The 224,169-nt window shown below is 67.6% G+C and carries 202 protein-coding genes and 2 pseudogenes (2 of these 204 only partly in view); 95 read left to right on the top strand and 109 right to left on the bottom strand.

The window, feature by feature from the left end:
* Positions 1-672, top strand: partial view of a DNA repair protein RecN gene (gene recN, locus ABLE91_RS09045; protein ID WP_348930468.1) — the 3' portion only. 1,008 nt of this gene lie to the left of the window's left edge; the window shows 672 of its 1,680 coding nt (coding positions 1,009-1,680); its start codon lies beyond the left edge, outside the window; its stop codon occupies positions 670-672.
* A gap of 235 nt (positions 673-907) precedes the next feature.
* Here the strand turns inward: recN and arfB are convergent, their stop codons facing one another.
* Both arfB and olsB read right to left on the bottom strand, forming a co-directional pair.
* Positions 908-1,330: an alternative ribosome rescue aminoacyl-tRNA hydrolase ArfB gene (gene arfB, locus ABLE91_RS09040; RefSeq protein WP_348930467.1), complete on the bottom strand. Its 423-nt coding sequence runs from the start codon at positions 1,328-1,330 to the stop codon at positions 908-910.
* A 91-nt stretch (positions 1,331-1,421) separates the two neighbouring features.
* Positions 1,422-2,507 (bottom strand): l-ornithine N(alpha)-acyltransferase, encoded by a 1,086-nt coding sequence (gene olsB / locus ABLE91_RS09035; protein ID WP_348930466.1) that lies wholly within the window; start codon positions 2,505-2,507, stop codon positions 1,422-1,424.
* A gap of 367 nt (positions 2,508-2,874) precedes the next feature.
* Between olsB and ABLE91_RS09030 the strand changes: the two genes are divergently transcribed.
* Positions 2,875-3,501 (top strand): hypothetical protein, encoded by a 627-nt coding sequence (locus tag ABLE91_RS09030; RefSeq protein ID WP_348930465.1) that lies wholly within the window; start codon positions 2,875-2,877, stop codon positions 3,499-3,501.
* Between the two features lie 48 nt (positions 3,502-3,549).
* Here the strand turns inward: ABLE91_RS09030 and ABLE91_RS09025 are convergent, their stop codons facing one another.
* From ABLE91_RS09025 to ABLE91_RS09010, 4 genes are all read right to left on the bottom strand, one after another.
* Positions 3,550-4,194 (bottom strand): tetratricopeptide repeat protein, encoded by a 645-nt coding sequence (locus ABLE91_RS09025; protein ID WP_348930464.1) that lies wholly within the window; start codon positions 4,192-4,194, stop codon positions 3,550-3,552.
* A gap of 105 nt (positions 4,195-4,299) precedes the next feature.
* Positions 4,300-4,425 (bottom strand): type B 50S ribosomal protein L36, encoded by a 126-nt coding sequence (ykgO, locus tag ABLE91_RS09020; RefSeq protein ID WP_012114086.1) that lies wholly within the window; start codon positions 4,423-4,425, stop codon positions 4,300-4,302.
* Between the two features lie 129 nt (positions 4,426-4,554).
* Positions 4,555-5,238: a DsbA family protein gene (locus ABLE91_RS09015; RefSeq protein WP_348930463.1), complete on the bottom strand. Its 684-nt coding sequence runs from the start codon at positions 5,236-5,238 to the stop codon at positions 4,555-4,557.
* Positions 5,239-5,317: 79 nt separating this feature from the next.
* Positions 5,318-5,794 carry a DUF721 domain-containing protein gene (locus ABLE91_RS09010; RefSeq protein ID WP_348930462.1) on the bottom strand — a complete coding sequence of 159 codons (477 nt, stop codon included), beginning with the start codon at positions 5,792-5,794 and terminating at the stop codon, positions 5,318-5,320.
* 54 nt (positions 5,795-5,848) lie between these two features.
* On the opposite strand from ABLE91_RS09010, the gene mutY reads away from it, so the two are divergent.
* Positions 5,849-6,919 carry an A/G-specific adenine glycosylase gene (gene mutY / locus ABLE91_RS09005; protein WP_348930605.1) on the top strand — a complete coding sequence of 357 codons (1,071 nt, stop codon included), beginning with the start codon at positions 5,849-5,851 and terminating at the stop codon, positions 6,917-6,919.
* 9 nt (positions 6,920-6,928) lie between these two features.
* Here mutY and ABLE91_RS09000 read toward each other — a convergent pair whose 3' ends face one another.
* The 3 genes from ABLE91_RS09000 to cphA all read right to left on the bottom strand — a co-directional run bounded on the left by ABLE91_RS09000 (position 6,929) and on the right by cphA (position 13,292).
* On the bottom strand, positions 6,929-8,095 hold the full coding sequence (locus ABLE91_RS09000; protein ID WP_348930461.1) for a site-specific DNA-methyltransferase: 1,167 nt from the start codon (positions 8,093-8,095) through the stop codon (positions 6,929-6,931).
* 239 nt (positions 8,096-8,334) lie between these two features.
* Positions 8,335-10,533: a cyanophycinase gene (locus ABLE91_RS08995; RefSeq protein ID WP_348930460.1), complete on the bottom strand. Its 2,199-nt coding sequence runs from the start codon at positions 10,531-10,533 to the stop codon at positions 8,335-8,337.
* Between the two features lie 11 nt (positions 10,534-10,544).
* The gene (cphA, locus tag ABLE91_RS08990; RefSeq protein ID WP_348930459.1) at positions 10,545-13,292 is read right to left on the bottom strand and encodes a cyanophycin synthetase; all 2,748 of its coding nucleotides are present in this window, start codon (positions 13,290-13,292) and stop codon (positions 10,545-10,547) included.
* A 363-nt stretch (positions 13,293-13,655) separates the two neighbouring features.
* Between cphA and ABLE91_RS08985 the strand changes: the two genes are divergently transcribed.
* The 3 genes from ABLE91_RS08985 (at position 13,656) to ABLE91_RS08975 (ending at position 17,225) form a co-directional block, all read left to right on the top strand.
* Positions 13,656-14,801: a succinylglutamate desuccinylase/aspartoacylase family protein gene (locus ABLE91_RS08985; RefSeq protein ID WP_348930458.1), complete on the top strand. Its 1,146-nt coding sequence runs from the start codon at positions 13,656-13,658 to the stop codon at positions 14,799-14,801.
* A gap of 118 nt (positions 14,802-14,919) precedes the next feature.
* Entirely contained in the window at positions 14,920-16,359 is a 1,440-nt protein-coding gene (locus tag ABLE91_RS08980) for an amino acid permease (protein ID WP_348930457.1), read from the top strand.
* The gene (locus ABLE91_RS08975) at positions 16,356-17,225 is read left to right on the top strand and encodes a universal stress protein (protein ID WP_348930456.1); all 870 of its coding nucleotides are present in this window, start codon (positions 16,356-16,358) and stop codon (positions 17,223-17,225) included. Before ABLE91_RS08980 ends, ABLE91_RS08975 begins: the two co-directional genes overlap by 4 nt.
* A 123-nt stretch (positions 17,226-17,348) precedes the next feature.
* Here the strand turns inward: ABLE91_RS08975 and nadC are convergent, their stop codons facing one another.
* The 4 genes from nadC to ABLE91_RS08955 all read right to left on the bottom strand — a co-directional run bounded on the left by nadC (position 17,349) and on the right by ABLE91_RS08955 (position 21,778).
* Positions 17,349-18,203 (bottom strand): carboxylating nicotinate-nucleotide diphosphorylase, encoded by an 855-nt coding sequence (gene nadC, locus ABLE91_RS08970; RefSeq protein ID WP_348930455.1) that lies wholly within the window; start codon positions 18,201-18,203, stop codon positions 17,349-17,351.
* A complete protein-coding gene (locus ABLE91_RS08965; RefSeq protein WP_348930454.1) occupies positions 18,200-19,720 on the bottom strand; it encodes an L-aspartate oxidase in 1,521 nt (506 codons plus the stop codon). The genes nadC and ABLE91_RS08965 overlap by 4 nt, the downstream gene beginning before the upstream one ends.
* A 4-nt stretch (positions 19,721-19,724) precedes the next feature.
* Complete coding sequence (gene nadA / locus ABLE91_RS08960; protein ID WP_348930453.1) at positions 19,725-20,720, bottom strand: quinolinate synthase NadA; 996 nt, start codon at positions 20,718-20,720, stop codon at positions 19,725-19,727.
* Between the two features lie 245 nt (positions 20,721-20,965).
* Positions 20,966-21,778 carry an MBL fold metallo-hydrolase gene (locus ABLE91_RS08955; RefSeq protein WP_348930452.1) on the bottom strand — a complete coding sequence of 271 codons (813 nt, stop codon included), beginning with the start codon at positions 21,776-21,778 and terminating at the stop codon, positions 20,966-20,968.
* A gap of 219 nt (positions 21,779-21,997) precedes the next feature.
* Here ABLE91_RS08955 and ABLE91_RS08950 point away from each other — a divergent pair, with 219 nt between their 5' ends.
* Both ABLE91_RS08950 and ppdK read left to right on the top strand, forming a co-directional pair.
* Positions 21,998-22,138 (top strand): DUF3096 domain-containing protein, encoded by a 141-nt coding sequence (locus tag ABLE91_RS08950; protein ID WP_348930451.1) that lies wholly within the window; start codon positions 21,998-22,000, stop codon positions 22,136-22,138.
* A 100-nt stretch (positions 22,139-22,238) separates the two neighbouring features.
* Complete coding sequence (gene ppdK, locus ABLE91_RS08945) at positions 22,239-24,914, top strand: pyruvate, phosphate dikinase (RefSeq protein ID WP_348930450.1); 2,676 nt, start codon at positions 22,239-22,241, stop codon at positions 24,912-24,914.
* A 100-nt stretch (positions 24,915-25,014) separates the two neighbouring features.
* Here the strand turns inward: ppdK and ABLE91_RS08940 are convergent, their stop codons facing one another.
* A complete protein-coding gene (locus tag ABLE91_RS08940) occupies positions 25,015-25,935 on the bottom strand; it encodes a LysR family transcriptional regulator (RefSeq protein WP_348930449.1) in 921 nt (306 codons plus the stop codon).
* Positions 25,936-26,080: 145 nt separating this feature from the next.
* Between ABLE91_RS08940 and ABLE91_RS08935 the strand changes: the two genes are divergently transcribed.
* Entirely contained in the window at positions 26,081-26,476 is a 396-nt protein-coding gene (locus ABLE91_RS08935; protein WP_348930448.1) for a DUF427 domain-containing protein, read from the top strand.
* Between the two features lie 182 nt (positions 26,477-26,658).
* Entirely contained in the window at positions 26,659-27,405 is a 747-nt protein-coding gene (locus tag ABLE91_RS08930; protein ID WP_348930447.1) for an SDR family NAD(P)-dependent oxidoreductase, read from the top strand.
* Positions 27,406-27,445: 40 nt separating this feature from the next.
* Here the strand turns inward: ABLE91_RS08930 and ABLE91_RS08925 are convergent, their stop codons facing one another.
* Positions 27,446-28,789 (bottom strand): calcium-binding protein, encoded by a 1,344-nt coding sequence (locus ABLE91_RS08925; RefSeq protein ID WP_348930446.1) that lies wholly within the window; start codon positions 28,787-28,789, stop codon positions 27,446-27,448.
* A 339-nt stretch (positions 28,790-29,128) separates the two neighbouring features.
* On the opposite strand from ABLE91_RS08925, the gene ABLE91_RS08920 reads away from it, so the two are divergent.
* The gene (locus ABLE91_RS08920) at positions 29,129-29,254 is read left to right on the top strand and encodes a hypothetical protein (protein ID WP_348930445.1); all 126 of its coding nucleotides are present in this window, start codon (positions 29,129-29,131) and stop codon (positions 29,252-29,254) included.
* Here the strand turns inward: ABLE91_RS08920 and ABLE91_RS08915 are convergent, their stop codons facing one another.
* The 3 genes from ABLE91_RS08915 to ABLE91_RS08905 all read right to left on the bottom strand — a co-directional run bounded on the left by ABLE91_RS08915 (position 29,255) and on the right by ABLE91_RS08905 (position 32,564).
* Positions 29,255-30,283 carry an LLM class flavin-dependent oxidoreductase gene (locus tag ABLE91_RS08915; protein WP_348930444.1) on the bottom strand — a complete coding sequence of 343 codons (1,029 nt, stop codon included), beginning with the start codon at positions 30,281-30,283 and terminating at the stop codon, positions 29,255-29,257.
* Positions 30,284-30,607: 324 nt separating this feature from the next.
* Positions 30,608-31,393 carry an SDR family NAD(P)-dependent oxidoreductase gene (locus ABLE91_RS08910; RefSeq protein WP_348930443.1) on the bottom strand — a complete coding sequence of 262 codons (786 nt, stop codon included), beginning with the start codon at positions 31,391-31,393 and terminating at the stop codon, positions 30,608-30,610.
* Between the two features lie 244 nt (positions 31,394-31,637).
* Complete coding sequence (locus ABLE91_RS08905; RefSeq protein ID WP_348930442.1) at positions 31,638-32,564, bottom strand: LysR family transcriptional regulator; 927 nt, start codon at positions 32,562-32,564, stop codon at positions 31,638-31,640.
* Positions 32,565-32,689: 125 nt separating this feature from the next.
* Here ABLE91_RS08905 and ABLE91_RS08900 point away from each other — a divergent pair, with 125 nt between their 5' ends.
* The 3 genes from ABLE91_RS08900 to ABLE91_RS08890 all read left to right on the top strand — a co-directional run bounded on the left by ABLE91_RS08900 (position 32,690) and on the right by ABLE91_RS08890 (position 35,505).
* Positions 32,690-33,442, top strand: coding sequence for an SDR family NAD(P)-dependent oxidoreductase (locus tag ABLE91_RS08900; RefSeq protein ID WP_348930441.1), 753 nt, complete (start codon positions 32,690-32,692; stop codon positions 33,440-33,442).
* A gap of 94 nt (positions 33,443-33,536) precedes the next feature.
* Positions 33,537-34,475, top strand: coding sequence for a hypothetical protein (locus ABLE91_RS08895; protein ID WP_348930440.1), 939 nt, complete (start codon positions 33,537-33,539; stop codon positions 34,473-34,475).
* Positions 34,476-34,575: 100 nt separating this feature from the next.
* Positions 34,576-35,505: a histone deacetylase family protein gene (locus ABLE91_RS08890; protein ID WP_348930439.1), complete on the top strand. Its 930-nt coding sequence runs from the start codon at positions 34,576-34,578 to the stop codon at positions 35,503-35,505.
* Positions 35,506-35,651: 146 nt separating this feature from the next.
* Here the strand turns inward: ABLE91_RS08890 and ABLE91_RS08885 are convergent, their stop codons facing one another.
* Entirely contained in the window at positions 35,652-36,350 is a 699-nt protein-coding gene (locus ABLE91_RS08885) for a TIGR00266 family protein (protein WP_348930438.1), read from the bottom strand.
* Positions 36,351-36,451: 101 nt separating this feature from the next.
* On the opposite strand from ABLE91_RS08885, the gene ABLE91_RS08880 reads away from it, so the two are divergent.
* The gene (locus tag ABLE91_RS08880) at positions 36,452-37,522 is read left to right on the top strand and encodes a hypothetical protein (protein WP_348930437.1); all 1,071 of its coding nucleotides are present in this window, start codon (positions 36,452-36,454) and stop codon (positions 37,520-37,522) included.
* Positions 37,523-37,721: 199 nt separating this feature from the next.
* On the opposite strand, the gene ABLE91_RS08875 is transcribed toward ABLE91_RS08880, so the two are convergent.
* The gene (locus tag ABLE91_RS08875) at positions 37,722-38,087 is read right to left on the bottom strand and encodes a winged helix-turn-helix transcriptional regulator (protein ID WP_348930436.1); all 366 of its coding nucleotides are present in this window, start codon (positions 38,085-38,087) and stop codon (positions 37,722-37,724) included.
* Between the two features lie 119 nt (positions 38,088-38,206).
* Between ABLE91_RS08875 and ABLE91_RS08870 the strand changes: the two genes are divergently transcribed.
* Complete coding sequence (locus ABLE91_RS08870) at positions 38,207-38,818, top strand: NAD(P)-dependent oxidoreductase (RefSeq protein ID WP_348930435.1); 612 nt, start codon at positions 38,207-38,209, stop codon at positions 38,816-38,818.
* Positions 38,819-38,995: 177 nt separating this feature from the next.
* Here the strand turns inward: ABLE91_RS08870 and groL are convergent, their stop codons facing one another.
* Both groL and groES read right to left on the bottom strand, forming a co-directional pair.
* Positions 38,996-40,633: a chaperonin GroEL gene (gene groL / locus ABLE91_RS08865; protein WP_348930434.1), complete on the bottom strand. Its 1,638-nt coding sequence runs from the start codon at positions 40,631-40,633 to the stop codon at positions 38,996-38,998.
* 50 nt (positions 40,634-40,683) lie between these two features.
* Positions 40,684-40,971 (bottom strand): co-chaperone GroES, encoded by a 288-nt coding sequence (gene groES / locus ABLE91_RS08860; protein ID WP_348930433.1) that lies wholly within the window; start codon positions 40,969-40,971, stop codon positions 40,684-40,686.
* 292 nt (positions 40,972-41,263) lie between these two features.
* Between groES and ABLE91_RS08855 the strand changes: the two genes are divergently transcribed.
* Together ABLE91_RS08855 and cytX are read left to right on the top strand one after the other, a co-directional pair.
* The gene (locus ABLE91_RS08855) at positions 41,264-41,779 is read left to right on the top strand and encodes a hypothetical protein (RefSeq protein WP_348930432.1); all 516 of its coding nucleotides are present in this window, start codon (positions 41,264-41,266) and stop codon (positions 41,777-41,779) included.
* 207 nt (positions 41,780-41,986) lie between these two features.
* Entirely contained in the window at positions 41,987-43,264 is a 1,278-nt protein-coding gene (gene cytX / locus ABLE91_RS08850) for a putative hydroxymethylpyrimidine transporter CytX (protein WP_348930431.1), read from the top strand.
* Positions 43,265-43,453: 189 nt separating this feature from the next.
* On the opposite strand, the gene ABLE91_RS08845 is transcribed toward cytX, so the two are convergent.
* From ABLE91_RS08845 to ABLE91_RS08815, 8 genes are all read right to left on the bottom strand, one after another.
* Positions 43,454-43,636, bottom strand: a complete 183-nt coding sequence (locus tag ABLE91_RS08845; RefSeq protein WP_348930430.1) for a YegP family protein — start codon at positions 43,634-43,636, stop codon at positions 43,454-43,456.
* 93 nt (positions 43,637-43,729) lie between these two features.
* Positions 43,730-43,954, bottom strand: a complete 225-nt coding sequence (locus ABLE91_RS08840; protein WP_348930429.1) for a DUF2283 domain-containing protein — start codon at positions 43,952-43,954, stop codon at positions 43,730-43,732.
* Positions 43,942-44,202 carry a DUF4258 domain-containing protein gene (locus tag ABLE91_RS28945; RefSeq protein WP_510181922.1) on the bottom strand — a complete coding sequence of 87 codons (261 nt, stop codon included), beginning with the start codon at positions 44,200-44,202 and terminating at the stop codon, positions 43,942-43,944. The genes ABLE91_RS08840 and ABLE91_RS28945 overlap by 13 nt, the downstream gene beginning before the upstream one ends.
* 21 nt (positions 44,203-44,223) lie before the next feature.
* Entirely contained in the window at positions 44,224-46,029 is a 1,806-nt protein-coding gene (gene lepA / locus ABLE91_RS08835) for a translation elongation factor 4 (RefSeq protein WP_348930428.1), read from the bottom strand.
* Positions 46,030-46,091: 62 nt separating this feature from the next.
* Positions 46,092-47,372 (bottom strand): NAD(P)/FAD-dependent oxidoreductase, encoded by a 1,281-nt coding sequence (locus tag ABLE91_RS08830; protein ID WP_348930427.1) that lies wholly within the window; start codon positions 47,370-47,372, stop codon positions 46,092-46,094.
* Between the two features lie 89 nt (positions 47,373-47,461).
* The gene (locus tag ABLE91_RS08825) at positions 47,462-48,862 is read right to left on the bottom strand and encodes a glutamine synthetase family protein (RefSeq protein ID WP_348930426.1); all 1,401 of its coding nucleotides are present in this window, start codon (positions 48,860-48,862) and stop codon (positions 47,462-47,464) included.
* A gap of 307 nt (positions 48,863-49,169) precedes the next feature.
* Entirely contained in the window at positions 49,170-50,027 is an 858-nt protein-coding gene (locus ABLE91_RS08820) for a DUF3108 domain-containing protein (RefSeq protein WP_348930425.1), read from the bottom strand.
* Positions 50,028-50,146: 119 nt separating this feature from the next.
* Positions 50,147-50,302, bottom strand: coding sequence for a hypothetical protein (locus ABLE91_RS08815; protein ID WP_348930611.1), 156 nt, complete (start codon positions 50,300-50,302; stop codon positions 50,147-50,149).
* On the opposite strand from ABLE91_RS08815, the gene infC reads away from it, so the two are divergent.
* The 6 genes from infC to ABLE91_RS08785 all read left to right on the top strand — a co-directional run bounded on the left by infC (position 50,301) and on the right by ABLE91_RS08785 (position 57,296).
* Positions 50,301-50,837 (top strand): translation initiation factor IF-3, encoded by a 537-nt coding sequence (gene infC / locus ABLE91_RS08810; RefSeq protein ID WP_348930604.1) that lies wholly within the window; start codon positions 50,301-50,303, stop codon positions 50,835-50,837. The two genes, ABLE91_RS08815 and infC, sit on opposite strands and share 2 nt — an antisense overlap.
* A gap of 308 nt (positions 50,838-51,145) precedes the next feature.
* Entirely contained in the window at positions 51,146-52,555 is a 1,410-nt protein-coding gene (gene radA / locus ABLE91_RS08805; protein ID WP_348930424.1) for a DNA repair protein RadA, read from the top strand.
* Between the two features lie 129 nt (positions 52,556-52,684).
* Positions 52,685-53,398: a CvpA family protein gene (locus tag ABLE91_RS08800; RefSeq protein ID WP_348930423.1), complete on the top strand. Its 714-nt coding sequence runs from the start codon at positions 52,685-52,687 to the stop codon at positions 53,396-53,398.
* A gap of 23 nt (positions 53,399-53,421) precedes the next feature.
* Positions 53,422-54,918 carry an amidophosphoribosyltransferase gene (gene purF, locus ABLE91_RS08795; protein WP_348930422.1) on the top strand — a complete coding sequence of 499 codons (1,497 nt, stop codon included), beginning with the start codon at positions 53,422-53,424 and terminating at the stop codon, positions 54,916-54,918.
* A 52-nt stretch (positions 54,919-54,970) separates the two neighbouring features.
* Positions 54,971-55,714 carry an SDR family NAD(P)-dependent oxidoreductase gene (locus tag ABLE91_RS08790; protein WP_348930421.1) on the top strand — a complete coding sequence of 248 codons (744 nt, stop codon included), beginning with the start codon at positions 54,971-54,973 and terminating at the stop codon, positions 55,712-55,714.
* 85 nt (positions 55,715-55,799) lie between these two features.
* Entirely contained in the window at positions 55,800-57,296 is a 1,497-nt protein-coding gene (locus ABLE91_RS08785) for a leucyl aminopeptidase (protein ID WP_348930420.1), read from the top strand.
* 127 nt (positions 57,297-57,423) lie between these two features.
* On the opposite strand, the gene ABLE91_RS08780 is transcribed toward ABLE91_RS08785, so the two are convergent.
* The 4 genes from ABLE91_RS08780 to ABLE91_RS08765 all read right to left on the bottom strand — a co-directional run bounded on the left by ABLE91_RS08780 (position 57,424) and on the right by ABLE91_RS08765 (position 59,844).
* The gene (locus ABLE91_RS08780) at positions 57,424-57,693 is read right to left on the bottom strand and encodes a hypothetical protein (RefSeq protein WP_348930419.1); all 270 of its coding nucleotides are present in this window, start codon (positions 57,691-57,693) and stop codon (positions 57,424-57,426) included.
* Positions 57,694-57,797: 104 nt separating this feature from the next.
* A complete protein-coding gene (locus tag ABLE91_RS08775) occupies positions 57,798-58,181 on the bottom strand; it encodes a TIGR02301 family protein (RefSeq protein WP_348930418.1) in 384 nt (127 codons plus the stop codon).
* Between the two features lie 45 nt (positions 58,182-58,226).
* A complete protein-coding gene (locus tag ABLE91_RS08770; RefSeq protein WP_348930603.1) occupies positions 58,227-59,120 on the bottom strand; it encodes a methylated-DNA--[protein]-cysteine S-methyltransferase in 894 nt (297 codons plus the stop codon).
* Positions 59,121-59,322: 202 nt separating this feature from the next.
* A complete protein-coding gene (locus tag ABLE91_RS08765) occupies positions 59,323-59,844 on the bottom strand; it encodes a DUF2244 domain-containing protein (RefSeq protein WP_348930417.1) in 522 nt (173 codons plus the stop codon).
* Between the two features lie 21 nt (positions 59,845-59,865).
* On the opposite strand from ABLE91_RS08765, the gene nth reads away from it, so the two are divergent.
* A complete protein-coding gene (gene nth, locus ABLE91_RS08760; protein ID WP_348930416.1) occupies positions 59,866-60,672 on the top strand; it encodes an endonuclease III in 807 nt (268 codons plus the stop codon).
* 189 nt (positions 60,673-60,861) lie between these two features.
* On the opposite strand, the gene ABLE91_RS08755 is transcribed toward nth, so the two are convergent.
* Positions 60,862-61,551: a sulfate transporter family protein gene (locus ABLE91_RS08755; protein ID WP_348930415.1), complete on the bottom strand. Its 690-nt coding sequence runs from the start codon at positions 61,549-61,551 to the stop codon at positions 60,862-60,864.
* A gap of 161 nt (positions 61,552-61,712) precedes the next feature.
* Between ABLE91_RS08755 and ABLE91_RS08750 the strand changes: the two genes are divergently transcribed.
* Positions 61,713-62,990: an HAD family hydrolase gene (locus tag ABLE91_RS08750; RefSeq protein WP_348930414.1), complete on the top strand. Its 1,278-nt coding sequence runs from the start codon at positions 61,713-61,715 to the stop codon at positions 62,988-62,990.
* On the opposite strand, the gene ABLE91_RS08745 is transcribed toward ABLE91_RS08750, so the two are convergent.
* The 3 genes from ABLE91_RS08745 to ABLE91_RS08735 form a co-directional block, all read right to left on the bottom strand.
* A complete protein-coding gene (locus tag ABLE91_RS08745) occupies positions 62,991-63,482 on the bottom strand; it encodes a DUF6790 family protein (protein WP_348930413.1) in 492 nt (163 codons plus the stop codon). It abuts the gene before it with no gap.
* 87 nt (positions 63,483-63,569) lie between these two features.
* On the bottom strand, positions 63,570-64,133 hold the full coding sequence (locus tag ABLE91_RS08740; RefSeq protein WP_348930412.1) for a methylated-DNA--[protein]-cysteine S-methyltransferase: 564 nt from the start codon (positions 64,131-64,133) through the stop codon (positions 63,570-63,572).
* 95 nt (positions 64,134-64,228) lie between these two features.
* Positions 64,229-64,633, bottom strand: a complete 405-nt coding sequence (locus tag ABLE91_RS08735) for a DUF3574 domain-containing protein (RefSeq protein ID WP_348930411.1) — start codon at positions 64,631-64,633, stop codon at positions 64,229-64,231.
* Positions 64,634-64,811: 178 nt separating this feature from the next.
* Between ABLE91_RS08735 and ABLE91_RS08730 the strand changes: the two genes are divergently transcribed.
* The 3 genes from ABLE91_RS08730 (at position 64,812) to ABLE91_RS08720 (ending at position 69,945) form a co-directional block, all read left to right on the top strand.
* A complete protein-coding gene (locus ABLE91_RS08730) occupies positions 64,812-65,474 on the top strand; it encodes a TetR/AcrR family transcriptional regulator (protein WP_348930410.1) in 663 nt (220 codons plus the stop codon).
* 83 nt (positions 65,475-65,557) lie between these two features.
* Entirely contained in the window at positions 65,558-66,787 is a 1,230-nt protein-coding gene (locus ABLE91_RS08725) for an efflux RND transporter periplasmic adaptor subunit (RefSeq protein WP_348930409.1), read from the top strand.
* The gene (locus ABLE91_RS08720) at positions 66,787-69,945 is read left to right on the top strand and encodes an efflux RND transporter permease subunit (RefSeq protein WP_348930408.1); all 3,159 of its coding nucleotides are present in this window, start codon (positions 66,787-66,789) and stop codon (positions 69,943-69,945) included. The genes ABLE91_RS08725 and ABLE91_RS08720 overlap by 1 nt, the downstream gene beginning before the upstream one ends.
* 140 nt (positions 69,946-70,085) lie before the next feature.
* Here the strand turns inward: ABLE91_RS08720 and ABLE91_RS08715 are convergent, their stop codons facing one another.
* Together ABLE91_RS08715 and ABLE91_RS08710 are read right to left on the bottom strand one after the other, a co-directional pair.
* Complete coding sequence (locus ABLE91_RS08715) at positions 70,086-70,835, bottom strand: SDR family NAD(P)-dependent oxidoreductase (RefSeq protein WP_348930407.1); 750 nt, start codon at positions 70,833-70,835, stop codon at positions 70,086-70,088.
* 110 nt (positions 70,836-70,945) lie between these two features.
* Positions 70,946-71,239 (bottom strand): ArsR/SmtB family transcription factor, encoded by a 294-nt coding sequence (locus tag ABLE91_RS08710; protein ID WP_348930406.1) that lies wholly within the window; start codon positions 71,237-71,239, stop codon positions 70,946-70,948.
* Positions 71,240-71,574: 335 nt separating this feature from the next.
* Here ABLE91_RS08710 and ABLE91_RS08705 point away from each other — a divergent pair, with 335 nt between their 5' ends.
* The 3 genes from ABLE91_RS08705 to ABLE91_RS08695 all read left to right on the top strand — a co-directional run bounded on the left by ABLE91_RS08705 (position 71,575) and on the right by ABLE91_RS08695 (position 74,309).
* Positions 71,575-72,693, top strand: a complete 1,119-nt coding sequence (locus ABLE91_RS08705; RefSeq protein ID WP_510181921.1) for a methionine ABC transporter ATP-binding protein — start codon at positions 71,575-71,577, stop codon at positions 72,691-72,693.
* Positions 72,686-73,363 carry a methionine ABC transporter permease gene (locus ABLE91_RS08700; protein WP_348930405.1) on the top strand — a complete coding sequence of 226 codons (678 nt, stop codon included), beginning with the start codon at positions 72,686-72,688 and terminating at the stop codon, positions 73,361-73,363. The genes ABLE91_RS08705 and ABLE91_RS08700 overlap by 8 nt, the downstream gene beginning before the upstream one ends.
* Before the next feature lie 166 nt (positions 73,364-73,529).
* Positions 73,530-74,309: a MetQ/NlpA family ABC transporter substrate-binding protein gene (locus ABLE91_RS08695; RefSeq protein ID WP_348930404.1), complete on the top strand. Its 780-nt coding sequence runs from the start codon at positions 73,530-73,532 to the stop codon at positions 74,307-74,309.
* 4 nt (positions 74,310-74,313) lie between these two features.
* Here ABLE91_RS08695 and ABLE91_RS08690 read toward each other — a convergent pair whose 3' ends face one another.
* The 4 genes from ABLE91_RS08690 to ABLE91_RS08675 all read right to left on the bottom strand — a co-directional run bounded on the left by ABLE91_RS08690 (position 74,314) and on the right by ABLE91_RS08675 (position 77,099).
* Positions 74,314-74,595, bottom strand: a complete 282-nt coding sequence (locus ABLE91_RS08690; protein WP_348930403.1) for a hypothetical protein — start codon at positions 74,593-74,595, stop codon at positions 74,314-74,316.
* A 371-nt stretch (positions 74,596-74,966) separates the two neighbouring features.
* Positions 74,967-75,740: a trans-aconitate 2-methyltransferase gene (tam, locus tag ABLE91_RS08685; protein WP_348930402.1), complete on the bottom strand. Its 774-nt coding sequence runs from the start codon at positions 75,738-75,740 to the stop codon at positions 74,967-74,969.
* Between the two features lie 45 nt (positions 75,741-75,785).
* Positions 75,786-76,316 carry an RNA 2',3'-cyclic phosphodiesterase gene (gene thpR / locus ABLE91_RS08680; protein WP_348930401.1) on the bottom strand — a complete coding sequence of 177 codons (531 nt, stop codon included), beginning with the start codon at positions 76,314-76,316 and terminating at the stop codon, positions 75,786-75,788.
* A 96-nt stretch (positions 76,317-76,412) separates the two neighbouring features.
* Positions 76,413-77,099 (bottom strand): GyrI-like domain-containing protein, encoded by a 687-nt coding sequence (locus ABLE91_RS08675; RefSeq protein ID WP_348930400.1) that lies wholly within the window; start codon positions 77,097-77,099, stop codon positions 76,413-76,415.
* Positions 77,100-77,262: 163 nt separating this feature from the next.
* Here ABLE91_RS08675 and dapF point away from each other — a divergent pair, with 163 nt between their 5' ends.
* From dapF to ABLE91_RS08655, 4 genes are all read left to right on the top strand, one after another.
* Positions 77,263-78,120: a diaminopimelate epimerase gene (gene dapF, locus ABLE91_RS08670; protein ID WP_348930399.1), complete on the top strand. Its 858-nt coding sequence runs from the start codon at positions 77,263-77,265 to the stop codon at positions 78,118-78,120.
* On the top strand, positions 78,117-79,409 hold the full coding sequence (gene mtaB, locus ABLE91_RS08665) for a tRNA (N(6)-L-threonylcarbamoyladenosine(37)-C(2))-methylthiotransferase MtaB (RefSeq protein ID WP_348930398.1): 1,293 nt from the start codon (positions 78,117-78,119) through the stop codon (positions 79,407-79,409). The genes dapF and mtaB overlap by 4 nt, the downstream gene beginning before the upstream one ends.
* Positions 79,410-79,413: 4 nt before the next feature.
* On the top strand, positions 79,414-80,676 hold the full coding sequence (gene ftsY, locus ABLE91_RS08660; RefSeq protein ID WP_348930397.1) for a signal recognition particle-docking protein FtsY: 1,263 nt from the start codon (positions 79,414-79,416) through the stop codon (positions 80,674-80,676).
* Positions 80,677-80,750: 74 nt separating this feature from the next.
* Entirely contained in the window at positions 80,751-81,878 is a 1,128-nt protein-coding gene (locus ABLE91_RS08655; RefSeq protein WP_348930396.1) for a zinc-dependent alcohol dehydrogenase family protein, read from the top strand.
* Between the two features lie 27 nt (positions 81,879-81,905).
* Here ABLE91_RS08655 and ABLE91_RS08650 read toward each other — a convergent pair whose 3' ends face one another.
* Both ABLE91_RS08650 and ABLE91_RS08645 read right to left on the bottom strand, forming a co-directional pair.
* Complete coding sequence (locus ABLE91_RS08650) at positions 81,906-82,622, bottom strand: hypothetical protein (RefSeq protein WP_348930395.1); 717 nt, start codon at positions 82,620-82,622, stop codon at positions 81,906-81,908.
* 167 nt (positions 82,623-82,789) lie between these two features.
* On the bottom strand, positions 82,790-83,815 hold the full coding sequence (locus tag ABLE91_RS08645; RefSeq protein WP_348930394.1) for a GntR family transcriptional regulator: 1,026 nt from the start codon (positions 83,813-83,815) through the stop codon (positions 82,790-82,792).
* Positions 83,816-83,978: 163 nt separating this feature from the next.
* On the opposite strand from ABLE91_RS08645, the gene ABLE91_RS08640 reads away from it, so the two are divergent.
* The 5 genes from ABLE91_RS08640 to ABLE91_RS08620 all read left to right on the top strand — a co-directional run bounded on the left by ABLE91_RS08640 (position 83,979) and on the right by ABLE91_RS08620 (position 88,719).
* Positions 83,979-84,731, top strand: coding sequence for an SDR family oxidoreductase (locus ABLE91_RS08640; RefSeq protein ID WP_348930393.1), 753 nt, complete (start codon positions 83,979-83,981; stop codon positions 84,729-84,731).
* Positions 84,728-85,819 carry an Ldh family oxidoreductase gene (locus ABLE91_RS08635; protein WP_348930391.1) on the top strand — a complete coding sequence of 364 codons (1,092 nt, stop codon included), beginning with the start codon at positions 84,728-84,730 and terminating at the stop codon, positions 85,817-85,819. The genes ABLE91_RS08640 and ABLE91_RS08635 overlap by 4 nt, the downstream gene beginning before the upstream one ends.
* 51 nt (positions 85,820-85,870) lie before the next feature.
* A complete protein-coding gene (locus tag ABLE91_RS08630) occupies positions 85,871-86,866 on the top strand; it encodes a C4-dicarboxylate TRAP transporter substrate-binding protein (RefSeq protein ID WP_348930389.1) in 996 nt (331 codons plus the stop codon).
* A gap of 64 nt (positions 86,867-86,930) precedes the next feature.
* Positions 86,931-87,425: a TRAP transporter small permease gene (locus tag ABLE91_RS08625; protein WP_348930387.1), complete on the top strand. Its 495-nt coding sequence runs from the start codon at positions 86,931-86,933 to the stop codon at positions 87,423-87,425.
* A 10-nt stretch (positions 87,426-87,435) separates the two neighbouring features.
* On the top strand, positions 87,436-88,719 hold the full coding sequence (locus tag ABLE91_RS08620; protein WP_348930385.1) for a TRAP transporter large permease: 1,284 nt from the start codon (positions 87,436-87,438) through the stop codon (positions 88,717-88,719).
* Between the two features lie 127 nt (positions 88,720-88,846).
* On the opposite strand, the gene ABLE91_RS08615 is transcribed toward ABLE91_RS08620, so the two are convergent.
* The 3 genes from ABLE91_RS08615 to ABLE91_RS08605 form a co-directional block, all read right to left on the bottom strand.
* Entirely contained in the window at positions 88,847-89,836 is a 990-nt protein-coding gene (locus tag ABLE91_RS08615) for a Bug family tripartite tricarboxylate transporter substrate binding protein (protein WP_348930383.1), read from the bottom strand.
* Positions 89,837-89,887: 51 nt separating this feature from the next.
* Positions 89,888-91,591 carry a CocE/NonD family hydrolase gene (locus ABLE91_RS08610; RefSeq protein WP_348930381.1) on the bottom strand — a complete coding sequence of 568 codons (1,704 nt, stop codon included), beginning with the start codon at positions 91,589-91,591 and terminating at the stop codon, positions 89,888-89,890.
* Between the two features lie 194 nt (positions 91,592-91,785).
* A complete protein-coding gene (locus tag ABLE91_RS08605; protein ID WP_348930379.1) occupies positions 91,786-92,964 on the bottom strand; it encodes an NAD(P)/FAD-dependent oxidoreductase in 1,179 nt (392 codons plus the stop codon).
* Between the two features lie 153 nt (positions 92,965-93,117).
* On the opposite strand from ABLE91_RS08605, the gene ABLE91_RS08600 reads away from it, so the two are divergent.
* On the top strand, positions 93,118-93,570 hold the full coding sequence (locus ABLE91_RS08600) for a pyridoxamine 5'-phosphate oxidase family protein (protein ID WP_348930377.1): 453 nt from the start codon (positions 93,118-93,120) through the stop codon (positions 93,568-93,570).
* A gap of 10 nt (positions 93,571-93,580) precedes the next feature.
* Here the strand turns inward: ABLE91_RS08600 and ABLE91_RS08595 are convergent, their stop codons facing one another.
* Entirely contained in the window at positions 93,581-97,855 is a 4,275-nt protein-coding gene (locus tag ABLE91_RS08595) for a translocation/assembly module TamB domain-containing protein (RefSeq protein WP_348930375.1), read from the bottom strand.
* The gene (locus tag ABLE91_RS08590) at positions 97,855-99,774 is read right to left on the bottom strand and encodes an autotransporter assembly complex protein TamA (RefSeq protein ID WP_348930373.1); all 1,920 of its coding nucleotides are present in this window, start codon (positions 99,772-99,774) and stop codon (positions 97,855-97,857) included. The genes ABLE91_RS08595 and ABLE91_RS08590 overlap by 1 nt, the downstream gene beginning before the upstream one ends.
* Before the next feature lie 371 nt (positions 99,775-100,145).
* Here ABLE91_RS08590 and ABLE91_RS08585 point away from each other — a divergent pair, with 371 nt between their 5' ends.
* Positions 100,146-101,414 (top strand): dicarboxylate/amino acid:cation symporter, encoded by a 1,269-nt coding sequence (locus ABLE91_RS08585; RefSeq protein WP_348930371.1) that lies wholly within the window; start codon positions 100,146-100,148, stop codon positions 101,412-101,414.
* A 251-nt stretch (positions 101,415-101,665) separates the two neighbouring features.
* Here ABLE91_RS08585 and ABLE91_RS08580 read toward each other — a convergent pair whose 3' ends face one another.
* Together ABLE91_RS08580 and poxB are read right to left on the bottom strand one after the other, a co-directional pair.
* The gene (locus tag ABLE91_RS08580) at positions 101,666-104,206 is read right to left on the bottom strand and encodes an AsmA-like C-terminal region-containing protein (protein WP_348930369.1); all 2,541 of its coding nucleotides are present in this window, start codon (positions 104,204-104,206) and stop codon (positions 101,666-101,668) included.
* Between the two features lie 195 nt (positions 104,207-104,401).
* Positions 104,402-106,129 carry a ubiquinone-dependent pyruvate dehydrogenase gene (gene poxB / locus ABLE91_RS08575; RefSeq protein ID WP_348930367.1) on the bottom strand — a complete coding sequence of 576 codons (1,728 nt, stop codon included), beginning with the start codon at positions 106,127-106,129 and terminating at the stop codon, positions 104,402-104,404.
* Positions 106,130-106,219: 90 nt separating this feature from the next.
* Between poxB and ABLE91_RS08570 the strand changes: the two genes are divergently transcribed.
* The gene (locus tag ABLE91_RS08570) at positions 106,220-107,392 is read left to right on the top strand and encodes an FUSC family protein (RefSeq protein ID WP_348930365.1); all 1,173 of its coding nucleotides are present in this window, start codon (positions 106,220-106,222) and stop codon (positions 107,390-107,392) included.
* Between the two features lie 82 nt (positions 107,393-107,474).
* Positions 107,475-109,157, top strand: a complete 1,683-nt coding sequence (locus ABLE91_RS08565; protein WP_348930363.1) for an NAD-dependent malic enzyme — start codon at positions 107,475-107,477, stop codon at positions 109,155-109,157.
* A 133-nt stretch (positions 109,158-109,290) separates the two neighbouring features.
* On the opposite strand, the gene ABLE91_RS08560 is transcribed toward ABLE91_RS08565, so the two are convergent.
* Together ABLE91_RS08560 and ABLE91_RS08555 are read right to left on the bottom strand one after the other, a co-directional pair.
* Positions 109,291-109,809 (bottom strand): prolyl-tRNA synthetase associated domain-containing protein, encoded by a 519-nt coding sequence (locus tag ABLE91_RS08560; RefSeq protein ID WP_348930361.1) that lies wholly within the window; start codon positions 109,807-109,809, stop codon positions 109,291-109,293.
* Positions 109,810-109,934: 125 nt separating this feature from the next.
* The gene (locus tag ABLE91_RS08555; protein WP_348930359.1) at positions 109,935-111,434 is read right to left on the bottom strand and encodes a phosphomannomutase/phosphoglucomutase; all 1,500 of its coding nucleotides are present in this window, start codon (positions 111,432-111,434) and stop codon (positions 109,935-109,937) included.
* A 241-nt stretch (positions 111,435-111,675) separates the two neighbouring features.
* Here ABLE91_RS08555 and putA point away from each other — a divergent pair, with 241 nt between their 5' ends.
* A complete protein-coding gene (gene putA, locus ABLE91_RS08550; RefSeq protein ID WP_348930357.1) occupies positions 111,676-115,359 on the top strand; it encodes a trifunctional transcriptional regulator/proline dehydrogenase/L-glutamate gamma-semialdehyde dehydrogenase in 3,684 nt (1,227 codons plus the stop codon).
* A gap of 362 nt (positions 115,360-115,721) precedes the next feature.
* A pseudogene (locus ABLE91_RS08545) lies at positions 115,722-116,092 on the top strand (carbonic anhydrase).
* Positions 116,093-116,128: 36 nt separating this feature from the next.
* Here the strand turns inward: ABLE91_RS08545 and ABLE91_RS08540 are convergent.
* Positions 116,129-116,497, bottom strand: a complete 369-nt coding sequence (locus ABLE91_RS08540) for a DsrE family protein (protein ID WP_348930353.1) — start codon at positions 116,495-116,497, stop codon at positions 116,129-116,131.
* Between the two features lie 67 nt (positions 116,498-116,564).
* Here ABLE91_RS08540 and ABLE91_RS08535 point away from each other — a divergent pair, with 67 nt between their 5' ends.
* Complete coding sequence (locus ABLE91_RS08535) at positions 116,565-117,560, top strand: AraC family transcriptional regulator (RefSeq protein WP_348930351.1); 996 nt, start codon at positions 116,565-116,567, stop codon at positions 117,558-117,560.
* A gap of 20 nt (positions 117,561-117,580) precedes the next feature.
* On the opposite strand, the gene ABLE91_RS08530 is transcribed toward ABLE91_RS08535, so the two are convergent.
* Positions 117,581-118,339, bottom strand: a complete 759-nt coding sequence (locus tag ABLE91_RS08530) for a hypothetical protein (RefSeq protein ID WP_348930349.1) — start codon at positions 118,337-118,339, stop codon at positions 117,581-117,583.
* 340 nt (positions 118,340-118,679) lie between these two features.
* Here ABLE91_RS08530 and ABLE91_RS08525 point away from each other — a divergent pair, with 340 nt between their 5' ends.
* On the top strand, positions 118,680-119,399 hold the full coding sequence (locus ABLE91_RS08525) for a carbonic anhydrase (protein ID WP_348930347.1): 720 nt from the start codon (positions 118,680-118,682) through the stop codon (positions 119,397-119,399).
* A 59-nt stretch (positions 119,400-119,458) separates the two neighbouring features.
* On the opposite strand, the gene ABLE91_RS08520 is transcribed toward ABLE91_RS08525, so the two are convergent.
* The 5 genes from ABLE91_RS08520 to ABLE91_RS08500 form a co-directional block, all read right to left on the bottom strand.
* Positions 119,459-119,725, bottom strand: a complete 267-nt coding sequence (locus tag ABLE91_RS08520) for a MoaD/ThiS family protein (RefSeq protein WP_348930345.1) — start codon at positions 119,723-119,725, stop codon at positions 119,459-119,461.
* A 2-nt stretch (positions 119,726-119,727) separates the two neighbouring features.
* Complete coding sequence (locus ABLE91_RS08515; RefSeq protein ID WP_348930343.1) at positions 119,728-120,810, bottom strand: WD40/YVTN/BNR-like repeat-containing protein; 1,083 nt, start codon at positions 120,808-120,810, stop codon at positions 119,728-119,730.
* Positions 120,811-120,834: 24 nt separating this feature from the next.
* Positions 120,835-121,272: a VOC family protein gene (locus ABLE91_RS08510; RefSeq protein ID WP_348930341.1), complete on the bottom strand. Its 438-nt coding sequence runs from the start codon at positions 121,270-121,272 to the stop codon at positions 120,835-120,837.
* A 93-nt stretch (positions 121,273-121,365) separates the two neighbouring features.
* Positions 121,366-121,776, bottom strand: coding sequence for a VOC family protein (locus ABLE91_RS08505; RefSeq protein ID WP_348930339.1), 411 nt, complete (start codon positions 121,774-121,776; stop codon positions 121,366-121,368).
* 237 nt (positions 121,777-122,013) lie between these two features.
* Positions 122,014-123,885 carry a sigma 54-interacting transcriptional regulator gene (locus tag ABLE91_RS08500; RefSeq protein WP_348930337.1) on the bottom strand — a complete coding sequence of 624 codons (1,872 nt, stop codon included), beginning with the start codon at positions 123,883-123,885 and terminating at the stop codon, positions 122,014-122,016.
* A gap of 350 nt (positions 123,886-124,235) precedes the next feature.
* Here ABLE91_RS08500 and ABLE91_RS08495 point away from each other — a divergent pair, with 350 nt between their 5' ends.
* From ABLE91_RS08495 to cynS, 4 genes are read left to right on the top strand one after another with little or no spacing between them, the layout of a single operon-like run.
* A complete protein-coding gene (locus ABLE91_RS08495) occupies positions 124,236-125,594 on the top strand; it encodes a CmpA/NrtA family ABC transporter substrate-binding protein (RefSeq protein WP_348930335.1) in 1,359 nt (452 codons plus the stop codon).
* 5 nt (positions 125,595-125,599) lie between these two features.
* On the top strand, positions 125,600-126,439 hold the full coding sequence (gene ntrB / locus ABLE91_RS08490) for a nitrate ABC transporter permease (protein ID WP_348930333.1): 840 nt from the start codon (positions 125,600-125,602) through the stop codon (positions 126,437-126,439).
* Between the two features lie 4 nt (positions 126,440-126,443).
* The gene (locus ABLE91_RS08485; RefSeq protein ID WP_348930331.1) at positions 126,444-127,331 is read left to right on the top strand and encodes an ABC transporter ATP-binding protein; all 888 of its coding nucleotides are present in this window, start codon (positions 126,444-126,446) and stop codon (positions 127,329-127,331) included.
* A gap of 27 nt (positions 127,332-127,358) precedes the next feature.
* Positions 127,359-127,841 carry a cyanase gene (gene cynS, locus ABLE91_RS08480; protein ID WP_348930329.1) on the top strand — a complete coding sequence of 161 codons (483 nt, stop codon included), beginning with the start codon at positions 127,359-127,361 and terminating at the stop codon, positions 127,839-127,841.
* A gap of 167 nt (positions 127,842-128,008) precedes the next feature.
* Here cynS and ABLE91_RS08475 read toward each other — a convergent pair whose 3' ends face one another.
* The 4 genes from ABLE91_RS08475 to ABLE91_RS08460 all read right to left on the bottom strand — a co-directional run bounded on the left by ABLE91_RS08475 (position 128,009) and on the right by ABLE91_RS08460 (position 132,713).
* Positions 128,009-129,022, bottom strand: coding sequence for an esterase-like activity of phytase family protein (locus tag ABLE91_RS08475; RefSeq protein ID WP_348930327.1), 1,014 nt, complete (start codon positions 129,020-129,022; stop codon positions 128,009-128,011).
* Between the two features lie 8 nt (positions 129,023-129,030).
* A complete protein-coding gene (cobT, locus tag ABLE91_RS08470) occupies positions 129,031-130,935 on the bottom strand; it encodes a cobaltochelatase subunit CobT (protein ID WP_348930325.1) in 1,905 nt (634 codons plus the stop codon).
* A 67-nt stretch (positions 130,936-131,002) separates the two neighbouring features.
* The gene (cobS, locus tag ABLE91_RS08465; protein WP_348930323.1) at positions 131,003-131,986 is read right to left on the bottom strand and encodes a cobaltochelatase subunit CobS; all 984 of its coding nucleotides are present in this window, start codon (positions 131,984-131,986) and stop codon (positions 131,003-131,005) included.
* A gap of 133 nt (positions 131,987-132,119) precedes the next feature.
* On the bottom strand, positions 132,120-132,713 hold the full coding sequence (locus tag ABLE91_RS08460) for a J domain-containing protein (protein ID WP_348930321.1): 594 nt from the start codon (positions 132,711-132,713) through the stop codon (positions 132,120-132,122).
* 247 nt (positions 132,714-132,960) lie between these two features.
* On the opposite strand from ABLE91_RS08460, the gene ABLE91_RS08455 reads away from it, so the two are divergent.
* Genes ABLE91_RS08455 through ABLE91_RS08445 form a run of 3 tightly spaced genes read left to right on the top strand, consistent with a single transcriptional unit; the run spans position 132,961 to position 134,302 of the window.
* Positions 132,961-133,242 carry a BolA family protein gene (locus tag ABLE91_RS08455; RefSeq protein WP_348930320.1) on the top strand — a complete coding sequence of 94 codons (282 nt, stop codon included), beginning with the start codon at positions 132,961-132,963 and terminating at the stop codon, positions 133,240-133,242.
* A complete protein-coding gene (gene queC / locus ABLE91_RS08450) occupies positions 133,239-133,961 on the top strand; it encodes a 7-cyano-7-deazaguanine synthase QueC (RefSeq protein ID WP_348930318.1) in 723 nt (240 codons plus the stop codon). Before ABLE91_RS08455 ends, queC begins: the two co-directional genes overlap by 4 nt.
* Positions 133,958-134,302, top strand: coding sequence for a lysozyme inhibitor LprI family protein (locus ABLE91_RS08445; RefSeq protein ID WP_348930316.1), 345 nt, complete (start codon positions 133,958-133,960; stop codon positions 134,300-134,302). Before queC ends, ABLE91_RS08445 begins: the two co-directional genes overlap by 4 nt.
* Before the next feature lie 126 nt (positions 134,303-134,428).
* Here the strand turns inward: ABLE91_RS08445 and ABLE91_RS08440 are convergent, their stop codons facing one another.
* Both ABLE91_RS08440 and ABLE91_RS08435 read right to left on the bottom strand, forming a co-directional pair.
* On the bottom strand, positions 134,429-134,956 hold the full coding sequence (locus tag ABLE91_RS08440) for a GNAT family N-acetyltransferase (protein WP_348930314.1): 528 nt from the start codon (positions 134,954-134,956) through the stop codon (positions 134,429-134,431).
* 324 nt (positions 134,957-135,280) lie between these two features.
* Entirely contained in the window at positions 135,281-136,063 is a 783-nt protein-coding gene (locus tag ABLE91_RS08435; protein ID WP_348930312.1) for a Bax inhibitor-1/YccA family protein, read from the bottom strand.
* Between the two features lie 227 nt (positions 136,064-136,290).
* Between ABLE91_RS08435 and ABLE91_RS08430 the strand changes: the two genes are divergently transcribed.
* Entirely contained in the window at positions 136,291-137,079 is a 789-nt protein-coding gene (locus tag ABLE91_RS08430) for a hypothetical protein (protein ID WP_348930310.1), read from the top strand.
* On the opposite strand, the gene ABLE91_RS08425 is transcribed toward ABLE91_RS08430, so the two are convergent.
* The gene (locus ABLE91_RS08425; RefSeq protein WP_510181920.1) at positions 137,073-137,711 is read right to left on the bottom strand and encodes an arylesterase; all 639 of its coding nucleotides are present in this window, start codon (positions 137,709-137,711) and stop codon (positions 137,073-137,075) included. The genes ABLE91_RS08430 and ABLE91_RS08425 overlap by 7 nt on opposite strands.
* An 85-nt stretch (positions 137,712-137,796) precedes the next feature.
* Between ABLE91_RS08425 and ABLE91_RS08420 the strand changes: the two genes are divergently transcribed.
* Positions 137,797-138,507, top strand: coding sequence for an ABC transporter ATP-binding protein (locus ABLE91_RS08420; RefSeq protein WP_348930601.1), 711 nt, complete (start codon positions 137,797-137,799; stop codon positions 138,505-138,507).
* Positions 138,504-141,047, top strand: coding sequence for an ABC transporter permease (locus ABLE91_RS08415; protein ID WP_348930307.1), 2,544 nt, complete (start codon positions 138,504-138,506; stop codon positions 141,045-141,047). Before ABLE91_RS08420 ends, ABLE91_RS08415 begins: the two co-directional genes overlap by 4 nt.
* Before the next feature lie 3 nt (positions 141,048-141,050).
* On the opposite strand, the gene ABLE91_RS08410 is transcribed toward ABLE91_RS08415, so the two are convergent.
* Positions 141,051-141,248, bottom strand: a complete 198-nt coding sequence (locus ABLE91_RS08410) for a hypothetical protein (protein ID WP_348930306.1) — start codon at positions 141,246-141,248, stop codon at positions 141,051-141,053.
* A gap of 155 nt (positions 141,249-141,403) precedes the next feature.
* Between ABLE91_RS08410 and clpS the strand changes: the two genes are divergently transcribed.
* Positions 141,404-141,709, top strand: a complete 306-nt coding sequence (gene clpS / locus ABLE91_RS08405; protein ID WP_348930304.1) for an ATP-dependent Clp protease adapter ClpS — start codon at positions 141,404-141,406, stop codon at positions 141,707-141,709.
* 105 nt (positions 141,710-141,814) lie between these two features.
* Here the strand turns inward: clpS and ABLE91_RS08400 are convergent, their stop codons facing one another.
* The 5 genes from ABLE91_RS08400 to ABLE91_RS08380 all read right to left on the bottom strand — a co-directional run bounded on the left by ABLE91_RS08400 (position 141,815) and on the right by ABLE91_RS08380 (position 146,852).
* The gene (locus ABLE91_RS08400) at positions 141,815-142,738 is read right to left on the bottom strand and encodes a pirin family protein (protein ID WP_348930302.1); all 924 of its coding nucleotides are present in this window, start codon (positions 142,736-142,738) and stop codon (positions 141,815-141,817) included.
* A gap of 875 nt (positions 142,739-143,613) precedes the next feature.
* Positions 143,614-144,336 carry a S1 family serine peptidase gene (locus ABLE91_RS08395; protein WP_348930300.1) on the bottom strand — a complete coding sequence of 241 codons (723 nt, stop codon included), beginning with the start codon at positions 144,334-144,336 and terminating at the stop codon, positions 143,614-143,616.
* 156 nt (positions 144,337-144,492) lie between these two features.
* On the bottom strand, positions 144,493-145,152 hold the full coding sequence (locus ABLE91_RS08390; protein WP_348930298.1) for a DUF2625 family protein: 660 nt from the start codon (positions 145,150-145,152) through the stop codon (positions 144,493-144,495).
* Positions 145,153-145,164: 12 nt separating this feature from the next.
* Positions 145,165-145,926 (bottom strand): ABC transporter permease, encoded by a 762-nt coding sequence (locus ABLE91_RS08385; protein ID WP_348930296.1) that lies wholly within the window; start codon positions 145,924-145,926, stop codon positions 145,165-145,167.
* Positions 145,926-146,852 carry an ABC transporter ATP-binding protein gene (locus ABLE91_RS08380; protein WP_348930294.1) on the bottom strand — a complete coding sequence of 309 codons (927 nt, stop codon included), beginning with the start codon at positions 146,850-146,852 and terminating at the stop codon, positions 145,926-145,928. Before ABLE91_RS08380 ends, ABLE91_RS08385 begins: the two co-directional genes overlap by 1 nt.
* 213 nt (positions 146,853-147,065) lie before the next feature.
* Here ABLE91_RS08380 and ABLE91_RS08375 point away from each other — a divergent pair, with 213 nt between their 5' ends.
* Genes ABLE91_RS08375 through ABLE91_RS08365 form a run of 3 tightly spaced genes read left to right on the top strand, consistent with a single transcriptional unit; the run spans position 147,066 to position 150,254 of the window.
* Positions 147,066-148,550 (top strand): replicative DNA helicase, encoded by a 1,485-nt coding sequence (locus tag ABLE91_RS08375; protein ID WP_348930292.1) that lies wholly within the window; start codon positions 147,066-147,068, stop codon positions 148,548-148,550.
* Positions 148,547-149,653, top strand: a complete 1,107-nt coding sequence (gene alr, locus ABLE91_RS08370; RefSeq protein ID WP_348930290.1) for an alanine racemase — start codon at positions 148,547-148,549, stop codon at positions 149,651-149,653. The genes ABLE91_RS08375 and alr overlap by 4 nt, the downstream gene beginning before the upstream one ends.
* A 10-nt stretch (positions 149,654-149,663) precedes the next feature.
* A complete protein-coding gene (locus ABLE91_RS08365) occupies positions 149,664-150,254 on the top strand; it encodes a hypothetical protein (RefSeq protein ID WP_348930288.1) in 591 nt (196 codons plus the stop codon).
* 74 nt (positions 150,255-150,328) lie between these two features.
* Here the strand turns inward: ABLE91_RS08365 and ABLE91_RS08360 are convergent, their stop codons facing one another.
* On the bottom strand, positions 150,329-152,146 hold the full coding sequence (locus ABLE91_RS08360) for an ABC transporter transmembrane domain-containing protein (protein ID WP_510181919.1): 1,818 nt from the start codon (positions 152,144-152,146) through the stop codon (positions 150,329-150,331).
* Between the two features lie 98 nt (positions 152,147-152,244).
* On the opposite strand from ABLE91_RS08360, the gene rpmE reads away from it, so the two are divergent.
* Positions 152,245-152,469 (top strand): 50S ribosomal protein L31, encoded by a 225-nt coding sequence (rpmE, locus tag ABLE91_RS08355; protein WP_348930284.1) that lies wholly within the window; start codon positions 152,245-152,247, stop codon positions 152,467-152,469.
* Between the two features lie 546 nt (positions 152,470-153,015).
* Here rpmE and ABLE91_RS08350 read toward each other — a convergent pair.
* Positions 153,016-153,204: a DUF1192 domain-containing protein gene (locus tag ABLE91_RS08350; RefSeq protein WP_348930283.1), complete on the bottom strand. Its 189-nt coding sequence runs from the start codon at positions 153,202-153,204 to the stop codon at positions 153,016-153,018.
* 115 nt (positions 153,205-153,319) lie between these two features.
* Here ABLE91_RS08350 and ABLE91_RS08345 point away from each other — a divergent pair, with 115 nt between their 5' ends.
* Together ABLE91_RS08345 and ABLE91_RS08340 are read left to right on the top strand one after the other, a co-directional pair.
* The gene (locus ABLE91_RS08345) at positions 153,320-154,321 is read left to right on the top strand and encodes an NAD(P)H-quinone oxidoreductase (RefSeq protein ID WP_348930281.1); all 1,002 of its coding nucleotides are present in this window, start codon (positions 153,320-153,322) and stop codon (positions 154,319-154,321) included.
* A gap of 139 nt (positions 154,322-154,460) precedes the next feature.
* Positions 154,461-157,367 carry an EAL domain-containing protein gene (locus tag ABLE91_RS08340; RefSeq protein WP_348930279.1) on the top strand — a complete coding sequence of 969 codons (2,907 nt, stop codon included), beginning with the start codon at positions 154,461-154,463 and terminating at the stop codon, positions 157,365-157,367.
* A gap of 235 nt (positions 157,368-157,602) precedes the next feature.
* Here the strand turns inward: ABLE91_RS08340 and ABLE91_RS08335 are convergent, their stop codons facing one another.
* On the bottom strand, positions 157,603-158,220 hold the full coding sequence (locus ABLE91_RS08335) for a YqgE/AlgH family protein (protein WP_348930278.1): 618 nt from the start codon (positions 158,218-158,220) through the stop codon (positions 157,603-157,605).
* 146 nt (positions 158,221-158,366) lie between these two features.
* Between ABLE91_RS08335 and ABLE91_RS08330 the strand changes: the two genes are divergently transcribed.
* Positions 158,367-159,194: a protein-disulfide reductase DsbD domain-containing protein gene (locus tag ABLE91_RS08330; RefSeq protein WP_348930276.1), complete on the top strand. Its 828-nt coding sequence runs from the start codon at positions 158,367-158,369 to the stop codon at positions 159,192-159,194.
* Between the two features lie 107 nt (positions 159,195-159,301).
* The gene (locus tag ABLE91_RS08325) at positions 159,302-159,787 is read left to right on the top strand and encodes a peroxiredoxin (RefSeq protein WP_348930274.1); all 486 of its coding nucleotides are present in this window, start codon (positions 159,302-159,304) and stop codon (positions 159,785-159,787) included.
* Between the two features lie 340 nt (positions 159,788-160,127).
* Here ABLE91_RS08325 and ABLE91_RS08320 read toward each other — a convergent pair whose 3' ends face one another.
* Positions 160,128-160,334: a YdcH family protein gene (locus tag ABLE91_RS08320; protein WP_348930272.1), complete on the bottom strand. Its 207-nt coding sequence runs from the start codon at positions 160,332-160,334 to the stop codon at positions 160,128-160,130.
* Positions 160,335-160,635: 301 nt separating this feature from the next.
* Here ABLE91_RS08320 and ABLE91_RS08315 point away from each other — a divergent pair, with 301 nt between their 5' ends.
* Complete coding sequence (locus ABLE91_RS08315) at positions 160,636-160,815, top strand: YdcH family protein (protein ID WP_348930271.1); 180 nt, start codon at positions 160,636-160,638, stop codon at positions 160,813-160,815.
* Between the two features lie 94 nt (positions 160,816-160,909).
* Entirely contained in the window at positions 160,910-162,727 is a 1,818-nt protein-coding gene (locus tag ABLE91_RS08310) for an ABC-F family ATP-binding cassette domain-containing protein (RefSeq protein ID WP_348930269.1), read from the top strand.
* A 58-nt stretch (positions 162,728-162,785) separates the two neighbouring features.
* On the opposite strand, the gene ABLE91_RS08305 is transcribed toward ABLE91_RS08310, so the two are convergent.
* Entirely contained in the window at positions 162,786-163,253 is a 468-nt protein-coding gene (locus ABLE91_RS08305) for a GNAT family N-acetyltransferase (RefSeq protein ID WP_348930267.1), read from the bottom strand.
* A gap of 101 nt (positions 163,254-163,354) precedes the next feature.
* Between ABLE91_RS08305 and ubiG the strand changes: the two genes are divergently transcribed.
* Positions 163,355-164,116, top strand: a complete 762-nt coding sequence (ubiG, locus tag ABLE91_RS08300; RefSeq protein ID WP_348930265.1) for a bifunctional 2-polyprenyl-6-hydroxyphenol methylase/3-demethylubiquinol 3-O-methyltransferase UbiG — start codon at positions 163,355-163,357, stop codon at positions 164,114-164,116.
* Positions 164,117-164,123: 7 nt separating this feature from the next.
* Here ubiG and ABLE91_RS08295 read toward each other — a convergent pair whose 3' ends face one another.
* The 8 genes from ABLE91_RS08295 to ABLE91_RS08260 form a co-directional block, all read right to left on the bottom strand.
* The gene (locus tag ABLE91_RS08295; RefSeq protein WP_348930264.1) at positions 164,124-164,633 is read right to left on the bottom strand and encodes a hypothetical protein; all 510 of its coding nucleotides are present in this window, start codon (positions 164,631-164,633) and stop codon (positions 164,124-164,126) included.
* The gene (locus tag ABLE91_RS08290) at positions 164,611-165,456 is read right to left on the bottom strand and encodes a hypothetical protein (protein ID WP_348930262.1); all 846 of its coding nucleotides are present in this window, start codon (positions 165,454-165,456) and stop codon (positions 164,611-164,613) included. Before ABLE91_RS08290 ends, ABLE91_RS08295 begins: the two co-directional genes overlap by 23 nt.
* Positions 165,449-165,664 carry a hypothetical protein gene (locus ABLE91_RS08285; RefSeq protein ID WP_348930260.1) on the bottom strand — a complete coding sequence of 72 codons (216 nt, stop codon included), beginning with the start codon at positions 165,662-165,664 and terminating at the stop codon, positions 165,449-165,451. The genes ABLE91_RS08290 and ABLE91_RS08285 overlap by 8 nt, the downstream gene beginning before the upstream one ends.
* Positions 165,665-165,791: 127 nt before the next feature.
* A complete protein-coding gene (locus tag ABLE91_RS08280; RefSeq protein ID WP_348930258.1) occupies positions 165,792-166,265 on the bottom strand; it encodes a DUF1178 family protein in 474 nt (157 codons plus the stop codon).
* The gene (locus tag ABLE91_RS08275; RefSeq protein ID WP_348930257.1) at positions 166,262-167,140 is read right to left on the bottom strand and encodes a carbon-nitrogen hydrolase family protein; all 879 of its coding nucleotides are present in this window, start codon (positions 167,138-167,140) and stop codon (positions 166,262-166,264) included. The genes ABLE91_RS08280 and ABLE91_RS08275 overlap by 4 nt, the downstream gene beginning before the upstream one ends.
* A gap of 92 nt (positions 167,141-167,232) precedes the next feature.
* Positions 167,233-167,490 (bottom strand): glutaredoxin 3, encoded by a 258-nt coding sequence (grxC, locus tag ABLE91_RS08270; RefSeq protein WP_348930255.1) that lies wholly within the window; start codon positions 167,488-167,490, stop codon positions 167,233-167,235.
* A gap of 59 nt (positions 167,491-167,549) precedes the next feature.
* Positions 167,550-168,278 (bottom strand): ComF family protein, encoded by a 729-nt coding sequence (locus tag ABLE91_RS08265; protein WP_348930253.1) that lies wholly within the window; start codon positions 168,276-168,278, stop codon positions 167,550-167,552.
* A 239-nt stretch (positions 168,279-168,517) separates the two neighbouring features.
* The gene (locus ABLE91_RS08260; protein ID WP_510181918.1) at positions 168,518-171,151 is read right to left on the bottom strand and encodes a heavy metal translocating P-type ATPase; all 2,634 of its coding nucleotides are present in this window, start codon (positions 171,149-171,151) and stop codon (positions 168,518-168,520) included.
* 123 nt (positions 171,152-171,274) lie between these two features.
* Here ABLE91_RS08260 and ABLE91_RS08255 point away from each other — a divergent pair, with 123 nt between their 5' ends.
* The gene (locus ABLE91_RS08255; RefSeq protein WP_348930251.1) at positions 171,275-171,550 is read left to right on the top strand and encodes a metal-sensitive transcriptional regulator; all 276 of its coding nucleotides are present in this window, start codon (positions 171,275-171,277) and stop codon (positions 171,548-171,550) included.
* Positions 171,551-171,851: 301 nt separating this feature from the next.
* On the opposite strand, the gene hemW is transcribed toward ABLE91_RS08255, so the two are convergent.
* The 3 genes from hemW to rph all read right to left on the bottom strand — a co-directional run bounded on the left by hemW (position 171,852) and on the right by rph (position 174,534).
* A complete protein-coding gene (gene hemW / locus ABLE91_RS08250) occupies positions 171,852-172,970 on the bottom strand; it encodes a radical SAM family heme chaperone HemW (RefSeq protein ID WP_348930249.1) in 1,119 nt (372 codons plus the stop codon).
* 215 nt (positions 172,971-173,185) lie between these two features.
* Positions 173,186-173,821, bottom strand: coding sequence for an RdgB/HAM1 family non-canonical purine NTP pyrophosphatase (rdgB, locus tag ABLE91_RS08245; RefSeq protein ID WP_348930248.1), 636 nt, complete (start codon positions 173,819-173,821; stop codon positions 173,186-173,188).
* Positions 173,821-174,534, bottom strand: a complete 714-nt coding sequence (gene rph / locus ABLE91_RS08240) for a ribonuclease PH (protein WP_348930246.1) — start codon at positions 174,532-174,534, stop codon at positions 173,821-173,823. The genes rdgB and rph overlap by 1 nt, the downstream gene beginning before the upstream one ends.
* Positions 174,535-174,647: 113 nt before the next feature.
* Between rph and ABLE91_RS08235 the strand changes: the two genes are divergently transcribed.
* The 3 genes from ABLE91_RS08235 (at position 174,648) to grpE (ending at position 176,805) form a co-directional block, all read left to right on the top strand.
* The gene (locus ABLE91_RS08235) at positions 174,648-174,998 is read left to right on the top strand and encodes a hypothetical protein (protein WP_348930244.1); all 351 of its coding nucleotides are present in this window, start codon (positions 174,648-174,650) and stop codon (positions 174,996-174,998) included.
* Entirely contained in the window at positions 174,995-176,104 is a 1,110-nt protein-coding gene (gene hrcA / locus ABLE91_RS08230) for a heat-inducible transcriptional repressor HrcA (protein WP_348930242.1), read from the top strand. The genes ABLE91_RS08235 and hrcA overlap by 4 nt, the downstream gene beginning before the upstream one ends.
* Before the next feature lie 89 nt (positions 176,105-176,193).
* A complete protein-coding gene (grpE, locus tag ABLE91_RS08225) occupies positions 176,194-176,805 on the top strand; it encodes a nucleotide exchange factor GrpE (protein ID WP_510181917.1) in 612 nt (203 codons plus the stop codon).
* A 205-nt stretch (positions 176,806-177,010) separates the two neighbouring features.
* On the opposite strand, the gene ABLE91_RS08220 is transcribed toward grpE, so the two are convergent.
* From ABLE91_RS08220 to ABLE91_RS08205, 4 genes are all read right to left on the bottom strand, one after another.
* Positions 177,011-177,889: an NmrA family NAD(P)-binding protein gene (locus ABLE91_RS08220; protein ID WP_348930240.1), complete on the bottom strand. Its 879-nt coding sequence runs from the start codon at positions 177,887-177,889 to the stop codon at positions 177,011-177,013.
* Positions 177,890-177,981: 92 nt separating this feature from the next.
* Positions 177,982-178,656, bottom strand: coding sequence for a helix-turn-helix transcriptional regulator (locus tag ABLE91_RS08215; protein WP_348930238.1), 675 nt, complete (start codon positions 178,654-178,656; stop codon positions 177,982-177,984).
* A gap of 400 nt (positions 178,657-179,056) precedes the next feature.
* Positions 179,057-179,989, bottom strand: a complete 933-nt coding sequence (locus ABLE91_RS08210; protein ID WP_348930237.1) for a hypothetical protein — start codon at positions 179,987-179,989, stop codon at positions 179,057-179,059.
* 65 nt (positions 179,990-180,054) lie between these two features.
* Positions 180,055-180,684, bottom strand: coding sequence for an alpha-ketoglutarate-dependent dioxygenase AlkB (locus ABLE91_RS08205; protein ID WP_348930236.1), 630 nt, complete (start codon positions 180,682-180,684; stop codon positions 180,055-180,057).
* Between the two features lie 168 nt (positions 180,685-180,852).
* On the opposite strand from ABLE91_RS08205, the gene ABLE91_RS08200 reads away from it, so the two are divergent.
* Positions 180,853-181,215, top strand: a complete 363-nt coding sequence (locus ABLE91_RS08200; RefSeq protein ID WP_348930235.1) for a hypothetical protein — start codon at positions 180,853-180,855, stop codon at positions 181,213-181,215.
* Positions 181,216-181,241: 26 nt separating this feature from the next.
* Here the strand turns inward: ABLE91_RS08200 and pncA are convergent, their stop codons facing one another.
* Complete coding sequence (pncA, locus tag ABLE91_RS08195) at positions 181,242-181,889, bottom strand: bifunctional nicotinamidase/pyrazinamidase (protein ID WP_348930233.1); 648 nt, start codon at positions 181,887-181,889, stop codon at positions 181,242-181,244.
* A 191-nt stretch (positions 181,890-182,080) separates the two neighbouring features.
* On the opposite strand from pncA, the pseudogene dnaK reads away from it, so the two are divergent.
* The 6 genes and pseudogenes from dnaK to ABLE91_RS08165 all read left to right on the top strand — a co-directional run.
* A pseudogene (gene dnaK / locus ABLE91_RS08190) lies at positions 182,081-183,997 on the top strand (molecular chaperone DnaK); the annotation flags it as partial.
* Between the two features lie 189 nt (positions 183,998-184,186).
* The gene (gene dnaJ, locus ABLE91_RS08185; RefSeq protein ID WP_348930232.1) at positions 184,187-185,335 is read left to right on the top strand and encodes a molecular chaperone DnaJ; all 1,149 of its coding nucleotides are present in this window, start codon (positions 184,187-184,189) and stop codon (positions 185,333-185,335) included.
* Between the two features lie 154 nt (positions 185,336-185,489).
* Positions 185,490-186,422, top strand: coding sequence for an alpha/beta hydrolase (locus ABLE91_RS08180; protein WP_348930230.1), 933 nt, complete (start codon positions 185,490-185,492; stop codon positions 186,420-186,422).
* Between the two features lie 85 nt (positions 186,423-186,507).
* Complete coding sequence (locus ABLE91_RS08175) at positions 186,508-187,149, top strand: DUF1007 family protein (protein ID WP_348930228.1); 642 nt, start codon at positions 186,508-186,510, stop codon at positions 187,147-187,149.
* Entirely contained in the window at positions 187,146-188,141 is a 996-nt protein-coding gene (locus tag ABLE91_RS08170) for a nickel/cobalt transporter (protein WP_348930226.1), read from the top strand. Before ABLE91_RS08175 ends, ABLE91_RS08170 begins: the two co-directional genes overlap by 4 nt.
* A gap of 165 nt (positions 188,142-188,306) precedes the next feature.
* Positions 188,307-191,783 carry an indolepyruvate ferredoxin oxidoreductase family protein gene (locus ABLE91_RS08165; RefSeq protein WP_348930224.1) on the top strand — a complete coding sequence of 1,159 codons (3,477 nt, stop codon included), beginning with the start codon at positions 188,307-188,309 and terminating at the stop codon, positions 191,781-191,783.
* Between the two features lie 345 nt (positions 191,784-192,128).
* On the opposite strand, the gene ABLE91_RS08160 is transcribed toward ABLE91_RS08165, so the two are convergent.
* The 5 genes from ABLE91_RS08160 to argB form a co-directional block, all read right to left on the bottom strand.
* Complete coding sequence (locus ABLE91_RS08160; RefSeq protein WP_348930222.1) at positions 192,129-192,566, bottom strand: DUF2852 domain-containing protein; 438 nt, start codon at positions 192,564-192,566, stop codon at positions 192,129-192,131.
* 275 nt (positions 192,567-192,841) lie between these two features.
* Complete coding sequence (locus ABLE91_RS08155) at positions 192,842-193,486, bottom strand: TetR/AcrR family transcriptional regulator (protein ID WP_348930220.1); 645 nt, start codon at positions 193,484-193,486, stop codon at positions 192,842-192,844.
* A gap of 81 nt (positions 193,487-193,567) precedes the next feature.
* Entirely contained in the window at positions 193,568-194,413 is an 846-nt protein-coding gene (locus ABLE91_RS08150; RefSeq protein WP_348930219.1) for a GNAT family N-acetyltransferase, read from the bottom strand.
* A complete protein-coding gene (locus tag ABLE91_RS08145) occupies positions 194,410-195,114 on the bottom strand; it encodes a pyrimidine 5'-nucleotidase (RefSeq protein ID WP_348930218.1) in 705 nt (234 codons plus the stop codon). Before ABLE91_RS08145 ends, ABLE91_RS08150 begins: the two co-directional genes overlap by 4 nt.
* A 7-nt stretch (positions 195,115-195,121) precedes the next feature.
* Complete coding sequence (gene argB / locus ABLE91_RS08140; protein WP_348930217.1) at positions 195,122-196,027, bottom strand: acetylglutamate kinase; 906 nt, start codon at positions 196,025-196,027, stop codon at positions 195,122-195,124.
* 179 nt (positions 196,028-196,206) lie between these two features.
* Here argB and ABLE91_RS08135 point away from each other — a divergent pair, with 179 nt between their 5' ends.
* From ABLE91_RS08135 to ABLE91_RS08120, 4 genes are all read left to right on the top strand, one after another.
* Positions 196,207-197,757, top strand: a complete 1,551-nt coding sequence (locus ABLE91_RS08135) for a DUF2339 domain-containing protein (protein WP_348930215.1) — start codon at positions 196,207-196,209, stop codon at positions 197,755-197,757.
* A 68-nt stretch (positions 197,758-197,825) separates the two neighbouring features.
* Positions 197,826-198,962, top strand: a complete 1,137-nt coding sequence (locus ABLE91_RS08130) for an alpha-D-ribose 1-methylphosphonate 5-triphosphate diphosphatase (RefSeq protein WP_348930213.1) — start codon at positions 197,826-197,828, stop codon at positions 198,960-198,962.
* A 64-nt stretch (positions 198,963-199,026) separates the two neighbouring features.
* Positions 199,027-199,725 carry a DUF1045 domain-containing protein gene (locus ABLE91_RS08125; protein WP_348930212.1) on the top strand — a complete coding sequence of 233 codons (699 nt, stop codon included), beginning with the start codon at positions 199,027-199,029 and terminating at the stop codon, positions 199,723-199,725.
* 3 nt (positions 199,726-199,728) lie between these two features.
* Positions 199,729-200,343 (top strand): DapH/DapD/GlmU-related protein, encoded by a 615-nt coding sequence (locus ABLE91_RS08120; protein ID WP_348930210.1) that lies wholly within the window; start codon positions 199,729-199,731, stop codon positions 200,341-200,343.
* A gap of 216 nt (positions 200,344-200,559) precedes the next feature.
* On the opposite strand, the gene ABLE91_RS08115 is transcribed toward ABLE91_RS08120, so the two are convergent.
* A complete protein-coding gene (locus ABLE91_RS08115; protein ID WP_348930209.1) occupies positions 200,560-201,459 on the bottom strand; it encodes a methyltransferase domain-containing protein in 900 nt (299 codons plus the stop codon).
* Positions 201,460-201,783: 324 nt separating this feature from the next.
* Between ABLE91_RS08115 and ABLE91_RS08110 the strand changes: the two genes are divergently transcribed.
* Positions 201,784-203,361 (top strand): multicopper oxidase family protein, encoded by a 1,578-nt coding sequence (locus tag ABLE91_RS08110; RefSeq protein WP_348930207.1) that lies wholly within the window; start codon positions 201,784-201,786, stop codon positions 203,359-203,361.
* A gap of 27 nt (positions 203,362-203,388) precedes the next feature.
* On the opposite strand, the gene ABLE91_RS08105 is transcribed toward ABLE91_RS08110, so the two are convergent.
* The 3 genes from ABLE91_RS08105 to ABLE91_RS08095 all read right to left on the bottom strand — a co-directional run bounded on the left by ABLE91_RS08105 (position 203,389) and on the right by ABLE91_RS08095 (position 206,196).
* Positions 203,389-204,366 carry a Bug family tripartite tricarboxylate transporter substrate binding protein gene (locus ABLE91_RS08105; protein WP_348930205.1) on the bottom strand — a complete coding sequence of 326 codons (978 nt, stop codon included), beginning with the start codon at positions 204,364-204,366 and terminating at the stop codon, positions 203,389-203,391.
* Between the two features lie 20 nt (positions 204,367-204,386).
* Positions 204,387-204,764: an AtuA-related protein gene (locus tag ABLE91_RS08100; protein ID WP_348930204.1), complete on the bottom strand. Its 378-nt coding sequence runs from the start codon at positions 204,762-204,764 to the stop codon at positions 204,387-204,389.
* 79 nt (positions 204,765-204,843) lie between these two features.
* Positions 204,844-206,196, bottom strand: coding sequence for an acyclic terpene utilization AtuA family protein (locus tag ABLE91_RS08095; protein WP_348930203.1), 1,353 nt, complete (start codon positions 206,194-206,196; stop codon positions 204,844-204,846).
* A 104-nt stretch (positions 206,197-206,300) separates the two neighbouring features.
* Between ABLE91_RS08095 and ABLE91_RS08090 the strand changes: the two genes are divergently transcribed.
* Together ABLE91_RS08090 and ABLE91_RS08085 are read left to right on the top strand one after the other, a co-directional pair.
* Positions 206,301-207,233 carry a LysR family transcriptional regulator gene (locus ABLE91_RS08090; RefSeq protein WP_348930201.1) on the top strand — a complete coding sequence of 311 codons (933 nt, stop codon included), beginning with the start codon at positions 206,301-206,303 and terminating at the stop codon, positions 207,231-207,233.
* Positions 207,234-207,278: 45 nt separating this feature from the next.
* Positions 207,279-208,523: a glycerate kinase type-2 family protein gene (locus ABLE91_RS08085; RefSeq protein ID WP_348930199.1), complete on the top strand. Its 1,245-nt coding sequence runs from the start codon at positions 207,279-207,281 to the stop codon at positions 208,521-208,523.
* A 166-nt stretch (positions 208,524-208,689) separates the two neighbouring features.
* Here ABLE91_RS08085 and ABLE91_RS08080 read toward each other — a convergent pair whose 3' ends face one another.
* Positions 208,690-210,522: a M3 family oligoendopeptidase gene (locus ABLE91_RS08080; protein WP_348930197.1), complete on the bottom strand. Its 1,833-nt coding sequence runs from the start codon at positions 210,520-210,522 to the stop codon at positions 208,690-208,692.
* A 217-nt stretch (positions 210,523-210,739) separates the two neighbouring features.
* Between ABLE91_RS08080 and ABLE91_RS08075 the strand changes: the two genes are divergently transcribed.
* Both ABLE91_RS08075 and ABLE91_RS08070 read left to right on the top strand, forming a co-directional pair.
* Positions 210,740-211,435 (top strand): response regulator, encoded by a 696-nt coding sequence (locus tag ABLE91_RS08075; RefSeq protein ID WP_348930196.1) that lies wholly within the window; start codon positions 210,740-210,742, stop codon positions 211,433-211,435.
* Positions 211,436-211,592: 157 nt separating this feature from the next.
* Positions 211,593-213,680, top strand: coding sequence for a L,D-transpeptidase scaffold domain-containing protein (locus ABLE91_RS08070; protein WP_348930194.1), 2,088 nt, complete (start codon positions 211,593-211,595; stop codon positions 213,678-213,680).
* A 174-nt stretch (positions 213,681-213,854) separates the two neighbouring features.
* Here ABLE91_RS08070 and ABLE91_RS08065 read toward each other — a convergent pair whose 3' ends face one another.
* Positions 213,855-214,781, bottom strand: a complete 927-nt coding sequence (locus ABLE91_RS08065) for a cation diffusion facilitator family transporter (RefSeq protein ID WP_348930192.1) — start codon at positions 214,779-214,781, stop codon at positions 213,855-213,857.
* A gap of 498 nt (positions 214,782-215,279) precedes the next feature.
* Here ABLE91_RS08065 and mepK point away from each other — a divergent pair, with 498 nt between their 5' ends.
* From mepK to cysG, 4 genes are all read left to right on the top strand, one after another.
* Positions 215,280-216,698, top strand: a complete 1,419-nt coding sequence (gene mepK, locus ABLE91_RS08060) for a peptidoglycan L,D-endopeptidase MepK (RefSeq protein ID WP_348930190.1) — start codon at positions 215,280-215,282, stop codon at positions 216,696-216,698.
* A 385-nt stretch (positions 216,699-217,083) separates the two neighbouring features.
* Positions 217,084-217,425 (top strand): DUF2794 domain-containing protein, encoded by a 342-nt coding sequence (locus tag ABLE91_RS08055; protein ID WP_348930599.1) that lies wholly within the window; start codon positions 217,084-217,086, stop codon positions 217,423-217,425.
* Positions 217,426-217,623: 198 nt separating this feature from the next.
* Complete coding sequence (polA, locus tag ABLE91_RS08050; RefSeq protein WP_348930189.1) at positions 217,624-220,599, top strand: DNA polymerase I; 2,976 nt, start codon at positions 217,624-217,626, stop codon at positions 220,597-220,599.
* Between the two features lie 204 nt (positions 220,600-220,803).
* On the top strand, positions 220,804-222,300 hold the full coding sequence (cysG, locus tag ABLE91_RS08045; RefSeq protein WP_348930188.1) for a siroheme synthase CysG: 1,497 nt from the start codon (positions 220,804-220,806) through the stop codon (positions 222,298-222,300).
* A gap of 98 nt (positions 222,301-222,398) precedes the next feature.
* Here the strand turns inward: cysG and rpoH are convergent, their stop codons facing one another.
* Entirely contained in the window at positions 222,399-223,298 is a 900-nt protein-coding gene (gene rpoH / locus ABLE91_RS08040) for an RNA polymerase sigma factor RpoH (RefSeq protein WP_348930186.1), read from the bottom strand.
* A 116-nt stretch (positions 223,299-223,414) separates the two neighbouring features.
* A protein-coding gene (locus ABLE91_RS08035) for an RluA family pseudouridine synthase (RefSeq protein WP_348930184.1) crosses the window boundary here: on the bottom strand, positions 223,415-224,169 show its 3' portion. It continues 286 nt past the right edge of the window; the window shows 755 of its 1,041 coding nt (coding positions 287-1,041); its start codon lies off the right edge, out of view; the stop codon is at positions 223,415-223,417.

The raw sequence follows: 224,169 nt of genomic DNA, 5'->3' as shown, positions 1-224,169 counted from the left end.
CGGGGCGCCACGCGCCTCGCCGCGCTGGACCGCGCGGCGGGCGAGGCGGAGGCCGCTTATGGAAAGGCGGCCGCGACGCTTTCGGCCGAGCGGAAGAAGGCCGCCGGCAACCTGGAAAAGGCGGTCAATGCCGAATTGCCGCCCCTGAAGCTGGAGCGGGCGCTGTTCTCGGTGGCGCTGGAGAGCGACCCTGCGGCAGCGGGCCCGGAGGGGCAAGACCGGGTGGAGTTCTGGGTGCGCACCAATCCCGGCACGCGCCCCGGCCCCATGATGAAGGTGGCCTCCGGCGGCGAGCTGGCGCGTTTCCTCCTGGCGCTGAAGGTGGTCCTCGCGGACCGGGGTTCGGCGCCCACCCTCATCTTCGACGAGATCGACACCGGTGTCGGCGGCGCGGTGGCGGACGCCATCGGCCAGCGCCTCGCCCGGCTTGCGGGACGGGTGCAGGTGCTGGCGGTGACCCACGCTCCCCAGGTGGCGGCGCGGGCCGGCAACCATTTCCTCATCGCCAAAACGAGTGCCGCTGGGGCAAAGAAGGATGCTCCCGTGGCCACCAAGGTCTCCATCCTGGCCGAGGCCGAGCGCCGCGAGGAGATTGCCCGCATGCTGGCGGGCGCCAGCATCACCGCCGAGGCGCGGGCGGCGGCGGACAAGCTGCTGCAGGGGGCGGGCTGAGGGAGAGGCTTTGTCCTGGACAAGCGAAGCTGTAAGCGGAGCGCAGATCCGGGATCCAGCGCAGGAATCCGGCGAAGCCGGCAATAAGCGGCCAGCGTAAAAGCGCCATCGTCGCGCGGCGGCACTGGCGGCGTGAAGCGCCTTCGGCGGTCCTTTGCGCTGGGTCCCGGATCTGCGTTCGCGCGATGCGCTCACTTGTCCAGGACAAGATGGTGCGGCGGGCGGACGGCCACCCTCACTCCGCCGTCGGCTTCCCCTGGCGCAGACGCTTCACATCCCCCCGCTTCTCCTTTGAAGCCAGCCGGCGCTCCTTCGAGGCCAGCGTCGGCCGGGTCTTGCGGCGCGGCGGCGCGACATAGGTCGCTTCGCGGATCAGCTCCACCAGCCGCTCGATGGCATCCTCGCGGTTGCGGTCCTGGCTGCGGAAGCGCTGGGCGTGGATGACGATGACGCCGTCCTGCGTCATGCGGCTGCCGGCGATGCGCACCAGCCGCGATTTCACCCCGTCCGGCAGATTGGGCGAATTCCGCGCGTCGAAGCGCAGCTGCACCGCGCTCGACACCTTGTTCACGTTCTGCCCGCCGGGACCGGAGGCGCGCACGAACGAAAGCTCGATCTCGTCCTCGGAGATGGCGAGGCGGGAGGTGATCTCGATCATGGGCAATGCCGCCCGTGCGCCGGAAGAGACATGCCCTCTTCAATGACGCAGGCGGGAAAGCGTTGCAATGGCGTGCGGGATTCCTCGCGCCTCAGATGGCGTGGCGATTCGCGCTCGGGCCGAAATGCTCCACATAGCGGGGCGAGATGTCGGCGCGCGGCAGGATGACCATGACATCCGTGGTGCCGAACTGGCGGTCCACCACCGCGCCGTCGCCGATATAGCCGCCGATGCGCAGGTAGCCCTTCACGAGAGGCGGAAGCGCGTGCATGGCCGCCTTCAGGTCCACCTTGTCCTTGGGCAGGATGTCCATGGGCGTATAGCGCGCCGGCAGCGCGCGGGCGCGCCACTCCTCAGGAGCCTGCGCATGGTGGTGCAGGAAGGAGAGGGGCAGGGCCAGCGCGGAAGGGTCGGTGCCGTCGAGACTCGCGCAGCCAAACATCACGTCGATATTGTTGCGTAGCACATAGGTCCACACCCCGTGCCACAGCAATTCGACGGTGCGCTTGTTGCGGTAGGGCTTGAGCACGCACGAGCGGCCCAGCTCCAGGAAGCGCAGGTCCGGATGGGCGTCGATGATGCGGTTCACATCGAATTCGCCCTGGGTGTAGAAGCCGCCGTGGCGCCGGGCCACGTCCTGCTTCAGGAGGCGATAGGTGCCGACCACCTTGGGCTTGCGGCGGCCCAGCACCATCTCGCCGGCTTCATAGTCCAGAACCAGGATATGGTCGCAAATGGTGTCGAAGGCGTCCACGTCCCGCCGCGCAAGGCGCGCCGCCGCGTCGGGAATGGCCGACTTCTCTTCGTAGAAGACCTTGTAGCGCAGGCGCTGCGCCTTGCGCACGTCGCTCGCCGTGCGGGCGAGGCGCACCTCCATGGGGCCGAGCCGGCCGAGCACCACCGGCTCGCCGAACGGCACGGCCTCGCGGTGGCGGATGCCGGAATAGGCGCGCAGATCGGAGACCAGCTTCTGCGGCCCGTTGAGGGCCGGAGTGCCGCCCTCGGAGAAAGCCTGCTGGCCCCAGGCAAATGGGCCAGGAAGCTTGCCGCTGGAGAATTTGGCGCCGGGGAATTTGGCGAAGCTTTCCTTGGCAACGTCGATGCCACGCCCCACCAGAGCGGGGAAATTGAAGCCCGCCGGGCCATGACCGGGATCAGGAGACGTGTGGCGTTTCATAGCAACGACCCCCTCCTTGGGCCGTCGCTGACGGGCGGCGCATCGGTGACCGGCCGCTTTCCGTCAACACGAGTTCTACCGCGCCCGGAGCGCCAAAGTGCGCCGCCTTCCCGCGTGAAAACCACACTCAACATATGTTTCATACGGTCATGTGACAATGAAAGAATACTGTAACCGGACCTGTGGATGGTAGCTCTGCCCGCAAGGCCGTCCGACCGGCCAGCGCGGGCGGATCATCGACGGACTGTTTACGAAGTCAGCCTTATCAAGGACTTCGCAGCAGGCCGTGAGTTATTTAGTTGACTTTTGGTTGGCTCATGCCGCGCCGCATTCCGTCCATGGGCGGCACGGGAAACAGGGGGTAGGAATGCGCATCTTCCGTAACCGCACCGTCGGCGCCGGCGCCGCGCTCGCGCTGCTTGGCGCTGGGGCTTTATTTGCCGGCTCCGATTCGGCCATGGCCCAGCCGCGGCCGGTGCCCAATGCGGTGACGACCATCGAGGTGCCCGGCGTCGGGCCCATGAACGTGCTGACCTACAATGCCAAGTTCGTCTCGGCCGACCCGGCGACGCGGCGCGTGGTGCTGGAAGGCAGCTGGGGCAAGCGCTGGTCGGTGCTCGTGCCACCCATGATGGGCGACGTCATGAGCCTCGCCAACAGCCAGAGCCTGGTGATCCGGGTTCTGCCGGCTGTGGTCACTTATCTCGGCAAGGCGCACCAGGGCACGCCCGGCGAGGTTTCGGCGGAAGTGGCGCTGGATGCCGGCCTTCCCGGCTGGCCGCAGGATTTCGGCTTCCGGGAAATCACCATCACCAGCATCCTGGTGGACATTAACAAGGCCGCCGGCACCATCAGCTTCGAGGGCATCGACGGCATCGTCCGCACCGTCAAGGCGGTGGACGCCAAGGTGTTGGCCGACCTCCAGCAGGTGCAGCTCGGCGACCTCTGCCAGATCCGCTATTACGAAGGCGTCACCATCAACACCGTGCGGTGAGCGGTGCGGGCAGGGCCGGGTCCAACCCGGCCTGCCCGTGAGGCGCGATCAGATTTCGCGACCTTCCACGTCGACCTTCAGGTCGTCGACGATCTCCTTGGCGGCGTCGAGATGGGGATTGATGGCCAGCGCCTTGCGCGCGGCCTCCAGCGCCCTCTTGTCGTCGCCCACCTCGCGCATGATCAAAGCGAGGCCGAGCAGCGCGGTATAATTGCGCGGCTCGCGGGTCAGCACCTCGCCGAGATCGGCGAGCGCGCCGGAATAATCATCCTGGGCATATTTGATGGAGGCCCGGCGGCTCAGCAGGGCAAGATTGTCCGGGACGATGGCGATCGCCGCGTCCAGAAGCTCCAGCGCGAGATCATATTCCTTCGCCTGCGCGGCCAACTCTGCGCGCGCCATCAGAAGGTCGGCACTGGGGCTGCCGGTCTGGGCGAGGAAGGCATCGAGCCGCGTGCCGAGCGCCTTGGCGCTGCTCTCATCGGGCGCGAGCCGCAATGCCTCGAACAGCGCGTCGAGCTGCGTGCGCCGGTCGCGCGGCAGCTTGGGGCGGGCGGAGGGCTCGCCCTTGGCCTGGGGCGTTGAAGGGGCAGGCGCGGTCTGGGCCCATGCCGGCGCAAGGCACAGCAAGCCGGTAGCCAAGGCGGCCACGGGCAGGCTCAGGATGCGGAAAGTTGAGGACGTCAACCACATGGGGCCAGTTTCGGCTCACCCATGCGGCCCGTCAACCGTGCCGCGCCGCATCAAGCAGCCGCGCGGATCACGAGGTCTCGACCGGCGGGACCGGTCGAGAGGATGTCAGCCCTGGCGCGCCTTGTAGCGCTTCTGGGTCTTGTTGATGATGTAGACGCGGCCCTTGCGGCGAACCAGACGGTTGTCCCGGTGGCGTCCGAGCAGGGACTTGAGAGAGTTACGGATCTTCATGACACACTAGCCTTCGGCCGACCGCGGCGCGCGGACCGCGCGGCTCGTCGACACCATGTTGTTGGATCGAGGCGGCTTGATATGAGGCGGCGGCGCCGTTGTCAACGCCGCGCTGCCTTAATTGGCGGCTCACTTCCCTTGGAGCAGGGGCGCCAGTTCCTTGTCCAGGTCTTCGGGCGTGAGGGCGCCGGAGACCTTCTTGCCATTGATGAAGAAGGTGGGGGTGGAATCCACGCCCAGCTCCTTGTTGCCGTACTGGGCGCTGGCCTGGACCTTCTCCGCCAGTTCCTTGTCGGAAAGGCACTTCTCGAAGTCCGCCTCGCTCATGCCGGCCTGCTTGGCGACCGTGAGCAGCCCCTGCGCCGGGTTCGAGCCGAACGCCCAGGCACGCTGGGTGTCGAACAGGCTGGAAACCATGGGGAAATATTTGTCGGCCGGCATGCAGCGCGCCAGCATGAAGGCGGCGGTGGCCACCGGGTCGAACGGGAATTCGCGCAGGATGAAGCGCACCTTGCCGGTGTCGATATATTTCGACTTCAGCACCGGGAAGGTCTTGGCGTGGAAGGCCGCGCAATGGGAGCAGGTGAGCGAGGCGTATTCTACGATGGTGACCGGCGCGTTGGCAGCGCCCATGGACTGCTCCGGCAGCGGGCTCGCGGCCGCGGCCATCAGCTTCGCTTCGTCTGTGGTCTGCGCCGCGGCCGGGGCGATGAAGCCGTCGAGCCCTGCGAGCCGCGAGAGCGGCCCCGCCACGGCCACGAACAAAGCGAGCTGGCCTGCGCCTTCGAGGAAGCGGCGGCGGGAAAACAGCATGACGGTCTCCGGAAGATAAATTCGGCGCGGACAGGAGCGGGCTAACACGGCAAGGGTGTGGCGAGAAGCCCGCCCGTGATCAAGATTCGCGGCGCTCCCGCCGCACGAGGGCGCCGAGCCGGGCGAGGGAGGCGGCGAGCGCCTCGTCCTCGAACGCGCCGATCTCCCGGCGCACCGCATCCACCGCCTTCTGTTCGGGGGGCGGTGGCATGACTGGCACCGCGCGGGTCGGCACCGGCCCCTGCCTCAGCGCGATGCGGCCGACGCAGCGCCAGCCGAAATAGGCATTGATGCGCTCGATCACCACCGGCGCGGCATATTGGAACTCGATGGCATAGGGCCCTTCCACGCGCACCGTCAGCGTCGCCGGCTCCGCCTCGGTGCCGCGGGGCCATTGCAGCTTCATGGGCATGGAGCGCGGCGCGAGGTCCGGGCCGACGATCTCGTCCCAATGGGTGACCACCTCCACCACGGAGAATCCCGCTTTGCCACACAAGGCGGCGATGGACGGGCCGACGATGTCGGCAAGCGGCTGGGGGCCGAAGGGCTTCTTCACGAGGTCCCCCTTGCCCGGGCCGAACGGGAATTGCAGGTTGCGTCCATGGACCAGATGATCCTCTCCGGCGCCGCGCGGGGCAAGGCCGGCGCCCCGGCCCCTTCCGCTCTCCTCGCCTGGTATGACCGCCACCGCCGCCGCCTGCCCTGGCGCGCCGAACCGGGCCGGCGGGCGGACCCCTATCACGTCTTCCTCTCCGAGATCATGCTCCAGCAGACCACAGTGAAGGCCGTGGGGCCATATTTCTCAGCCTTCCTCGCCCGCTGGCCGACAATCGCCGCGCTCGCGGCGGCGCCCTTGGAAGAGGTGCTCTCCGCCTGGGCGGGGCTCGGTTATTACGCCCGCGCCCGGAACCTGCATGCCTGCGCGAAGGCGGTGGTGGCCCGCCATGGCGGGCGCTTCCCGGCGGATGAGGCGGCGCTGCTCGATTTGCCGGGCATCGGCCCCTACACCGCCGCCGCCATCGCCGCTATCGCCTTCGACCTGCATGCGAGCCCGGTGGACGGCAATATCGAGCGGGTCGTCAGCCGGCTCTACGCCATCGGCACGCCCTTGCCTAAGGGCAAGGTGGAAATCAAGGCCCGCGCCGCCGCGCTGACGCCGGTGAAGCGCCCGGGCGATTTTGCGCAGGCTATGATGGATCTCGGCGCCACCATCTGCACACCGCGCTCCCCGGCCTGTTCGCTTTGTCCGTGGATGGACCCGTGCATCGCCCGCGCCGAGGGCGATCCCGCGCGCTATCCCGTAAAGGCGCCGAAGGGGGAGAAGCCGTCCCGGGCGGGCATTGCGTTTCTTGCAGTGCGGACTGACGGCGCAGTGTTGCTGCGTACCCGGCCGGAAAAGGGCCTGCTGGGCGGCATGACCGAAGTGCCCTCCACGCCCTGGGCTACGGGCGCGGTCTCATCCGGTGGGCATGAGCCGCTGAAGGCCACATGGCGCGCCTTGCCGGGCAGCGTCGTCCACGTCTTCACCCATTTCGCGCTGGAACTGGCGGTGTGGCGCGCCGATCTCCCACCCTCCGCGCCAGCCCCCGCGGGCCACCGCTGGGTGCTGCCCCGCGACTTCGAGCGGGAGGCTTTGCCCAGCGTTATGCGCAAGGTGCTGGCGCACGGGCGGGTGATCTGACGGTGGGGCTTACTCCGACCCCACCCCCAGCTCCGCCCGCAGCCGGGCGCGGAGCATGTCGATGGGGTGGAGGCGGCCTTCCTGCTCCACGTGCCAGAAGGTCCAGCCATTGCAGGCTTCGGCCCCTTGCGCCAGCGCGCCCATGCGGTGGATGGAGCCGACCGCCGGCGCATTGTTGGCGACGATGGCGATGGTGCCGTCCGCGCGCACCACGGCGCGCACCCGGCCCTTGGCATCGGTGAGCTCGGCGCCGGGCGTCACCAGCCCGCGCTCCACCAGGGCCGAGAAGGCGACGCGCGTCGCCTCGCGGGCGCTGGGCGGGGCGGCCAGCGCCGCCTCGGGCAGAGGCTCCACCGCGGCGATGCGGCGGGTGGCGGCGGCGGCATAGCCGGGATCGCGCTCGATGCCGATGAAGTGGCGGCGCAGGCGCTTCGCCACAGCCGCCGAGGTGCCGGAGCCAAGGAAGGGGTCAAGCACCACGTCGCCGGGCTTGGAGGCGGAGAGCAGCACGCGGGCGAGCAGCGCCTCGGGTTTCTGAGTGGGGTGGATCTTGCGTCCGTCCCCGTCCTTCAGCCGCTCGGCGCCGGTGCACAGCGGGATCAGCCAGTCGGAGCGCACCTGCACGTCCTCGTTGCCGCCCTTCAGCATCTCGTAATTGAAGACATAGCCCTTCGCATTGGGCTCGCGGGCGGCCCAGATCAGGGTCTCGTGCGCATTGGTGAAGCGCCGGCCCCGGAAGTTGGGCATGGGGTTCGCCTTGCGCCAGATCACGTCGTTGAGGATCCAGAAGCCCAGATCCTGCATGGCGGCGCCGACGCGGAAGATGTTGTGGTAGGAGCCGATCACCCACAGCGTGGCGCTCGGCTTCATCACCCGCTTCACCGCGGCGAGCCATTCGCGGGTGAAGGCATCATAGGCGGCAAAGCTTTCGAACTGGTCCCAGTCATCGTCCACCGCGTCCACGCGGCTTTCGTCGGGGCGCTTCAGCTCGCCCTGGAGCTGGAGGTTGTAGGGCGGGTCAGCGAAGACGATGTCCACGCTGGACGGCGGGAGCGCGTTCATTTCCGCGATGCAGTCCCCCATATGGATCCGGTCCAAGCCGAGGGCTTCGCGGCCGGCGTCGCTGCCGGAAAGGCGGGGCGCCCGCAGGGGCGCCCCTTTACGCAGCACATTCATGAGACGCAACCCGTACGCAACGCTTACACGGGAGGCAGTTTTGAGGTGCAGCGGTAAAGGTGACGTTAGCGCCGGAGGGATTTTGGCGAGTTTTGGCGATCCGGGAGAGCAGTGGATTGTTCGCCACCTAAACCACCGTCATCCCCGGGCTTGACCCTGGGATCCACGTCCCTCCGTTAGACCGTGCCTAGCGGAGCCACGTGGATGGCCGGGTCAAGCCCGGCCATGACGGCTGAAACCTAAGTCCGGTCGTCCCGGGGGCTCTCGATGTCCAGGCTCACCGTGCCCTCACCCATGGCGGTGATACCCATGACGATGGCTCTCTTGCGCTGGCTCTCGGACAATGTGCTGCCGAGGGGCCGGGCGCCGCATTCCCGGACAAGCTCGTCCACCAGGCGCACCAGCGTGGCGGTCGCCTGCTCGGCGGGCGTGTTGCGGATGACCGCGCCGGCGGCGACGTCGATCCGGTCGCCCGCGCGGGCGAAGGTGAGCTTCACCCCGCGCGCCACGAAGCTGTCGCTCTGGAGCACGAGATGGTGCGGGTCCAGCTCCACCAGCACCACGCCGTAGCGGCCGAAGACGTCGATGAGCGTGCCGTCGCCGCGCACGTTCATCATGCTCTCCTCGCAGATGCCGAAGCCGTAGCGCACGCCTTCTTCGGCGCAGGCGACGATGAGCCGGCCGAGGCGGCGGGAGGAGAACAGGTTCTGGTCCACGATGCCGCCGCCGAAGAAGCCGATGCCCTCCTGGAGCACCAGCCCGTGCTGTCCCGCATCGGTGGAGACGCCGAAGCGGAAGGCGTCGTGCGAGGAGCCTCCCGCGATCATGAAGCGCGACAGCGCCGAGGCGGACCCCGAGGCGCCGATGAGCGTCGCGCCCTTGGCATGGGCACGGGCGATGGCCAGCAGAATGGGCGTCTCCTCGCCGCGATAGAGCAGGGTTTCCACGAGCCGCACCTGGTTCCCGCCGGGCAGGAACAGGGTCTTCATGCCGGCGATGCGCTCCACCAGCGCCTTGTCGTTGGAGCAATGCTCCACATTGTCGATGGTGATGCCGAGATCGACGCCGGTGCGCCCGTGCTTGCGCAGCGCCTGGATATGGGCGGCGGCGGTCTCGCGCGGCTCGGAGGATGCGGCGGCGATGATGCCGATATCCCCCTCGCAATGCGCCAGCATCTCCGCCAGCATCTCGCCGCCGCCCTGGAGCGGGGAGGAGCCGAGCAGCAGGAGCCGGGAGGCGGTGCCGGGCTTCATGCCGTAGTCGCGCTGGAGCATGGTGGCGCGGTTGGCGAGGCGCGCCGCGCTCAGCTTCTCGCTCATCACCGTGGCGCGGTAGTTCACGGCCGTCATGCGGAAGCCGTTCTCGGTGAGCGACACGAGGCTGCGGGACTGGCCGCGCACCCGCTCCAGTTCCACCGTCACGGCCATGGAGGCCTTCGGCTCCACCGTGCTCGCCCGGTCCACCGCATAGGCGGCGGGATCGCCCAGCACGAGCCGGCCCAGCAGGTCATAGAGGGTATAGGCGCCGAACACGTTGCGCTGGGAGCGGGCGGGGGCGCGGTAGGCGATCTCGGCGGCCCGCACCCGGCGCTTGCCGTGGCCGGGCGTGACCTTCATGCGCAAGAGGTCGATCTCGTCGCCGTTATCGAGATAGCTGAAGCGGACGTCCTCGAACGTGCGGCCGCGCGCGTCGAACTGGGCGCCCGCCATGTCCAGCACGAAGGCGCCGTACTCGCCGACGACGCGCCCGCGCCGGCCGTCCACGAAAAGAGCCGTGTTCTCGTCGATGCCGAAGCCCCGCTGCACGCCGCTTCTGGCCATGGCGACGATGAGCCGGCCAAGCCGGCCGCGCTTGATGAAGTGCTGGTCCAGGATGCCGAAGGGAAAGAAATCCAGTCCCTCGCCCAGGAGCATGCCGGGCTTTTCGGGATCCTGGGTGACGCCATAGACCATGGCTTCCAGCGAGGTGCCGCCGACGATCATCACCTTCGACATCATGGCGGCGCCGGCGCTGGAGCCGGCCACCAGCCCGTCGGCGGTATTGGCCGCGCGGATGGCCTGGAGCACGGGACTCTCCATCCCGCCGGGCGAAAGCACCTCGACGATGGTGGTCTGGTTCCCGCCGGTGAAATAGACGCTGCCCAGCCGCGCCACCTGCGCGGCATTGGCGGGATCGCAAGCCGCCGCCGCCGCGTTCGGGCCGAAGACGGGCGAGAGCTCCGCCTCGAAGCCATAGGCGCGGAACACCTGCACCGTCTCGGCGCCCACCTCTTCCGGCTCGCCGGAGGCGGTGGGGAAGATGAGGATCTTGCCCTTCGCGAGGCGGTGCATCTCGCCGAAGATGGCTGCGTTCCCGTCCTCCAGGCGACCGCCGATCACGGCGAGGCGCCGCATCGGCTCGTCGCCCGGCCGGAGCGGGAGCCAGTCGTAGAGGGACATGGAGCGCCTGCTTATTCGATCGGCGCGATCAGCACGCCGCGCTCATCCGTAACGATCTTGAAGCCGTCCGGCACGTCGAAAGCGATCTGGAGCGGCCGGGCCGCCGCGCTCACCTTCTGCGCATCCTGTCCCTCGGGCTTGAAATAGATGATCTTTTTCCAGCAGGCGGTGATCGCCTCGCAGAAGATCAGGACGAGGTCGTCGTGGCGGGCCATGGCGAGGGCCGCGTCCACCGCGTCCATCTCCTCGGGGATGATCCGGATCTGCTCCTCGCTCACGCCGAAGGACATGAGCGCCGCGCGCATCAGGTCCGGGATCTCGGTGGCGCCGCGCCCGCGCAGATTGTTGTCGCGGTGGCAGATATAGGTGTCGAACTTCCCCGCCACTTTCTGCGCGATGTCCCTGACGTCCTCGTTGCGCCGGTCACCGGGGCAGGTCACGCAGACGATCCTCCGGCCACGCGGCTTCAGGCGCTCCACGAGGTCCACCATGGCGCCCACGGCGGCTTCGTTGTGGCCATAGTCCAGGATCACCCGGAAGCCGTGCTCGTCGAACACGTTCATGCGCCCGGGGGACTGGAAGAAGGTGTTGTCGAAGGTGCGCAGCCCGTTGCGGATCTGGTCGAGCGTCTTGCCCAGCGCATAGGCCATGGCCGCCGCGAACATGGCGTTCTCCACATTGTGGAGCGCCTTGCCCTCGATGGTGGCGGGGATGAGGTGGGTCCAGATCAGCGGGATCTGCGTGCCGTTGTCGTAGATGACGATCTGGTCGCCGTTCAGCCCCTCTTCCAGCACGATGGCGTGCTTGCCCAGGCGGATATGCTCGCGCACCAGCTCGTGGTGCGGGTTGCGCGTCACGTAGAAGATATTCTTTGCCGGCGTATAAGACGCCATCTTCAGCGTGTGCTCGTTGTCGGCATTGAGCACCGCCGTGTCGCGGGCCACCTCCACCACCACGCGCTTCACCCGCGCCAGCTCGTCCACGGTGTCCACGCCACCGAGGCCGAGATGGTCGGAGGTGACGTTCAGCACCGCGCCCACGTCGCAGAACATGTAGCCGAGGCCGGAGCGCACGATGCCGCCGCGCGCGGTCTCCAGAACCGCGATGTCCACGGTGGGGTCGCGCAGCACCATGGTGGCGGAGACCGGACCGGTCATGTCGCCCTTCACCGTCACGTTGCCGTCGATATAGACCGCGTCCGTGGAGGTCTGGCCCACCACGTGGCCCGCCATCTTCAGGATGTGGGCGAGCATGCGCGAGCAGGTGGTCTTGCCGTTGGTGCCGGTGAGCGCGGCGACGGGGATGCGGCTCTGGGTTCCCGGCGGGAACAGCATGTCCATGATCTTGCCGCCCACGTCGCGCGGCTTGCCCTCGGAGGGGGCGATATGCATGCGCAGGCCTGGGCCCGCATTGATCTCGCAGATGGCGCCACCCGTGTCGCGATAGGATTGGGTGATGTCGGAGGTGAGGAAATCCACCGCGCCGAGATCGAGGCCCACCGCCATGATGGCGCGCTCGGCCATGAGCTTGTTGTCGGGGTGGATGATGTCGGTCACGTCGATGGCGGTGCCGCCGGTGGAGATGTTGGCGGTCTTGCGCAGATAGACCACCTCGCCGGCGGGCGGGACGGCCTTCGCCGTGTAATTCTTCTCGGCCAGGAGCCGGAAGGCCTGCTCGTCCAGCTCCAGCTGGGTGAGGACATTGTCGTGGCCCACCCCGCGGCGCGGGTCGAGGTTCACGATGTCCACCAGCTCGGCGATGGTGTGTTCGCCATCGCCCACCACGTGGCCGGGCACGCGCTTGGCGGCGGCCTCCAGCTTGCCGTTGATGACGAGGAGGCGATGGTCGTCGCCGGTGATCATGCTTTCGACGATGACCGCGCTGCCTTCCTCCTCGGCGATGGCATAGGCCTTCTCCGCCTCTTCGTCGGACATGATGTTCACGGTCACGCCCCGCCCGTGATTGCCGTCCAGCGGCTTGATCACCACGGGATAGCCGATGCGCCGGGCTGCGGAGACGGCCTCGTCCGCATCATACACCTGCCGCTGCTGCGGCACGGGCAGACCGAGATCGCCGAGGATCCTGTTGCACACGCTCTTGTCGGAGGCGATCTCCACGGCGATGTGGGAGGTCATGGAGGTCAGCGCTGCCTCGATGCGCTTCTGGTACTTGCCCTGGCCCACCTGGATCAGACTCTGGTCGTTGAGCCGCGCCCAGGGGATGTCGCGGGCCTCCGCCGCCTTCACCAGCGCCAGCGCCGAGGGGCCGAGGGAGCGCTTCTGGGCGAAGCTCAGGAAGCGGTCCAGCTCGTCTTCGATATCGTAGGGCGCGTCATCATCGCGGCGGGGCGCGATCAGCTCGATGATGATATCGCAGGCGAGGTCCCCGGCCTCCAGGCCGATCTCGTCGGACTCGTAGCCGTAGAGGACGTCCACCTCGTCGGTGCCCGGCAGGGGAATGGCTTCGGCCACGGGCGTGGGGTCGCCGGCGAGACGCTGGAGGTTGAGGGCCACATGGGCGATCAGCTCGCCGAGGCCGCATTCGTTGGAGGTCCGCGCCCACTCGATCCAGGAGGAGCCGTCCGGCCGCGTGTCGGTGGCGAGGGTCGGCAAATACTTCAGCAACGTCTCAACGACGGCCTCTCCATAGCTGGCTACAGAATTTCTGGCGCGGTTCCGCAGGTCGATGGTCAGGCGGATGAGGGGAACCTTGGCGTAGCTGTTCGGACCGACATAAGCAGCGGTCGAGACGATGTCCATCTGGTCTTCCCCGAGCGACCGGCCATAACGGCCCCGCATCTTGAAGGTTTTTGTTCGACCTGGAGCTTTTGCGGGGAAAGGGACGCCGCCCAGCAGTGCCATAGGTTCATGCTGCACTGCAAAATCTGCCGCGTTCCAGCTTCATGCATCCGGTGTCACCAGCCGGGAAGCCCGATGGCTTTACCAGAAGCGCCCGCATGGATGGGCGGTCGTTTCCCCCCGAAAAATCCCGAGCCAAGGGGAGCCTAGACCCAATCGCGCGCAGCAAGCAATATAAGCGCCTTGCCAGCGGGGGCGGGATGCGCGCGAGATTTTGCGCCGGCTCTTTTCTGCTGCATCGCAGGATAGCGCAGGGGCACCGAGATGGCGCAATTTGAGGCAAACACCTCCACGCGGACCCATCACCCTCTCGGCCCCGCAGATGCGGCTGGGCACACCCGGTCGATCACGGTTTTGCGGTTCGGCGAACCGGGCGCGCGGCCCAAGGCCTATCTCCAGGCCGGGCTCCATGCCGATGAATTTCCGGGCATGCTGGTTCTGCGCCACCTTGCCGCACGGCTCGAAGAGGCGGCGGCAAAAGGCGAGGTGACCGGCGAGGTGGTGCTGGTTCCCCAGGCCAATCCCATCGGCCTGTCGCAGCATCGATACGGCTTCCTCCAGGGCCGGTTTGAGGATGCGAGCGGCAGCAATTTCAACCGCGACTATCCCGACCTTGCCGCCGAGATCGGCGATGGCATCGGCGCCGCGCTGGGCCCGGACCCGCTCGCCAATGTCGCCGCCATCCGCGCCGCCATGGGCGCGGCCCTCGCCCGCGATCTCCCCATGGGGGAGCTCGCGATCCTGCGCCACACCCTCATGTCCCTCGCCTTTGACGCGGACATGGTGCTCGACCTGCACGCGGACAACGAGGCGCTGCTGCACCTCTATCTCGGCACGCCGCTCTGGCCCGGCGCGGCGGATCTCGCGGCCGAACTTGATGCGCGCGCCGTGCTCCTGGCGGAAATCTCCGGCGGCAATCCCTTCGATGAAGCCTGCGGCGGGCCGTGGTGGGCGCTGGCGAAGCGTTTCTCCGATCATCCGATCCCGCCGGCCTGTCTTTCCGCCACCGTCGAGCTTCGCTCCAATGACGATGTGGACGACGCGCTGGCGCGGGACGATGCGGCGGCGCTCTACCGCTTCCTTCAGCGCCGCGGCGTGGTGCGGGGCGCGCCCGGCGCCCTGCCGCGCCTCCTGTGCGAGGCGACGCCGCTGGATGCCATGCAGCAGGTGCGCGCCCCTGCGGAAGGGCTCATCTGCTACCGCGCCCGGCTGGGGGACCGGCTGAAGGCCGGCGACGTCATCGCCGAGATCATCGATCCCCTCGGCGCCAGCGTGCCGGTGCCGGCCGCAACCGACGGCCTGCTCTTCGCCCGACACAGCCAGACGTATGCTTGGCCCGGTAAGGTCATAGCGAAGGTGGCCGGCGCGGTGCCGTTGCCGGACCGAACCGGCTACCTCTTAACCGAGTGACGCGGCGCGCCTCGCTTCGCGGCATTTTTGTGGCACGTTGATTGCTGAGAACGCGTGAGGTCCGGTGCGGCGACCGCATCCGGGGGGCACGATCAAACCGGAAGGATGGGGACTTTCCATGAGTTTAGATACTCTGAGCTCAAACTCGCTCGGGCGTGCGCTGATGCGGTGCAAGCCCGTCTCGGCCATGGTGGACGAGCATGGCGGCGGCAAGGGGCAGCTGTCCCGCTCCATCGGCCTGTTCCAGCTCACCATGCTGGGTGTTGGCGCCACCATCGGCACCGGCATCTTCGTCGCCCTCACCGCAGCCGTGCCCGAGGCCGGGCCGGCCGTGGTCGCCTCCTTCGTGATCGCCGGCATCACCGCCGCCCTGACCGCCCTGTGCTACGCGGAAATCGCCTCCACCATCCCGGTGTCCGGCTCCTCCTATTCCTATGCCTACGCCACCATGGGCGAACTGGTGGCCTATATCGTCGGCTCCTGTCTCCTCCTGGAATATGCGGTGTCCGCCTCCGCCATCGCGGTGGGCTGGGGACAGTATCTCAACGAGCTGCTGCTGGACGTCTCCGGCTGGAAGATGCCGGATGCCATCAGCCAGCCGCCGGGCGCCGGGGGGTATTTCAACCTGCCGGCTATTGTGCTCGTGGCCATGTGCGCGGCCCTGCTGATCAAGGGCGCGCGGGAATCCACCACGATCAACGCCATCCTCGTGGTGGTGAAGCTGGGCGTGCTGGCACTGTTCGTGGTCATCGCCTTCTCCGCCTTCAACGCGGAGAACCTGGAGCCCTTCATGCCGAAGGGCTGGCTCGGCGTCGGCACGGCCGCCGGCACCATCTTCTTCTCCTATATCGGCATCGACGCGGTCTCGACGGCCGGCGAAGAGGTGAAGAACCCGCGCAAGACCTTGCCGCTCGGCATCATCATCTCGCTGCTGCTGGTGACGGCGGCCTATGTGCTGGTGGCCTTCTCGGCGGTCGGCGCGCAGAAATGGACCGAGTTCGCGGGCCAGGATGCGGGCCTTGCCGTGATCCTGCAAAATATCACGGGGTCCACTTGGCCGGCCGTGCTGCTCTGCCTCGGCGCCATCGTCTCCATCTTCTCGGTGACCCTGGTGGTGATGTACGGGCAGACCCGCATCCTGTTCGCCATGAGCCGCGACGGGCTCTTGCCCAAGCTGTTCCAGAAGGTGGACCCGCAGACCATGACGCCGGTGACGAACACCTACATCGTCGCCGTCTTCATCGCCGTGCTCGCGGCCCTGATCCCGCTGGACGTGCTGGCCAATCTCACCAGCATGGGCACGCTCATCGCCTTCTCGGTGGTCTCGGCCGGCGTCATCATCCTGCGCCGCACCCGGCCTGATCTGCCGCGCGGCTACAAGGTGCCGTTCTTCCCCTTCGTGCCCATCGCCAGCGTGCTGTTCTGCGTCTACCTGATCACCCAGCTTCCCTGGGACACCTATGCGCTGTTCGCCGTGTGGATCGCCGTCGCGATGCTCATCTATTTCGGCTACTCGTTCCGCAATTCCGTCCTCGCCAAAGGCGGGAGCGCCCAATGAGCTACCTCATCGGCTATGCGCCGGACCGGGGCGGGGCGGATGCCCTCGCCGTCGGGCGCATGATGGCGGTGGCGGGGGACGTGCCCGTCACGATCTGCGTGGTGACGCCGGAGACCTGGGGCTATCCCTCTCCGGCGGCGGTGGACGCCGAATACAAGCAGTTCCTGGACCAGTACGCCCAGAAGGCGCTGGCCCGGGCCCGCGCATTCATGGGGAATGCGGTGAAGGCGGACTATATCGCGGTGGTGGCCGAGAGCGCCTCGAAGGGCCTCTCGCGCGTCGCCAACGAGATGAACGCCTACCTCACCATTGTCGGCTCGGCCCGCGACGGCAAGAAGATGCGCGCGGGCCTCGGCTCGACGGCGTCGGGGGTTCTTGCGGGCACCAAGTGCCCCACCATGATGGCGCCGCTGGGCTACGCCTCCAATGCGCCGCGCCGGCTGGAGCGGGTGACCTGCGCCTTCTCCGACGACCGCCAGGGAGAGGCGACCCTTGCGGTCGCCATCGACCTTGCGCGCGAGCACAAGGTGCCGCTCCGCCTCGTCACGTTCGTGGTGCGGGACAACCAGATGTACCCGTCGAACGTGGGCTACGACGTGGAGAACCTCGTGGCCAACACTTGGCGCAAGCAGGCCGTGGAGGCGCAGAAGGCAGCGTTGCGCGCCCTGCCGAAGGGCATAGACGCCACCTGCGGCATCGGCGACGGGCCGGACTGGAAGCGGGCCATCGAGTCCATCGGCTGGCAGTGGGGCGATGTCCTGGTGGCAGGCGCGCACCACGAGCAGGGCATCACCGCCTTCCTGTTCGGCTCCACCTTCACCCGCCTGCTGCGCTATGCGAGCGTGCCCATCGTGGCGGTGGATTGAGGGTTCGGATCATTTGCACGCCGTCATGCCCGGGCTTGTCCCGGGCATCCACGTCTCTCCCTTAAGCGCGTGCCCAGCGGAACCCCGTGGATGGCCGGGACAAGCCCGGCCATTACGGTGGGATCACCCCTCGAAATCCAGCCCCAGGTCCAGGATCGGCGCGCTGTGGGTGAGCCAGCCGCAGGAGATCAGGTCCACCCCCGCCGCCGCGATGGCCGGCACCGTCTCCGCCGTGATGCGGCCCGACGCCTCGGTGATGGCGCGCCCGGCCACCATGGCCACCGCCGCGCGGAGCATGTCCGGCCCCATATTGTCCAGAAGCACCGCATCGATGCCGATCTGGAGCGCCTCTTCCAACTGGGCGAGGGTGTCCACCTCCAGCTCGATCTTCACCAGATGCCCCACATGGCCGCGGGCCGCCTTCACCGCGTTCGTGATGCCGCCGGCCGCCGCCACGTGGTTGTCCTTGATGAGCACCGCATCGTCGAGGCCGAAGCGGTGGTTCGCGCCGCCCCCCGCCCGCACCGCATATTTCTCCAGCGCGCGCAGGCCGGGCGTGGTCTTGCGCGTGCAGGCGATGCGGGCATGGCCATGGGCCTTGGCCGCCGCCGCCAGTACCGCCGTCGCCGAGGCGATGCCCGAAAGGCGGCAGGCAAAATTGAGCGCCACCCGTTCCGCCGAGAGGATGGGCCGGGCGCGGCCTTCGATGCGCAGCACGGCATCCCCCGGCGCGACCGGGGAGCCGTCCTCCTTCAGCACTTCGCAGGACAATTCCGGGTCCATGAGCCTGAACGCCTGAACCGCGATGCCGATGCCCGCCACGGTGCCGTTCTGGCGCGAGGTCATGTGGACGCGCATGCGCGTCTCCGCCGGGATCACCGCTTCCGTGGTGATGTCGCCGGCGCGGCCGAGATCTTCCAGAAGTGCGGCGCGCACCACCGGCTCGGTCATGATGGCGGGGAGCGGGTCGAGGCTCATACGGCTTCCTTCAGGGATGCGTCCGAGAGGCTGGGGAAGCGCCGGAGCGCGTCGTTGAGGGTGAATTCGCTGTGGCGCGGGGCGGCGTCCGTCGCGGGGAAATCGGATCGGAAATGCCCGCCCCGGCTCTCCTCACGGGACAAGGCGGCGGCGGCGATGAGCGCGGCCAAGAGGGCGGCATCGTCCGTCGCTATGCGCGGCGCATACTGGCGGACCACCGCGAACAGGCCCTCGGCATCGCGCACCACGCCTGCATGGCGGTCCATGGCCCGGCGGAGGAGGGTGGTGCTCTCCACCGGTGCCGGCAGAGGGGGCGCGCGGCCATCGCCGGCCGCGGCTATCGCCGTGCTCGCGCGGACGTCCGCCGCGATCCAGTGGGCGAAGGCCAGAGCCTCCAGCAGCGAATTGCTGGCAAGCCGGTTGGCGCCATGAAGCCCGGTGGAGGCCACCTCGCCGCAGGCATAAAGGCCGGGCAGGGAGGTGCGACCCACCCCGTCCACCTTCACCCCGCCCATATGATAATGCGCGGCCGGGCGCACGGGGATCGCCTCCCGTTCGGGGTCGATGCCGCTGCGCCGGCACAAGGCGTAGACAGAGGGAAAGGCCCGCGGAAAATCTGCGCCGACCGCGTCGCGCGCATCGAGGAAGACCTTCCGGCCGGCGACGATCTGCCGGTGGATGGCACGGGCCACCACGTCGCGCGGGGCAAGGTCGCCGCCCGCCGTGCCGGCCATGACACGCGCGCCTTCATCGTTCACCAGAACAGCGCCTGCCCCCCGCAGCGCCTCGGTTGCGAGCGGCATGGGGTCACTGGTGGTGGCGATGGCGGTGGGGTGGAACTGCACGAATTCGAGGTCGCGCAGCACCGCTCCCGCGCGGGCCGCCATGGCGAGGCCGGAGCCCACGGCGGACAACGGGTTGGTGGTGGAGGCATAAAGCCCGCCGAGGCCGCCCGTGGCGAGCACCACCGCCCGGCCGCGCACGAGGACGAGCGCGCCGTCTTCATCGCGGCACCAGAGGCCAGCGACGCAGCCGTCCAGAACCTTCAGCCGCACGGCCGTAAGATCGGCGCGCCGCTCCAGATGGGGCGCGCTGCGGGCGCGGGCGATAAGGGTGTCGAGCACCGAACGCCCCGTCGCGTCGCCGCCCGCATGCAGGATGCGGGAACGGCCATGGGCGGCCTCCAGGCCGAGCGCGATGGCGCCGTCCGCCTCCCGGTCGAAGGCGACACCCCAAGCCAGCAGGCGCTCGACGATGCGAGGGCCTTCCTCCGTTACCTTGGCGACGATGTCGGCATCGCACAGCCCGGCGCCGGCCGCGTGCGTGTCGGCGGCATGCAGATGCGGGGCGTCGTCCGCGCCCATGGCGACCGCAATGCCGCCCTGGGCAAAGCGGGTGGCTTCGTCTGCGGTGCGGGGCGCGATGAGGAGGACAGGCAGCGGCGCGAGCTCCAGCGCCGTGACGACGCCGGCAAGGCCCGCGCCGACCACGATCACGCGGTCGGCGGCATGGGTCATGGGATCACCGGATGGCGAGCATGCGCTCGACGCTGAGGCGCGCGCCCGGCAGGAGCGCGGGATCGACGGTGACTTCCGGCCCCATGGTCTCCAGCGCCCGGCGGATGTTGGAGAGGGTGATGCGCTTCATGTGCGGGCAGAGGTTGCACGGCTTCACGAAGTCGATCTCGGGATAATGCACCGCCACGTTGTCGCCCATGGAGCATTCGGTGACGAGGGCGACGCGGGCCGGGCGCTTGTCCGCCACGAAGCCCACCATCTCGGCAGTGGAACCGGAGAAGTCGGAGGCGGCCACCACATCCGGCGGGCATTCGGGATGGGCGATGACGGTCACATCAGGGTAGATGTCGCGGATCTCGGCGATGTCCATGGGCGTGAAGCGCTCATGCACCTCGCAGCGGCCGTGCCAGGAGATGATTTCCACATCCGTCTGCGCGGCGATGTTCCGGGCGAGATATTCGTCGGGGATCATGATGACGCGCGGCACGCCCAGCGCCTCCACCACCTTCTTGGCATTGCCCGAGGTGCAGCAGACGTCGGACACCGCTTTCACGGCGGCGGACGTGTTCACATAGGTCACGACAGGCACGCCGGGATATTTGGCCTTCAGCGCCAGCACGTCCTCGGGCCGGATGGATTCGGCGAGCGAGCAGCCGGCCTTCTCGTCGGGGATCAGCACCACCTTGTCGGGGTTCAGCACCTTGGCGGTCTCGGCCATGAAGTGGACGCCCGCCAAGAGGATCACGTCGGCATCGGTGGCCGCTGCCTCGCGGGCAAGCGCCAGGCTGTCGCCGACGATGTCCGCCACCGTGTGGAAGATTTCCGGCGACTGGTAATTGTGGGCGAGGAGGATGGCGTTCCGGCGCCGCTTCAGGTCGAGGATCGCCTGGATGTCGCCGGAGATGATCTCCCATTCCATGGGCGGCACATGGCGGGCCACGCGCTCATAGAGATGCGGCAGGGGCAGTGTCATCCCGTGCGAGGCCGGAACGTGGAGCATGGCGAAACCCTCCCATTATGCTCGTTCAGAGCATAAGCGGCTTTAAAAAATCGCCGGTCGAAAGCCGGCTTCCATTTCCTTATGCTTAGAGTGAGCATAAGTCGGCGTCAAGCTGCAAAATGGCGCTGTCGCCGCTCCACACGTCATCCCCGACTTGATCCAGGGATCTCTTGCCATCCTTGGTGCTTGAGTTCGGCGGGAGATGGTCGGGTCGAGCCCGGCCATGACGTCGGGGGATAGGGGCTCTACCGCCCCGGCAGCACCAGCACCGTCGGCTTCCCCGGCAGCATCTCGCGCGAGAGCATCACGGTGGCGCTCGCCGAGCGGGTGATCTCGTATTCCTTGCCGAGGCGCGAGAGGAAACGGTCGAGGCCCCATTCGCTGAAATAGTGCATGGGGATCACCAGCGGCGCGTTGATGGCCTTCAGCGTCTCCACCATGCCTTCGATGTCGAGCGTGTAGGAGCCGTCCACCGGGGCGAGCACCACGTCGATGCGCCCCAGCGCCTCAAGATGATCCCGCGTGAGGAGATGGTGCAGGTGGCCGAGATGGGCGATGCACAGGCCCGCCACCTCGAACACGAACATGGAATTGCCCTCATAGAGGGTGGCCGACCCGTAGCGGATATTGGTCGGCACGTTGCGGATCCACACATCCTCCAGCGTCAGCTCGTGATGGGCCGGGCCCGTGCCATCCGGGTTCCAGCCGCGCAGGACATAGGCGATGCCGGGGTCGGGATGATTGGTGTAGTGGGTGTCGTGCGCCCGGTTCATGGTCACGACCATGGGCAGCGTCTTAGGCCGCACATAGTCGTTGTAGTCGGTGGCGATGGTGATGCCCTTGGGGCTCTCGATCAGAAAAGTGGAATGGCCGATGAAGGTCAGGCTCACCTGGTTGCCTTCGGCCGCCACGGGCCGATAGGCGGCACGCCAGAGTTTCGGGGCGGGCGCGTCCGCCACCATGCGGGGGCATTTTTCCGGCTGGGCCTGCGCGGGCAAGCCGATGCCCGCCAAGGCGAGGGCGCCGCATATGGTCGCGATGAGACCCTTCCAGCCCATTTAGATATTCCCCACGGCTCGCGTTGGGTCAGCATCGCCGCACATGCCGTTGCGCTGCAACGCTTCTGCCTTCACAGCGGCGTGAGCGCGCAGCTGAAGAGGCGATTTCGTGCTGTCGCGGCACTTGCGAACATGTCGCGCCCCTGTTGGGGAACCGTGTTTTCCTCGCCGTCTTTCTAAGCGTGGACCTTGCCGCGCGCCCTTCAACGGAGACGCCCCATGAACATCGACATCGTCATGCTCTCGCCCGTCATCGCCCTCGTGGCGGGCGTCCTGATCCTGATCTTCCCCCGCCTGCTCAACTTCCTGGTGGCGGCCTATCTGATCCTGGTGGGCATCCTTGGCCTCATCCACCACTGAGAAGGTGCGCGGATGGGTGCAGTTGAAGGCGCAGGCCGCAGCGGTTAAAGCAACCGCGCTGTTTTCCCGCGAAGCGTGAACACCCCAAGGGATCTCCAATATGACGAAATGGGTCTACTCCTTCGGTGACGGCACGGCCGAAGGGAAAGCCGACATGCGGAACCTGCTGGGCGGCAAGGGCGCGAACCTTGCCGAAATGGCCAATCTGGGCCTCCCGGTTCCTCCCGGCTTCACCATTCCGACAGAAGTGTGCACCTATTATTACGCTCATGGCGAGACCTACCCGGCCGAGTTGAAGGGCGACGTGGAAAAGGCGCTGGCCAGGGTCGGCGAGATCACGGGCAAGACCTTCGGCGACAGCGCGAACCCGCTCCTGGTCTCGGTCCGCTCCGGCGCCCGCGCCTCCATGCCGGGCATGATGGACACGGTCCTGAACCTCGGCCTCAATGACGCGACCGTGGAAGCGGTGGCCCAGCTCGCCGACCGGCGCTTCGCCTTCGACAGCTATCGCCGCTTCATCACCATGTATTCCGACGTGGTGCTGGGCGTGGACCACCACCATTTCGAGGAACTGCTGGAAGCCTTCAAGCTCCAGAACGGCCATACGCTCGACACCGACCTTTCCGCCGACGACTGGGCGGCGCTGGTGGTGCAGTACAAGGCCAAGGTGCAGGAGAAGCTTGGCAAGCCCTTCCCGCAGGACCCCCATGAGCAGCTCTGGGGCGCCATCGGCGCCGTGTTCGGCTCCTGGATGAACCAGCGTGCCATCACCTACCGCCGCCTGCACTCCATTCCGGAGAGCTGGGGCACGGCGGTGAACGTGCAGGCCATGGTGTTCGGCAATATGGGCGACACCTCGGCCACCGGCGTGGCCTTCACCCGCAACCCCTCCACCGGCGAGAGGGCGCTCTATGGCGAGTTCCTGGTGAACGCGCAGGGCGAGGACGTGGTGGCGGGCATCCGCACCCCCCAGGACCTTACCGAGAAGGCCCGCAAGGAGGCCGGCTCCGAGAAGCCCTCCATGGAATTGGCCCTGCCCGAGGCCTTCAAGGAGTTCGAGCGTATCTCGAACGCCCTTGAGAACCATTACCGGGACATGCAGGACCTGGAATTCACCGTGGAGAAGGGCAAGCTCTGGATGCTCCAGACCCGCTCCGGCAAGCGCACCGCGAAGGCGGCGCTGCGGATCGCGGTGGAGCTGGCCAATGAGGGCCGGATCTCCCAGGAAGAGGCGGTCGCCCGCGTCGATCCGGCCGCCCTCGACCAGCTGCTGCACCCCGCCATCGACCCCAAGGCCGAGCGCAAGGTGGTGGCGAGCGGCCTGCCGGCTTCGCCCGGCGCGGCTGCCGGTGCCATCGTGTTCTCCGCCGACGAGGCCGAGGACATGAAGGCCCAGGGCCGCAAGGTGATCCTGGTGCGCGTGGAAACCTCCCCCGAGGACATTCACGGCATGCATGCGGCCGAGGGCATCCTCACCTCGCGCGGCGGCATGACCTCCCACGCGGCGGTGGTCGCCCGCGGCATGGGCAAGCCCTGCGTCTCCGGCGCCGGCTCGCTGCGCATCGACTATGGCGCGCAGACCCTCACCGTCTCGGGCCAGACCTTCAAGAAGGGCGACATCCTCACCATCGACGGCTCCACCGGTCAGGTGCTGGCCGGCGAGGTGCCTATGCTGCAGCCGGAAATGTCCGGCGAGTTCGCCACCCTCATGGGCTGGGCGGACAAGGTGCGCCGGCTTAAGATCCGCGCCAATGCGGAAACCCCGGCGGATGCCCGCATGGCCCGCTCATTCGGCGCCGAGGGCATCGGCCTCTCGCGCACCGAGCACATGTTCTTCGATGCGGGCCGCATCCTGGCGGTGCGCGAGATGATCCTCGCCGACGATGAGGCCGGGCGCCGCTCGGCGCTCGCCAAGCTGCTGCCCATGCAGCGGGCGGATTTCGTCGAGCTGTTCGAGATCATGAAGGGCCTGCCCGTCACGATCCGCCTCCTCGACCCGCCGCTGCACGAATTCCTGCCCCACACCGAGGCGGAAGTGGCGGAAGTGGCGAAGAGCCTGGGCGTGGACGTGGAGCGCATCGAGCGGCGCCAGAAGGAACTGCATGAGGTGAACCCCATGCTCGGCTTCCGCGGCTGCCGCATCGCCATCGCCTTCCCCGAGATCGCCGAGATGCAGGCGCGCGCCATCTTCGAGGCGGCGGTGATCGCCGCCAAGAGCACCGGCGAGGCCGTGGTGCCGGAAGTCATGGTGCCGCTCATCGCCACCAAAGCGGAGTTCGACATCGTCAATGCCGTGATCCAGAAGACCGCGCAGGCGGTGGAGAAGGAAACCGGCGCCAAGCTCACCTTCCAGGTGGGCACCATGATCGAGCTGCCGCGGGCCTGCCTGCGGGCGCAGGAGATCGCCGAGACGGCGGAATTCTTCTCCTTCGGCACCAACGACCTCACCCAGACCTGCTACGGCGTCTCACGCGACGATGCGGGCACCTTCCTCGGGCCCTACGTTCAGAAGGGCATCATCGAGGTGGACCCCTTCGTCTCCATCGACGTGGGCGGCGTGGGCGAGCTGGTGAAGATCGGCGTCGAGCGCGGACGGAAGTCCCGTCCCGACATCAAGCTCGGCATCTGCGGCGAGCATGGCGGCGACCCGGCCTCGGTGGCGTTCTGCGACGAGGTGGGTCTCGACTACGTGTCGTGCTCGCCTTTCCGCGTGCCCATCGCCCGCCTCGCGGCGGCGCAGGCGGCGCTCGGGCGCAAGGCTGCCAGCCAGGCGTGAAACTGACGGGTTGGGGGAGGCGGCTTCCGCCGCTCTCTCCCTCCCACCACACGGGGAGAGGCGCCGCCGTGCGGGCGATCGAGCCCTTCCTGCTTCCTCGTCATCCGCCGACATGGTCCGGGGATTTCCCCCGTGTCACCCGCGCAATCAGTTCATCCACCCGCGACAGGAACAGCTTGAGGATCGCTGAGGCATTGGCCTTGCGGTAGCCGAGCATCAGATCGATGTACGGGACCTCGCCAGCGATGGGCCGGCTGATCACCGACCAGGGCAGGAAATTCTTCGCATAGGCCGGCAGGAAGGCGATGCCGCGGGTCGAGGCCACCAGAGATATGGCCATGGCGAGATTGTCCGCCTCGTGCTGGGCAGCGATGGGAAGCCCCGTCTTGCCGAGATAGCCCTCGATCACCCGCTTCAGCGCCGGGGCGGTGTGGGAGACGTTGACGAAGGTCTCGCCCACCACATCCTCCGGCCGGATGCTCGCCGCGCCGGCGAGGCGGTGGTCGCTGGGTAGGATTGCCACCAGGGCCTCGCGCGCCAGCGGCCGGAAAGCGAGGTCGGAGGCCTCTTCCTCCGCCCGCAGGAAGGCAACATCGATCTTGCCCCGGAGCAGGCCGCTCGCCAGTTCCGGCGAGGTCTGGCTGATGATCATCACCTCGATGTTCGGCAGCGCGTCGTGGAGGATACGCAAGGCCTCCGGCAGCCATTCCATTTCCTGCCCCGTCAGGAAACCCATGACGAAGCAGGCCTTGCCGGGGCTGGCTGCGCGCCGCGCCGCGTCGCCCGCCGCTTCCACCTGGGCCAGCGCCAGGCGCGCATGGTCAAGGAAGGCCTTGCCCCCAGCCGTCAGTTCAACGCCGCGTGCCGAGCGGGTCAGCAGCGGCACGCCCACTTCCAGCTCCAGGTCGCGGATCTGCCGGCTGAGGGAGGGCTGGGCGGTATGCAGCCGCTGTTCGGCGGCAATGGTGAGGCTGCCTTCTTCGGCGACCGCCACGAAATAACGCAGATGCCGCAGTTCCATCGTCTCACGTGCCGCTGGTTCCCATGCCTCGCAGGCATGGAGCCAGCGTACAAAGTCTTTCCGCTCGCGGCGAGGCGTACCTACATAAGCGTCACGGACAGCGTTCCCACGGCCAGACCACGAAGGCGGCCAGCGAGGCACAACCATGTACGAGACCTCATCTCCCAAGCCCGTGAAGATCCCCGGGCCGGACCATCCCATCACCATCACGCGCCATCCGGGCCGCGTGGTCGTCACGCTCTCAGGCAAGGTGATCGCCGACACCCGCGATGCTCTCACCTTGCGCGAGGCGGCCTATCCGGCGGTGCAGTACATCCCGCGCAAGGACGTGGACATGTCCCTGCTCGCGCGGACCGACCACGCCACCTATTGCCCCTACAAGGGCGAATGCGCCTATTTCAGCATTCCCTCGGGCGGCGAGCGCGCGGTCAACGCCGTATGGAGCTATGAGGCGCCTTATGAGGCCGTAGCTGCCATCAAAGATCATGTCGCCTTCTACCCGAACCGGGTCGATGCCATCGAGGACCGGCCGGCCGACTAGCGTTCGATCGATCCCCGTCGAGGTTTGATGGGCTCATCGATCAGGTTGGTCAGACCTGATCGGATCCGGCTCCAGCCTTTTCTTTTCTGATCTCGGCCTTCGGCCCCGAAGCCACCAGACGCCGGCACATGCGTGCCGGCGAATGCGGGCGGCTGGCCTCCACTCCCTTAAGGATCAAGACCATGACACATGTTTCCGGAAAGACCGCCCTCGTCACCGGCGCCTCCCGCGGCATGGGCCGCGCTGCCGCGCTGGCCTTGGGCAAGGCCGGCGCCCAGGTGCTGGTGCACTATGCCCGCGCGGCAGAAGAGGCCGAGGGGGTAGTTGCCGAGATCGCCGCGGCCGGCGGCCGCGCGCAAGCCGTGCAAGCCGACCTCTCCGCGCCCGATGCGCCGTTCGCCCTCGCGCGCCAGGTGCGCGCCATCGTCGGCGACCGGCTCGACATATTGGTGGCCAATGCCGGCGTGTCGAAGGCCGTCCCCATCGAGGATCTCAGCGTCGCGGAATTCGACAGCCTGTTCGCGGTGAACGTCCGCGCGCCCTATTTCCTGGTGCAGCAGCTCCTCCCGATCCTCGGCGCCGGCAGCAGCGTGGTGCTGGTCTCCTCGCTCGGGGCGCGGGCGGCGGTAGGCACCCTTGCGGCCTATGCCGCCACCAAGGGCGCGGTGGACACGCTGGTGAAGCATTTCGCCGCGAGCCTCGGCCCGCGCGGCATCCGCGTGAACGCCGTGGCGCCGGGGGTGATCGACACCGACATGTCCAACTTCGCCCGCACCGAGGAGGGCAAGACCTTCGTGCTCGGCATGCAGGCGCTGAAGCGCATCGGCCAGCCGGATGACGTCGGCGACGTCATCGCCTTCCTCGCCTCGGATGCCGCCCGCTGGATCACCGGCGGCATCATCCCCGTGGACGGCGGCTCGAAACTGTGAGGCCGCCGCCAGCCCTCTCCGCTTCGGCGGAGGGGACGGTTCACACCAGCAGGAAATTGTCCGCCGTCAGGTCCGCGACGTGCACGCCCTCCAGCAGGATGCCGGAGGTCCAGGGGCGGTCGTCATTGAGGTCGATATAGACCCCGTCCGCCGTGTCCGACGCGTGGGCGAGGAAATCCTCGAAGGAATGGATGTTGCCCCAGTCCTGCGCCTTCAGGGTCAGCTGGATGTGGTCGCCATCCTTGCCGGCCTCGAAGTCCACGATGCGATCCCGGCTGCCGTTTTCGCGGTCATAGACGAAGGTGTCCTCGCCGCTGCCGCCGAACAGCAGGTCGTTGCCGTTGCCGCCGACGAGGATGTCGTCGCCGGCGCCGCCGCGCATCACGTCGTGGCCGTCGCCGCCTTCCAGCCGGTCGGACTCGTTCTCCCAGGCGGTTCCGCCGAACATGGAATCGTTGCCGGCGCCGCCGAAGAGCTGGTCCTCGCCGCTGCCGCCTTCCATCCGGTCATTGCCGGTGCCGCCGAACAGGCGGTCGTTGTCGGTGCCGCCCAGCAGCAGGTCGTTGCCGGCATCGCCCAGCAGGAGATCCGCGCCGGAGAGACCTTGCAACTGGTCGTTCCCCGCCCCGCCCTCGAGCCTGTCATCGCCGATGCCGCCGATCACCAGGTCGTTTCCGCCGCCACCCCGGATCAGGTCGTTGCCGGCGTCGCCGAACAGGGTGTCGGAGGAGGAGCCGCCGATGATGACGTCGTCACCGCCGGAGCCGCCGACGTGGAAATGCTCAATGTTTTCGAACGCTGCGCCGCTCGGCGCCGTGCCGGTCGTGACGTCGATCTCTCCGGGCGTGTTGTAGTCCAGCGAGACGTAAAGCGTGTCGCTGCCGTCGCCGCCGTCCACCACCGCATTCCCGTCGATATGGATGGTGTCGTCGCCGCCGCCGGCATCGATCACGTCCCGCCCGCCATGGGCGAAGATCTCGTTGGCGCCGTCATTGCCGATGAGGACGTCGTCATGGTCCGTGGCGTTGATGTTCTCGATGCCGGTGAGGGTGTCGCCCGTGGCATCGCCGCCCGCGCCCACGCCGCTGGCGAGATCGACTATGACGCCAACAGGGGAATTGTAGTACCGGACCTCATCAATGCCGGACCCGCCGTCCAGGTGGTCGGCACCGGGGCCGCCCTCCAGGCTATCATCGCCTTCGCCGCCCAGAAGCGTGTCGTCCCCGTCGCCTCCCAGGAGCGTGTCGTTGCCCGTGCCGCCTTCGATCAGGTCGTTCCCGGCTTCGCCGGAGGCATAGTCCCAACCGCCCAGGCCCTGGATATGGTCGTCCTCGCCCGTGCCATGCAGTTGATCGCTCCAAAATCCGCCCACGATGTCTGCCATGATCTCCTCCTTGCGCCGGGGCGTCGCGGAGCTGGAACTCAGCCGCCCGCGTGAGGAAGTACTTGGTTAATATGCCTCCAGTTGGGTTTACTTTAGGCGAGATTGCGTATGAGAAGCGGGCTTATAATCAGATCTTACTTTGATAATAGAAACAATATTTTCGTATTCTGAAAAGACAGAGTAAAATTCGTAACGTTCATGTATCTGTTAACTTAGGATGCCAGTCTGGCGCAAGCTTCGCGCAAGCTCCGTGTGGCCTCATTGTGGCAAGACGGTATGGCAGGCTTGGCCATTCGAGGCGGGCCTTGAGCGCGGATCACCTCCAGAAGGGGGGCGTAAATGTCCACGGTCATGATGGTCGTCGTGCTGGCCGTGCCGGCCGTCCTCATCTTCGCAGCCCTGAGGGGCATGATGCAGGCGAAGCGCGCGCCGGTGCGGGTGGTGAGCCGCCGGCGCACGCTCTGATCACGCCAGCAGCTCCCGCACCATGGGGATCACTTTCGTCCCATAGAGCTCGATGCAGCGCATGAGCCGCTCGTGGGGGATCGGCCCGCCGCTATATTTCAGGTCGAAGCGGGAGATGCCCAGCGCCTGCGCGGTGGCGGTGATCTTGCGGGCCACCGTCTCGGGTGAGCCCACATAGAGCGAGCCGTGGTCCGCCTCCTGGTCGAACTCCGCCCGGCTCATGGGCGGCCAGCCGCGCTCGGCGCCGATGCGGTCACGCATCTTCTTGTAATCGGGGAACAGTTCCTCGCGGGCCTGCGCGTCCGTATCCGCGATATAGCCCGGCGAATGAACGCCGATCGGCAAAAGCGGCTTTTCCAGCTGGTTCAATGCGCGGTGGTAGAGCTCCACATAAGGGCGGAAGCGCTTGGGGTCGCCGCCGATGATGGCGAGCATGAGCGGCAGGCCGTAGCGCGCCGCCCGCACCACCGATTCCGGCGTGCCGCCCACCCCGATCCAGGCCTTGAGCCGCCCATGCTCGATGGGCGGGAAGACCTTCTGGTCCTTCAGCGGCGGGCGGATGGACCCTTCCCAGGTGACCGGCGCGTTCGACAGCAGCGCTGCGAACAGGTCCAGCTTCTCGGAGAACAGGGTCTCGTACTCGCTCAGGGGAAAGCCGAACAGGGGGAAGCTTTCCGTGAACGAGCCGCGCCCGAGGATCACCTCTGCCCGGCCGTTGGACACCGCATCCAGCGTCGAGAAGCGCTGGAACACGCGGATGGGATCGTCGGAGGAGAGCACGGTCACCGCCGAGCCCAGCCGGATGCGCTTGGTCTGCCCCGCAATGGCGGCCAGCACCGTCTCGGGCGAGGAGATGGCGAAATCGGCTCGGTGATGCTCGCCGAGGCCGATGAAGTCCACGCCGAGCCTGTCCGCCAGCACCGCCTCGGCGACGATGTCGCGGATCACCTGCGCATGGGAAAGGAGGGCGCCGTCCGGGCCTGAGGTGACGTCGCCGAACGTGTCGAGGCCGAGTTCGAGATGGGGCAAGGGAGACGCTCCAGGCTGGCTTTGATTGGCTCATAGCAGATTTGGGAGCGGCCGGCGGACGGCGCCATTGTCCCCGTGCAACGCGCCCCTTGCAGAACGGCAAGGGGATCGCTCCGCCATCGCTGACGTGCCCCCTCTCCCGCTTGCGGGGGCCGGGTTTTCCACCTCTCCCCGAGGGGGAGAGGTCGACGCCGTAGGCGGCGGGTGAGGGGGCCCCGGCGTTTCAGGACTGGAGAGGGTGGTCCCCCCTCACCCCAACCCTCTCCCCCGCGGGGAGAGGGGGCATGCGGCCGATTGTGCGGACACGCGGCCCATAAACTCAGCTCACGGCACGCGCGAGGGCCGCATCCCGCCATAGGTCGCCATATGCGAGCCCACCAGCCAGCCGCAATCCACCGGCAGGTTCACGCCCGTGATGGCCGAAGCCTCGTCGGAGAGGAGGAAGGCGGCGGCCTTGCCCACATCCTCCACCGTCACGAAGCGCCCCATGGCGGCGGTGTCGGTGAGCTGGCGCGGGTCGCGCTGGCCGCTGTCGATGGCCTTCTGGAGCGAGGGCGTCGCCACATAGCCCGGCGAGATGCAGTTCACCCGCACCCCGGAGCGCCCCCATTCCGCCGCGAGGCACTGGGTGACGCCGACCACCGCCGCCTTGCTGGGGCCATAGGCATGCAGCGGCACCGCCCGGAGCGAGGTGACCGAGCCGATGGTGACGATGGCGCCGTGCCCGCGCTTCGCCATGTGGGTGCCGAAGGCCACGGCGGTGAGGTAGGTGCCGCGCAGGTTCACCGACATGACCTTGTCGAAATCCATGGGGTCGAACGCTTCCGGCGGCGTCGGCGGCTGAAGCACGCCGGCGCTGGTGACGAGCGCCGCGATGGGCCCGAACCGCCATTGCGCCTCCTCCGCCGCCGCTTCCACGGCCGCCGCGTCGGTCACGTCGAACGGCAGCGCCTTCGCGCCCAGCCGCTCCGCCGTCTCCTCCGCCGAGTCCGCGCGCACATCGCTGATGACGACGCTCCACCCCTTCTCCACCAGGATGCGCGCGCAGCCCTCTCCGATGCCGGAAGCTCCGCCCGTGACGAGGGCGAGACGGGGGTGGGACTGGGGCATTGGCGTTCCTCTCTTTGTGCTTGATCTCAGGGCTACAGCCGGCGGGAAGGTGCGTCCAGCCTCAGGTTTTACCGGCACTCGAGGAAGAGAGGCCAGGGAACCACCGTCATGGCCGGGCTTGTCCCGGCCATCCACGAGGCTCCGCGGGGTGCGCACGCAACGGGGAGACGTGGATGCCCGGGACAAGCCCGGGCATGACGGCTCTGAGGGGGATTCATTCGTCCCTCTGAATGTCGATACAGCCCTAGCCCAGGGCCCCTTCCGGCGAAGGTCCGGACAAAGCCCGGTCCCTGAAAAGCTCTGCCAGATGGTTGATCCAGGCGCGCACGTGGGTCGGAAGGCCGACCCGGGTGGTGAAGACCAGATGCACGATGCCCGCCTGCCCGTGCCAGTCGGGATAGAGCCGCACCAGCGCGCCGCTGCGCAGCGCGGCCGTGCAGGCGTGGTCGGGCAGAAGCGCGATGCCGACGCCCGCCTCCGCTGCTGCGCGCAGGGTTGGGAAGTCCGCGCAGGCGAGGCGTGGCGTATGGGTCAGCGCGTGGGTCCGGCCATCGGGGCCTTCGAGGTTCCAGGTGACGGGGCCTGTCTCTTCCGTCGAGGAGAGGGTGGGAAGCGTGGCGAGGCTGGAAATCTCCTGCGTCTCCAGCCGGTTCGCCACGGCCGGGGCGGCGATGAGGATGCGCCGGCTATGGGCCAGGGTCCGCATGGTGAGGGCCGCATCCGTGTCGAGCTTAACCCGCACCCGCAGCGCCACGTCGATGGCCTCCTGGATCAGGTCAACCGGCCGGTCCACGGCGAGGATGCGCACATTCACCTTGGGATGGCGCTGGAGGAAATCCGGCAGGCTGCCCGAAATGGTGTCCAGAAGGCCGGTGGGGCAGGAGAAGCGCACGGTGCCGCGTGGCTCGGCCTGCGCCGCCTGGACTACGGCTTCCGCACGCTCCATCTCCGCCAGCGCGCCGCGACAGTGCGCGTGGAAAGACTGGCCGATCTCGGTCACGCGGAAGCGGCGCGACGAGCGCTCGATGAGCCGCGCGCCCAGCCGCGCTTCCAATTGCGCGACGCGCCGGGAGAGCTTGGATTTGGGCAGGTGCAGCGCCCGCCCGGCGGCGGCGAAGCCGCCATGCTCCACCACCTTGGCGAAGAAGAAGAGGTCGTTCAGGTCCTGCATGGCCTATCATCGTTTCATCAATAGAACGAAGAGTGCCATATTCGCTGTCTACTCGCATCATCGTTCCAGAAATAGCTTGTCTCCATCGCAGCGACATCACGCGCTGCCAGCAAGGAGCCAAGACAATGAGCAGGAAGCTTGAAGGCAAAGTCGCAGTGGTCACCGGCGGCACCACCGGCATCGGCCTCGGCATCGCCAAGCGTTTCGCCCTGGAAGGTGCGACGGTGTTCGTCACCGGCCGCCGGCAGGCGGAACTGGACGTGGCCGTGAAAGCCATCGGCCCCAACGCCATCGGCGTGCAGAGCGACGTCTCCAATCTCGCCGATCTGGACCGCCTTTATGATGCGGTCCAGCAGAAGGCGTCCCACATCGATATCCTCGCGGCCAATGCCGGCGGCGGCAGCTTCGCCCCGCTCGGCGCCATCACCGAGGAAGATTTCGACAAGACCTTCGCCATCAATGTGAAGGGCACGCTGTTCACGGTGCAGAAGGCGCTGCCGCTGCTGCGGGACGGGGCGTCCATCATCCTGACCTCGTCCACCTCCACCACCCGTGCCATCCCCGCCTTCAGCGTCTATGGCGCCACCAAGGCGGCGATCCGCAATTTCGCCCGGCACTGGATCCTCGATTTGAAGGACCGGCACATCCGGGTGAACGCCATCAGCCCGGGACCGACCCTGACGCCGGGCCTGTCCGGCCTGGCCTCGACCGAGGAGGAGTGGAAGCAGCTCGAGACTATGCTCGCTGCGCAGGTCCCGCTCGGCCGCATTGCCGATCCGGACGAGATCGGCAAGGCGGCGGTCTTCCTGGCCTCCGATGACGCGAGCTTCGTCAACGGCGTGGAGCTCTTCGTCGATGGCGGCATGGCGCAGATCTGAACGCGCTCGCCTGACGGACGGGGCACTCGACACAGCCCGCCGCCCCTGAAAATATCCCCCCGGCGCAGGGCTTCCCCCGCGCCGGGGGCTATCCATGTCATTCTCGATTCTTCGCGCCATGGGGCTCGTGCTGCGCACGTGGCCGTTCATCGTCCTGCGCATCGCCATCTCCTCCCTCATCGGCTTGGCTTACGTCTTCGCCATCGGCGCAGGGGCGGGGATCGGCTGGGCGGTGGGGCGCGCGTGGGAGGATATGAGCCCTCTCGGGGCGCTGGCGGGCGGGTTCATCGGCTTCTGTGTCGCCTGGGGCGTTTTCCTGTGGCTGCGGGCGTGGCTGGTCTATTTCGTCAAGGCCGGCCATGTGGCCGCGCTCACTCTGGCGCTGGCGGGCGAGCCGCTGCCGCTCGCCTTCGGGCAGGTGGGCTATGCGCTCGGCGTGGTGCGCGAGCGGTTTCTGGAGATCAACGCGCTGTTCGTGCTGGACCAGTTGGTGAGGGCGGCGGTGGCCGGCGTCACGGGGGTGCTCAGCGGCATGGCGTCCTTCACCCGCGTGCCGGTGCTGGAGGGGCTCATGGCCTTCATCAGCGGGGTGCTCCAGACCTCCACCCAGTTCGTGGACGAGATCATCCTCGCCTACAATGTGCGCAACCAGTCCAAGGACCCCTGGCGCACCGCGCAGGACGCACTGGTGCTCTATGCCCAGAACGGCTGGACCATTCTCGGCAATGCGATCGGCCTCACGGTGCTCACGGCGGTCGTGGGGATTTTTCTGCTGGTGATCATCATCGGCCCGGCGGGCGCGTGGGCGTTCTATGTTCAGACCCCGGAAAGCTATGTGGCCCTCGCGGTCTCGGCCGTGGCGGCCTTTGTCTTCCTCTCGGCGATCATGGAGCCCTTCTGCATCGCCTGCCTCATGCAGGTCTTCTTCACCGCCATCGAGGGCGAGACGCCGGATCCCGCGTGGCGCCAGCGCCTTTCGGGCGTATCCTCGAAATTCGAGGAACTGGGCCGGCGCGCCGCAGCGAGTTTCTGAGCGAGCTTCTGAAGCGGGCTTCTGACGCGGCCCCGTTTCCCGGCACCTGGAATATGGTATGCCGAAACCAGACCCTCCTCCAGAGAGGCCCTGACGCCAGATGTCCACGCTCTTCATCACCGCTCCCGCCGGTCTCCAGCACCTCACCCCTCCCGGCCATCCCGAGCGGGTGGACCGGCTGAAGGCGCTCGACCGCGTCTTCGAGCAGGAGAAGTTCTCGACCCTCCTGCGCGAGAACGCACCGCGCGGCGAGCGCGAGGACATCATCCGCGTGCATCCGGCGGACTTCGTGGACGCCATGGAGGAGGCCTCGCCCACTGAGGGGCTGGTGCGCATCGATTCCGACACGGTCATGTCGCCGGGAAGCTGGGAGGCGGTGCTGCGCGCCGTGGGCGGCGCCTGCTATGCGGTGGACGAGGTGGTGGCGCGCAAGGTGGACAATGCCTTCGTCTGCACCCGCCCGCCGGGCCACCATTGCGAGACGCGCCGGCCCATGGGCTTCTGCCTGCTCAACCAGGTGGCCATCGCCGCCCGCCATGCCCAGAAGGTCCATGGCCTCGACCGCGTGGCCATCGTGGATTTCGACGTGCACCACGGCAACGGCTCGCAGGAAATCTTCTGGGCCGATGACAGCGTGCTCTACGCCTCCACCCATGAGATGCCGCTCTATCCCGGCACCGGCGCGGTCACCGAGACCGGCGCGGTGGGCACCATCGTCAACGCGCCTTTGCGCTCGGGCGATGACGGGGAGAAGTTCAGGGAGGCCATGGAAAGCCGCATCCTGCCGCGGCTCGAGACCTTCGCGCCGGAGCTGATCCTCATCTCGGCAGGCTTCGATGCCCACAAGAACGACCCGCTCGCCTCGCTGCGGCTGGTGGACACGGATTTCGGCTGGATCACCAAGCGGCTCATGGAGATCGCCGACAAGAAGTCCGGCGGGCGCGTGGTCTCCGTGCTGGAGGGCGGCTACGATTTGGAGGGGCTTGCCACCTCCGCAGCGGCGCACGTGACGGCGCTGATGCGGGGGTAGGCCAAGGCGCCTCCCATAAGAACCGCCGTCATGCCCGGGCTTGACCCGGGCATCCACGTCTCGCCGTTGGCCGTCTCTCGCGGAGCCCCGTGGATGGCCGGGTCAAGCCCGGCCATGACGATCCGAAGAGAACACGGCTCTCCGACCTACCGCCGCTCCGCCGTGGGCAGATACGGCTGGAGCGCGTGCGCCAGCTTCGACGGCGTCAGCGATTGCAGCCAGATCTTCCCCGGCCCGGTGAGCTGCGCCAGGAACAGGCCGTCGCCGCCGAACAGCATGTTCTTCACCCCGCGCATCATGGTGATCTCGAAGTTCACGCTCTCCTCGAACATGCCCACATGGCCGGGATGGACGAGAAGGCTCTGCCCCGGCTCCAGGGAATAGGAGACGATCTCCCCGCCCAGCTCCACGAACGCCTTGCCGTGGCCGGTGAGGCGCTGGAGCACGAAGCCCTCGCCGCCGAACAGCCCCGAGCCCAGCGACTGCTGGAAGCCCACGGAGATTTCCAGCCCGTGGGCGCCGGCGAGGAACCCGCTCCGCTGCACCATGAAGCCCCGGCCGGAGGCCACATCCACCTCCAGGATGTTGCCCGGCACGGTGGCGGCGAAGGAGACGAGGCCCTCTCCGCCCTGGGCGGTGAACTCGGTCATGAACAGGCCGCCGCCGGAGATGGCGCGGCCGATGGCGCCGAAGAAGCCGCTGGCGCCGCCCGTGGCCATGGTGGTGTTGAGCACCACGTTGGGCGTCATCCAGGAGAGCCGGTCCGGCTCGGCGATCAGCGTCTCTCCGGGGGAAAGGGTGACTTGCAGGACGGGAAGCGTGGAGCCGGTGATTTCGGTGCGCATGATCGCCACGATGTTGGGGCAGGGAAGGGGAGCTTGATGGTATCAAGCGGCCGGGGCAACCCCCCGGCCCTGCCGAAACGCGCTCCTCCCGCCGGTGCCGCATGAAGACTGGTTTCCTCACCCTCGCGACGCTTCTCGCTTTTGCCGCCCCGCTCACGCCCGCCGGGGCGCAGACCGCCCCTGACCTTCCGGCTGCGGGCAAGACCGTGTTCCTGCCCTACCTCAACGCCCCGCTGGCGGGTGATCCCATCACCCATCCTCCCGCGCTCAGCCTGTCCATTGGCGGGCGGGCGGTGCGGGCCACCATGGATACCGGCTCCACCGGCATCGTGGTGGCGGCGCGGCTGATCCCGGACCTGGACACGCTGCCGGTCGTCGGCCCCGGCACGCTCACCTATACGAGCTCGGGCCGCGTGATGACCGGCGACTGGGTGATGGCGCCCGTGACCATCGCCGGCACCAACGGCGCGGAAGTGACGACGCGGCCCATGCCCGTGCTGGCGGTGAAGCGGGTGGACTGCCTGAAGACCGCTCGCAACTGCAAGCCGCGCATGGATCCCACAGGCATCGCCATGCTGGGGGTGGGCTTTGCCCGGCAGGGCGACCGGCAGATGCAGAGCGCGCCGGACCGCAACCCCTTCCTCAGCCTTCCCGACATGGGCAGCGTGGATAAGCCCGGCGCCATGCGGCGCGGCTATATGGTGACGAAACGCGGCGTCACGCTGGGGCTCAATCCCGATACGGCGAAGGATTTCTCGTTCATCAAGCTTGAGAAGAGCAAGGATTTCCCCGACTGGGCCGCGACCCCTGCCTGCCTGTCCCTCGCCGGCCGGCAGCCCCCGGCCTGCGGGACGGCCCTGGTGGATACGGGGGTGTCCACCATGTATCTCACCTTGCCGCCCGAGCAGCAGGCGGGCCAGATCGCGCGGGGGGCGGACGGCAAGCGGGCGCTCAACGCCGGCGCCCGTCTCGACATCGCCTTCGGCGCGCCGGGCGGCCCGGCTTATGGCTTCGCGGTGGGGGATAGGACGAACCTCCTCGCACCCGAGCACATCGTCCTGGTGCCGCACGCGCACCGGGTGTTCGTGAACACCAGCGTGCGCCTGCTGAACGGGTTCGACTATCTCTACGACGCGGACGGCGGCTTCGTGGGGTTCCGGGCGCGGAAATAGCGCGTGGTGCTCCCTGACAAGGCGGGCCGCCGGCGCTCACCTCTCGGGGAGCACTGCCTTATTCCCTCTCCCGCTTGCGGGGGAGGGTTAGGGAGGGGGAAGGGTGCCCGCCGCAGACCTTGATGCGTTGCTCTGCTTGAAGTGCCCCCTCCCCAGCCCTCCCCCGCAAGCGGGAGAGGGGGCCCGATGGGCAAAGTTCCTAAGCCGCCTTGCGCCCGTCGAACTGCGCCTGGGCCTTGGCGATCTGGTCGATATGCTCGCTCGCCCAATGCGCGAGGGGCGCCAGCGTGCGCTCCAGCGAGGCGCCGAGCGGGGTGATGGCATATTCTACCGTTACCGGCACGGTGGGATAGGCATGGCGGGTGACGAGGCCGTCCCTCTCCAGGCTCTTCAGGGTCTGCGACAGCACTTTCTGCGACACGCCCTCCACCCGCCGGCGCAAGGCGTTGAAGCGGGTCGGGCGCTCGGCGACGGCGGTGAGCAGAAGCACCGTCCATTTGTCGGCGATGCGGTCGAGGATGACGCGCGTGGGGCATTGGGCCTGGAAGGGGTCCGGGTTCAGCATGTCCTGTCCCTCGTCTCGGGTTTCCCGCGGGAAACCAGATGACTGCAAAGTGCCTTCTTACATATTACTCTCTTTTCCTCCATCTGGTTTCTATCAGATACCAGATGGAGTGTCCTCACATGAAGATCGCATTGGTCGGCGCCTCCGGCGCCGTGGGCTCCCGCGTCCTGAAAGAGCTTTCCGCGCGCGGGCATCAAGTGACTGCCATCGCCCGCGACCCCTCCCGCATCGCGGCCGCGCCGGGCGTCACGGCGGTCGCGGGGGATGCCGGCACGGTCGAGGGGCTGTCGCCGCTGCTGAAAGGGCATGACGCGGTGGTCACGGCCATTCACTTCACGGCCAGCGATGCAGGAACCCTCATCGCCGCCGTGAAGGCATCCGGGGTGCCGCGCTATCTGGTGGTGGGCGGCGCGGGCAGCCTTGAGGTGTCGCCGGGTGTCGCCCTCTACGACGCGCCGGGCTTTCCTGCCGTGTATCTGGCCGAGGCGAAGGCGGGCGGCGCCTTCCTGGGATTGCTGAAGGCGGAGCCCGCGCTCGACTGGACCTTCCTGTCGCCCTCAGCCGAATTCGTGCCGGGCGAGCGCACCGGGCAGTTCCGGCTGGGCGGCGACCAGCTCCTCACCTCCGCCTCCGGCCGCAGCTTCATCAGCTTCGAGGATTTCGCGGTGGCGCTGGTGGACGAGATCGAGCAGCCGCGCCATTCCAGGACGCGCTTCACTGTCGGGTATTGAGTGAAGGCAGCGCGTTCCACGGTAGCCCTCATGCTCGGGCTTGACCCGAGCATCTCCCTCCACCTTGGGGGAAAGATCCCCGGATCAAGTCCGGGGATGACGCCTGAAAAGGTTGGGCTTCAAACAAAAAGGGCGCGGCGAAAGCCGCGCCCTTTCCGTTTTACGTGATGGACGTCCTCAGAAGTCCATGCCGCCCATGCCGCCGCCCGGCATGGAAGGCATGCCGGAGTCCTTCTTCGGCAGGTCGGCGACCAGCGCCTCGGTGGTCACCAGCAGGCCGGCCACGGAAGCCGCGTCCTGCAGAGCGGTGCGCACCACCTTCGCCGGATCGACGATGCCGGTGGCGATCATGTCCACATACTCTTCGGTCTGCGCATTGAAGCCGAAGTTCTGGTCGTTGGAGTCCTGCACCTTGCCGACCACGATGGAGCCCTCGACGCCCGAATTCTCGGCGATCTGCCGGATGGGGGCCTCGAGCGCGCGCAGCACGATCTTGATGCCGGCGAGGATGTCGGGATTGTCCGAGGTCACCTGCTCGGCGGCCTTCTTGGCCCGCAGCAGCGCAATGCCGCCGCCGGGGACGATGCCTTCTTCCACCGCAGCGCGGGTGGCGTTCAGGGCGTCGTCGACGCGGTCCTTCTTCTCCTTGACTTCCACTTCCGTGGAGCCGCCGACGCGGATCACCGCGACGCCACCGGCGAGCTTGGCCAGGCGCTCCTGGAGCTTCTCGCGGTCGTAGTCCGAGGAGGTCTCCTCGATCTGCGCCTTGATCTGCGCGATGCGGGAATCGATGTCGGCCTTCTCGCCGACGCCGTCCACGATGGTGGTCTTCTCCTTCTCGAGGATCACCTTCTTGGCGCGGCCGAGCATGTCGAGCGTGACATTCTCAAGCTTGATGCCGAGGTCCTCGGAGATCACCTGGCCGCCGGTGAGGATCGCGATGTCCTCCAGCATGGCCTTGCGGCGGTCGCCGAAGCCGGGAGCCTTCACGGCCGCAACCTTCAGGCCGCCGCGCAGGCGGTTGACGACCAGGGTGGCCAGGGCCTCGCCCTCGACGTCCTCGGCCACGATCACCAGCGGCTTGCCGGACTGCACCACGGCTTCGAGCACGGGCAGGATGGGCTGGAGGCCGGAGAGCTTCTTCTCGAAGATGAGGAGATAGGGATCTTCCATCTCGGCGATCATCTTCTCCGCATTCGTGATGAAATACGGGGAGAGATAGCCGCGGTCGAACTGCATGCCTTCCACGACATCCAGCTCGGTGTCGGCGGTCTTGGCCTCTTCGACCGTGATCACGCCTTCATTGCCGACCCGCTGCATGGCGCCGGCGATCATCTCGCCGATGGACGCATCGCCGTTGGCGGAGATGGTGCCGACCTGCGCGACTTCCGCGGAGGAGGAGACCTTCTTGGCGCGGGCCTGGATGTCCTTGATGGCCGCGGCGACGGCGAGATCGATGCCGCGCTTCAGGTCCATGGGGTTCATGCCGGCGGCAACCGCCTTGGCGCCTTCCTTCACGATGGCCTGGGCCAGCACGGTCGCGGTGGTGGTGCCGTCGCCAGCCTTGTCGTTGGTCTTGGAAGCGACTTCGCGGACCAGCTGGGCGCCGAGGTTCTCGAACCGGTCCTCAAGCTCGATTTCCTTGGCGACGGTCACGCCGTCCTTGGTGATGCGCGGGGCGCCGAACGACTTCTCGATCACCACGTTGCGGCCCTTGGGGCCGAGGGTGACCTTCACCGCATTGGCGAGAATGTCGACGCCGCGCAGCAGCTTCTCGCGGGCATCGCCCGCAAATTTTACGTCCTTGGCAGCCATGTGCCGTGCTCCTTGAAAGAGAAAAATTCGTTAGTCGGAAAAACGAAACCTCAGGCGATCACGCCGAGGATGTCGCTTTCCTTCATGATCAGCAGATCCTGGCCGTCCACCTTCACTTCGGTGCCGGACCACTTGCCGAACAGCACGCGGTCGCCCGCCTTCACGTCCAGGGGAACAACCTTGCCGCTCTCGTCGCGGGCGCCGGGGCCCACGGAGACCACCTCGCCCTCCTGGGGCTTTTCCTTGGCGGTGTCGGGGATGATGATGCCGCCGGCAGTCTTCTGTTCAGCTTCAATGCGCTTCACAACCACGCGGTCGTGCAGGGGGCGGAAGGACATGGGCCTGATCCTCTCAAATGTCTGCGGGCCTCGGCCCGCGGCCTTTGGCACTCACCGAGCGGGAGTGCCAGACTGCCGCCCGGAGATAGGCAGGGTGTCAGCCTCCGTCAAGCAGCGTCCTTACCTTTATGTAACAGATCGCAGCCTAGAGTGGGCGATAGCGGGGGCTGAGGAATGCTGTGCCGGCAATGCGCGGCGCACGAATCGACGCCGCCGCCAACAGGCTTTATGGTCCACATCGCCTCGATGTGACGGCGATGCCGCAGTGCTGGCTTCGGCTCGGAGTATGTGAATGTCCCTGCCTTCCCTCCCATCCGGCGGTGCCGGCCTTCCGAAGACCTCCGTCTCCTCGCGCCTTCTCGCCTTCGGCTTCGCGGTGAGCGCCCTCGCCCTCGCCGGCTGCGCTTCCGAGCCCCCCGCGCCGCCAGTCCCGGCCATTCCTCAATTCACCAGCCCCATCCCCGCGTCCGCGCTGGTGGGTCGTTACGGCCTTGCCGCCTATCACCGGCCCGAGGATGCGGTGCGCACCGAGAACCAGGCCCGCGCCCAGTGCAGCAACCCCTACATCATCAGCGCCGGCCCCAATGGCGGCGTGATGATGTATCTCGCCGACGACACTAAGCTCACCGAGGTGATCTCGAAGCAGGTGCCCGGCCAGCCCACCTTCATCGGCCCACCCGAGGACCCGGCCGGTGCCGAGCGCGACCGGCAGGTGGTGAGCTTCAACGGCAACGTGCTGGTGCTGCGCTGGATGGATCCCGAAGTGCAGAAGCGCTACGGCACCATGGTGTATGTGCGCTGCCCGTGAGCAAGAGATAGCCAGCCGCTCCTTTCTGAGCCATAGGCTCCCTCTCCCGCAAGCGGGAGAGGGACCGACGCGGCGTTCGCGGGAAACTGCCATCCCTGGAAATCCTCCGGATTACCCCGCCGCGGCTCGACTTTTCCCAAAGCTGGTCTAGAGGGGAATAGCGGCTCCGCGCGGCCCCAGGCGCCGGGGCGGCCTTCCCGGTGACCCATGGAAACAGCCTCCCCCTCCTATAATCCCCTCGTCCCCGTCGCGCCGGAGCAGCGGGTGTTTTCGGCGCGCGATGCCTTCGCGCTGTGGTTCAGCCTCGGCATCGGCCTGCTGGTGCTCCAGGCGGGTGCGCTCCTGACCCCCGCCTTGAGCCTCGGCATGGCGTTCGCGGCCATCCTGGTAGGCACCGCCTTCGGCGTGGTGCTGCTGGCGGCGGTGGGGGTGATCGGCGCGGATTCCGGCCTTGCCTCCATGGCCATGCTGCGCCCGACCCTGGGCCTGCGCGGCGCCGTCCTGCCCACCCTCATCAATGTGGTGCAACTGGTCGGCTGGGGCGCGTTCGAGATCATCGTCATGGGCGAGGCGGCGGACGCGCTCGCGAAATCCGCCTTCGGCTTCTCCCTCCCCGGCCTCTGGACCCTGCTGTTCGGCGGCCTTGCCACCCTGATCGCCGTGATGGGGCCGGTCTCCTTCGTGCGGCGGTTCCTGAGGGCCTGGGGCCTCTGGCTGCTACTGGCGGCGGCGGCGTGGCTCACCTTCCGCCTTCTCGCGCAGAACGATCTTGCCGGCCTCTTCGAAAAGCCGGGCACGGGGGACATGAGCTTCGGCGGCGCGGTGGACCTTGTGGTGGCGATGCCGCTCTCCTGGCTGCCGCTCATCGCCGATTATACCCGCTTCGGCCGCACCCCCGGCGCCATGTTCCGGGGCAGCGCGCTGGGCTATCTCGTGGCGAACATCTGGTTCTATGGCCTCGGCGCCGCCTACGGCCTCGCCTCGGGCGGGGAGGTCTCGCTGGTGGCGGCGCTCGCCAGCGCCGGCGGCGGGCTGGCTTTGCTGCTGATCCTGTTGGACGAGACCGACAACGCCTTCGCCGACATTCATTCCGCCGCCGTCTCCGCCGTGACGCTAACGCCCGGCAAGGTGCCGGTGATGGCGCTGGGCTTCGGCGTGGTCTGCACCCTGATCGCCCTCGCCGTGCCGCTGGCGCAGTATGAGGGCTTCCTCCTCCTCATCGGCTCCATCTTCGCGCCCTTGTTCGGCGTGGTGCTGGCGGACCATTTCATCGTCCGCCGCCGGGTGCTCGCCACCGCCGAGATCGATCGCAAAGGCGGTGCCTATTGGTTTTCCGGCGGCTGGCGCCTCGCCGGCATCGGCGCCTGGGCGCTGGGTATCGCCACCTTCCATGTGGTTAACGCCGTCCTGCCGGGCCTCGGCGCGACGCTGCCTTCGCTGCTGGTGGCAGGAGCGGCGTTTGTGGTGGTGGGGCGGGAGGAATAGTGGCGTCACGAGACGGCTGACAGCTATTCACTCGTCCATTCGGCCAGGGCCTCGATCCAATCGTCGATGGCCACGTTCTCCGGGTGAAGGTGAAGCCGCGCCGCTGCATCGCGCAAAAGTGTGTGCTCGGCGCAACGATATGCGATGCGGTCTTGATCTGGGTTCAAGCAATGTCGGCGGGAGCGATCGTCAGCCTTTGGTATGGTCGTCCACCTTGGCGTCGGACGCGTTCTTCTTGATGGACTCGATAGCCGCCAGGGCCGACGCCTTGGCCTTGTAGCCCTCGGAGGAGAACATAGTTTCCCCATTGGATGCTTTGAAGCGGAAACGGAACTCGCCAGCCTTGTCCTTGTAGACCTCGAACGTAGCCATGGTGCGCTCCTTCAGTGGACACGAACAGCCATGGCCGAGCCTGCACCATCTTGAAGGTTCAGGCAAAGGTTTGGATGTGTTGCAGTGCCGTGCTTATTCCGCCGCGTCGATGCTTCGCGGATTGGGCCTGCGGGCGTTTCGCCATGCACCGGGCGCAAGGCGGCTGCTGGCATTCAAGACTTCAATGCCGATGATGCGGCCTTGAGAATCATAGTCGAGCACCACGTCGGACGCGGTCTCGGCAGACTGGGCGATCTCCCCCTTGCCGACATAGATATAGACTGCGTCAGCCTCGGGGTCATAGGTCATGTCGGCCATGGCGGCCTCGCATCTCTATCGAAGAACACAGTTATAACGCGGATTTCGCTGGCGGTCTCCACGCAGACCACCTGAAGGATGCGGCCGCCATTCTCCGGAATGGGGCGGAAGCAGCGGCGCTGATCTGAATCCGTGCCGTCAGGCAGGGTCCAAAGTGGCGAGCGAACCGTCGAGGACACCCAGTCCAGCCGAATGCCTCTTTCGCCCGCCTTCTGCGACGCGTGGGCAGTCAGCGTGATCGGCTTCATGCCCGCCCCGCTTGAGTGCTCTCAATCGTCCATCTTCAGCGCGGCGATGAAGGCTTCCTGGGGAATCTCCACCTTGCCGAACTGGCGCATCTTCTTCTTGCCTTCCTTCTGCTTGTCCAGAAGCTTGCGCTTTCGCGAGATGTCGCCGCCATAGCACTTTGCGGTCACATCCTTGCGCAGCGCCTTGATGGTCTCGCGGGCGATGATCTTGGCGCCGATGGCGGCCTGGATCGGAATGTTGAACAGATGCTGGGGGATCAGATCCTTCAGCTTCTCGCACATGGCCCGGCCGCGGTGCTCGGCGCGGGCGCGGTGGACCAGCATGGAGAGGGCGTCCACCGGCTCGGCATTCACCAGCAGCGACATCTTCACGAGGTCGCCCTCGCGATAGTCGGTGATGTTGTAGTCGAACGAAGCATAGCCCTTGGAGATGGACTTCAGCCGGTCGTAGAAGTCGAACACCACTTCGTTGAGCGGCAGGTCGTAGGTGACCATGGCGCGCGCGCCCACATAGGTCAGCTCGATCTGGTTGCCGCGCCGGTCCTGGCAGAGCTTCAGCACACTGCCGAGATAGTCGTCCGGGGTGAGGATGGTGGCCCGGATCCAGGGCTCGCGGATCTCCTTGATCTTCACCACGTCCGGCATGTCGGCCGGATTGTGCATGTCGATCACCGAGCCGTCGTTCATCTCGATCTCGTAGATGACCGAGGGTGCGGTGGCGATGAGGTCGAGGTTGAACTCGCGCTCCAGCCGTTCCTGAATGATTTCCAGGTGCAACAACCCCAGGAACCCGCAGCGGAAGCCGAAGCCCAGTGCCGCCGAGGTCTCCATTTCGAAGGAGAAGGAGGCATCGTTGAGGCGCAGCTTGCCCATGGCGGCGCGCAGGTCCTCGAAGGCAGCGGCGTCCACCGGGAACAGGCCGCAGAACACCACCGGCTGGGCCGGCTTGAAGCCCGGCAGCGGCTCGGCGGCGGGGCGCTTCTCCTCGGTGATGGTGTCGCCCACGCGGGTGTCCGCCACCTCCTTGATGGAGCCGTTGAGGAAGCCGATGTCGCCGGGGCCGAGCTCCGCCATGGCCACCATCTTGGGCGTGAACACGCCCACGCGGTCCACGTCATAGGTGGCCTCAGTGCGCATCATCTTGATGTGCTGGCCCTTCTTCAGCACGCCATCCACCACGCGCACCAGCACGACGACGCCCAGATACGTGTCGTACCAGCTGTCCACCAGCAGCGCCTTGAGCGGCGCGTCGCGGTCGCCCATGGGCGGAGGCAGGCGAGTGACGATGGCTTCCAGCACCTGGTCCACGTTCAGCCCGGTCTTGGCCGAGATGCCGATAGCGTCGGAGGCGTCGATGCCGATCACGTCCTCGATCTGCGCCTTCACCTTCTCCGGCTCGGCGGCGGGCAGGTCGATCTTGTTGAGGACCGGGACGATGTCGTGATTGTTGTCGATGGCCTGGTAGACGTTGGCCAGCGTCTGCGCCTCCACTCCCTGGGAGGCGTCCACCACCAGCAGCGAGCCCTCCACGGCGGCGAGCGAACGGTTCACCTCATAGGCGAAGTCCACGTGCCCGGGGGTATCGATGAGGTTGAGCGTATAGGTCTCGCCGTCCTTGGCCTTGTAGGAGAGGCGGACCGTCTGCGCCTTGATGGTGATGCCGCGCTCGCGCTCGATGTCCATGCTGTCGAGCACCTGGTCCGTCATCTCGCGTTCGGTCAGCCCGCCCGTGATCTGGATCAGGCGGTCGGCGAGTGTGGACTTCCCATGGTCGATATGGGCGACGATGGAAAAGTTGCGGATGTTCTTCTGGGCGCTGGCGGTCATCCGCGCCGCATAGCATTGGCCCGGAAGGGCCACAAGGCTGGGCACGTCCGTCGGATGAGACTCTAGAGCCGATCCCTCAGCGCATAATATGTCAGCCCCGCCACCAGCAGGGGGTAGCGCAGCGCCGTGCCGCCGATGAAGCCCGGCACGGGCAGGCGCTCGAGAAGGTCCAGCCGGCCGATCTGGCCGGCAATGGCCTCGGCGAGGATCTTGCCGTAGAGCGGGGCGAGCGCCACGCCCTGGCCGCTATAGCCGGCCGAGACCAGCACATGGTCCGAGAGGCGCCGCACGAAGGGCAGGCGCGTCATGGTGATGCCCAGCGTTCCGCCCCAGCCATAGTCCAGCTTCACATCCGCCAATTGCGGGAAGATGCTCAGCAGGAAAGGGCGCACGAATTCGGTGACATTCTCGCGCAGGCCCCGCCGGTAGCTCTCGCCGCCGCCGAACAGCAGGCGGTTGTCCGGGGTGAGGCGGAAATAATTCACCACGAACCGGCTGTCCGCCACCGCCGCGCCATTGGCGATGATGCCTTTTGCGCGCGAACCCAGGGGCTCGGTGACGGCGATGTAGTTGTTGATGGGCATGACATGCTCGTCCACCACCTGGTCGAGCCCGTCCATGAGGCCGTTGCCGCACAGCAGGAGGAACTGCGCCCGCACCCGCCCGCCATCGGCGGTATCCACGGCAAGGCCATGGTTGTCCTCGAAGCGCACCGCACGGGAGCGCTCATAGATCTGGACACCCTTCTCCATGGCCGCGCGGGCAAGGCCGAGGGTGAAGTTCAGCGCGTGGAGATGGCCTGCCCCATGGTCGATGGCGCCGCCATGATAAGCGGGCGCGCCCACGAGGGCATGGATCTGCTCCCGGTTGAGAGGCTCGACCTTGTCGTAGCCATAGGCGTCGGCGAGGTGCCGGGCATAAGCGTGGGTGTGGGCCACATAGCGGGCCTTGTGGTCCGCATGGATCAGGCCGGACTGGTAGTCGCACTTAATATCGTGGCGGGCGATGAGGTCGTGGACCAGCGCCTTGGCTTCCTCGGCCAGGGCCCAGAGCTTGCGGGCATCGTCCTTGCCCACAGCCTCTTCCAGAAACTCCTGGTCGCGGCGCTGGCCGGAATGGAGCTGCCCACCATTGCGCCCGGAGGCGCCGCAGCCGATGCGGCCCGCCTCCAGCACCACCACTTTCAGTCCTTTTTCCGCAAGATGGAGGGCGGCGGAGAGCCCGGTATAGCCGGCGCCGACGACGGCGACGTCGGCCTCGATATGGTCGCGCAATTGCGGCTGCTCGGGCAGCGCATGGGCTGTCGCGGCGTACCAGGACCGCGGATGTTCTTGCTCGCTCATGGGGTCGTCGCCTTGCTCGCGGCGCAACTCCCTCCCCCGCAAGCGGGAGAGGGGATTCACGGTCGTGGGGCGGCAAGGCGTTCTTCGCCTCACACGTTCAGCAGCAGATATTCGCGCTCCCAGGGGGAGATGACGCGCATGAAGGTCTCGAACTCCGCCTGCTTCACCGCCGAATAGGTGGTGACGAAGCTCCGGCCCAGCACTTCCGAGAGATCCTCGTTCGCCTCGAAGGCGGCCACCGCCTCCAGCAGCCCGCGCGGCAGGTCGAAATCGAGGTTCTTGGCGTCGCCCTCCAAAGGCTCGGTGGGGCGCAGCCCCTTCACCATGCCGAGATAGCCGCAGGCGAGCGAGGCGGCGATCACGAGATAGGGGTTGGCGTCGGAGGAGGGGACGCGGTTCTCCACGCGCCGCGCGGCCGGCGGGGCCGGGGGCACGCGCAGGCCGGCGGTGCGGTTGTCATAGCCCCACTGCACGTTGATGGGCGCCATGGAATCGCGGGTGAGGCGCCGGTAGGAGTTCACATAGGGCGCCAGGATGCACATCACCGAGGGCAGGTATTTCTGGTGCCCGGCGAGGAAGGAGAAGAATTCCGGCGTCGGGTCGCCATCCTCGTCGGAGAAGATGTTCTTCCCCGTCTCCGCGGAGATGATGGACTGGTGGATGTGGAGCGCGCTGCCCGGCTCGTTGGCGATGGGCTTCGCCATGAAGGTGGCGTAGATCTTGTGAGCCAGCGCCGCCTCGCGGATGGTGCGTTTGAACAGGAACACTTGGTCGGCGAGCTCCAAAGGATCGCCGTGGCGCAGATTGATCTCCATCTGTGCCGCGCCGTCCTCGTGGATCAGCGTGTCGATCTCCAGGCCCTGGGCCTCGGAATAATCGTAGATGTCCTCAAACAGGGCGTCGAATTCGTTCACCGCCTGGATGGAATAGGACTGGCGGCCGATCTCCGGCCGGCCCGAGCGCCCGACCGGCGGCTTCAGGGGATAGTCCGGGTCCGTATTGGGCTCCACCAGATAGAATTCGATCTCCGGCGCCACCACGGCCTTCCAGCCGCGCTTGGCGTAGAGGTTGAGCACATTCTTCAACACCTGCCGGGGCGCCAGCTCCACGGGGCGGCCGTCGCGGTGATAGGCGTTGTGGATGATCTGGGCGGTCGCATCCTTCGCCCACGGCACGGTGGAGAGGGTGGAGAAGTCCGGCTCCATGACGAGGTCGGAATCCGCCACCACCGAATCCACCAGCCCCTCATAGTCGGGATATTCCCCCGAAATGGTCTGGAAGAAGATGGAGAGCGGCAGGTTCATCACCGGGGAGGAGAAGAATTTCGACGCCGGCATGATCTTGCCACGCGCCACGCCCGCAAGGTCCGGCACGGTGCATTCGATTTCGGTGATGCCGCGGGCGGCCATCCAGGCTTTTGCTTCCGCCAGCGTCTTCACGCCCCGAGGAGACGACAATGCCGTGTCCTGCCCCGCTCGCTTTTTAGCCATGATGTCCTCTTGCGCGAGGGATCGCGCTGGTATCAAGGGAACACTGGCGGCGGGTGGGGTGTCAACGCGGGCTAATGGTCGCCGCACGCCGCCGCATCCCATGGTGTGTTGCCGAAAGCAGTGCGGATGAGGGGGCTGGAGCCGGCATCTGGCCGGCGAAGCACATCTCTTGGCGCCGGCAAAATACCTAGAACGAGTCTAGAACGAATCGCGGTCGAATCGAGTCTACGAAAAGTTCCCGTTTCACCCCGTACTACTCCTAGTGGGTGTGGACAGAATGTAGCGGATTCCCGTCAGCGCCCCCTCTTCACCTTTTCGGCGTACTCACGGGCACGGCCTTCTCCCGCACGGAGGTCTCGAAGCTGGTGGCCTCCAGCACCGCGGTACCGATCATGGTGGCGATGGAGACCTTGAAGGGCGCCATGAGGCGGGTGCCGGCGATGGGCACCAGCCACACGAACATTTCCTTGTTCGCCTGCATGTATTTGACCGTCGAGCGGGTAGGGCGGTGGCCCGCCACAGGAACGTAGCCCACGCGACACACAACGGCAGGGCCGGCATAGCCCTTATCCGCCTTCACATCCTCCATACGCAGGAAGGTGAGGGTCACGTCATAGCGCTGGCGGCCGTCGAAGATCGGGATCGCCTTGGTGCAGGCGGCGGCGGAGAGGAGGCTTCCCGTGCCCGGCACGGCGACGAAGGCGCCGCTCATGGGGTCGATGACATTCGCCTTATGGGCGTCCGTCATCTCGATCCGGTCCGGCAGGGGCTTGGGCTCAGGATCGACCTCCAGTTCCTTCACGGCGGTGCCGGCGAACCCGATGCGGACCGCCTCCACCTTGCCGTCCGCCTCGGTGTTGACGGCGAATACCGTGGGTGTGGGCTTGCCGCCCTCCATGGTGCCGCGGGCGGCGGCGGTGCCCTTGCCGGAGGAGACCGCGCGCAGGATGCCGGAGACCTTGCCGGTGCCGGCGATCTCGAACGTGGTATCGGTGGCCTGGACGATCAGCGTGGCCCGGCCGACTTCGATGCCGGCGACGGAGAGGGCGTATTTCGCCTGGAGGCTGCCGTCCGCGAGGGCCGGCGCGCTCGCTCCGGCCAGCGTCGCGGCGCAGAAGGCGGCGCGTCGCGAAAGCCGGCCAAGCGTTGCGTTGAAAGCGATCATGCAAAGGCCCGTGGCGCGCCGGAGCCGAGCGGCTTCGGGGCGAATCCGAAAGCCCCGGATTGCCGCCCGAAGGCGGCTGAACTGTGGCTGATGGGTTCCGCTGCCGCGCCGCAGCACGTTTACGCAGCTTCCGAAGCCCGCAGGACATTGACTTCGGGGCCAATAGTCACGATCTTCACGTCCTGCTCACTCGACTGTTTTTCGGGGGCGCGCCCACGCGCGACGGCGAGAACCGGGGTCGAGAAGAGTTCAATCACAGAGGAGAACGTCGCCATTCGTCGCCCTATGAGACCCGTCGCGCCGGAGAAGGATGGACCGCGCGTCAACGAGGAGATCCGCGTCCGCGAAGTTCAGCTCATCGACAGTGAGGGGCAGAACAAGGGAGTCATGGCTATCCGTGACGCTCTGTTACTGGCCCAGGAGGCTGGGCTGGATCTGGTCGAGATTTCTCCCAATTCCGCCCCCCCGGTCTGCAAGATCCTGGATTACGGCCGCTTCAAGTACCAGAATCAGAAGAAGGCCAGCGAGGCGCGCAAGAAGCAGAAGGTGGTCGAGGTCAAGGAGATCAAGCTCCGCCCCGGCATCGATACGCACGATTACGAAGTGAAGATGCGCTCCATGGAGCGGTTCTTCGAAGAGGGCGACAAGGTGAAGGTCACCCTGCGCTTCCGTGGCCGTGAGATGGCGCACCAGGATATCGGCTTCAAGCTGCTCCAGAAGCTGCGCGAGGACGTCTCCACCGTCGCCAAGGTGGAAGCCGAGCCCATGCTCGAAGGCCGCCAGATGATCATGATCCTCGCCCCGCGGTGAGGATCTTTCATCCGCTTTCGTTTCCCGGAACGGGATTCGGGGCCTGTTTGTCCTGGACAAGCGACAGCGAAGCTGGAGCGTAGCTCCGGGACCCAGCGCAAAGCTCCGGCGAAGCCGGCAATTCGCGACCAGCGCCTTTACGCCATCGCCGCGTGGCGGCGTCGGCGGGGTGAAGCGCCTTCGGCGGTCCTTTGCGCTGGGTCCCGGATCGGCGCTCCGCCTGCGGCGTCGCTTGTCCAGGACAAGGGTCTGCGCTTCGCTCTAAACTCCTCCCCGCGACTCACCGCCCTCGCGGCGCCGGGAACTTCATGGCCAGACGCCCTCCCACCTTTGCCTGCCAGTCCTGCGGGGCGGTCTATAACCGCTGGCAGGGCAAGTGCGAGGCGTGCGGCGGGTGGAACACCATCGCCGAGGAGCCGGAGGTCGCGATTGCCGCCTCCGTGCCCGCCGTCCAGCGCTCCGGCCGCAAGGGCCGGGCGGTAGCTCTGGAAAGCCTGAAGGGCGAGGGCACGCCCCCGCCGCGCCTCGTTTCCGGCATCGGTGAACTGGACCGGGTGGCCGGCGGCGGCTTCGTGCCGGGCTCCATCCTGCTCTTGGGCGGCGACCCCGGCATCGGCAAGTCCACCCTCCTCGTGCAGGCGTCCGCCGCACTGGCGGAAGGCGGGCACAGGGTGGTCTATGTCTCGGGCGAAGAGGCGGTGGACCAGGTGCGCTTGCGCGCCGGCCGACTCGGGCTCGGCGGCGCGGAAGTTGGGCTCGCCGCTGAAACCAATGCCGAGAACATCCTCGCCACGCTCTCCGCCGGGCCGCCGGTGCGGTTCGTGGTCATCGATTCCATCCAGACCATGTGGAGCGACACGGTGGAGTCCGCGCCGGGCACGGTGACGCAGGTGCGCACCTCCGCCCAGCTCATGGTGCGCTACGCCAAGCAGACCGGCGCCTGCGTGATCCTGGTGGGCCACGTCACCAAGGACGGCCAGATCGCCGGCCCCCGCGTCGTGGAGCACATGGTGGATGCGGTGCTCTCCTTCGAGGGCGATGGCGGCCACCAGTTCCGCATCCTGCGCGCCCAGAAGAACCGTTTCGGCCCCACCGATGAGATCGGCGTGTTCGAGATGACCGGGCGCGGCCTCTCCGAGGTGGCGAACCCCTCCGAACTGTTTCTCTCCAACCGCGACTCGGGTGCCCCGGGCACGGCGGTGTTCGCCGGCATGGAAGGCACGCGGCCCATATTGGTGGAAATCCAGGCGCTGGTGGCTCCCTCCAGCCTTGGCACGCCGCGCCGGGCGGTGGTGGGGTGGGACAGTAACCGCCTCGCCATGGTGCTGGCGGTGCTGGATGCGCGCTGCGGCGTCAAGCTCGGCGGCCATGACGTCTATCTGAACGTGGCCGGCGGCCTGAAGATCGGCGAGCCTGCGGCGGACCTTGCGGTGGCGGGCGCCCTCGTCTCCTCCCTCACCGGCGCGCCTTTGCCGGCGGATGCGGTCTATTTCGGCGAGGTCAGCCTCACCGGGGCCGTGCGGCAGGTGTCCCAGGCAGCGGCGCGGCTCAAGGAAGCCGCCAAGCTGGGCTTTGCCCAGGCGGTTGCGCCCCCGGCCGGCGCCGATGGGGCGGACGGTGCTATCCGCGTGGAACAGGTTTCCTCCCTTGCGGCGTTGGTAGCCGGTATAGCGGCCCGCGCGCCACGCAGGGCAGCGATGTCGCGGCAAGAGGGCTGAGAAAGCCCGACGAGGGATGACGCGGGCGGCCGCGCAAGCTATACGTCCCGCCAACGCGGCATCCATGGCATCATGGCTCCGCTTTCCCGCTGATTCTGCGGCGGGTGTATCGGAGCTTCTGCCGCGCCCATGCCTGTGACGTTGCTGGATCTGATCGTCATCTCCGTCATGCTGATCTCGGGCCTGCTCGCCATGGTGAGAGGCCTGCTGCGCGAGGTCTTCAGCATTGTCTCATGGGTCGCCGCGGCGGCCGTTGCTGCGTATTTCTATCCGCAGCTTCTTCCCATTACGAAGCAGTATGTGACGCAGGACACGGTCGCCCTGGCGGTGACGGTGGGAGTTCTCTTCCTCGGCACCCTGCTTATTGTCTCCATCATCAGCGCCCGCATCTCCGACATGGTGCTGGACAGCCGAATCGGCGCGCTGGATCGCACGCTGGGCTTCGCGTTCGGCCTTGCCCGCGGGCTCCTGGTCATGGTGGTGGCCTTCCTGTTCTTCAACTGGCTGGTCCCGGATAAGAGCCAGCCGCCGTGGGCGCTGAACGCAAAATCGCGCCCCGTGCTGCAAAACACGGGGAATTGGCTGGTCTCCCTGTTGCCGGATGACCCCGAGAACACCATTCTTAAGCGGCTGAAGCGCTCGCCCGGTAGCGAGGACGGCGATACAACGCCTCCAGCGCCGGGTCAGGCACCCGGCGGGCAGCGCACCGACGGGGGAGCCGGGGGTACCACTGTTGCAACGGGACCGAACGCCACGACGGCGAGCGGGACTGTCGGATACCGGCGCGGCGACCGACAGGGAATCGACCAGTTGCTGGAGAGCACGCGCGGCAACGGCCAGTGAGCCGCCGAGCGGAGGATATGGACATGGACAGCGGGGATTCGCACGCGCATGGCGTCGGCAATGCCGTGGATTGGGATGCCGATCTGAACGGCGACCGGCTGCGCGAGGAATGCGGCGTCTTCGGCGTGTTCAATCACCCCGATGCGGCGGCCATCACCGCCATCGGCCTTCACGCCCTCCAGCATCGCGGGCAGGAAGCCGCTGGCATCGTCGCCTATGACGGAAAGCGCTTCCATTCCGAACGACGCCTCGGCCTCGTGGGCGACACCTTCTCCGATTCCCGCGTCATCGACCGGTTGCCCGGCCATGTGGCGGTGGGTCATGTGCGCTATTCCACCACCGGCGAGACCCTGCTGCGCAACGTGCAGCCCTTGTTCGCGGAAGTGGAAGGCGGCGGCTTCGCGGTGGGCCATAACGGCAACCTCACCAACGGCCTGACGCTGCGCAAGCAGCTGGTGCGCGAAGGCGCGATCATGCAGTCCACCACGGATACCGAGGTGATCCTGCACATGGTGGCGCGCTCCAAGAAGCCGCGCTTCATCGACCGCTTCGTGGACGCGCTGCGCGCACTGGAGGGGGCCTATTCCCTGGTGGCCCTCACCAATAAGAAGCTGATCGGCGCCCGCGACCCCCTGGGCATCCGCCCCTTGGTGCTGGGCCGGCTGGACAACGCCTACATCCTCGCCTCCGAGACCTGCGCGCTTGATATCATCGGCGCCACTTATGTGCGGGACATCGAGAATGGCGAGGTGATCGTCATCGACGAGGACGGCGTGCAGTCGCACAAGCCCTTCCCGCCCATGCAGCCGCGCCCCTGCATCTTCGAGTACATCTATTTCGCCCGGCCGGATTCCATCGTCGGCGGCCGCTCGGTCTACCAGGTCCGCAAGACCATGGGCCAGGTGCTGGCCCAGGAGAGCCATTCTCCGGCGGATGTGATCGTGCCCGTGCCGGATTCCGGCGTGCCTGCGGCCATCGGCTATTCCCAGGTGTCCGGCATCCCCTACGAGCTGGGCATCATCCGTAACCATTATGTGGGCCGCACCTTCATCCAGCCCACCCAGAGCGTGCGCGACCAAGGTGTGCGCATGAAGCATTCGGCGAACCGCTCCGTGGTGGAGGGCAAGCGCATCGTGCTGGTGGACGACAGCCTCGTGCGCGGCACCACCTCCGTGAAGATCGTGCGCATGATGCGCGATGCCGGGGCCACCGAGGTGCATTTCCGCATCGCCTCGCCCCCCATTACCCATCCCGATTATTACGGCATCGACACGCCGGACCGCGACAAGCTGCTGGCCGCCACCCACGACCTGGAAGGCATGCGGGCCTATATCGGCGCGGATTCGCTGGCCTTCCTCTCGGTGAACGGCGTCTACCGGGCCATGGGCTGCGAGGCGCGCGATCCGGCGCGGCCGCAATTCACCGACCATTGCTTCACCGGCGACTACCCGACCGCGCTGACCGACAAGGCGAGCGCGGTCGCCTCCCAGCAGCTCTCCCTCCTCGCCGAGGCGAGCTGACGGCTCGCTTTCGGCTGCGGCGCCTCCCGCCGCCAGCCAACCGGATTGTCCCATGACCGAACGGCCGCTTGCCGACAGGATCGCCCTCGTCACCGGGGCCACGCGCGGCATCGGCGCCGCCACCGCCATCGCCTTGGCGGAGGCGGGCGCCCATGTGGTGGCCGTGGGCCGCACCGAAGGCGCGCTGGAGGAAGTGGACGACGCCATCAAGGCCAAGGGCGGCTCGGCCACCCTGGTGCCCATGGATGTCACCGATTACGAGGCCATCGACCGGCTGGGCGGCGCGCTCTACCAGCGCTACGGCCATCTGGATGTGTTCGTGGGCAATGCGGGCATCCTCGGCCCGGTGACGCCGCTCGGCCACGTGGACCCGAAGGACTGGGACCAGGCGCTGTGCGTCAACGTCACGGCCAATTACCGCTTCGTCCGCTCCCTCGACCCGCTGCTGCGCCTCTCCACCGCGGGCCGCGCGGTGCTGGTCTCCTCCGGCGCGGCGCACAAGGCGCGCGCTTATTGGGGCCCCTATACCATTACGAAGGCAGCCCTGGAGGCGCTGGGGCGCACCTGGGCGGCGGAGACGGTGACGGGAAACCTGAAGGTGAACCTGTTCAATCCCGGCCCCATCCGCACCCGCATGCGGGCGAAGGCCTTCCCCGGCGAAGATCCCATGACGCTGGAAGTGCCCGAGGCCGCCGCTGCCGCCATCCTGGCGCTGTGCCTGCCGAGCTGCGAGGCCACCGGCCGGCTCTATGACTTCCCGAGCCGCAAATTCCTGGATTTCCAGCCTCCCGCGTGACCTCCCGCCGCTTCCCCGCGGCGGTCCGGCCAATTAGAAAATAAAAGGCGGCTTTCTGCCCGCCAATGTCCTTCCGGAGTTCCCCATGTCCGAGCCCGTCACCATCCAGTTCGCCAAGCATGGCGCTGCCCTCAAGGGTGTGCTCATCGTCCTCACCGACGATACGCTGGGTTTCGGAAAGGCGACGCAGAAGCTCTTGAAGCCGGCCTCCGGCGCCATCGCCCGCGCCATGGATGCGGACCGCTTCAAGGGCAAGCTCGGCGGGGCGCTCGATCTTCTCGCGCCCGAGAAGCTGGACACGACGCGCGTGGTCGTCCTCGGCGTCGGCAAGGCGGCCGAGCTGAAGGATTCGGACTATCTGCGGCTCGGCGGCATCGCGGCCGGCCGGCTCCCCGGCGGCACCCGGGAAGCGACAATCATCATCGACCTGCCCGGCCGCAGCCTGCCGGCCTCGGCCGCGGCGGAGATCGCGCTGGGCGTGCGGCTGCGGGCCTATGCCTTCGACCGCTACAAGACCAAGCGCAAGGAAGGCGAGAGCGAGCCGACCCCGCTCGCCGTCATCCTGCAGGTGGCGGATGAGGGGCTGGCGAAGCGCGCCTGGATCGCGCGCGAGGCGGTGGCCGACGGCGTGACGCTGGCCCGCAACCTCGTCAACGAGCCCTCCAACGTGCTGGACCCGCCGGAATTCGCCCGCCGCGCCGAGGAGCTGCGCTCCGTGGGCGTCGAGGTGGAGGTGTTCGACGACGAGGAACTCGCGCGCCTCGGCATGCGGGCGCTGCTGGGTGTCGGCCAGGGCTCCATCAAGGAGAGCCGGGTGGTGGTGATGCGCTGGAACGGCGCATCCGCGAAAAGCCAGCCGGTGGCCTTCATCGGCAAGGGCGTGACCTTCGACACCGGCGGCATCTCCATCAAGCCCGCCGCGGGCATGGAGGACATGAAGGGCGACATGGGCGGCGCCGCCTGCGTCACCGGCCTCCTCTATGCCCTCGCCGCGCGCAAGGCGAAGGTGAATGCGGTGGGCGTCATCGGCTGCGTGGAGAACATGCCCGACGGCGCCGCCCAGCGCCCCGGCGACATCGTCACCTCCATGTCGGGCCAGACCATCGAGATCATCAATACCGATGCGGAAGGCCGGCTCGTCCTGGCCGACGTGCTCTGGTACGTGAAGGAGCGCTTCAAGCCGCGCTTCATGGTGGACCTCGCCACGCTCACCGGCGCGATCCTGGTGGCCCTGGGCCAGGAATATGCCGGCCTGTTCTCCAATGACGACGAACTGGCCGGGCATCTGGCGGCGGCCGGCGCGGCCACCGGCGAGCGGGTGTGGCGCATGCCGCTCGGCCCGGAATACGACAAGCTGATCGACAGCCGCTTCGCCGACATGAAGAACACCGGCGGCCGCAACGGCGGCTCCATCACGGCGGCCCAGTTCCTCCAGCGCTTCGTGGACAAGACCCCCTGGGCGCATCTCGACGTGGCGGGCACCGCCATGGGCTCGCTTTCCACCGACATCAACAAGAGCTGGGGCTCCGGCTGGGGCGTGCGGCTGCTGGATAAGCTGGTGGCGGATTATTACGAGGGGTGAGGGGCGCTCGCTGACGACGAAAGCAGGGGTCGTCATGGCCGGGCTTGACCCGGCCATCTCCCTCGGGACCGTCGCGTCAGATTTTCCGAAAGATCCCCGGGTCAAGCCCGGGGATGACGACCGTGAACTACTGCCGCTGACCCACCAGCGTGTATTCCCCTGCGCGGATGCGGGCGGCGAGGCCCTCCACATAGGTGGCGCAGGGCTCCTCGCCATAGGTGTCCACCAGCGAGCGCAAGGCGGTGAACAGGGCCGCCTGCACGAGGCTGTCCTCGTCCAGCCCGTCGCGCACGGCCTCGGTCCAGGCGTCGTCGAGATACGACAAAGCGGCATGGCGCTCGTCGGACGCGGCATCTGCGATATCAGGGACGCGGGGGACGTAGCCGGTGCTCGACACTTATGCGCTCTCCAGGCCCCGGCGCGGGGCGACGTGCGGAATGAGTAGCATGTCGCCCGGTGGCGTCGCGGAAGTTCTGAACGAAAGGTTAACGCGCGAAGGGCTCAATTGCCGCCGTAGCGCACGACGATGTCGTGGGCGAGCTTGGAGCCTTCCTCGATCTGCCGTTGCACCGCCAAGGCGGCCGCCGGCGTGCAGGTGCGGTAGACCTGCGCGTAGCTGGAAAAGCCCTGGTTGAAGGAGGCGATGAGCTTGCCCTTGCGCACGTCCGAGGGCTGCTCCGCCTCGATGAGCGCCTGCATCTCCAGCCGCCATGTCTGGCCTTCCGGGGAGATGCCGCAGAGCGGGCGCAGATAATGCAGGCCGCCCAGGAGTTCCGCGAGCTTCAGGAGGTCGGTCTCGTAAGGCGGCGTCGAGCCCTCCGCCGCATGGGCGGCCCCGCCGGAGAGGGCGAGCGCGATGAGGACAGCGGGAAGGAAGCGCGGCATAAGACTGTCGTGCCGCGCCTCGGCGACCGGGTCAAGATGCCCCGGTCATGCCTCCAGCACCTTGCCCGCTTCCCAGCCCAATATGGCGCGCTTGCGGGTGAGGCCCCAATGGTAGCCGGTGAGGTCGCCGCTCTTGCCGAACACGCGGTGGCAGGGGACGACGAAGGAAATGGGGTTCTTGCCCACCGCGGCGCCCACTGCCCGCGCCGCCTGCGGCCGCCCCACATGGCCGGCAATGTTGGAATAGGTGGTGGCGCAGCCCATGGGGATGCGCAGCAGGGTCTCCCACACCCGCACCTCGAAATCGGTGCCGATGAAGACGATGCGCAGCGGCTGGTCCTCGCGCCAGGCCTCGGGGTCGAATATCCGCCGCACCAGGGGGGCGGTGGCGACGGGGTCCTCCACGAAGGTGGCGTTCGGCCAGCGGGCGCGCATGTCGGCGAGCGCCGTCGCATCCTCGCCATTGTCGGCGAAGGCGAGGCCGCACAGGCCGCGCTTGCTGGACATGGCGAGCGCAAGGCCGAAGGGCGAGGGGTGGAAGCCGTAGCGGATCTCGAGGCCCGCCCCACCGGTCTTCCACTCACCCGGCGACATGGCCTCGTGCACCACGAAGAGATCGTGCAGCCGGCCGGGGCCGGACAGGCCCAGCTCCAGGGCGGCGTCGAGCACGTTGGAGCTCTCGGCCAGCACCCGGCGCGCGCGGTCCAGGGTCACGGCCTGGAGGAACGCCTTGGGGGTGAGGCCGCACCAGCGGCGGAACAGATCCGTCAAGGCGCGGGCGCTGACGCCCACCGCCGCCGCGATCTCCTCGACTTCCGGCTGCTTCTGGACATGGGTCGTCACATAGGCCACGGCCTGGCGCACGGTGTCATAGTCGCAGGCGGCGATCTCCAGCGGGGCGGCCGGGGTGGGGATGGCGAGGCCGGAGGATTTCGGCATTTCGAGGCTGGGCATATCGAACTTCGGCCTGTCGAACTTGGGCCCATCGAATTTGGGCCTGTCGAGAATGAGCGTGTCCTGTGACAGCACGGGCGTGTCTCCTTGAAGCGGACTTGCACCCATTCGACCACTCCGCAACACCGCCGCCCACCCGATTTCGCCGCTGCTTCAAATGCGTGGCGCCCGGATATGACGGTGGGAGTCAGAACATCGTCCGGGTCACGCCCCGCTTCACTTTTCCAAGCGCCGCGCTGAGATCGTCCGCCAGTTCTGACTTCTGCCAAGGGCCGAGATGGATGCCCACCGGCGTCTGGTTGCCGCGCGAGACCAGGGACAAATCGAGGGTGCCCAGCTCCTCCACGTCTCGCCGGCTGACGCGGGTGAAGAAGGGGTTCATCTCCGCATTCCGGGCCTTTCCTTGAGCGGAAACCTGCCGCACCTGAACAAGGCTCGGCGTGATGCGGATGTATTCGCGCGCCGCCGCCGCCCGAAAATTGGCGCGGAAGGCGAAATAGAGCAGCGCCACGTCGAGCCCGAAGAAGCCGAAGATAGGCCACGCGCCCATGGACAGGAACATGATCCCGCAGGCGAAGCTCAAGCCGCCGATGGCCAGCATGAAGATGAAGAAGCCGCGCGGGGAGAGGGAGCGGTGCGGCGCCATGACGGTGGCGAAAACCGTGGGTTCGCCGTCATCCGGGAAGGGCAGGTCATTGGCCTTCGTCATGGGGCCCAGTATACGGAAAAAATGGCCCGCAAGACCACCGTGTCCCCCGCACACAAGCCCGCGACCAAGCGGCCCGCCAAGGCGAAGCTGCCGGCGGCGCGCCTGAAGGCCGAGGCCGTCACCGCAACCGGCCCGGTCCGCCGCCGGGCCGTGGCCAATGCGGAGGCTGCCGTCCACGGCCGCACGGTGGAGATATGGTCCGACGACGAGGTGTATGAGGCGTTCTCCCGCTTCGAGAAGCTCGACCCCGAGCCCAAGGGCGAGCTGGAGCATTCCGACGCCTTTACGCTGCTGGTGGCCGTGGTCCTCTCCGCCCAGGCGACCGACGTGGGTGTGAACAAGGCGACCCGCGGCCTGTTCGCCGCCGCCCCGAACCCCAAAGCCATGGTGGCGCTCGGGGAGGAGGAGATCGCGAAGCACATCCGCACGCTGGGCCTTTATCGCGGCAAGGCCAAGAACGTGGCGGAGCTGTCCCGCCTGCTGCTGGAACGCCACAAGGGCGAGGTACCGCGCGACCGCGCCGCTTTGGAGGCGCTGCCGGGGGTGGGGCGCAAGACCGCCAACGTGGTGCTGAACATCGCCTTCGGCGAACCCACCATCGCCGTGGACACCCACCTCTTCCGCGTCGCCAACCGTACGGGCCTTGCCCCTGGCGCGACGCCGCTGGACGTGGAATTGGGTCTTGAGCGGCGCATCCCGGACCGTTTCAAGCTCCACGCCCATCATTGGCTGATCCTGCACGGCCGCTACATCTGCAAGGCCCGCTTGCCGGACTGCCCCATCTGTCCGATCCAGGACCTGTGCCGCTGGCCGGACAAGACGATTTAAGTTCTTGCTGCCCGCCTTTTCCGAAGGTTGGGCGGAGCGTGTCTCACCTCTCCCCGAGGGGGAGAGGTCGGCTGCGCAGCAGCCGGGTGAGGGGGCTCCGGCGCTTCAGGACTTGAGAGGGTGATTCCCCCTCTCCCCAGCCCTCCCCCCCGCGGGGAGAGGGGGCGTAATGGATCCTCGGCACAGCCTCTACACCCCCTCCAGCATCCTCCGCCCCGGCCGTGCCGCAAGGCGCTTGTGGAGGTGGACCATGAAGGCGGTGCCGTAGATGGGGGTGATGAGGTTCAGGATCGGCACCATCAGAAGCGGCGCGATGAGGAGGCCGGCAAGGAACACCGTCGTTGCATTTGCCTGCCGCAGCGCCCGCGCCTCGGCGGGCGAGGCATAGCGCATGGCGGCAAGCTCGAAATATTCCCGCGAGAGCAGATAGGCGTTGGCGATGAAGAAGATGACGATGTTCACGCCCGGCACCAGGAGCAGCAGCAGCGCGCCGAGGTTCACCGCCAGCACCAGCAGGAAGAAGCGAAGGGAATAGAGCAGCGAGCGGGCGATGGGCTGCGCCATGCCGTGGGGCGTGCCGGGATAGCTCGCCGTCTCCACCGCCTCCGCCACATCATCCAGGAACAGGCCCGCCACCAGCGAGGACACCGCCGGCACCAGATAAAGCGCGCCCAGCACGATGCCGAGGCCGGCAATGATGGCGAGGGTGGTCTCCACCCAGGGGTGGGATGGCACGTCCACCAGCCAGCCGAGCAGCATGTTGAGGCCGATGGCCAGAACCACCAGAAGGCCGATGGCAAGCGCCACGGCCTTCAGCAGCACGCCGCGCAGCAGCGGCGAGAAGACCTGGCCGAAGGCGGTGAAAGCGGCGGAGAGCATTGCCGGGTGGCACCTTTCGAGACGCCCGAGGGGCGAAGAGAGGAACGGTCCCGCAACAGGTAGGGGCGGCGCCGCGGCTCCTCAAGGGCGCTGCGTCATCCCTGCGTCACCGCGGGCGGGTTCCATGGCGCGTTGGGTAATAAAATGCCTCTGGAGGGGCCATGCGCCGCCGCGATCTGGTGTCCGCTCTCGTCGCCGCGCCCGTGGCGGCACCCTTCTTGCTGACCCGCGCGGCGGCCGAGCCGGTGGAACCGCCGGCGCCCGACTTTCCGCCGCTGAAGATCTCCCCGGCCTTGCGCATGCGCCTCCTCGCCCTCATGCGCGCCTATGGCCGCGGCAGCGCCGACTATGACCCGGCCCGGCGCCCCTATGCGGTGTTCGACTGGGACAACACCTCCATCATGAATGATTGCGAGGAGACCCTGTTCCTCACTGTCATCGACAGCTTCGCCTTCCGCCTTCCCCCGGAGGAATTCTCCCAGGTGGTGCGGCAGAACGTGCCCGACGGCCCTTTCGCGGGCGCCTATCGGACTGTGGCCGGCGCGCCCGTATCGTTCGCGAGCCTCGCCGCCGACATCGATGCGGACTATGCGGCGCTTGCCGCCACCTATGGCATTCCGGCGCCGCCCGAGAAGCGCGCGGCTCTGGCGAAGGACGACCGGCTGGCGAGCCTGCGCGCAAAGCTGCTCTTCACCTACAGCGCCCTCATGGACACGTTCGGCGACCGGCTGGGCGACACCTGGATGGTGGGCTTCTGGGCCGGCAACACGGAGGAGCAATTGCAGCGCCTCGCCGCCGCCAACAATGACGCAAATCTCGGGCGGGCCATGGCGGAGCTGCAGGCCGTGACCCCCAAATCCCATCCCGGCAAGGCCGGCATCGTCTCCCAGACCTATCTCGACGGCCTGCGCCTCACCCCCGAGATCGCGTGCATCCAGCACGGGCTGCGCGCCGTGGGCATCGACGTGATCGTGGTGAGCGCCACCTGCGAGGACGTGGCGAAGGTGTTCGCCTGCGATCCCCGCTACGGCTACAACCTGCCGCCGGAGAATGTATTCGGCATCCGCATGGGGCGGCGCGACGGAAAGCTGGACTGGCGCCCCGCGGACAACTGGCCCATCACCTGGGGACCGGGAAAGGTAGAGGCCATCCGCCGGACCATGGTGGATGCGCGCGGCTTCGGCCCGCTCCTCGTGTTCGGGGACAGCGAGGGCGACTTCAACATGCTGAGCGAATTTCGCGAGACCGAGCTTGGCGTCATCGTCAATCGGGTGAAGGGCGGCGGCATCGGCGAATTGAGCCGCAAGGCGGCGGAGCAGATGGGCATGTCCAACCCGCGCTACATCCTCCAGGGCCGCACGGAGGAGACGGGCGAATGGCGCCCCTCCGCCATGACACTGCAGCTGGGCCGGGAGGGCGAAACGCTGGTGCGCGCCTGATCAGGATTTCGCGTTCGCCTCGCGCCGCGCCAGCCAAAGGAGCACGGGAAGCAGGATGATCTGGACCACCGTGATGATCAGCAGCAGGCCGAAATTGTCGGGGGCCATGTCGCCGGACATGGCCTCGCGCACATGGCCGATGGCGACGCCGATATAGAACAGCGTGATGTACCAGACGGCCGCTTCCTTGAAATCCAGCGAGCGCCAGAATGCGACGATCCCCACGATGCCGATGGAGATGTCCGCAACACCGATCTCGAACTGGAACGGGCTGACCTGCCAGCCGATGGAGGCGGCGGCGATGTGCGGGAAGAAGACATGAAACAGGCCCGCCCAGAGGGCTTCCACGCCCACCGAAAGCAGCAGGAGCCAGTCGAACAGCCGGGTGGCGAAGGAGGGAGGGGCTTTTCGGGCCGCGGCCACCACGAAGGCGGCCACGAAAAGCAGGGCCGGCAGGTTCGCCAGAACGAACTTGATTGCGTCGCCGATCATGCCGACCCCCGTTCCCTTAAGGTAATTTATCACCTGCGGGGCGGGCGGGCAGCAGAAAGTTCCAGCCGGGTGTGAGCGGCGGCGTCCTCAGAAGCCGAAGGATGTCTGCGCGGGCGGCGGGGGCTCCACGCGGACCCCTTCCAGCTCCAGCATGCGTGCCTTCGCCGTCGAGCCCCCAGGCGCGGAGAACCCGCCAACCTTGCCGCCGGCCGCGAGCACCCGGTGGCAGGGGATGATCAGCGGCACCGGATTCTTGGCCATGGCCTGCCCCACATCGCGCGCAGCCTCCGGCCCGGCGCCCAGCGCCTTCGCCAGGGTGCCGTAGGTGGTGGTGTGGCCCCACCCGATCTGGCGGACGGCGGCATAGATCTGCGAGAAGAAGGCCTCCTGTTCGCCGAGGTCGAGCGCGAAGCCGGAAAAATCGATCTCCTCGCCCTCGAAATAGCGCCTCGCGGCGGCGACGGCCTCGGCCACCTCGGGGGTGGGGGTGTCCGGCTCGGCGCCGGGGACCCGGCGCAGCAGCATCCGCTCGGCGGCTTCGGCCGTCTTTGTCGGAAGTTGGAAGCGCGTGATACCCACGGCGTTCCAGGCGATGCCGCAGAACCCGCTTGCGGTTTCGAAGATGAGATAATGGTGCGCTGTCTGGCCCATGACGCGGCCCTCACATTTCCATTTGCCATGAAAATCGTGAGGCCAAGCCGGGAATTCAACCCGATTTCATCGGGCTTCCGAGGGAAGGACGCCCCTCAGTTCGTCACCCGCACCGGAAAGTCCAGGTGGAACACCTTCGCCCCGCCGAAGCGCTGGGCGAAGGCGGCTCTGATCTCGCCGAGCTTGGTGGCCGCATCCGGCGTGTTGGGGTGCACGATCATGACCAGCCGGGCGCCGGCCGTGCCGGCCTTGCCGACGCTTTCCGCATTCAGGACGGTCAGGCCATCCGGGAAGCGGGTCAGAATGGTGTCGGTGAGGAAGCGCGCCCATTGCTGGTCGCTGACGCCGGTGCCATCAGGGCTTTCCAGATCGAAGCGCAGCTCGCTCTGGAGCATTACGCTGTCGGCCCACGGCGTCGCCTGCCAGCCGGGCGCGGGCGCCTGCGCGGCGGCGCCGGCGAGACCGAGCAGAAGAAATGCGGCGCTCAACCTGATGCGCATGCCCTGATCCTTATTGGTTGTTCCGTCTTTTAGGCCATGGCGCCGGGAAGTGAAGAGCCGTCGTGGCTGAGGTTCCCGGCAGCAAGGATCTGTTCACTTTCCGATACGTGAGAACGAACGTTCGCTCTTGACCTTCCTGCAGCGCACAATAAAATGAGAGCGAACATTCATTCGCACCATGGACTTAGCCATAATGGGCCTGGAAGTCGTTCCGCCTGTCGCCCTGGACCATAGGGCCGAGCAGCGCCGGCGCATCCTCGCCGCCGCCATCGCCTGCTTTTCCCGCGACGGCTTCCACGGCACCTCCATGCAGCAGATCTGCACCGAGGCCGGCATGAGCCCGGGCGCGCTCTACCGCTATTTCCCCTCCAAGGAATCCATCATCGGCGCCATCGTGGAAGGTGAGCGGGCCGATCGGGCGCAGATGTTCGAGCAGGTGGACAAGGCGCCGAACCTCATCGACGGCCTCACCGAATGCGTGGCCGAGATGCTCTCCGAGGATGGCCTGCCCTGCGCCAAGCTCGGCCCGGAGATCATGGCGGAGGCCATCCGCAATGATCGCCTGCGCGAGGCGCTGGAGCCAGTGGAGGAGGAGACGCGCGGCATGCTGCGCGCGGCCCTGCTCCAGGCGCAGGAGAAGGGCGAGATCGACCCGAGCCTCGACCCTCAGGATCTGGTGATCCTGCTCCAGGTGATCGGCGACGGCCTGATCCTGCACAATCTGCTGCACCCCGAATGGAAGCTCATCCAGCGCCTGCCGGCGCTATCCACCCTCGTGCGGCGCATGATGTCGCCCGCCGGCCACACTGTCGGGGAACCTGCAAAAGGCGAGGACGCATGATCCGCCTCCGCCCGGACGCTGCCCGAAATCCGACGCAAGCTGTCTCTACGGCAGCGCTCCAACTCAAGCGGAACCCCGCTCCCATGCTTCGCCTTGCCCGCTCCGCCACTTTCTTCGCCTTCGCCGCCGGCATCCTCGCCGGCGCGCCCGCGCTCGCCCAGACGCCCCCGACAGAGGCCGCGAAAGGGCTGACGGTGAGCGTCACCCACGCCCAGCGGCGCGACATGTCGGAGACGCTGCTGGTCACCGGCTCGCTCCTGCCGCGCGAGGAGATCCAGGTGGGACCTGAGATCGAGGGCTACCGCCTCGTGGAGATCCTCGCCGAGGTGGGCGACAAGGTGGAGAAGGGCCAGGTTCTGGCGCGCCTGTCACGGGACATGCTGGACGTCCAGCTCGCCCAAAACACGGCCAATGCGGCCAAGGCCAAGGCGACCATCGCCCAGCAGCGGGCCAATATCGACCAGATGCTGGCGCAGGAGGCGGAGGCCACCTCCGCGGTGGAGCGCACGCGCCAGCTCCGCAAGACCGGCGTCGCCTCCCAGGAGGCGCTGGATGAGCGCGAGCGGGCCGTGAAGGTGGCGGCCGCCCAGGTCGCTGCCGCCCGCGAGACCCTTCTCGCCTCCGAAGCCGACGCCAAATTCGTGGACGCCCAGCGCGCCGAGATCGAGCTGCGCCTGAAGCGCACCGACGTGAAGGCGCCGGAGGCCGGCGTCGTGCTGTCGCGCGACGCCCGCATCGGCGCCATCGTGCTGTCCACCCGCGGCGAGCCCCTGTTCCGCATCGCCGAGGGCGGCGCGGTCGATCTCGATGCCGAGGTGCCGGAAAGCATCATGGCGCGCATGAAGGTCGGCCAGAAAGTCCAGGTCACGCCCGCCGGCTTCACGTCCCCCGTCGATGGCACGGTGCGCCTGATCTCGGCCCAGCTCGACAAGGCGACGCGCCTCGGCAAGGTGAAGATCGCCCTTGCCGACGATCCCCGCCTGCGCCCCGGCACCTATGCGCGCGGCGTGGTGGAGCTCGGCCGGCACGAGGGCCTTTCCGTGCCGCTCTCGGCCGTCATGTTCGACGCCGAAGGAGCCTATGTGCTGGTGGTGAAGGACGGTGTCGTTGCGGAGCGCCGCGTCGAGGCCGGCCTCAAGAACCAGGGGCGCATCGAGATTCTCCACGGCGTGACCGCTGGTGATCAGGTCGTGGCGCGGGCGGGTGGCTTCCTGCGTGACGGCGACCATGTGACGGCGGTGGAGGCCCTGGAGGTCAACGCCAAGGATGCGAGCGCCAAGGGCCGGGCCGGCACTGTGAGCGGAGCGCGCTGATGGCCCTCAACGTCTCGGCCTGGGCGATCCGCAAGCCCATCCCCTCCCTCGTTTTGTTCGTGGTGCTCACGGCGCTCGGCATCGTGCATTTCAAGTCACTGCCGGTGACCCAGATGCCGAATATCGACCTGCCCATCGTCATGGTCACCGTGACCCAGCCCGGCGCCGCGCCGAGCGAGCTGGAAACCCAGATCACCAAGAAGGTGGAGAATGCGGTGGCCGGCGTCGCCGGCGTCAAGCACATCACCTCCTCCATCTCGGAAGGCGCCAGCGTCACCACCATCGAGTTCCACCTGGAGACGGCGGTGGATCGGGCGGTGAACGACACCCGCGACGCGGTCACGAAGATCCGCACCGAGCTGCCCGATTCCATCGACGAGCCCCAGATCCAGCGGGTCGATATCGAGGGCCTGCCCATCGTCACCTATGCGGTGTCCTCGCCCTCCATGAGCACGGAGGAGCTGTCCTGGTTCGTGGACGACACCGTCGCCCGCGCGCTCCAGGGCGTGCGCGGCGTCGCCCAGGTGAAGCGCGAGGGCGGCGTGGTGCGCGAGATCCGCGTATCGCTGGACCCGGACCGGCTCATGTCGCTGGGCATCACTGCCGCGGAGGTGAGCCGGCAGCTGCGCGCCACCAATCTCGACGTATCGGGCGGGCGCGGCGAAGTGGGCACGCAGGAGCAGTCCATCCGCACGCTGGCGGGTGCGGCGACGGTGGACCAGCTCGCCGACACGCGCATCGTCCTTTCCAACGGGCGCTATGTGCGCCTGAAGGATCTCGGCACGGTCTATGACGGCTCTGAGGAGCCGCGCACCTTCGCCCGCCTCGACGGGCGCCCCGTGGTGGCGTTCGGCGTCTATCGCGCCAAGGGCTTCTCCGACGTGACGGTGTTCGACCGCACGCAGGAGGACGTGAAGAAGCTCATGGAGGCCAATCCCGGCGTCACCATCTCCATGATCGACACGACGGTGCGCTACACCAAGTCCGACTATGAATCCGCCATGCACACCCTCATCGAGGGCGCGCTCCTGGCGGTGCTGGTGGTGTTCCTGTTCCTGCGGGACTGGCGCGCAACCCTGATCACCACCCTCGCCATCCCCTTGTCCATCCTGCCCACCTTCTGGGTCATGGACCTTTTGGGCTTCTCGCTGAACGCGGTGAGCCTGCTCGCCATCACGCTGGTCACCGGCATCCTGGTGGACGATGCGATCGTGGAGATCGAGAACATCGTGCGCCACATGCGGCAGGGGAAATCCCCCTATCGCGCGGCCATCGAAGCGGCGGACGAGATCGGCCTCGCCGTGGTGGCCACCACCCTCACCATCGCCGCCGTGTTCGTGCCGGTCTCCTTCATGGGCGGCATTGCAGGTCAGTATTTCAAGCAGTTCGGCATCACGGTGGCCATCGCCGTGCTGTTCTCGCTGGCGGTCGCCCGCCTCATCACGCCGCTGCTCGCGGCCTATTTCATGCGGGACACCGGCCACCGCGAGCATGGCGACGGCTTCATCATGCGCCGCTATGTGAAGCTGCTGGGCTGGTCGGTGCGCCACCGCTTCATCACCATCCTGATGGGGTTCGGGGTGTTCGCAGGCACCATCTTCCTCTCTACCCTGCTGCCCTCCGGCTTCCTGCCGGCCAATGACATCTCCCGCTCCATGCTCACCGTGGAATTGCCGCCGGGCACCACGCTCCGCGAGACCCAGAGTGTGGCCGACCGCATCACCACGCTTATGCTGGAACAGCCTGAGGTGGCGGGCGTCTACGCCACCGCCGGGGCCGGCGGGCAGGGCGGCCTCGCCCTCATGGCGGGCGAGGTGCGCAAGGCGCAGATCGTGGTGAACCTGAAGCCGCGCGCCGAGCGGACCATCGACCAGAAGAGCTTCGAGAGCCGGCTCTATGCGACGCTCGCGGCCATGCCGGACATGCGTTTCACCTGGAGCCCCAACGGGCAGAACCCGCAGCGCGGCTTCTCCGTGATCCTCTCGGGCAATGATGGCGAGGCGGTGGAAAAGGCGGCCCTCGCTCTGGAGAAGGAGGTGCGCGACAACGTCCACATCCTCTCCAACGTGGTCTCCTCCGCAGCCCTCGACCGGCCGGAGATCCGCATCGTGCCGAAGCTGGATCAGGCGGCGGAACTGGGCGTCTCGGTGAACACCATCGCCGAGACGGTGCGCATCGCCACCATCGGCGACGTGGCGGCCAACCTCGCCAAATTCTCCGCCAAGGACCGGCAGATCGATATCCGCGTGCAGATGGACGAGAAGGCGCGCGGCCAGCTCTCCACCTTCGACGCCATCAAGGTGCCCACCTCCACCCCCGGCGTCTCGGTGCCGCTTTCCTCCGTTGCGGACATCGAGTTCGGCAAGGGGCCGACGGCGCTCGATCGCTACGACCGCGCCCGGCGCATCGCCGTGGAAGCGGACCTCGTCGGCGCCGCGCCGCTCGGCACTGCGCTCGAAGCGGTGAAGGCGCTTCCCGCGGCGCGCAACCTGCCTGCGGGCGTGACGCTGAAGGAATCGGGGGATGCCGAGATCATGGAGGAGGTCTTCACCGGCTTCGCCATGGCCATCGGCGCGGGCGTGATGCTGGTGCTGGCGGTGCTGATCCTGCTGTTCCACGACGTGCTTCAGCCCATCACCATCCTCATCTCGCTGCCTTTGTCCATTGGCGGCGCCTTCATCGCGCTGCTGCTGACGGGGAATTCGGTGTCGCTGCCGGTGGTCATCGGCTTCCTGATGCTCATGGGCATCGTGACGAAGAACGCCATCCTGCTGGTGGACTTCGCGGTGGAATCCATGGCTTCGGGGCATGACCGCTTCACGGCGCTGATGGAGGCCGGCCGCAAGCGCGCCCAGCCCATCGTCATGACCACCATCGCCATGGCGGCGGGCATGGTGCCCTCGGCGCTGGCCTTGGGGGAGGGCGGCTCGTTCCGCGCGCCCATGGCCATCGCGGTCATCGGCGGCCTGATCGCCTCCACCGTCCTGTCGCTGGTGTTCGTGCCCGCGGTATTCACCGTGATGGACGATCTGGACCATCTGCTGAGCCGCCTGTTCGGCCGCTTCGTGGGGAAGAAGGACGAGGCGGACGAAGAGGGTGCGGCGCCGGAGGACAAGCACCCGCACACCCCGCCGGGATTCCCGCACGCGGCGGAGTGATCCTTAGAACGACTGCCATGCCCGGGCTTGACCCGGGCATCTCCCGCCGTTGCGCCAAGCGTCTTGGAGATCCCCGGATCAAGTCCGGGGATGACGGTTGTGTCGGGCGGTCTCTGCGCCGCCCAGCAAGGTGACGTCCCTTACCGCAGGCCGCCGGAGGCGAAGAGGACTTCGCCCGTCATCCAGGCGGAATCCGCAGACGCCAGGAATACCGCGACGGAGGCGATATCGCCCGGCTGGCCGCGGCGTCCGAGCGGGGTCTTGGCGATCAATTCAGCCTCGAAATCGCTGCCGATCACGCCCATGGCCTGGGTACCCTCGGTCTCCACGCCGCCGGGGCTGATGGCGTTGACCCGGATCTTCTTCGGCCCCAGCTCGCTCGCCAGCACATGGGTGATGGAGGCCACCGCGGCCTTGGTGGCGGTGTAGACCGAGGTGGTCGGCAGGCGCACGCTGGTGGCCGCGGAGCCGATATTGATCACGCTCCCGCCTTCGGGCCCGAACTGCGCGACGGCTTCCTTCGTCGTCAGGAGAAGCCCGAGCACATTGGTGTTGAACTGGCGGTGGAACTCCTCCTCCTTCAGTTCCTCCAGCGGCGCGAAGGCGTAGACGCCCGCATTGTTCACCAGGATGTGGGCGGCGCCGAAGGCGGCCTTCGTCTCGGCGAACAGGCGCTTCACGTCGGCGGCCTTCGCCACATCGCCCTGCACGGCGACGGCCTTGCCGCCGGCCTGCTTGATCTCGGCGACAACGCGCTCAGCGCCCTCCTTGCTGGAGGCGTAGTTCACCACCACCGCCGCGCCCTCGGCGGCGAGGCTTTTCGCGATCCCGGCGCCAATGCCCTTGGAAGCTCCGGTCACCACGGCGACCCTCCCGGCCAGCTTGCTCATGTCACATCTCCTACCGTCAACAATTCGATGGTCGTCGAACTGAGTCGGTGAGACATTTATATAATCATCTAACTATTACAAGGGCAGCAGGGCCGGAGATTTTCCATACCCTAAATCTGCGAGAGGCGTTCCAGATAGGCGTTCAGCACGTCGCGCTGGAGGACGAGATTGGCGAACTTGCCCTCGCGGACGATCTCGATGAGGCCGGCGCTCTCCAGCTCCTTCACATGATGGGAGATGGTCGCGGCGCTCACCTCGTGCATGGAAGAGAGCGCGCTGCACGGCATATGCTCGCACGTGCTGCCGATCTCCTTCAGCATCTGATAGCGCCGGGGCTCGGCCAGGGCGCGGGCGATCAGTGCGAACTGCCGGTCTGTGAGCGTGATTTTCTTGGGCTCTGCCATGATCTCAAAACGTGCCGCACGGCGGCAGGAAGGTCGCATGACGCGACGGGATGATCGATCCGCATATTAGGATTGCCGCCAGCTTTGACAATGCGGCCTGTCCTTCGCGCATGGGTGCGCTGCGCAAAGCGCCTTGACACGTTCGTCAAAACGAACAACATATCGCCCAACGGAACTCTCGGAACCACGGGTGCGGCCATGATGTGCTGCTTGTGTATGCGAATGTGACTGCGGCCTCCTGACGCCGCGCCTTTTGCCTTGCCCGTCCCCATCGGCTGCCAGACACGCATCATGAGTTCGCCTGAGCGAACGCGTGTCCTCGACGAAAGCCGGAGATGAACGTGAACGCTCCATTCAATATCCTCGCGCCCGCGACGCCTCTCGGCGCCGGCAGAGGAGTTTCCGTGACCGACCCCATCATCAGTTTCGCGCATGTGGGCAAGAGCTTCCCCGCGCGGCGCGGCACGCCTGAGGTGACCGCCCTGGCGGACGTGGACCTTGCCGTGCCCGAAGGCGCCATTCTCGGCGTCATCGGCCGCTCCGGCGCGGGCAAGTCCACCTTGATCCGCCTCGTCAACGGGCTGGAGCGGCCGACCTCCGGGCGGATCACCGTAGACGGCACGGACATCACGGCGCTTTCCGAAGCCGGCCTGCGCGAAGCGCGCCGCTCCATCGGCATGATCTTCCAGCATTTCAATCTGCTGGCCCGCCGCACCGCGTTCGAGAACGTGGCCCTGCCGCTGGAGATCGCCGGCGTGCCGCGCCGGGAAATCAAGGCGCGGGTAGAGCCGCTGCTGGATCTCGTGGGCCTCGCCGACAAGCGCGACCGCTACCCTGCCGAGCTTTCCGGCGGCCAGAAGCAGCGTGTTGGCATCGCCCGCGCTCTGGCGACCCGCCCCCGCGTTCTGCTCTCCGACGAGGCCACCTCCGCCCTCGACCCCGAGACCACCAACCAGATCCTCGCGCTGCTGCGCCGGGTGAATGCGGAGCTAAACCTCACCGTGCTGCTGATCACCCATGAGATGGCCGTGATCAAGGCGGTGGCGGACCGCGTGGCGGTGCTGGATGGCGGGCGCATCGTGGAGGAGGGGACCACCTTCGAGCTGTTCGCCCGGCCGCGCCACCCAACGACGAAATCCTTCATCTCGGCCGTGGCCGGCTCTGCGCTGCCCCCTTATATCGCCGCGCGCCTGAAGGCGGAGCCGACACCCGGCGGGCAGGCGCTGGTGCGCATCGTCTTCACCGGCGACCACGCCACCGACCCCGTGCTCTCCCGCATTTCGCGCCTCCTGGGTGTCGACGTGAACATCATCCAGGCCCAGGTGGATGACATTGCCGGCCAGCCGTTCGGCGTGATCGTGATCGGTATACCGAACGATGCGGTCACCGTGGCGGCGGTGGTGAACGCTGTGGAGAAGCTCAGCCTCTCGGCGGAGGTGCTCGGCCATGTTTGATTTCCTCACCCCCGCAATGACCGACCTGCTGATCCAGGCCACCCAGGCGACCCTCTATATGGTGGCGGTGGCCGGCCTCATCGGCACCGCCATCGGCCTGCCCTTGGGCGTGTTCCTCGCCACCAGCCGCTCGGGCGAGCTGTTCGCCGCACCCTGGCTCAACCATGCGCTCGGCCTCGTGGTGAATGCCGCGCGGTCCACTCCCTTCATCATCCTGGTGGTGGCCATCATCCCCTTCACCCGGCTCATCGCTGGCACCTCCATCGGCACCGATGCGGCCATCGTGCCGCTCACGGTGGCGGCGGCGCCCTTCATTGCCCGCCTCATCGAGGCGGCGGTGCGCGAGGTGGACCAGGGGCTGGTGGAAGCCGCCCGCGCCATGGGGGCGAGCCCGCTCCAGATCGTCGCGAAAGTGCTGCTGCCGGAGGCGCTGCCGGCCATCACCCTGGCGCTCACCCTCGCGGTGGTCAGCCTCATCGGCTACTCGGCCATGGTGGGCGCGGTGGGCGGCGGCGGGCTCGGCGATCTCGGCATCCGCTTCGGCTACCAGCGCTTCATGCCCGAGGTGATGGCGGCGGTGGTGATCGTCCTCATCCTCTTGGTCCAAGCGGTGCAAAGCGCGGGCGACCTGCTGGCGCGGCGCCTGGACAAGCGGAACCGGCAGGGGTGAGCCCTTCCGACAGCGCACCCCGCTCCCTCTCCCGCTTGCGGGGGAGGGCCGGGGAGGGGGCCGTCAAGCAGGGCCACGCCTCCCTAGAATCAACCATCGCACCATTTCCCCCTCCCAACCCTCCCCCGCAAGCGGGAGAGGGCTTAAAGCTCCAAGGAGAGCACTTATGACCATCCGCACCCTTCTCACCGGAGCAGCCCTTGCGCTGCTCGCCACCGCCGCCTCGGCGGAGACCATCAAGATCGGCGCCACGCCCGGCCCCCACGCCCAGATCCTCGAAGCCGTGAAGCCCATCGCGGCAAAGCAGGGGCTCGATATCCAGATCGTCGAATTCTCCGATTACGTGGTGCCCAACACCGCGCTGGAGGCCGGCGAGCTCCAGGCCAATTCCTTCCAGCACCAGCCTTATCTCGACAATCAGGTGGCGGACCGGGGCTACAAGATCGTCTCGGTGGGGACGACCGTGAACTTCCCCATCGGCATCTATTCCAAGAAATATAAGAGCTTCGACGAGCTGCCCGCGGGCTCCAGCGTGGCGATCCCCAACGATCCCACCAATGGCGGGCGCGTGCTGCTGCTGCTGCGCGACAAGGGCTTTATCAAGCTGCGCGACGGCGTCGGCTTCAAGCCCTCGGTGGCCGACATCACCGACAACCCGAAGAAGCTGAAGATTGTCGAGATCGACGCCGCCCAGCTCCCCCGCTCCCTGCCCGACGTGGCGGCCGCCGGCATCAACACCAATTATGCCAAGGAAGCCGGCCTCGACCCGGTGAAGGACCCCATCCTGCGCGAGGATCCGAAGGGGCCTTATGTGAACGTCATCGCCGTGCGCACGCAGGACAAGGACAAGCCCTTCGTGAAGATCCTGGTGGAGAGCTATCACAGCCCCGAGGTGAAGGCCTTCATCGAGACCACCTTCAAGGGCTCGGTCCTGCCGAGCTGGTGAGGGATCATTTCCCTTCGAGGCGCGCGACCACGGCGGCGCGCGCCTCTTCCAGGATGTGGTCGTAATCGTCCGCCAGGGGCTCGCCCACGGCGACTTCCAGCCCCGAGCGCAGCGTCCAGAGCGCCGCGCGTTCGGCGGGGTGCTCCAGGGGCTCGGTGATGGGCTCGACGCTCGGATCGTCCATGCGGCCGAGCAGATCGAGCAGCACGATGGCCACTGCGGGGTCGAGGGAGACCACGACCTGGGCGGTGGGCAGACTATGTGCGTCGCTGTGCGTCTCGGTCATGGCCGGTCTCCTGAAGGCGCTTCGGCCTGTATAGGCCATTGGCCTCCGCTTCGCGAGGCTGGGTGCTGACGGCTCCCTCCCCCGCTTGCGGGGGAGGGGTACCTCAAGCAAGACACCGCGTCCGGATCTGCGGCGTGCGAGCTTTCGTATCGACATTCAAGCTCAGCACCGCCTCAAAGAACCGCCGTCATGGCCGGGCTTGTCCCGGCCATCCACGGGGCTCCGCTGGGTAGGCGTTTAAAGGAGAAGCGTGGATGCCCGGGACAAGCCCGGGCATGACGGGTGTGAGGGGCGCAGATCATTCCGCCTGAATGTCGATGGGCCTAACCCTCCGCCGCAAGCGGGAGAGGAATAACGAGGGGAAACCCCGATCACCGTCGCGCGAGGATGAACAGGCGGGGGAAGGCGAGGAGCACCTTGCCGTTGACCCGCTCTCCATAATGCTTCGCCAGCCGCGCCTGATAGGCGGCGAGGAAGCCCGCGCGCTCCTCGGCGTCCAAAGGATCGAGGAAGGGCCGCAGCCCGGTGCCCTTCAGCCATTCCACGATGGCGGGCACCCCCGCGAGCGGGTGCTGATAGATGGTGTGCCAGATATCCACCCGCGCCGCATGGGGCGTCAGCAGATCGTAATATTGCTCCACCGAGGGCAGGTCGGTGCGTGCGGCGGCGGCGTCCTTCAGCTTGCCGGCCCATGGCCCGTCCAAAGCGGTCTCCACCATGGAAGCGTGGGACGGCTGGTCCAGATTGTCCGGCACCTGCACGGCCAGATAGCCGCCCGGCGCCAGCAGGGACATCAGGCGCGGGAACAGGGTGTCGTGGTCCGGCACCCATTGCAGCACCGCATTGGCGAAGATGAGGTCCGCCGGCTTCTCCAAGGTGAAGTGCGTGGCATCGCCCTGCTGGAAGCGCAGGTTCGGCAGCCGTTTGCGCGCCGCCGCCAGCATGTCCGGCGACGTGTCGATGCCGATCACCTCCGCATCGGGGAAGCGCTCGGCCACCAGTTCGGTGGAATTGCCCGGCCCGCAGCCGAGATCCACGCAGAAGCCCGCTTTGGGGAGCAGCACCTGCGCCAGCAGATCGCGCGAGGGACGCGTGCGCTCGTCCTCGAACTTCAGATATTGGGCTGCGTTCCAGTCTTCGGCCATGCGCCCCTCCCACCTGTCGCGGCCTGTTTAGGCCGCAATGGGTGGTCATGAAAGGGGATAGGCCGCTTCCACAAGGTAAGGCCCGCCGCCCACGGAATCGCGGGAGGAGAACAGCACGAAGCGCGGCACATGGAAGGCCGGGCTGCGGTAATAGCCTCGCGTGGACAGGTAGTCCGCCACTTGCCGGCTGGAGGCATCACGCAGCCGCGCAAGAGTGACATGGGGCTTGTAGGAGCGGTCCGGCGAGAGGCCGAGCCGCTGCATGATGCGCTCGTGCTCGGCCTGAAGCTCCATGAGGGCGGGGTTGGTCTTCACCGCCGCGAACACGGAGCGCGGCTTGTGGCCGCCGAACTGGTCGAGCCCGTCCAGCGCGAGGTCGAAGGCGCGCCGGCGCACCTGGCCGAGCATGTACATGACCTCGCGCGCCAGGACGTCGTCCACGTCGCCGACGAAGCGCAGGGTCAGGTGGTAATTTTCCGGGTCGATCCAGCGTGCGCCGGAAAGCCCGCCCCGCAGCATGGAGAGGCCCGAACCGACCTCCGCCGGGATCTCGAGGGCTGTGAAGAGTCGCGGCACGGGCGCCTCCATCTCACGTCGAGCAGTCCGCATGGCCGGCCCGCGCGCAGGTCGGCCCCTAATGAAGAAGATTCGCGCCGCGCTGGGAAGCGTCCCTCAGCGCCGCGGCACGTAGATGTCCACCTCCAAAGCGTCCGGCGGCGTCGCGACGGGATCGGTCACATAGCGTTCGATATAGAGATCCTGCGCCTCGATGCTGCGGGCATCCAGATAGTTGGCGATGGCCTCATAGGTGTTGTCCATGTCGGCGAACGAGCCCTTGTAGCTGAACTTCAGCACCCGCCCGCTATAGGAGGCCCCCACGGCGACGCCGCCCTGCGGCCGCTCCGTGGTGGCGCCGGAGAAGGGGATCTGCGCCTCGAACTCGAAGCCGGCATCGTCGCTGGAATTATAGGCGATCATGGGGTCGCCCGAGCGCTTGAGGCCGAGCCGGTCCATCTCCGCGGTGATGGTCTTGAGCGTTGCGACGATGGTGTCGAACCCGTCCGTCCAGCTGGAGCTGCCGCCTTTGCTCAGCACCGGCATGGGGTTGAGCACCGTTTCGGTGGCGGTCACGGCGTCGGGATGCTGGGCCTCGGCGGGCGACGCGGGCGCCGGGGCGGGCTGAGCCGGAGCAGGTTGGGCCGGAACGCCTTGTACCGGAGCGGTCTGCACCGGGCGCGGGTCCACCGTGGAAGGTGGGCTCAGGGGTGGGGCGGGCGTGGCCGTCTGCGCCGCGGCGCTGGCCGCGCAGAACATGAAAGCCGCCGCGCACATGCTGCGCACCAGATCACCGAACGTCATGTCGCCGTCTCTCGCCGCAGGCCCCGACGCCTATTTAGCATGTTCTCGCCGAAGGCATATGGCCCCCCAAGGGGGTGGCGTGCGACCCTGTGCCCGCCATATAAGGCTCGGGCGCCGCACCCCAAGGGGAAGCCGGCGCGATCTTGGATATGTCTGTAGCACCATGGCAAGCCTCGCGGATCGCCGCTTTGTGAAGATGAACGGGCTCGGCAACGAGATCCTCGTTCTGGACCTGCGCGCGGACCCCGTGGAGGTGACGCCGGAAGCGGCGCGCGCGCTGGCGCGGCCCGGCGTCGTGCCGTTCGACCAGGCCATGCTGCTTTATCCCGCGCGCCGGCCCGATTCGTCCGCCTTCGTGCGCATCCTCAATTCCGACGGCTCGGAATCCGCCGCCTGCGGCAACGGCACCCGCTGCATCGCGGCGCTGGAGGCCGAGCGCACCGGCAACAGCCATCTCCTGTTCGAAAGCGCGGCCGGCCTTCTGGACTGCGTGGTGCGCCCGGACGGCGGCGTCACCGTGGACATGGGCGCGCCGCGCCTCGCCTGGAACGAGATCCCCTTGGCGCGGGACGTGGGCGATACCGCCGCCTTCGACATGGCCGGCCATGAGGTGCTTGGGCCCGCGAGCTTCGTCTCCATGGGCAACCCGCACGCTATCTTCTTCGTGCCGCTGGCGGATGCGGTGGACGTGGAGCGCCTGGGCGCGGCCTTGGAACACGACCCGCTCTTTCCCGAGCGCGCCAACATCTCCTTCGCCCAGATGCTCTCGCACGATCACATCCTGCTGCATGTGTGGGAGCGCGGCGCCGGCCGCACCCGCGCCTGCGGCACGGCGGCGTGCGCGACGGCGGTGGCCGCCGCACGCACGGGCCGCGCCGGCCGGCAGGTGAAGGTGACGCTGCCCGGCGGCGACCTCTTCATCCACTGGCGCGAGAGCGACGGTCATGTGCTCATGACCGGCCCCGTCGCCCACGAATTTTCCGGCATCCTCACGCCCGATATGCTGGCGGACGCCGCATGAATGCGCGGGTCTCGCTGCCCGCTGCGGCGCCGGTTGAGGTCGTCACGTTCGGGTGCCGGCTCAACATCCTCGAATCCGAGCAGATGCGCAGCGCCGCCATGGCGGCGGGGCTGGAGCGGGCCATCATCGTGAACTCCTGCGCGGTGACGCAGGAGGCGGTGAGCAAGGCGCGCCAGACCATCCGCAAGCTGAAGCGGGAGCGGCCGGAGACGCGCATCATCGTCACCGGCTGCGCCGCCCAGACCGAGCCGCAGACCTTCGCCGAAATGGCCGAGGTGGACCGCGTTGTGGGCAACGCCGCCAAGGGCGCGCGGGAGACCTGGGACGCCGCCCGGCAGGCGCTCGATTTCGGTGTCGGCACGGAAGAGAAGGTGGTGGTGGACGACATCATGGCGGTGCGCGAGACCGCGCTGCACATGGTGGATGGGCTCGACGGGCACACCCGCGCCTTCGTGCAGGTGCAGAACGGCTGCGACCATCGCTGCACCTTCTGCATCATCCCCTATGGCCGGGGGAATTCCCGCTCCGTGCCCATGGGCGACGTGGTGGCGCAGGTACGCCGGCTTGCTGAGGTCGGCCATGGCGAAGTGGTGCTCACCGGCGTCGATCTCACCTCCTATGGCGATGGCCTGCCGGGGGCGCCCACCTTGGGCAAGCTGGTGCGCGCCATCCTGAAGCATGTGCCCGAGCTGAAGCGCCTGCGCCTCTCCTCCATCGACAGCGTGGAGGCGGACGACGACCTCATGCGCGCGCTGGCGGAGGAGGAGCGGCTGATGCCCCATCTCCACCTCTCCCTCCAGGCCGGCGACGATCTGATCCTGAAGCGCATGAAGCGCCGCCATTCCCGTGCCGACGCCATCCGCCTCGTCGGCGAGATGCGCCGCCTGCGGCCGGATCTCGTCTTCGGCGCCGACCTCATCGCCGGCTTTCCCACCGAGACCGAGGCCATGTTCCGCAACAGTCTCCATCTGGTGGACGCCTGCGGCCTGACCTTCCTGCACGTCTTTCCCTTCTCCCCCCGCCCCGGCACCCCCGCCGCCCGCATGCCCCAGGTGGCGCACGCGGCGGTGAGGGAGCGGGCGCAGCGGCTGCGCGAGAAGGGCGAGGCGGCCCTGCGGCGTCACCTGTCGGCCTCCATCGGTGCGCGCCGTACTGTGCTGATGGAGGCAGACGGTCTTGGCCGCACCGAGCATTTCACGCCAGTGCGTGTGTCGCGTCCCGCGCCACGCGGCACCATCCTTCCCCTGCGCATCGCCGGTCACGACGGCGCGCGGCTAATTGCGGCCTGATGTAATGAGTGACACCGAGAACGGCCAATCGCCGGCCCCCAAGAAGAAAGGCTTCTGGAGCCGCCTCACGGGAAGGGGGAGCAGCGAGAGCGCGGAGCCCTCGGCCGATGAGGGTTTGGTTTCCGCCCCTGTTTCCGAAACGCCGGAGGTCTCGGACCGTCCCGCTGATCAAGACGTGGAAGGCGACGAGCGCGTCCAGGACGTCGCTGTCGAAGATGCTCCTGTCGAAGCAGCGCCGGTCGAGCAGGCCCTCGCCGAGGAGGCCCCCGTCGCAGTCGAACCTCCCGAGGCGGAACCCTTCGAGATCCAGCTTGCCGAAGCTCAAACGGCCGAGGAATCGGCGAACGAAAAGACGAGCTTCTGGACTCGCCTGAAAAGCGGCCTGTCCCGCACCGCCACGAACCTCACCCAGGGCATCACGGACCTCGTCTCCAAGCGCAAGCTGGATGCGGAGACGCTGGAGGATCTGGAGGACATCCTGATCCGCGCGGACCTCGGCATGGCGGTTTCCGCTCGCATCGTCGAGCGGGTGGGCAAGGGCCGGCACGACAAGATGATCGCGCCCGAGGAGGTGAAGGGCCTGATCGCCGCCGAGGTGGAGGCCATTCTGCGGCCGGTGGCCGTGCCCTTGGTGATCGAGCGGTCCCACAAGCCCTTCATCCTGCTGATGGTGGGCGTGAACGGCTCGGGTAAGACCACCACCATCGGCAAGCTCGCCGCCCAGTGGCGCACCGAGGGGCTGAGGGTGATGCTCGCCGCCGGCGACACCTTCCGCGCCGCCGCCATCGAGCAGTTGAAGGTGTGGGGCCAGCGCACCGGCGCCACCGTCATCGCCCGCGAGCCGGGTGCGGACGCGGCAGGCGTGGCGCACGATGCCATCACCCAGGCGCGTGCCGAGGGCGCCGATGTGCTGCTCATCGACACGGCCGGACGCCTCCAGAACCGCACCGAGCTGATGGCGGAGCTGGAAAAGGTGGTGCGCGTCATCCGCAAGCTGGAGCCAGGCGCGCCGCACGCCGTGCTTCTCGTTCTGGATGCCACCGTAGGCCAGAACGCGCTGTCCCAGGTGGAGGTCTTCACGAAGATCGCCGGCGTCACCGGCCTCGTCATGACCAAGCTCGACGGCACGGCGCGCGGCGGCATCCTCGTCGCCATCGCCGAGAAGCACGGCCTGCCGGTGCATCTCATCGGCGTGGGCGAGGGCGCCGACGATCTCCAGCCCTTCGCGGCGGGAGATTTTGCGCGGGCGATCGCGGGGCTGCAGTAGACTTTAGCCCGCCTTCTCTTTTCCCTCGGCCCGCGCCATCCTCGCCAGGACAAAAAAGGTCTGGGAGGAAGATCATGCATATGCGCGCCGCCGTCCTGCGGTCATCGCCCGTCGAGCGCCCGTTCGCCCGGACGCGGCCCCTCACCATCGAGACCGTCACGCTCGATCCGCCGGGGCGTGACGAGGTGCTGGTGAAGATGGCGGCGGCGGGGGTCTGCCATTCCGACCTCTCGGTGATCAATGGCGACCGCCTGCGCCCGACCCCCATGGTGCTCGGCCACGAGGCGTCCGCCGTGGTGGTGGAGCCCGGGCCCGGCGTCACCGACCTCCAGCCGGGCGATTATGTGGTGATGAGCTTCATCCCCACCTGCGGCCATTGCATGCCGTGCCTGGAAGGCCGCGCGCAGCTCTGCGGGCCGGGGCAGGCGGCGAACGGAGCCGGCACGCTGATCTCCGGCGCCATGCGCCTGCGCTGCGACGACGGCACGGACACCTATCATCATTGCGGCGTCTCGGGCTTTGCCGAATATGCGGTTATCTCGCGCCGCTCCATCGTGAAGATCACCAAGGACATCTCTTTGGTGGATGCGGCGCTGTTCGGCTGCGCTGTGATGACGGGCGTCGGCGCGGTGGTGAACACCTGCGGGGTGAAGGCGGGGCAGAGCGTCGCCGTGGTGGGGCTCGGCGGCGTCGGGCTGTCCTCCATCCTCGGCGCTGTTGCGGCGGGGGCGGACCGGGTGATCGCGGTGGACATCTCCCAGGCCAAGCTCGATCTCGCCATGACCCTCGGGGCCACCGACGCCTTCCTCGCCACCGATCCGGAGGCGGCGGAGGAAATCCGCGCCGCGACCGGCGGGGGCGTCGACCATGCGCTGGAAATGGCCGGGTCCGCGCCGGCCTTCGAGCTGGCCTACAAGATCACAAAGCGCGGCGGCACCACGGCCTCCGCCGGCCTTGCCAATCCCAATGCGCGCATCTCCCTGTCGCCGGTCCACATCGTTGCCGACGAGCGGGTCATCAAGGGCAGCTATCAGGGCAGCTGCGTGCCGCCGCGCGACATCCCGCGTTTCATCGCCCTCTACCAGCGCGGCAAGCTGCCGGTGGACAAGCTGCTCTCCTCAACCGGACCGCTGGAGGAGATCAACGAGGCCTTCGACAAGCTCGACCGCGGCGAGGTGGTGCGCCACGTCATCACGTTCTAAGTCGGGCGCCACCTGCCTGCGCCGGGGTCACCGGCGCAGGGGAGGAGGGGTGCTGTTGCTCATCTCGCTGAGCATCCAGACGAGCCACGGAATGCTCAGCACCGGCAAGCCGATCCCCGTGCTCAGCGCGGAGATTTCGATGACCACGGAATCCTGCACCAGGAAGGACACGATCGAGAGGATCCCGATGGCGATCTGGTAGAGGGCAAGCACAAAGGTCAGATCGATCCAGCTGCGCGAAACCTCGGCCTCGCGGGCAGGCCCGCAGAGCAGAAAAAGGGCGATACCGGGCGGAAAGAAGCTGCCGGCGGAAAGCCAGTTGTACGTATCGGTGAGGCCGGCGAGGAAGGCGGGCGCGGCCTCCGGCGAAAGAAGCGGAGAGCCGTTGCGGAACGCCTGGGCTGCGGCGAGCATCTGAATGTCGGAAAGCAGGCCGAGCAGGCCCGCCACCGCAAACAGAATGACGATCATGCCGGCCACGAGGGTGGATGCCGGCTTCAGCCAGACGCAGAGCGTGACGCCCAGCATGGCGATGGCGCAGTCGGTCACGAAGAAGAGGGTGTAGCTCGCCAGGTACCATGCCCAGGCGCCCTGCAGGTTCCCAAGATACTCCGCCGTGATCGGGGAGGGCGCGATGGTCGGGGCGATGGAGACGGCCATCATCACAAGGATGGTGGCGAGGAGCCATGCCCCCGCCAGGATCGCCACGTGGACCCGCGCGAGATTGATGTCGGAGTCAGTCATTGCCGAGGTTCCCCCAAACGCATGGCACGGTTCTCAAATCCTGTTCCCAGGCGCGCCGGCGCCCGCCGCCAGGTTCTGAAGCCGTTGAAAATGTCTTATGGGGGCGGAATGCTGCATTGGCGCGACATGCGCGCGGGCCACAGGCGGGGCTTGGATAAGGCTTGAGCCTAAAGCGCTTCGAGATAGGGCAGGGGGCTCGGCGTGAAGTCGCGGCGCACCACTTCGATGCGGTGGACGGCGCGGTCGTGGGAATTGCGCAGATGCACCCGCAGCGCCTCGCCCGCCTGCGGGACGTGCCCGGCCTCAAGAAGCTCGGCGACCGCCAGATGCTCCTCGAGGAACGGCTCGGTGGCATAGAAACGCGGCGCCCAGCGATAGAGGAAGGTGTGGGCCACCAGCATGGACTGGTAATAGGTCACGGCCTCCATGAGCGTGCGGTTGCCGCAATGGCCAAGAAGGGCGATGTGCAGTTCCGTCTCCAGGGCCGACAGCGCCGGCCCGTCCAGCGTGTCGGCGCGGCTCAGCGCCGTTTCCAGGTTGGCCTTGAGGCGTTCCACCGTGCCCTCGGGCAGGTGCTCCGCCGCGCTCAGTAGCGCCACCGGCTCCAGCAGAGCGCGCATCTCGTAGAGTTCGCCCACATAGCCGGGCGTGAGGGCCGGCGCATACCAGCGCAGCCGCCCGTCCTTCTTGACGATGCCCCGTTGTTGAAGCCGGGCGACCACATCCCGCGCCACCGTGCGGCTCACGCCATAGAAGGCGGCCAGATGGTTCTCCACCACGCGCCAGGAGCAAAAGCCGGTGCGCGCGACGATCTCCTGCTCCACCTCCTTGTAGATGCGCTCCCATGAGGGCTCGGCGGAGAGGTGCGTCACCTCCGGCGCGCCCTCCGCCGCAGCGGCACGGGCAATGGCGCGGGCGTTCGCGGCGATGATGTATCCGTGCCCCTCGCCGCGCTCCACGAGGCGCTGCTCGGCGAGCCGCTCCAACGCCTGCCGGGCCGGCGCGCGGGAGATGCCGAACTGCTCGGCGATGTGGGATTCCAATAGCCGGGTGCCCGGCGCGAGAACGCCTTCGGCGATGCGCGCCGCGAGGATTTCGCCCGCCCGCTCATAAAGGCGTGGGGCGGCGCCCGTGGTGGCAGGGCTCCCCTTGGGGTCCTCGCCGGTCTTCTCCACCGTCGCGTTCCGGCGCATCGCTCCCATCCCGTTCGCGTCCATCTTGCCCGCTTCGCCCCCGGGGCGGAAGCGGGCGGGCTCGCCCTCCCATTTACACTTGAGCGTCCAATGTATACCTTGAACGTAAATCAAGCGAGGCAGACTTCCGCACGGTGCGGGCGGGCTGCGTTGGAGGAAGCGGATGGGAGAGCGGCCGGGTCGGCTTCAGGGCAAGCGCGCCTTTGTGACGGGAGCCGGCCAGGGCATGGGCCGCGCCATCGCCATCGCCTTTGCCCAGGAGGGCGCGCAGGTGATTGCGGCGAGCCGCACCGCGTCCAAGATGGACGACCTGCTGGGCATCAACCCGGCCATCACGCCCCTCTCCCTCGACGTGACCGACGCGCCGGCCGTGAAGAGTGCCATCGCTGATGCGGGGCCGCTGGATATCCTCGTGAACTGCTCGGCCTTCGTTCACGCCGGCACGCTGCTGGAGTGCGAGGAGGAGGCGTTCGCCGAGAGCCTGGAGCAGAACGTCACCTCCGCCTACCGCACCATCCGCGCAGCGCTGCCTGGCATGATCGGCAAGGGCGGCGGCGCCATCATCAACATCGCCTCCGTCGCCTCCTCCATTTCCGGCACCGCCAATCGCGCCGCCTACGGCACCAGCAAGGCGGCGCTCATCGGCCTCACCAAGGCGGTGGCGCGGGATTTCATCGCCAAGGGCATCCGCTGCAATGCGCTCTGCCCCGGCACCACCGCCTCGCCCTCCCTGGAGGACCGTATCAACGCCACGGACGATCCGGAGGCGACCCGGCGCGCCTTCATCGCCCGCCAGCCCATGGGCCGGCTCGGCACCGTGGAGGAGATGGCCGCCGCCGCGCTCTATCTCGCCAGCGACGAGGCGGGCTTCATGACCGGCCAGCTCCTGGTGGTGGATGGAGGCCAGACCCTGTGACCGCCCCGCTGGGACCGGCCCCCGCCCGCATCGAGCTCCACGCCGACCAGGAGCTTTTCAACTTCTGTGAGGCCGTGCTGGGCGCAGCGGGCGCGGACGAAGAGACCGCCCATGCCGCCAGCCGCGCCATGCTGCACGGCTCGAAGCTGGGCGTGGACAGCCACGGCGTGCGCCTGCTGGACCATTATGTGACCGTGATCGACGGCGGGCGCGTGAAGGGCCGCCCGCAGATGCGCTTCCTCACCGAGACCGGCGCGGTGGCGACGCTGGACGCCGATGACGGGCACGGGGCGCTCGCCGCCTACAAGGCCATGGACAAGGCGGTGGAGTTCGCAGCCGGCTGCGGCATCGGCGCGGTGGCGATCCGCAACTCCTCCCATTTCGGTCCCGCCGGCGCCTTCGCGCTGGCCGCCGCCGAGCGCGGCTTCGTCGGCCTCGCCTTCTGCAATTCCGACAGCTTCGTGCGTCTGCACGAGGGGGCGGAACGCTTCCACGGCACCAATCCCATCGCCGCCGCCGCCCCCGTGAAGAGCGGCCGGCCGTGGCTGCTGGACATGGCCACAAGCTCCATTCCCTATAACCGCGTGCTGCTCTATGGCAGCCTTGGCCGCGCCTTGCCGCCCGAGACCGCCTCCGACGTGGACGGCATCGACACCAGCGCCGCCTCCATGGTGGAGATGCTGGCGCCGCTGGGGGGTGCCTTCGGCTTCAAGGGGGCCGGGCTTGCGGGGCTTGTGGAGCTGTTCAGCGCCATGCTCTCGGGCGCGCGGCTCTCCTTCGACATCCCACCCATGGGCGGGCCTGACTATGCCACGGCGCGTAATGTGGGCGCCTTCGTCATGGCCATCCGCCCCTCCGCCTTCCTGCCGGATGAGGCGTTCCAGGCGGGGCTGAAGCGCTATCTCGAAACCCTGCGCGCCTCGCGCCCCGTGGCGGGCGGGCAGGTGATGGCGCCCGGCGACCGGGAATGGCGCGAGGCGGACCGGCGCGCCGAGGAAGGCATCCCCATAGATCCTGACACGGCGGAGGCGTTCGACCGCCTCGCCACGCGCTTCTCAGTTCCAAGACCGCGCTCTCTGGGCGCCTGACGTTTCCCGCCGGCGCCAACCGGCCTGACCACAAGAAATACGGAGGAGATCATGACCATGGTGCGGACATCCCTGATCCCGCTCTGCGCGGCCATTGCCATCGGCACGCTCCTTGGCGGTGCGGCCGAGGCGCAGCAGCAGTTCACGCTGCGCTTCAACCACGTGCTCGGCCCGCGCGAGCCGTTCCACCAGGGCTTCCAGGACTGGGCCAAGGCGGTGGAGGCGCGCACCAATGGCGCCCTGAAGATGCAGGTCTTCCACTCCGCTCAACTGGGCGTGGAGGAGGACATCATCGAGCAGATGCGCCAGGGCGCGAATATCGGCCAGAACACGGACGCCGCACGCCTCGGCATCTATGTGAAGCCCATCGCCGTGGTGAACGGGCCTTACTTCGTGGAAAACCTCGACGAGGTGATCAAGCTCGGCAACGCGCCCACCCTCCAGAAATGGGAGAAGGAGCTGGCGGACCAGCACGGGCTGAAGGTGGTCTGCTTCGACTGGATCCAGGGCTACCGCAACTTCTTCACCAACAATCCGGTGAGGAAGCCCGCCGACCTTAACGGCCAGCGCATCCGCACCCCGCCGGCGCCCATCTGGCAGGAATCCATCCGCGCGCTCGGCGCCTCGCCGGTGGCCATGGCGTTCGGCGAGATGTATCCGGCGCTCCAGCAGAAGGCCATCGACGGGGTGGAGCTGGTCTACAGTAACATCGCCGCCGGGCGCTTCTACGAGGTGCTGAAGTATGCCGACGAGACGCGCCACATCATGCTGGTGAACTTCCAGGTGGTGGGCTCGAAATTCTTCAACAGCCTGCCGCCGGAGTTCCAGACGGCGCTGGTGGAGGAATGCGAGAAGGCGGGGCGCGCCACCTCCCAGAAGATCCTCGCCGCCGAGAAGGAGCAGAAGGACTTCCTGAAGGGCAAGGGCATGGTGCTCGTGGAGGACGTGGACATCGCCGCCTTCCGCGCCGCCGGCGAGAAGGCCTACCAGGTGCTCGGCCTCACCGAGGCGAAGGACACTGTGCTGAAGGAAATCGGCAAGAAGTGATGCCAGAGGGCGCCGGCATCTCCGGTGCCCGCTTCCCCTCGATGCCACCGGCCGGGATCGGACGATGAATAAAATCCAGTCGCTTGTGGGCACGGCGGAAGCCGTGGTGGCGGGGACGTTCCTGGTCCTCATGGTGGTGCTGATCTTCATCGGCGGCGTCGCGCGGCTCATGCATTATCCGCAGAACTGGACCATCGACCTCGCCACCTGCCTGTTCGCCTGGGCCTGCTTCTTCGCCGCCGACATCGCTTGGCGCCGCAACAGCATGATGGCGGTGGACGTGGTGGTGGAGAAGCTGCCCGAACGGCTCCAGTTCGCCCTGCGCATGCTCAACTATGCGCTGATCGCCGCCTTCCTCCTCTATCTCGCCTATTACGGCTTCACGCTCTCCTGGATCAGCCGCATCCGCTCGTTCCAGGGCATGCCGGGGGTGAGCTATTCCTGGGTCACCATGAGCCTGCCGGTGGGGGCGGTGCTGCTGCTCATCACGACCGCCATGAAGGTGCGCGCCGAGCTTTCCGGCGCGCATGAAGACAACCGCGCCGTCGACGTGCTGTGAGGAGAAGACCGTGCTTCTCGTCCTCATCTCCTTCGCCGTGCTCCTCACCATCGGCATGCCGGTCGCGTTTGCCATCGGCATATCGGGCCTCGTTTTCTTCCTTCAGAATCCAGACCTGCCGGCCACCATCCCCGTGCAGATCACGGTGACGGAGACGCAGAACTTCGCGCTGCTCGCCATCCCGCTCTTCATCCTTGCCGGAAACTTCCTCAACGGGTCGGGCATCACGCAGAACCTCCTGAAGCTCGCCTCCGTGCTTACCGGGCGCCTTCAGGGCGGGCTGGCGCAGACCTCCATCGCGCTCTCCACCCTCATGAGCGGCGTCACGGGCTCCTCCATCGCGGATGCGGCCATGAATGCGCGGGTCATCGGCGTGCAGATGATCACGCGCGGCTTCTCCAGGGGCTATGCGGCCGGAGTCATCTCCTACGGCTCGCTGATGGCGCCCATCATCCCGCCGGGCATCGGCTTCATCCTCTATGGGACAGTCGGGCAGGTCTCCATCGGCCGCCTGTTCGCGGCGGGCATCATTCCGGGGCTGATGCTGTGGGCGGCGCTCGCCGTCACCATCTCCATCACCGCCCGCAAGCGCGGCTACCAGCCGGAGCGCGAGACGCTGCCCACGGTGCGGGAGGTGGCGGGGGCGGCATGGGGCGGCATCTGGGCGATCCTGTTCCCCATCGTGCTTCTCCTGGGCCTCCGGTTCGGCATTTTCACGCCGTCCGAGATCGGCGCCTTCGCGGTGATTTACGCCGTGGTCATCGGCTTCTTCGCCTACCGCATGCTGAACCTGTCGAGCTTCCGCGAGGCAATGGAGGCGAGCCTCGTGGACGTGGGCGCGGTGATGTTCCTCCTCGCCCTGTCCGCCATCTTCGGCTACGGCATCGTCTTCGAGCAGGTGCCCGAGGTGATCTCGGCCTGGATGCTCGGCCTCACCGACGATCCCTATGTGGTGATGGTGCTGATCGTGCTGTTCATCCTGGTGGCGGGGACCTTCATGGAAGGCTCCGTGCTCATCATCATGCTCACCCCGATCTTCCTGCCACTGATCACGGAATACGGCATCGACCCGGTGCATTTCGGGCTGGTCTTCATCATCGCCGCCACCATCGGCAACTATACGCCGCCGGTGGGCGGTGCCATGTTCGTGGTGTGCCAGGTGTTGCGCTGCCCCATCAGCGAATATACCCGCGAATCCATGCCGTTCCTGATCGCGGTGTCGCTGGTGACCCTCGTCCTGATCTTCGTGCCCCAGGTGGTGCTCTTCATGCCGAACCTGCTGTTCGGGCCATAAAAGCCATCCTTCTCCCGTCATCCCCGGACTTGATCCGGGGATCTTCTGGGAGTCCTGGCGCACCCGGTTCTAAAGGAGATGCCCGGGTCGAGCCCGGGCATGACAGGCGGACAGGACGACTCGCCCCTCACTGCATCTGGATGCCCAGTTCCTTCATGAGCGTGGTCTGGTAAGCGAGGTCCTTGCGCAGGAAGGCGTCGAAGCCCCTGGGGTCGAGGTCGGAGGGGTAGAGGCTCGATTCCGCCAAGAGATCCCGCACCTCCTTGGTCTCGCCGGCCTTCTTCAGGGAGCGATAGAGGATGGCGGTGATCTCCGGTGGCAGGTTCGCCGGCGCGAGCATGCCGAAATAGCCGGTGATGTCGAAATCCTTGTAGCCGAGCTGCTGGAAGGTGGGCACGTCAGGCAGGGTCGGCGGGCGCATGGTGCCCGTGGTGGCGAGCACCTTCACCTTGCCGGTCTTCATCAGCGGCACGGCGGTGACGGTGGAGATGAAGGTCATGTCCACCTGTCCGCCCATGACGTCGGTGGAGAGGGTGGGGGAATTATAGGGCACATCGATGAGGTCGATGCCCGCCACCTTCTCGAACACCGCCCCCGCCACATGGGTCACGTTGCCGACGCCGGAGGTGGCATAGGTGAGCTTGCCGGGCGCCTTCTTCGCCGCCGCGACGATGTCGGCGACGCTGTCATATTTGGTGGCCACCAGCGCCAGCCCGTAAGACTGGGCCGCCAGGAAGAGGGCGGTGAAATCATCCACCGGCCGGTATTGCAGGTTCGTGGCCATGGCCGCGTTGGCGACGTGCGAGCCGGTGGTGAAGAGCAGCGTGTAGCCGTCCGCCGGAGATTTCGCCACCACGGTGGAGGCGAGGACGCCATTGGCGCCGGGCCGGTTCTCCACCACCACGGGCTGGCCGAGATCCTGTGACATGTCCTTGGCGAAGGCGCGGGCGAGAACATCCGTGGAGACTCCCGGCGCGAACGGGCAGACGAGGCGGATGGGCTTGGTTGGGAAATCCGCCGCCCATGCCGCGCCCGGCAGGGTGGCGGCGAGGCCGGCGGCGAGCGTGCCGCGCAGGACCGCCCGGCGGTCCAGGGTGAGCATCTTGGCGTTGGGCATGGGCGTCTCCTCCTGGCCGCCGCTTTGGCGCGGCGGTCCTGTTGTTCGCGATCAGCCTGGGATGAGCGGCAGCAGCAGATGGGAGGCGTGCGCGCCGCCCGTATGGAGAGTGGTGGTGCCGCCGAACTCGGAGACGGGCCGGTCCTGCGCGCTGTTGTGGAGGATGCGGCCGGGCAGGCCGTCATATTCGAAGTCGCGGCCCTGGACCGTCAGCACCAGCCGGTAGCCGGCCGGCACGGCGATGCTGGTGGGCCAGATCTCCACGTCCACCTCATAGACCTCGCCGGGGGTGAGCTTCTGCACCTCGTCATGGGTGTGCCACGGGCGATGGGGCAAGGAGCGGGCCGGATCGGTCTTCCGGTGCGAGGCGCGCTGCCAGCCACGCGCCACCGGCACCGGCTCGTGGGCGCCCACGAACCGCACCTCCTGCCCCTCGGGATCGAGCAGGCGCAACGTGAGGAACAGGTCGATATCGGTGGTGGAGGAGGAGACGAACAGCTTCGCCGCCAGCGGGCCGGTGAACTCCATTTCGCGCGCGAACGGAACGGTGGAGAAATCGAGCCCCGCCCCCAGCGCCTCGAACGCCGTTTTGGCCACGGCGCCGGGCGCCGTTTCGGAAAGGACATGCCCTTCGGCATTCAGGTGGAAGGGCGCCCATTTCGTGCGGGCGAGCGGCCATTCCTTTTCGAAGCGCTCAGTGGCGCCATCGGGCCGGCGCACCTCGATGCGCACCGGCGGGGTCTCGTCCCAGCCATTCGCCTCGCCCTTGAGGAAATGGCCGAAGAAGCGCTTCTGCATCTCCACATAGGAGGGCAGGTAGAAGCTGTCATAGTGGGTGCCCACATGCACCGACAGCCACTTCTGTGAGGAAGCCGCCTCCAGGAAGCCGTTGATGTTGCCGCGCAGATGGATGCCCGGGCCACCCCAGTTTCCCGCCGAAAGCACCGGCACGGTGACGCGGGAGAGGTCGGCGGAGCGTTCCCTGTGCCACGCATCGTCCAGGGAATGGGCGAAGAGGTCGACGGGATGGTCGGTGCGGCTGCCGGCGAGCATGTCCTTGCTCAGCGCCGGGCCGGTGGTGCGCTCGCCGGTGTCGCGATCGCGATAGGTGCTCTCCCCGCTGCCGTGCTGGTTCACCAGCGCCTGGCGCGGCCACCATGCGGTGGGGAAGCCGGCGGAGAAGATGCCGCCATGGTGGCTCCAGTCGCGATAGAAATCGTTGGCGCCTTCCCACGGCACGATGGCGGCGAGGTGCGGCGGCTGGAGCGCGGCCACCTGCCATTGCTTGATGGCGAAATAGGAGATGCCGATGAGGCCCACCTTGCCGTTGGACCAGGGCTGGGCGGCCGCCCATTCGATGGCATCGTGGAAATCGGCGGTCTCGCGGGGCGAGAAGGGGTCGAGATAGCCCGGCGACTTGCCGCTGCCGCGGGAATCCACTGTCACCACCACATAGCCGTCGGGCACCCAGCGCTCAGGGTCCACATTCTCCCAGCGCAGGTAATGGCCGGTGGAGCCGTTGGCGCAGAGCTCGGGATAGATGCGCAGCAGGTTGTCCCACTGGGTCTTGAAGGCATCGGCGAAATGGGCGTCCTTGCCGTAAATGCCCATGGCCATGACCACGGGATAGCGCCCCTCCGCCTTGGGCCGGAACACATTGGCGCGCAGCACCAGCCCGTCGGAGACGGGGACCGGCACGTCCTTCTCGAAAATGAGATTGGTGGCGGCGATGGCCGCGGCCTGCTCCTGGCTCATGGGCTTCTCCCTGCGCCGGCGGGCGCTTTTCGTTGGGCGGAGTCATACCAAATGAAAATCGATTTTTCAATTGCGGCCCGATTTGTGTCTTCACAAGACAAGGCTTGGCCAGAATGTGCATTTCGAAGCGCAATAATAATCGATTTCAATCTCAGGTGGCGAAAGCCTCTGGCCTATCATCCACCTGATGCCGCTCACACCACCTTCGCCTCGGTCAGCGGCTGGCCGTTCAGGAGCCGGTCGTAGCCGAGCGGGGAGAGGTCGAGGGTGACATAGCGGCCATGGACGATCAGCTCCGCAAGGCCCCGCCCCACGGCGGGCGCCTGCTGCAGGCCGTGGCCGGAAAAGCCGTTGCAGAGATAGAGGTTCGGCACGTTTGGCGCCGGGCCGAGAATGGCGTTCTGGTCGAACAAATTGAGGTCGTAATGCCCGGCCCAGGCCCGGCCCGGCCGGATGCGCTCGAACGCCGGGATACGTGCTGCCAGCACCGGCCAGATGCGTTCTTCGAACAGCGTGTGGTCCACCTCGAAATCCGCGCTGTCGGGGTCCTCCTCCGGCGGGGGCGAGGTGCCGCACAGAAACCCCGTCCCTTCCGGGCGCACATAAACGCCGGTGGGGTCGATGAGGAGCGGGCAGTCCTTCACGTCATCGGCGCAGGTGAAGGTGAAGATCATCCTTTTGCGCGTCCGGACCGGCAGGTCGATGCCGGCGGTTTTCGCGAATTCCGCCCCGCCCGTGCCGGCGGCATTCACCACGGCCCCGCAGTCGACAATGCTGCCGTCTTCGAGCCGCACGGCGCTGATGCGCCCGCCTGTCATCTCCAGGCCGACCGCCCGCGCATGGGCGTAGCTGACCCCGAGGGCGCGGGCCTTCCTGCGGAAGGCCTGCATGAGGCCGTAGCCATCGAACCAGCCCTCGCCGGTGAGGCCGAGGCTCCCCAGCGCGAGCCCGTTTGTGTCGAGCCAGGGGAAGCGCGCGCCAAGCGCCGGGGGATCGAGCAGCGCCACGTCCGCGCCGAGCCCGCTTTGCAGTGCGTTGGCCTGCCGCATGGCGGCCTCCTGCCCGGGCGCCGCGAGGAAGAGATAGCCGCCTTCCTTCAGGCCGATGTCCGGCCGCTCGCCGCCCACCTCCAGCCGCGTGCCGATCTCCCTGAGGAAGCGGATGCCGTAGAGCGAGATCTCCACATTGATGGCGCAGGAATATTGCTGGCGGATGGAGGCGGCAGACAGGGCCGAGGCACAGCTTTGGTAGCTCGGGTCCTGCTCCAGCACCAGCACGCGGCCGGAGAAGGCGGGATCGGCGGCGAGGTGGCAGGCGATGGACGACCCCATCACCGCCCCGCCCACGATCACCACATCATAGGTTTTCGTCACGACATCGTCCCGCGTGGTCCTTGGCGCCAATCTAGAGATTCGCGCGCCGCTTCGCCTGCGACGCGTGATCTTTCTTTTGCTTGACCCGCATCAACGCCGCCTGAGGCGCGCAGCGCATCCTTCTATCTGTAGCTCCTGGATGCGAGACGGCCCATGGACGATGAAATCAGGCGGAAGGTGCTCGCGCTGCTCGACGAGCACCGCATCATGACGGTGGCGACGCTGCGGCCGGACGGGTGGCCGCAGGCCACCACGGTGGGCTATGTGAACGACGGCTTGGTCCTTTATTTCCTGTGCGCTCTAGATAGCCAGAAGGCCGCAAACCTCGCCCGTGACAGCCGGCTCTCGCTCACCATCGACCACGACACGGCCGACCTCTGGACCATCAGCGGCCTCTCCATGGCGGCGCATGCCGTGGTCGTTACGGACGCCGAAGAGGCGGACAAGGCGCTCGCGATGCTGCCGCTGAAATATCCGTCCTCCACGGTCTTGCCGGTGAAGATGCCGACCCGGGACGAGGTGAGAATCTTCAGGGTGGAGCCCATGGTGATCTCGGTGCTCGATTACACCAAAGGCTTCGGCCATGCCGATCTCGTGACGGTCTGAGCGACGGGTCTCAATAATCCCACTGCGCGCCGATGCCCACCGAGGTGCCGCCGTCCGCGCCCGTCGCGCCCTGGAGGCGGATGTTCTTGCCGAGATCGATGTCGATGGTGGCCTGGGTGGAGGTGGAGGTGGTGCCCTGGCGCACGCCCAACGAGATGTTGTCGTTGAGCCTCCGGCCGAGGCCGATCTGCCCGCCCGTTCCGGCGGAGTTCAGGCCCACGTCCAGGCTGTCGAGGCCGAGTGAGCGGCGCAGGTTTCCAAGGGTCCCCTGGCCGGTACCGGAGAGAGTCGCCACCGCCTGCGCCACCTGGAGCGCCTGGCCGGCGCCGAGCTGCCCCGTGGAGCGGCCGAACAGCAGCCGCGCCACCACCTCGTCCTGCGGCAGATAGGGGGTGGAGGAGAAGGCGACTTCCGGCTGGGACGCCTTGCCGGTGATGAGGATGCGGGCCGTCACGTCCGCCGCCACGCTCTCCGCGATGAAGTCGAGGTCGGGGTCGGTCGAGCCGTTGAAGGTCAGCCGGCCGCGGGTGAAATCGAGCCGCCGCCCGAGGATGTCGAGGCGCCCGCGCAGCATTTCGAAGCCGCCCACGGTGACGGGCTCGGCGCTGGTGCCGCGCAATTGGAGCGTGCCGCCCATCTCCGCCTCCATGCCCATGCCGCGCACGAAGATGCGGGTGGGGGCGGCCACGGTCAGGTCGAGGTCTGCGATGAAGGCGCCGGCGGAGCGCGCGCCCCGCTGCCGCGGCTGCCGCGGGGCGGCGGGGTTGGCGCCCGGGGGGAGGTTCACGTGGCGCACATTGATGTTCGCCGCGCTGCCGCCCGGCAGCCGGTCCGGCAGGTTCACGTCCAGATTGCGCACGTCGATGCGCCCGGCCACCGTGGGCCGCGTGGCGAAGGCGCCGCCGATATTCACCCGCCCGTCCGTGACGAAGCGGATGAGTTCGCTGTTCACCAGCCCCGCATTGTTCAGCGTCACCTCCACTTGGCCGGGGAAGCCGGCGGAGGGGTTCAGCGCCACGTTGCCCTGCGCCTGGATGCTGCCGCCATTGGGCGTCCCGGCCCGGAAGGAGGAGAGGGTGACGGTCTGGTCCGTGCCGGTGAGCACCGCCTCGATGCGCTCGATGGTGACGCCGTTGGGCGCGTCCTCGTAGCGCCCGCCGGTGATGCGCACGGTGCCGCCCGCACGCGGCGCATCGAAGGTGCCGCGCAGGGTTGCGTCCAAGGCGGCGGTGCCGGCCGCCCGCGCGCCGGTGGTGGCGAGCAGCGCGTTGGCGATGGCGAGCGAGATGTTGCCGCGCACGGCGAGGTCCAGCCCGCCTTCGGAGATGGGGACGGAACCGTTGACGGTAACCCCTGCCAGAGAGGGACCGGAAATGGTGGCGTTCACGCCCGCCCGACCGGCGTCAAGATTGCCGTTCACGCGGATGTCGTAGGGGCCGACGCCGGCCCGCGCCACTTCCGGCGAGGTGAGGCGCAGGATGGTGACGTCGTAGCGACCCGTGGGCGCCTGCGGGCTGCCTGTGATGCGGGCATTGGCGGCGAGGGTGCCGGAAAGGTTGAGGCCGGGACTGGCCAGCGCCGCGAGGGCGAGCGGGATGGCGCGCGCCTCCACGGTGGCATCCAGCGCATCGCCGAAGCGGCCCTGCACCGCCAGCGTGCCGCCCCCGGCATTGAGGGCGAGCCGGTCGAGGGTGGCGGCGCCGTCGCGATAGGTGAAGGTGGCGGGGGCGGTGAGGGCGAGCGTCGTGCGCTCGCGGGTCAGGCGCAGCGTCTCGAGCCGGAAGGTCTGGGCGCCATCGGCGGAGGCCGCGCGGCCGGAGGCGGTGACGGTGGCGCCCTGGGCTGCGGCGTCCAAAGTGAGCCCGGTGCCGCCATTGGCCGGCGCAGCGACCAGCCGGAGCCGGTCCACAGTGACGCTGCCGGCGGCGATGCCGCTCGCCTCCACGGTGCCGGCGAGGGCGGCGGAGACGCGCGGGTCGGTGACCGTGAAGTCGAACTTGGCATCGGCTACGCGCTGGCCGGCAGCGGCCACGTTAGCAAGGGCGCCCTTAATGGCGATGCGCTGGGCGCCGTTGAGCACGTCCAGCACCAGCGTGCCGTCGGCGCGCCCGGCCAGTTCGTCGAGCACGAGAGGCGAGATGTCGGAGAGGTCCTGCGCCGCGATGGCGAGATTGCCCGTGAGCAGCCCGGCGGGCGTCGCCGTCAGCGCGCCGGTGAGGCGCGCCGAGCCCACCGAGAGATCGAGGCCGGATGCGCTGCGGCTGTTGTCCGCGCCGGTGGAGAAGGCCGCTTCACCCCGCGCCGCCTTGCCGCCCACATCGCCCGAAAGGCGCGCCGTCCCGCCAACGCGGCCGGTGAGGTCGCGGGCGGTGAAGTCGAGGGTGAGGCCCCGGATGGGCCGCCCCATGGCCGCGCCCTGGTCCACCGCAAGCTGGCCGGTCACATCCAGCGCGGCGAGCCGGCCGGAGAAGGTGGCTTGCCCGCGCCCGGCGCCTTCAAGGCGCGGGTCGAGCCGCTTCAGGTCCGGCAGGGCGATGGTGCCGGAGAGATTGGCGGTAGACGTGTCGATGCGGCCATTGACCGAGAGGTCGGCGCCGGAGGCCGCCACCTTCAGATTGCGCACGGCGATGGCGCCGTCCGGCGCATAGGAGAGGCCGCCCGCGAAGCTGGCATCCCCGCCGGCAATGCCGTCAATGGTGGCATCGCCCGTGGAGACGCCCCGGGACGTGCCCTTCAGGTCCAACGCCAAAGCGCCCTGCCGGCCGTCGCGGGTCACGTTCGCGTCCAGGGCGACGATGCCGTGCAACGGCCTGCCCGCGAGGGGGGCAAAGGCGGTCAAATCGAGGCGGGGCAGGTTGAGCGTGCCCCGGATGGTGTCCTGCGTCGCCCGCCCGGCGAAGGTGAGGTCCACCGCCGGCAGGCGCACATTGGCGCCAGTCAAAGCGGGCTCCGCGCCCTTCGCCCATTCGCCGCGCACGCTGAGCGTGCCCCCGGCGCCGAGTGCCTGGGCCACCGCACGATCGTCGGCCGAAAGGCCGTCCGCCGTTACGTCGGCATTGATGAACACCACGCCCGACGGGCCGGGCGCGGTGCCGGCCACCACTTTCAGGCTGCGCGCGCCATAGCCCGCGCCGGAGAGGTTCTCGGCGTCCACAGTGGCGGTGAGGACCGGCGCATCCTGCGTCCCCGTCAGGGTTCCGTTGAGCCGCGCGGCGGTCCAGGTGATGCCGGGGGCGAGGGCGGCGAAGCGGGCCGCATCGCCGAGGTTGGCGCCGAAGGCGAGGTTCGCCTTCTGGGCGGCGTCGATGGTGCCGGTCACCTCGGCGGAAAGGCCGGCGGAGGTGAGGACGAAGCGGCGGATATCGACGTTGAAGGCCGGGTCGATGCGAACTTCCGTGCGGAGGCTTGCCTCGCCTTCAAGCAGGGGCGCCACATTGGCCGGCAAGGCACGGGCCACGTCCCCGTCTGCCGCGAACGTCACCACATGCGCGCCGTTAGTGGCGGCGATGGCAGCGGTGCCGTCGAGATGCACCACGTTTCCGGCGGAGGCCGCAAGCGTGCCCTTCCAGTCGTCCAGCGTGCCGGCGCCCTTGATGCTGGCATCGAGCGCCGGGAGCCCGTCGAGGCCGGCAAGGCGTGCCACCACGCCGCCCGGCGGTTCGCGGGCGGTGAGGTCGAGATCGAGCTGCCGCCCTTCGGGGGCGTAGCGCACGGTGCCCTTCACCGCGCCCTCGGCATCGCGCCGTTCCAGGTCGAATTGCACGGAGAGGCCGCGGGCGGGCTCCATGAGGCGCAGGCCCGCCTCGAAGCTGAAATGCGCGGGAGTGCCCATGACCGGCTCGGCCAGTTCGATCTGCGGCAAGGCCAGCCGGTCTACCACCACGCGCACGGCGGGCGGGCCGCTGCTCTGCGCGGGCGTCTCCGAGGGCGGCAGTTCGGGCGCGCGCAGCACGCTCACCCGCGCCGCTTCCAGGGTCTGGACCGAGACCGTGCCGGAGAGGATCGCCAGCGGGTCCCAGGCAAGCCCCAGATCCTCCACCTCGGCGAATGTCCCCTTCGGATCGGCGAGCACGATGCGCGCCACGCGGATGTTCGTGGGCACGAAGCCGGTGAGCCCCGAGACCTCGACGCGAAGCCCGTTCGAGGAGGCGAGGCGGCTCGCAAGCTCGGCGATATAGGCGCGCCCGAACGCGGTCTGCGCGAGCCCGAACAGGGCGGCCACGATCGCCACCACGCAGACGATGAGCGTGGCGAGGGACCAGAGGGTGAGGCGCAGGGCTCGCATCAGAAGGACTGCCCCAGGCTGACATAGATGCCGTAATTGGTGCCCGCCACCTGCGGGTCCATGGGAAACGCCAGATCGATCCGAAGAGGTCCGATGGCGGTGTAGTAGCGAAGGCCGATGCCGTAGGAATATTGGAGACCGGAAAAGTCCGGCCATTCCGAGGCGAAGGCCGCGCCCATGTCGAAGAAGGGCACGATGCCGATGGTATCGGTGACGCGGATGCGCGCCTCCAGCGAGCCGGTGAAGAAGCTGAGCCCGCCGACGATGATGCCGTATTCGTTGCGCGGGCTCGCGGACTGGTAGTCATAGCCGCGCAGCGAGCCGCCGCCGCCCACATAGAACAGGCGCTGGGGCGGCGCCTCCTCCATGTTCGCGCCGACGATGGAGCCCGCCTGCACCCGGCCGGCGAGGATGAAGCGCTTGTCCTCGTCGAAGGCGTGGTAGGTGGCGATGGACGCCTTCATCAGCACCGGCCCCGCCCCCGTCTGGCCGAAATAGGCGAAGGGCTCCACGGTGGCGCTGGCGCGCACGCCGCGCGAGGCGTCGAGCAGCGAATCCGTATTGTCGAAGTTCACATCCACGGGGATGCCGGCGATGGGGTAATCGTTGGTGCCGGTGGAATCCTCCACTGTGGAGGTTTCGAGGTCGATGCCCACCTGCATGTTCAACTCGTCGTTGAAGCGGTGGCGGATGCCGCCCAGGAAGGTCACGGCCTCGCGCACATAGGCGTTGGTGACTTCTCGCAGCACCGCCGCCTTGGCCACCAGATCCTCGTTGGCGGTGAAGATGCCGGGCTTCAGGAAGGTGGCGGAGAGGTTGTAGCCGAAGGGGTCGGCATTGGGCACGGCGTCGGATTTTTCCGCGAACCATGTGGCCTGCGCATCGAGGCGCAGGGTCTCGCCGCCGCCGAACAGGTTGCGCGAGCCCCAGAAGGCATTGGCCGAGGAGCCGTCCGTGTTGGAATAGGTGGCGCCGAAGCCCACATAATGCTCCTTGCGCTCGCTCACCTGCACCTCGATGGGCAGCTGACCGTAGGCATTGAGCTTGTCCGCCTCCACGAAGCGCACGGAGCCGATGATCTCATGGCCGGTGAGGCGGCGGCGCAGGGCCGTGAGGCGGGCGGGCGAGAAAGGCTCCCCGGGGCGGATATCGATGCGGTCGGAAACGAAGCGCGGGTCCACCGACTCGGTGCCGCTCACCGTGAAGGGGCCGAAGGTGGCGATGGGGCCCGGCGACACGTAGAAAGTGATGTTGAGGGTGTTCGCGGCATGGTCCGCAACCACGTCCTTCTTCACCACCTTGGCGAAGGGGTGGCCGGCATCGCGCAGGCGGTCGACGATGACGTTCTCGGCCGCGATCACGAGGTTCGCCCGCGCCTGCTCGCCGGCCACGAGGCGCATCTGCCGCAGCGTCGGCGGGTCGGGGAGGGGCCGGCCATTGGTGTCGAGCACCCGCACGGCGCCAAAGGTGAAGCGCGGCCCGGAATTGACCTTCACCACCACCGGCACGGGCCCGGCCGCGCGGGCGGCCTCCACGGCGCTGAACACGTCGGGCGCATTGGGCGCGCGGCCAGCGATGGTGATGGAGAGACTGCCGCCATAAAAGCCCTCCGAATAGAGGGCGGCGACGATGCGGTCCTGGTCCGCCAGGGCCCGCCGCACGAGCCCGGCCGCTCCGGCGGGCGGCGAGCGCTTCAGGGTTTCGAGATTGGAGGCGTCCGTGATGGCGCCGCGCACCGCGCTGTCGCCGCTGACGTCGAACGTCACCGCATAAGGCACCGCATCCGCGACCGGGGGCTCGGACTTGGCCGCGTTCGGATTGAACCACGCAATGGCCTGGTCGAAGAAGGTCGGGTCGTCCGCCGCTCTGGCCGGGCCCGCCAGCGCCAGCGCCCCAAGCGCGAGGACCCCAAGGCGCAATACGGCCGTAGCCTTTATCAATGGGGTTCGCGACGCCAGGCGCCGAGGAGATACGCGCACCAAATGCTCGCCCGCAACGTCCGCCTGACATGGGCGATCTTACCGACCGGCTTCCGCCACGTCCATCGCACAGGCGCCACGTCGTTAAGGAATTCAATGGCTAAGCCGCGGTGACGTACCGAGGTAAGAGACAGCGCCCCTGTCCAATTCGTCCGCAGGTGATATCCCGCCATGCTCAGAACAGACGCTCGACACATTTCCGCCAGGATGCGAGGTTGGGCCATTGGCGGGGGCCAAGCGTTCTGGGCGCTTCATCTCCCGTGGCAGGGCTGGTTGCGGGCCGCCACGCCGGTTAAGGGACGGGGGATCAGGTGAAGCACAAACTTACCTTGTATATTATCGTCGCGCTCGTGCTCGGGGTGGTGGTCGGCTACATCCTGAACGAGACCCTGGACCCGAAGGCCGCGGCGAATGCGGCCGAGCACATCTCCCTCATCACCGAAATCTTCCTGCGCCTGGTGAAGATGATCATCGGCCCGCTGGTCTTCACCTCGCTGGTGGCGGGCGTCGCGCATATGGGCGACATGAAGACCATCGGACGGGTCGGCGGCAAGGCCATGGTCTGGTTCGTCAGCGCCTCCCTGTGCTCGCTGCTCATCGGCATGGTCATGGTGAACCTGCTCCAGCCGGGCGCGCACCTGAACATCCCACTGCCGCCCACGAGCGCGGCGACCGGCGTGCAGGTCGGCTCCTTCTCCCTCAACGACTTCATCAAGCATGCGGTGCCCAACAGCGCGGTGGGCGCGCTGGCGAACAATGAAGTGCTCCAGATCGTGATCTTCGCGATCCTCTTCGGCCTCGCCGCGGCCTCTGTCGGCCACAAGGCCAAGGTGCTGGTGGCCCTGATCGAGGAAGGCTCGCACGTCATCCTGAAGATCACCGGCTATGTGATGTCGCTGGCTCCGCTGGCGGTGTTCGCGGCCATCGCCGCCATGGTGGCGGAGCATGGGCCGGGCATCCTGCTCACCTACGGCAAGTACATCGCCTCATTCTATCTGAGCCTCGTGCTCCTCTGGTGCGTGATGTTCGCCGTCGGGTTCCTCATCCTCGGCAAGACCGCGATCCGGGTGCTGTCTCTGGTGCGCGCGCCGTTCGTGGTGGCGTTCACCACGGCGTCGAGCGAGGCGGCCTATCCCTCCATGATGCGCCAGCTGGAACGGGTGCCGGTGAGCGAGAAGATCGTCTCCTTCGTGCTGCCGCTCGGCTATTCGTTCAATCTCGACGGCTCGATGATGTACTGCACCTTCGCGACCCTGTTCATCGCGCAGGCCTATGGCATCGAGATCGGCTGGGAGCAGCAGGTGGTGATGCTGCTGACGCTGATGATCACGTCCAAGGGCATGGGCGCGGTGCCGCGCGGCTCGCTGGTGGTGGTGGCGGCGACGCTGGACATGTTCGGCCTGCCGGCGGCGGGCCTGCTGCTCGTGTTGGGCGTGGACCAGTTCCTCGACATGGGCCGCTCGGCCACCAACGTCATCGGCAACGGCATCGCCACGACGGTGGTCGCCAAATGGGAAGGCGAGGACGTGGACCGGGCCGTGGATGAGGCCAGGGACGAGGAACTCGCCATCGCGGCGTGAGGGCCTCTTTCCCCTCTCTCCGAGGGGGACCGTTGCGTGGTCCCCTCTCCCGCTTGCGGGGGAGGGTTAGGGAGGGGGCCCTCAAGCAGAGCAAGGCTGGGATATTTGGGAGGGGCACCCCTTCCCCCTCCCCAGCCCTCCCCCGCAAGCGGGAGAGGGGGCGTGTTGCACCCGACGCAAACCATCGTTCGAATTTTGCAACACCCCCCTTGCGGGAGAGGGAGCCGCCCGGCGGGCTAAATAACCTCCCTCTACTCCCCGCTGCACCCTTTCACACCGTGGGCGGTCGGCTGCACCCCATTGTCCAGGGCGACCTCGGGCGCATCCAGCCGGCCCTTGATGGTGAAGGGATAGCCCGCCATGCCCGTGATGCCGTCAAGAGGGCGGGGGATCACCACGAGGTCGATGGTCTCGCGCGCGAAATTGATGGTGCCGCGCGCGACGGCCTGCACATTCTCGGTCTCCACCACGATGGCGGGCTCGGTGCGCGCCGCCCCGTTGGTGAAGTGCAGCGGCACCCGGGCGCAGCGCACGATGCTTTCCCCCTTCATGACGGCGGGGTTGAACAGGCCACCGAACAGGCCGAGCCCGGCAAGGTCGAGAAGGCCGGTGCCGAGATGCGCGTCGTGCACGTGCGCCACCGCCGTGCCGTCGAGGGTCTGGAGGGGCACCGCTTTTGCGCCGAAGCTGGCGGAGACGTCGAAGGTAAGCCCGGCAGTGCCGGTGATGCTGAAGCCCGCCGCATTCCCGAACAGGGTGCCGAGCGGCCAGCCATCGCCGGTTCCCTTGGCCCTCAGGCGCCCGCCGCCCGCATCGGTGAAGGCGGCGCGGATCTGTCCGCCGCCGAAGGTCACGCGCACCGGGTCGGCGCGGAATATGCCCCGGTCGAGCAGCAGCCGCGCCGAAAGCCCGCTTGCCGCATTGCCGCCGCCCTCGATCCGCTGGGCCGTCACCTCGATATCGAGATCGGACGAACCGATAAGGTCGAGCTGGCTGCCGCCCGGCGGGGCCGAGGCACCGACGATTTCAAGGCGAGGAACCGTGGGTGCCGCCGTCCCGCCGCCCAGCAGCGCGAGCAGTTCGTCGGCATGGATGTCCGGGGAGGTGAGCTTGCCGCTGGCGAAGGGACGCCCCTGCCGCAGGACGCCCTTGAGGGTGCCGTCCACGCGGGTGCGGCCGATGGTGAGGCGGCCGTCGGAGGCCAGGGTGTCCGCGGTCTGGGTGATCTGGCCGTCATAGGCCACCGCCCCCGTGAAGGCCGAGGAGGAGCCGAGCGCCGCCGCGAGCTGGGCGAGGCGCGGCACCTGGACGGTCACGTCGACGGTGCTCTTCTCCGTGCCGTCCGAAGGCGTCGCTGGCCGGGGCGCGAGGCTCACCTTGCCGGAGATGAGCGGGCTGTCGCGCAATTCCGCCGTGAGCCGGTCGAGCTCCAGGGCGCCGCTCCGGTCGGACACCGCCGCAACCCCCACCAGCCGGCCGAGCTGCGGGCCAGTGGAAGAGGGCACCACCACGATGTCATCCAGCGGGATGTCGAAGCCGCCGGAGAGCGAGATGCCGGCGAGGCCGAGCATGTCCTTCACATTGCCGTTGAGGCGGAACAGCGGCTGCTCGTCCGGCCCGCTCTGCACGGTGATCCCGCTGAACGTCACGTGCCCGTCCTCGTCGCGCTTGATGGCCGCCACTTCGATGGGGCCGATCTCCCGCAGGCTCTGGGAGAAGGCGTTGGTCTCGACGACCGCGCCGTCGAGCATGAGGCCGTGGGGGCCGTCCTGGAACCGGCCGGAGAGGCGGGTGATGGCGATGTCGCGCGGTGAGACGGCGGGCGACACGTTGTCGATCTCCGCCACCACGTTGAGATCGACGCCGGTGCCCTCGAACAGGTCGGAAATGCCGCCGGTGATGGAGAGGTGGGAGCCGTCGGATATGTTGAAGTCGAGCGCGAGGCCGCGCACCGCAAGCTTGTCGGGCTCCGCGAGCAGCTGCGCGTTGAGGTCCGCCTTGCCGTCCACCGAGCGGGCGATGCCGGCGAGCGCCAGGAGGTCGCCGACCGAGGCGGCGTGCGCCTCCAGGGTCATGGCGAGAGTCTCGTCGAATTCGGGGGTCGCCGAGCGGGTTCGCAGCTCCGCGGTGAGGCCGGCGCTGCCCACGCTGAGGACGGCGCCATAGGGCAGCATGCCCGGCTCGGGCGGGTTGGGCTCCAGGTCGAAACGGAAGGCAAGGGTCAAGGGTGTGCCGTTCAGCGCCGCCTTGGCATCGAGGATTTCCACACCATCCCGCTGCCGGCTCAAGACGCGGCTGACGTCCAGCGAAAAGCGCCAGCCGTCTTCCTCGTCCAGGAAGTCGAACACCACATCGTCCAGCCGCAGGCGCGGAAGGATGGAGAAGAAGGCCACGGGAGAAGACAGGAGGGTGCCGGGTGCGGCGTTGGAACTCGCCACCAGGGGAAACTGCAGGCGGCCTTTCTCGACCCGCAGCGCGAAGATTGTCGGGTCAAACGGCAGGCGCAGCCAGCGGGCGAAAACCACCCGGAGCATGGAGACGCGCACCGGCGCGGTGTCATAGGTGGTGGAGGAGACGTCGTGGAAGTCGATGGCGAGGCGCGGCCACACATCCACCGTCACGGGCCCGCTCACGGTGACCGGCTCGCCCCAATAATGGGACAGGGCGCTCTCGGCGAGGCGGTGCCGCAAGCTGTCGCCCGGAGGCAGCAGGAGGAGGGTGAGAAGTAGCGCGACGGCGATCCCCAGGAGCGCCGTCACGCTCGCCGCCACGATCAGTGCCAACCGGCGCATGGCCATCCTCTTGCTGCGGCCCATCTGAAGCCCGAAGCGCGCATCGGCCGACTATAAGGTCATAAGGCGGGGCCGTCATGGCAGGGCGCGCTTGGTCATCTAGGGTGGTGACGGCGACCCCCGAATGACGGCGCGGCCCTGCGGGTTTCAATTCCTGGGCCCGCCCTCCCTGCTTGTGGGGGAGGGCTTGAGCGTTCACCGGAACAGGTTGCTCTTCGCCAGTTCCAGCAGTTCGTCGCCCCGGCCGTTGATGATGGCGCGCGCGGCATAGAGCGAGAAGCCGATGGCCTGTTCCGCCTTGATGGCCGGCGGCATCACCAGTTCCATCTTGTCGGTGACCACGTCCACCAGCGCCGGACCGTCATGGGCGAAGGCCCGCTCCAGAGCGGGCTTCACGTCCCCCGCATCCTCCACGCGGATGCCGAGAATGCCGATGGCGTTCGCCATGGCGGCGAAGTCGGGGTTCTGAAGGTCGGTGCCCACGTTCAGGAAGCCGGCCGCCTTCATCTCCATGTCCACGAAGCCCAGCAGGCCGTTGTTGAACACCACGATCTTCACCGGCAGGCCGAGCTGGCGCAGCGAGACGATGTCGCCCATGAGCATGGTGAAGCCGCCGTCCCCGGACATGGAGATCACCTGCCGGCCGGGATAGGCGCCCTGGGCGCCCAAAGCCTGCGGCAGCGCGTTCGCCATGGAGCCGTGGATCAGCGAGCCTAGCAGCGCACGCTCGCCGTTCATCTTCAGGTAGCGCGCGGCCCACACGGTGGTCTCGCCCACGTCGCAGGTGAACACGGCGTCCTTGGCCGCGACCTCGTCGATCATCTTCGCGAGATATTGCGGGTGGATGGGCTTGTCGCCCTTCTTGCCCACGGCGAGGGCGTCGAGGTCCTTGCGGCTTTCCACATAATGCTTCTGCGTGGCGTCGAGGAACCGGCGCCCGGTGCGCGGCTTCAGCTGCTTGAGCAGCATCTGGAGCGTGGGCTTCACATCGCCCACGAGGCCGAGATCGAGCCGCGACGTGCGCTTGCCGAGGTTTTCCGCCCGGATGTCGATCTGCGCCACCCGCGCGTCGGTGGGGTAGAACTGGCGGTAGGGGAAGTCGGTGCCCACCATGAGCAGCAGGTCCGCCTCGCGCATGGCGTGGTAGCCGGAGGCGAAGCCGATGAAGCCGGTCATGCCCACATCGTAGGGATTGTCGTATTCCACATGCTCCTTGCCCCGAAGCGTATGGACGATGGGGGCTTTCAGCGCCTCGGCCAGCGCCACAACTTCGTCATGGGCACCCGCGCAGCCGGCGCCGCAGAGCATGGTGATGCGCTGCGCCCCTTCCAGCATGGCGGCGAGCTTGCCCACCTCCGCTTCGGGCGGGACGATCACGGGCGGCTCGATGGGCGTGAAGGCGCCGGAGGTGGGGCCGACCGCGGCGCGCAGCGCCACGTCGCCGGGGATCACCACGACCGCGACGCCCTGCTTCTGGATCGCCGTGCGCATGGCGATTTCCAGCACGCGCGGCATCTGCTCCACGCTGGAGACCAGCTCGCAATAATGGGAGCATTCCCGGAACAGGTTCTCCGGGTGGGTTTCCTGGAAATAGCCCGAGCCGATCTCGGGGCTTGGAATATGCGCGGCGATGGCGAGCACCGGCGTGCGGGTGCGGTGGCAGTCGAACAGGCCGTTGATGAGGTGGAGGTTGCCCGGCCCGCAGCTTCCCGCGCAGACCGCGAGCTTGCCGGTGAGCTGCGCTTCCGCGCCGGCGGCGAAGGCGGCCACCTCCTCGTGGCGCACATGCATCCATTTCACGGTGGGCGTCGCCCGGAGCGCATCGGTGAAGCCGTTGAGGCTGTCGCCCACCACGCCCCAGACCCGTTCCACGCCGGCCGATGCCAGCGTGCGCGCCATTACGTCCGCAACCCTCGGTGCCATCCCGCGTCTCCCGTCATCGGTCTTATGCAAATCGATAGCATGAGACTGTGACGCACGGCATCATCACATTGATGCGGAAGGAGTTCCGGGATGGCGGGCAGGCCGGGCGGCGGCAAAGGCGACAGTCTTGAGGAACTGGAGGAGGATGCGCTCGAGGGCGCCGCGCAATTGCTCGAAGAGCCGCTGCGGGCCGTCGCGCGCTACGAGGCCTCCGCCTGGGAGGACCTGAAAGCCTTCAGCCTTGCGGGCGAGCGGGCGCTGGTGGCGGGACGCGTCACCTTCGGCATCGTCGCCGCCATCCTGATTGCCCACTGGCTCGGCCTCGACATGCCGGTCTGGGCCGCCATCAGCGTGCTGCGGGTGTTCCAGAACGACAAGACCGCGACCCTGCGGCGCGGCCTGGAGCGCATCGCCGGCACCATTGTCGGCGGCATACTGGCCTATGCCATCATGCTGGACGGGCGGAACGCGCCTTTGGTCTATGTGGCCACCGGGCTTGTTGCCGCGTTCGCGGTCTATGCCCAGGCGGTGAGCCGCTACAGCTACGCCTTCATCCTGGTGGGCTTCACCGTGCCGCTCATGACCTATCATGCCATGAGCTCCTCCGAGCCCATCCTCACCACCATCCTCATGCGCGGCGCGGAAGTGTGCGTGGGCGTGACGGTCGCGACGCTGGTGGACTATCTCACCTCGCGCCGCCGTTCCGTCCACAAGCCGCTGAAGCCGTTCATCAGCCCGGTGGACCCGGTGTTCCTCGGCCATGCCCTTACGGTGGGCATCGCGGTGACCCTGGTGCCGGTGATCTGGACCGTGTTCGACCTGCCCGGCTTCGACCAGACCCCCATCACCGCCTTCATCGTGGTGAGCGCGGCGCGGGAGGGGATCGGCTGGAAGTCCCTCAACCGCTGCATCGGCTGCGCGCTGGGGGCCGGGCTCGGCCTCATCGGGGTGGCTCTGCTGCACGATACCGGCTTCGTGCCCTGGCTGCTCTTCCTTGCCGCCGGCCTCTTCATCTTCACCCAGGTCTGCCACGGCGGCAGCGTGGTCGCCTATACGGGCGTACAGGCGGGCATCGCCTTCCTGCTCATCGTGGTGCAGGAGCCCATCCCCCATCTCGATCCGGCGGAGGGCCTTGCCCGCATGTGGGGCATCGTCGGCGGCATCGTGCTGGTGATGCTGGTGGGCCTCGCCACCTGGCCGGTGCGCCGGCGTATCACTGAGGTGGTGGAGGAGCATCGCCTCGCGCATGAGAAGGCCATGTAAGGTCTCGATGGCGCGCCTGTCCCTAAGCCCTTCTCCGTGCTAGCAAAAGGGCAGGGCATCGCAAGGGATAGAGAAGCCGGCTATGGGAACGCTCACGCCAGTCTCCACCGATCTGCGCAATTTCGATCTCATCGACGAGCCGCTGCTGAACAAGGGCAGCGCCTTCACTGAGGAAGAGCGCTCCCATTTCGGCCTGCACGGCCTGCTGCCGCCCACGGTGGAGACCATCGAGACTCAGGTCGCCCGCGTGCGCAAGGCCTATGGGGCGAAGACCACGGACCTTGAGCGGCACATCTATCTGCGCGCGCTGCAGGACACCAACGAGACCCTGTTCTACCGCTTCCTCGCCGAAGACCTCACGCAACTGATGCCCATCGTCTACACGCCGGTGGTGGGGCTCGGCTGCCAGAATTTCTCCGAGATCTACCGCCGCCCGCGCGGCCTGTTCCTCTCCTATCCCCTCAGGGACAAGATGGAGGAGATGCTGGACAGCCTCGATCCGGACCTGAAGGTGGAGGTGATCGTCGTCACCGACGGCGAGCGCATCCTCGGCCTCGGCGACCAGGGGGCGGGGGGCATGGGCATCCCCATCGGCAAGCTGTCCCTCTACACCGCCTGCGGCGGCATCGCGCCGGAGACCACGCTGCCGATCCTGCTGGATGTGGGGACCAACAACCAGGAACGCCTGGACGACCCTCTCTATATCGGCTGGCGCAGCAAGCGCGTCACCGGCGCGGACTATGAGGCGTTCGTGGACCGCTTCGTCCAGGCGGTGAAGCGCAAATGGCCCAACGTGCTGCTGCAGTTCGAGGATTTTGCGCAGGCGCACGCGACCATGTTCCTGGAGCGCTACCGCGACCAGCTCTGCACCTTCAATGACGACATCCAGGGCACCGCCGCCGTGGTGGTGGGCGCGGCCCTCGCCGCCGCCAAGGTGGCGGGCACCGCGCTGAGGGACCAGACGGTGGTGGTGGTGGGCGCCGGTTCCGCCGGCTGCGGCATCGCCGAGCAGATGATCCGCGCCGCCGTGGACGAAGGCGCGGACGAGGCGGAGGCGCGGTCCCGCTACTTCATGGTGGACCGCGAGGGGCTGGTGCTGGACGACATGGCCGGCCTCTATCCCTTCCAGCAGCGGCTCGCCCACAAGGCGGACGCGCTGAAGGACTGGGTCGGCGCCACGCCGGGCCGCTTCACGCTCCAGGAGGTGATCTCCAACGCGAAGCCCGACATGATGGTGGGCGTCTCCGGCGTGCCCGGAATCTTCACCGAGCCCGTGGTGAAGCAGATGGCGCAGACCACAGCCCGGCCCATCATCTTCCCGCTCTCCAACCCCACCTCGCGCTGCGAGGCGCTGCCAAGCGACGTGATCGACTGGACCGAGGGCCGCGCCATCGTCGCCACGGGCAGCCCGTTCGCCCCCGTGACCTATGCGGGGCACACCTTCCCCATCGCCCAGTCCAACAATTCCTACATCTTCCCCGGCCTCGGCCTCGGCGTGCGTGCCTTCGCCATTCCGCGGGTGAGCGACGGCATGTTCATGGGCGCGGCGCGGGCGCTGGCGGAATTGTCGCCGGCCCTGAAGGACCCGGCGCAATCCCTGCTGCCGCCCATCGCCGACATCCGCAAGGTCTCGCGGCACATCGCGGTAGAGGTGGGGCGGCGGGCCATGAAGGAAGGGCTGATCGCCGCCATCCCGGAGGAGAAGCTGGCGGAGGTTGTGGAGGCCGCCATGTGGAAGCCGGTCTATCATCCGCTGGTGGATTGAGGGGGCTGGTTTGTCCCGAGAGCAGCCGTCATGCCCGGGCTTGTCCCGGGCATCCACGTCTCTCCCTTAAGCTGGACCCGGCGGAACCCCGTGGATGGCCGGGTCAAGCCCGGCCATGACGGATGCATTGATGCTAGGGCCCGGCCTCTTCTTCTTGCGGCTTGAGTGAGATCCGCACCGGCTCGTGCCCCGTAACAGCCAGAAACCGCAGCAGCGCGTCCGGCGTCAGGGCGGTGGTCTGGCTGTTCGTCAGCGGATGGCAATTCACCAGTTCCGCCGCCAGCAGCGCCTCGTCGATGGCCACGACGACCTGATGGTGCGGGTCGTTGGCTGCCGCCAGCAGGGTCACTGCGCCGGGGAGCACGCCCAGCTTCTCGTAGAGCGCCTCTGCCGATCCAAAGGAGAGGCCGCCGCGCGCGCCGATCTTCTCCCGCAGGGCTTTCAGGTCCACCGGGGTCTCTTCCTCGATGGTGACGAGGAAATAGGTCTTCTTGGAATCCCTGAGGAACAGGTTCTTCGTGTGCGCGCCGGGGATCTCGCCGCGCAGCTCCTTCGATTCCGCCACCGTGTGGAGCGGCGGATGGCTGTAGGTGGTCGCCTCGATGCCGTTCGCCTCGAGGAAGGCGAGCAGCGCGTCCGGGGTCATGGCCATGGCGTCACGATCTTTGCTTGATCCAGCCGAAGAACGTCATCCCCGGACCTGATCCGGGGATCTCTCTCCGCCCGCGAGATGCCCGGGACAAGCCCGGGCATGACGGTCCCACTTGGGGGAACGCCTCAGATCTTCTGGTTGTACTCGCCCACTTCCGGGTGGGTGCGCAGCACGCTGTCCACCGCCTCGAACATCTCGCGCATGCGCGCTTCCGAGACCGGGCTTTCCACCACCACCACCAGTTCAGGCTTGTTGGAGGAGGCGCGCACCAGACCCCAGGAGCCGTCCTCGGTGGTGACGCGCACGCCGTTCACGGTGACGAGGTCGCGGATCTTCTGGCCGGTGACCTTTTCACCCTTCGCCTCCATGTCCTGGAAGTGCTTCACCACGGTCTCGACGATGCCGTACTTGGCCTCGTCCGCGCAGTGGGGCGACATGGTGGGGGAGGACCAGGTCTTGGGCAGAGCCTGCCGCAGCTGCGAGAGCTTCTTGCCGGGGTTGCGGTCCAGCATGTCGAGGACCGCGATGGCCGAGACGAGGCCGTCATCATAGCCCCGGCCGATGGGCTTGTTGAAGAAATAGTGGCCGGACTTCTCGAAGCCCACCAGCGCGCCGGTCTCGTTGACCCGGCGCTTCATGTAGGAATGGCCGGTCTTCCAATAATCCGCCTTCACGCCGAGCTTGATCAGCTCGGGGTCGGTGGCGAACAGGCCCGTGGACTTCACGTCCACCACGAAGGTCGCGCCGGGATAAAGCTTGGCGAGGTCGCGCGCCAGCATCACGCCCATCTTGTCGGCGAAGATCTCCTCGCCCTCGTCGTCCACCACGCCGCAGCGGTCGCCGTCGCCGTCGAAGCCCAGCGCCACGTCCGCCTTGCTCTCCAGCACCGCGTCCCGCATGGCATGGAGCATCTCCATGTCCTCGGGGTTCGGATTGTATTTCGGGAAGGAGTGGTCGAGCTCGGTGTCGAGCGGCACCACCTCCACGCCCAGCGCTTCCAGGATGCGCGGGGCGAACGCGCCGGCGGTGCCATTGCCGCAGGCCACTACCGCCTTGATGGGGTGCTTCAGCTTCGGCCGGTCGGTGAGGTCCTTGATGTAGATTTCGGGGAAGTTCTCCACGAACCGGTACGCGCCGCCGCCCTTCAGGTCGAACTTCGCGCCGAGCACGATCTCCTTCAGCCGGGTCATCTCGTCGGGGCCGAAGGTGAGGGGGCGGTTGACGCCCATCTTCACGCCGGTCCAGCCATTGTCGTTGTGGGAGGCGGTGACCATGGCCACCGCCGGCACGTCGAGGGCAAACTGGGCGAAATAGGCCATGGGCGACATGGCGAGGCCGATATCGTGCACCTTCACGCCCGCCGCCATGAGGCCGGAGACGAGGGCATATTTGATGGAGGCGGAATAGCCGCGGAAATCGTGGCCGGTGACGATTTCGGGCTTGACCCCCATCTGGTGCATCAGGGTGCCGAGGCCCATGCCCAGCGCCTGGATGCCCATCAGGTTGATTTCCTTCTGGAACAGCCAGCGCGCATCGTATTCCCGGAAGCCCGTGGGCTTCACCATGGGCTCCGATTCATAGGCGTAGGTGTTCGGCGTCAGGGATGGCTTCGGCGTCGGGAACATGAACGGCCTCTCCGCTGCGGGAAATCACTGGCGGGAGCCCGATAGCATGGAAATGCGGCAGGCAACACGCGGCAGAACCCAGGCGCCGCGCCTTTCGAGCTCGGCCTGCGCCTTAATTCCCCAGCGGCCGGAAGGTTCCGGATGGCCGATGCGGCATGTGCGTGCGTCATGCCCCCATCATGACGCCCATGTTTCTTCGGGTCCGCCGCCAGTGCTGCTAGGCTCGGGACGGGAGAGCGTGATGCCGACCACGATAGCGGCCCATGAGGCGCCGAACCCCTTCCGCGATTTCGCGCGCGACGTGCAGCCGGAAAGCGCGCTGCGCGCGCGCATCACCGCCGCTTACCGCACGCCGGAGGAAGAATGCCTGCCGCCCCTCCTGGCCGAGGCCGGCCTGTCCTCGCTCGAGACCACGGCGCGGGCTCGCGCGCTCGCCGCCGCCGTGCGGGCGAAGGCCGGGCGCGGGGCGGTGGAGGCGCTGATCCACGAATACGACCTCTCCAGCCAGGAGGGCGTCGCCCTCATGTGCCTTGCGGAAGCGCTGCTGCGCATTCCCGACAGTGCCACCCGCGACGCGCTGATCCGCGACAAGATCGGCGGGGGAAACTGGCAGGCGCATCTCGGCCACAGCCGCTCCCTGTTCGTGAACGCAGCCACCTGGGGCCTTATCGTCACCGGGGCGCTCACGGCGACCAACAGCGAAACGGGGCTCACCGCCGCGCTCACCCGCCTTGTGGGGCGCAGCGGGGAGCCGGTGATCCGGGCCGGCGTCGACATCGCCATGCGCATGATGGGCGAGCAGTTCGTCACCGGGCAGACCATCGCGGAAGCCCTGGCGAACGCCCGGCGCATGGAGGCCAAGGGCTTCCGGCATTCCTACGACATGCTGGGCGAGGCGGCGGTCACGGCGGCGGACGCGCAGCGCTATTTCGACGCCTATGAGCATGCGGCCCACGCCATCGGCGCGGCATCGGCCGGGCGCGGCGTGCTCGAAGGGCCTGGCATCTCCATCAAGCTCTCCGCGCTCCATCCGCGCTACCAGCGCGGCCAGCGCGCGCGGGTGATGGCCGAGTTGCTGCCCCGCGCGGCCGCCCTCGCACACATGGCCAAGAGCCACGACATCGGCCTCAACATCGATGCCGAGGAGGCGGACCGGCTCGACATCTCGCTGGACGTTCTGGAGGCGCTGGCGCTGGATCCCGCGCTTTCCGGCTGGAACGGCCTCGGCTTCGTCATCCAGGCCTATCAGAAGCGCGCGCCGTTCGTGATCGACTATGTCATCGACCTCGCCCGCCGCAGCGGGCGCCGCATCATGGTGCGGCTGGTGAAGGGGGCCTATTGGGACGCGGAGATCAAGCGCGCCCAGGTGGACGGGCTCGAAGGCTTTCCGGTCTACACTCGCAAGCTTTATACTGACGTTGCCTATCTCGCCTGCGTCCGCCGGCTGCTCTCCGCGCCCGACGCCGTGTTCCCGCAAATCGCCACACACAATGCGCAGACGCTTTCCGCCGTCATGTCCATGGCGGGGCCGGATTTTCATCCCGGCCAATACGAGTTCCAGTGCCTGCACGGGATGGGCGAGCCGCTTTACGAGGAGGTGGTGGGGCGGGAGAAGCTGAACTGGCCCTGCCGCATCTATGCGCCGGTGGGCACCCACGAAACGCTGCTCGCCTATCTGGTGCGGCGCCTCTTGGAGAACGGGGCCAACTCCTCCTTCGTCCACCGCATCGCGGACGCCTCCTATGCCCTGGACGACCTCGTGGCCGACCCGGTGGCGCAGGCGGCCGCGATCCGGCCGGTGGGCGCGCCGCACCCGCGCATCGCCTTGCCGCGCAACCTCTTCCCCGATGGGCGGCTGAATTCCGAGGGGCTGGACCTTTCCAACGAGCAGCGCCTCGCCGCGTTGTCGGCGGCCCTGCAGGCCGGCGCAGGAGAGGCGCCGGTTGCGGCGCCCGTCCTGGCGGAGGGCACGTTCGGGGGTGAGGCGCGGGCGGTGCGCAATCCGGCGGACCTGCGCGACGAGGTGGGCCGCGTCATCGAGGCGGCGCCGGAACTGGCCGCCCAAGCGGTGCGCGAGGCCCAGACCCTGGGCGCCGCATGGTCCGAAACCCCGCCCGCCGCGCGCGCGGAATGCCTGCGCCGCGCGGCCGACATGATGGAAGCGCACATGATGGCCCTGATGGGCCTCATGGTGCGCGAGGCCGGTAAGTCCATGGCGAATGCGGTGGGCGAGGTGCGCGAGGCCGTGGACTTCCTGCGCTATTACGCGGCGCTGGCGGAGGGCTTCCACAACGACACCCATCGCCCGCTCGGTTCGGTGGCCTGCATCAGTCCCTGGAATTTCCCGCTTTCCATCTTCACCGGGCAGGTCTCGGCGGCGCTCGCGGCCGGCAATCCCGTGATCGCCAAGCCGGCGGAGGAGACGCCGCTCATCGCCGCTGCCGCCGTGGACATCCTGCGGGCGGCGGGCCTGCCGCCGGGCGCGCTGAGCCTGCTGCCGGGGGACGGCGAAGTGGGGGCAGCCCTGGTGGCCGAGGATGGCGTGCGCGGTGTCGTCTTCACCGGCTCCACCGAGGTGGCGCGGCTCATCCGCCGGCGGCTTGCAAGCCGCCTCGGGCCCGATGGTCGGCCGATCCGGCTCATCGCCGAGACCGGAGGGCAGAATGCGCTGATCGTGGATTCCTCCGCGCTGCCGGAGCAGGTGGTGGCGGATACGCTCACCTCCGCCTTCGATTCCGCCGGCCAGCGCTGCTCGGCCCTGCGCATCCTCTGCCTTCAGGAGGAGACGGCGGACCGCATCCTCGCCATGCTCAAGGGCGCGCTGGCGGAGCTCTCCGTCGGCAATCCCGCGCGGCTCTCCACCGATGTCGGTCCCCTTATCAGCGCCGCCGCGCAGGAGGGCATCCTCGCCCATATCGAGGCCATGCGCCGGAGCGGCCGCCGGGTGACGCAGACAAAGCTGTCGGAAGACTGCCGCCATGGCACCTTCGTGGCGCCGACCCTCATCGAGATCGACCATATCGCCGAGCTGAAGCGCGAGGTGTTCGGGCCGGTGCTCCATGTGGTGCGCTATCGCCGCGCGGAGCGCGACGCGGTGGTGGCCGCCATCAATGCCACCGGCTATGGCCTCACCTTCGGCCTTCACACCCGCATCGACGAGACCATCGCGGAGGTCACGCAGGGGATCGCGGCGGGCAATCTCTATGTGAACCGCACCCTCATCGGTGCGGTGGTGGGGGGGCAACCGTTCGGGGGGCAGAACCTCTCCGGCACCGGCCCGAAGGCCGGCGGGCCGCTCTATCTCAGGCGCCTGCTTTCGGTGTCGCCGGCGTTCGAGCCGGCTGGCGATGCCCCGAAGCCGGACAGGACTGCGCGAGCCTGGAGCGCCCATCTCCAAGCACAGGGCGACAGCCTCGCGGCAGCACGCTGCGCGGCCCTCGCCGCCCGTGCGCCGGCGGGTCGGAGACTGCTGCTGCCGGGGCCGGTGGGGGAGGAGAATGCCTATGGGCTCCACCCGCGCGGCACGGTGCTGTGCGTGCCGGCAACGCCGCTTGGCCTCGCGCTCCAGGTGGGCGCGGCACTCGCCACCGGAAACCGGGTGCTCATCGACGCTCCCGCCACATTGGTGACTGCGCCTGGCCGGCTCCACCGTGCCCTCGCGCTGCGCATCGTGCGCCTGAAGCCCAGAGGGCGGGACGAGGCGCAGTTCGACGCCGTGCTGTTCGAGGGGGAGGGCGAGGCGCTGCGCGCGCTGGACCAGGAGATGGCGGCGCGGGACGGGCCGATCCTCGCCGTGCACGGGCTGTCATCCGATGCGCTTGCCCACGGCGCCGACTACCCCCTCGAATGGCTCCTGCACGAGCGCGTGGTGAGCACCAACACGGCGGCGGCCGGCGGAAATGCCAGCCTGATGGCGATCGGGTGAGGGGGACGAGGGCACCGTCCGTCCGTGCATCCGAAGCGTAAGCTATGCAATAGAAGCTTCATCTGGCAGCGCTAGGAAGATGAAGGGATACGGTATTTTGATACCATGTGCGACGATCGCCGGCTTCATGTCTCGCGGCGCCCGGGTCGATGCTCACCTGCAGCGCCATGCCGGCTTTCGCCGCGGTACCGGCGTCCCCACCCAACGCCATCGGCCCAGATGCCGCGCTGAAGCGCCTCTAGGCCGGCAACCAGCGCTATTTCCACAATAAGCCCATCAACAAGGACTTCTCCGTCGATCGCCTTGCCCGAGCGAAGACGCAGTTTCCCTTCGCCTGCATCCTGAGCCGCTCGGATTCCCGCGTGGCGCCGGAGTTGGTGTTCGACCAGCAGCCGGGCGAAATCTTCGTTGTCCGGGTGGTGGGCAATTCATCATGGTGCTCGGCCATACCGGCTGCGGGGCGGTGGACGCCACCATCAAGGTGGTGGACGATAAGGCCGAGCTGCTCGGCCACCTGCCGGGGCTGGTGAACAACATCAAGCCGGCAGTGGAGCGGGCCAGGGCGGCGAACCGCAAGGATCTGCTGGGCGCCGCCGTGGTGGAGAATGTCCGCCACAACGTGGAGAAGCTGAAGGCCGCGACCCCCATCGTCTCCCGCTTCGTCGAAGACGGGAAGGTGAAGGTGGTGGGCGGCCTCTACACGCTGAAGACCGGAGCCATCTCGCTGGTCTAGGGCGTGCTGCCCCCGGTCCCGGGAGCGGCCGCCGGGCTAGAACGACAATGTCGCGGCGCCATCCCTGATCTCGGCGTGCATGGCGCTGGCGCCGGTGACGACGACACCGTCGAGGAAGTCGGCCTGCTCATAGCCACGCGACTTCACGCAGGGCGCGCAGGCCCAGATGGTGCCGCCGCGCTTCATGAAATCCTCGATCAGCGCGGCAAGGGAATCGAGCGGCGCGACCTGGGTGAGGCGCTGCCCGCCCTTGCGCACGAGATCGATGGCCGTGCTGGTCAGGAACACGGAGACCTTCAGGCCGGAGGTCATGCCGCCATTGGCGATGGTGAAGGCGACGGACGAGAGCTCTGACTCGATGCCCTTGGTGACCATGACCACCAGTTTGTCGGTTGAGGTTTGCATAGTATCCTCCCGGTTGCAGTGGATGGCCGATTGTTAAAGGCACAGTCGGCGAACGTCTTTGGCCGGGATGCCGAAAGCCTTGCCCGAGAATCCGACCAGAACCAACGGTGTGGTGCAGGACGACGTTCTGTCGGCCGTGCTTTCGACCATCCGGCTGTCGGGTTCGCTGCAATTCTGCTTCATGCCGAAGGGCGCATGGCAGACCGACGCGGCGCCCTCGCTCGCAAATCTGGCCGCGAAAGCCAGCGGCATCATCCCGTTCCACATCGTCGTGGAGGGCCGTTGCTGGCTGAAGATGGACGGCGCGGCGGCGGCGCTCGAAACCGGCGACGTGGTCGTCTTCCCCTTCGGCACGGGACACCAGCTGGGGGCAGGGGAGGGCGGCAAGCTGCTCATCCCAACCCAGGATCTGCCGCAAAAGCCGTGGCGGGAAATTCCGGTCCTTCGATATGGCGAGGAAGGGCCGCGTGTCCGGCTTCTCTGCGGCTATCTGCAATGCGACGCCATGGGCTTTGCCCCCTTGGGGCAGGCGCTGCCGAAGCTGATCCATGTCCGGACACGCGGCACCGAGGAAGGCTGGCTGCATTCGACCATTCGTCAGATGGTGGCCGAGGTGGACCAGCCCCGTGCCGGCGGCGTCTCGATGCTGCCCAGGCTGACCGAGATCGTCTTCATCGAGATACTGCGCCATCAGATCATGCGAGCGGACCCCGGCGCGGTCGGCTGGCTGGCAGCGCTGGTGGATCCGTCCTTGTCCCGATGCCTGTCGCTCATCCATGGCGACCCGAAACGCGACTGGTCGCTGGAAGAATTGTCGGCCGCGTCCGGGACGTCGCGCAGCACGCTGGCCGAGCGGTTCCAGGCCAAGCTCGACACCTCGCCGATAAAATATGTCCGCGACTGGCGGCTTCATCTCGCAAGCGTGGCATTGAACACGACCGGGCAAGCCATTGCCGCAATCGCATATGAAGCGGGGTATGCGACCGAGGCCGCCTTCAACCGCGCCTTCTCGCGCGCTTACGGCACGCCGCCCGCAGCCTGGCGGGAGAATGCCCGCGCATAGATCGCGAATGCGGGCATGGGCTAACCCGCCGCAGCTTGCCGCCCGGCGAAGGAGGCCGTCGTCTCATCCGCGAGTGCCAGGTAGTGCACCATCTGCCAGGAGGCCCAGCGCTCGAACTCATCCAGGAAGCCGGCATCGATGACGGTGAGCTGCCCGCGCGTGCCGGTGGAGAACCATCCTTCCCGCTCCGCTTCGCAGACGAGGTTCCCGATATGGGCGGGCGAGACTTGGAAGCGTTCCGCCAAGGCGCGATAGCTGAGCGGCAGGGCCGGCGCTGTGCCGGGCAGGGTCTGCGCGTAATGGGTGCAGATCACGGCGCACAGGAGGAGGTAACCGCAATCCCGCCGGGCGAAGTGCAGCACGCGCGGAAACGGATGGATCAGGGTGCCGTGCTCCAGCACATAGGCGGCCGAGCGGCGCAACAGGTCGCCGAGGGCCTCGGGATTCGTTTCAAGCAACGCACTGTGGGTGGGCGCCCGGCCCTCCAGTGCCTCCGCCGCGGCCACGAAAGTGCGCACCGAGCGGCCGATCTCGTTGATCATCTCGGGGGACGGGCGCAACAGCTTGATGCGCCGGTCGTCCGGGTCCGGCTCGGCGATCACGAGCCGGCCGGCCTTCAGGGCCGCCACGAAGCCCGCCGTCTGCCTCGGGCTTGCTTCCACCGTGCGCTGGAGCGCCGACAAAGTGGGGACAGGGCCGGCCCCCAGGCGCCAGGCATAGTAATTGTGGATCATCACATAGCAGACCAGATAGCGCGAAAGCTGGTCGAGCAGCTTCACAAGCGGCCATTTGCCCAATGCAGCCGATGCGGTTGCATGGCAGTATTGTGAAAGTATCGGGCGGAACGCTGCCCGTGCCCGAAATTGTTCGGCTGATTCTTCAAGGCCCGCGGGAAGATGAACGGACGGCCTCTCCGTGGGCGAAGGTGGCGTCAGAACGTATCTTCTCGGCATTGAGATTACCTGCAAAGTTTAGGCTTTTGTGCCAGAGAACGCCTGCGAAATATACGGCGCTCGCTCGGGGCATCCTTGCACCTTGTCGCGGGCTTCCTTTTTTTGTGGGCAGACACGCTGTTGCGGTATCAGCCTGCCTGCTTCGTGTATCCAGAGGGGCGCTCTCATGTGTGATAACCACGGCTTCTCCCTTTCCCGGCGCGGCCTGCTCGTGGCCGGGGCGGCCGCGGCCGTCAGCGGCGGCTTCTCGCTGCCGGCCTTCGCCCAGGCGCCGGCCACGCCGCCGAACTCCATCAGCCCCGATGCGGCGCTGAAGCGGCTGATGGACGGCAACGCCCGCTATGTCGCGAACACACCCACCCAGCGGGATTTCTCCGCCGGCCGCGCAGCGCGTGCGACGGCGCAGTTTCCCTTCGCGGCCATCCTGGGCTGCGCGGATTCGCGCGTCGCCCCCGAGCTCGCCTTCGATGAAGGGGCGGGTGAACTGTTCGTGGTGCGCGTCGCCGGCAATTTCGTGAATGAAGACGGCCTTGCCAGCCTGGAATTCGGCGCGAAAGTTCTGGGCGCGCCGCTCATCATGGTGCTCGGCCACTCCAGCTGCGGCGCGGTGGATGCCACCATCAATGTCCTGAGGGACAACGTTAAGCTCCCGGGACACCTGCCGGAACTCGTGAAATCCATCAAGCCGGCGGTGGAGAAGGCGAAGGCTGAGAAGCCCAAGCCCGCGAACCTGCTGGATGCGGCCATCGCCGCCAATGTCACCTACAACGTCAATCGGCTGAAGACCGCAAAGCCCATCCTCTCGCGGATGGTCGCCGAGGGTAAGGTGAAGGTGGTGGGCGCCGTCTACGACCTCGCCACCGGCAAGGTGAACCTGGTTGCCTGAGGCCAATCGGCCTTCCGTCATCCCCGGGTTCGACCCGGGGATGACGGTTCTTCTTAAGGCTACCCGCCGCTGATGGCCGTGAGCACGAACACGTCTGCGCCCGGCTTGAGCGGGGTCTGAAGCGTTGCCCGCCGGCCGTCCACGAACACGTTGATGTGCCGCCGGATGGCCGGCGTGGTGTCGCACAGCCGGTCGCGCATCCCCGGCCAGCGGGCATCCAGCGCCGCCATCATCTCCGCGACGCTGGACGCCTCCATTTCCACCCGCCGCTCCGCGCCAGGGAACAAGGCAATGAGGTGGGCGGGCAGGCGCACCAGAACCGGCATGGTCAGGCCTCGACCACCAGCGTCTCCACCGAGGAGATGGTGGGCAGGTGCCGGGCGATCTCGGTCCAGCTCTCGCCTTCGTCCGCGCTGGCATAAAGGGAGCCCGACCCGGTGCCGAAGTAGACACCGGCGGGCTCCATACAGTCCGTCGCCAGGGCTTGCCGCAACACGTTGAGGAAGGCGCCCTCCTGGGGCAGGCCTTCGCGCTTGGCCTCCCAGGTGGCGCCGCCATCCTTCGTCGTCCACACCGCCGCCTTCGCATCCGGCATGAAGCGTCCGTGGATGTCGCCATTGAGCGGGATGAAATAGAGCCGGTCGGGATCGCGCGGGTGGACGGCGGCGGGAAAGCCGAAGGAGGAGGGCAGGCCCTTCTCGATGCTCTGCCAGCTCTTGCCACCATCATCAGTGCGGTACATGCCGCAATGGTTCTGCTGGTAGAGGCGGTCCTCCGCGCCCGGCGCCATGACGATGCAATGCACGCACTGGCCGAACTCGGGATAGTTCTGTCCCTCGGGCATGTAGTCGGCCCGCGTGCCCTTGTTGCGCGGCTCCCAGCTCTCTCCGCCGTCGGACGTGTGGAACACGCCGGCGGCGGAGATGCCGACCCATATCTTCCGCTCATCGTCAGGGGCGGTGACGAGCGAGTGGAGGATGAGGCCGGCACCGCCCGGATTCCACTCCGGGCGGGTGGGATGGTCGCGCAGCCCCGCCACGTGGGCGAAGCTTTCGCCGCCATCCGCGCTCACGAACAGTCCCGCCGGCTCGACGCCGGCATAGAGCTTTCCGTGGTCCGCCTTGAGGCTCCAGACGGACTTGATGGGGGTCTCGCCCTCCTCATAGGCGAGGCCCTGGCTCGAATGGGTCCAGGTGGCGCCGAAATCCTCGGACTTCCACACCGCCGGGCCGAACCATTCATTGCCGCCGCCGCCATAGATGGCGCCGGTGGATGCATCCCCGACCACATGATTCATGGGCCAGGTCTCGCAGAACGGACCCTTCAGCGTGAAGGCGCGGCGATCCTCGCCGCTCTCCAGGATGAAGGTGCCCTTCTTGGTGCCAACCAGCACCAGAACCTTGCGCGCCATCCTTGCCTCCTGTTTGCTGGGCCGTCAGGCCGCCTGTTCGACCACCACCATCCACGGCACGCCGAACTTGTCGGCCAGCACGCCGAAGGCAGGGGAGAAGAAGGTTTCCTCAAGGGGCATCTGCGCGGTGCCGCCATTGGCGGTGAGCGCGGCATAGATGCGTTCCGCTTCCGCCTTGTCCTTCACATTGAGGGACAGAGCGAAGCCTTTGAACTCGGCCTTGTTCGGGCCCATGCACATGCCGTCGGACATCATCACCACATTGTCGCCGATGGTGAGGCTGGCATGCATGATCTTGTCGCCGGGAGGCGTCGGCATGCCCTCATACGGGGAGCCTTCCGGCGGCGGGGGCGACTCGCTGAAGCGGAACATCATGGTCACCTTGGCGCCGAGGGCCTTCACATAGAAATCGATGGCCTCTTCGGCGCGGCCCTCGAAGGTGAGGTAGGGCTGGGTCAGCATGGTCGGTTCTCCAGGTTGAAGAGGGGGTGCCACCGGCCGCGCTACCAGCGCGAACCGCCGGAGCGCGGCAGACGGCAGCATGGTGTTGGGTCCTCAGGCCGGCTCGCCCGTGGGCATGGCGCTCATGTGGAAGGCTTCCCAGATGTGGCCGTCGAGATCGTCGAAGCCGTGCTGGTACATGAAGCCGTAATCCTTGGAGGGACGCGGCGTCTTGGCGCCCGCGGCCACGGCTTTGGCCACCAGCGCGTCCACCGTCTCGCGGTTCGGCACCTGAAGCGCGGTGATGGTCTGGGAATAGGTCTTGGTGTCGGCGATTTCCCGGCCGCTGAAAGAGGTGAAATAGGCCGTCGACAGCAGCATGACCTGGGCTTTTTCGCCCAGGACGAGGCAGGCGGCGTTGTCGTCGGTGAATTGCGGATTGAAATCGAAGCCGAGCGCCCGCCAGAAGGCCATGGTGGCCTTGAGGTCGGCGACGGGGAGATTGACGAAGATCTGTTCAACCATGACGCATCCTTTCCAGGCCTGACTTTTCGGGGTCGTCTGTCTTTGGCGGGCAGCGCCTTTCGGCCGGGCCAAGCTCGCCGCCTGTCGTGAAGACGGGCGAAGATAGAGCGCGCCGACATGGGGGATGAAAATTTTTTGTCGAGCCGGGTAACGGTGGTTCGTCTGCGGCCGTCATGCCCGGGACAAGCCCGGGCATGACGGCTGTTCTGTGGGACGATGTTGCCCCTCCTGAGAGCGTTACCGCCCCAGCCCCAGCGCCTTCATGCGCGAGGCCAATGTGGTGGGCTTCACGCCCAGCCGCTCCGCCGCGCCGCCGGGGCCGGAGACCTTGCCGCCGGACGCCTCCAGCGCCGCGAGGATGCTGGCGCGCAGCCGCGCGCGGCGGTCCTCCTCGGTTTCCAGGGCGAGGCCGGGGGCGGGGGTGGCTGGCGCGGGCGCGCGCCGCTCGGTGCCGGGCAAATCGATGGAAAGCCGCCCGTTGCGCGCCAGGATCATGCCGCGCTCGATGACATTCTGAAGCTCGCGCACATTACCCGGCCAGTCATAAGCGGTGAGGCGGCGGACATCCCCCTCGCTGAGCTGGAGCGTTTCCCGGGCGGGCTTCCGCATGGCGGCGAGGAAATGCATCGCGAGCAGCGGGATGTCCTCGCGCCGCTCCCGCAAGGGGGCGCTCTCCACCGGCATGACGTTGAGGCGGTAGAACAGATCCTCGCGGAACCGCCCCGCGCGCACCTCGGCCCGAAGATCGCGATTGGTGGCCGTGATGATGCGCACATCGACGGAGCGTGTGCGCTCCTCGCCCACCCGCTCGAACTGGCCCTCCTGGAGCACCCGGAGCAATTTGCTCTGAAGCTCCAGGGGGATCTCGCCCACCTCGTCCAGGAACAGGGTGCCCTTGTCCGCAAGCTCGAAGCGGCCGATGCGGTCCCTCAAAGCCCCCGTGAAGGCGCCCTTCACATGGCCGAAGAACTCGCTCTCGAACAATTCGCGCGGGATGGCGGCGCAGTTCACGCGGATGAGCGGGCGCTCGTGCCGTTCGCTCGCCTCGTGGATGGCGCGGGCGATCAGCTCCTTGCCGGTGCCGCTCTCCCCGGTGATGAGGACGGTGGCGTCGGTGGGGGCCACCAGCTCCACCTGCCGCAGCACCTTCTGGATGGCGGCGGAGCGGCCGATGATGCCGCGATGGCTGCTCTCGGCGCGGATCTCCTCCTGGAGATACGCATTCTCCAGCTCTAGCCGCTCGCGCAGGCTGTCCACCTCCGCAAGGGCGGCGCGCAATTGCTCGTGCGCCTCGCGCTTCTGGGTCACGTCGCGGAACACCACCACGGCGCCGATCAGCACGCCCCGGTCGCGCAGGGGGGTGGAGGTGTATTCCACCCAGACCGGCTTGCCGGAACGGTGCCAGAAGACCTCGTTCTCCACGTGGTGCACGGCGCCGTCCCGGAACGCTGCGTAGATGGGGCAATGCTGGTGGGGGTAATGGCTGCCGTCATGGTGGTGGTGATGCACCATGGTGTGCATGTCCTGGCCGATCATCTCCTCGGCGGTCCAACCCAGGATCTGCTCGGCGGCGGGGTTCACGAAGGTGGTCTTGCCCTCGGCATTCACCCCGTAGATGCCTTCGCCCACGGCACCCAGCAGCAGGCGGTTCTCGCGCTCGATGTCGCGGAAGAAGCGCTCGGCCCTCTGCCATTCGGTGATGCCCTCGCGCATGAAGCTGTCGGCCTCCGCATCGATGTCGCGGCGGGCGCGGGCATCGAGGTCGCAGAGGGTCAGCAGCATGCGCCGGCCGCGCGGCGTGGTGACGATGGCGCCGCCGCATTCCACCCGCAGCGCCGTGCCGTCCGCATGGCGCGGGGAGAGGGAGCGCGTCCAATAGGCGCCGCGGTCCAGCACCGCCTGGGTGAAGACAACGAGGGCGGACGCCTGGCCGGGATGCAGGTCGAACACCTGCATGGATTTGAGGCGGGGGCGCTCCAGGCCGAGGAGCCGCGCGGCGGCGGCATTGGCGTCGAGGATGGCGCCGGTCTCGATATCGACGGCGAGCTGCGCCTCGATGCCGCCATCGAAGGCGGGGCCGAAGGGGCCGGTGTGGAGGGGCTGGTCCATTACCGGAAGCACGCGGAAATTCCCTCTCCCGCTTGCGGGGGAGGGTTAGGGAGGGGGCCGGCCGAAGGCCGGACGCTATGGTTCTGGAGAGGTTGCGTCTGCCCCCTCCCCAGCCCTCCCCGGCAAGCGGGAGAGGGAGTGCGCGGTGCCCCGTCGGCCATGACAATCTCTTCGTAACGATTTTTCGTAAATGAAACCCGAAATATCGTAATTCACGAAATCCCGTAAATCCATCCCCTTCCGCTGCCCCTTGATCCGCCTCGCAAACCTCCCCTGGCACGCACCTTGCGTAGAGGAAGCCGACCTTCCCGAGGCCTCGCACAAGAGGCCCAACGCAAGCGAGGCGGTTCATGGCGAGCTTCGATCCCTTCCGGCGTTCCCGCTTCTTCTCTTCCCGCTGCTCCTGCGGCCGGCACGCTTCCCAGGAGGCGCATGACCTGTCCATCGGCGGCGATAGCGAGGAGCGGCTTTATGCGTCCGCCGTCGAGGCCAGCGTCCTCCAGGCAGTGATTCCGAACGCCATGGAGCGGCGGGCCTTCCTGAAGACGGTGGGCGCCTCCACCGCGCTCGCGGCCATCTCCCAGTTCCTGCCGCTCGGCAAGGCGACGGAAGCCTTCGCGCAAGGGACGGGGGCGCTGGAGAAGAAGGACCTGAAGATCGGCTTCATCCCCATCACCTGCGCCACCCCCATCATCATGGCGCACCCCATGGGCTTCTATTCCACCTATGGGCTCAACGTCGAAGTCATCAAGACCGCCGGCTGGGCGGTGATCCGCGACAAGACCCTGAACAAGGAATACGACGCCGCCCACATGCTGGCGCCCATGCCGCTCGCCATCTCCATGGGGGTCGGCTCGACGGCGACGCCCTACACCATGCCGGCGGTGGAGAACCTCAACGGGCAGGCCATCACCTTGGCCATGAAGCATAAGGACAAGCGCGATCCGAAGGACTGGAAGGGCTTCAAGTTCGCCGTCCCGTTCGACTATTCCATGCACAATTACCTGCTCCGCTACTATCTCGCGGAAGCCGGCCTCGACCCCGACACGGACGTGCAGATCCGCGCCGTGCCGCCGCCGGAAATGGTGGCGAACCTGCGCGCGGACAATATTGACGGGTTTCTTGGGCCGGACCCGTTCAACCAGCGCGCGGTCTATGACGGGGTGGGCTTCATCCACATCCTCTCCAAGCAGATCTGGGACGGGCACCCCTGCTGCGCCTTCGCGGCCAGCCAGGAGTTCGTCACCTCCATGCCCAACACCTTCCATGCGGTGACGAAAGCCATCATCGACGCCACTGGCTATGCCCAGAAGCCGGGGAACCGCAAGGCGATCGCCGAGGCCATCGCCCCGGCCAATTATCTCAACCAGCCGCCCGTCGTTTTGGAGCAGATCCTCACCGGCACCTATGCGGACGGCCTGGGCGAGATCAAGAAGGACCCCAACCGCATCGCCTTCGACCCCTTCCCCTACAATGCCTTCGCCATCTGGATCCTGACCCAGATGAAGCGCTGGGGGCAGGTGAAGGGCGACATCGACTATGCCGGCATCGCCAAGAAGGTCTATCTCGAAACCAATGCCCTCAACCTCCTGAAGGAGCTGGGCTATCCGGCGCCGTCCACGTCGAAGACCATCGTCGTCATGGGCAAGCCGTTCGATCCGGCCAAGCCCGAGGACTATGTGGCGAGCTTCGCCATCAAGCGGAGCTGACGGGCATGCTCGGGTCCATGCGCCTTCGGGCGCTCATCGTCTCGGTGCTGCTGCTCGCCTGCTTCCTCCTCGCCTGGCATTTCGCCGTGCAGGGCGGGACCAAGGCGAGCGGCATGGATCCGGAATATGCCAAGCTCATGGGGATCACCGCGACCCAGGGCGGCTCGGCCATGCCGGGCCCGCTCGCGGTGGGCGAGACGCTATGGAAGCACCTTTCCAACCCCTTCTATGACAAGGGGCCGAACGACAAGGGCCTCGGCATCCAGCTCGCTTATTCCATCGCCCGCGTGCTGGTGGGCTATGGGCTGGCGGCTCTGGTGGCGATCCCGCTGGGCTTCCTCATCGGCATGTCGCCTTTGATGAACCGGGCGCTCGATCCCTTCATCCAGGTGCTGAAACCCATCTCGCCTTTGGCCTGGATGCCGCTGGCCCTCTACACCATCAAGGACAGCCAACTTTCCTCCATCTTCGTGATCTTCATCTGCTCGCTCTGGCCGATGCTGATCAACACCGCCTTCGGCGTGGCCGGCGTGCGCAAGGAATGGCTGAATGTGGCCCGCACGCTTGAGGTGGGCACGTTCCGCCGCGCCTTCACCGTGATCCTGCCGGCGGCGGCGCCCACCATCCTCACCGGCATGCGCATCTCCATCGGCATCGCCTGGCTGGTGATCGTCGCCGCCGAGATGCTCGTGGGCGGCACGGGCATTGGCTACTTCGTTTGGAACGAGTGGAACAACCTCTCCATTACAAACGTGATCGTCTCGATCCTGGCCATCGGCGTGGTGGGCATGCTGCTCGACCAGATCCTCGCCACCATCACCCGCCTCGTCACCTATCCGGAGTGAGGCGATGACGTCCCGCTACCTTTCCATCGAGGGCATCGCCCGCCGCTTCTCCAAGGGCCGGGGGCAGTCGACCGCCGTGTTCGAGGACCTCTGGTTCTCCATGGACAAGGGCGACTTCGCCTGCATCATCGGTCATTCCGGCTGCGGCAAGACCACGGTGCTGAACATCCTCGCCGGGCTCGATGCGCCGGACGAGGGCGTGGTGACCGTGGACGGCAAGGCCATCGAGGGACCCTCCCTCGACCGCGCCGTCATCTTCCAGAGCCATGCCTTGCTGCCCTGGCGCACCGTGCTCGGCAACGTGGCCTATGCGGTCTCCTCCCGGCACCCGGACTGGAGCCGCGAGCAGGTGCGCGCCCATGCGGAAAAGTTCGTGGAGCTGGTGGGGCTGAAGGGCTCCGAGCACAAGCATCCGGCGGAGCTTTCGGGGGGCATGAAGCAGCGCGTCGGCATCGCCCGTGCGCTGTCCATAGAGCCCAAGATGCTACTGATGGACGAGCCCTTCTCGGCGTTGGACGCGCTGACCCGCGGCACGTTGCAGGACGAGGTGCGGCGCATATGCCTCGAGACCGAGCAGACGGTCTTCATGATCACCCACGACGTGGATGAGGCCATCTATCTCGCCGACCGCATCGTGCTCATGACCAACGGCCCCGAGGCCGTGGTGGCCGAGATCGTGGAGAACCCGCTGCCGCGCGACCGGCGGCGGCTCGACATCCACAAGCAGCCGGACTTCTACGCCGTGCGCAACCATCTCATCGACTTCCTGGTTGAGCGTTCGCGCACCTTCAAGGCGAGCGTTCCGGCCGGCTATGAGCGCCGCCACCCGCCGATGGTGCGCCCCATTGCGGCGCCCACCCCTTCCCCCGACGGCGACGCCCGCGCCGCCTGATTTCTTAACGACCCGAAGGAGAGACGCATGAAGCGCGCAGATCTCACCGAGAAGATTCTCGACATCAAGCGTAAGAACGGCTGGAGCTGGAAATACATCACCGGAGAGATCGGCGGCATGTCCGAGGTCCTGGTGGTGGGGGCGCTGCTCGGCCAGATGAAGCTGGTGAAGCCGCTGGCGAAAGCCGCCGCCGAGCTGTTCGGCCTCTCCGAGGAAGAGGAGCGCATGCTCAACGAGGTGCCCTATCGCGGCATGCCCATGCCCCCCACCGACCCGCTCATCTACCGCTTCTACGAAATGGTGATGGTGAACGGCCCGGCTTGGAAGGCGCTGATCGAGGAGGAGTTCGGCGACGGCATCATGTCCGCCATCGACTTCGACATCGACATCTCGCGCCAGGAGAACCCGAAGGGCGACCGGGTGAAGATGACCTTCACCGGCAAGTTCCTGCCGTACAAATATTACGGCGCCGAGCAGGGCACGCCGGAATATGGGTTCAAGGAAGGGTGAGGGTAGCCGCCTGTGCAACGTAACTCCCTCTCCCGCTTGCGGGGGAGGGTGGGGGAGGGGGCTCGCGACCTCTCCAAATCCCAGTCTCTTCCGGCCTGCGGCCGGCCCCCTCCCTAACCCTCCCCCGCAAGCGGGAGAGGGGATGCCTATCGCAAGGGAGAAGAGCTTCACTCCACCAGCGCGAACCGCAGCAAGATCGTCCGTTGGAGCGGGTTGAAATTGTCGTCGGAGATCATCGTCAGGATGGTCTCGCCCTTGGCGTTCACCGTCGCGGAGAGACCTTCCATATTGTCGATCTCATAGCCCATGTCGGCGGTGACCAGCACCTCGCCCTCCAGCACGGCGCCGGGCTTCACGTCGGCCAGCTTGAAGCGGCGGAGCTGCATGGAGACGCCCATGGTGGGCGCATAATGGCGCTCCAGGAGAAACAGTTCGCCCTTGGGCCCCAGGGCCGCATCGGTGGCGCTGAAGCGGCTGCTCTTCTTGATGGTGAAGGCGCCCGGGCGCGGGCCGCCGATAATGAAGCCGGGAAGGTCCGCCGTCTCGGTGGCGCCCTGCTCGCCCACCGCGATGAGCGCCCCCGTCATGGGCGGGCCGGGCACATAGACCAGCGCCTCCAGGCCCAGATTGTCGCGCAGCTGCTTCACTCCAGCGGGCACGGGCACGGGCACGCCCGTCTTGCCCAGCGGGTCCGGTCCCGGATAGGACCAGATCTCGTTGATGTCCTCGAAGGTCACGTAGACCGCGTCGGGGGCCACCGCCAGCGCCTCGGCATCGCCCCGGCCGCGCGTCGCCTGGATGCGGCCCTTCTCGTCCAGCATGGCGGCGGCCATGACATCGGAGAGGCCGGTCGGCCGGTCGCCTTCGGTGACGAGATTGCCCTTCAGGAACAGGCCGGCATCGGTGAGCGCCAGGAAGCCCTTGCCGCCCGGCTCCAGCACGAAGCCGGAAATGCCGCCAAAGCCGGGAAAGTCCGAGGACAGGCGGATGCCGCCGCGAAACTCCAGCCGGCCGAAGCGCGTATCCGGCGAGGAGGGGCGGAAGGTGGCGATGGGCGTTGCCGTCACCTCCACCGGCACGGGTGTGACCGGCAGCGCCTCGGGCTTGGCGAAGGCGTGGAGCGCCCCCAGCACGAGCCCCGCGGCGGCCAGTGTCGCGAGGGCAGGGCGCAGGAGGCGCATAATGCGGCTCAGTGCAGGCGCCGGCCGCCGGCGCGGGCCGGCTGCGGGGCGGGGGGAGCCTCGGAGAACAGTTCGGCCAGCTTCTCGGTCATGACGCCGCCCAGCTCCTCCGCATCCACGATGGTCACGGCGCGGCGATAATAGCGCGTCACGTCATGGCCGATGCCGATAGCGATCAGCTCCACCGGCGAGCGGTCCTCGATCTGCCCAATGATGTGGCGCAGGTGACGCTCGAGATAATTGCCGGCATTCACTGAGAGAGTGGAATCGTCCACCGGCGCGCCGTCGGAGATCATCATGAGGATCTTGCGCGCCTCGGGGCGGCCGAGCAGGCGCTTGTGCGCCCAGTCCAGCGCCTCGCCGTCGATATTCTCCTTCAGGAGGCCCTCGCGCATCATCAGGCCGAGATTGCGCCGGGCGCGGCGCCAGGGGGCGTCGGCGGACTTGTACACGATGTGGCGCAGATCGTTGAGGCGCCCGGGGCTCGCGGGCTTGCCGGCGGCGAGCCACGCCTCGCGGGATTGCCCGCCCTTCCAGGCGCGGGTGGTGAAGCCCAGCACCTCCACCTTCACGCCGCAGCGCTCCAGTGTGCGGGCCAAAATATCCGCGCAGGTGGCGGCCACCGTGATGGGCCGGCCGCGCATGGAGCCGGAATTGTCGATGAGCAGCGTCACCACCGTGTCGCGGAACTCGGTGTCTCGCTCGCGCTTGAAGGAGAGCGCGGCGGTGGGGTCGGTAACCACGCGGGAGAGGCGCGCGGGGTCGAGCACGCCCTCTTCCAGATCGAACTCCCAGGCGCGGTTCTGCTGCGCCAAAAGGCGCCGCTGGAGCCGGTTGGCGAGGCGCGAGACCACGCCCTGGAGGTGGGAGAGCTGCTTGTCCAGATAGGAGCGCAGGCGGGCCAGCTCCTCGGCGTCGCACAGCTCCTCGGCGTGCACCTCCTCGTCGAACTTCTCGGTGAAGGCGTGGTATTCCGGGCCGCTCTTGTCGCCGCCCGGTGGGGTGCGCGGCTGCCAGGGCTCTGAGGCCTCGTCGCTGTCGCCCATCTCTGAATCGTCGGGCATGTCGGCAGGCGGGCCCGCCTCGCTCTCGACAGCGCTCTCGGGCAGCTCTTCCTGGGAAAGCTCGGCCTCCACCTCGGTCGCGCCCTGCTGGCTCTCGTCCTCGCGGTTCTCGCCTTCCTCGCCCGCCTGCTCGTCGCGGCCGTTGGTCTTGTCGTCCTGATCGCTCTCCTCGTCGCTCTCCGTGGTGGATTCCTCGCCCATTTCGAGGGAGGAGAGGAGGTCGCGGGTGATCTGGCCGAACGCCTTCTGGTCTTCCAGGGTCTCGGCGAGGCGGGCGAGGTCGCCTTCGGCGCGGCTCTCGATGAAGTCGCGCCACAAATCGACGATCTTGCGGGCGTCCGGCGGCGGGGCCTGGCCGGTGAGGCGCTCGCGCACCATCAGCGCGATGGCGTCCTCGATGGGCGCGTCGGCGCGGTCGGTGATATCAGCATAAGGGCCGCGATGGTAGCGGTCGGACAGCATGGCGGTGAGGTTGCGCTGGACGCCCACCATGCGGTTGGCCCCGAGCGCCTCCACCCGCGCCTGCTCCACCGCCTCGAACACCGCGCGGGCGACGTCGCCCGTGGGCAGCATGCGGCGGTGGACGGACGGGTCGTGGCAAGCGAGGCGCAGAGCGAGCGAATCCGCATGGCCGCGCAGGATGGCGGCATCCTGCTGGCTGAAGCGGCGCGGCGGCTCGGGCAGGCGCACGCGGTCCGGCCCGAGCGAGGGGCGCTCGGAGGCGAACGTCACCTCGAACTCGGACACGCCGGCAATGGCCTTGAAGCAGCTCGCGACGGCCCTCTTGAAGGGCTCGACGGGGGCTTCCTTCGGCGTGGTCTTCGCGACCTTATTGGACGGGGGCGCCATGGCTGAACCGCAGTCTTGAAATGTCCGCAACAGCCTCCTTCAGGAGGCTGCCTGGGGAGGGTCGCGCTCAGGTGAGCGCGACGTTGACCGAGCTTTCAGCCAGCTCCTGGCCGAAGCAGCGCTGGTAGAATTCCGCCACCAGGGTGCGCTCCAGCTCGTCGCACTTGTTGAGGAAGGTGACGCGGAGCGCGAAGCCGAGATCCTTGAAGATGTCGGCATTCTCGGCCCAGGTGATGACCGTGCGCGGGCTCATCACCGTGGAGAGGTCGCCATTGATGAAGGCGTTCCGGGTGAGGTCGGCGAGGCGCACCATGCGATTCACCGTGTCGCGGCCTTCCGGCGTGCGGTAGTGCTTCGCCTTGGACAGGATGATGTCCACTTCCTTGTCGTGGGCGAGGTAGTTCAGGGTGGTGACGATGGACCAGCGGTCCATCTGGCCCTGATTGATCTGCTGGGTGCCGTGATAGAGGCCCGTGGTGTCGCCGAGGCCCACCGTGTTGGCGGTGGAGAACAGGCGGAAGGCCGGGTGGGGGCGGATGACCCGGTTCTGGTCCAGAAGGGTCAGGCGGCCGGAGACTTCCAGCACGCGCTGGATCACGAACATCACGTCCGGGCGGCCGGCATCATATTCGTCGAACACGAGGGCGATGTTGTTCTGGAGCGCCCAGGGCAGGATGCCGTCACGGAATTCCGTGACCTGCACGCCGTTCTTCACGACGATGGCGTCCTTGCCGATGAGGTCGATGCGGCTGATGTGGCTGTCGAGGTTGATGCGCACGCACGGCCAGTTGAGGCGCGCGGCCACCTGCTCCACATGGGTCGACTTGCCCGTGCCGTGATAGCCGGTGACCATCACGCGGCGGTTGTGGGCGAAGCCGGCGAGGATGGCGAGGGTGGTCGGCCGGTCGAACAGATAGTCCGGGTCGAGGTCCGGCACGTGGGGGTCCGCCTCGGAGAAGGCCGGAACCTCCATGTCGATGTCGATGCCGAACACCTGGCGCACCGACACCTTCATGTCCGGGGTCGGGGCAATGGTCTCCGTGCCGCTCATAAGTCCTCCGTCTGCGCGCTTAATCCGCGCGCGTCTTCTCTCTACGGGTCCGTGCGGCACCTTAAAGGTTTTCCGCGTGCGCAAAAACCAAGGGCCCCCGCGCCAGATGTCGCGGCAAAGGCGCCCTTTCCCCTCAGCAGAAACCCGCCTGCTTCAGGGTGTTGTAGGCCTGGATCACATTCTTCAGCCGCTCCTCGGCGGAGCGGTCCCCGCCGTTTGCGTCGGGATGGTGCTTCTTCACCAGCTCCTTGAAGCGGGCCTTGATCTCGGGGGAGGTGGCGGACATCTCGAGCCCCATCAGCTCCAGCGCACGGCGCTCCGTGGCGCGGATGGCGCGGCTCTCGGCCTGGGGCGCCTCGAAGCCCTGGGCCCCGCCCATCTCATGGGTGAAGCCGAACGGGTCGCGATATCCACCGGGGTCGGCATCTCCGGCGCCGCGCGTGCCCATCTTCCAGGTGGGGCGGTGGCCGGTCAGCGCATCCTTCTGGTAGGCATAGACCGCGTCGTCGCTCATGCCCGAGAAGTAATTGTACGATTGATTATACTCGCGCACATGATCGAGGCAGTAGTGGAAATATTGCCCCTCCGCGTGCCGCCCCTTGGGCGCGCGGTGCGTGCCGTCGCGATCGCACCCCGGCCACTGGCACGCCGGGCAGGTCGCCTGGCGCAGCCGGTCTGCCGTCGGCTTGACCCGGATGCGGTCGAACAGGGGGGAGTCGATCTTCATGACGCGATTATGGAGGCCATGCCGCGGCGCGGCAAGAAATGTGAAACGGCGATCCGCCGTGACGTAAGGGAAACGGCGCCGGCGCCGGAAGCGGCGCGCCTGGAACGTATATAGGAGGAATGGGGCGGCTGCGCCATGGTGATGGTGGCTAAAGAAACGTCCTGGCGGCCCCATCGTCGTCATGCCAGGCATGACGTCCGCGACGGTTCCATTGACGCCGGCTGCCGCGCAGCGCTACCCGTAATGCATGTCCGACGCTGATCTTGCCCGCATCCGCACCACCCTTTCCGAAGGGCTGAGCTCGCTCGCTTTGGAGGTGGAGGATGAAAGCTACCTCCATGCCGGCCATGCCGGCGCCAATAGCCGCAGCGATGGCGGCATCACCCATTTGCGGGTGCGCGCCGTGGCCGAGGCGTTCCGGGGCAAGAGCCGGGTGGAGCGGCACCGTCTGGTGAACGCGCTCCTCGTCCAAGAAATCGGCAACGGCCTCCACGCGCTCGCCATCGAAGCGAAGGCGCCCGGCGAATGAGCGAGCCGGGCGAGGGCGGCGCGCTGGTCCTGTTCTCCGGCGGACAGGATTCCACCACCTGCCTCGCCTGGGCGTTGGAGCGCTTCGAGCGGGTAGAGACCGTCGGCTTCGACTATGGGCAGCGCCACCGGGTGGAGCTGGACCGCCGCCAGCCGTTGTTCGCCGCGCTCGCCAGGATGAAGGGCACCTGGGCGCGCCGGCTGGGCGAGGACCACACCATCTCGCTGTCCGCCTTGAGCAAGGTCTCGGACACGGCGCTGACGCGCAACGTCGCCATCGAGATGGCGGAGAACGGCCTGCCCAATACCTTCGTGCCGGGCCGCAACATCATCTTCCTCACCTTCGCTGCCGCCTTGGCCTACCGGCGGGGCCTGAAGCACATTGTCGGGGGCATGTGCGAGACCGATTATTCCGGCTATCCCGACTGCCGCGACGACACCATCAAGGCGCTCCAGGTGGCGCTCAATCTCGGCATGGACAAGCGCTTCGTGCTCCACACGCCGCTCATGTGGATCGACAAGGCCGCTACCTGGGATCTGGCCGAGAGCCTGGGCGGGCCGGCGCTGGTGGACCTCATCGTGGATGACACACACACCTGCTATCTCGGCGAGCGGGGTGCGCGGCACGATTGGGGGTTCGGCTGCGGCACCTGCCCGGCGTGCAAGCTGCGCGCCGAGGGTTTCGCCCGCTACCGGGCCGGCAAGGGAGAGGCAGCATGAAACGGGTTCTGGCGTTGGGGCTTCTCGGGCTGGCGCTCTCGGCGAGCGGAGCCTCGGCTGCGAGCTTCAATTGCAAGGCGGCCAAGGCGCCGGACGAGAAGGCGATTTGCGACAGCATGGTGCTGAGCGACCTCGACGTGAAGATGGCGACCCTGTTCGATGTGGCCACCCACCTCGTCGCCATGGGCCAGCGCGGCGCGCTGCAGGACCAGCAGGTGGAGTTCCTGAAGGCGCGGGCGGCGTGCAAGTTCAACAAGGTCTGCATCAACAACGCCTATGAGGCGCGCATCACGGCGCTGCAGGCGGTGCTCCAGTCCATCTATTCGCGCGGACCGTTTTGAGGAAGACAACCGTCATGCCCGGGCTTGTCCCGGGCATCCACGTCTCTCCTTTGAGTGCGCACCCTGCGGAGCCCCGTGGATGGCCGGGACAAGCCCGGCCATGACGATCAGGAAGAGTGCAGAGTCTCAATCCACCGGCAGTGTCTCATCCCCTTCGCCCAGGTCCCGCTGCATGAGCACCGTGTCGAGCCAGCGGCCGAACTTGAACCCCGTGGCGCGCATCACTCCCACATCATAGAAGCCGCAGGCGCGGTGGAGGGCGATGGAGCCGAGATTGTCGCTCCCCCCGATCACCGCGATCATCTGGCGAAAGCCCTTGGCCTCGCAGTCCGTGATCAGCGCCACCATGAGCGCCCGGCCGACCCCGCGCTTATGGGCGTCGGGCGCCACATAGACCGAATTCTCCACCGTCCAGCGATAGGCGATGCGCGGGCGGAACGGGCCGGCATAGGCATAGCCGAGGAGCGGGCCGCCCTCGTCCTCCACCGCCGCAAGATAAGGGTGGCCGCTGTCATGTAGCGCCTGGAAGCGCCGCATCATCTCCATCTCGTCCGGCGGCTCGAGCTCGAACGAGGCGGTGCCGGTGCGCACGGCCTCGCCATAGATGGCGGCGATGGCGGGGATGTCGGAGGGGAGGGCAGGGCGGATCAGCATGGTGCCGCCTTAGTAAGACGGTGCGGGGCGGGAGGGAAGGTGGCTCACCGGCTCCCAGCCGTTGTCCTGGACAAGCGACGCCGCAGGCGGCGCGCAGATCCGGGACCCAGCGCAAAGCTTCGGCGAAGCCGTCACCCCGCGATCAGCGCTTAGCGCCATCGCCGCGTGGCGGCGCCGGCGGGGTGAAGCGCCTTCGGCGGTCCCTTGCGCTGGGTCCCGGATCTGCGTTCGAGCTGCGCTCTCACTTGTCCAGGACAAAGGCAGCCAGAAAACAAAAGGCCCCGGCTTGCGCCGGGGCCCCTATGGTCAGACCGTCCTGCTGGATCAGTTGCTGTTGCGGTTGCCGAACAGCTGCAGGAGCATCATGAACAGGTTGATGAAGTCCAGGTAGAGCGTCAGCGCGCCCATGATGGCCTTCTTGCCCATCACAGTGCCGTCGTCGCCGGCGAAATACATCTCCTTGATGCGCTGGGTGTCGTAGGCGGTGAGGCCCGCGAACACCAGCACGCCCACCACGGACACGATGAACTGAAGCATCGAGGAGCCGAGGAAGACATTCACCAGCGAGGCGATGATGATGCCGAACAGGCCCATCATCAGGAACGAGCCCATGCCCGAGAGGTCACGCTTGGTGGTGTAGCCCCACAGGCTGAGCGCGCCGAACGAGGCGGCGGTGATGAAGAACACGCGGCCGATGCTCTCGTGGCTGTACACGAGGAAGATCGTCGACAGCGAGATACCCACCAGGGCCGCATAGACCCAGAAGGTCAGCTGGGCCGCGCCCACGCTCATGCTCTGGATGCGGAAGCTCAGGAAGAACACCGCGGCCAGCGGGGCGAGCATCACCACCCACTTCAGGGGGCTCACGAACATCGTGTAGCCGAACTGGGTCAGGTACTGCCCGCCGCCAATGGCATATTCCGTCGGCGTAGCGCTGATGGACATCATGTAGACGCCCAGCGCGGCAAGGCCGGTGATTGCCAGACCCAGCGCCATGTAATTGTACACGCTGAGCATGTAGGACCGCAGACCCTGATCGATCGCGGCCTGTGAGCGCGTCGCCGTCGTTCCGAACCGGCCGGCGACGTTGCGATCATAATCGGACATCGTCTCTCTCCACTTCCCCCCGAGCGGCCAAGCGTCACCCGGCCCATTCTCGGTTGCCGTCAATATGGTCGTTTCCAAATGTGGCGGCAAGGCATTCCGGCGATGAAATTTCCGTAACGTCACCCTAGGGCAGGCTAGACGGCGGGCCGGCACCATGGTGGGGTAAGGCTCACTTCGCGGCAGGTTCAGGGGCCATGCGCGCGCGGACCGGATATCGACGGCATCTCATGCCGGCGCTGGCTGCACTCCTGTGCGCGCCGGCGCTTGAGGACGCGCGCGCCGGCGCCTGGACCCAGAAGGAGTCCGAGGGCTCGGCCTATCTCCAGACCATCGCCACCTCGTCGGACCAGGCGTTCGACGGCGACGGAGACCTTTTCGCAGCCCAGACCTACGACAAGGTCTCCACCCAGCTGTTCCTGGAATATGGCGCCAGCGACTGGCTGACCCTGCTTGTGGCGCCCGAATTGGTGCAGATCGACGTGGGCGCGCCGGCCTCCGCCGGCTATTCCGGCTTCGGCTATACCGAGATCGGCGCCCGCCTGCGGCTGGCCTATGGCGAGAATTGGATCGTCTCCGCGCAGGGCCTCGCGCGCATTCCCGGAGCGAAGGCGAACGAGGGCGTGGCGGCCATCGGCTATCTCGATGGGGAGGCGGAGGCGCGGTTCATGGTGGGCCTCACCTTCGAGGTGTGGGAGCTGCCGAGCTTCCTCGATCTAGAGGTGGCCCAGCGCTTCCGCACCGGTGCGGCGCCGGACGAGATCCATTTCGACGCGACCCTTGGCGTGCGCGTGGCACCGCAATGGCTGCTGCTGGCGCAGTCCTTCAACGTGATCTCGGAAGGGGCGGGGGAGGCGCCGGTGTTCGGCCTCTCCTATGAATATTACAAGGTGCAGGCCGGGGGGATGTATGACGTGACCCCTCACTTCTCCCTGCTGCTCGCCGTCGTCTCCACCTGGTACGCTCGCAACGCGCCGCAGGAGAACGGCATCGTCGGGGCGGCGCTCTATCGCTACTGAGCCGCCTGCTTCTGCTTCACATGGGCGAGCAATTGCTCCACCGAGGGCAGGATGGACGCGACGATGCGGTCGATGCCGGCGGCGGTGGGATGGAGGCCGTCCTGCTGGTTCAGCCCCCGGTCGCCGGCCACCCCTTCGAGGAAGAAGGGATAGAGCGGAACGCCGAACTGCGCCGCAAGCTCGGGAAAGATGGCGTCGAACTGGCGCTGATAGTCCGCGCCGAGATTGGGCGCGGCCCGCATGCCGGCCAGCAGCACCGGAAGGCCGCGCGCCTTCAGCCGGGTCAGGATCTCGGTGAGGTTCTTGCGGGCGATCTCCGGATCGATGCCGCGCAGCATGTCGTTGGCGCCCAGCTCCACGATCACCGCGTCCGTCCCCTTCGGCACGCTCCAGTCCAGCCGGGCGAGGCCGGCGCTGGTGGTGTCGCCGGAGACGCCGGCATTAGTGACGGTCACATCATAGCCCTTGGCCTTCAGCGCCGTCTCCAGCTTCGCCGCGAAGCTGTCGGGGCGGGGAAGGTTGAAGCCGGTGGTGAGGCTGTCGCCGAACGCCACGAGGCGGACGGGGGCGGCGGCGGCCGGCGCTGACGCGATCGTGAACGTCGCCATGAGCAGCAGGAGCCCTTTCCGCATCGGGGTCGCCGGGCCATATGGGGCGGATGCCGTAATTTTGGCGGCGCAATATTTCACCTTCTGCCAAACCCTGGTTTGCCACCGCATGAATGTCCTCACCTTTCCGCCGGCCATATCCCTCGCCGGCGTCGATCTGTCCCTCGGCGCCGGCGCCGCGCGGGTGCATGTGCTGAAAAGCTTATCGCTCGCCATCGCGCCCGGCGAGACCGTGGGGCTCGTGGGCCCGTCCGGTTCGGGCAAGTCGACGCTTCTCATGGTCATGGCGGGGCTCGAACGGGCGGACAAGGGCTCGGTGACGGTGGCGGGAACCGAGCTGACGGGCCTCAATGAGGATGCCCTCGCCCGGTTCCGCGGAGCGCATGTGGGGATTGTGTTCCAATCCTTCCACCTCATCCCCACCATGACGGCGCTGGAAAATGTGGCGGTGCCGCTGGAGCTGGCGGGCCGGGCCGATGCCTTTGCCCGCGCCGCGGCAGAGCTTGAGGCCGTGGGCCTGGGCGGGCGGCTCTCCCATTATCCCTCCCAGCTCTCCGGCGGCGAGCAGCAGCGCGTGGCGGTGGCCCGTGCGCTCGCGCCGCACCCTGCCATCCTGGTGGCCGACGAGCCCACGGGAAATCTCGACGAGGCCACGGGCCGGCAGATCATGGACCTCATCTTCGCCGCCCACCGGGTGCGCGGCACCACGCTGGTGCTCGTGACCCATGATGCGGGGCTTGCTGCCCGGTGCGGGCGCGTGGTGCGGCTGCGCTCGGGCACCATCGAGGCCGATGAGGCGCGGGCGCCGGTCCTCGCATGAGCGCCGTCGCCACGGGCAGCCCTGCCTTCCGTTTCGCCCTGCGCGAGCTGCGCGGCGCGCGGCGCGGCTTCTTCGTCTTCCTCGCCTGCCTGACTTTGGGCGTCATGGCCATTGCCGGCGTCGGCTCCTTCGCCCGGGCGCTGACCGAGGGGCTGGCGCGTGAGGGGAGGTCCATCCTCGGCGGTGACGCCTCCTTCGCCCTGATCCAGCGGGAGGCGACACCGCAGGAGCAGCGCTTGCTGGCGGCCGGCGGCGACCTCTCCCGCATCGCCTCCCTCCGGGCCATGGCCCGCGCGCCCTCCGGCGATGCGACCCTGGTGGAGCTGAAGGCGGTGGACCATGCCTATCCCCTGGTGGGCGTCCCCGAGACCGAGCCGCCCGCGCCGCTCCACGATCTGCTCGCACCGCGCAACGGCATCTATGGCGCTTTGGGCGACGAGACGCTGCTGGCGCGCCTGTCCCTCAAGGTGGGCGACCGCATCTCCGTGGGCGAGGCGACGCTGGAACTGCGCGGCGTGCTCACCTCCGAGCCGGACCGGCTGTCGGCCGGCGTCGGCTTCGGCCCACGCCTCATGATCTCGCTGGATGCCCTGCCGGGCACCCAGCTCATCCAGCCGGGCAGCCTGGTGCGCTGGATCTACCGCGTGCGCCTTCCCGACCCGAGCGATCGGGCGCTGGCGGACTTCGTGCAGCAGGTGCGCGACGGCGTGCCGGAAGCGGGCTTCGAGGTGCGCACCCGCGATGCCGCCTCGCCCCAACTGGAGCGCAACGTCCGGCGCATCGCACAATATCTCACCCTCGTGGGCCTCACCGCCTTGCTGGTGGGCGGCGTCGGCGTGGCGAACGCCGTGTCGAGCCACCTTGCCGCCAAGCGCGAGACCATCGCCACCCTTAAAGCGCTGGGCGCGACGCGGGGCACCATCTTCGGCACCTATCTGGCGCAGGTGGCCATGCTGGCCGCCATGGGCATCGCCGCCGGCCTTGTTCTGGGCGCGGCCCTGCCCTTCATCGCCACCTGGGCGGCGGCGAGCGTGATCCCGTTTCCCCTGGCGCCGGACCTCAGCCCGTTCTCGCTGCTGATGGCGGCGCTCTACGGCGCGCTGGTGACGCTGGCCTTCACTTTGTGGCCGCTGGCGCGGGCGCAGGAGGCGCCGGTCTCCACTTTATTTCGCGACACGCTGGGGGAGGGCCGCCAGCGCCCGCCTCTGCTCTATGCCGGGCTTTGCGCGCTGGCCATGCTGGCGCTGTCGGGGCTCGCAATCCTCACCGCAGAGGACAAGCGCGCGGCGCTCATCTTCCTCGCTGCGGCGGCCGGCGTGTTCGTGCTGCTGCGCGGCGTTGCGCTGCTGCTCATGGCGCTGGCCCGCCGCCTGCCGCGGCCGAAGAGCACCATGGCGCGGCTCGCTTTGTCCAACATCCACCGGCCCGGCGCGCTGACGCCCACGGTGGTGCTGTCCCTTGGCCTCGGCCTGTCGCTGCTCACCGCCATCGCCCTCATCGACCGCAGCCTCACGAACGAGATTTCCGGCTCGCTGGCGGAGAACGCGCCGAGCTTCTTCTTCGTGGATGTGCCGAGCGGGCAGGAGGCGGACTTCACCAAATTCCTCGCCGAGAAGGCGCCAAGCGCGGTCTACAAGTCCGTGCCCATGCTGCGCGGGCGCATCGTGGCGCTGAAGGACACGCCGGTGGAGCAGGTGAAGCCGTCCGCCGATGCCGCCTGGGTGCTCCAGAGCGACCGAGGCATCTCGTTCGGGAACGAGGTGCCGGAGGGCTCAAAGCTGGTGGAGGGCCAATGGTGGGGCGAGGGGGAGACCGAGGCTCTCGTCTCCTTCGAGAAGAAGCTCGCCGCCGGCCTCGGCCTCAAGATCGGCGACACGGTGACGGTGAACGTGCTGGGCCGCGAGATCACCGCGCGCATCTCCAACCTCAGGGACGTGAAGTGGGAGCGGCTCGGCATCAATTTCGTCATGGTCTTCTCGCCCGCCACCTTCGCCGGCGCGCCGCACACGGTGCTCGCGACCCTCACTTATCCCGCGGGCGCAGGCTCGGCCGATGAGGTGGCGCTGCTGAAGGAGATGGCGCGCGCCTATCCCGCCGTCACCACCATCCGGGTCAAGGAGGCGCTGGAGCAGGCCAACAAGATGGTGGCCGACCTCTCCTTCGGCATCCGCATCGCCTCCCTCGTGACGCTGCTCACCTCCGTCCTGGTGCTGGCCGGCGCGCTGGCGGCGGGGCACCAGCACCGGGTCTATGATGCGGTGGTGCTGAAGACGCTGGGCGCCACGCGGGCGCGGCTCGTCGGCGCCTATGGGCTGGAATATGCGGGCCTGGGATTGGCCACCGCCGTCTTCGCCATCGGCGCGGGGACGCTCTCGGCCTATGTGGTGGTGACGCGGGTGATGGAGATCGGCTTCGCCTTCTCCGCCTTCGCCGCGCTGGGCGCGGTGGCGGTGGCGCTGGTGTTCACGCTGGGCTTCGGGCTGGTGGGCACGTGGCGCGCCTTGAGCGAGCCGCCGGTGCGGGTGCTCCGGCATCTGTGAGCCTCAGCGGCGGCTCACGCGCCGGATCACCAGTTCGTCGATCTCCAGCCGCCGGATTTTCGCCCTGCCGATGGCGAGCCGGCCGATGGCGAGGGCACCGATGGCCAGCGCCCCGAACGCCAACGCGCCCAGGGCCAGCGAGCCCACCGCCAGGGTGCCGGCGGAGCCCGCGCCCAGCGCGGCGCCACCGAGCTTGACCACGCGCCGCCGCCTGGAGGACGGGAGAAGCCGTGGTAATGCGGGCCTGTCTTTGAGCATCACGGGAGCCTCCTTGCGATTGGACGAAACGCGCCGCCCATGACAAAATAGCACCCATCTTCACCTTTGCCGCCACGCCATCATTGGGAGCGCCCCCGATGGACGAGACACGCCTGAAGCCGCGCGTGGACACGCGTCCCAAGGTCCAGCGCCCGCACCTGCACAAGGTGATCCTGATCAATGACGACTTCACCCCGCGCGAGTTCGTGGTGGTGATCCTGAAAGCCGAGTTCCGCATGAGCGAGGACGAGGCGCACAAGGTGATGATCACCGCCCACCGGCGCGGGGTCTGCGTGGTGGCCGTGTTCACCCGCGACGTGGCGGAGACCAAGGCGACGCGCGCCACCGACATGGCGCGCTCCAAGGGCTATCCGCTCCTGTTCACCACCGAGCCGGAGGAATAGGGGGCCTTTCCCAGGCACACGTCACGGCCGGGCTTGACCCGGCCATCTCTCGCCGCTTCGGGAAGAGATCCCCGGGTCAGGCCCGGGGATGACAGATGAGAAGGCTCACTCCGGCAGGGGGATGAATTCGTGCTCGCCGGGCACTTGGGGGAAGCGGCCGGCCTTCCAGGCCTCCTTCGCCTCCTCGATGCGCTCCTTGCGGGAGGAGACGAAGTTCCACCAGATATAGCGCGGCCCTTCCAGCGCCGAGCCGCCGAGGAACATGAGCCGGCTCGGCCGGCGCGCCTTCACGGTGATGCGGTCGCCGGGGCGGAAGATGAGGAGGCGCGGGCCCTCGAACAGGTCGCCGGCAATCTCCACCTCGCCTTCCACCACATAGATGGCGCGCTCCTCGGTGTCGGCGTCGAGCGGGGCCGCGGCGCCTTCCTCCAGCATCACCTCCGCATAGAGCCAGTCGGACAGCATGCCCACCGGCGCCTTCACCCCGAAGGCGGAGCCGGCGATGATGCGGGCCTTGATGCCGCGGTCCTCCACCATGGGAAGGTCGGCGGCGGCGAAATGCTGGAAGCTCGGGTCCACCTCCTCATGGGCGGCGGGCAGGGCGATCCAGCTCTGGATGCCGTACATGCGGCCCTTCGCGTCGCCGTTGCGGGCGTCCAGAGGCGAGCGCTCGGAATGGGCGATGCCGCGCCCGGCGGTCATGAGATTCATGGCGCCGGGGGTGATTTCCAGCGCATTGCCCTCGCTGTCCCTGTGCATGACGGCGCCGTCGAACAGATAGGTGACGGTGGCAAGGCCGATATGGGGATGGGGGCGCACGTCCAGCCCCTGGCCCGCCATGAACTGCACCGGCCCCATCTGGTCGAAGAAGATGAAGGGGCCGACCATCTGCCGCTTGCCGTGGGGCAGCGCGCGGCGGACGGAAAAACCGTCCCCGAGGTCGCGCACGCGGGGCACGATGACGAGGTCCAGGGCATCGCAGGAGGGGGCATCGCCCGCTATGGGGTCGCTCGACGGCATCCAGCTCATGGGTGGTCTCCCTCTTTCGAACAGTTCCGAGGAGTGTGCCACGGCGGGCGCCCCGCGTCCCGTGCACTGGCGCAAGGGGCGCTGGCGGTTTTGCAGGCGGGGCGCCGTCTTTGTCCTGGCCAAGCGAAAGCGAAGCTTGAGTGCCGAGCCGGGACCCAGCGCAAAAGACCGCCGAAGGCGCTTCAGCCCGTTCCCGATGCCGCGCAGCGGGAACGCTCCTTGCGCTGGTCGCGGGGTGCCGGCTTCGCCGGAATCTTGCGCTGGGTCCCGGCTCGGCGTTCGCGCTGCGCGCTCTCTTGGCCAGGACAAGGCGCCAGGACAAGGCCAGCGCCCCTATCCCCGCCGTTTCCGGCGGGGTGGAGGGATGCGGGAGCGGTCGGCACGCCGGCAGGCATGCCTTGGGAACACAGGTGACGTCGGAGCCGGTGCTCCGTCCGCTCCCGCGCGGGGATTTATGGCGTGTCGGCTGCGCCGCGTGGGTGATCAGTCCTCCCCATCACCACCGGCCGGACCAGCGCCGGATCGGTGCGCAGACCCCTTCGGCCTCCTTTCTCGCCGGACGGGATGCGTTACGCCCCGCCCAGTCGGACACCCGCTGCCCCGCACCACCCGTCAGGCCGCTCCGGACGCGCCCCTCCTTGGTGCAAGGTGAGGGGACTGTAGCAGGGTTTTTGGAGAAAAGGAATATATTCCTTAAAAATTTAGAACACTGCTTGCGTGAGGCGAGGCAATCCTGGGGCCCTGAAGTCGACTAGCTGAAGCTGACCCATCGGCGACCTTGGGGAGAGCCGCTTTCAGCGATCAGGTAAAGCCGTCGAGCTATTCGCACAATTGCCACTGACCCCGCACCAGCGGCGAGCTTAAGGGTGGCGAGTTCAATCGTGCGTATGGCGTTGGTCCAAAACCCGAACGCCAAGAATAGCGGGTATCCAGTCGAGGATAGCATCAGTGCGCACGACGATGCCGATCTCTCGCCGAGCGTCGCTCGTCTGTTCTCCGATGTAGATACCGACTACGAGCCATTGTTTCCCGGGAGCGCGTAGTGTGACAGGTGCGCCGGAGGCACACGCCCCACCGATCTGGCTGACTTCGTAAAAGGCGTTGCCTCGCAGAATTGCGACTGGAAGCTCGCGGCTTATCCTTCGTCGGATGTAGCCTTGTAGGTAGATCAGGTCAGGCTGAACCTTTGAAGCCTCGGGATCACCAGGCGGAACGGCGTTCTGGCGCTCCTTTGCTACAACTTCGGGGTAGGCCCACATCATTACCTCTGCCGAGCCAAACTGGCGCTCTGGTGACAGATCGTGAATCGAAGCCCATTCGCCATCTTCGAGCTTCAGAAGTGCTACGTCCTGGGTGTGATGGCACTCGGAGTCGACAATCTCAGCGGCTTGATGCGCCCCGGTGTGATCCATGAACATCGCAACCGGCCGGGCCTTGGTCTTGAGCGCTTCCGCAACGTGGGCCGCCGTGAGCATAAATCCACATGCGCCAATCATGAAGGCAGTGCCTTCCAGCTCGAAATTTCCGTCGCCGCCGAACGAGCCCACGGCGGCTACGAATGCCGATATCGGCTTTTTGGTTAAGTCCTGTGGCGGCATCGCTCGCGCTTCCCATTGGTCCCCGCCGAACGTCGGGATGCGGGCAGTAGACTGTCGCGCTACAAAGTCTGCAATGGGTCACGGCGCGAAACGTCCGCTTCTCGGCTGAAGATTAATGTCGGCCGTTGGCGCTTCATTGCTCCCACCATCAAAAGCTCAGCCCAACCCAAACCCTGCCATCTCCAACCGCAGCCTTACCCCCTCATCCGCATCAACCAGCCGTACATCCGGCGCACGCTCCTCAGCCTCGCGCGTCCACAAAAACGGATAGAAGGCATACGTCTTCTCAAACGACGGCGGGCGCTGGAAGACATCCAGCCCCGCGAGGCCCTCATAGAACAGGCCGAGATCGCCCGTGAGGCACCAAGAGGCGAAATCCGCATAGTCCACTTCCAGATGGCTCCACAGGAGCTGGTCTGCGGCGAGGTGGAACACGTCGCCCAGGCCTTCGCGCCCGAAGCGGCCGCCGTTCAGGGCATAGAGCCCGCCCAGCATGTCGTCGGCGATGAGGAGAAAATCGTCCAGCGCGCCGGTGCGCATCCCGCCCGCCGCATCGTTGCAGGCGCGCAGCGAGCGGGCCGGGCCGGAGCCGAGGAGGCGCAGCCGGCCATCGGCCACGGATATGCCGCCGGTGTCATAGGCGACGGCGCCGAGGATGGAACGCGTCGTCACCTGCAGGCGCAGGAGGGTCTCGCCGCGCACCGCCGCGTCGGGCGGCAGGATGACGCTCGCATTCCCGCCTTTAGCGCCCGCCCAGTCGCGCACCAAGCGGATGCCGGGATCGTCGGTGTCGATCAGGTCCTCAAGCCCGCGCATCCGAGCGTCCGTTCAACTCTTCAGCCGATACCCGGTCTTAAAAATCCACGCCACCGTCCCCACGCACACCATCAGGAACACCAGGGTCATCCCCAGGCTGATGCCGATATTCACGTCCGACACGCCGAAGAAGGCCCAGCGGAAGCCGGAGATGAGATAGACCACCGGGTTGAACAGGGTGACGCTGCGCCAGAAGGGCGGCAGCATGTCGATGGAATAGAAGCTGCCGCCGAGGAAGGTGAGGGGCGTCACCACCAGGAGCGGGATCATCTGGAGCTTCTCGAACCCGTCCGCCCAGATGCCGATGATGAAGCCGAACAGCGAGAAGGTGATGGAGGTGAGCACCAGGAAGCTCACCATCCACACCGGATGCAGCACCTGGACCGGCACGAACAGCGTGGAGGTGGCGAGGATGATGAGGCCCAGCATGATGGACTTCGTCGCCGCCGCGCCCACATAGCCGATGGTGATCTCCACATAGGAGATGGGCGCCGAGAGGATCTCGTAGATGGTGCCCACGAAGCGCGGGAAATAGATGCCGAACGAGGCGTTGGAGATGGACTGCGTGAGCAGCGCCAGCATGACGAGGCCCGGCACGATGAAGGCGCCGTAATTCACCGCGCCGATGGCGTTCATGTGCTCGCCGATGGCCGAGCCGAACACGATGAAATAGAGCGAGGTGGAGACAACAGGCGAGACCACGCTCTGCAGAAGCGTGCGCCAGGTGCGGGCCATCTCGAATTTGTAGATGGCGGCGATCGCGTGGATGTTCATCATCCTTCTCCCCGCATCAGGTCGACGAAGATGTCCTCGAGGGAGGATTGCTGCGTGTCGAGGTCGTTGAACGGGATGCCCGCAAGGGCAAGGTCCTGGAACAGGCCGGACACCCGCGCCTCCCCGCCGGCGGTCCCGTAGGTATAGACGAGCGTGCGCCTGTCGGCCCCAAGCGTCAGGCCATGCTCGGCAAGGCCGGGGGGCAGAGCGTCCAGGGGCTGGCCGAGCTGGATGGTGAGCCGCTTCTGGCCGAGCTGGCGCATGAGCGCCGTCTTCTCCTCCACCAGCATCAATTCGCCGTTGCGGATCACGCCGATGCGGTCCGCCATCTCCTCGGCCTCTTCGAGGTAATGGGTGGTGAGGATGATGGTGACGCCCTCATCGCGCAGGGTGCGCACCATGCGCCACATGTCGCGGCGCAGTTCCACGTCGACGCCCGCGGTGGGCTCGTCGAGGAACAGGACGCGGGGTTCGTGGGAGAGGGCCTTGGCGATGAGGACGCGCCGCTTCATGCCCCCGGACAGGGTCATGATCTTGCTGTCCTTCTTGTCCCACAGGGACAGGTCCCGCAGCACGCGCTCGATATAGGCATCGTTGCGCTTCTTGCCGAACAGGCCGCGGGAGAAGGAGACGGTGGCCCACACGCTCTCGAAGGCGTCGGTCTTCAATTCCTGCGGCACCAGTCCGATGAGGGCGCGGGCCGCGCGGTAATCGGTGATGATGTCGTGGCCCGCCACCTCGATCTTGCCCTCGGACGGATTCACGAGGCCGCAGACGATGGAGATGAGCGTGGTCTTGCCCGCCCCGTTGGGGCCGAGCAGCGCGAAGATCTCGCCCTGATTGAGGTCGAGGCTCACATTCTTCAGGGCGGTGAACCCGCCCTCATAGGTCTTGGAGAGGTTCTGGACGCGGAGGATGGGCTGCATGGGCGCTCATATAGCTCAAGCCCGCGACGATTGCGCGGCGGGTTTTGCAGGCCTGCCTTGCGCTGTTCCATCAACGGGGCGAGGGGTGTAGGCAGAAACGGTCTTTATCCCCGCTTTTATTCGCAGGGGAGAGCTGGGGTCGCGTGAACGGTTCGGCAAGGCCGTTCAGGTTGAATTTGCTAAACGTGTCGGCCGGCCATCATAAGGCGCACCATGCTCGACCTTCCCGCAAAACAGGGGCAGCACGACCCCTCCTACCGTCAGGCCCCCCACAATGTGGAGGCGGAGCAGGCGCTGCTGGGCGCGATCCTGGTCAATAACGAAGCCTTCTACCGGGTGTCCGACTTCCTGCGGCCGGAGCATTTCTACGAGCCCATCCACGCCCGCATCTTCGAGCTTTCCGGCGCCCTGGTGCGCGCCGGCAAGGTCGCGACCCCGGTCACGCTGAAGACGTTTTTGCCCGCCGATCTGGATGTGGCGGGCCTCTCCGGCCCGCGCTACCTCGCCCGGCTCGCGGCCGAGGCCACCACCATCATCAATGCCGAGGATTACGGCCGGGCCATCTACGACCTCTCGGTGCGGCGCGAACTGATTCGCATCGGCGAGGAGATCGTCACCGACGCCTACGATGCTCCCGTGGAGGCGAGCCCCCAGGAGCAGATCGAGGAGGCGGAAAAGCGCCTCTACGCCATCGCGGAAAGTGGGCGCTATGACGGCGGGTTCCTAAGGTTCGGCGAGGCGCTGCGCGAGGCGGTGGACATGGCGTCCAACGCCTTCCAGCGCGAGGGCCACCTCTCCGGCATCGCCTCGGGGCTCGATGATCTCGACCACCAGATGGGCGGGCTCCAGCCCTCCGACCTGATCATCCTCGCCGGCCGCCCCGCCATGGGGAAGACCTCGCTCGCCACCAACATCGCCTACCATATCGCGGCGAGCTATCGCGGGGAGACCAAGCCGGATGGTTCAACCGAGGCGCTGAGCGGGGGCATCGTCGGCTTCTTCTCGCTGGAAATGTCGGCCGAGCAATTGGCCACCCGTATCCTCTCCGAGCAGACCGAGATTCCCTCCTACAAGGTGCGCCGCGGCGACATCAACGAGAGCGAATTCTCCAAGCTCGCCGCCGCCGCCCAGACCATGCAGGTGGTGCCGCTCTATATCGACGATACCGGCGGCATCTCCATCGCCCAGCTCACCGCCCGCGCCCGCCGCCTGAAGCGCCAGAGGGGGCTGGACTTCATGGTGGTGGACTATCTCCAATTGCTCACCGGTTCCTCCAAGACCGCCTCCCAGGGCCGCGTGCAGGAGATCACCGAGATCACCACGGGCCTGAAAGCGCTGGCGAAGGAGCTGCGCGTGCCCATCATGGCGCTCTCCCAATTGTCGCGTCAGGTCGAAAGCCGCGACGACAAGCGCCCCCAGCTCTCGGACCTGCGCGAATCCGGCTCCATCGAGCAGGACGCCGACGTGGTGATGTTCGTGTTCCGCGAGGAGTATTACCTGAAGGGCAAGGAGCCGAAGCCCGGCACGGAGGAATGGTTCAAGTGGGAGACCGACATGAAGGCGTGCGAGGGCACGGCTGAGGTCATCGTCGGCAAGCAGCGCCATGGCCCCACCGGCACGGTGAGGGTGCAGTTCGAGGCGCAGTTCACGCGCTTCTCCAACCTCGCCGACAAGGACCGTTTCCCGGAACAGCGATGAACCATCCCTCCGGCTGCGCGAGCGCGGTCCTCACCATCGATCTCGGCGCTTTGGCCGACAATTGGCGCACCCTCGCCGCGCGGGTCGCCCCCGCCGAATGCGGGGCGGTCGTGAAGGCGAACGCCTATGGGCTGGGCGTCGAGCAGGTGGCGCCGGCTTTGTGGGCGGCGGGCGCGCGCACCTTCTTCGTCGCGCTGATGGAGGAGGGCCTCATTCTGCGCGACGTGCTGCCCGAGGCGGACATCTATGTCCTGGGCGGGCTGCTGCTCGGCACGGCGGAGGCATTCCCCGGGCCGCGCCTGCGCCCGGTTCTCAGCAGCCCGGCGGAGATCGAGGATTGGGCGCGCCTGTGCGCCGCGCGCGGCGTGGATCTGCCCGCCGCCATCCATGTGGATACGGGCATGAACCGCCTCGGCCTCACCCTGGAGGAGGCGTTTGCCCTGGCGCAGCGGGGCGCGGGGTTCACCCCGTCCCTCATCGGCACCCACCTCGCCTGCGCCGACACGCCGGGCCATCCCTTCACCGCGCTCCAGCGCGAGCGGTTCGCGCGGGTGGCCGCGGCATTTGCCGGCATTCCCGCCTCCCTCGCCAATTCCGCCGGCTGCCTCGGCGGACGCGAGCTTCATTTCGATCTCACCCGGCCGGGCATCGCGCTCTATGGCGGCGTCGCGGTGGCGGGCACGCCGCCCCTGAAGCCGGTGGTGCGGCTTGAGGTGCCGGTGATCCAGGTGCGGAACGGCCTGCCGGGGGACAGCGTCGGCTATGGCGCGGCGCAGACCCTGAAGCGGGAGAGCCGCATCGCCATCCTGTCCTTCGGCTATGCGGACGGCTTCTTCCGCGCTTATGGCGCGACGGACGCGCATGCCGGCGCCGATGCCATCATCGCCGGCCGGCGCTGCCCGCTGGTGGGGCGCGTCTCCATGGACCTCACCGCGGTGGATGTGACCGACCTTCCCGAAGGCGCGGTGAAGCGCGGGGACATGGCGGTGATCTTGGGGGACGGCATCAGCGTGGACGAGCTGGCCGCCCATGGCGGCACCATCGGCTATGAGGTGCTCACCTCGCTCGGCGCGCGCTATCGGCGGGTCTATTCGGGCGGGTGAAGGGCGGGAGATGAGCGGCTTCGATCTGGTCTCCCGGGTGTTCGGCATCTTGCTGGGGCTGGCCACCGCCGAGGTGCTGAAAGGCTTCGCCCGCGTCTGGCGCATCCGTCAGGGCGCGGAGACCCTTGAGACCCCCATGCGCATCGGCTGGCTGGTGCCGCTGCTCGGCATCCTCATCGTGCTGGACCAGATCACCTTCTGGTTCAAATTCGCGGAGCTGGGTCCCCATCTGCCCGTGGACATGTTCGGCCTGTCCGGCATGATCGCGGTCATCGGTGCCTATTACGGCCTGTCGACCTTCGTCTTCCCGCCGGAGATGAAGCAATGGCCCGATTTCGATGAATACTATTTTCAAGTCCGTACCGTCGTCATCGGCGGGCTTCTGGCGATCAATTTCATGGTGCTGGGGTATCAGATCGGCTTGATGGCCGTGGGCGTGGAGCTGCCCGATGACCCCAGTTCGAGTTCCATTCCGGCCGGCATCGAGGTCTTCGGCGTCACCGCCTTGTTCGCGCTCCTGTTCACCAGGAGTGTGCGCGCGAACATGGTCCTGTTGATCATCGCCAACGTCGCGACGCTCGCTTCCGATCTGCCATTCTAGGGCGCGCTCCGATCATCCCGTATGGCGGGGGATCGGAAACGCGGTGTTTCGGCGAGATCGCGAGGCCGCCTGCCTCACGCCGCCACGTTGAACTGGAGTGCGGCGAGGCGGGCATAGAGGCCGCCCTTGGCCACGAGCTGGCCGTGGGTGCCCTCGTCCACGATGCGCCCGTCCTCCATGACGAGGATACGATCGGCCGAGAGCACGGTGGCGAGGCGGTGGGCGATGACGAGGGTGGTGCGCCCGGCCATGGAATGCTCCAGCGCCGTCTGCACCAGCGTCTCGCTCTCCGCGTCGAGGGCGGAGGTCGCTTCGTCCAGCAGCAAGATGGGCGCCGCGCGCAGGATGGCGCGTGCGATGACGATGCGCTGGCGCTGGCCGCCGGAAAGCGTCACGCCCCGCTCGCCCACCATCGTCTCCCAGCGCTCCGGCAGGCGGTCCACGAACTCGTCCACCAAAGCGGCGCGCCCGGCCTCTTCCACTTCCGCATCGCTCGCCTCGGGGCGGGCGAGGCGGATGTTCTCGCGCACCGTGTCGGCGAAGATCGCCACCTCCTGAGGCACCAGAGCGAGCTGGCGGCGCACCGCGACGGGATCGCATTGGGCGATATCCGCCTCGTCCAGGAGGATGCGTCCGCTTTGCGGGTCATAGAACCGCTCCAGCAGCTGGAACACGCTGCTCTTGCCCGCGCCCGACGGCCCGACGAGCGCCACCCGCTCACCCGGGCGAACCGAGAAGGAGATGTTGTCCAGGGCCTGGTGGCCGGGGCGGGTGGGATAGGAGAAGGACACCTGATCGAAGCGGATGGCGCCGGAAATGCGGGCGGGCAGGGCCAGGGGACGGGCCGGGGCGCGCACCAGCGGCTCCACCTTCAGCAGCTCGCCGATCCGCTCGGCCGCGCCGGTGGCGGCCGAGACCTCGCCCCAGGTCTGCGACAATTCCCCGAGGCTTGAGGCGGCGAGCACGGCGAACAGCACGAACTGGCTGAGATCGCCCCCCGTCATGGTGCCGGCGAGCACCGACTGGGCGCCCATCCAGAGCACGGCGACGACGCTGGCAAACACCAGGAAGATGCCGCAGCCGGTGAGCAGCGCCCGCGCCCAGGTGGCGGCGCGCGCGGCATCGAAGGCCCGTTCGGCTTCCCTGTCGAACCGCGCCCGGGCGGCGCCTTCGGCGCTCGACGCCTGAACCGCGCGCATGGCGCCGATCACTTCGGAGGCATAGGCGGAGGCGTCCGCCAGCGTGTCCTGCGCCTTGCGGCTGCGCCCGCGCACCTTCCGGCCGAAGCCCACCAACGGCAGGATGATGAAGGGGATGGCGACGAGGACGAGGCCCGACAGGCGCGGGCTCGTCACCACCATCATGGCCGCCGCGCCGATGCACATGACGAGATTGCGCAGCGCCACCGAGGCGGAGGTGGCCACCGCCACCTTGATGTGGGTGGTGTCGGCGGTGAGGCGCGAGGTCAGCTCGCCCACGCGGGCGGTGTCATAGAACGTGCCGTCGAGGGTGGTGAGGCGGGCGAACACCGCGCTTCTAAGGTCCGCTACCACCCGCTCGCCCAGCGTGGTGACGAGGTAGAAGCGGATGGCGGACGCCGCCGCAAGCACGGCGGCGACGAAGACGAGCACCGCGAAATAGCGATCGATCAGGCCCACATGGTCGGCGGCGAAGCCGTAATCGATCATGCGCCGCACCGCGATGGGCAGGGTCAGCATGGCGAGCGCCGCCGCCACAAGGGCCGCCAGTGCCGCCGCGATGCGCGTGCGGTAGCGCAGCGCATAGGGCAACAAGGCGAGGAGCGGGCCCAAAGAGGGGCGCCGCTTCGTTTCCGTAGGGGAAGGCGAGATTTGGTCCCGGTCGGAGACCTGTGATGTGTCCGCTTGTGTCAACGCATGCTCTCGGCTATAGACCCGCCACTTCCGTCAGGAAACGAATTGAGACCGCCGCCGTTGGCCAATGGCGCGAGGCGGCGAGAAGGATCGACCCTATGAAAAGCGACATTCACCCCGACTACCACTTCATCAAGGTGGTGATGACGGACGGTTCCGAGTACACGACGCGGTCCACCTACGGCAAGGACGGCGACACGATGCAGCTCGACATCGATCCCCGTACCCACCCGGCGTGGACCGGCGGCACGCAGCAGCTCCTCGACCGCGGTGGCCGCGTGTCGCGCTTCAAGAACAAGTTCGGCGGCCTGCTGAAGAGCTGATCGGGAGCCTCTGCTCCCTTGTCCTCCTTCAAGTCTCTCCAAAGAAGAGCCGCCTTGCGGCGGCTCAGTGAGACAAGGAGGAACGCCATGCGGGCGCTCGGAGAAGAACGGCTTCCGAGGCCCATGTCCGGTCAAGGACAGCGTCAGGATGACGCAAATGGGTTAACGCGGCGTTAAGGGTTTTTGCTGCTTCGGACGGGAGCCTGCTAAGGTTTGGTTCCGACCGGCAGGAGCGCCATGCCCTCGCCCCGCGCCCCCTCACGAAACGACATTGAAAACCACCGTCATGCCCGGGCATCCACGTGTCTCCGTTAGCCCCGCACCCAGCAGAGCCTCGTGGATGGCCGGGACAAGCCCGGCCATGACGGATGTAGAGGATTGTGCGACCAGCCTCTCCGGCCGGGTGGAAGGCGTTTCTTGCCCGTCATGGTCGGGCTCGAACCGGCCATCTGCCTCAAGGTTGTGCACTAGGGATGACGAGGGATGCCTGGATCAAGTCCGGGCATGACAGCCTCAAAAGGCACGCTGCCCCGCCTGTGACCTCCCCTAGAATTTAAACACGGACTCCGCCGCATTGAGCGAGGCGCGCTTGGCGGTGAGTGCCGCCTCCAGCCGGGCAATCTCTTCCCTGTAGAGCGCGATGCGCTCCTCGATCTCCTCCAGCGACAGGCGCGAGAGGTCGGCGCCGGGCTCCAGCGGTGAGGGTTTCGGCCTCGGGCGGTCTTCCTCCATCATGGGCTGCCTCCTCTCGTGCGCGCATTTACGCCATTCTCGCGCTGCGCCGCCTTTGTTACTAGACCCCCAACCTTTCGCCGCGCCGTCACGGCGCCGACCCTTACGGATCCGCGCCATGACAGATCTTCCCGCCACCATGACCGCCATCACTATCCCGACGCCGGGAGGCCCCGAGGCCCTGGTGCCTGGCACGCGGCCGGTGCCGCAGCCGGGCAAGGGGGAAATCCTCGTGAAGGTGGCGGCCGCCGGCATCAACCGGCCGGATGTTGTGCAGCGGCGCGGCCTCTATCCGCCGCCGCCCGGCGCGTCGGACATTCCGGGCCTGGAGATTGCCGGCACCGTGGTGGCCCTGGGGGAGGGCGCGTCCCGCTACGCCATCGGCGATCAGGTCTGCGCCCTCGTCACCGGCGGCGGCTATGCGCAATATTGCCCGACGCCGGAAGTCACCGCGCTGCCGGTGCCCTTGGGCCTGTCGCTCCAGGAGGCGGCGGCCATCCCCGAGACCTTCTTCACGGTGTGGAGCAATGTCTTCGACCGCGCCCGGCTGCAGCCCGGAGAGAGCCTTCTGGTCCATGGCGGCACGGGCGGCATCGGCACCACCGCCATCATGCTGGGCAAGGCCTTCGGGGCGAAGGTGTTCACCACCGCCGGCTCGCCCGAGAAGTGCGAGGCCTGCCGCAGCCTCGGCGCGGATCTCGCCATCGACTACAAGACCCAGGATTTCGTGGCCGAGGTGAAGGCCGCCACCGGGGGCAAGGGCGTGGACGTCATCCTCGACGTGGTGGGCGGGACCTATATCCAGCGCAATTTCGAGGCCGCGGCCACCGACGGGCGCATCGCGCAGATCGCCTTCCAGGACGGCTCGAAGGCGCAGGTGGACTTCATGCGCCTTATGCTGAAGCGGCTCACCCATACCGGCGCGACGCTTCGCTCCCGGCCGGTGGCCGACAAGGCCGCCATCGCCCGCGCGCTGGAAGAGAAGGTCTGGCCGCTGCTGGCGCAAGGCGCCCTGCGCCCGCTGATGGACCGGATCTTCCCCTTTACCGACGCCGCCGGCGCCCATGCGCGCATGGAGACGAGCGCGCATATGGGCAAGATCGTACTGGAGGTTGCATGACCGTGGGCGATCGCGCGTGAAGGGCGCGGTGGTCCAAAGGTTCGGCGGCTCCAGCGCGGCCTTCGCCTTGCTCCGGCCGCAGGGGGGCTTTAGTGATGGGACTTCGTCCCGGTGGCAGACCGGGCGCGGAGGCTCGCCGTTGCGTCTTGTTCTTGCCCTGTGTGTGTTGCTGCTCGCCGCTTTGGCGCCGGTGGTGCCGGCCTATGCGGTCGAGGCGGTGGCCATTCGGCTTGATGCCAAGGTCACGGACCTCCTGCCCGCCGCAGAGCGTATCGCCACCGATACGGACCGCATCCAGGTCTCCACCGTGCCCGGCGCCGACGGCATCGTGCGGCGCATCGAGGTGCACACCACGGACGGCCGCCCCAAGGCGGACTGGATCGTCTTCGCCCTCTCCAACAACACCGACGAGCAGGTGGACCGGCTGATCGTCGCGCCGTTCTATCGCATGGTGGGCTCGGGCCTGTTCTGGCCGGACCTCGGCAACCGGCGTATCCTGAACCTCACCCCGAGCCAGGGCTTCAAGCCGGAGCGCCAGGCGGCGCCCGACGCGGACGTGTTCCTCGTCACCCTCGATCCCGGCTCCACCGTCACCTTCATCGCCGAGATGGCCGGGCCGAACCTGCCCCAATTCTATCTGTGGGAGCCGGACGCCTATAAGGACAAGGTCAACTCCTTCACCCTCTATCACGGCATCGTCATCGGCATTGCGGGCCTGCTCGCGCTGTTCCTGACCATCCTGTTCGTGGTGAAGGGCTCGGTGATGTTTCCGGCCGCCGCGGCGCTGGCGTGGGCGGTGCTGGGCTATATCGGGCTCGATTTCTCCTTCTGGTCGAAGGTGTTCGGCCTCTCCCCCATCGCCGAGCAGTTCTGGCGCGCGGCGGGCGAGGCGATCCTCACCGCGACGCTGCTGGTGTTCCTGTTCGCCTATCTCAACCTCAACCGCTGGCACGTGCGCTACATGCATGTGGCGGCGGGCTGGCTGGTCTTCCTCGCCGCCCTCGTGGTGGTGGCACTGCTCGATGCGCCCGTGGCGGCGGGCATTGCGCGCCTCTCGCTGTTCGCCGTGGCGGTGGCGGGGCTGGGCGTGGTCATCTGGCTGTCCCAGCATTCCTACGACCGCGCGGTGCTCATCATCCCCACCTGGCTGCTGCTGGTGGTGTGGGTGGTCATGGCCGGGCTCACGGTGGAGGGCCTTGTCACCAACGACATGGTGGCGCCCGCGCTCTCCGGCGGCCTCGTGCTCATCGTGATGCTCATCGGCTTCACCGTGATGCAGCACGCCTTTGCCGGCCTCGGCGCTATCCAGGGCTCCACCTCGGATCTCGAGCGCCGCGCGCTGGCGCTGGCCGGCTCCGGCTACATCGTCTGGGACTGGGATGTGGACTCCGACCGCATCTACACCTCACCCGAGGCCGAGGAGGCGCTGGGCCTCAAGCGCCGCTCGCTGGAGACCGAAGCCGCCGGCTGGCTGGAAGTGCTCCACCCCGCCGACCGCGACCGCTTCCGCGCGACGCTGGATGGCATCATCGACCAGCGGCGCGGGCGCATCGACCAGGATTTCCGGCTCCGCGCCATCGACGGCCATTACCTCACCTTCAATCTGCGCGCCCGCCCGGTGGTGGGTGCGGACGGCGAGGTGGTGCGGTGCGTGGGCACGCTCACCGACGTGACCGGCGAGCGCATGGCGGCCGAGCGCCTGCTGCACGATGCGGTGCGCGACAACCTCACCGGCCTGCCGAACAAGGAGCTGTTCCTCGACCGGCTGGACCAGGCCATCACGTTCGCGCGCATCGACGACACGCTGAAGCCCACGGTCATGTTCATCGACCTCGACCGCTTCAAGCAGGTGAACCTCTCCGTGGGCATGGCCATGGCGGATTCCATCCTGCTCACCGTGGCGCGCCGCATGATGCGCCTGTTGAAGCCGCAGGACACGCTGGCGCGCATCTCCGGCGACCAGTTCGGCCTCATCCTCATGTCCGAGCGCGACCCCGAGCGCATCACCACCTTCGCCGACACGCTGCGCCGCTCGCTGCGCGCGCCCATCACCTTCGCCGACCGGGAGGTGTTCATCACCGCCTCCATCGGCCTCGTCCTGTCCGGCCCGGACCTCGCCAAGAGGAACGAGGTGCTGAAGGACGCGGAACTCGCCATGTATTACGCCAAGCGCATCGGCGGCGACCGCATCGAGGTGTTCCGCCCCGCCATGCGCCAGCAGAAGATCGACCGCCTCTCGCTGGAGAGCGACCTGCGCAGCGCGCTGGAGCGGGACGAGATCCTGGTGCGCTACCAGCCCATCGTGCGGCTGCACGACCGCGCCATCGGCGGCTTCGAGGCGTTCCTGCGCTGGAAGCACCCGACCTTGGGCGAACTGGCCGCCGACGAATTCCTGCCCATCGCCGAGGAGAGCGGGCTGATCCTCGATCTCGGCCTGTTCGCCCTGGAGCGCGCGGCACGCCAGCTCGGCCAGTGGCAGCGTCAGGTGCGGGTGGACCCGCCGCTCTTCATGAACGTCAATGTCTCCTCCCGGCAGCTCCTGCGGCACGACCTGATCCAGGACCTGAAGGCGGTTCTCGCCCGCAACGCGGTGGCCCCCGGCTCGCTGAAGCTGGAAGTGGCCGAGGCGCTGGTGATGGAGAATCCGGAATATGCCGCCGTGATGCTGGCGCGTATCCGCGAACTGGGCGCGGGCCTCTGCCTTGACGATTTCGGCACCGGCCAGTCGGCCTTGTCCTATCTCCAGCGCTTCCCGTTCGACACCATCAAGATCGACCAGCGCTTCGTGCAGGAGAGCGCCAAGGGCGCGGCCCGCGCGGCGCGGCCCATCATCGTCGGCTCCATCATCGACCTTGCGCACCATCTCGGCATGGAGGTGATCGCGGAGGGGGTGGAGAAGGAGACGGAAGCCGGGGAAATGGCCCATTTCGGCGCGGAATACGCGCAGGGCGTGCTGCTCGGCGAGCCCCTCACCAGCGAGGAATGCCGCGCGCTGTTCGAGCCCATGCCCGCGGAACCGCGGCGCCGGCGTCAGGCGGCGGGGTAGGGCGGGGCGCTCTTGTCCTGGACAAGTGAGCGCATAGCGCGAACGCAGATCCGGGACCCAGCGCAAGAGTCCGGCGAAGCCGGCAATGGCGCGACCAGCGCCCTCACGCCCTCGCCGCGCGGCGAGGGCTTATTGAAGCGCCTTCGGCGGTCTCTTGCGCTGGGTCCCGGGTCGCATTCCACTGCGCTTCGCTGCGTTGCATGCGCCCAGGACAATGGCGACGGCTATGGGCACCCTACGCGTGCCCGGCCTCGTTCGAGAGCATGCCCGGCACGATCCCCAACCGCCGCAGCGCCAGGTCGTATTTGGCCTCCACTACATCGCCGAACACGAGATCGGGATCGGCGTGGCAGTGCAGCCAGCCATTGGCCTGGATTTCGGTTTCCAGCTGCCCCGGCGCCCAGCCCGCATAGCCGAGCGCGAGCACCGCGTTGGAAGGCCCCCGCCCGCCGGCAATGGCTTTCAGGATGTCGAGCGTGGCGGTCAGGCAGATGCCCTCGTCGATGGGCAACGTCGAATTCTCGATGAAATAGTCCGCCGAATGCAGCACGAAGCCGCGTCCCGTCTCCACCGGCCCGCCCCGCAGCACCTTCACCGCCCCCGCTTGCTTGGGCAGCAGAATGCGCTCGGCGGCGGCGACCACGTCGAGCTGGACCAGCAGGTCGGCGAAATCGATATGGTTCGCGGGCTGGTTCACCACGATGCCCATGGCGCCCTCGGCCGAGTGGGCGCACAGATAGATGAGGGTGCGGGAGAAGCGCTCGTCCTGCATGGACGGCATGGCAATGAGCATCTTCCCGTCGAGAAACTCGGGTGGACCACCGGACGCGAGGCTCTTGAGATCGACCATCATGGGGCAAAGCCTACCGCGATGTGGATCGTTTGAAAACGCCGATGAGGCCCAAGGGGATCCCGCACCGGCCTCTCCGGCCGCAACGTCACGTGAAATTGCGTGGTGCGGCTTTGCACTTCGCGGCCGGACAGGTTAGGCGCATGGGCATGGTTACACCCCGCATCCTCCCGCTCCTGTCCCTCCTCATCGCGGCGCCCCTGGCGGCCCAAGCCGGGGAGACGCCATGGGTGCGCACGCAGGGCGCCGATGTGCGCCTCGTGTCCGGCGGCATCGCGGGCGGGAAGCTGGAGGCGGGGGTGGAAATCCGCCTCACCACCGGCTGGAAGACCTATTGGCGCTATCCCGGCGACAGCGGCATTCCGCCCCGGTTCGACTGGAGCGGTTCCCGCAACGTGCGCGGCACCAGCGTCGCCTTCCCCGCACCACGCCGCTTCTCGGACGGGGCGAGCGGCCATTCCATCGGCTATAAGAGCGGCTCCGTGATCCTGCCCGTGACGGTGGAGCTGGACACGCCCGGCAAGGCCACGCTGCTCGAGCTGTCGCTGGATTTTGCCGTGTGCGAGGCGCTCTGCGTGCCTGCGCACGCGCAGCTCTCCCTGGAAATACCGCCCGGAGACGGCACGCCCAACGCCGCCTTGGCCGCCGCCCGCGCCAGCGTGCCGGTGCCCGCGCCGCTGGGCGCGGCGGCGCCCGGCATTGCCAGCGTCAAGGTGGATGCCGGCGCCACCCCGCCGGTGGTGGAGGTGATCGCCAACACCACGGCCGCCAATGCGGACCTGTTCGCGGAAGGCCCCGATGAGGCCTGGGCGCTTCCGCTGCCCAGCCGGCAGCCGGCCGGCGAGGGAAAGACCCGCTTCACCTTCGCTTTGGACGGGCTGCCCTCCGGCGCCACATGGAAGGGCGCGGTGCTCCGCCTGACCCTGGTGGATGGCGGCCGGGCGGTGGAGACCCCGGTTCCCTTGCCGGCAAACTGAGCCGGGGGCCAATCTCGGCCCTTTCGCAACGGCGAAATCTTTCTATTGTCTGCCGGCCAGCGCGGTCATGTCCCGCGCCTTCAGGCCAGCAATCTGCGGAGAGAATGATGCCCATCTCAGTCGGCGACGCCTTGCCCTCGGCCACCTTCCGCGTGAGCACCGTGGACGGCCCCGTTCCCAAGACCAGCGAAGAGATCTTCAAGGGCAAGCGCGTGGTCCTGTTCGCAGTGCCGGGCGCCTTCACGCCCACCTGCCACAAGAACCACCTGCCGGGCTATATCGCCCGCGCCGACGAGATCAAGGCGAAGGGCATCGACACCATCGCGGTGGTGTCCGTGAACGACCCCTTCGTCATGGGCGCGTGGGAGAAGGCCTCCGGCGCCGACGACAAGATCCTGTTCCTCTCCGACGGCACGGCGGAGTTCGCCAAGGCCCTGGACCTCACTTTCGACGGCTCCGCCGCCGGGCTCGGCGTGCGCTCCAAGCGCTACTCCATGCTGGTTGAGGACGGCGTGGTGAAGGTGCTGAACGTGGAAGACGTGCCCTCCAAGGCCGACATGTCCAGCGCCCAGACCCTGCTGGGTCAGATCTGAGCCTTTGGTCCAATAAGACGTCATGGCCGGGCTTCGGCCCGGCCATCTCTTTCAGGACACGGCGCACCGGGCAATTCAAGAGATCCCCGGGTCAAGCCCGGGGATGACGGCGGTAGAGGTGGAATTTGTCCTGGACAAGCGACGCCGCAGGCGGAGCGCAGATCCGGGACCCAGCGCAAAAGTCCTGCGAAGCAGCCAATCCGCGACCAGCGTGAAAACGTCTCCGCCGCGCGGCGTCGGAAACGAATTGAAGCGCCTTCGGCGGTCCCTTGCGCTGGGTCCCGGATCTGCGCTCAAGCTTCGCTTTCGCTTGTCCAGGACGAGCGGCCGATTTTAAGATTCAGGCAATGATATCGGGGAAAAGTTCGTCCTCGAGGTGGCTGATGCGGTCCTTGAGCTGGAGCTTGCGCTTCTTCAGCCTCTGGATCTGCAGGATGTCCGACCCCGTGACCGCCATGAGGGCGGAAATGGCGGCGTCGAGGTCCCTGTGCTCCTGGCGCAGCCGCTCCAGAAGCGCCCGCAGCTCACGTTCCTCATCACTGGTCATGCACTGTTCCGCAACGCCCGAGCAGGAGCCGATGTCCGAATATGGCACGGGGCGCCGTCCCTGCAAGCACGACGAGCGGCCCTTCCCGGAGGAAATCCAATCAGCGCCGCCCATCCTAAAAAATCTTGTTTTATTTCAATGCATTGCCTAATGCGTCCCCGCGCGGCGCCTGCTCTCGGGGTGGACCGCCCGATCCGGCGAATTTCCCGAATCCCACCGGCTTGACCTACCGGAGGGTGGTCGACTCTTCGCCGCCTCCATGACAGACTGATGTCGTGTTGCAGACAGGGAGAGGCGCCTAATGTCCGTCCAGTCGCACCTTGAAGAGCTTCAGCGTCGTCACGCAGCTCTCCAGACGGAAATCAACAGAGAACTCGCACATCCGGCATCCGATCCGCTGCGCCTTGCGGAATTGAAACGCCGAAAACTCGTCCTCAAGGATCAAATCACCAAGCTTAGGGCACCCGCCACGGTCCACTGACCGGTAGGCGGGACTGAAGCTGGAGAGCGACCGGGACTGACCGGGGGCCGCGCAGGCGGTTCCCTCGCGGCGGAACATGTTCTATTCCGCCCGTATGGCTCCTCCCCTCATCCAGCTTCAGGACATCTACCTGCGCTTTGGCGCGACCCCGCTTCTGGCGGGCGCCGAGTTCTCCGTTGCGCCCGGTGAACGGCTTTGCCTTGTCGGCCGCAACGGCTCGGGCAAGTCGACGCTGCTGCGCATCGCCGCCGGCCTCATGGAGCCGGACGGGGGCACGATCTTCGTGCAGCCCGGCGCCACCGTGCGCTATCTCCCGCAGGAGCCGGACTTTTCCGGCTTCGCGACCACGCTTGCCTATGTGGAAGCGGGGATGGGAGAGGGCGACGATGCCTATCGCGCCCTCTACCTCCTGGAGCAGCTCGGCCTCACCGGCGCGGAAGACCCGGCGAAGATTTCCGGCGGCGAGGCGCGCCGTGCTGCGCTCGCCCGCGTGCTCGCGCCCGAGCCGGACGTGCTGCTGCTGGACGAGCCCACCAACCATCTCGATCTGCCCGCCATCGAATGGTTGGAAAGCGAGCTGAAGTCGCTGCGCTCGGCCCTCGTCATCATCAGCCATGACCGGCGCTTCCTGCAGAACCTGTCCCGTTCCACCGTCTGGCTCGACCGGGGCGTGACGCGCCGTCTGGACCAGGGTTTTTCTGCCTTCGAGGGCTGGCGCGACCAGGTGCTGGAGCAGGAGGAGACCGAACGCCACAAGCTCGACCGCAAGATCGTCGCCGAGCTGGACTGGCTGCGCTACGGCGTCACCGCCCGCCGCAAGCGCAATGTGCGGCGCCTGGGCGAATTGCATTCCATGCGCCGCGACAAGAGCGAGGAGCGGCGCGGGCCGGGCGCGGTGAAGATCACCGTCACCGAGGCGGAGACATCGGGCAAGCTGGTGATCGAGGCGAAGGGCATCTCCAAGAGCTTCGGCGAGACCGCCGTGGTGAAGGACTTCTCAAGCCGCATCCTGCGCGGCGACTGCGTCGGCATTGTCGGGCCCAACGGCGCGGGCAAGACGACGCTGCTGAAGATGCTCACCGGCGATCTCAATCCCGACAGCGGCACGGTGAAGATCGGCGCCAACCTCGAAATCGCCTCCCTCGACCAGAAGCGCACCGCCCTCGATCCCGAAATGAGCCTGCGCGATGCGCTCACAGGGGGCGGCGGCGACACGCTCATGGTGGGCGGGGCGCCCAAGCACGTGATGGGATACCTCAAGGACTTTCTGTTCACGCCGGACCAGGCCCATTCGCCGCTGCGCGTGCTCTCCGGCGGCGAGCGCGCCCGCCTGATGCTGGCCCGCGCCTTGGCGCTGCCCTCCAACCTCCTGGTGCTGGACGAGCCCACCAACGACCTCGACCTCGAAACCCTCGATCTGCTCCAGGAGATGGTGGCGGACTATCCCGGCACCGTGCTGCTGGTGAGCCATGACCGTGACTTCCTGGACCGCACCGTCTCCTCGGTGATCGCGGCGGAAGGCAATGGCCAGTTCAGCGAATATGCCGGCGGCTATTCCGACATGGTCACCCAGCGCGGCCATGGGGTGGAAGCGAAGGCGAAGCCGGAGAGCGGGCGGGCGGGCAAGAAGCCCGCGGCGCTGCAGCCGACGGCGGGCAACAAGTCCGAGGACAAGCGCCGCCTCTCCTTCCACGAGAAGCATGCGCTCCAGACCCTGCCCAAGACCCTGGAGAAGCTGCGCACTGAAGCCGACAAGCTGGAAGCGGTGCTGGCCGACCCTGCGCTCTATGCCAAGGACCCCGGCAAGTTCGAGCGCACCTCCGCCGCCCTCTCCAAGACCCAGGCGGACATCGACGCGGCGGAAGAGGAATGGCTGCGGCTGGAGATTTTGCGGGAAGAGGTGGGGGGGTAGCCCCTGGAGGCAAACGTCAAGCCCGGCCATGACGGTGTGCTTGAGGGGTGGCACGGCCCTAACCCCCCGCCCGCCACTCCATGCGCCAGATGGCGCGGCCGGAGGTGGGGTTGGTGCCGGAAAACGCGATCTCGAAGCCGAGGCGGCGATAGAAGGCGACGGCGCGCACATTGTCCTGGTTCACGTCCAGCGCGATGCCGGCCGGGGCGCGGGCTTTCGCAGCGTCCATCAGCGCCTCCGCCGCGCCCTTGCCCCAGAAAGCGGGGGCGACCGCCAGTTGGTCGAGATAGCCGGTGGCGGGAGCGATGGCGACGAAGCCGGCCAGCGACCCGTCCGGCGCCTCCGCTACATGGAATTCCGCCCCGCCTTCCCGCAGCGCCTCCACATGCCCCAGGAACCAGGGCCGGCGCGCCTCGAAATCGATGTCCGGCATGGTGCGGTTCCAGCTCGCGACCCAGAGATCGGCGAGCGCCGGCAGATGCTCGGGCGCGAACGGGATGATGCGGAAGGGGAGGGGCTCGGGCATGGTCGGGGTGAACCTACCCAAGCGGCGAAGGCCCGTCGATGGGGCGGGCGCCTTGCCGCCGCCGCCCTCCCGGCGTAACCATCCCGCAGAAGGAGCCCCCCATGACCGAGGTGAAGACCACCATCGACCCCGAAGAGGTCGCCCGCTTCGAGGCGCTGGGCGAGGAATGGTGGGACACCAAGGGCAAGATGGCGCCGCTTCACGCCATCAATCCGGTGCGCCTCGCCTTCCTGCGCGACGTGCTGGTGCGCCGCTTCGGCCATGACCCGCGCGCCATGCGCCCGCTGAAGGGCCTGCGCATCCTCGATATCGGCTGCGGCGGCGGGCTGCTCTCGGAACCCTTGGCGCGCATGGGCGCCGAGGTGACCGGCATCGACCCCGCGCCCGGCAATGTGGACATCGCCCGGCTGCATGCGGAGGGCTCCGGCCTTTCTATCGACTATCGCGCGGCCACGGCCGAGGAACTGGCGGCGGCCGGCGAGAGCTTCGACGTGGTGCTGGCGCTGGAAGTGGTGGAGCACGTGGCCGACGTCGCGCTGTTCGTCCGGCAGGCGGCGCGCATGGTGGCCCCCGGCGGCCTGTTCGTGGGCTCGACGCTCAACCGCACGGCCAAGAGCTTCGCCCTTGCCATCGTGGGCGCGGAGTACGTGCTGCGCTGGCTGCCGCGCGGCACGCACCATTGGGACAAGTTCGTGACGCCGGAGGAATTCGAGGCGGTGCTCGCCGTAGCCGGCCTCGATGTCACGGAGCGCCTGGGGATGGTCTACGACCCCTTCGCGGGCGAATGGCGCCTCGCGGCCGACATGGACGTGAATTATTTCATCGTGGCCAGCCCCGCAGCGTCGCCCCGCTCGAAACTCTGACCGGCCGCTACCTCTGTGCGCCCTCTGCCGCCACCGCGATGCGCGTCAGGTTTGCCCAGGGATAGGTTGCGGCGTGGCAGTCCTTGTCGGCAATCACGCCGAGCAAAGGATGGACGGGAGCGGAAAAGCCGAGGTGCCTCAGGATGAGGCTCAGATAGAGCTGGAGGCGCGCCCGCATCGCCGGCTGCTCCGGAAAGATCGCGCCGTCAAAAACGAAGAAGAGCTGGGCGCCATCATCGGCCATGCGGCGCACCACTCCGCCGTGCCAGCCCTGCGGCGCCATATTGGCTAGGGTGATCCGGCAGGACGGCCGCTTTTCCGCGTCCACCAATGTCAGGTCGAGATTCTGGTGCACGCCCAGCACGCTCAGCCCCTGCTGTTCCAGAAAGGCGCGCATGGCGGACGTCATCAAGGGCGTCGCATCGACGTCCACCCTCGGGGCGGCGAGGACCTTCAGCATCACGCCCCCGATGAGGACTGCTGCCAGGAGCAGGCTAAAGAGCAGGCGTGCGTTCACGTCTGGCCGCATATGCGAAGATGCCGACCATCACGGCGAGGATCAGCAGGCTGAACGCCGCTCCGCCCTCAGGCCCGTGAAGGGCCTCGTAATAGCTGGGATAGAGGGCCAGGGCCGCCAGGCGCGCAATATTGACGGCGACGACCGACAGGCAGGCGAGGAGGGTCCATCCGGCCATCCGCCAGGACCAGTCGAGCCCGTAGCCCACCACGAAGGTGGTGCCACAGAGCAGGGCCAGCGCGAGATTGATCGCCGAGGAGCAGGCAGGGGCGATCCACAATGATCCCGACCCGTCGGGAAACGGCACCGTATTCTCAACGGCCTGCGTGCCGACGAGCGCCGCCACCATGGCGGCATCCGCATTCAATAGAGGGCCGCTGAAGAAAGAGATGAGCAGCCGCGCCCACATCATCGGCAGGCCGATGGCGAACAGCAGAAGCGCCGCCCGCCGCAGCGTCGAGCGCGGGGCGGAGGTTATGCCGAGATAGGCGCTGAGCAGCGTCAAAGCGAGCCAGCTCGTCTGGCCGAGCGGCAGCAGGAACGCCAGCAGGCACACCCCCGCCGCCACGCCGTCAAGCGGGAGCAGCGGCTCGCGCGGGGCCGACCACATCAGGTTCAGCAGAAGGACGCAGCTGATCCAGACGATGGCGCTGACATCGAAGGTCGCGAACACCGCCGCGTGCCACCCCATGTCCATTACGGACGTGATGGCGCGCGAGGCAAAGCCGTTGATCAGGCCGACCGCGGTCAGCCCGATCATCACCTCATGCCGGGCAAGAGCGCCGCGCGCGATTGAACCTGAGGCGTGGGCCGTGTCAGCCACGAAGCCGCTTGCGGATCAGATAATAGAGACCCACGCCCGCGAGGATGGGCAGGCCCGCGCCGGCCACCGGCAGAGGCGCGCCGTGGTTGCCGCCGCCCCCGTGGCCGCCGCCGCCGTGCCGTGCCGCGTCGTCCGACTGGGCCATGGCAAAAGAGCCGGGTGCCGCTGAAAGAGCTGCTGCCACAAGGAAAATATGAACGAACCGCATGAAAAATCTCCTGTCTTACAAATCCTTACCTAAGGGTAAGGTGATTATTTTAGCCGGGTATACCTGTAGTGGCAATATGAATGGGGGTTAATTTTTATTCACCCGCCCGACCGGGGAGGGGCAGCGCTCAGTTCCGGTCCTCGGGCAGGACCGGCAGGGGATAGACCTCCACCTCGTCCTCGCGCAGCGCCTTCACCTCTTCGGGGGTCGCCTCGCCATAGATGGAGCGATGCTCCACCTCGCCCTCGTGCATCTTGCGGGCAAGGTCGGCGAACTCGTCGCCCACATAGTCGGCGGTGCGGGTCACGTGGTCCTTCAGCTCGCGCAGCATGCGGCGGAACTGCTGCTCGCCTTCCGTCATCATGGCGACGGGTGCCGGGGCCGAAGGCGCGGCGGGGGCCTCGGGCTCCGGCGCGGAGCGCGCCTTGCCCCGATCGGTGCGGGCGACGGAGGGAGCCATGATGGCCTTGTCCACGGTGGTGGAGCCGCAGTCCGGGCAGGAGATGAAGGCGAGGGTGCGCTGCTTCTCGTAGCTTTCCGAGGAGGGGAACCAGCTTTCGAACTGGTGCCCCTGGACGCATTGGAGGGTGTAGCGGATCAAGACGAGGCTCCGACGAGGTGGAGGTGCCCCGCATGCCCGGCCTCGGACACCTCGAAGCGCCGGCCGTGCCGGAGCGAGGGGATGCGCTCGCGCACCGTCGCCACCTCTTTCATGTCGATCTCGGCCAGGATCACGCCGGGATCGGTGCCGCCCTCGGCGATGATGCGGCCCCAGGGATCCACCACCAGCGAGTGGCCATAGGTCTCGCGGCCGTTTTCATGACGGCCGCCCTGGGCGGCGGCGAGCACGTAGGCGCCGTTCTCGATGGCGCGGGCGCGCAGCAGGATGTGCCAGTGGGCCTCGCCCGTGGGGCGCGTGAAGGCGGCGGGCACGGTGAGCACGTGCGCGCCGGCCTCGGCCAGCCCCCGGTAGAGCGCGGGGAAGCGCAGATCGTAGCAGATGGTGAGGCCGAGATTGATGCCGTCCACGTCCCCCACCACGGCCCGCTCGCCGGGCCGGTAGGAGGTGGATTCCCGGTAGGTCTCGCCGTTGGGAAGATCCACGTCGAACATGTGGATCTTGTCGTAGCGCGCGGAGATCTCACCCTCGGGGGTGATGAGGAAGCCGCGATTCACCGCCCGGTGCTCGGAGATCTTCAGCGCCAGCGAGCCGATATGCAGGTGGATGGACAATTCCTGCGCCAGCGCGCGGAACGCGGCGAGGGCCGGGTCGGTCTCCTCCTCATGGAGGCGCTGGAACAGGACGGAGCGGTCCAGCTCCATGAGGTTCGTGGTCTCGGGCGTCTGCACATAGCGCGCGCCACCCTGCGCCGCCTCGCGGATGAGGGCGGTGGCGGAAGCGATGTTGGCGGCGACATCGCGGCCGGTACGCATCTGCACGAGGGCGATGCGCAGCATGTCGGTGGTCGTGCTCATCTGGTCTCGCTCACGAGAAAGAGGGCGATCCTAGCCCATCTCATGGAACGGCGCCGGGTGGCAAGCCGGCTTTAGGACGCCGCGCCGAAAGGTCAGGCGGCCACGAGGGCGTCCAGCCGACCCGAGCCCTCAAGGGCGAAGAGGTCGTCGCATCCGCCGATATGGGCGTCATCGAAGAAGATCTGGGGCACGGTGGTGCGGCCGCCGGCGCGGCGCGACATCTCCTCCTGACCAGCGGGGTCGGTGGTGACGTCAATCTCGGTGAAGGTCCAGCCCTTGCGCCGCAGCAGCTCCTTCGCGGCATGGCAATAAGAGCACCAACTCTTGGTGTAGATCGTGATGGATTTCATACAAGCCTCGGCGGGACGGGGCGAAACGCCGTCACCGAACTGTTGCATAATATGTCGCATCACATGCTTTCGACAACCCGTGCGAACGTGAGCGTGTCCACGCCCTTCGCACCTGCTCTGCGCAGAACCCGCGCACACGCATCCAGGGTTGCACCTGTGGTGAGCACGTCGTCCACGAGCAGAATCCGGCGATCCTGCAAAACGGCGTTGGCGTAATGGGTTACCTTGAAAGCTCCGGAAACATTCGCGCGCCGCTCGGCGCGGCTCAACGCCACCTGGGATGGCGTGGCGCGCACCCGGCGCAGCAGATCTGAGCGGTGGATAACGCCGCTGGACCGGGAGATGCACCGGCTGAGCAGTGCAGCTTGATTGAATCTGCGCCGCCATAACCGGAATGCATGTAGGGGCACGGGGACGATGAGATCGGCCTCGCTCAGGAGATCGGCCCCCGCGCGCACCATCAGCCGCGCCATGGCGGCGGCGAGGTCCAGCCGGTCGCCATATTTCAGCCGGTGGACGAGGTCGCGGGAGACGTCGCCGAACACCACGGCGGCCCGGGCCCGGTCGAAGGCGGGCGGATCGTTGAGCGCTTCGGCGGATATTGCCGGCCCCTCATCGCGCTGCGGGGGCGGATAGGCGAAGGGGGAGCCGAGCCGGTCGCAGAACGGCCGCTCCACGAAGACGAGGCGGCCCCAGCACCCGCCGCACAGCCCGCCGGCATCGCGCACGATGGCGCCGCAGGAGATGCATGTGGGCGGCAGGACAAGGTCGAGCGCGCCCCGCCCCACGACCTGGAAGGCGCGTGCAAGCGCCAGTCCTGCGGCGCGCCCGGGATGGGCCCGTGGCGGTGTTCCCTCTCCCGCTTGCGGGGGAGGGCTAGGGAGGGGGAAATGGCCGAACATGAGAGGCCCTTGGGGTCTCCTGCAGCACGTGCCCCCTCCCCAACCCTCCCCCGCAAGCGGGAGAGGGGGCGGTCCCCGTCCTGCGGCAACGCCTAAGCATGGGCCGCGCGGGGGCGGGGTTCAAGTCAGGGGTGCCAGCGGCGCAGCAGCAGGGCGTTGGCGATGACGCTCACGGAGGAGAGCGACATGGCGGCTGCCGCCACCATGGGCGAGAGCAGGAGGCCGAAGGCCGGGAAGAGGATGCCCGCCGCCAGCGGCACGCCGGCGGCGTTGTAGCCGAAGGCGAACAGGAGGTTGCGGCGGATATTGCCCATGGTGGCGCGCGACAGCGAGCGGGCCTGGGCGATGCCGGCGAGGTCGCCCTTCAGCAAGGTGAGGCCGGCGCTTTCCATGGCGACATCCGTGCCCGTGCCCATGGCGATGCCCACATCGGCGGCGGCGAGCGCCGGGGCGTCGTTCACCCCGTCCCCCGCCATGGCGACCACATGGCCCTCGGCCTTCAGGCGCGCCACATGGGCGGCCTTGTGCTCGGGCAGCACCTCGGCCTCCACTTCGCTAAGGCCGAGTCGGCCGGCGACGGCCTGAGCGGTGGCGCGGTTGTCGCCAGTGAGCATGATGACGCGCACGCCGTCCGCCTTCAGCGCCGCGAGGGCGGCGGGGGTGGTCACCTTGATGGGGTCGGCGATGGCGATGAGGCCGGCCAGCGCGCCATCCACCGCCACGAACACCACGGTGGCGCCGGTGCGACGCAATTCGTCCGCTTCCCCCGACAGGCGCTCCAGTGCGATCCCCGCCTCGGCCATGAGGGCGGCCTGGCCGATGGCGACAGTGCGCCCCTCCACCCGGCCGGTGACGCCCTTGCCGGTGGGGCTGGCGAAATCCTGCACCTGCGCCAGCGCCAGCTTGCGCGCGCCCGCTTCCGCAACGATGGCGGCGGCGAGGGGATGCTCGCTGGCGGCCTCCAGGCTGGCGGCGAGGCGGACGAGACCGTCCGCATCACCCGAGAGAGCGCGCACTTCGGTCACGCGCGGCTTGCCTTCGGTAAGGGTGCCGGTCTTGTCCACCAGCAGGACGCTCACCTTCTCCATGGTTTCCAGCGCCTGCGCGTCCCGCACCAGGATGCCGGCCTGCGCGCCGCGCCCCACCCCCACCATGATGGACATGGGCGTGGCGAGCCCCAGGGCGCAGGGGCAGGCGATGATGAGCACGGAGACGGCGGCGAGCAGCGCATAGGAGAAGCGCGGCTCCGGGCCGAGCCACATCCAGGCTCCGAACGCGATCACGGCGATGGCGATGACGGCGGGCACGAACCAGGCCGAGACCTTGTCCGCGAGGCGCTGGATGGGCGCGCGGGAGCGCTGGGCCTGCGCCACCATCTGCACGATGCGGGCGAGCAGCGTGTCGCGGCCCACCTTCTCCGCGCGCATCACGAAGCCGCCGCCCGAGGCGAGGCTGCCGGCCACCACCGGGTCACCCGCTTCCTTGGTGATGGGCATGGATTCGCCCGTGACGAGGCTTTCATCCACGGCGCAGCGGCCTTCCGTGATGATGCCGTCCACCGGCACCTTCTCGCCGGGGCGCACGCGCAGCAGGTCGCCGACCGTCACCTCGTCCAGCGGCACATCCTCCTCCCGCCCGTCCGCGATGCGGCGCGCGGTGGTGGGGGCGAGGCCGAGCAGCGCCTTGATGGCGCCGGAGGTGCGGGCGCGTGCGCGCAATTCCAGCACCTGCCCCAGGAGAACCAGCACGGTGATGACCGCCGCCGCCTCGAAATAGACCGGCACCGCCCCGTCATGTCCGCGCAGAGCGGGCGGGAAGAGACCGGGGGCGAAGGTGCCGGCGAGGCTGTAGAGGAAGGCGACGCCGGTGCCGAGGGCGATCAGCGTGAACATGTTGAGGTTGCCGGTGCGCACCGAGGCGGCGCCGCGTTCGAAGAACGGCCAGCCGGCCCACAGCACCACAGGGGTGGCGAGCACGAGCTGCACATAGTTCGACATCTGCTGCGGGATCAGGTGCAGGCCGAGCACATGCTGCCCCATCTCCAGAAGGAAGACGGGCAAAGTGAAAGCGAGGCCGATCCAGAAGCGGCGGCTCATGTCGATCAGTTCGACATTCGGCCCGTCGTCCAGGCTCACGGTCTCGGGCTCCAGCGCCATGCCGCAGATGGGGCAGGAGCCGGGGCCGATCTGCCGGATCTCGGGATGCATGGGGCAGGTGAAGACGGTGCCTTCCGGCACCGGGGCGGCGGGCGCGGCCTTGCCCGCAAGGTAGCGCTCCGGGTCGCCCTCGAACTTCGTCTTGCAGCCGGCGGAGCAGAAATAGAAGGGCTGGCCGTTATGGCTTGCGCGGTGCTTGGTGGCGTGGGGGTCCACATCCATGCCGCAGACCGGGTCCTTCGCCAGATGGGCAGCGGGGGCGGCATGCGCGTGGCCATGATGGGCATGGCCGTGATGGTCATGCGCGCCGTGATCTTGGTTTTTCTCCGCATGGCCGTGGTGGCCACTGCAGCACGCGGCCGGTTCTTTCCCCTCTCCCCGAGGGGGAGAGGTCGGCTGCGCAGCAGCTGGGTGAGGGGGCTCCGGCGCTTCAGGACTGGAGAGAGCGGCCCTCCTCACCCCAACCCTCTCCCCCTCGGGGAGAGGGGGCCGCGGTGCGCTGGAACAGCACGAGGCCGCCTCCGTCGCCGTCTCGGGAGGCGCGGAGCCGGAGCAGCAGGAGGCGTGGTCCTTGCCGGAAGCGGAATGGTCGTGCGCGGTCATGTGCCCATCCAGCCCGAAAGGGCCGCCTTCGCTTTGCGCTCCATCATAACAGACGCGCATGGGACACCCCAGGGGGGTATATGATGTTGCTATTTATACCCTGAGGGGGTATATGGCAAGCCCATGGGACCCACCGCCAAAGCCTCCGTCGCCAAACGGCTCAACCGCATCGAGGGCCAGGTGCGCGGCATTGCGCGCATGGTGGAGGAGGACCGCTACTGCATCGACATCGTCACGCAGATCTCGGCCGTGCGCGCGGCACTGCGTAAGGCGGAGGAAGAAGTGCTGCGGGACCACGTGGCCCATTGCGTTACCCACGCCATCCGCTCGGGCGACGCAGAGGAGCAGAAGAAGAAGGTGGACGAGTTGATGGACGTGCTGGTGCGGGCGGAGCGGTAATCTTCCGGGCGCCGTCCCTGCACCGCGGCATTCCCTCTCCCGCTTGCGGGGGAGGGTTAGGGAGGGGGAAAGGGTGAGAAATGGGCGGGAACCGGCCTTTGTGTTGAGGCTCCGGCCCCCTCCCCCGCAAGCGGGAGAGGGAGTGAGGCTGCAGCATGCCTCAAGGGGATTTCTCACTCCATGTCCCGTCATCCCCGGGCTTGACCCGGGGATCTCCGGCCATCCTTGGTGCGTCGGTCCTGAGGGAGATGGCCGGGTCAAGCCCGACCATGACACTTGAAGTTTGGTCGGCGGTCTATGCCTACCCCGCCAACGCCCGGATCACCGCATTGAGCACCGGGAACCCCGCCGGCAGCACTCGCAGCCGGTTGCCGGTGCGGACCACCAGCCCCTCGTCCTCCAGCGCCGTAATGCGCTCGGCCGCGATTTCCCGCCCGGCGAACCGCGCATGGCGCGCAAGATCGATACCCTCCGCGAGCCGCAGGCCCATCAGCAGCATCTCGTCGGCCTGTTCCTCGGCCTCCAGCGTCTCGTCCGAGACGATGCCGTGGCCGTCCGCTTCCACCTTCTCCAGCCAGCGCTCCGGCTGGCGCTCGGTGAAGGTGGCGTGCCTGATGTCGCCGGCCTTCAGGCGGCCATGGGCGCCGGGGCCGATGCCGGCATAGGTGCCGTAGCGCCAATAGACCAGATTGTGCCGCGCTTCCGCGCCCGGACGGGCATGGTTGGAGATTTCATAAGCCGGCAAACCAGACGCCGCCGTGATCTCCTGCGTCACGTCCCACAAGGCGCGGGCATGGTCGTCGTCGGGGATGATGAGCTTGCCGGCGGAATAGAGCCGCTCGAACGCCGTGCCCGGCTCGATGGTGAGCTGGTAGAGGGAGAGGTGCTCGCAGCCTTCCGCGATGGCGCGCTTCAGCTCCCGCGCCCAGTCCTCCGGCTTCTGGTTCGGCCGGGCATAGATGAGGTCGAAGGAGACGCGCTCGAAGGCACCCCGCGCCACCGCCACGGCAGCGAGCGCCTCGTCCACCGAATGCATGCGGCCGAGGGCTTTCAGCTCGGTATCGTTCAGTGCCTGGACGCCCAGGGACACCCGGTTCACCCCCGCAGCGCGATAGCCCCGGAAGCGCTCGGCCTCCACGCTGGTGGGGTTGGCCTCCAGCGTGATCTCGGCGTCCGGCGCGATGGGCCAGGCTTCGTTGATGGCGTCCAGGATGGCGGCGACCGTCTCCGGCGCCATCAGGGAAGGCGTGCCGCCGCCGAAGAACACCGTCTCCGCCCGCGCCGGCCCGCCGAATGCGCGCATGTGGGCGATCTCGCGCCGGAAGGCGGCGACGAAGCGCGCCTGATCCGGGGGGCTATGCCGCACATGGCTGTTGAAGTCGCAATAGGGGCATTTGGCGAGGCAGAAGGGCCAATGCACATAGACGCCGAAGCCGCCTTCGGATTGGGCTGGGAGCGGCGCGGCTCCCTCTCCCGCGGCGGTAGAACCCTCCCCCCTTGCGGGGGAGGGCAGGGAGGGGGGTATCTCCCCGCTTATGCTGGCGGTCGTGGTCCCGGCGGTGCCATACCCCCCTCCCCAGCCCTCCCCCGCAAGGGGGGAGGGAGAAGAAGGAGCGGGGGAAGGGCCCAATTCCGTCACTCGTCCAGGCACGCCTGCGCCAGCAGGCGGAAGGCGCGGGCGCGGTGGGAGAGGCCGAGGCCCAGAGGCGGCATGGAATGCTTCTCCTCCGCGCTCATCTCGGCGAAGGTGCGGGTGTAGCCCTCGGGCACGAACATGGGGTCGTAGCCGAAGCCCTTGGTGCCGCGCGGCGGCCAGATGAGGGTGCCGGTGACGCTGCCCTCGAATTCCTCCACGTGCCCGTCCGGCCACGCGAGGCACAGCGCGGCGACGAAGCGCGCCTTGCGCTTCTCGGCGGTGAGGGCATCAACGGTGATGAGCAGGGCCTGGACATTCTCCATGGCCATCTCGAAATCCTTCTCCGGCCCGCCCCAGCGCGCCGAATATATGCCCGGCTGGCCGCCGAGGACATCCACGCACAGGCCGCTATCGTCCGCGAACGCCGGAAGCTGCGCCGCCTGCGCCGCCGCCTGCGCCTTGATCCGGGCGTTGGCGGCGAACGTATCGCCGGTCTCTTCCGGTTCCGGCAGGCCGAACTCGCCCGCGGACACCGCCTCGACCCCATAGGGGGCGAGGAGCGTCCTCATCTCGTTCAGCTTGCCGGGATTGTGGGTGGCGACGACGAGGCGGCCCGAAAGGCGGCGATGCTCCATCAGGCGACGGCCAGCTTCTGCAGGTCGACCAGCTTGTCGATGCCGCCGCGCGCGAGGGTGAGGAGGTTCAGGAGCTCGTCCTGGGTGAAGGGCGTCTTCTCCGCCGTGCCCTGGATCTCCACGATGCCGCCGGTGCCGGTCATGACGAAATTGGCGTCGGTCTCGGCCTGGCTGTCCTCGGCATAATCGAGGTCGAGCACGGGCTTGCCCTCATAGATGCCGCAGGAGATGGCGGCCACGTGGTCGCGCAGCGGAATGGTCTTCAGCATGGAGCGCGCATGCATCCAGGCGAGGCAGTCGCGCAGCGCGATCCAGGCGCCGGTGATGGCGGCGGTGCGGGTGCCGCCATCCGCCTGGATCACGTCGCAATCGAGCGTTATCTGGCGCTCGCCGAGGCCGACGAGGTCGGTGACCGAGCGGAGCGAGCGGCCGATGAGGCGCTGGATCTCCTGAGTGCGGCCGGACTGCTTCCCCTGCGTCGCCTCGCGGCGGGTGCGCTCCAGGGTGGCGCGCGGCAGCATGGAATATTCCGCCGTCACCCAGCCCCGGCCCTGGCCCTTCAGCCACGGCGGCAGGCGCTCCTCCAGGGTGGCGGCCACGAGGACGTGGGTATCGCCGAACTTGACGAGGCACGAGCCCTCGGCATGGCGCAGCACGCCCCGTTCGAAGGAAACGGCACGCATTTCATCGCTGGCGCGTCGGCTCGGGCGCATTCGTCTTGTCCAATCCATCATGAAGCTGGCGGTGGTTTTAGGAGCGGGGAAGCGCAGGGGCAAGGGGCGTGGTAAGGTGTCGTCACGAAGTCTTCGTGATTTGTGGCGGGGAGATGTCGGACCGAACCAAGCAGATTGTCGCCTTCCTATGCCTGCTCCCGTTCGTGGGGTTCAGCGCCTGCCAGCTCTGGTGGGCGGCGGTGGATGGGAGCGTGTGGTCCGGCTCGAAGCGCCATTACCAATGGTATTCCCGGCAAGAAGCCCCGGAATGGTTTTGGGGCGGGGTGACGTTCCATGGCGTGGTGCTGGCCGTCTTTCTCTGCGGGGTCGGCCTGCTTATTTATATGCGTCGTGAGGCGCGCGATCAGGAAAGCCGGTGGCGCACCCGTCCGCCGATGGAAGAAGACCGATTTCGCCAGGTGATGTCGCCGCCTGCACCATCCCGCCCGTCCAAGCCGGAATGACCCTCGTGCCGCTCCATCCCATCATCCCGCCTTATGCCGCCTCCCTCGTTCAGATCGACGAGCGCTCGCGCGAGATCTTCCGGCAGATCGTGGAGAGCTACCTTGCCACCGGCGAGCCGGTGGGCTCGCGCAACATCTCCCGGCTCATTCCCATGTCGCTGTCGCCCGCATCGGTGCGCAACGTCATGGCGGACCTTGAGGCGGCGGGGCTCATCTATGCGCCGCATACCAGTGCCGGCCGGCTGCCCACTGACCAGGGCCTGCGCTTCTTCGTGGATGCGCTGCTGGAGATCGGCGATGTGAGCGAGCGCGACCGCTCCTCCATCGAGGCGCAGGTGGCCGCTGCCGCCAAGGGCTACACCATCGATGGGGTGCTCCAGGAGGCGTCGGCTCTGCTCTCCGGCCTGTCGCGGGGTGCGGGCGTCGTCACCGCCATCAAGACCGATCCGCGCCTGAAGCATGTGGAATTCGTGCTCCTCGACCCCGCCCGCGCCCTGGTGATCCTCGTTTCCGAGGACGGGCAGGTGGAGAACCGGGTGCTGCCGCTGCCCGCCGGGCTGCCATCCTCCGCCTTGGTGGAGGCGACAAATTTTCTGAACGCCCATATTCGCGGCCGCACGCTCGGCGAGGCGCGGTCCGAGATGCAGACGCTGCTCTCCGAGCTGCGGCATGAGCTCGATGCGCTCACCGCGCGGGTTGTGGAGGCGGGGCTCGCCTCCTGGTCGGGCGGGGAAGCCTCAGAGCGCCGCCTCATCGTGCGCGGGCAGGCAAAACTGCTGGAAGACCTGAAGGCGCTCGAGGATCTGGAGCGCATCCGCCTCCTGTTCGACGATCTGGAATCCAAGCGCGAACTGGTGGATCTCCTGGGCCTTGCCGAGGATGCGCAGAGCATGCGCATCTTCATCGGCTCGGAGAACAAGCTGTTCTCGCTCTCCGGCTCCTCCACCATCGTCGCGCCCTATCGGGACGGGCAGGGGCGGGTCGTGGGGGTGCTCGGGGTGATCGGGCCCACGCGCCTCAATTATGGCCGGATCGTGCCCATGGTGGACTTCACCGCCCGGGTGGTGAGCCGCGTCCTTGGGGCGCCCGGCGCCGACGCGGCTTGATTTTTGCCGCCACCCCTCCGATATGCGGTTGCGAAATTGTGATCTGTGCCGGCGGGGCCGCACGCATCGGGAAAGACGAGGTAGAGCGCATGAACGACAAGGGTGGCGCGCCCGAGACCCATGGCATCAATCCGGGGATGGACCCGGAAGGGGCCGAAATGCAGGAACTTGGCGCCGCGGACGGCTTCAAGGCGGAGCGCGAGCGCCTGGAAGGCGAGATCGCCGGCTTCAAGGACAAATTCCTGCGGGCGTTCGCGGAGGCGGAGAACATCCGCCGCCGCGCCGAGAAGGAAGTCAGCGATGCCAAGACCTATGGCATCGCCTCCTTCGCTCGCGACGTCCTGAACGTGGCAGATGATCTCTCCCGCGCGCTCAGCACCGTCGAGGACGAGGCGAAGGAGAAGGCCGACGGCGCCTTCAAATCGCTGCTGGACGGCCTGGAGCTGACCGAGCGCGGCCTTCACAAGGCGCTGGAGAAGCACGGCATCCGCAAGCTGGAGCCGAAGGGCGAGAAGTTCGATCCGAACCTCCACCAGGCCATGTTCGAAGTGCCCGACGAGAGCATTCCGGCCGGCACCGTGGTCCAGGTGGTCCAGTCCGGCTACGTCATCGGCGACCGCGTCCTGCGCCCGGCCATGGTCGGCGTCTCCCGCGGCGGGCCCAAGGCCGCCCGCGTGGAAGCGGAAGGCAGCAACGGCTGAGGGCGGGAAGGCCTGAGGGGATCTTTCGTTCGAAAAGCCTCTTTTAAGTCGTGCCCGGGCGCGCCCCGGGCATCCAGGTCGTCTTTTGAATGTCCATCTTGGCGGCGCCCCTTGGACGGCCGGAACGACCCAAAGCGGTAATTTGCTCCCAAGACGACGATGACCGTTCTTGCGGCTCGCAGGCTGTAACAGCCGTGGTTCGACCTCATTGCGGCGGAGGGAGTGGCCGCAGCGCGTCGATCAGTTCGGTGGTGCCATAGCGAACCTCGCCATTGTTTGGCTCGATGTCGACCAGGCTGCCCTTGTTACAGGCATCGTAGAACTTGATCAGGAGTCCAGCGAGGCTCGCGGGCATGCTCCGCTCAAAGGTCTCTTTCCATTGCGGACGAGGTACGGCATGTGCGCGAACGGCCCGGCCCGACAGCTGGCTTAGCGCCGTCGCCACATCGCTGGCGCTATACCGGCATGGTCCCTCGGCATGGATAACTTCCAGCTCTCTCCCGATGTCGGGTCGCAATAACAGGTTGGCGGCAATCTGGCCGAGGTCTGGAGCCGAAATCGTGGGGAACACCATGTCGACCGGGTCATGAAAACTCGGCAAGTTACCGGATGCGATGGCCACGGGGATTACCCGCTCCCAATTTTGCATATGCTCCGCCGATCGCAGGAACATCTTGTGGGCATTCAGTCGGCCAAGTCGCTCTTCGAATGTGCGGAACATGGTAGGCATCCCGATGTCGTTGGCGACGTGAGCGCCATAGTCGGAAATTGCCAATACCCGCCTTGGACGCGCCCGCTCCAACGCCACGGCGATGCTTCCGATCGCCCGCTGCATTTCTCCGCCCGGGTCCTTCGCCTGCAGTGGCACCGGGAGGATGATTTGTACCGCATCCACGTCGGCGATCGACTTGGCGAGAGCCCCAGAATCCTGCACGTCGGCCAGAACGATCTCGCACCCGATCTCACGTAGCCGCGCCGCCTTTGCCTTGTCGCGCAGGATCGCTCTGACCGGCACGCCCGCCTCGCGCAATGCCAATGATGTTGAATAGCCGACGTTTCCGGCGGCTCCAACGATTGCAAACATTTTCAGTTCCTCGTTGCGATACGCAGGAACTAAGGAATCCGGCGGGGGGGCATCGCGCAGATTCAGACCGATGGTTGCAATTTCGGTCGGATTTATCGGGATGGACGAGCGATCTCGCCCGGCGTCTGGCCGAGGATGCGGAGCATCGTCGAGGCCATATGACTCTGATGGGCAAAGCCGGCAGCTAGAGCAACCTCGCTTGCCGGCATGGTCGTCGTGGCGATCAATGCGCGTGCGTACTCGGTGCGGCGGCGGATCACATATTGATGCACGGGAGTTCCTGTGCTGTTTCGAAATAGCGTCTTGAGACGTGTAACGCTAACACCCGCGACCGTCGCTAGATCGGCAAGATGAAGTCTCTGATCAAGGTTCGCCTCGATGAACTCGATCAGCACTCTCAACTGGCGCGTAGACATTCCTGGCGCGCTGGAGCCTTCCGTTTGCAGACGACCATCAGAGGCGATTTCGATTAGCCGGACCGCCAATGCGTTTGCCAGAAGATCGATGTAGAGTGGATTTGATGGTCTGTCCGCCTCGAGATCCGCCTTTATCGCCCAACCGATCGCTTCAATGCGGGCATCCCGAAGTTGAAGCTGGGGGATGAGTTCGATCTTTGCGGCATCCCGTCCAAGCTCCTCGGCAACCTGTTCAAGAAGCGATGGACGAAAGCTCAGTCGCAGAATCTGGCAATCCGCATCGTCCTCCCAGGAGCCATCCACTCCCGCTGGAACGAAGTCGATGTCACCGGGCTTCTGCAAACGTCGCATTCGCCTGCCGCCACAGGAACAATCCGCTTTGACGGGTGGGCCGAAATGCATGCCCAATCTATGCAGTTCGCCACCCCGCACATGTGACACGCCGCGGGGGATATGCACGAGAGCTGCATCGAGCGCATTCCACGCTCTTCCAGCGCTTGAAAAGAGGACCTGGGGTGACGGCTGCGGCGAGGTATGTGTCATAGCCGGCTGTGCTCAGATCTCAACGTTTGGAACGATGCTACCCCCCAATCATCATCGCAACAACGCGTCAGTGCGGACGGTGGCTTGGTTATGATGTCCGCTAATGGCGCTTCTCGGAAGTCCGGCGATGTCCGGTTTTACGCCGCTATCGGGGGATGAGCCGACGTGAAGCGCGCCGAAATCCGCCCCCGATTTATGAGCGCATAGCCTAGTTGGTGCTCACCCCGTCCCGGATCGCCCGCAGGCGGGGGTAGACGCCCGGGAAATCCGCCGCCTTCACGATGCCGACCATGCGCAGATGGGCGCTCTGGCCGAAGCGCAGCCACTGCACCACCTTCACGTCCGCATTGCCGGTCACGTCCTTGCCCGCTGCGAGGATTTCAAAGCCCGCCTGGCCGCCCATGCGCAGCGGCTCGGCACGCTCGATGCGCATGTCCTTCACGCCGGGAACGGAAGAGAGGGCACGCAGTGCGAATTGCCGCCGGTCGTCCTCTCGCGGGGTTCCGGGGGCGACGCCGGCCACGAACACGGCCTGCTCGGCGCCCTCGATCACGTCCTTGGGGCCGTCCGTGAGGATGGCGGCGGTATTGCCGATCACCTTCACCACCCGGAAGCCGGAGAGGTTGTCCAGCTTGAAGGGCAGGTTGGACATCTGCTCCTGCGGCGAGGGCGGCGCGCGGAAGGTGAGCGTGAGCAAGGTCTTGCGCACCTCTTCGCCGGACAGATCGAGCGCGCCGTCCGCCGGCTCCTGCACGGTGACGAGGGCGGTGGCCGTGGCCGTTCCCGCCAAAAGGATCCATTTGCGGGCGGTGACCGTGCCCGCCTGCTGCTTTCCCGTCATGAGCAGCGTCTTCGTATCGCCCAGCGGCAGCGTGGTGCGGGAATCGACCGTTATCCCCTTGGTGGCGAGGGCGGCGTCGGTGAAGCCGGCCGCCACTTGGTCATAAGCCTGTGGCGGCATCTCCACGAGGAGGATGGCGGCGCCCTTGGCAGGGTCCTCGAAGCCGGAGAAGCTGGCGCTTTCCACCATGCCCACGGGCGGCACGAGGCCCACGGAGCCGCCGCGCGGAAACACCACGTCCGCCGCACTGGCGAGGCCGCCGGAGAGCACCACAGCGGCGAGGGCGAGCTTAAGGCGCATGGACAACTCCAGGAAGGGATTGGACGCTCTTGTGGGCCAATCGGGGTGGAAGCGTGACGGAATGTTCACGGCGGCGAGACCCGGCGCAGGGTCAGGTTGAAGCGCCCCGGCCGGCCGAGGAGGGTCGAGGTGCCGGTGAGGATGCGGTCGATGCCGTGGAAAGCGAGGCGGCTCGGGCCCGCCAGCACCAGGGCATCCCCCGACGCGAGGCGGATGGACTTGGTGGGCGTGCGGCGCTCTGTGCCGCCATAGCGGAACAAGGCGGTGTCGCCCAGCGACAGGGACAGAACGGGGGCCGTGAGGTCCTGCTCGTCGCGGTCCTGGTGCAGCCCCATCTTGGCGCCGGGATCGTACCAGTTGATCAGCGCCGCCTCGGCCGGGGCGGCGGCGCCGGACAGCGCCCGCCATGCCGCCTCCAGCAGCGCGGGCATTGCAGGCCAGGGCTTGCGCGTGTCGGGATGGAACGATTGATAGCGATAGCCCGCCTCGTCGGAGACCCAGCCCAGGGGCCCGAAATTGCTCATGCGCACGGAAAAAGGCTGGCCGGTGCGCGGCATGCGCGGCGTGAACAGGGGCGCCTCCACAAGCGCCGCCTCCACCTCTGCCAGCAGCGTCTCCTGCGCCGCGCGGTCGAGATAGCCCGGCCACCAGATACATCCGGGCGCAAGTTCAAGGCGTTGCTGGGGTGCCGACATGCCGGGAGGATGGCCGATTTTACCGCCGGGTCAAAGGGGTGGTGCTCCTTTCATCCCCTCTCCCGCATGCGGGGCGGCTGTTCACGGGCGAGCCACCCCCTCCGGCGGAACGCTTGAGCAGGGCCGGCGTTGCTTGCGCGAGAAGGGAAGGGGGCAAGGAGACTTGCCATGACGTATCATCTTGCCGGCGCCGCCGGCGCCCTCGCGCTGCTTCTGGGCGCCTCGGCCGCCACCGCCCAGACATCCGCGGTCATCGTCGCCCCGCCTTCGGGCTACGTGGTGGTCAATCCCCAGCAGGAAACGCTGGTACAGCGCTATGTGATCACCCAGCCCGGCACGGCCGTCGTTCCCTCGGGTTATGCCCCGATGGTCGGTTCCACCGTGCCCGTGGACGTCCAGCTGAATTCGTTCGCCACCGGTTATGACTATGGCGGCTTCGACGCCACATCCTACCGCTATATCGTCACCCCGGACCGGGAGACCGTGGTTGTGGAGCCGGGGACCCGCCGGGTGATCCAGGTCATCCGCTAACCTGAGACGCCCGCTGATCGGACCCCTCAGCCGGCAAGATCGGCTGAGGACACCAGCCGCACGCCCGCCCCGGCCATGTCGGCATGGGCGCGGGCGAGCGAGCCGCCCGTATCGATGGCGCGGCAGGCATCCTCCACCACATGGGTCGCAAAGCCGTGCCGCGCGGCATCCACCGCCGACCAGGCGACGCAGAAGTCGGTGGCGAGCCCCAGAAGGTACACGCGGTCGATCCCCCGGTCCCTGAGGTAGCCGACGAGGCCTGTGGGGGTCGTCCGGTCGGCCTCAAAGAAGGTGGAATAGCTGTCGATGTTCGCATGGAAGCCTTTGCGGACAACCATTTGCGCGTGCGGGATGCTGAGATGTTCCGAAAAGCGGGCGCCCGCGCTGCCCTGCACGCAATGATCGGGCCAGAGGATTTGCGGCCCGTAGGGCAGGCCGATGACCTCGAACGGCGCCTTGCCCGGGTGGGAGGAGGCGAACGAGATGTGCCCGGGCGGGTGCCAGTCCTGCGTCAGCACCACATTGCGGAATGCGGCGGCGACACGGTTCGCCATTGGCACCACCTCGTGGCCCCTCGCCACGGCGAGGTTGCCGCCGGGCAGGAAATCCACCTGGAGGTCCACCGCCACGAGGACGGCACGGGGGTCGTCGCCGATCCGGGGCGCCGGGGACATGCCGTAGACCTCACGAAGCTTTGAAAAACAGGTGGCGCGGGAGCTTGCACGCCTTGCGGCGGCAAATCACCCCCCCTATATCGGCCTCGAACGTCGCTGACACGACGTACCCAAATTCAAGGGGACCGGCGGAGAGCCGCGGGAGGGGCCCGCGGCGACCTACATGGGCGCTTTAGAGGCCCGGCCGGTCTGCCGACAAGGAGAAGTACATGGCCAAAATTATCGGCATCGACCTCGGCACCACCAATTCCTGCGTCGCGGTGATGGAGGGGTCGTCCCCGAAGGTCATCGAGAATGCTGAAGGCGCGCGCACCACGCCGTCCATCGTCGCCTTCACGGAAGACGGCGAGCGGCTGGTGGGCCAGCCCGCCAAGCGCCAGGGCGTCACCAATCCCGAGCGCACCTTCTTCGCGGTGAAGCGCCTCATCGGCCGCCGCTACGACGATCCCACCGTCGAGAAGGACAAGAAGCTCGTCCCCTACCACATCGTGCGCGCCGACAACGGCGATGCCTGGGTCGAGGCGGACAGCAAGAAGTATTCCCCCTCGCAGATCTCCGCCTTCATCCTGCAGAAGATGAAGGAGACCGCCGAGGCGTTCCTGGGCGAGAAGGTGGAGAAGGCGGTCATCACCGTCCCCGCTTACTTCAACGACGCCCAGCGCCAGGCCACCAAGGACGCCGGCAAGATCGCCGGCCTCGAAGTGCTGCGCATCATCAACGAGCCCACCGCTGCGGCGCTCGCCTATGGCCTCGACAAGAAGTCGGCCGGCACCATCGCGGTCTATGACCTCGGCGGCGGCACGTTCGACGTGTCGGTGCTGGAGATCGGCGACGGCGTGTTCGAGGTGAAGTCCACGAACGGCGACACGTTCCTGGGCGGCGAAGACTTCGACATGCGGCTCGTCAACTACCTCGCCGACGAGTTCAAGAAGGAGCAGGGCATCGACCTGCGCAACGACAAGCTCGCCCTTCAGCGCCTCAAGGAGGCCGCCGAGAAGGCGAAGATCGAGCTGTCGTCCGCGACCCAGACCGAGATCAACCTGCCCTTCATCACGGCCGATGCGTCGGGTCCCAAGCACCTGACCATGAAACTGACCCGCGCCAAGTTCGAGGCGCTGGTGGACGACCTCATCCAGCGCACCATGGAGCCCTGCCGGCTCGCGCTGAAGGATGCCGGCCTTTCCGCCGCGCAGATCGACGAAGTGGTCCTGGTGGGCGGCATGACCCGCATGCCCAAGGTCCAGGAGATGGTGAAGCAGTTCTTCGGCAAGGAGCCCCACAAGGGCGTCAACCCGGACGAGGTGGTCGCCATCGGCGCCGCCATCCAGGCGGGCGTGCTCCAGGGCGACGTGAAGGACGTGCTGCTGCTCGACGTGACCCCGCTCTCGCTGGGCATCGAGACGCTGGGCGGCGTGTTCACCCGCCTCATCGACCGCAACACCACCATTCCGACGAAGAAGTCCCAGGTCTTCTCGACCGCTGAGGATGGCCAGAACGCGGTGACGATCCGGGTGTTCCAGGGCGAGCGCGAGATGGCGGCGGACAACAAGATCCTCGGCCAGTTCGACCTCGTCGGGCTGCCCCCGGCGCCGCGCGGCGTGCCGCAGATCGAGGTGGCCTTCGACATCGACGCCAACGGCATCGTCAACGTCTCGGCGAAGGACAAGGGTACCGGCAAGGAGCAGCAGATCCGCATCCAGGCGTCCGGCGGCCTCAACGATGCCGACATCGAGAAGATGGTGAAGGACGCGGAGGCACACGCCTCCGAGGACAAGAAGCGGCGCGCGCTGGCCGAGGCGAAGAACCACGCCGAGGCGCTGGTGCACTCCACCGAGAAGGCGCTCTCCGAGCACGGCGACAAGGTCGGCGCGGTTGAGAAGGGTGCTATCGAGGCGGCCCTCAACGAGCTGAAGTCGGCGCTGGAAGGCGGCGACGTGGATGCCATCCAGGCGAAGACCCAGGCTCTGGCCCAGGCCTCCCTGAAGCTCGGCGAAGCCATGTATGCGGCCCAGCAGGGCGGCGACGACGGCGCGGCCGAGAAGAAGCAGGACGACGTGGTGGACGCCGAGTTCACCGAGGTGGACGACGACAAGAAGAAGTCGGCCTGATCCTGTCTCCCGCGGGAGAAGCGTAAAAACATGTGGTCCCCGGGCTGTCCCCGGGGACCACACACGTTCTGGACATCGCGTTCCGTTGAAAAGCGTGCTGAAGTCGGCGAAAGCGCCGGCGTTGCGGCAACCCCGGTGCTTGAGGCTTTACGGAACCTGACGCCCGCCGGGGGCGGATATGGGTAGGTTATGGCGAAGCGCGACTATTACGAAGTTCTTGGCTGCGACCGCGGCGCCGACGAAACGGTGCTGAAGGCTTCCTATCGCAAGCTGGCGATGACCTGGCATCCCGACCGGAACCAGGGCAATGGCGAGGCCGAGATCCGGTTCAAGGAAGTGAGCGAGGCTTACGAGGTCCTCAAGGATCCTCAGAAGCGCGCCGCCTATGACCGCTTCGGCCATGCCGCCTTCGAGAACGGCATGGGGGGCCCCGGCGGGCCGGGCTTCGGCGCCGACTTCGCCTCCACCTTCGCGGACATCTTCGACGACCTGTTCGGCGGCAATATGGGCGCCCGCGGCGGCCGAGGCGGAGCCCAGGGCGGCCGGGGCCGTGGCGCGGACCTGCGCTACAACATGGAAATCACCCTGGAGGAGGCGTTCGCCGGCAAGGCCGCCGAAATCCGCATCCCCACGTCAGTGGTGTGCGAGACCTGCTCCGGCAGCGGCGCCAAGCCCGGCACCCAGCCCAAGGTCTGCCGCACCTGCGGCGGCGCCGGCAAGATCCGCCACGCCCAGGGCTTCTTCACCCTGGAGCGCACCTGCCCCGCCTGCCAGGGCCGCGGCAGCATGATCGAGGACCCCTGCCAGGCCTGCGCCGGTGCGGGCCGGGTGACCCGCGAACGGAACCTGTCCGTGCAGATCCCCGCCGGCGTCGAGGACGGCACCCGCATCCGCCTGGGCGGCGAGGGCGAGGCCGGCACGCGCGGCGGGGTGGCGGGCGACCTCTATATCTTCCTCTCCATCGAGCCCCATCCCTTCTTCCAACGGGAGGGCGCCGACCTTTATTGCCGCGCGCCCATCTCCATGGTGACGGCGGCGCTGGGCGGCACGGTGGACGTGCCCACCATCGACGGCGAGCAGACCAAGGTGCGCATCCCCGAGGGCACCCAGTCCGGCAAACGCCTGCGCCTCGCGGGCAAGGGCATGCCGGTGCTCCGCTCGCGCGCCTATGGCGACATGTATGTGCAGGTAGTGGTGGAGACGCCCCAGAACCTCACCAAGCGCCAGAGGGAGCTTCTGGCGGAGTTCGACAAGGAATGCTCCTCCGAGACCCATCCGGAATCCAACGGATTCTTCGCCAAGATGAAGGACTTCTTCCAGGGCGCGGCGGACGAATAGTCCGCGCCCCTCGGGCGTCAAAGGCGTCCACCAGGACCGCGCCGGCCCTCCGCCCGCATCTCGCGCGGGTCCATGGGCAAGCGCATAAGCACTTGGCGCTGGGGCAGGACTGAGCGACCTTGCGGTCGCCGAACGAACCTTGAAGGCTCCTCCCATGCATCGCAGGTCATTTCTGGCGGCCACCGGGACGCTGCCGCTCGCTTACGGGACCCGCGCCATGGCCGCAGACGCACGCCCGGTCTTCCTGAATTACAGCCAGGAGCAGATCGACAAGGCCTATGACCAGTCCTTCTGGGCGCCGCAGATGGCGGAACTGGAAGCGCAGGACGGCGTGAACAGCGCGGCGGTGCGCCGGAAGATGCCGCCCCGCACCGAGCGCTACGGCAACAGCGATGCCGACCTCATGGACATCTTCGTGCCGCCCGGCGCGAAGAAGGCGCCGGTCATGGTGTTCATCCATGGCGGCGCGTGGACCCGCAACACGCGGGAGGACGCCTCCTATCCTGCGCCGACCTTCGTGGGGCGAGGCGCTGCGTGGCTGGCGCCGGATTTTGGCAGCCTGAAGACGCTCCGCCTGCCGGACATGGTGGAGAATTGCCGCCGCGCGCTGGAATGGACCGTGCGCAATGCCGAGAGCTTCGGGGGCGACCCGGACCGCGTCTTCCTTTCCGCCCATTCTTCCGGCGCACATCTGGCGGCCTGCGTCCTCATCACGGACTGGACACAGCGCGGCCTGCCCAGGGATGCCATCAAGGGCGCCATGCTCATGAGCGGCATGTACGATCTCTACCCGGTGCTCATCTCCTCGCGCAGCACGTTCCTCCACATCACACCCGAGGAAGAGGCCGAGTTCAGCCCCATGCGCCATCTCAGCCGGATCACCTGCCCCATCGCGGTGCTCACGGCCGACGAGGACAGCCCCGAATTCAAGCGGCAATCCCACGTCTTCGCGGACGCGCTGGCGGGGATGGGGCGGCTCGCCGGGCGCAAGGTGGTGTTCGACGCGAACCACTTCCAAGAGCCCGAACGCCTTGCCCATGCCGACAGCGAGGTCAGCAAGGTGGCTTTCTCGCTGATGGGTTTGTGAGCGGCGCGACGCTTCGGCAGGGCCGCCTCCGCCACCATTCCGCCGAACTCGCGGGCGACGTCTCATCATGCAACGGTGAGGGCCCATGGCTTTTCGATTCGCGACCCGTCTCTTCGGTGCCGCCCTGGTGCTCCTCAGTGCCGCCGGGAGCGCACTCGCGCATCCGCATGTCTGGGTGACCATGAAGACCCAGGTGATCTATGCGCCCGACGGCACGGTCACCGGCCTGAAGCAGGACTGGACCTTCGACGAGGCCTTCACCGCTTTTGCGCTCCAGGGCCTGGAGCGCAACAAGGACGGCTCCTATCCCGACAGCGTGCTGAAGCCGCTGGCCGAGGTGAACGTCACCTCGCTGAAGGAATATGATTACTTCGTGAAGGGGAAGACGGCGAAGGCGGCGATGGTGTTCAAGGACCCCACGGACTATTCGCTGACCTTCGAGAATGATGCGCTGACGCTGCACTTCATCCTGCCGCTGGTAAAGCCTGTGCCCGCCAAGGGCACCATGACCTTCGACATTTACGACCCCAGCTATTTCGTCTCCTTCGAATTCGCGGAGAAGGACACGGTGAGCCTCTCCGGGGCGCCGGCGGGCTGCACTTTCCAGGTGATCACGCCGGACCAGCCGCAGACCATGCAGCTCAGCGAGGCCTTCTTCTCCGACCCTTCGGCCTCCGCCAATTACGGCGCGCAATATGCCGACAAGATCCAGGTGAAGTGCCCGTGAGGGCATTGGGCTGGCGCGCGGGCGCATGCGCGGCGCTCGCCGTGCTCGCCTTGGTGCTGCTGCCGGACGGTGCGCTGGCGCAGGCATTCGGACAGGCCGGGCCCAAGGCGACGCCCTTCGGCATGGGCTCTGCAGCGGCAGGGCCGGGCGGGGTCACCGGCTTCCTGCTGGCAAAGCAGAGTGAATTCTACCGCGCCCTCATCCAGGCGGTGAAGGCCGCCAAGGCGGACGGGCACGCCTTCGGCCTCCTTGCCGGCCTGTCCTTTGCCTATGGGGTGTTCCACGCGGCGGGGCCGGGCCACGGCAAGGCGGTGATCTCCTCTTATCTCCTGGCGGATGGCGGCACGCTCCGGCGCGGCATCGGCCTCGCCTTCGCCTCTGCTTTGGTGCAGTCGCTGGCGGCCATCCTGTTCGTGGGCGCGCTCGCTATCGCGCTCGGGGCGACGGCGCTCACCATGGCGAACGCCATGAACATGATCGAGATCGCCGCTTATGGCGGGATCGCCGTGTTCGGCGCGTGGCTCGCCTTCCGGAAGGGCCGCACCTTCCTCGCCGTGGCCCTGGGCAAGCCGGTGCCGGGCGGGCATGTGCACGGGCCGGACTGCGGCTGCATCGACAAGCATGCCCCCGACCCGCATCTGCTGGATGGCAAGGGCGGCTTGCGGCGGGCGGCCGTGGCGGTGGTCTCCGCCGGGGCGCGGCCGTGCTCGGGGGCGATCCTGGTGCTCACCTTCGCGCTCTCCCAGGGCGTGCTCTGGAGCGGGGTCGCCGCCACCTTCGCCATGGGGGTGGGCACCGCCATCACCGTCTCGGCCATCGCCATCCTGGCGGTCTATGGCAAGCGGCTCGCGGTGCGGCTCGCGGCGCTCTCCAGCGGGCGCGGGACGCTGCTTGTGATCGGCGTGGAGCTTCTCGCCGCCCTCATGGTCTGCGGCTTCGGCCTTGCATTGCTGACCGGCTATCTCGCCAGCGAGCGCCTGCTTCCGGGCTGAGCAGCGCAGCATTTCCTGCTGCATTGCACTTAAATGCGCCGTGCACGCTTTGGCGGCAATTTCCTTTCATAATCGTTTCAAACAACGAAATTGCAGGGTGCGACACTCCGTGTCAGCCTGACTGGAGTTGATCTAAGCTCGCGCTAAGCGCCCGGGAGGCGTCCCATGGGACTGAAGCCGGTCTCCCTCGACGACAAATACGATCTCGACACGAACCAGGTCTTCGTTTCGGGCACACAGGCCCTCGTGCGCCTCACCTTGATGCAGAAGGAACGGGATCGGCGCGCCGGGCTCAATACGGCAGGCTATGTCACCGGCTATCGCGGCTCGCCCCTCGGCGGGCTCGACCAGCAGTTCGGCCGCGCCGCAAAACTGCTGAAGGCCAACGACATCCTGTTCCAGAGCGGCCTCAACGAGGACCTCGCCGCCACCGCCTTGTGGGGCTCCCAGCAGGCGGAACTGCGGGGGGAGGGGCGCTATGACGGCGTGTTCGGCATCTGGTACGGCAAGGGGCCGGGCGTCGACCGCTCTGGCGACGTGTTCCGCCACGCCAACAATGCCGGCACCTCGAAGCATGGCGGCGTGCTCGCCCTCATGGGCGATGACCATACCTGCGAAAGCTCCACCACCGCCCACCAGAGCGAATTCCATTTCGTGGACGTGATGATCCCGGTGCTGAACCCGGCGGGCGTCCAGGAGATCATCGATTACGGCCTGTACGGCTGGGCGCTCTCGCGCTTCTCCGGCGCCTGGGTGGGCCTCAAGGCAGTGAAGGACACCATCGAATCCACCGGCATCGTGGACGGGTGGGTGGAGCGGGTGCGCATCGCCCCCGTCACCGATTTCACCATGCCGCCCGGCGGGCTCAACATCCGCCTCGGCGACACCGCCCTCGCCCAGGAGGAGCGGCTCCAGGAATATAAGCGCGACGCCATCCTCGCCTTCCTGCGGGCCAACAATCTCAACCGCTTCATCACGTCCGGCGGCCCGCGCCCGCGCATTGGCATCGCCACCGTGGGCAAGAGCTATCTGGATGTGCGCCTCGCCTTGGACGAGCTGGGCATCGACGAGGTGCGCGCCAACGATCTCGGCCTGCGCATCTGGAAGGTGGCCTGCCCCTGGCCGCTGGAGACCAACGGCCTCAGGGAATTCGCCCGCGGCCTCGACCTCATCATGGTGGTGGAGGAGAAGCGTTCCCTCATCGAGGTGCAGGTGCGCGAGGAGCTTTATGGCACCGCGAACCAGCCCGTCTGCATCGGCAAGAAGGATGAGGAGGGGCGCTGGCTGTTCCCCGTGAAGGGCGCCCTCGATCCCAACGACATCGCCATCCAGCTTGGCAAGCGGCTGCTCGCCTATGGCGACATCCCTGATATCGCCGCCCGCGTCGCCGAGCTCGAAGAGGCGCAGCGCGTGCTCGCCATGACGGCCGATGTGGCGACCCGCATCCCCTATTTCTGCTCCGGCTGCCCGCACAACACCTCCACCCGCGTGCCCGAGGGCATGCGCGCCTATGCCGGCATCGGCTGCCATTACATGGTGCAGTGGATGGACCGGGAGACCACCGGCTTCACCCAGATGGGCGGGGAGGGCGCCAACTGGATCGGCGAGGCGCCGTTCTCCAACCGCCCCCACGTGTTCCAGAATCTGGGCGACGGCACCTATAACCATTCCGGCTATCTCGCCATTCGCGCCTCCCTGGCGGCGAAGGTGAACGTCACCTACAAGATCCTGTTCAACGATGCCGTCGCCATGACCGGCGGCCAGCACCATGAGGGCAACCTCACCGTGCCCGTCATCGCGGCCCAGGTGGCGGCGGAAGGCGTGGAGCGGGTGGTGGTGGTCACCGACGAGCCGGAGAAATATGCCGCCGGCATCCATTGGCCCGCCGGCCTCACCATCCACCACCGGGACGAACTGGAGAGCGTGCAGCGCGAGCTTGCTGCCATCCCTGGCGTCACCGTGCTCATCTACGACCAGACCTGCGCCTCCGAGAAGCGGCGCCGCCGCAAGCGCGGCCAGTATCCGGACCCGGACAAGCGGGTGATCATCAATGAGCGGGTCTGCGAGGGCTGCGGCGATTGCGGCGTGAAGTCCAACTGCGTCTCCGTGCAGCCGCTGGAGACCGAATGGGGCCGCAAGCGGGAGATCGACCAGTCCTCCTGCAACAAGGACTTTTCCTGCGTGAACGGCTTCTGCCCGTCCTTCGTCACCGTGCACGGGGCGAAGCCGCGCAAGAGCGCGGGCGTGGCCGGGGGGGCGGATAACTGGGGCGAGCTGCCCGAGCCCGCGCATCCCGAGATCGAGGGAACTTACGGCATCATCGCCACGGGCATCGGCGGCACGGGGGTCGTCACCATCGGCGCCATTCTCGGCATGGCCGCGCACCTGGAAGGCAAGGCGTGCGGCATGATCGACATGGCCGGGCTCGCCCAGAAGGGCGGCGCGGTCTACAGCCATATCCGCCTCGCCCGGAAGCCGGAGGACATCCACGCCATCCGCATCCCGGCGCGGGGCGCCGACCTGGTGCTGGGCGGGGACATCGTGGTGGCGGGCACCAAGAAGGTGCTGGCGGCGGTGAAGCCGGGCAAGAGCATCGTGGTGGTGAACACCCATGAGGTGCTGCCCGGCGACTTCACCCGCAACGCCGATTATTCCCTGCCCACCGAGCGCCTGAAGCGCACCATCTCCCAGGCGGTGGGCGCGGAGAACACCCACCTCATCGAGGCGAGCCGGCTGGCCGCGGCGCTGTTCGGCAACTCGCTGGCGCAGAACATCTTCATGGTGGGCTATGCCTACCAGTTCGGCGCCCTGCCGCTCTCCGCCGAGGCCATCCTAAAGGCCCTGGAGCTGAACGGCGAGGCGGTGTCTATGAACCAGGCGGCCTTCCTGTGGGGCCGCCGCGCCGCCCATGATCCCGCCCGCGTGGAAGCCATGATCGGCCCGTCCAAGGCGGCCACCGATGCGCGGGTGCTCTCGCAGTCGCTCGACGAGGTGATTGCCCGCCGCGTCGCTTACCTCACGGCCTATCAGAACGCGTCTTACGCGGGGCGCTATCGGACCCTGGTGGAGAAGGTGCGCGCAGTGGAGGGCAAGCGCGCCGCGGGGCGCTCGGGGCTCACGGAAGCCGTGGCGAAAAACCTCCACAAGCTCATGGCCTATAAGGACGAGTATGAGGTGGCGCGGCTCTATGCGGATGGTGAGTTCCAGAAGCAGGTGGAGGCGGCGTTCGAGGGCGACCTCTCCTACGAATTCCACCTCGCCCCGCCGCTGCTCGCCCGCAAGGACCCGGTGACCGGCGAGCCGAAGAAGATGCGGTTCGGCCCGCGCATGATGAAGGGTTTTGCCCTCCTCGCCCGCCTGAAGGGGTTGCGCGGCACGCCGTTCGATGTCTTCGGCTGGTCGGCGGAGCGGCGGCTGGAGCGGGCGCTGATTGCGGACTATGAGGCTTTGGTAGAGGAGCTTCTGGGCGCGCTGAGCCTTGCGAACCACGCTTATGCCGTGGCGCTCGCCTCCATCCCCGAGAAGATCCGCGGCTATGGTCCGGTGAAGGCCCGCCATCTGGAGGCGGCCAAGGCGGAGGAAGCCGATCTTCTGGTTCGCTTCCGCGCCCCGCCGGAATTGCCGGCCCAGGCGGCGGAGTAGGGTTTCCCTCTCTCCATTTTTGATTCCCTCCCCCGCTTGCGGGGGAGGGTCAGGGAGGGGGAAAGGGCCGGGTGTAAGCCTGCGAAAGGCTCTCCACTGCTTCACGTGCCCCCTCCCCAGCCCTCCCAAGCAAGCGAGAGAGGGGGCCTATTCCACCTCGCGCGACCGTCATGCCCGGGCTTGACCCGGGCATCCACGAGGCTCCGCTGGGGCGGGGCTAAGGGAGGGCCGTGGATCCCCGGATCAAGTCCGGGGATGACGCTGGCTTTTGGGGAGAGGGTCGTCGCAAAAGAAAAGCCGCCGCCCGTTGGGGCGGCGGCTTCTTCATTCAGAGTGCTACGGAATTCAGGACTGCGGCGCGTTGGGCTCCGGCGGGGTCTGCCCGCCATTGCCGTTGCCGCGGCGGCGCTCGGCCATGAACTGGTCGAACTCGGCCTTGTCCTTGGCCATGCGAAGGCGCTGCAGGAAGTCCTTGAACTCACGCTGCTCGTCTTCCAGGCGCCGAAGCGTTTCCGTGCGGTATTCGTCGAAGGCCCGGTTGCCGCTGGAAGGCGGACCCCAGAAGCCGTTGCCGCCGGGGCGGCCCATGCGCTCGCCCATGCGGTCCATCTTGTCCTGCCACTGGGCCATGTGGTGGCGGCCGCTGCAACCCCTCAAGCGCCCGCTCCAGATGGTGAAGGCGAGCAGGGCAAGCCCCGCAGGCCACCAGATGACGAAGCCGAGGATAGCGAGCGCGATCCAGGCTCCAGTCCCGAGTTCGTCCAGTTTCGCTACAATAGGCACGGCAGTCCTCGAGAGTGAATGTTAATAACATTTACATAGATATGAGCGGTGCGTCGTCTTGTCAAGCGGCGTGGGCTGTCGGCCGGAAAATTTCATGGATGATGAAACGCAGCCCAGGGCTCCAAAAAGCCGTCATGGCCGGGCTTGTCCCGGCCATCCACGGGGCGCCGCCGGGTGCTGGTCTGAGAGGTCTGTACGGGTGGATAGCCGTGGATGCCCGGGACAAGCCCGGGCATGACGGCGTATTCCACATCACAGCGCCCTCGGCGAATGTTCTAGTCCTGCGTCCGCGCGCCAAGCCCTTGCAGATACACAAGGACGCCCGCTTCCAGCAGGTCTTCCGGCGACATGGGCAGGGACCTTCGGGCGCCGTCGCCGCGGGCGAACAGGGCCGCGATGCCATGGGCGAGCGACCAGATGTGAAGGGCCATCATCAAGGCCGGGGGGCGGGAGGCGACGGGCAGCGTCGCGGCGATGGCCTCGGCGGCGGTGCGCAGCACGCCGAAAGCGCGGTCGCCGGCCGCGCGCATCTCCGGGCTGGCATCGAGCGGCACGCTCGCCTCGAACATGGCGGCATAATAAGCGGACTGCATGCGGGCAAAGGTGAGATAGGCCTTGCCCAGCCGGTCGAGAGCGGTGACGGGGTCGGGCCGGCCATTGTCCCAGGCGCGCAGCAGCGCTTCTTCGAATGCCTCGAAGCCGCGCCGGGCCACGTCCGCCATCAGCTCGTCGCGGTCGCGGAAATGCCGATAGGGCGCTGCCGGGCTGACGCCGGCCACGCGCGCCGCCTCGGCGAAGGTGAAGCCGCCCGGTCCCTTCTGCGCGATGAGTTCGAGCGCAGCGCGGACCAGCGCTTCCTTCAGATTGCCGTGGTGGTAGCCGCGCGGGCCCTCTCCACCGGGTTTCGACGACCAGCTCATAAGCGGGACCAGATCATGTAAGAGGTGCTTACATGAAGCGCGGGGCGCCGTCGATAGCAGGGTGTGGCGACCGTCACGGGCCTACCCCAGTTCGAAACTGGTGATCCCGAAGATCCGCTCCAGCGGCAGGGCTGGCGCCTCGCCCTTGTACATGCGCGCCGTCTCGAACACCGGTGCAAGGCCCGCATCCTCCGCCAGGGCGCGCGCCGCCGCGTTGGGCTCGGGCACGTCGAGGAAGAGCGGCTCGTCCGGGGCCGCCTCATGGGCCGCCGTAGAAAGGGCGGCATAGAGCGCCCGCGCCGTGTCGTCGTCCGCCGCGAAGAGGGGACCGATCTTGTGGCCCGCGCGGCAGCGGCGGACCACGCCATAGCCGGCCACGGCATCGTCCACGCGGGCGACAAGCGCCGTGCCCTGCGCCGGCGCCAGCCATTTCTCCAGGAAAAGCGGGCGGTCGAACAGGAAATGCTGGCGGTCGAAGCCGAGCACGCCCGGCATGGCCGAAATGTCGATGGCGGAGACGCCGCCCGCCCCCGGCAGCGCCATGGCCTTCCCGCCATAGCGGATGTTGCGGTGGGCAAGGGCGAAGCCCGAGCGCTGGTAATTCTCCAGCTGCGCCACCACGCCGTCGAGGCCGATGGTGCGATCGCCGAAGCGCTCCATGGCCGCGCGCCACACATTCATGCCGTGGCCTTGCCCGCGCATGTCCGGCCGGCAGATGTAGAAGCCGAGGAAGCCGAAGGCCTCCCCATAGGTGGCAGCGGAGATGCAGGCGACGAGTTCCTCGCCTTCGAAGGCGCCGAGGAAGGCGCCCTTGTCCTGCGCGAGGAAGGCGGCGGCATCGTCGAGCCCGGGATTCCAGCCCTCGCCCGCGGCCCATTCCATGGCGGTCCCGACCTCGTCGGGCGTCAGCGTCCGCACCTCGCTCATGAGTTCAGGCCCAGCTGCTCCAAGAACCCTGCGAGATCGTCCGTCACATGGTCCACATAGGCGGCCTCGCGGCCCTCGAATTCCCAGCTCTCGTTCGCCTCGATGCGCTCGTCCGGCGCCACCACCAGAACGGTGGCCATGCCGAGGCGGTGCGGCACTTCGAGGTTGCGGGCCAGGTCCTCGAACATGGCGGCCCGTTTTGGCTCCACCCCGTGGGCCCTGAGGAAGCGCTGGTAGGCCTCCTCGGTGGGCTTGGGGTGGAATTCGGCCGCGACGATGTCGTGGACGGCGGCGAAATGGCCGCCGAGGCCGAGCTTGCCGAGCACGTTCTTGGCGTGCTGCTCGGACCCGTTCGTATAGACGAGCTTGGTGCCGGGCAGCTGCTCGATGGCGGCCGCAAGGCGCGGGGAGGGATCGAGGTTCGACAGGTCCACGTCGTGGACATGCTCCAGGAACGGGGCCGGATCGAGGCCGTGCTCGATCATGAGGCCCCGCAGGGAGGTGCCGTAGCGCCGGTAATAATCCTTCTGCACCACGAAGGCTTCCTCGGGCGTGACCCCGAGGAAGTTCGCCACATAGTCGCGCATGCGCGCATCCAGCTGGCCCCAGAGGTCGTGCCGGGCGGGATAGAGCGTGTTGTCCAGGTCGAAGACCCAGGTCTCCACGCCCTCGAACCCGCGCAGGGTCTTCTCATCGATCATGATGGGCTCAGCGCTTGATGAGCGTTCCCGCCCCGTGATCGGTGAGCAGCTCCAGCAGCACCGAGTGCGGCACCTTCCCGTCCAGGATGACCACACCCTCGACGCCCTGCTCCAGGGCGTAGATGCAGGTTTCCACCTTCGGGATCATGCCGCCGGAGACGGTGCCGTCGGCGATCAGCCGGCGCGCCTCGGCGATGGTGAGCTCGGGAATGAGCTGCTTGTTCTTGTCGAGCACGCCGGGCACGTCAGTGAGCATGAGCAGGCGCTTGGCGCCGAGCGCCCCGGCGATGGCCCCGGCGAAGGTGTCGGCGTTCACGTTGTAGGTGCCGCCGTCCACCGCCGCCGCCACGGGGGCGAGAACCGGGATCAGCTCGCGGCCGAGGATCTGGTCGAGCACCATGGTGTCCACCGTGTCGGGCTCGCCCACGAAGCCGAGGTCCACCACCTGCTCGATCTTGCTGTCCGGGTCGGTGATGGTGCGGGTCGCCTTCCGGGCGACCACCATGTTGCCGTCCTTGCCGCACAGGCCGATGGCCTTGCCGCCCGCTTCGTTGATGAAGCCGACGATCTGCTTGTTGATGGAACCGGCCAGCACCATCTCGACGATCTCGATGGTGGCCTTGTCGGTGATGCGCAGGCCCGCCGCGAATTGCGACTTGATGCCGAGCTTCTCCAGCATGGCGCCGATCTGCGGGCCGCCGCCATGGACCACCACCGGGTTCACCCCGGACTGCTCCAGAAGCACGATGTCCTCGGCGAAGTGGCGGGCCACGCTCTCGTCGCCCATGGCATGGCCGCCATATTTCACCACGACGATGGCGTCGTCATACCGCTGCATGTGGGGGAGAGCCTTCGTGAGCACCTGGGCCTGGAGCTGGCCCTGCGCGTCGATCTCGGGGGTATGCGCGCTCATGGCGGGGGATCTTTCGTTTCGGGCGGGCGGGCGGGCGGGTTTTAGACCATCACCGCGAAAAGTTGAATGCCTCTTCCATAGGCCAATGATATGGCGGCCTCGCAACGACCACATTTGCCCTTACAGCGGTGTCGTGCGCGCCACCTTGGCGCAGCCTTATCTCCCCGGACCCTTTGCGAATGATCGTGGACCCGCACCCCGGCCGCCGACCCGCCGACCTCAGCCGCGGCCTCATCGCGCTGCTCTTCGTCCTGTGCCTTGCGGTGGTGGCGGTGCCGATCCTGACGCATCCGATCCCGCCCCTGTCGGACTATGTCAACCATCTCTCGCGCATGCAGATCATCGCGAAGCTGCCGACCGACCCCGACCTCAAGCGCTATTATTCCCTGGAATGGGCGGTGATCCCCAATCTCATGATGGACATGCTGGTGCCCATCATCGACAAGTTCGCGGACATCTATGTCGCCGGCGAGATCTACACGCTCTCCTGCTTCGCCCTCATCGCCTTCGGCACGCTGGCGCTCAACCGGGCGCTGTTCGGCACCTGGTCGGCCACCGCGCTTCTGGCCTTTCCGCTGCTCTATAACGGCATCTTCCTCATCGGGGTGATGAACTACATCTTCGGCATCGGCCTCGCGCTCGTCGCGCTCGCTTGCTGGGTCTTCCTGCGTGAGAGCTGGGCGCGCTTCGCCGTCTCGGCGGCCTTCATCGTCGCGCTGTTCTTCTGCCACCTGGTGGCGCTGGGCATCTATGGCATCGGGCTTCTGTCGTATGAAATCTCGCGCCTGATGGACACCCGCGGCACGCCGCTGCGCCCGCGCCTCATGGCCTTCTGCGCCGCGGGCCTGCCGTTCCTCATCGTGCTGCCGCTGATGTGGATGAGCCCGACCCTCGGCCTGTCCAGCCAGAATTACTGGCAGCCGCAGGGCAAGGTGGACGGCGTCGAATTCGTCATCAACGTCTATTACGACGTGGTCGCCTTCGCGCTCACGGGCGTGGTGATCATTTCCGGCGTCTGGGCCCTGCGGCACGGGCTGGTGCGCACCGCCACCTTCCTCATGCCCCTATTGATCGTCGGCGGGGCGATCTACCTGATCATGCCGCGCACCGCCTTCGCCACCTACATGGCCGACCAGCGCCTGCCGGCGGCCCTCGCCTTCATGGTGGTGGCGGCGGTGCGGGTGGATCTGCGCCACCGCATGGTGCGGCAGGGGTTCGGCATCATCCTCATCGCCCTTCTGGCCATCCGGGTGGGAGAAGTGCAGCTGGTGTGGGACCGCCTTTCCCATTGGACGGAATCGTTCCAGGAATCGGTGGGCAAGATCACGCGCGGGTCCCGCGTCCTCGTGGTCTATGCCGACCCGCGGGGCGGCTCGAACCCCACCGATCTCGGCCTCGTCCATGCGGCCTGCCTCGCCATCATCGAGAAATCGGCTTTGGTGACCACCGCCTTCACCGTGGCGGGAAAGCAGATCCTCAGGGTGAACCCGCCCTATCGGGACTTCGTGGACACCGAGGACGGCAACCCGCCCACGCTGGAGCAGATGCTGCTGAGCGCGGATGACCCGACCCCCGACGGCCCGCGCTATTGGGACCTCTGGCCGAAGCATTTCAACTATGTCTATCTGCTCTTCACCGAGCGGGGCGATCTCAACCCCGACCCGGACCGCCTTACCCTGGTGCAGGAAGGCTCCCGGTTCCAGCTCTACCGGGTGAAGCAACCTGCGTGACGGTCACGCCGCCGTCACGATGGCATGACACAGCGGGCCGCGCCCCGCCCTTCAAGGACTAGATCCCCGTGCCCGAGACCGTGCTGACGAACGCCCAGCTTCTGCTCGAAGACCGGGTCGAGGAGGGCACGATCCTCATCCGGGACGGCCGGATCGCCGCCATCGATGCGGGCCGCTCGCATTTGCCCGGCGCGGTGGATTGCGCGGGCGACTATCTCGGCCCCGGCCTCATCGATCTGCACACGGACGCGCTGGAGAACCATTTCGTGCCCCGCCCGAAAGTGGTGTGGCCGGACAAGCGCGCCGCCGCCCTCGCCCATGACGGGCAGATGGTGGCCTCCGGCGTGACCACCGTGTTCGACGCCTTGTCCGCCGGCGGGTTCGACCAGGCCAAATCCATCCGCAAGGAATTGTTCGCGCAGATGCTGGAGGCGGTGGAAGCGGGCGCGCCTTTGTTCCGGGCCGACCACCGCATCCATCTGCGCTGCGAATTGACCGACCCCGGCGTGGTGGAGCTGGTGGAGCCGGAGCTCACCCGCCCCATTGTCGGCCTCGCTTCCCTCATGGACCATACGCCCGGCGCGCGGCAGTGGCGCAATCTCGAGCATCTGCGCACCTTCCTCCTCGGCATCGGCAAGACCGCGCCGGAGGTGGACCAGGAACTGCGCGATCGCACCGAGCGCGGCCGGGCGGCGGTGGCCGGCAATTTCGAGCGGCTCGCGGCCCTGCTGCGGGAAACGCAGATCGTGCGCGCCAGCCATGACGACACCACTTTGGAGCACGTGGCCGAGGCACAGGCGGCGGGCTGCACCATTTCCGAATTCCCCACCACCCTGGAGGCCGCCGGCGCCGCCCACAAAGCGGGCCTCACCACCATCGGCGGGGCGCCCAACGTGGTGCGCGGCGGCTCCCATTCCGGCGGCGTCGCCATGAAGGATCTTGCCGCCGCCGGCCTCCTCGACGCGCTCGCCTCGGACTATGTGCCGGCCAGCATGCTCCAGGCGGTGGCGGTGCTGGGGCGCGAGGGCGGCATCGGCCTGCCCGCCGCCATGGCCCTCGTCACTTCCGCCCCCGCCCGCATGGCGGGCCTGGAGGATCGCGGCCGCCTCGCTCTCGGCCTGCGCGCCGATCTGGTGCGCTTCCGGATGGTGGAGGGCACCCCCATCGTGCGCGAGGTTCTGGTGGAGGGCGCGCGGGTCTTCTAAACAGGTTCGAGGGCGCCATCCCGGGCCGGGATGGCTGAGGCCGACATTTCCGGGAGGTGCCGACGTGTCCGTGCGTTACGCCGTCTATCTCGCGCCGCCCCCCGACAGTTTCCTCTGGGCCTTCGGCTCCTCCATCCTCGGCTATGACGCCGCCTCCGGTGGCGCCCTCACCCCTCCGGACCTTCCGGGCTTCGATGCCGAAACTTGGCACGATCTCACCGCCGAGCCCCGGCGCTACGGCTTCCACGGCACGCTGAAGGCGCCCTTCCGCCTTGCCGAGGGCCGCAGCGAGGCGGACCTCTTCAGTGCTTTGGCTGAGGTGGCGCAGGAGCATCACGGCTTCGAACTCGGCGCCTTGAGCGTGCGCGAGATCGGCACCTTCATCGCTTTGGTGCCGTCCGGCCCCGTGCCGGCGCTTCTCGACCTCGCCGGCTGCGCGGTGGTGGACCTTGATGCGTACCGCGCCCCCTTGAGCGAGCAGGAGATCGCGCGCCGCCGGCCGAACGGGCTCTCCCCGCGCCAGCGGGAGTATCTCGACCGCTACGGCTATCCTTACGTGCTGGAAGAATTCCGCTTCCACATGACCCTTACCGGGTCCCTGGAGGATGGCGTGCGCTCCCATGCCTGCAACGCCTTGAGCGAAGCCTTCATCGCCTCCGGCGCCAACATGCCGCTGGAGGTGTTCGACCTCGCGCTCTACCGCCAGGATGCGCCGGACGAGCGCTTCCGCATTGTCCACCGCACGCCCCTGCGCAGGGTGTGACCCATGAAGAAGCTCGGCGTCGACCCCACGCTCGACCCCACCGCGCGGCTGACCCGCAGCGCGCTTGGCCGCTACACGGAAGTGGGCTCGCGGGTGACGCTTCTGGAAGTGGAGATGGGCGACTATTCCTATGTGGAGCATGATTCCGACATCGCCTATTCGGGCATCGGCAAATTCTGCTCCATCGCCTCCATGGTGCGGATCAATCCCGGCAACCATCCCATGTGGCGGGCGAGCCAGAACCATTTCACCTATCGCGCCGCCGCCTATTTCGATGATGCGCAGGACGATGCTGACTTCTTCCAGTGGCGGCGCGACCACCGTGTCACCATCGGCCATGACGTGTGGATCGGCCACGGGGCCATCATCCTGCCGGGTCGCACCATCGGCACCGGGGCGGTGATCGCGGCCGGGGCGGTGGTGACGAAGGATGTGGCGCCCTACACCATCGTCGCCGGCGTGCCCGCGCGGGAGGTGAAGCGGCGGTTCCCCGAGGCCGTGGGCGCGCGGCTGATGGCGCTTTCCTGGTGGGACTGGAGCCACGACCGGCTGCGGGCCGCGCTGGAGGATTTCCGCGCGCTGCCGGTGGAAGGGTTTCTGGAGAAGCATGGGGGGTAGGGCTTGTCCTGGACAAGTGAACGCGCAGCGCGAACGCAGGTCCGGGACCCAGCGCAAGACTCCGGCGAAGCCGTCAACCCGCGACCAGCGTAAAGAGCATCTCCGCCGCGCAGCGTCGCAGATGGGTTGAAGCGCCTTCGGCGGTTCCTTGCGCTGGGTCCCGGGTCGCATTCCACTGCGCTGCGCTTCGTTTCATGCGCCCAGGACAAGGCGCCTCTACCGCCTCCCCGTCACATCCCCCGTCCCCTGCTCCACCGTCCCCAGCGCATCCGCCAGCCGCATCTTGGCCGAGCCGGGGCGCAGCGGCTTCTGCTGGCTCTCGTGCGGCACCCAGCCGGAGAGCCAGACGATCTCGAACGTCGCCCTGACGCGCCCGTCCGCGTCCGCATAGCGCTCGGAATAGGCCCCCGCCGCCCGCGACAGGGTCTCCCGGCGCAGCGGCACCCGGCGGCGCTCGGCCAGTGCATTCGTCGCGCCCATGCAGCGCAGGTCCGCGAACAGGGCGAAGGGATTGGAATAGCGCACCGTCACCCGGTCCACGTCCGTCACTGGCAGGGCGAAGCCGGCGCGCTGGAGCAGGCCGCCGAGGTCGCGCACGTCCACGAAGGGCGCGACGCGGGGAGAGACGCCGCCGATGGTCTCGCTCTCGGCCACGGCGAACACCTCGCGCAGCTCGGCGAGGCTCGCGCCGCCGATCATGGCGGCGAGGAACAGGCCGTCCGGCTTCAAGGCGCGGCGGATCTGGGCGAAGACGCCGGGAAGGTCGTTGACGTTCTGCAGGGCCAAAGCCGAGACCACGAGATCCAGCGACGCGTCGGCGAAGGGGAGGGCCTCTTCATCGGCCACCACCGCCGGAGTTTCGCCATTCAGCCCCAGGGGCAGCGGAGCGGCCCGGATGAGGCTCTTCACCATGGGCGCGGCGTGAAGCGCCCGCACCACGGCATCCGTGGGCGTCCCGAGGTCCAGCGCGCGATGGAAGGTCCGCTTCACCGCGCCGACGCGCTCGGCCATGTCGTCGGCCACGCGGTCCACCAGGAATTCCGCAGGCCCCAGCATCGCGGCTCGGGCGAGCCGGCGGCGCAGCAGGGCGCGGTCGAAGACGAGAGGAGCACTCATGGCCTTGATATAAGCGCTAAAAGGCCGCCTTGCATCCTCGGGCCTCGGCTGGCCGCGCCCAGCGGCGAGACGCGCGCTGGCGCCTCCGCCCAAGGGCTGATGGGGCGCACGCCGGGGTCGCCGTGGCCGGTGCCAGACAAATCTTGTGCCAGCGATGGCTTGCAGCGCCTTGGGGACAGCAAACGTCCAAGAAATACCTCGACCAAACATAAGCCTCGCAGTAAGGCTCGAGCGTCCATCGCGGTTCTGCTTCGCCGTTTCCCTCCAATCCTCGAAGACCACCCGGAACTCCCCCACCCGGAACTCCCTCTGGAGCTTATGCCTATGCCTTCCCCAAGCGAACGGTCGGTTCAATCCCCCGCGCGCCGCCGCCTTTTGCTGAGTGGCGCAGGGCTCGGCACATTGCTCCTGGCCTCCGGGGCGCTGGGCACGCTGTTCATGCGCCGCAGCGCGGCGGACGATGCCATGGACATGGGCGGCGACCACCGGCATCGCGGCGTGCCGCGCGCGCCCTGGGACAGGAATGCGGCGCTGGTGGAGCCCGAGATCCGCCGCTCGGCCGGCGGCGAGCTGCGCACCAGCCTGCGCGTCGCCTATGCCTACAAGAATATCGGCGGCTACCGGCTCGCTCTGCGCATGTATGAAGGCAACATCCCCGCCCCGACGCTGCGGGTGCAGCCGGGCGACGTGCTGCGCATCCGGCTCGACAACCAGCTGCCGCCGAACCCCGACCCCATGCCGGCGGACATGACGCTGCCGCACCATTTCAACTCGACGAATTTTCATTTCCATGGCGGGCATGTGAGCCCCGGCGGCATCGCCGACAATGTGTTCCGCGTGATGGAGCCGGGGCAGGGTTACGACATTGAGATCGCCATTCCGGCAGACCATCCGCGCGGTACTTATTGGTATCATCCGCACAAGCATGGCAGCGCCGACATCCAGATGGTGAGCGGCATGTCCGGCGTGCTGATCATCGAGGGCGATTTCGACGATATTCCCGAGATCAAGGCCGCCGCCGAGCAGGTGCTGCTCCTCAACGAGGTGCTGTTCGACTATCGCGGCACCATCGAGACCTACGACACGGTGTGGCCCGAGGCGGTGCCGCGCTTCCTCTCTGTCAACGGCCAGCGCGAGCCGGTCATCCGCATGCGGCCGGGTGAGGTGCGGCGCTGGCGCATTGTGCATACGGGCCATGAGGACAATCTCAACCTCGCCCTCGACGGGCACGCCCTCACCGCCATCGCCTTCGACGGCATAAGGCGGCCGGAGATGGCGCGCAGCGACGCGCTGCTCATGGCGCCGGGCCAGCGCGCCGACGTGCTGGTGAAGGCCGGCGTACCGGGAACCTACATGTTGCGGGCCATTGCCAACGACCAGGGCTATCCCTCGCCCACTGGGCCGCTGGCGCGGCTCATCGTGGAGGGCGAGCCGCTGCCCATGCCGCTCCCCAAAACGCTGGGGGGAAAATCACCGCTGAAGGCGATCGGCGCCGCCGAGGTCACCAACAGGCGCCTCCTGACGCTGGAGGCCGTGATGCCGGAATATCCGCCGGCCGGGAACTACCAGGAGTTCACCTATCTCATCTGCGGCCGTGCCTTCGACCCGCAGAGGGTCGACCACCGCATTCCCCTGGGCGCGGTGGAGGAGTGGAGGGTGGTCAATGAGGATGAGAGCGACCACGTCTTCCACATCCACACCAACCCGTTCCAGATGGTGGCGGTGAACGACCAGCCGGTGGCCGTTGAGGATTGGCGCGACACGGTGGTGGTGCCGCGCAAAGGCAGCGTCACCTTCCGCACCCGCTTCCTCGACTTCACCGGCCGCTTCGTCCTGCACTGCCACATGATGAACCATGAGGAACTGGGCATGATGCAGATCGTCGAGGTGTACGACGCCTGAGGCGCCGTTCCTCCGAGGTGTGGACCCTCATTCCGGCTCGATGCCGGCGGCCTTCACGATCTCGGCCCACTTCTTCGTCTCCGCATCCACGAAGGCGGCAAGCTCGGCGGGGGTGGAGGACGACGGCTCGATGCCGGCGGTGATGAGGGCGTCCTGCACGCTTTTCTCGCCCATGGCTTTGACGAACGCCTTGTTGAGGATGTCCACCGCGTCCTTCGGCGTCTTGGCCGGGGCGAAGGCGGCGAACCAGGCGGTGAGCTCATAGCCCTTCAGGCCCGCCTCCCGCATGGTGGGAAGCTCCGGCGCCAGCGGCGAGCGCTCGGCGCTCGACACGCCCAGCGCCTTCAGCTTGCCGGCGCGGGCGGAGGGAAGGGTCGTGGAGATGTCGGCGAACATGAGCTGGATCTGCCCGCCGAGAAGATCGCTCACTGCCTGGGGATTGGACTTGTAGGGCACGTAGAGAATGTCCACTCCGGCGGAGGATTTCAGCATCTCCACCGCAAGGCGCGAGGAGGTGGAACCGGCGCCGAAGGAGAGCTTGCCGGGATTGGCCTTGGCATAGGCGATCAGCTCCTGCGTGCTGTTGGCCGCCACCGAGGGGTTCACCACCAGCGCCAGCGTGATGGAGCCGAGCTTGGAGATGGGCTCGAAATCCTTCACGTGGTCGTAAGAGAGCTTCTTCACCAGCGCCTGGTTGGAGGCGTGGGTGGAGTTGGAGGTGATGAGGATGGTGTAGCCATCCGGCGCCGCGCGGGCCACCTGGGAGGCGGCGATCTGGCCGTTTGCCCCCGGCACATTCTCCACCACCACGGGCTGGCCCAGCTGCTGGGAGACGTTCTGGCCGAGCACGCGGGCGAGGGTGTCCGTGGCGCTGCCGGCGGTGAAGGGCACGATGAATTTGATGGCCTTGGTGGGATAGGTCTGGGCTGCGGCGGGCGCCGCGCCGGCGAGCATCAAGGCAAGGCCGGCGAGGAGCGTGGACCTTCGGGTGAATGGCGTATGCATGGGCTGTTTCCTCCGGGATTTCAGGTGGTTTTGACGGTCGTTTCTTGGGCGATATCGCTGAGCGCCTGGAGCACGTCTTCGGTCGCCTCCAGCTCCAGTTCCAGCAGGTGGAAGGAGAGGGACTTGCCGTGGCCGTCGAGGCCGAGCGAGGCGTTGACGCCGCCGTCCAGCACATCGTCCAGCACGAAGTTGAAGGCGTGGAGGTTCGGCAGATCGTAGCGCACCACCTTGGAGGGCCGGCGGGCCGCGAACTGGGCGGCGACCCGCTCCGGCGTCACCTGCACGGCGATGGCGGCATAGGCCGCCGGCGTGCGGCAGATGAGGGCGATGTTGAGCCGGTTGCCTTTGTCGCCCGCGCGGGCATGGGCGAGGCGATGGAGGGGGACGAGGTTCGTCATGCCGCGCCTCCGAACAGCGTGGCGCGCGGGGCGGTGAGGGACCGTTCCACGAGGCAGGAAGCGCTGGCGAGGCGCGCCGTCATATGCCGCCGCACGCCCGCGCCCCCGGCGGGTCCGGCGCAATAGAGGCCTTCCACTTCGTCCAGCAGGAGGTCGAGGGCGGCCTTGTCGGTGGACTGGGCGGCGAAGCGCAGGCGGATGTCTTGGGGGGTGTCCACCGGAACCGGCGCCAAGCTCCCTCTCCCGCTTGCGGGAGAGGGGGCGGATGGTGCGCGGGGGAGGGGAGCAGCCCATCCAGCGTCTCCCCCGCCGTGTCGTTGAACACGCTCGAAACCCCGATGGCATCCACCCGCAGCTTCAGGCCCGGCGCGCGGCGGGCGATGCGGGTGCGCACCACGTCGGCTGCGAGGCGCGCGCGGGCGTCGGCGTTGGGGCCGGCATAGGAGATTTCCGCTTCCGCCAGATATCCCGCCTCGAAGCAGACGGTGGCCTTCAGCGTCTCCGGCCGCGGTTTTCCCCGTGCGCCGCTGACGCGCACGCGGTCTGCGCCGATCTCCTCGATGCGCGCCGCGGTGATGTCCATCACCACATCGGGGGTGAGATAGGCGGCGGGGTCGTGGATCTCGTAGAGCATCTGCTCGGCCACGGTGAAACGGTCGATGCGCCCGCCCGTGCCCTCGGGCTTGGAGAGAATGAACGTGCCGTCGCGGGAGACTTCCGCGATGGGAAAGCCCACTTCGTCGAGGCCCGGCACGTCCTTGATGCCGGGGTCCGCGAAATAGCCCCCGGACACCTGGCTCCCGCATTCCAGTAGGTGCCCCACCAGCGTGCCGGCCGCCAGCAGGTCCCATTCATCCTCCACCCAGCCGAACACGTGCATGAGCGGCCCGAGGGCCAGCGCCGGGTCGGCCACGCGGCCGGTGACCACGATGTCTGCGCCGAGATCGAGCGCCTCGGCGATGGCGGAGGCGCCGATATAGGCATCGGCAGACGTGATGTCCGCGCGCCCGCGCAGCAGCGCGCCGCCGGTCTCGCGGGCGGCGAATTCTTCGACGCTCAATTTGCCGGTGAGGTCCGAGCCGGTGACGACGCCGATGCGCGCCTCATGCCCGGCCGCGCGGGCCATGGCGGCGATGCGGGCGGCGGCGGCTCCGGGATTGGCCGCGCCGAAATTGCCGATGATGCGGATGCCGGAGGCGAGGCAGGTGGCGAGCACCGGCGCCAGGAATTTTTCCATGGCCGGGCTGTAGCCCTTGGCCGGGTCCGTGCGCCGGGCGAGCTGGCACAAAGCCAGCGTGCGTTCTGCCAGGGTCTCGAAAATGAGGAAGCGCGGGCCGTCCAGCTTGGACAGCGCCTCGGTCACGGGAATGGCCGCATCCGTGCGATCGCCGGCAAAGCCCGCGCCGGAGCCGATGCGCACCATGTCCGCCATAAGCCTTCCTCCACATCGCCCATCTTTGCGGGCGTCGGGGAAGGCTGAGGCAAGATATTCATCGCGTCAAATAATGTGTATATATAATTTCATAAGGTAGAGCGATGAATATCACCGTCCGCCAATTGGAAGTCTTCGCTGGCGCCGCCCGCGCCCTGAGCTTCACGGAAGCCGCAAAGCAGCTCGGCATCTCCCAGCCCGCGCTCTCCGAGAGCATCCGGCGCATGGAGGCGGAACTGGGCTTCCGCCTGTTCGACCGCACCACCCGCCGCCTCGCCCTCACCAAGGAGGGCCGCGCTTTGGCCGGCCTTGCGGAGGAGGTGGCGCGGGATGTGCGCGACGGCCTTGCCGACATCGCCGCCCGGGGCGGGCGCCGGCCGCGGGTGACCGTGGCGCTGCTGCCGTCCATCGCGTCCGCCCTCCTGCCGGGCGCGGCCGACGCGCTGCGCCAATCCTTCCCCGATGCGGAACTGTCCGTCTGCGACGTGCTGCACGAGCGGGCGGTGGCCATGGTGGAGGACGGCATTGCGGACCTCGCCGTCACCATGCGCCCGGCCAGCGATCTGCTGGACTATGAGCCTCTGGGCTCCGACCGCGCCCACCTCCTCATGCGGCGCGACTATCCCCTCGCCGGGCGCGGACCCATCCCCTGGAGCGCGCTCACCGGCCACGCCTTCGTGGCGCTCGCCCGCAGCACCTCGGTGCGCAAGCTGGTGGATGGCGGCCTCGCCGCCGCCGACGTGGCGGTGGTGCCGCGCTTCGAGGTGGAGCAGATCCCCTCCGCCGTGGCTTTGGTGGCGGCGGGGCTCGGGGTGACGGCGCTTCCCGAGCTGACCTTCGCCATGTTCCCCCGCCAGGGCCTCGTCACCCGCCTCCTCGACCGGCCGCAGGTGTCCAGGGCCTTCGGCCTCATCACCCGCGCGGAACGGCCGCTCTCCCCCGCTGCTGCGGCGCTGGCGGCGGGGCTGCGCGCGGCGGCGGCTGCGTCTCGGCCATTGATCGGCGGGGGCAGGGCGGCTACTGAGCGGGCGTCATAAGAACCGAGCCCCTCAGGGACCGGCGTGTATCTTGAGGGAGCCGCCATGCCGTCCGATAAAGACATCCTCCTCGCTTTGTTCGAGGCCGCCCTTGCCGCCGCTCTGCCGGAAGGCAAGTTTGCGGGCCGCCTGCCCGAGCCGCCCAAGGGGCGCACCATCGTGCTCGGCGCCGGCAAGGCCTCCGCCCGCATGGCGCGCGCCTTCGAGGAAGAATGGGGCCGGCCCTGCGAGGGGCTCATCGTCACCCGCTACGGCCATGGCTGCGAGACGCAGCACATCGAGATCGTCGAGGCGGCCCATCCGGTGCCGGACGCGGCGGGCTACCGCGCTGCGCAGCGTATCCTGGAACTGGCCCGCTCGGCGGGGCCGGACGATCTCGTCATCTGCCTCATGTCCGGGGGCGCCTCCGCGCTTCTGACCCTGCCGGCGGAGGGCATGACGCTGGAGGACAAGCAGGCGCTCAACAAGGCGCTGCTGAAGTCCGGTGCGCCCATCGGGGTGATGAACAAGGTGCGCAAGGCGGTCTCCGCCATCAAGGGCGGGCGCCTCGCCGCCGCCATCGCTCCCGCGCGCTGCGTCACCTATCTCATCTCCGACGTGCCGGGGGACGATCCCGGCGCCATCGGCTCCGGCCCCACCATTCCCGAGGCGTCAGACCCGGAAGCCGTGCTTGCCCTCATGCGCCGCTATGAGGTGGCGGTGACGCCGGAGATGGAAAAGGTCATCCGCGCCAACACCGTCTCCGGCGATCCCCTGCCGGGGCAGGAGGTGCACATGATCGCCACCCCGCTCATGGCGCTTGAGGCGGCCGAGGCGAAGGCGCGCGAACTGGGCCTCACACCGCTCATCCTTGGTGACGCCATCGAGGGCGAGGCGCGGGAAGCCGCGACCGTGTTCGCCGGCATCGCCCGTTCGGCGGCGGCGCACGGGGTGCCGGTGAAGGCGCCGGCGGTGCTGCTCTCCGGCGGTGAGACGACTGTGACGGTGCGCGGCAAGGGGCGCGGCGGGCGGAACGTGGAATTCCTGCTGGCGCTCGCCCTCGCGCTGAAGGGCGAGGCCGGCATCTCCGCCATCGCCTGCGACACGGACGGGGTGGACGGCACCGAGGACAATGCGGGGGCGTGGTTCGACGCGACCATTCTGGAGGCGGCGGCGAAGGCCGGCCTCAAGCCGCTGGACATGCTCGCCGATAATGACGGCTACAGCTTCTTCGAAGGGGTGGACCGGCTGGTGAAGACCGGGCCGACCCTGACCAATGTGAACGATTTTCGGGCGATTTTGGTGCGGTAGGAGGCTATCTCCCCGAAGCGCAACAAGCTCCCTCTCCCGCTTGCGGGGGAGGGCAGGGGAGGGGGCAGATGCGACCTCTCCTATTTCCCAGCGCTTCCGGCCTTCGGCCGGCCCCCTCCCTAACCCTCCCCCACAAGCGGGAGAGGGAATGGGGCATGGGGAAACCTCACGCCCCCTCCATCTGCTCCAGCTCGGTGATCATGCTGTCGATCAGGTTGAGCCCGGTCTGCCAGAAGGCGGGCTCGCGGGCGTCGAGGCCGAAGGGGGCCAGAAGCTCCGCATGGTGCTTGGTGCCACCCGCCGACAGCATCTCCAGATAGCGCTCCGCAAAGCCCTCCGAGGCGCCCTCATAGACCGCATAGAGCGAGTTCACGAGGCAGTCGCCGAAGGAATAGGCGTAGACATAGAAAGGCGAGTGGATGAAGTGCGGGATGTAGGTCCAGAAGGTCTCGTATCCCGCGCCAAGGTGAATGCCCGGTCCGAGGCTCTCGCTCTGCACCTGCATCCAGAGCGCGTTGATCTGGTCGGCGGTCAGTTCGCCCTTGCGGCGCTCGGTGTGGACGAGACGCTCGAAGGAATAGAAGGCGGTCTGGCGCACCACCGTGTTGATCATGTCCTCCACCTTCTGGGCGAGCATGATCTTGCGGGCTTGGGGCGTCTCCGCATGGCTCAGCAGCTTGCGGAAGGTGAGCATCTCGCCGAACACCGAGGCGGTCTCCGCCAGCGTCAGCGGGGTCGGCGCCATGAGCGCGCCCTGCCGGCCGGCGAGCACCTGATGGACCCCGTGGCCCAGCTCATGGGCGAGCGTCATCACGTCCCGCGGCTTGCCCTGATAGTTGAGCAGCACATAGGGGTGCACGGACGGCACGGTGGGGTGCGCGAAGGCGCCGGGCGACTTGCCCGGCCGCACCGGCGCGTCGATCCAGCTCTTGTCGAAGAAGGTGCGGGCGATGTCCGCCATCTTGGGTGAGAAGGCGCCATAGGCGCCGAGCACCGTGTCGCGCGCCTCGCTCCAGCCGATGTCGCGTGTCTCCACCTTGGGCAGGGGCGCGTTGCGGTCCCAGAATTCCAGCTTGTCCTTGCCGAACCAGTGCGCCTTCAACGTGTAATAGCGATGGGACAGGCGCGGGAAGGAGGCGCGGATGGCGGCCGTCATGGCGTCCACCACTTCCTTCTCCACCCGGTTCGCCAGATGGCGGGAGGCGGCGACATCGTCGAAGCCGCGCCAGCGGTCGGAGATTTCCTTGTCCTTGGCCAGCGTGTTGGTGATGAGGGTGAAGAGCCGCAGATTCTTGGAGAACACCTCCACGAGCGCCTGGCCGGCGGCCTTGCGCACCTCTTCCTTGGTGTCCTGCATCAGGTTGAGCGTGGGCTCGATGGCGAGCTCCTGCCCGTTCACCGAAAAGCGCAGGCTCGACATGGTCTCGTCGAACAGCCGGCCCCAGGCGCCGCGCGAGGGGTTCGATTTCTCGTGGAACAGCTGCTCGATGCGGTCTTCCAGCTGGTAGGGCTTGTCCTTGCGCAGGTCTTCCAGGAACGGGCGGTAATGGCCCAGCGCCGGCTCCGCCATGGCGGCTTCCAGCGCCGCATCGTCCAGCCGGTTCAGCTCCAGCGTGAAGAACAGGAGGTGGGTGGAGGCGTCGGTCAGGCGCTCCTGGATGTCGCCATAGAATTTGGCGCGCGTCTGGTCGGAGGTGTCGCCCGCATAGACGAGGCTACCATAGGAGGAGATGCGCCCGAGAAGGTCGTCGATCTCCTCATAGCGCTTCACCGCCGCGCCGAGCGCTGCGCCGGCTTCAGGCGTCGCCAGCATGTCGGCGAGCTTGCCCTTATAGGCCTCCTCGAACGCCTTGCAGGCGGCATCCGCCTTTTCGAGATCGGCGGCGAGTGCCGGGGAATCCATGGCGGGATAGAGGTCCGCGAGGTTCCATTCGGGCAGGACGTCCGCCTTGGCAGGAGCGGTGGAAAGTTCGGCCGCGAACGTCATGGAAAAAGGCATGAGACCTCCGGCTGGACGGGACCAGGACATGTCAGGACGTTTCTAGAGCGCGATCGTTCCCGTGGGAAGCAGCGCGTCTTTCCGGCCCTCCTCCACAGGCGCAAAGGGCTGGGAGGGGGCATCGCGCAGGACGAATGCGACGACCAACCCTGTGTGTTTAGACTTCTCTTAACCATCACCGGCCAAGCTCGCAGAATCAGCCGGTGTGCGGAGTCCCATGAACGCGCGTGTCCTTGTTGTCGAAGACGATGCCGTGGAAGCGCGCCGTCTTCTCTCCGCCCTCGGCTGCCTCGGCCACTCCTGCGAGCTCGCGGAGGATGGCGATGCCGCGCTGCGGCGCCTTCTCACCGAAGACTTTGACGCCGTGCTGCTGGATCTGGTGCTGCCGGGCCTCGACGGCATGGGGGTGCTGCGCGCCATGCAGGCGCGGGGCATCCAGGTGCCGGTGGTGGCGGCGGTGACCCATGCCGGGCTCGACGCGGTCGAATCGGCGCTCAAGGCCGGCGCTCGGGATTTCGTGGTGAAGCCCGCTGGCGCCCTGCGCCTGAAGGTCGCCATCGCCAATGCGCTGGCCCACGGTGCCCTGACGCGGCGGGAGCCGCTCGCGGCCGCTTCCCGGTCGGCTCACGATTGCGTGCGCTCGCAGATCAAGGTGGTCGATTTCTTCGAGGCCCAGCACGGGGATGAGGAGCCGGCTTCGAGCCTGTCCCTCCTCGATCGCAGCGGCCATGCCCGGCCCTTGGCGCAGCTGGAAAAGGACGTGATCCACGCCGCGCTTGCCCTTTATGGCGGCCGCATGAGCGAGGCGGCCCGCCGGCTCGGCATCGGCCGCTCGACCCTTTACCGCCGCATGGGCGAACTTGGTTTGCCCATGGTGGAACCTGTGGCGCCGCTGTCCGTTGCGGCTGAGTGATGCAAGGTGGACAACGCCGCCACGCCCGTGCTTGTGAGTTGAACTGGCGCGCGGCCAATGCAAGCTCCAGCGGGTGCGCTTCGGCGTTTCGCCTGGGTAGATTCGATACTCGGGCCGCAGGTTCGGTGGTGCGTTTCGACGCGGATGGAGAGGCCCGATGGCCGGTCGTGGGATGAAGGCTCTGTATGTGTTCGCCGTGCTGGCGTCCGGGCTGTCACTGTCGGCCGCCTCGGCGCAGGACGGGGCACGGGCACAGAACGAGCCGGTGAGCGGCTATGCCGGCATGGGCACCGCCGATCCGGCGCCGGCCTCCGGTGGCGATGGTGCGCCCCCGCACCTCCTCGGCGAAGCGCCCAGCCCCGGCGATGCCGCCGGCAAGCAGGAAAAATCCGGCTCCGGCGATCTCGCCTCCGACAAGACGCCGGTCCCCGATCCCAAGCCGGCGGAGATCGCCCCTCCCCAGCAGGCCACAGCTCCCGAGCCGGCTGCCCCCGCTGCGGCTGCCGAGGCGAAGCCGGACACGACCGTGCCCGTGGTGGTGGAACTGCCCTCCGCGCCGGCCGCGCCCACCGGCCTTGATGCCCCGGCCCCACAGAAGGCCGAAGCGCCGACCCCGCCCAACACCAATGCCGGCACCTCCGCCCCGAAGGTCGACGCGCCGAAGACCCAGGCCGCGGAGCAGGCGCCGCCCGCCGATCCGCTGGCCCCCATTTCCGGGGCCATCGCCAAAATGGTGGCGGCTCCGCCCGTGCCCGCCGGCAAGGAGCAGGAAGCCATCGCCGCCTTCTACGGCGCGCGCAGCAATGCCCCGGCCTTCGTGGACCTGAACGGCTACAATGCCCGCGGCAAGGCCATCATCGCCCGCTTCACTGCGGCCGGTGACGATGGGTTGGAGCCCAACGACTACAAGGTCCAGAAGCTCGTCCCGGGCGCCGATGCCGACACGCTGGCGCAGGCGGAGCTGCGGCTTGCCGCGAGCGCGCTGCTCTATGCCCGCCATGCCCAGGCGGGCCGCTTCGATCCGTCCCGCCTCTCCCCGCTCCTGACGCCGACCCGCAGCTTTCCCGATGCGCTCGCCGTGCTGAACACGCTGGCGACCGCGCCCGACGCCGGTGCGGCGCTCGCCGCCTATAACCCGACCCATCCCGGCTATGTGGCGCTGAAGGCGAAGCTCGCCGATGCGCGCAAGGGCACCTCCGCCCGCGCTTTGCCGCGCATCCCGCCCGGCCCGACCCTCAAGCCCGGCGACGTGGACGCCCGCGTTCCCGCTCTGCGCGAGCGGCTGGGCCTCAAGCCCGACAAGAGCCTGAAGAATGACCGGCTCTATGACATCGCGCTCCTGAACGCCGTGCTCGCCTTCCAGGGCACCAGCGGCATGGAGCCGGACGGCCGGGTGGGCGCAGGCACCGTCGAGGCGCTGAACAGCGTTGCGACGCCGGCCGACCGCACGGCGGACATCATCGCCAATATGGAGCGCTGGCGCTGGCTGCCGCGGGATCTCGGCACCACCAACGTGATGGTGAACATCCCGGAATACATGGTCCGCATCAATGATAACGGCCGGATGATCCACGAGACCCGCGTGGTGGTGGGCAAGCCCGATACGGCGACCCCGCTGCTCTCCCACGACATGGAATATATCGTGGTGAACCCCTCCTGGAACATTCCGGTCAGCATCGCCCGCAAGGAGATGCTGCCGAACCTCCAGCGCGACCCCTATTACCTCCAGCGCCAGGGCATCCAGATCGAGCGCAACGGCCGCGCCATCGATCCGGGCGTGGTCAACTGGAATGCGGGCCTCGGCGGCTATTCGTTCCGCCAGCCGCCGGGCGAGCGCAATGCGCTCGGGCGCATCAAGTTCATGTTCCCGAACCAGCACTCGGTCTATCTGCACGACACCCCCTCGCGCAGCCTGTTCGCCAACGAGAAGCGCGCCTTCAGCCACGGCTGCATCCGCGTGCAGGATCCGCTCTCCTTCGGCGAGGTGATCTTCAATCTCGGCCTGCCCAATGACGGCTGGACCGAGGCGAAGATCGGCAAGATGTTCGGCGGGCAGGAGCGCTACATCAACCTGAAGCGCCACATCCCCGTGCACCTCGTCTATTTCACCGCCCTCGTGGACGGTTCCGGCCGGCTCACCATGCGGCAGGACATTTACGGGATCGACGAGAAGGTGAAGGAGCAGCTCGGCCTCGCCGGCCCGCAGCACATGGCCTCCAGCAAGCCCAAGACCGCCACGCGCTGAGGATAATCTTAGGCACTTCACCTCTCCCCGAGGGGGGAGAGGTCGACGCCGCAGGCGGCGGGTGAGGGGGGGGCGGCGCTTCAGGACTGGAGAGGGTGGTTCCCCCTCACCCCAACCCTCTCCCCCGCGGGGAGAGGGTTGGCACGGCGTGTCGGTGTGCCTGCGATACGCAACTCACTCCGCCCATTCCGGGTCGGCAGTGAAGGCGATGGTCAGCCAGCGGTCGGGGCCCTCATCGCCAATCTCCGCGCCGATCTCATCGCGCAGCCGGTCCCAGTATTCGATGGTCTGGGGCGGCAGGCCGGGCGGGACGATGAAAAACAGTTCCACCTGCTTCGCCCGCCCGACCTTGGCGACATAGACGCGATAGGACAGGAAGCCGTAGCGCTGGACCGCGGCCGCCGCCACGGCGTGCACGTGCTCGGTCAAATCGCGCGGCGCGATCAGGAGAATATCCGCGAGGGCCTGCCGCACGGTCGAGACCGGAAGCGGGATGATGACGAGGCACACCATCGCCAGCACCGCGGGATCCACATAGGGCGTCACCCAGGCGAGAGCGGTGCCCTTCATCAGATAGCCGAAGCAGAAGGCCACCAGCAGGGCCGCCGTGATGCCGCCCGACATCATCCAGGCCTTGGCGTCCAGCGCGACGAAGTCCGAGCGCAGCGTGCGGTTGGCCCGCATCGCATAGATCGCCATGGCGGTGCAGGCGATGAGGGTGACCACGGCATAGATGATGGCAAAGCCGAACTTCAGCTCATGGCCGCCGCGCAGCAGGCTGATGACCGCATTGATCAGGGCATAGAGCGACACCGTGATCAGCAGCGTGCCGTTGAGGCCGAGCACGATGGGCTCCAGGTGCCAGAAGCCCGTGGAGAAGCGCGCCTTCAGCCGGCCCGTCGCGGCCCCGCTTCCGGCATAGGAGGCGATCAGCTTGGACACGATCAGGGCCAGGAGGCTCATGCTCGCATCGCCCAGGGCATAGACGCCGTCGAACGTGATGGAGAACGACCCGGAGAGGATGCCGAAGGCAATGCCGAAAAAGGCAACGCCGACCGTGACGATGATGGAGACGCGAAGCAGGCCTTGTTCGGTGCGCATGGTGGGCTCTGGCGGGGAAAGAAGACGAAATGCGAGGGGCTTTTGAGGCCGGGGCAGGGGGCTCGGCGCAGGGTTTGGCCCCCTTGCCGCTGGGGAGGGAGAGGTGCCACCAAGTGATGGCGGAGCCAAGACAGCCGCCACGCCACCGTTAAGATTGTGGAAACCATGGAACCCGAAACGTGTGTATCCACACGGGTTCTAAATCGGATTCCTCAGCATTATTGCAGCGTTAGCGCTTGCGTGTGATTTTTTTAGCACGGGGAACCGGCACGTTTTCGCCACACTCGGCTTTTACTCACGTGGCCGTGACCAATGTGCCGACCAAGAAAGTGGGCGCATCGGGCAGGGGGGAGCGGGGCGTCAACACGCCCTTAACCGAACCCGACAAGACTCTGTTGAGCTTCGCGTCGCGCGCTCCGGTGCGCGACAGAGATAGACCTGAGCCTCGGGTTCGCCACATTGCAAATTCTCCAGCGTATCCCCGTCCTTGTCAGAGCCGTGGCGGCCAGTCGCCGGACCCAGGCCTTTGCCGCCGCGCTCACCGTGATCCTCACAGGGACGAGTTCGCTTCAGAATGCCGTCGCCAATGGCGATACCCGCACGCTCTATATTGAGAATGCCCACACCGGCGAAAGCGGGTCCTTCACCTTCAAGAAGGACGGACGCTACGACCAGGAGGTGCTGAAGAAGCTCAACTGGATCGCGCGCGACTGGCGCAAGAACGAACCCACCGACATGGACCCCGAGCTGTTCGACCTCATCTGGGAGGTCTATCGGGAAGTGGACGCGAAGAACGGCATCCAGCTTCTGTGCGGATACCGCTCGCCCGGCACCAACGCCATGCTGCGCGCCAGGTCCAAGGGGGTGGCGGAGCAGAGCCAGCACACCCGCGGCAAGGCCATGGACTTCTTCATTCCCGGCGTGAACCTCGCCGAACTGCGCGCCACGGGCCTGCGCATGCAGCGCGGCGGCGTCGGCTTCTACCCCTCTTCCAACTTCGTCCACATGGACACCGGCAGCGTGCGCATGTGGCCGCGCATGACCCACGACCAGCTGGTGAAGGTGTTCCCGGACGAGAAGACCGTCCATGTGCCCGCCGACGGCAAGCCGCTGGCGCGCTACAAGGAAGCCCTGGCCGAGCTTGAGAACAGCAGCCGCACGGTGGCGGTCGCCTCCAACGATGCGGGCGAGGGCATCCGCAAATTCTTCGCCTCCCTGTTCAGCGCCAAGAAGAGCGTGGACGAGGAAGAGGACGAGGCCGCGCCCGCCACCACCAAGGTGGCCTCCCGCGGCAAGGCTGCGCCCAAGTCCGACGAGGTTCCGGACGAGGCGCCGGCCTCCGCCTCGGTCAAGGTGGCCGCCGCGCCGCTGCCCACCGCCCGCCCGGCCGAGATCGCCGCCGCCATCATCACCGCCCAGGCGGTGGTCGCCCCGCTTCCCGCCGCCCCGCTGCCGCTGCGCCGTCCGGGCTTTGCCGACACCATGGTGACCGCCAGCGCGGTGCCCACCCCGCCGCCTCTGCCGGCGGTGATCACGCGCGGCGCCCGGGGTGATTCGCCCGAGGCCCTGCTGTCCTATGCGCCGTCCACCGGCGACATGGATGCGAACCGCTCGCTCTCCCACAACCTCATCGCCGCGCCGGCCCTCCAGCAGCGCCAGAAGGCCAAGGCCGCGGAGATTCCGTTCGGGCGGCTGTTCGTGGCCCCGGCCCTCACGGCGGAACCCTATCTTCGCACGCCTGAACTGCGGGTCTTCACCGCCTTCATGACGCCGCCGAAGATGGCGGTGGCTACCGGCTTCTCGGCGGACGCCACCAACGGGCTCTCCACCACGCGCTTCACGGGCACCGCCATGGCGGCCCTGCCGGTCTATGTGTTCGGTGCCCCCGGCACCAAGGTGGCCCAGCGCGCGCAGTAAGCCGCCTGGGCCTTTGGCCCGGCTCTGTTTCAGCCAGCATCCGGACAAAGAAAAAGGCCGCTGAAAGCGGCCTTGGAGGGTCCATGTTGATGGTGCGTAGCAGTGGCCGGTTCGCTCGTCACCCCGGGGGGCTGGGGGGCTGGGATAGACCGGAGCAACCGCGAACCGGCCCTGCTACGTGAGTGAATATGATCGCCGCCAGGGGCGAGGAGGGGGCCGAAAAGCGACCATAGTGTGATTTTCGTTGACGTCCCTGTGAAGCAGTCCTTCAGCCGGCTCTGAACGGCCTTGCCACACGCGCCCACCGGAGGGATCATGCATCCCATCGCGCGCCAGAGGAGGCCCGATGGGAGAGATCGAACCTATACGCCGAGCGGGCAGCGGGATGACCCTCGCCGGCCCGCAGCCCCTGTCAGGCACGCCCGCTCCCGCGCGCGTGACGTTCGACCGTCGCGAGCTTGACCGCATCCTCGATCTCTACGGGCGCATGGTGGCCGCCGGCGAATGGCGCGACTACGCCATCGATTTCCTGAAGGACAAGGCGGTGTTCTCCATCTTCCGCCGCGCCTTGGACGTGCCGCTCTACCGCATCGAGAAGGACCCCAAGCTGGCGCGCCGCCAGGGGGAATATTGCGTCGTCTCCCAGACCGGCCTGATCCTGAAGCGCGGCCACGAACTGCCGCGAGTGCTCGCGGTGCTGGAAAAGCCGCTGCGGACAGTGGGGTAGGGGGCGTTTCTCCTCCTTGCTGTCATGGCCGGGCTTGAGCCGGCCATCTCTCTCAGGACCGATACGAGAGCCCGGCGCCAAGGATGGCGGGAGATCCCCGGATCAAGTCCGGGGATGACAGTGCTTCCCTGCTTCGGCCGAGGGTTGTCCCCGGCGCACCGCTCGGGCATCGTGCGCGCCGCTAAAATGGAACCCCCGATGTCCGCAGCTCCCCGTCCCATCCAGCCCGGCGACCATGTCTTCCTGGTGGACGGGTCCTCCTTCGTCTTCCGCGCCTATTTCCAGTCCATCAACCAGGACCGGAAGTACAATTTCCGCTCGGACAAGCTGCCGACGGGCGCGGTGCGGCTGTTCTGCACCAAGCTGTTCCAGTTCATCCGCGAGGGGGCGGTGGGCATCAAGCCGACCCATCTCGCCATCATCTTCGACAAGTCCGAGGATTCGTTCCGCAAGGCGCTCTATCCCGCCTACAAGGCCAACCGCTCCGACCCGCCGGACGAGCTGATCCCCCAATTCCCCCTCATGCGCGAGGCGGTGCGGGCCTTCGGCCTCATCCCGGTGGAGATGGAGCGCTACGAGGCCGACGACCTCATCGCCACCTATGCCACCCAGGCCGCCGCAGCGGGGGCGGACGTGCTGGTGGTCTCGGCGGACAAGGACCTGATGCAGATCGTCGGCGAGCGCGTCGCCATGTACGACCCGGCCTCGGGCGAGGCGGGCGGGCGCGGCGCGCGGCCGGAGCGGCGCATCGGCGTGCCGGAGGTGCTGGAATATTTCGGCGTGCCGCCGGAGATGGTGACCGACGTTCAGGCGCTGGCGGGGGATTCCACCGACAATGTGCCCGGCGTCCCCGGCATCGGCATCAAGACCGCCGCGACGCTCCTGAAGGAATATGGCGACCTTGAAACTCTGCTGGCCCGTGCCCCCGAGATCAAGCAGGAGAAGCGGCGGCAGTCGCTGATCGAGCATGCGGAAGCCGCCCGCATCTCCAAGAAGCTGGTGACACTGGTCTGCGACGTGGCGGTGGAAGTGCCGCTGGAAAACCTGGTGCTGGAGAATCCGGACGGTAAGCGCCTCGTCTCTTTCCTGAAGGCCATGGAATTCACCACCATCACCCGCCGCGCCGCGGAGGCGTTTGGGGTGGAGGCGTCCGAGATCGAGCCGGACCCGGCGCTCGCGCCCGGCGCGCCCGTGGGCTTCACGCCGCCGCTCGCGGAGCCCGACATGGCCCCGTCCCCGGCGGCCGCTGTTCCCACAGGGCGGCCGGACGTGCTGGAGCCGTCCGACCTTGCGGCGTCACGCGCACAGGAGGCGCGCAGCACCAAGGTGGACCGCTCGCTCTACAAGACCATCATGGACCTTGGGGAGCTTCAGGCGTGGTGCGCCAAGGCGGTGGACCAGGGCTTCGTCGCCTTCGACACCGAGACCACCGGCATCGACCCGCAACAGGCGGATCTCGTCGGCGTTTCCCTCGCTCTGGCGGCCAATGAGGCCTGCTACATCCCGCTCGCCCATGTGGGGGCGGGGGATGGCCTGTTCAGCGAGGGCAAGCTGCCCGGACAGATCCCTTTTGAGGCCGCCATCGCCGCGCTGAAGGGGATGCTGGAGGACAAGGGCACCCTGAAGATCGGGCACAACATCAAATATGATGCCTCTATCCTCGCCCGTTACGGCGTCAATGTCTGGCCGTTCGACTGCACCATGTGCATGTCCTATGCGCTGGATGCCGGGCGCAACAATCACGGCATGGACGACCTCTCGGTGCGCCATCTCGGCCACCAGCCCATCGCTTTCACGGAGGTGGCGGGCAAGGGCAAGGGGCAGGTGACGTTCGACAAGGTGGCCCTCGAGGCCGCCACCGCCTATGCGGCGGAGGATGCGGACGTGACGCTCCGCCTGTGGCGGGTGCTGAAGCCGCGCCTGCCGGCGGACGGCATGACCACGGTCTACGAGACCCTGGAGCGGCCGCTCATTCCCGTTCTGGCGCGCATGGAGGCGCGCGGCGTCTCCATCGACCGCAATATGCTTTCGCGCCTCTCCAGCGAGTTCGCGCAAGGGGCGGCGCGGGTGGAGGACGAGATCGCGGAACTGGCCGGCGAGCGGCTGAATGTGGGCTCCCCCAAGCAGATGGGCGACATCCTGTTCGGCAAGATGGGCCTGCCGGGCGCCACCAAGACCCCTACGGGCGCGTGGTCCACCAAGGCGAACGTGCTGGAGGAGCTGGCCGAGGCCGGCCATAAGCTGCCCCAGAAGATCCTGGAATGGCGCCAGCTCGCCAAGCTCCGCTCCACCTATACGGACGCGCTCCCTGGCTATGTGAATGCGCGCACCAACCGGGTCCATACCGGCTATGCGCTCGCCGCCACCACCACGGGCCGGCTCTCCTCCTCCGAGCCGAACCTCCAGAACATCCCCATCCGCACCGAGGAAGGCCGGCGCATCCGCAAGGCGTTCGTGGCGGAGCCGGGCAACCTCCTGGTCTCGGCGGATTATTCCCAGATCGAGCTGCGGCTCCTGGCCGAGATCGCGAACATTCCGAGCCTGCGGCAGGCGTTCCAGGACGGGCTCGACATCCATGCCATGACCGCTTCCGAAATGTTCGGCGTGCCGGTGGAGGGCATGCCGAGCGAAGTGCGCCGGCGGGCCAAGGCCATCAATTTCGGCATCATCTACGGCATCTCGGCCTTCGGTCTCGCCAACCAGCTCGGCATTCCGCGCGAGGAGGCGGGAACCTATATCCGCCGCTATTTCGAGCGCTTCCCCGGCATCCGCGCCTATATGGACGAGACCCGCTCCTTCTGCCGGGAGCACGGCTATGTGACGACCCTGTTCGGGCGCCGCTGCCACTATCCCGACATCTCCTCGTCCAACCCCTCGGTGCGTGCCTTCAACGAGCGTGCGTCCATCAATGCGCGACTCCAGGGCACTGCGGCGGACATCATCCGTCGGGCCATGATCCGCATGGAGGGGGCGCTGGCGAAGGCGAAGCTCTCCGCCCGCATGCTGCTGCAGGTGCACGACGAACTGGTGTTCGAGGTGCCCGAGGCCGAGGTGGAGGCGACGCTGCCCGTGGTGCGCGAGGTGATGGAGCAGGCTTCGCTGCCAGCGGTGGCTTTGTCGGTGCCCTTGAGGGTGGACGCGCGGGCGGCGGCGAACTGGGACGAGGCGCATTGAGCACTCGCCCCTTCGGGGCCTGTCTTGCCGAACCCTTCGCATGCGCACACATTGAAAGATCGAACAGCACCCACAAGAACCGCCGTCATCCCCAGACTCGATCCGGGGATCCACGCGGTTCCGCAGGATGCCACTTGCGGATGGCCGTGGATGGCCGGATCAAGTCCGGCCATGACGATGTCTCTAAAGGGATAGGTTGTGAACATGGCCCCTCCGGCCGAGACGGACGGCACCCCCCGCACCCCGCGCGAGAACCGCGGCGGGCGCATGGAGAAGCTCGCCCGCCTGCCGGTCTTCTTCGCGCTGGCCGGCAAGCCCGTGGTGGTGGCCGGAGGCTCCGAGCCGGCGGCGTGGAAGGCGGAACTGCTCTCCGCCACCGGGGCGGCCGTTTCCGTCTTCTCCGCCGCGCCTTGCGAGGAGATGCATGCGCTGGTGGCAAACCCGCCCGGCGGCGCGGTGACCATCATCGCGCGCTCTTGGGATGCGGCGGACCTCAACGGCGCGGCCCTCGCCATCGCCGATGCCGGGGATGACGAAGAGGCCGCCCGCTTCGCCGCCGCCGCCCGCGCGGCCGGCGTGCCGGTGAACGTGGTGGATCGGCCGGCCTTCTGCGATTTCGCCTTCGGCGCCATCGTCAACCGCTCTCCCCTCGTGGTGGGTATCTCCACGGACGGCGCGGCGCCGGTGTTCGGCCAGGCCATCCGCGCCAAGATCGAGGCGCTGCTGCCGCTGGGCTTCCGCAAATGGGCGCAGGCGGCGCAGGACTGGCGCGCGGCGGTCTCCGCCATGGGCCTCTCCTTCCACGCCCGCCGCAGCTTCTGGGAGGGCTTTGCCGCCCGCGCGCTCTCAGCGCCGGAGCGCGTGCCCACCGAGGATGACCGCCGCTCCCTCTTCGCCGCCGCCGAGACCGCGCGCGCCACGCCGGACACGGGCTCCGTGGTGCTGGTGGGCGCGGGGCCAGGCGATCCCGAACTTCTCACGCTCAAGGCCGTGCGCGCGCTGCAATCGGCCGAAGTGGTGCTCTACGATGACCTCGTTTCATCGGAGGTGCTGGATTTCGCCCGGCGCGAGGCGAAGAAGATGCTGGTGGGCAAGACCGGTTACCGCCCCTCCTGCAAGCAGGACGACATCAACGCGCTCATGGTGCAGCTCGCCAAGGAAGGCCGCCGGGTGGTGCGCCTGAAGGGCGGCGACCCCATGATCTTCGGCCGGGCCGGGGAGGAGATTTCCGCCTGCCGCGCGGCCGGCGTGCCGGTGGAGGTGGTGCCGGGGATTTCGTCGCCCCAGGGTGCGGCGGGGCGGCTCGTAACCTCGCTAACCCATCGCGACCATGCGCGGCGGCTGCAATTCGTCACCGCCCATGCGCGCGACGGCAAGCTCCCGAAGGATCTGGACTTCAAGGCCCTGTCGGACCCGGCGGCCACCACGGTGGTCTACATGCCGCGCCGGACCTTGGCGGATCTCGTCACGCACCTTGCGGAAGCGGGCATCGACCTTCAGACGCCTGCGCTCGCCGTCTTCTCGGCCACCCGGCCCGAGGAGGTGGTGGTCTCCGCGCCCCTCGACCGCCTCGCCGGAGAGGTGGAGATCGCGGTGGAGGCGGGGGCGAAGGGGCCGTGCCTCGTCATCTATGGGCATGCGCTGGCGGAAGGCGCGGCGGTTGAAGCCGCAGGGCTTGACCGGGAGCGCCGGACCGTTTGAGCGCACGCGCCAGACCCTCGAAGCGCTTCAGCTCACTCCCAGATCATAAAAAAACCGGGCCGCAGGGCCCGGTTTTTTGTTTTCAGCAGATGGGCGGCTCACACCGGCTCCACCTCGGGCTCCTCGAGCGCCTTGACGCGGTCCACGACCGCCTTCTGCACTTTCTCGAACGCGCGCACCTCGATCTGGCGCACCCGCTCGCGGGAGACGCCGAACTCGGCCGCCAGCTCTTCCAGCGTCACCGGGTCGTCGGAGAGGCGGCGCGCCTCGAAGATGCGGCGCTCGCGCTCGTTCAGCACGGTGAGGGCGCCGGCGAGCGCCGTGCGGCGGTTCTCCAGTTCCTCGCTTTCCGCAAGATTGCTTTCCTGGTCGTCATGCTCGTCGACTAGCCAGTCCTGCCACTCGCCGCCGCCTTCCCCGTCCTCGCGCAGGGGCGCGTTGAGGGAAGCGTCGCCCGAGAGGCGGCGGTTCATGTCCACCACTTCCTGCTCGGTGACGCCCAGCTTGGTGGCGATCACCTTCACCTGATCTGGGCGAAGATCGCCCTCTTCCAGGGCCGAGATCTGGCTCTTGGCCTTGCGCAGGTTGAAGAACAATTTCTTCTGCGCCGCCGTGGTGCCCATCTTCACGAGGCTCCACGACCGCAGGATGTATTCTTGAATCGAGGCGCGGATCCACCACATGGCATAAGTGGCGAGGCGGAACCCCTTTTCGGGTTCGAAACGCTTCACCGCCTGCATGAGGCCCACATTGCCCTCGGAGATCACCTCGGATATGGGCAGGCCATAGCCGCGGTATCCCATGGCGATCTTCGCCACGAGGCGAAGATGGCTGGTGACGAGCCGGTGGGCGGCGTCGCGGTCCCCATGCTCGCGCCAGCTCTTGGCGAGCATGTATTCTTCCTGCGGCTCCAACATGGGGAACCGCCGGATCTCTTCCAGATACCTGCTCAGCCCGCCTTCGGCAGACGGGATGGGCACATGGTTCGACTGGGCCATAAGCGGCCTCCTAGCATCGCGGCCCCGCTTTCGGCAGCCACATCAGCGGCCGCTGAGCGCCGGCCGCAACCAAGCAGCATATAGCTTGCAACGGGCTTGCGAAAGATTTGATCCCCTCACGTCGCCGCGAGTGCAGTGCGCAATTCCCTTAGCTCCTGCGGCAAAGGGCTCTCGAAGCTGAGAATCTTGCCCGTCTTGGGATGGACAAAACCCAGCCGCGCCGCATGGAGCGCCTGCCGGCCGAGGCCGTTCAGGGCGGTTTTCGCGTCCTCCGGCAGCCGCGTCAGCTTGGTACGGAAGCCCAGGCCATAGACCTCGTCCCCCAGAAGCGGATGGCCGATATGGGCCATATGGACGCGGATCTGGTGGGTGCGCCCGGTCTCCAGCTGGCATTCCACCAGGGATGCCACCGGCGCGCCGGAGGTATCGCAGAACGTCTCCTTGAGCCGCCAATGGGTCACCGCCTGCCGGCCGCTCTGGCGCACGGCCATCTTCACGCGGCTGGCCGGGTGGCGGTCGATTGGGGCGTCCACCATTCCACGCTGGTCCGGCACGCCCCAGACGAAGGCGAGATAGGCCCGGTCCAGATCGCCGGTGCGGCCGTGGTCCGCGAACTGGGCGGCCAGCGCCTTGTGGGCGGCGTCGGTCTTCGCCACCACGAGGAGGCCGGACGTGTCCTTGTCCAGCCGGTGGACGATGCCCGGCCGCTTGACCCCTCCGATGCCGGACAGGCTGTCGCCGCAATGGTGCAGCAGCGCGTTCACCAGCGTGCCGGACCAGTTGCCGGGCGCGGGATGCACCACGAGGCCCGCCGGCTTGTCGATGACGATGAGCTGGGCGTCCTCATGGACGATCCGGAGCGGGATGGCCT

Source organism: Aquabacter albus (genome assembly GCF_040049275.1).
Lineage (GTDB): Bacteria > Pseudomonadota > Alphaproteobacteria > Rhizobiales > Xanthobacteraceae > Aquabacter.
Note: the sequence above shows the minus strand (reverse complement) of the source record. Positions and strands in the feature narration are given on the sequence as shown.

Excerpts from the sequence above, each read along its gene's own strand:
- arfB (WP_348930467.1), bottom strand. The coding sequence starts at position 1,330 with ATGATCGAGATCACCTCCCGCCTCGCCATCTCCGAGGACGAGATCGAG.
- olsB (WP_348930466.1), bottom strand. The coding sequence starts at position 2,507 with ATGAAACGCCACACGTCTCCTGATCCCGGTCATGGCCCGGCGGGCTTC.
- ABLE91_RS09030 (WP_348930465.1), top strand. The coding sequence starts at position 2,875 with ATGCGCATCTTCCGTAACCGCACCGTCGGCGCCGGCGCCGCGCTCGCG.
- ABLE91_RS09025 (WP_348930464.1), bottom strand. The coding sequence starts at position 4,194 with ATGTGGTTGACGTCCTCAACTTTCCGCATCCTGAGCCTGCCCGTGGCC.
- ykgO (WP_012114086.1), bottom strand. The coding sequence starts at position 4,425 with ATGAAGATCCGTAACTCTCTCAAGTCCCTGCTCGGACGCCACCGGGAC.
- ABLE91_RS09015 (WP_348930463.1), bottom strand. The coding sequence starts at position 5,238 with ATGCTGTTTTCCCGCCGCCGCTTCCTCGAAGGCGCAGGCCAGCTCGCT.
- mutY (WP_348930605.1), top strand. The coding sequence starts at position 5,849 with ATGATCCTCTCCGGCGCCGCGCGGGGCAAGGCCGGCGCCCCGGCCCCT.
- ABLE91_RS09000 (WP_348930461.1), bottom strand. The coding sequence starts at position 8,095 with ATGAATGTGCTGCGTAAAGGGGCGCCCCTGCGGGCGCCCCGCCTTTCC.
- ABLE91_RS08995 (WP_348930460.1), bottom strand. The coding sequence starts at position 10,533 with ATGTCCCTCTACGACTGGCTCCCGCTCCGGCCGGGCGACGAGCCGATG.
- cphA (WP_348930459.1), bottom strand. The coding sequence starts at position 13,292 with ATGGACATCGTCTCGACCGCTGCTTATGTCGGTCCGAACAGCTACGCC.
- ABLE91_RS08985 (WP_348930458.1), top strand. The coding sequence starts at position 13,656 with ATGGCGCAATTTGAGGCAAACACCTCCACGCGGACCCATCACCCTCTC.
- ABLE91_RS08980 (WP_348930457.1), top strand. The coding sequence starts at position 14,920 with ATGAGTTTAGATACTCTGAGCTCAAACTCGCTCGGGCGTGCGCTGATG.
- ABLE91_RS08975 (WP_348930456.1), top strand. The coding sequence starts at position 16,356 with ATGAGCTACCTCATCGGCTATGCGCCGGACCGGGGCGGGGCGGATGCC.
- nadC (WP_348930455.1), bottom strand. The coding sequence starts at position 18,203 with ATGAGCCTCGACCCGCTCCCCGCCATCATGACCGAGCCGGTGGTGCGC.
- ABLE91_RS08965 (WP_348930454.1), bottom strand. The coding sequence starts at position 19,720 with ATGACCCATGCCGCCGACCGCGTGATCGTGGTCGGCGCGGGCCTTGCC.
- nadA (WP_348930453.1), bottom strand. The coding sequence starts at position 20,720 with ATGCTCCACGTTCCGGCCTCGCACGGGATGACACTGCCCCTGCCGCAT.
- ABLE91_RS08955 (WP_348930452.1), bottom strand. The coding sequence starts at position 21,778 with ATGGGCTGGAAGGGTCTCATCGCGACCATATGCGGCGCCCTCGCCTTG.
- ABLE91_RS08950 (WP_348930451.1), top strand. The coding sequence starts at position 21,998 with ATGAACATCGACATCGTCATGCTCTCGCCCGTCATCGCCCTCGTGGCG.
- ppdK (WP_348930450.1), top strand. The coding sequence starts at position 22,239 with ATGACGAAATGGGTCTACTCCTTCGGTGACGGCACGGCCGAAGGGAAA.
- ABLE91_RS08940 (WP_348930449.1), bottom strand. The coding sequence starts at position 25,935 with ATGGAACTGCGGCATCTGCGTTATTTCGTGGCGGTCGCCGAAGAAGGC.
- ABLE91_RS08935 (WP_348930448.1), top strand. The coding sequence starts at position 26,081 with ATGTACGAGACCTCATCTCCCAAGCCCGTGAAGATCCCCGGGCCGGAC.
- ABLE91_RS08930 (WP_348930447.1), top strand. The coding sequence starts at position 26,659 with ATGACACATGTTTCCGGAAAGACCGCCCTCGTCACCGGCGCCTCCCGC.
- ABLE91_RS08925 (WP_348930446.1), bottom strand. The coding sequence starts at position 28,789 with ATGGCAGACATCGTGGGCGGATTTTGGAGCGATCAACTGCATGGCACG.
- ABLE91_RS08920 (WP_348930445.1), top strand. The coding sequence starts at position 29,129 with ATGTCCACGGTCATGATGGTCGTCGTGCTGGCCGTGCCGGCCGTCCTC.
- ABLE91_RS08910 (WP_348930443.1), bottom strand. The coding sequence starts at position 31,393 with ATGCCCCAGTCCCACCCCCGTCTCGCCCTCGTCACGGGCGGAGCTTCC.
- ABLE91_RS08905 (WP_348930442.1), bottom strand. The coding sequence starts at position 32,564 with ATGCAGGACCTGAACGACCTCTTCTTCTTCGCCAAGGTGGTGGAGCAT.
- ABLE91_RS08900 (WP_348930441.1), top strand. The coding sequence starts at position 32,690 with ATGAGCAGGAAGCTTGAAGGCAAAGTCGCAGTGGTCACCGGCGGCACC.
- ABLE91_RS08895 (WP_348930440.1), top strand. The coding sequence starts at position 33,537 with ATGTCATTCTCGATTCTTCGCGCCATGGGGCTCGTGCTGCGCACGTGG.
- ABLE91_RS08890 (WP_348930439.1), top strand. The coding sequence starts at position 34,576 with ATGTCCACGCTCTTCATCACCGCTCCCGCCGGTCTCCAGCACCTCACC.
- ABLE91_RS08885 (WP_348930438.1), bottom strand. The coding sequence starts at position 36,350 with ATGCGCACCGAAATCACCGGCTCCACGCTTCCCGTCCTGCAAGTCACC.
- ABLE91_RS08880 (WP_348930437.1), top strand. The coding sequence starts at position 36,452 with ATGAAGACTGGTTTCCTCACCCTCGCGACGCTTCTCGCTTTTGCCGCC.
- ABLE91_RS08875 (WP_348930436.1), bottom strand. The coding sequence starts at position 38,087 with ATGCTGAACCCGGACCCCTTCCAGGCCCAATGCCCCACGCGCGTCATC.
- ABLE91_RS08870 (WP_348930435.1), top strand. The coding sequence starts at position 38,207 with ATGAAGATCGCATTGGTCGGCGCCTCCGGCGCCGTGGGCTCCCGCGTC.
- groL (WP_348930434.1), bottom strand. The coding sequence starts at position 40,633 with ATGGCTGCCAAGGACGTAAAATTTGCGGGCGATGCCCGCGAGAAGCTG.
- groES (WP_348930433.1), bottom strand. The coding sequence starts at position 40,971 with ATGTCCTTCCGCCCCCTGCACGACCGCGTGGTTGTGAAGCGCATTGAA.
- ABLE91_RS08855 (WP_348930432.1), top strand. The coding sequence starts at position 41,264 with ATGTCCCTGCCTTCCCTCCCATCCGGCGGTGCCGGCCTTCCGAAGACC.
- cytX (WP_348930431.1), top strand. The coding sequence starts at position 41,987 with ATGGAAACAGCCTCCCCCTCCTATAATCCCCTCGTCCCCGTCGCGCCG.
- ABLE91_RS08845 (WP_348930430.1), bottom strand. The coding sequence starts at position 43,636 with ATGGCTACGTTCGAGGTCTACAAGGACAAGGCTGGCGAGTTCCGTTTC.
- ABLE91_RS08840 (WP_348930429.1), bottom strand. The coding sequence starts at position 43,954 with ATGGCCGACATGACCTATGACCCCGAGGCTGACGCAGTCTATATCTAT.
- ABLE91_RS28945 (WP_510181922.1), bottom strand. The coding sequence starts at position 44,202 with ATGAAGCCGATCACGCTGACTGCCCACGCGTCGCAGAAGGCGGGCGAA.
- lepA (WP_348930428.1), bottom strand. The coding sequence starts at position 46,029 with ATGACCGCCAGCGCCCAGAAGAACATCCGCAACTTTTCCATCGTCGCC.
- ABLE91_RS08830 (WP_348930427.1), bottom strand. The coding sequence starts at position 47,372 with ATGAGCGAGCAAGAACATCCGCGGTCCTGGTACGCCGCGACAGCCCAT.
- ABLE91_RS08825 (WP_348930426.1), bottom strand. The coding sequence starts at position 48,862 with ATGGCTAAAAAGCGAGCGGGGCAGGACACGGCATTGTCGTCTCCTCGG.
- ABLE91_RS08820 (WP_348930425.1), bottom strand. The coding sequence starts at position 50,027 with ATGATCGCTTTCAACGCAACGCTTGGCCGGCTTTCGCGACGCGCCGCC.
- ABLE91_RS08815 (WP_348930611.1), bottom strand. The coding sequence starts at position 50,302 with ATGGCGACGTTCTCCTCTGTGATTGAACTCTTCTCGACCCCGGTTCTC.
- radA (WP_348930424.1), top strand. The coding sequence starts at position 51,146 with ATGGCCAGACGCCCTCCCACCTTTGCCTGCCAGTCCTGCGGGGCGGTC.
- ABLE91_RS08800 (WP_348930423.1), top strand. The coding sequence starts at position 52,685 with ATGCCTGTGACGTTGCTGGATCTGATCGTCATCTCCGTCATGCTGATC.
- purF (WP_348930422.1), top strand. The coding sequence starts at position 53,422 with ATGGACAGCGGGGATTCGCACGCGCATGGCGTCGGCAATGCCGTGGAT.
- ABLE91_RS08790 (WP_348930421.1), top strand. The coding sequence starts at position 54,971 with ATGACCGAACGGCCGCTTGCCGACAGGATCGCCCTCGTCACCGGGGCC.
- ABLE91_RS08785 (WP_348930420.1), top strand. The coding sequence starts at position 55,800 with ATGTCCGAGCCCGTCACCATCCAGTTCGCCAAGCATGGCGCTGCCCTC.
- ABLE91_RS08775 (WP_348930418.1), bottom strand. The coding sequence starts at position 58,181 with ATGCCGCGCTTCCTTCCCGCTGTCCTCATCGCGCTCGCCCTCTCCGGC.
- ABLE91_RS08770 (WP_348930603.1), bottom strand. The coding sequence starts at position 59,120 with ATGCCGAAATCCTCCGGCCTCGCCATCCCCACCCCGGCCGCCCCGCTG.
- ABLE91_RS08765 (WP_348930417.1), bottom strand. The coding sequence starts at position 59,844 with ATGACGAAGGCCAATGACCTGCCCTTCCCGGATGACGGCGAACCCACG.
- nth (WP_348930416.1), top strand. The coding sequence starts at position 59,866 with ATGGCCCGCAAGACCACCGTGTCCCCCGCACACAAGCCCGCGACCAAG.
- ABLE91_RS08755 (WP_348930415.1), bottom strand. The coding sequence starts at position 61,551 with ATGCTCTCCGCCGCTTTCACCGCCTTCGGCCAGGTCTTCTCGCCGCTG.
- ABLE91_RS08750 (WP_348930414.1), top strand. The coding sequence starts at position 61,713 with ATGCGCCGCCGCGATCTGGTGTCCGCTCTCGTCGCCGCGCCCGTGGCG.
- ABLE91_RS08745 (WP_348930413.1), bottom strand. The coding sequence starts at position 63,482 with ATGATCGGCGACGCAATCAAGTTCGTTCTGGCGAACCTGCCGGCCCTG.
- ABLE91_RS08740 (WP_348930412.1), bottom strand. The coding sequence starts at position 64,133 with ATGGGCCAGACAGCGCACCATTATCTCATCTTCGAAACCGCAAGCGGG.
- ABLE91_RS08735 (WP_348930411.1), bottom strand. The coding sequence starts at position 64,633 with ATGCGCATCAGGTTGAGCGCCGCATTTCTTCTGCTCGGTCTCGCCGGC.
- ABLE91_RS08730 (WP_348930410.1), top strand. The coding sequence starts at position 64,812 with ATGGACTTAGCCATAATGGGCCTGGAAGTCGTTCCGCCTGTCGCCCTG.
- ABLE91_RS08725 (WP_348930409.1), top strand. The coding sequence starts at position 65,558 with ATGCTTCGCCTTGCCCGCTCCGCCACTTTCTTCGCCTTCGCCGCCGGC.
- ABLE91_RS08720 (WP_348930408.1), top strand. The coding sequence starts at position 66,787 with ATGGCCCTCAACGTCTCGGCCTGGGCGATCCGCAAGCCCATCCCCTCC.
- ABLE91_RS08715 (WP_348930407.1), bottom strand. The coding sequence starts at position 70,835 with ATGAGCAAGCTGGCCGGGAGGGTCGCCGTGGTGACCGGAGCTTCCAAG.
- ABLE91_RS08710 (WP_348930406.1), bottom strand. The coding sequence starts at position 71,239 with ATGGCAGAGCCCAAGAAAATCACGCTCACAGACCGGCAGTTCGCACTG.
- ABLE91_RS08705 (WP_510181921.1), top strand. The coding sequence starts at position 71,575 with ATGAACGTGAACGCTCCATTCAATATCCTCGCGCCCGCGACGCCTCTC.
- ABLE91_RS08700 (WP_348930405.1), top strand. The coding sequence starts at position 72,686 with ATGTTTGATTTCCTCACCCCCGCAATGACCGACCTGCTGATCCAGGCC.
- ABLE91_RS08695 (WP_348930404.1), top strand. The coding sequence starts at position 73,530 with ATGACCATCCGCACCCTTCTCACCGGAGCAGCCCTTGCGCTGCTCGCC.
- ABLE91_RS08690 (WP_348930403.1), bottom strand. The coding sequence starts at position 74,595 with ATGACCGAGACGCACAGCGACGCACATAGTCTGCCCACCGCCCAGGTC.
- tam (WP_348930402.1), bottom strand. The coding sequence starts at position 75,740 with ATGGCCGAAGACTGGAACGCAGCCCAATATCTGAAGTTCGAGGACGAG.
- ABLE91_RS08675 (WP_348930400.1), bottom strand. The coding sequence starts at position 77,099 with ATGACGTTCGGTGATCTGGTGCGCAGCATGTGCGCGGCGGCTTTCATG.
- dapF (WP_348930399.1), top strand. The coding sequence starts at position 77,263 with ATGGCAAGCCTCGCGGATCGCCGCTTTGTGAAGATGAACGGGCTCGGC.
- mtaB (WP_348930398.1), top strand. The coding sequence starts at position 78,117 with ATGAATGCGCGGGTCTCGCTGCCCGCTGCGGCGCCGGTTGAGGTCGTC.
- ftsY (WP_348930397.1), top strand. The coding sequence starts at position 79,414 with ATGAGTGACACCGAGAACGGCCAATCGCCGGCCCCCAAGAAGAAAGGC.
- ABLE91_RS08655 (WP_348930396.1), top strand. The coding sequence starts at position 80,751 with ATGCATATGCGCGCCGCCGTCCTGCGGTCATCGCCCGTCGAGCGCCCG.
- ABLE91_RS08650 (WP_348930395.1), bottom strand. The coding sequence starts at position 82,622 with ATGACTGACTCCGACATCAATCTCGCGCGGGTCCACGTGGCGATCCTG.
- ABLE91_RS08645 (WP_348930394.1), bottom strand. The coding sequence starts at position 83,815 with ATGCGCCGGAACGCGACGGTGGAGAAGACCGGCGAGGACCCCAAGGGG.
- ABLE91_RS08640 (WP_348930393.1), top strand. The coding sequence starts at position 83,979 with ATGGGAGAGCGGCCGGGTCGGCTTCAGGGCAAGCGCGCCTTTGTGACG.
- ABLE91_RS08630 (WP_348930389.1), top strand. The coding sequence starts at position 85,871 with ATGACCATGGTGCGGACATCCCTGATCCCGCTCTGCGCGGCCATTGCC.
- ABLE91_RS08625 (WP_348930387.1), top strand. The coding sequence starts at position 86,931 with ATGAATAAAATCCAGTCGCTTGTGGGCACGGCGGAAGCCGTGGTGGCG.
- ABLE91_RS08615 (WP_348930383.1), bottom strand. The coding sequence starts at position 89,836 with ATGCCCAACGCCAAGATGCTCACCCTGGACCGCCGGGCGGTCCTGCGC.
- ABLE91_RS08610 (WP_348930381.1), bottom strand. The coding sequence starts at position 91,591 with ATGAGCCAGGAGCAGGCCGCGGCCATCGCCGCCACCAATCTCATTTTC.
- ABLE91_RS08600 (WP_348930377.1), top strand. The coding sequence starts at position 93,118 with ATGGACGATGAAATCAGGCGGAAGGTGCTCGCGCTGCTCGACGAGCAC.
- ABLE91_RS08595 (WP_348930375.1), bottom strand. The coding sequence starts at position 97,855 with ATGCGAGCCCTGCGCCTCACCCTCTGGTCCCTCGCCACGCTCATCGTC.
- ABLE91_RS08580 (WP_348930369.1), bottom strand. The coding sequence starts at position 104,206 with ATGCGCCGGTTGGCACTGATCGTGGCGGCGAGCGTGACGGCGCTCCTG.
- poxB (WP_348930367.1), bottom strand. The coding sequence starts at position 106,129 with ATGGCACCGAGGGTTGCGGACGTAATGGCGCGCACGCTGGCATCGGCC.
- ABLE91_RS08570 (WP_348930365.1), top strand. The coding sequence starts at position 106,220 with ATGGCGGGCAGGCCGGGCGGCGGCAAAGGCGACAGTCTTGAGGAACTG.
- ABLE91_RS08565 (WP_348930363.1), top strand. The coding sequence starts at position 107,475 with ATGGGAACGCTCACGCCAGTCTCCACCGATCTGCGCAATTTCGATCTC.
- ABLE91_RS08560 (WP_348930361.1), bottom strand. The coding sequence starts at position 109,809 with ATGGCCATGACCCCGGACGCGCTGCTCGCCTTCCTCGAGGCGAACGGC.
- ABLE91_RS08555 (WP_348930359.1), bottom strand. The coding sequence starts at position 111,434 with ATGTTCCCGACGCCGAAGCCATCCCTGACGCCGAACACCTACGCCTAT.
- putA (WP_348930357.1), top strand. The coding sequence starts at position 111,676 with ATGCCGACCACGATAGCGGCCCATGAGGCGCCGAACCCCTTCCGCGAT.
- ABLE91_RS08540 (WP_348930353.1), bottom strand. The coding sequence starts at position 116,497 with ATGCAAACCTCAACCGACAAACTGGTGGTCATGGTCACCAAGGGCATC.
- ABLE91_RS08535 (WP_348930351.1), top strand. The coding sequence starts at position 116,565 with ATGCCGAAAGCCTTGCCCGAGAATCCGACCAGAACCAACGGTGTGGTG.
- ABLE91_RS08525 (WP_348930347.1), top strand. The coding sequence starts at position 118,680 with ATGTGTGATAACCACGGCTTCTCCCTTTCCCGGCGCGGCCTGCTCGTG.
- ABLE91_RS08520 (WP_348930345.1), bottom strand. The coding sequence starts at position 119,725 with ATGCCGGTTCTGGTGCGCCTGCCCGCCCACCTCATTGCCTTGTTCCCT.
- ABLE91_RS08515 (WP_348930343.1), bottom strand. The coding sequence starts at position 120,810 with ATGGCGCGCAAGGTTCTGGTGCTGGTTGGCACCAAGAAGGGCACCTTC.
- ABLE91_RS08510 (WP_348930341.1), bottom strand. The coding sequence starts at position 121,272 with ATGCTGACCCAGCCCTACCTCACCTTCGAGGGCCGCGCCGAAGAGGCC.
- ABLE91_RS08505 (WP_348930339.1), bottom strand. The coding sequence starts at position 121,776 with ATGGTTGAACAGATCTTCGTCAATCTCCCCGTCGCCGACCTCAAGGCC.
- ABLE91_RS08500 (WP_348930337.1), bottom strand. The coding sequence starts at position 123,885 with ATGGACCAGCCCCTCCACACCGGCCCCTTCGGCCCCGCCTTCGATGGC.
- ABLE91_RS08495 (WP_348930335.1), top strand. The coding sequence starts at position 124,236 with ATGGCGAGCTTCGATCCCTTCCGGCGTTCCCGCTTCTTCTCTTCCCGC.
- ntrB (WP_348930333.1), top strand. The coding sequence starts at position 125,600 with ATGCTCGGGTCCATGCGCCTTCGGGCGCTCATCGTCTCGGTGCTGCTG.
- ABLE91_RS08485 (WP_348930331.1), top strand. The coding sequence starts at position 126,444 with ATGACGTCCCGCTACCTTTCCATCGAGGGCATCGCCCGCCGCTTCTCC.
- cynS (WP_348930329.1), top strand. The coding sequence starts at position 127,359 with ATGAAGCGCGCAGATCTCACCGAGAAGATTCTCGACATCAAGCGTAAG.
- ABLE91_RS08475 (WP_348930327.1), bottom strand. The coding sequence starts at position 129,022 with ATGCGCCTCCTGCGCCCTGCCCTCGCGACACTGGCCGCCGCGGGGCTC.
- cobT (WP_348930325.1), bottom strand. The coding sequence starts at position 130,935 with ATGGCGCCCCCGTCCAATAAGGTCGCGAAGACCACGCCGAAGGAAGCC.
- cobS (WP_348930323.1), bottom strand. The coding sequence starts at position 131,986 with ATGAGCGGCACGGAGACCATTGCCCCGACCCCGGACATGAAGGTGTCG.
- ABLE91_RS08460 (WP_348930321.1), bottom strand. The coding sequence starts at position 132,713 with ATGAAGATCGACTCCCCCCTGTTCGACCGCATCCGGGTCAAGCCGACG.
- ABLE91_RS08455 (WP_348930320.1), top strand. The coding sequence starts at position 132,961 with ATGTCCGACGCTGATCTTGCCCGCATCCGCACCACCCTTTCCGAAGGG.
- queC (WP_348930318.1), top strand. The coding sequence starts at position 133,239 with ATGAGCGAGCCGGGCGAGGGCGGCGCGCTGGTCCTGTTCTCCGGCGGA.
- ABLE91_RS08445 (WP_348930316.1), top strand. The coding sequence starts at position 133,958 with ATGAAACGGGTTCTGGCGTTGGGGCTTCTCGGGCTGGCGCTCTCGGCG.
- ABLE91_RS08440 (WP_348930314.1), bottom strand. The coding sequence starts at position 134,956 with ATGCTGATCCGCCCTGCCCTCCCCTCCGACATCCCCGCCATCGCCGCC.
- ABLE91_RS08435 (WP_348930312.1), bottom strand. The coding sequence starts at position 136,063 with ATGTCCGATTATGATCGCAACGTCGCCGGCCGGTTCGGAACGACGGCG.
- ABLE91_RS08430 (WP_348930310.1), top strand. The coding sequence starts at position 136,291 with ATGCCGGCGCTGGCTGCACTCCTGTGCGCGCCGGCGCTTGAGGACGCG.
- ABLE91_RS08425 (WP_510181920.1), bottom strand. The coding sequence starts at position 137,711 with ATGCGGAAAGGGCTCCTGCTGCTCATGGCGACGTTCACGATCGCGTCA.
- ABLE91_RS08420 (WP_348930601.1), top strand. The coding sequence starts at position 137,797 with ATGAATGTCCTCACCTTTCCGCCGGCCATATCCCTCGCCGGCGTCGAT.
- ABLE91_RS08415 (WP_348930307.1), top strand. The coding sequence starts at position 138,504 with ATGAGCGCCGTCGCCACGGGCAGCCCTGCCTTCCGTTTCGCCCTGCGC.
- clpS (WP_348930304.1), top strand. The coding sequence starts at position 141,404 with ATGGACGAGACACGCCTGAAGCCGCGCGTGGACACGCGTCCCAAGGTC.
- ABLE91_RS08400 (WP_348930302.1), bottom strand. The coding sequence starts at position 142,738 with ATGAGCTGGATGCCGTCGAGCGACCCCATAGCGGGCGATGCCCCCTCC.
- ABLE91_RS08395 (WP_348930300.1), bottom strand. The coding sequence starts at position 144,336 with ATGCCGCCACAGGACTTAACCAAAAAGCCGATATCGGCATTCGTAGCC.
- ABLE91_RS08390 (WP_348930298.1), bottom strand. The coding sequence starts at position 145,152 with ATGCGCGGGCTTGAGGACCTGATCGACACCGACGATCCCGGCATCCGC.
- ABLE91_RS08385 (WP_348930296.1), bottom strand. The coding sequence starts at position 145,926 with ATGAACATCCACGCGATCGCCGCCATCTACAAATTCGAGATGGCCCGC.
- ABLE91_RS08380 (WP_348930294.1), bottom strand. The coding sequence starts at position 146,852 with ATGCAGCCCATCCTCCGCGTCCAGAACCTCTCCAAGACCTATGAGGGC.
- ABLE91_RS08375 (WP_348930292.1), top strand. The coding sequence starts at position 147,066 with ATGCTCGACCTTCCCGCAAAACAGGGGCAGCACGACCCCTCCTACCGT.
- alr (WP_348930290.1), top strand. The coding sequence starts at position 148,547 with ATGAACCATCCCTCCGGCTGCGCGAGCGCGGTCCTCACCATCGATCTC.
- ABLE91_RS08365 (WP_348930288.1), top strand. The coding sequence starts at position 149,664 with ATGAGCGGCTTCGATCTGGTCTCCCGGGTGTTCGGCATCTTGCTGGGG.
- rpmE (WP_348930284.1), top strand. The coding sequence starts at position 152,245 with ATGAAAAGCGACATTCACCCCGACTACCACTTCATCAAGGTGGTGATG.
- ABLE91_RS08350 (WP_348930283.1), bottom strand. The coding sequence starts at position 153,204 with ATGATGGAGGAAGACCGCCCGAGGCCGAAACCCTCACCGCTGGAGCCC.
- ABLE91_RS08345 (WP_348930281.1), top strand. The coding sequence starts at position 153,320 with ATGACAGATCTTCCCGCCACCATGACCGCCATCACTATCCCGACGCCG.
- ABLE91_RS08335 (WP_348930278.1), bottom strand. The coding sequence starts at position 158,220 with ATGATGGTCGATCTCAAGAGCCTCGCGTCCGGTGGTCCACCCGAGTTT.
- ABLE91_RS08330 (WP_348930276.1), top strand. The coding sequence starts at position 158,367 with ATGGTTACACCCCGCATCCTCCCGCTCCTGTCCCTCCTCATCGCGGCG.
- ABLE91_RS08325 (WP_348930274.1), top strand. The coding sequence starts at position 159,302 with ATGCCCATCTCAGTCGGCGACGCCTTGCCCTCGGCCACCTTCCGCGTG.
- ABLE91_RS08320 (WP_348930272.1), bottom strand. The coding sequence starts at position 160,334 with ATGACCAGTGATGAGGAACGTGAGCTGCGGGCGCTTCTGGAGCGGCTG.
- ABLE91_RS08315 (WP_348930271.1), top strand. The coding sequence starts at position 160,636 with ATGTCCGTCCAGTCGCACCTTGAAGAGCTTCAGCGTCGTCACGCAGCT.
- ABLE91_RS08310 (WP_348930269.1), top strand. The coding sequence starts at position 160,910 with ATGGCTCCTCCCCTCATCCAGCTTCAGGACATCTACCTGCGCTTTGGC.
- ABLE91_RS08305 (WP_348930267.1), bottom strand. The coding sequence starts at position 163,253 with ATGCCCGAGCCCCTCCCCTTCCGCATCATCCCGTTCGCGCCCGAGCAT.
- ubiG (WP_348930265.1), top strand. The coding sequence starts at position 163,355 with ATGACCGAGGTGAAGACCACCATCGACCCCGAAGAGGTCGCCCGCTTC.
- ABLE91_RS08285 (WP_348930260.1), bottom strand. The coding sequence starts at position 165,664 with ATGCGGTTCGTTCATATTTTCCTTGTGGCAGCAGCTCTTTCAGCGGCA.
- ABLE91_RS08275 (WP_348930257.1), bottom strand. The coding sequence starts at position 167,140 with ATGAGCACGACCACCGACATGCTGCGCATCGCCCTCGTGCAGATGCGT.
- grxC (WP_348930255.1), bottom strand. The coding sequence starts at position 167,490 with ATGAAATCCATCACGATCTACACCAAGAGTTGGTGCTCTTATTGCCAT.
- ABLE91_RS08260 (WP_510181918.1), bottom strand. The coding sequence starts at position 171,151 with ATGACCGCGCACGACCATTCCGCTTCCGGCAAGGACCACGCCTCCTGC.
- ABLE91_RS08255 (WP_348930251.1), top strand. The coding sequence starts at position 171,275 with ATGGGACCCACCGCCAAAGCCTCCGTCGCCAAACGGCTCAACCGCATC.
- rdgB (WP_348930248.1), bottom strand. The coding sequence starts at position 173,821 with ATGGAGCATCGCCGCCTTTCGGGCCGCCTCGTCGTCGCCACCCACAAT.
- rph (WP_348930246.1), bottom strand. The coding sequence starts at position 174,534 with ATGCGCCCGAGCCGACGCGCCAGCGATGAAATGCGTGCCGTTTCCTTC.
- ABLE91_RS08235 (WP_348930244.1), top strand. The coding sequence starts at position 174,648 with ATGTCGGACCGAACCAAGCAGATTGTCGCCTTCCTATGCCTGCTCCCG.
- hrcA (WP_348930242.1), top strand. The coding sequence starts at position 174,995 with ATGACCCTCGTGCCGCTCCATCCCATCATCCCGCCTTATGCCGCCTCC.
- grpE (WP_510181917.1), top strand. The coding sequence starts at position 176,194 with ATGAACGACAAGGGTGGCGCGCCCGAGACCCATGGCATCAATCCGGGG.
- ABLE91_RS08220 (WP_348930240.1), bottom strand. The coding sequence starts at position 177,889 with ATGTTTGCAATCGTTGGAGCCGCCGGAAACGTCGGCTATTCAACATCA.
- ABLE91_RS08215 (WP_348930238.1), bottom strand. The coding sequence starts at position 178,656 with ATGCGACGTTTGCAGAAGCCCGGTGACATCGACTTCGTTCCAGCGGGA.
- ABLE91_RS08210 (WP_348930237.1), bottom strand. The coding sequence starts at position 179,989 with ATGCGCCTTAAGCTCGCCCTCGCCGCTGTGGTGCTCTCCGGCGGCCTC.
- ABLE91_RS08205 (WP_348930236.1), bottom strand. The coding sequence starts at position 180,684 with ATGTCGGCACCCCAGCAACGCCTTGAACTTGCGCCCGGATGTATCTGG.
- ABLE91_RS08200 (WP_348930235.1), top strand. The coding sequence starts at position 180,853 with ATGACGTATCATCTTGCCGGCGCCGCCGGCGCCCTCGCGCTGCTTCTG.
- pncA (WP_348930233.1), bottom strand. The coding sequence starts at position 181,889 with ATGTCCCCGGCGCCCCGGATCGGCGACGACCCCCGTGCCGTCCTCGTG.
- dnaJ (WP_348930232.1), top strand. The coding sequence starts at position 184,187 with ATGGCGAAGCGCGACTATTACGAAGTTCTTGGCTGCGACCGCGGCGCC.
- ABLE91_RS08180 (WP_348930230.1), top strand. The coding sequence starts at position 185,490 with ATGCATCGCAGGTCATTTCTGGCGGCCACCGGGACGCTGCCGCTCGCT.
- ABLE91_RS08175 (WP_348930228.1), top strand. The coding sequence starts at position 186,508 with ATGGCTTTTCGATTCGCGACCCGTCTCTTCGGTGCCGCCCTGGTGCTC.
- ABLE91_RS08165 (WP_348930224.1), top strand. The coding sequence starts at position 188,307 with ATGGGACTGAAGCCGGTCTCCCTCGACGACAAATACGATCTCGACACG.
- ABLE91_RS08155 (WP_348930220.1), bottom strand. The coding sequence starts at position 193,486 with ATGAGCTGGTCGTCGAAACCCGGTGGAGAGGGCCCGCGCGGCTACCAC.
- ABLE91_RS08150 (WP_348930219.1), bottom strand. The coding sequence starts at position 194,413 with ATGAGCGAGGTGCGGACGCTGACGCCCGACGAGGTCGGGACCGCCATG.
- ABLE91_RS08145 (WP_348930218.1), bottom strand. The coding sequence starts at position 195,114 with ATGATCGATGAGAAGACCCTGCGCGGGTTCGAGGGCGTGGAGACCTGG.
- argB (WP_348930217.1), bottom strand. The coding sequence starts at position 196,027 with ATGAGCGCGCATACCCCCGAGATCGACGCGCAGGGCCAGCTCCAGGCC.
- ABLE91_RS08135 (WP_348930215.1), top strand. The coding sequence starts at position 196,207 with ATGATCGTGGACCCGCACCCCGGCCGCCGACCCGCCGACCTCAGCCGC.
- ABLE91_RS08120 (WP_348930210.1), top strand. The coding sequence starts at position 199,729 with ATGAAGAAGCTCGGCGTCGACCCCACGCTCGACCCCACCGCGCGGCTG.
- ABLE91_RS08115 (WP_348930209.1), bottom strand. The coding sequence starts at position 201,459 with ATGAGTGCTCCTCTCGTCTTCGACCGCGCCCTGCTGCGCCGCCGGCTC.
- ABLE91_RS08110 (WP_348930207.1), top strand. The coding sequence starts at position 201,784 with ATGCCTTCCCCAAGCGAACGGTCGGTTCAATCCCCCGCGCGCCGCCGC.
- ABLE91_RS08105 (WP_348930205.1), bottom strand. The coding sequence starts at position 204,366 with ATGCATACGCCATTCACCCGAAGGTCCACGCTCCTCGCCGGCCTTGCC.
- ABLE91_RS08100 (WP_348930204.1), bottom strand. The coding sequence starts at position 204,764 with ATGACGAACCTCGTCCCCCTCCATCGCCTCGCCCATGCCCGCGCGGGC.
- ABLE91_RS08095 (WP_348930203.1), bottom strand. The coding sequence starts at position 206,196 with ATGGCGGACATGGTGCGCATCGGCTCCGGCGCGGGCTTTGCCGGCGAT.
- ABLE91_RS08090 (WP_348930201.1), top strand. The coding sequence starts at position 206,301 with ATGAATATCACCGTCCGCCAATTGGAAGTCTTCGCTGGCGCCGCCCGC.
- ABLE91_RS08085 (WP_348930199.1), top strand. The coding sequence starts at position 207,279 with ATGCCGTCCGATAAAGACATCCTCCTCGCTTTGTTCGAGGCCGCCCTT.
- ABLE91_RS08080 (WP_348930197.1), bottom strand. The coding sequence starts at position 210,522 with ATGCCTTTTTCCATGACGTTCGCGGCCGAACTTTCCACCGCTCCTGCC.
- ABLE91_RS08075 (WP_348930196.1), top strand. The coding sequence starts at position 210,740 with ATGAACGCGCGTGTCCTTGTTGTCGAAGACGATGCCGTGGAAGCGCGC.
- ABLE91_RS08070 (WP_348930194.1), top strand. The coding sequence starts at position 211,593 with ATGGCCGGTCGTGGGATGAAGGCTCTGTATGTGTTCGCCGTGCTGGCG.
- ABLE91_RS08065 (WP_348930192.1), bottom strand. The coding sequence starts at position 214,781 with ATGCGCACCGAACAAGGCCTGCTTCGCGTCTCCATCATCGTCACGGTC.
- ABLE91_RS08055 (WP_348930599.1), top strand. The coding sequence starts at position 217,084 with ATGACCCTCGCCGGCCCGCAGCCCCTGTCAGGCACGCCCGCTCCCGCG.
- polA (WP_348930189.1), top strand. The coding sequence starts at position 217,624 with ATGTCCGCAGCTCCCCGTCCCATCCAGCCCGGCGACCATGTCTTCCTG.
- cysG (WP_348930188.1), top strand. The coding sequence starts at position 220,804 with ATGGCCCCTCCGGCCGAGACGGACGGCACCCCCCGCACCCCGCGCGAG.
- rpoH (WP_348930186.1), bottom strand. The coding sequence starts at position 223,298 with ATGGCCCAGTCGAACCATGTGCCCATCCCGTCTGCCGAAGGCGGGCTG.